This is a genomic window from Blastocatellia bacterium, assembly GCA_016713405.1.
Classification (GTDB): Bacteria; Acidobacteriota; Blastocatellia; order Chloracidobacteriales; family JADJPF01; genus JADJPF01.
Map to the genome: position 1 here is coordinate 1 of JADJPF010000008.1, position 230686 is coordinate 230686.

Genomic DNA, 230686 nt, shown 5'->3' on the forward strand with positions numbered 1-230686 from the left:
CAGTAATCTATCAAAAAAGAGTTATTACAGCTTGATGATTTTCAAAATTGGCAATTTGAAAAATCTCAAGCAATCAGCGAATTAAAGGGAAATGTTTGCTATAAAGACTGGTTGAATCTAGTAAATAGCGATCCCACTCATACGCTTTTTACAGGAAAACTTGAAGCCACAACAATACTAAGAAGGCTTAGACAAGAACATCCCTATTTGCGAGAGATTTTGGATGGAAAAGTTGAAAGAGGAATAAGCCCAGATGCTGCTCAAGCCTGTGTATTAAATTCTCAAGACGCGAAGCTATTTGATACTGAGAAAAATTTAATTAAGCAAGAAAGTATCTCCGGAAAACAGATCAAAAAAATATAATGACTATGAGATGAATCAGTATTTGATTTATACAACTCGTCAAACAGAGATAGATAAATATCCATTAATAAAAGATCATTTTAGAAAAATTTAAACATTTAGCTACTTGCAAAGAAGTAGTTAATAAAAAGCACCCTTGGTACGCTCTTCATCGACCACGAAAACCCAAAATTTTTGAATCTCCAAAGCTTATAGGTATAACAACATCAAAAGTTATTGAATTAGTTTTTGACAAAAATGATTCGCTAGTTGTCACAGATGCTATGTACGTTTTTAAAGTGTTACCTCCATTAGACTATTTGGCTGTGATGGGTATTCTTCAATCTAAAGCTTTCCTTGCTTTATATATAATTGCTAACCAAGGAGAATCGCGAGTTATTCCTCAGGTAAAAGCAAAGAAATTAGTTTCTTTGCCTTTTCCAAAGATGGATTTTTCTAATGAAAAAGATGCAGCTAGCCACAGCAAAATGGTTGAATTAGTAGGCCAAATGTTTAGTTTACATAAGCGTTATTCAAGTATAAAAACTCAACAAGAGAAAACAATTATTCAACGACAAATGGATTCTTTAGAGGAGCTAATTGATAAACTAGTATATCAATTGTATGGATTGACCAACGAAGAGATAAAGATTTTAGAAGAAACCCTTAAACCCCGAGCAGTCTAATCCTCAAATAATTAATAAACAGTAATCTTTTTTCTTAATCTTGCGTTAGCTAAACGAGTAGCATGTGCGCCGTTAGAAGGAAGGTAGGATATGCAAAAGTGCTATCACTGAAAGTGATAGCACTTTTGCTCTTCAATCTAACCTAGTCTGATAATCATAAATAAAATTTTATAGTAATGAAGATAATTCGTGATTTGTAACGAACATAAATTGGTAGTTATAACAAAATAATTCCATAGTAGTAGCGAAGATAATTCGGCAGCAATAACGGTTATATATTGATGGGCTGTAGGTGCGACACCTTTGCGGTAAAGATGGTATAACAGAGGCGGCCACATACATAAAGACTACGTATAGTTGTTAATAAACTCTTTAGTTTTGGACATAAAATTTACCTTTTTTAACTGACCAAACAAATAACAAGTTATAGACAGCTATTTTGGTGTCCAACAAATCTCACAACTGATAGGAAGAAAAGAACTTTACGGTTGGTTTATCCTTGTTGGTTGGACAGGCTGAAAGAGGCAGGCATCCACCATCTCTCCAAACAAGCTCTCTGTCTTCAGCTTCGCTTCATCCAGAGAGTGCGCAAGCAAGCTTGCCTTGTTTGTCGAGATGCCCTAAACAGCTTCGCCGTTTAGGGTGCGTTCCTGCCTGCCTTATCGACTGCAATGGTTTATTTGGTAGCATTTTTTGATATAAATTTTTGATATAAACTAACGAATTAAACATAAATCGAACTTGCATTCTTAATCTATTAACGTAGTATAATTGCGAAAAAATATTAAGCATTTAGGTAGTTACTATGTCTGATAATGAAAAGAAAAATCTCTCACCAAGTGAAGTAAAGTTAATAAATAATGCAATTGAGATTCGTAGCCAAGATGTTTTTGAACGAGATGAGCTTGGTTTTGTTACTAGAATGTTTGTCCAGTGTTGCTTGCCACATCGTGATCCAGGGGATGTGCCTGCTTGGATACGTGCTAATGGAAATTTATGCCTTACTATTACACCTGTGCGTTATGTAAAACATGGAATAATAGTTAATTCTGGTTATCCTTATGGTAATATTCCTAGGTTGTTATTGCTTTATATTTGTAGTCAAGTTGTTCAAACTAAGAGCAAAGAAATTTCACTTGATAAATCATTATCTGCTTTTATACAGAAATTGGGGTTGGATGTAACAGGTGGTGAGAACGGAACAATTAATCGAGTTAAAGATCAATTAAAACGCTTAGTTACAGCAAATATTGATTTTACTTATAATGAGACTATTGAAGGTAATGAGCTTTTTATATTTAAAAAAGCTATTATTGCAAGCCAAATGAGATTGTGGGGAGAAAAAGATCCCAATAACAATATAATAGCTTTTGATAGACCGCAAATTCCTAAAGATAGTTGCTTAGTTCTTACAGAAGAGTTTTATAACGAAATTATGTCCTATGCTATACCAATTGATATGGGAATAATATCTGCTATTAAACAATCACCTCTCGCTTTAGATCTTTATTCTTGGCTTACTTATCGTATAGCTTCTGTATACAAACCTACACGCATTTCTTGGAAGTCTCTTTCTCTACAGATAGGTTCTGAATATACAGAGATAAGAAATTTTAGACAAAGTGCAAAAGAAGCTCTTCTAAAAATTTTTAGCTTATGGCCTGAATTAAAAGTTGATGTTGTTAAAGGAGGGATTGTTTTAAAGCCAAGTAAAACAAGTGTACCACAAAAAGTTTTTGCATTTACAGATTCTAAAAATAATACTCAATAACTATTACTATTTATTAAAACACGTATAAGTAATAAAGACATATATCTTAATATATATAGCTTATACGTGTTTTACGCATTCAAAGAGTTTTCCACGCATAAATTGTACCACTACGTTACGCATAAAACTCTGCACCAAGTCAAAAATTCACGCATAAATTGTAGCACTAAATCAAAATCACGCATAAATGCTAGCACCATCCTATATTCTTAAGATCCTATATCTTTTAAAGATCCTATATCTAGGAACCCTGTGGAAAACTTTAACTACAAAAAAAGTTGTACTAAGTGAAGCGTAAAAAGAACCCTTTATAAGGACAAAGTAGGTCTTGACATGGATTGCTCGATCGAATGCCGACCGAAGACGGACGGCAATGCTACGCATAGCCTTACCGTCTATCGGTCTAGGCATTCTAGCAATCCGTCAAGACAACCTCAGAAAAAAATATTCCCTTCATTGCATTACGGGAAATTTTTTTCTAAGGCTACTTAGGCTAAAGAAATGGAAACCCCCCCTCCCGTCCCCCAAAGGGGGAAGCGACCTCGACCCCAGCAATGCTATATTTTTGTTTATGAAAAAAGGAATGATTTATCTGACTCAAAATTTTAGGATATAAACTCGGTTGTGTGTGTCGCTTCGCTCCTACTTACAACCTACTTTGGGAAAAAATAAACCTGCTATCGTAATCTATTTTCACTAAGTAAAAGTGTTTTTACGTACTGGTTATGCAGTTAAGTTAGTATTATTTTGTTGGTTGCCGATTTTAGTTAAGGAAAATAGTAATTGTTCTGGTACTGTTAAGCCTATGATTTTGATTATTTGAATAAGTTTAGAGAAGTTCATAGAAGCAAACTCGGTTGCTTCATAGCGTTGGATTTGTTGCTCCTTTAGTCCTAACCTTATAGCTAAGTCTTTTTGTGTTAATCCTGCCGCAATCCTAGCTTTGATTAATAAATTTGGTAAATCTTCTAGTGATTTGATTTCTAGTTTAGTTTTTCCAGTTTTAAGTTCTTCATATTCTTTTATTTGTTCTTCTAGTTCTATCAACTGGCTTTTTAAAGCGTCTTCTTGTGCTTTTTGTAGTAGTGGATGGATTTGTGGTTGTTTGTTTTCAGGTGCAAGAATTTCATTTAGAGCTTGAGCAAACTTATTTCTTTGGGTTTTTGTGATGCGAAATTGGCGTTCGTTTTTTATCATAAGCTTAATGTCTCCAATGAAATAGCTATAATTCCTTTTCTTCTTCCAGTGTTTTTATCTGTCTGAAAAAATTCTAAAAAGGTTGGTTGGTTATGTCCAATGAAAATATGAGCAGGAAATAATTCTCCAAGATATTTGCTTTTTTGGGCGGCGCGACCTTGAGAAAAATCAAGTAACACTGGGTCAAGTAATGTTGGGTCAACATCAGAAAGATTCCAGCAAGCGTCAAAATCCTGTGGGTAGTCTTTCTTTGTGACAAAGCTGCCATCAATAAAGGCAGTAGTACAACCTGCTTGTTTTAGAGCAATTAACGCATTATATAAACCTTCTAAAAGTCTTTTTCTGTGAGTATTTGTACCAAACCTAGATACTATTTCAGGCCATTCAGCCCAATGTATGCCTGGTGGCAAATTTCCATCTGCATTAAATGAAGGTATCATAACACAACAATATTGTTGTGTTGATTTGATGTCAAGCTGAGTTATTTAGTTTCTGCCTAGTCTGATAATAGTATAACAAAGAATATTATTAAAATTTCTTAAGTAAGGTGTTTCTTTCTGGAGGCTCGCGCCGAAGGCGTGTCTTAAGCGCAGACGTAGGGAAAAATTTTTCCCAAGCGAAGTAATTCGCTAAGAATTACGAGCGAGGGATAAGAAAAAATTTTCCCGTAGTGAAGCACTTTGAAGCGAAAGTTAAAATTAGGAGAAGACAGGGGAGAAACACTTTAGTTGTTTCCCCCTGTCGGCGACGACATTTTTAACGAAAGCGTAAAAGTGCCAAGCGTTTCTTAAATCCTTAAAAATTTACCTTGTTATTGAACAAATTTGGCATTTTGTTACAAAAGTTGGATTGCTTTTGTTGATAGGAAAATAAAGGCTTTTAGGATAGGTTTTGTTTGCTTATAGATTTTGTTGTCTTGTAAAATATTGATTATTAATAAGATAAAGACTTTCCAATGTCGCTTGGTAAAAAATCTATCACTTTTTTTGCAAACAAATTAGTTGTTAAATAGCTGGCCTGACAGGAATTATAAGGTTGTGTTGATATAAACAATAAGTAAAATTGGATTATTAATTATTTCCAATTTTTACAAGATTGGAATTTTGGACACTTATCTTTTTTGGATAAGTTGCTTTGTCCCGGATTCAAGAAAAGAGGGAAGTTTACTGGCTTACTTTGATAGCTGGTTGCTTGTTCTGACTTTAAGAAGTTGGACAGTTCTTGATTAACTGTGTTGTTTCCTGTTTATAGTCAAGGGTTTTAATAGGTTTGCCAAAAAATCTGTTCTTTGCTGGTTTTTAGTTTGCTCCGCCTTTCTTGTTAAGTAATTAACAGGATAAAAGAGCTACTCTTTCTAACTTAAGATTTGTTTTTTCTCGAAGTTAGGGTTTTCATTTTGCTCCGCCACAAGAGTAAATATTTAGTTTTTCGTTTTTTAAGTTAAGTTTGTTGATGATGTTGTTTTTGATGATGTGATTGTTCTAACTTTCTTAACTTAAAACATTTGCTGAAGAACCTTTATCAGAGTTGGGTTATTAATTCTGGCGTTTTGTAGGTTGATGTTAAATATCTAACAAGGGTTTAAGCTAGTTCGATTCCTAAACTGCCAGTGTTTTCCATGTTCACTGCAAATGAATATGGTTGAGAAGCGGCGCGTTCCGTCTATCGTAAAAGAAGGTCTTTGTTTTCCGCCAAAGAAAACAGTAGTTATCTTGCTCTACCCAACGCTCGCTGTTACGTAAAAGCAAGATTAAGCAAATGGTTCTTAGTTATTTTATTCTTGACCAGTGTTAATAATGATCTGTAAGCTGTTATATAAGCAATAAGTTAACTGTGATAATCAGTAAATACAAATAAGTAATATACTTAAAATATCACACTAGGTCAAAACAGCAAATCTCTTTAGCCTCTCCAGTTTAGGAGTTGAGCAAAGTGGACAATTCAACAAGGAAAAGTTGGTTTTATCCAGCTATCTCATTTGGCTAGAGGAAAGATTTCTAGCTTTTGAGAAATAGTTTTTGGTTATGGGCAAGCCATAAATTGCTCGTGTGTCCTTAGTGAATTGCTCTTTGCCGACTGTCTTTGAGTCGAGTTATCAATTTATCAGCAATGTTACTAGGCAATGGCGCGGGTTACACTCGCCCTTTAGGGCAGTGTAAACTTTCGCGCCAAGGCAATGGTCGTTTTTTGTCAACTTGTGGCCTTAAAAGTCAAATCTGTGCATTCTGGAGGTATATGTTTTTTATGTCTAAAAGGAAAAGTTTGGTTTATCAGTTTGTTGAAAGATTAAAAGGGATGGCTTGTTATGGTAAATCTAAGTATGAAGCTAAAGCAGAAAAGTTTGCCCAAACTAAAGCAAGTGGTGTAAAAGGATGGCAACCTATCATAATTGATGGGATTTATTCTTACGAAACTATGAGAAGCTATACAAAAGAATGTGTTAGTTTTGCTAATTGGGTTAAGAATAATTTCGCTGTTAAAGATATTGAAGTAGCTAAGACGCATGTTGATTCTTACCTTGAGCATAGAATGAGTAATAATGACTCAGCTTGGACACTTAAGCTAATTAGGTCTGCCTTAAGGAAAGTTTACAATGACCCTAATTTGGCAAGTAATGTTAATTTGCCAGATAGGAAAAAAGAACAAATAACTCGTAGTCGTGGACAAAAAGCTATGGATAAGAAGTTTTCTGTAGAAAGAAACCGAGATTTGATTGATTTTTGTAGAGCTACTGGATTGCGTCGCCATGAACTTAAAGCTTTGAAAATAAAAGATATTTATCGTGATGAAGATGGAAAATTAAGGGTAGAAGTTAATCAAGGTAAAGGTGGTCGTCCTCGTTGTGTTCCTGTTATTGAAAGTTTGGAAAGTAGGGTTTTAGAGATTATTTCATGTAAAGATTTAGACAGTAAAGTTATTGATAATATTCCAGTTAGAGCAGATATTCATGGTTATAGAAGAGATTATGCAGCTAACTACTACAAGGAATTGTCAGGAAAAGAGTTTAATCTTGAAGGAAAAGACACTCTTGCTATGCAGCAAGTTAGTTGGGCATTAGGGCATAATCGTTTAGATGTAGTTACTAGAAATTATCTTGGTTAGACAGCTAGGTTTTCTTAAAAATCTTGTTTTTCTTTTCTTTAATTTATAGAAAGCTAGTCAAAAGGTTGAGTAGTAGCTAAAATATTGGATATGTTTGAGATAAAAGACAACCAAATCATTTATACCTTACCTGATAACGACTCTTTAGAGCCTGTAAATCCTTATTTGTTTGTAGAAAGGTTAACAGATGAGATAAGAAAAATTTGGCCTTATTTGGAGCTTAAAACTGTCTTTGCTCGCCGTAGAAACTTTAATCATAAAATCTACTGTTATTTACCTGATAGCTTTACTAGTCAGCAAGTTAAACTAATTAGAATGCAATTAGAATTAATTGCTAATAATTTATTATTAGAGTTGAAAGCTAAAATTCATTTAGCTGGTTTAGCTAGTTAAGAATTTAAGAAGTACATTTTTGTTATTTTGTATCCCAATTGTGCTACTATTTATTTGAGGAACAGAATAAATATGTCTAAAACAACATTTGTAAGAGCCAGGATAGAACCTTCATTAAAAGAAGAAACTGAAAATATCTTAAAAGAATTAGGCTTAAGTGTATCTGAAGCAATAACACTATTTTATAAGCAAATCACTTTCAATAAAGGTTTGCCATTTGAAGTAAAGCTTCCAAACCCAACTACTATTGCAGCTATGAAAGATTCTTTAGAAGATAAAAATCTAAATACTCACTCTAACTTGTCAGAGTTAACAGATAAATTTGCTTCTATAGACTAAATTTTAGGTTAATAAATATGTCAACAAATCCTGTTAAAAAGTACAGCTTAAAAGAATATTTTGAAATTGAGAAAAATTCAGATATTAGATACGAGTATTCTTACGGTCAAATATTTGCGATGGTTGGAGCTAGCAGAAATCATAATAGAGTAGCTAACGCCATAAATGCCAGACTTTACATGCAATTATTAAATAGCACTTGTGAATCATTTATGGCCGACACAAGAACGAGAGTAAATGATGACCTTTATTACTATCCAGATGTAGTTATTGCTTGTAACGCACAGTTTCAAAATATGGAAGGGGTTGATAGTTTAGTTAATCCTATTCTTATTGTTGAAGTTCTCTCAAGATCCACATCAAGATTTGACCAAGATGCTAAGTTTAGAGATTACCAACAAATAGACTCTTTAAGATATTACTTACTAGTATCTCAATATGAAATTAATTGCACTTTATTCACAAAAGGCGATGACAATATTTGGACAAGTTTAATTCACACAGGGCTAAATGATGTAGTAACTTTACCTCTTATTAATTGTAGTTTGTTAATGAGTGACATTTATTTTAGAGTAAGGTTTAGGTAATTTATTAGTAGGAATAATATTAAATAATATAAGAAAAATAGGTTATGATGTGGGTTTTTCTAAGTTTTTTCTTTTTTTTTATTACCTACTTTGCGGCGGTGGAGGGGTTTCCGGTGTTGGGGACCCAAAAACGTTTAGCTCTTTAAAAAATTTTTATCACCCGTCCCCTTGGTAGGTCGTGGGAGGTAAAGGTAATTCCTCTATATTCTGTAAAAGGAGCATCCATGTGTAAGGAAGATTCCAACAAACTGGCGTTGATTAATACAGTAGTTAATGTTGTTGCAACATTTATTACTCTTATAAGTATTGTAATGACCGTATTATCAATGTTTAAGTAATATAAGTAAAAGAATAGGGTATCTGAAAGGGCGACTGATCAGTTACCCTTAAAAATTCATGTTCAGAAAAGATAAATGAGACTCTAAAAACATCTATTTTTTCCTTGTCGTGTCTTATCGCAGCTTCCCTTTAATTAGCCCTAAAAGCTAATTCTTTGTATACAAACTAGATATATAATTTAATGTGTTATAGCTATACAAAATGTATGTGTAATAACGAGCGTTTTTACTTATACACTTGAACACTTGCAGGAAGCTTTTTTTGCAAAATTCTTAGCCCCCAAAAACGAGGGCTAAAACAGGCTCTGATTTTGGGAGCTTAAAAAACTTGTAACTAATTGATTTTTCATTAGTTGTTGATTTTTCTGTGCAACTTTTGTGTCGTTTGTGGGGTTTTACCCTAGATACAACAAAATAGTTTAGCTTTGTAGTTTATATACTTAATAATGCAAGTTATATTAATACCAACTTTTCGTTAATGTTATTCATTACTTATTCGAGGTATCATTTTATAGATTCTCAAGATTGCCTTCTTAAACTCATACAAGGAAATTATTATGCCTATTTCGCAAATAGCTTACGAAGATCTAATGCAAGAATGTAATATTGATGATGTAAAAATTTTTCGTAAAATATTGAAAAATATAGGATTTAAACATATTTCACCTAATAAGCTTGTAAGTAAAGATCTAGCGGAAGACATTGTAAAGAAATTGATAGGTAAACAGATTGATTGGTATAAGTACGAAAATAGAGAGAGAGATTTAGTAGAACCAGGGGTTTTGAAACAGAAAGATGAATTAGTGGACGGAAATCTGTTAGAAGAATGGTTTACAAAAATAGTTCAAGATAGAAACAATGTTTTGGCAAGTAGAAATTATTTGTTAGGGTTGGTCTGTAAAGGCGGGTTTTTAGGAGATACTTCCTTGTCTGATTTTTCTATAAGTTTAAAGCCTGGGATGAATATACTAATAGGAGATCGTGGTTCCGGAAAATCAACAATATTAAATTTGTTGGGGGTGCTTTCTAATTCAATGAGTGAAGAAACAAGTGTTTTGATTGATAAACTTCTCAACTTGTTTAGAGTTTCCACAAATGAAATAAGCGATTTCAACCGTAAAATCTACAGAGTTATGCGTGGGTACAGCTTAAAAGAGTGTGCGATCTTTTTTGCACTAATGGGCGAATGTTATTGTTACTTTATAACTTTAAAGGATAGAAGTTTCGATTTACTAAAACGTAAGAATGCAGAATGGCACTCTACAAAAATTCTTGACTCCCCTGCTTTTCCTTCTATTCATTACCTTCCTCAAGGAGAAGTAACTAAGATTTCAGAAGAGAAAAATACTTTTTATCTTCACCACATTTTGGATAATTTGTATCCAGATTTATATAGAGAAAGGATGCTTTTTGCACAACAAACAAAGTACCTGGTTACACAATTCCAATATCATAAAACAAAGTACCTATCTTTTAATAAATCTGAGGTAGAAAGGTTTGTAGATCGGAAATTTCGTGAACTCAACATCATACAAAAAGATGTTCAGAAAGGAAATTTAACAGATACTAGTATTAATATACTTAGAATATATATTAATAATTTTACGGTATGAATCGCTCCATTTTACCTAAATCAACTTTTGAGCTTTTGAAAGGCGATGAAAATAGTTTTTTATATTTATACGTAGGACGAATAATTAAGTTTTTATCAGAGTCTGTGAGGAAAATAGATCAGTTAAAGGAAAAACAAAACTTAGAAAATACTAATATGTTGAATGAAGATGATTTGTCAGAAGAAGCGCAAACTAGTTTTGATGATACAAATACAAGTGAATTTGTAGGTGAAGTAGCGGGGGAACTAGTTTTGGAAGAAATTGAAAAAACTGAAGATGAAGAAAATCAGCGATTATTTTTAGAAGCATTGTTGGCAATGGAAAGTCCTTTGAATAAAAAAATATTGGGTTTAATGAAAACTGTACTTCAATTTTTGTGGGCAAGATTGAGAGTAATGAGGGTTTGTATAAGCATTTATGCTGGAGATCATGTTGATTTTGCAGGGTCGTTCAAAGCTTTAAGCGAGAGTTACAGCAGTTTATTAAAGTTTAGAATTAGTTTACTTACATCTCAAAAAAGAAAATGTGAAATAACCACTCAAACTCTGAACAAAGGCGAAATGGGAATAAACATATACACAAAAGAAGCTGATCAAATTATACACAAGCATCAAAACAGTATTCAAAAAATCAGTGAAATATCATCTTTGTTCGAGGAAATTTTACAGTTCAACCCTCAAAATAAAATGAGAGAGTTATATGATTTGGTAGAAAACTATGATTTGAGAACAAGATACATTTTAGATAAAGTTTTCAGTTTAAGTAAACAAGAGACTCAAAATATGTTTTTTTTTAGCCCTGTAGAAGTTGAGTTAAGACAAGGAAAGGGTTATAGAGCTTTTCACCAACTTTCTTTTGGACAAAAAAGTGGGATCATTCTGAAAATGGTACTTATGATTCCTAGTAAACACGTGATAATTATAGACCAACCAGAAGACAATTTAGATGTTGCTTCTATTGTTAATATGTTAGCTCCTACATTGCAAGAGTTGGCGAAGGACCACCAAGTTGTTATTGCAACACATAGTTCTAATTTAGTGATGGGCTTGTCGGGAGGAGATTTAGTTGTACTCGAATCAATAGGGGATTATGGCAGAATTAAAGAAAGAGGTTCTCTGTTTAAGGATCGGCAAGTTATTAGAGAAATGCTTGATATACTAGAAGGCGGGGCGGAGACAATCAATCAGAAAATGGAACTCTATGAAAAGTTTATAAGTAGGGTAAAAGGTGCTATAGAAGACATAGATATTATGACAATAGAGAGTTCTTTTCGCCGACGAACAATAGATGAGTTAAGAAATTTTCTTCAACCAATAATAAGCGATAAAGCTTTGCTAGATTTTGTTCGTCACGAACTTAACCAATCTGACTATATCCGCATTCAACAGAATATTCATGATACAAAACAAGAGACTCTTTTAGTACAATGCTCACCGGATCAGCCTTTAGACAGTCTTTTCACAAAACTCAATAAACTGTGTACAGAACTAGATAAGCATATTATAAAGCTTAAAGGTATAATTGAAGAAATTCGCTTAATGGATACGCAACCCAATTTTACGTATGTTGATATATATTTATTGTTGATCATTTTACGTAATGATTATATTGATAAAATGTTTGGTAGCAAATTTGGTAGAAAGGTTGATATCACAATAGACTCTAGTTTCCAAGGAGTCTTGGTATACGCAGATTATGATCACCTAAGGCTAATATTTAGAAATTTGTTAAACAACGCGCTTAGAGCTACAGAAAGTAGAGCTATAGCAATGAAGAAAAAATCTGGAGAAACACTTGTTGAATCAATAATCATTGAAGGGGTTATTAACTCAACAAACCGGTTGGTTTTAAAGTTTAAAGACAACGGTTGTGGGATGGCACTTGAAATAAGAAAAAAACTTTATTTAGAACGATGTTCTACCAAAAAATTTGGAGATCATGGATTAGGAGGAATTATTATTAAAAAGTTATTAAATATAAATCATGGTAGTATTCAAATACTAGAAAGTAATCAGAATGGAAGTTTAGTAGGTACAGAGCAAGAAATAAGTTTGCTTATTCATATAACGGATCTTCCTGTAAAATAAAAGCGAAAAATCTATAAGTCTTGTATTTACAATAGCCTGTAGTGTGTTAGCAATTGTCTGTTGCTAAGAATGGCTTTTTATCTATCTGAATAATAAGAAGTTATAAACCGTATGAAAGACTACGTTAAAGTTTTGACATGTCTATAATTATATCTAAATACAGGTGTTATCACCATATTTCACTTATATTATACAGGAAGTTCCGATATAAAATGAAGTAATTATATTAATAATATGAAAAAAATTCTTATAGCAGATGATACAGAAGAGGTTGTAGATAGCCTGCAAGAAATGTTGTCACCATATTACGAAGTTGATGTTGCGAGATCTGGTTTTGAAGTATTAGAACTGTGTGAACAGGTAGATTATGAGTGTGTTATTCTCGATATTAATTTTGAATATGGAGTAAGTGGATTAGAAGTTGCATCCACACTACGATCTAATAATAACCAAGTGAGTATTCTAATTTTTAGTGCTACAGGTTATACGCAAGCGATCCGACAATATGTTGTTGACATAGGCGCAACATTTTGCGAGAAGCCATTAGATTTAGACTTCATACATAAAATGCTAAGGAAACAAGAAAATGAGCAAGATTCGCTATAGTATAGTTGTAGCTGATGATGAGTCTGATATAGTGAATTCTGTTACTGAGCAACTTACAAGGATTGCAACACAATTTGGGCATCAACTCAAAATCTTTAAGGCGTTGTCTGCTATTGATGTAATAACGACTCTTTCAACATACAACATAGACGCTTTGTTTCTAGACTACCATTTTGAAGGAGGGTTAAGTGGAGATGAGATTATTGATGAAATTGATGATATCTTTAATCAAAAACTAATAATTTTAATGTCAGGTCGCGATCAAAAAGAAATCGAGAGCTGCGTAATCAAAAGACATAAAGGACTTGGCGACCGGTTTAAATTTTTACGCAAACCTTTTGATTATATAGAACTCCAAACAGCATATCTCGAAATCGAGAAATTCTTTAGTAGATTTTCTGTCTTATTTCCTTACATTAATAGCTATCCACAAAATACAGCATTTTACTGGTTACCAGAAAAAATCCGTTATAGTTTTTGTTCAGGATTAGATCCACAAAATATTGAGAGCTATAAAGCGCAGTTTCTAGGAGGGATTGAAGCGTTTTTGGGGTATCTTTATGATTATCATATACAAACAGTTGATGGTGAGGGTTTTTGCTACTATCTGCACCTGGAAGCACTCATCAATAAATGTGACAAAATACTTGGAACCAATAAGCAAATCACCACAAGTGAGTTTAGCGAACTAAATAACGAGTTAGCCAACTTAATAGAAGCAGAGAATATAAATACATTTGCCACTGTATGCAACAAAATATGTAGTATTTTATTTAGGTTGGTAACGTATTTTCCTTTAATTGTGGAGATAAGATCTAATGAATTTTGTGTAGAGGAACTGATATTTGTAGAAGCCTTTCCGACTTGGACAATGAAAGATTCAGGTTTAGATTTAGATAAAGAAAAGTTATGTATTTTTGTTAAAGCAGAAGAGACACCTTATAATATTAAGACAGGATTTTTTTACTTACCACCAAGTTGGCACAACGGTAATCAGCTTTCATATTTTGTCACAAAAGACTCTCCTTTAATCAAGGTTTGTTATATTCCGCGCTGGGGTTTTTGGGAAATGTGTAAGAAAGTACTAGCTTTAACACGTGGTGGAAGTATAATGGAGGTAATTAATGTGATTAATGATGCAAAAATATACCAAGAAGTACTCGCAGGATTGGGTAGTTTAGCAAGTATGGTTAGTGCTTACATAAATATTCGTCGCGAAAACCGGGAGATGGGTAGCAAAGAAATATTAGAAATAAACAAAGCTAAAGAGATAGGGAAATTTTTAAATATAATAGAGAACCCATTATTAAATAGAGTAATTATACCCGAAAAAATATTATATTCTGCTAACCAAAAAATCCAAAAAGCGATAGAGCGAATCTCAAAAGCGATAGATCCAAGTTCTGACCTTAGCTCATTTAAGCAAGAAGAGGAGATGGCTGTTGCTGAAAAAGAAATTTGTAATACGGTGACATTAATACGGAAATATAATAAAGGTTTAGTGCCAAAAGAGTTAGAGGATATAGTAGCAGCTTTCAAATGTTAACTCTTGTTTGACGATAGGTTAAAAATGGAAGTTTTTATACCAAATATGGGTACAGCGCAGTACGTGTTTACCACATCATTATAGCAGTATCTCCTGAAGCTTGTGCATAATACAAACGTACCCATATCTTGGCTGTACCCAAACTAGATAATTATTGTATTCTTTTTCGTAGCTTACCTGGCGAACTTTTGAGTGATTCGTGAATCTCTCCCCATTATGAAAATAGTATTGAAAACAAAAGACTTATGAGGTTGATAAATAACATAATTTTTTGAATATGGGTGTTTTTGCATAACCCGACAAAAAGGTATATTCCAAATAAGAAGAGAGATTTTAAGGAGCGATAGATTTGCTTAAATAACGATATAAAGAGGACTTAGAGAGGTTATAATCTTTCATAAGAGTTTTAATCATAATGCCTTGCTTGCGTTTTTGTTGTACTTCAGTAATTTGTTTAGAAGTTAAAGAGCTTTTTCTACCAAATTTAACACCAAGTTGTTTAGCTTTCCTTATACCATCCATTTGACGTTCAGCCCGTATTTCAGTTTCAAACTGAGCAATAGCCCCTAACATATTGAAAAGAAGTCGCCCAGTAGCATCACTAGTATTAATGTTTTGGTCAAGTACTTGGAGGTTTACCTGTTTACGTTCAAGTTCTAAAGCTATTTGACACAAATCTAGAGTAGAACGAGCAAGCCTATCTAAACGAGTAATAACTAAAATATCCCCTTCTCTGACGTATTCTAAACAAGCCCTTAGCCTAGAACGTTTGGCTGAAGTTGCACTAAGTTTTTCCTGAAAAACCTTGTGACAATGTTTTAGTTTGTCTAGTTGAACGTCTAGAGTTTGACCAACAGAACTAACACGAGCATATCCCACTAATGCCATATAATCTTCTATTTATGTCCCAGAAAGTCTAAAGCTATTTGAGAAAATGATTATGGGACATAAAATGGGACACGTAAATAGAATGTCCCAGAAAGTACACTTTGTGGTACTACCCAAATGCCATCAATTTTATCGAGTAGCTAACATCAATATTTACCTTAACTTAATCTATTCTATATCTTGGAATATACCTTTTTGTCGGGTCTTGCAAAAAGACCCCATGCGCATCAGGCTAAGGATAAACTATTGATTATAAATAATTTAGCAAATATGTATGTTTGTTTATCAAAAGCCTAGCTATTAGAAATTTTCAAAAATGATTAGCAAGTTTACTAGCTTTATAAAGTTTTTGCTTTTTATAGATTAGCTAACTTCTTTATTTGCAACATCATTTTCTTAGCCTGATGCGCATGGGGATTTGTGCAAAGAACCCCAACTACCAAATGAAAGGTGTTAACCTCTATGGAATAACGGGTTAATAGAAAAATTGATATTTCTTAAAACTAAGTAATATTCTCTAGATTTATCTTTATAAATATTTTTTCTGCGAAATCTGCTTCACTTCGGTATTTTAACATAAGATAATTTCGACCTAGTTTCATCTCTTAGCTTTAACCGAATAAAAAAATACTTGTTGATGTTGTAACTTATTGAAGATAACAAAGATGCAAATTCCTAATGATATTTTAAAATTAATAAAGCGATTTGAGCAAAACTATGATGAATATCGCTTACCATCCTATAATGAAACTCAAGTGCGTCGGGATTTTATAGATCCATTTTTTAATTGCCTTGGTTGGGACATGGACAATTCACAAGGATTGTCTGAGATTTATCGTGAAGTAAAACATGAATATCGGTTATATACTGATATTAAAGACGTTCCCAAAGCCCCAGACTATTGTTTTTTAGTCGCTGGGGAAAGAAAATTTTTTACTGAAGCTAAAAAACCAGCGATTAACCTGAAAAGTGATCCTAAACCAGCATTTCAACTAAGAAGATATGCGTGGTCAGCAAAATTACCCGTAAGTATTTTGACTGACTTTGAGGAGTTTGTTATTTATGATTGCCGCGTGATGCCTAAAAACGCGGATGAAGCGATTGTTTGCCAAATCCTTTACTTGTCTTATAAAGAGTACCCTGATAGATGGGAAGAAATTTATAACCTATTTTCCCGTGAAGCAGTTTTGGCGGGTTCATTGGATAAGTATGCGGAAACTCTAAAAACTAAAAAAGGCACAACTACGGTTGATACTGCTTTTTTACAGGAGATTTCAAACTGGAGAGAAATGCTTGCTCACAACATCGCGGCGAAGAATCCAGATTTAAACCAACGAGAACTTAATATAGCGGTACAATTGACTATTGACCGTCTTATTTTTTTACGGATATGTGAGGACAGAGGAGTAGAAAATTACAAACGGCTTTTGAAGTTATGTGATAGTAATAGCCTTTATGAAAATCTTTGTGATGTTTATCGGCAAGCTGATGACCGTTATAATTCTGGACTTTTTCACTTTCAACAAGAAAAAGATCGGCTTGAACCACCTGATGAGTTTACACTTAAGCTGAAGATTGACGACGATCCGTTAAGCAAAATTATTACTAGTCTTTATTACCCTAATAGCCCTTACGCTTTTTCGGTCATCACTGTTGAAATTTTAGGACAAGCCTACGAGCAGTTTTTAGGTAAAGTTATCACTATTTCAACGGATCACACTGTATCGGTTGAAGAAAAGCCAGAAGTCAGAAAAGCTGGAGGGGTTTACTACACACCTATCTATATTGTTGACGCTATTATTGAACGTACCATAGGCGAATTTTTAAAAGGAAAGACACCTAAACAAGCAAGCAAACTTAAGATTCTTGATCCTTCTTGTGGTTCAGGTTCTTTTTTAATTGGGGCCTACCAGTGTATTGGTTCAATGAAAAATGGACTTAGAGCAGCTAACAAAAGACAAAGTTAAAAGATAGCTTAAGCGTAAGCATTAAGCAGAAAATGAAACAGTTCTAAGTGAACGAGCAAAGAGAAGTTTATCTCTACGCTGGGCAAAAATAGATTCAGCATTACCAAGCAATTTATCAAAAGGAGAAATATAGCCAATAGCAGAGTGTAAACGCTCACAATTATAATGGTGAACATAAAGAGAAAGCAAACGACAGCCATCAGCTAAAGAAAGAAGGCAGCTTTTTTGAATACACTCAGATTTTAGGGATCTATGATATCTCTCGATTTTGATAGTCTGAACGCAAATGACAAAAAAGGATATTTTCACTGTTTTTGGTAGTTGGAACGACATACCTAATCTCCACATCCTCATTAGTAACTACCACTCTATCTATTAGTAATTCGACTAGCTGACGTTTTTGCTCAAAAGTAGCTAGTTGTAATCCAGATTTAATGCGCTGACAAAAGTCCGTAATTGATGATGCTAGGTGAGAAATTTCCTTTTGATTTTCTGCCTGAGCCATTAGTTGCTGTTCTTGACTTATTAAGGATAGTTGCTTTTCTTCTATATCCATACGCCGTCGCTTGAACTCTTCCAGCAAGATTACTTCGTTCAAATAGGCTTGAGTCAATCTTTCCAATTGTTGTTTCAAACTAGCTTGTCCTTTACGCAACGTTGCTAATCGTGATTGTAATTGTTGTGGTAGCCAATGACCTGCATGTGCCCTTGCTAAGGCATTATTAATAGATTCGGGATGAACAATTACTTCAGATAAATCACGCCATACAAGTTCGTCCAATTGCTTTACAGGTATTAATCTAGATTGGCATCTTTTCTCAGTACCTTTATAAAGACAATCGTGCTTGCTTTGACACCAATAATAAGAATAGCCATTTTTACTTGCTCGTCCAGTACAGGCTAGACTACATACTCCACAACTAACCATTGCTCTTAGTAGATATTCGTGGCTTTTGTTATTACGTTTAGATACTTGTTGGTTTTTTGCTAGTTTGGCCTGTACTAAATCATATTGCTGCTTACTAATAATAGCTGGAATGCGAGCAATTTCTATCCATTGTTCAGGAGGTAACATTTTATGACTATATTCTGTTCGTGAAACTCTGAGTGGAGACCATCGGTACTTTCTTTCAACTTTACGCATTCTTTCTCCATATACTATTCCTATGTAAACGGGATTACTCAGAATCCCATTGATCGTTGAGCTACTCCATCGTTTATCTCCTTTTGGAGCAATGATGCCATGCGCTTGCAAACGTCGGCATACTTCTCTTATCGTAGTCTTTTCTTCTGCATACCAAGCAAATATTTCGCTTATTACCGCTGCCTCACTTTCTTCAATTCTAACTTTAGTGGGATCACGAGGGTGTTGAGGATCTGTTCTATACCCGAATGGTAATATTGTCCAAGGTAGTAAAGTTCCTGCCTTCATTTTCATTAATCTCCCCTGCCGCATCCTGTCTGTTATTAAAGTACGCTCATATTCTGCAACCGCACCTCTAATTTGCAACAATAATTGATCGTGAGGATCTTGACTCATGGGTCGATCAAGAAATTCAACTTTAGCACCAAACTTCTCTAACTCTTCTATGAGCAATACTTGATGAATATATTTACGTGCTAGACGATCAGGTGCAGTTATTAATATAAGCTCCATTTCGTGGTTGCGTACCTTATCTCTCAATCGATCTAATCCTGGGCGATTAAGCTTTGAACCACTATAACCATCATCTATAAATATATTTTCTGAATCTAATGCCCAATTACGGTTTTTAATATGTTCTGCTAAACGCTCAATTTGTTGATCAATTGTTTGTGACTGGCTCTGCCTTTGGGTTGAGACTCTCACATAGATTACTATTCTCATCTTTTACCTCCATTGTTTGAGAAACAGATAATAGCGGTAAGTTACCTAAGTTATTCCATTGTATGAGGAGTTGATAGGCTTGATCCCATCGGCGTTCTGCATCTGGGAATTGCGTTGTTTGTCGCCACTTTTTCCAACTACGTTTCATTTGCTCCTCCACCATAAAACTACTAATTAAGAGGAGACTATACTAAAAATTATTTTTTCTTTCCTGTAGTAGAACGCCAAGCTCGATATCTGATATTAGTAGCTCGGCTCAAGCAAAATTTGTCATTTATGATCATACCATCTTTCCATTACTTTGAGGGTAATAAGGAGAAGTACGAACATGGGTCATTTCCATTAAGTTGATAAACTCCTTAAAATCCCTAGCAATAAATTGAGGCCCATTATCAGAAATAATCCTAGGAGAAGCCTTAGGAAAAGCTCTTTAGCTTTTAGCAAGATTATTTCCAAATCAAGCTCAGTAATTTGCTCTTTAAGTTCCCAATGAACTATGTAGCGACTGTATCCATCTAAAACAGAGCATAAGTAAAAAAATGTTGAGCAAATTCTGATATAAGCTATATCTACATGCCAATGTTGATGTGCAAAAGTTGGTTGTTCAAAGCCTGTTCCTTTTTTACTTGTCTTTCTAGCCCAAACCCTTAATAAGTTACTAGCCTTCAGAACCCGATAAACTGAACTTGGGCTTACTGCTACTACATTTGCATCTATCATCATATAAGTTACTCTTCTGTATCCTTCTTTTTTATTTTCTAAATAAAATTTTATGATTGCTTTTTTCTCCCATTCTAATAACCATCCATCTTTTGGTTTTTTACTATTATTTTTATTTTCTTTTCCTACTCGCTTTTTTCCAAATACTATACTTATTTTTTGTTATTTCATCGGCCAAAAGTAACTTGTTTGAGATCTCTGCTTTCTCTGACCAGTAAGAAATAAAATTGATGATTTCATCTCTTAGTTTCCTACTTACCCACTTTTTTATCAGAGTACCCCAGTTCCTTTTTTTGCTTTTATCAGTTCTTCCATTAATTCTGCTACTACTTCATTTTTTCGTACTAGTTTTTCTTCTAACAATTTTATTTTTTCATCTTTTTCTTTTCCTTCTTTATTTTGTCCTACTCCATTTCCCCTTATTCCAAATACCATTTCTCCTCTCTCAAAAAATTCTTGCTGCCATTTATAAAATAACTTGGGTTGTAATCGATTTTCTTCACATACTTTTGATATTGCTACTTTTTCTATCAAATGTTTCCTTAGTATTGCTACTTTCTCACTTGGACTATATTTTCTTTTGGGTTTTCCTGACATGGTTGGTTCCTTTCTTGGTTGTTTTATTGTCCATGTCAGCCTTCTTAAAGTCCATTTTTACTTGAAGCAATACACTATTGTGTAATAGTCTTTTCCTTCTATTTCGCTTACCCATCTTTTGGCCCATCCTACTTGCCTTATCTTCTCAAATAATTTTCCTACCAACCTCCTTATTGGCTCTGTTGCTGCTTCATCCAAGATTTCTCTCATTTGTGTCTCTGATGGAATTTCTTTTACTCCTAATATTGTTTCTAAATTACTTTGTCCTTTTTTCTTTTTTCATTCTTCTTTGAAACTCTAGTAGGCTCTCGTTTTGAAAAAACATCACTGCAAATCCTGCCATCAACACTGCATGCATTTCCCACGTCACGCTTTTGGCTCTTCTTTTATCTGGCACTTTCTTAAATTCTTCTGTCAGTATTTCTATTATTGCTTCTAGTGTTAAACTTTTTAGTGGTCTCATTTTTCTAGTTTACTTTCTTCTTTTCATCCGTGAAAACTTTTTTTGCTTTTTTCTTTTAACTCCTTTTTTTGCTTCATTTATTTACTCACCGGGAATTGCTGGTATTTTATATAGCTGAACTGCTTAAAAATTTAGGATTTTCATTTCAAAAAGCAAGATTTATATCAGACCATTTGGACGAAGATAAAAGAGCAGAATGGTTAGCTGAAACTTGGCCTAAAGCTTTTAATTTAGCAAGGAAAAAAGGTGCATATCTACTTTTTGGAGATGAAGTTAGTTTTCCTCAATGGGGAAGTCTTTCCTATACTTGGGCCCGTAGAGGCAACCAACCTACTATTAAAACTTCTGGCACTCGTAGAGCTTTTCGTGTCTTTGGTTTAATTGATTTTTTCACTGGCAAGTTTTTTTATCAACCTACTACTTCTCGTTTTAACTCTGACACCTACCAAGCTTTTCTTATTTCTGTTATTAGACGCTCTTCTAAACATATTGTTCTTATTCAGGATGCTGCCAAATACCATACTTCTAAACAACTTAAAGACTTTTTTCAACTTAATAAATCTTGTTTAACTGTTTTTCAACTTCCCTCTTATTCTCCTGACTTTAACCCTATCGAAAAGCTTTGGAAAAATCTCAAGCAATCCCACATTCATTTACATCATTTTCCTTCTTTTGATTCTTTGCAATCTAAAGTTGATGAAGCTTTGTTTGATTTCTCTCTTCAACCTTTTGCCATTTTAGTTTTATTTGGCTTTTATGATTCTCTTAATTTTTCTTTGCCTTTAGCCTCCTAATTTCGCTTTTTTATTTTTCTTGAATACTATAGAACTGAAGCTCCTGCATTCCTAGATTAAGAATTTTTCCTTAAATTTCTGTTAGTTTAGTTTTTAGTTTTTGGAACAAATCATAAACAGGTTGTTTTTCCTCTAAAAACCCTTTTAAGTTTGCTCCTTCTGGTAGTTGTGATTTCATCTTTTCAATTACCAAAATAGCTTCACTAATTACATTTTCAGCTTCTTGAAACTGACTATTTGAGGCTAGAATGTTACCTTCTCCTAACAAAGCACGCCATTCATAATCTAAATAAGAAAGTTTATTACACAATTTAGCCGCATCTTTATAATTTTCTAATGCTAACTCTTCTTGTCCTAATCCTTCCTGTGCTACAGCTAATGCCCAGTAAACTTCTGCCTCTGATATTCCACGATGTTGAGCTTGAAAAAGCTTCAAGGCTGTTTCTAGTAAATTAGCAGCTTCTGCAAATTGCTTACGTGAATTAGCAACTAGTCCTAGGTTTTGCATACACAAAGCTTCTACATCTGAACGTTCAGTTTGGCGAGAAATAGTTAAAGCTTTTTTATAGTGCTGTTCAGCTTGAACTAAATTATTTTTTAATCGGTTAGCTTCCCCTAAATCAATATACATAAGGGCTTGTTGATGTTGATGACCAATAGCGCGAGCAAGTTCTAAACCACCTTCAAAATAATAAAGTGCGCGGTCTTGATCTCCTAACATACTATAAACAATGCCTACTCGCTCCCAAGCAAACATTTCACTAACCCGATCTCCAGAAGCTCTTAGCAGTTTTAATCCTTTTTCGCTTAGTTCCATTGCTAATGTACCATTGCCTCGGAAACAGTGCATTAGTCCTAAATAAGATAATGCCCAACCTGCTGGACGATTATCTGTAGAGGCTTCAGCTATAGCAACCGCCTTTTCTAGCGGTTCTTTTGCTGCATCCATTTGACCACTCATCCATAAAGTATAGCCAAGTTGTTGCAATAAGCGACGATGTAACTCATAATCTACTGATTCTTTAGCCTCATCAATAGACTCTAAACCTAGTTTTGCAAGCTCTACGGCCCGTTTCATAGCACCACGAGCTTGATGATAACGGCTAGCTAAAAACTCTCCCCAAGCTCTTAAAACAATATCTTTTTCTTGGCTTGCTAGTTCAAAAATTCGTGCTAGTTCTTTTTCGGTGTCTTCAAAACGATTTAAGATAATTAAAGCTTCTGCTAGCCCTACATGCATTTTTCCAGCAAGTGTAGCTTCTACTTTTATTTCATTAGCTTGCAATTGCTCCATAGCTTCACTGCCATAACGAAAATAAGTTATAGCTTCACTAAAAGCTTCTCTTTTACGAGCAATTTCACCTGCTCTAACAGCGGGAACAAAAGCTTTTTGCCATTCTCCTCCCCAGTAATAATGATAAGCAATTTGCCCTACAAAACGATCTTTTTTACTACCCTGCAAAGTTTCAATTGTTTTTGCTACTTTAGAATGTACTTTTCGGCGATTAGCCTTAGCCATGGAGTTATAAAGCGCACGTCTTAACATACTATGATGAAAGCGGAAAAAGTCCCCTGACGCGCTTTGTTGTTCTTTTAATATCCAGGCAGCCACACCTTGACGCAATACTTCATCTAGTTCATCTTCATCTATATCAAGTGCTTCTACCAGTACATCAAATTGAAACTCATCTCCAATTACCGCAGCATGCTTAAAAACTTCTAGTTGTTTTTGGTCAAACCGCCTTAATTTAGCATTAACCAGATTATTAACCGATGGAGGAACTTCTAGTTGTCCAAACCAATTAGCCCGCCATTTATTTCCAACTTTTTCAATTTTTCCAGCTATCATTAAATGTTCTAATAATTCAACTAAAAATAGAGGAAACCCTTGTGTCTCACTCCAAATATAATCAATAGCTGAATCAGAAATTTCTATTTCTCCAAAAATAGCTGCTAGTAAAATTTCTGCTTCAGATCTAGGAAGTCCACTAATAAAAATTTCTTTGTAATTATTATTACCAATTTGTTTAGCCAACCAATTACGTAAGGCTTTGCCTTTGGTTTGTACTTCTTCAACTAAAGCTGTAGCAATAACTTGTAATCTAATCCCTGTAGTATTACGAATAATATAAGCTAACATTTCTAAGCTTAAACTATCGGCAAAATGTAGGTCATCAAGTAAAAATACAACAGGAGCAGAACGGGCAATGCGCTTATAAATTTCTGTTACAGCTTCAAATACACGCCATTTGTCTGTACTACCACCAGAAAGAGCTTCAGATGAAAAGGCTTCTTCAGGCAAAATTACACCTGTTCTATCCTGAATCATTTCTGTTAGCTGAGAAGTATTAGCTGGGTCTTGAAATTTTTGTGTGTCACCAGGGTTAAACTTTTGGGTAATTGGTGGCAGACGATGGCCTAATAAACATGCCCTTAACATATCTAAAAATACTTGATATGGAGCTAGTTGACTGCCACCATAATCATAAAATCTTGCTGGTAAAATTACTGCGCCTTCTCTTTCAGCCCAACGTTGATATTCAAGTAGAATTTGAGAACGTCCGGCCCCTGGGTCAGAAGTGATAACTACTGGCAAGTTACGGCCTTGAGAAATTTGTAGAAAATTTTCTTTTAAGAATTCTATTTCTTTTTCTCTACCTAAGCAAAAATCTAAGTTAAGAGTTCCAAGTGTTCCTTGCCAATTTAAGGTTGCAATAGTTGCTGTTTTTAAGGTTTCCAGATCAATAAAAGTTTCTTGGGTTATTTCCCCACTTGCTTTAGGGATAAAAATAGGTCTTGCACGATTGGCCGCATCCATTAACTCTTGAGCTAGTTCATTAGCTGAGGCATGACGATCAGCACGATTTTTTGATAAAGACTTAAATAAAATTAGCTCTATTCTAGAAGGAATATCAGGTCTAAGGCTTTTTAGTGAGCGAGGTTGCTCTTTTGCCATTGCAACAAGCATTTGAGGCGTAGAGTTAGCTTGAAAAGGAAGTGTTCCAGTCAATAATTCATAAAATATTACTGCTAAACTATAAATATCAGAACGATTATCTAAAACTTCCCCCTTTACTTGTTCCAAAGACATATACCCTAATGTACCAACTACCGCGCCTTTATCGGCAGGATTAGCAGCAGCGGTTAAAGCTTTAGCAATACCAAAATCAACAACTTTAACAAATTCCCCACCCCATTTAAGTTGTTGCAAAATTACATTAGAAGGTTTTAAGTCTCGGTGAATAAGTCCGCTAGCATGTGTTGCTGTAAGAGCCGTACAAATTGGCTGAAAGATTTCTAATGCCCTTTCTAAGCTTAAAGTACCTGTTTTTCTTAATTCTTCTGAAAGATTTGGCCCTTCTAAATATTCCATTACCAGATAGGGCAATTTATCTTCAGTTATTCCAAAATCATAAATTTGTACTACATTAGGATGGCTAGCTGAAGCAGCAAGACGGGCTTCCATTTGAAATTGTGCTAGTGATTCAGGGTCAGACGCAATAGCCTGATTCATTAATTTTAATGCAGCAAAATCACCTATATTTAATCTTTCTACTAAGTGAACTACTGCCATACCGCCTGCACCTAGTTTGCGAATAACTCGGTAACGGCCAGCAATAATTTGCTCTGAAGGTGTAGAACTTATAGTTTTTACTTCTTCTAGTGGGGTAAAATCCTTAGCGCAACGTTGACGCAGTTGGTCATCATATTTAGTTTGACAGACTGGACAAACTAGCATTAAACAATCCTTATGGTTACATACGTAATAATTTTAGTAGATTGCTTTTGAAATTTAACTAGCAAGTTCTATTTCAAATTCTCCTACTTCAATTTTGCGTAGAGTATCTTTGCTATTTTCTATTTTATTACGCCAACGCATTAATGCTGCAACAAATTCTAAATTCTTGCGACTTGATAAAGATAAGTTATTGTCCTTTATTGCTTTTTCAGCCCAAGCTAAATCGGCTACTGTAGTTTGGCGTGCTGGTAAATGATTAAGTAATATTGATTTCATATGCCAAATTCTTAAAGTGTTATCCCGGCTACCACTTACTAAAATTTGTCCATCAGGACTTAAAACCAGACTAGTCACCCAACTTGTATGACCTTCAAGTATCTTTACTTCCTGTTGGTTAGCCAATGACCAAATTCTTATTGTAGAGTCCCAACTAGCACTAATAAGCGTTCTAGTGTCTTGGTCTGAAATTAATGCTGTAACACGGTCTTTATGCTTATCTAATTTCTTTAATAATTTGCCATCAGATATATTCCAAAGACGAATAGTTTTATCAACACTACTACTAATTAGCATTTGTCCATCTGGTTTAAAGATTAACGAATTAATTAGCCCTTGATGCCCTTTTAGTGTTTTAAGTTCTCGCCCATCGGAAAGTTGCCAAATTTTAATATTATTATCACCACTTCCGCTAACTAAAAGCTGTCCATTTTTACTAAAACTTAAGCAACGCACTAAACCCTTATGCCCGTTTAAGGTCTGTATGGCTGAGGCTTCTGGAATTGTCCAAAGTTTAATAGAATGATCTGCAAGCCCACCACCACTAGCTAAAACATGTCCATCAGGACTAAAGGCTAATGACCAGATTGAACCTGTATGCTCTTTAATTTCTTTTAGTTCATCGCCTCCTGGCAAGCTCCACAGTCTAATTCCATTATCTAAACTGCCACTAGCTAGAATTTTTCCGTCTGGACTAATTGCTAAGGAGTTTACCTCATCTGTATGCCCTGATAGCGTTTTACTTAGTAGTCCAGAAGGCAAATCCCATAGTTTTAACGTTCCATCCCCACTACCACTAATTAAAGTTTTACTATCATTAGAAATAGCCAAACAATTAATTGCTCCGCTATGGCCTTCTAGTTTTTTTAATTCTTTTCAACTAGGTAAACTCCAAAGCCTAATACTATTATCTAAGCTACCACTAGCTAGTAAACTGGCATCAGGGCTAATAGTTAAACAGTTAATTACATCTGTATGTCCAGATAAAGTAGCAATACTGCTAGCAGGTGAGGTTGGATTAATTGGCTCACATTTTTCTGCTAAGCGTAACAGTTCTTCATAGCTTTCTTGCTCATCATTACGAGGTTTCCAGCCAGATTTTTTCATTCTTAACAATACTTGCATACTCCAAAGTGGAGGTGCTTCTTGAGCTAGCCGTAAGATGTCTGCTCGTTGGCTGCTATTTTCTACAGCAATTAATAATTCTTCCCATTCTTTGATAGTCATATCTACTAAACGTTGACGCTTACGCTCTATTTGAACAGGCTCAGACAGTAAGTAACCTTTTTGGCGGGCTTTACTAGCAATTCGGTCTTGTAGCATTGGACTAGCTTTTTTATAGATAGCTCGTAGCATTCTTTGACTATTATCTAATGCCTCATATTTATTCCATTGTTCAGTAAAAAAATAAAATAATATTTTTTGCTTTTCATCCTGTGGAGCATATCCAGCATCAATAGCTGCTTGGCGGGCAAAACTATTTTCTTTTTCTAAAATTATTTTACAAAGTTCTTCTTGTGTATCTAAATTTTTTAATTCTCTTAATGCTTTTTGTGCTTCTTTGGCAAGATCTGAATCTGAATCTGAACAGGCTTGTAGTAAAGGTGTTAATATTTCTGAGCTACCTTTAGTTACTACGTCAGTTTTACCACATTTTAAGGCTGTTAAAATCTGTACTTCCAAAGGTTGCCTGGCAACATAGCTTTTTTGAATGATAATTTGACCTAAATGGCTGTCTCTATCTTTGGCCCAGCGACTACATAAAGCGTCTATAGCTTCAGAGCTTTGCAGTTTTGCTAGCCCTTCTTTTGCTTGGCGAGCTATTTCGCTGTCTTTATCGTTACTTACTTCTAAAAAAGCTTCAAAAACATCTATTCCACCCTTATTGAGCAGATCTAATTTTCCTGTTTTTAAGGCTGTTAAAACCCTTAAGCGTGCTGGAGTGCTGGCAATCCAAGCAGCAGAAGTAACAAGTTGTGTTAAATCTGGATGCCGAGAAGCTGCCCAATCAGCACAAATTGTGTCAATACATTTTTGATCCTTGATTTGTTTTAATGCTTCTAAAGCAGTAGATTTAATTTGGGTATCTGTACTAAGCATTAATGCTTCTGCTAGTAATGAAGCGGCATCTGCATCTTGTGTTTCAAGAGCTTGAACTAGTTCTGTTACAGCCTTACGCCTTTGCCAACTGCCAATTAATGGAGTTTTACTATAAAGCTTTTGTTTTAATTCCTGCTGTTTTCCTTTATCCATCTTTAACCTCATTAACTTTGTGCTGAAATCTAATGCTAGTTGAAAATTTGGGACAAAACTTTATCACGAACTTAAAGATAACAATAGGTCTAATTACCACAAACAAAGTAGATAATTTAATTTTATCGCCAGGCTAATATCAATAAAAAAGAAATGTTACTATTTTATCAATTTTATTTTTGATAGTTTTTCATCTAAAACATTAGGTTATTTAACCTAATGTTGGATCGTCTGTAGAAACTGCTCCTCTAATATCAGTACCAGAGACAAAAATTTTTGTATGGCCTCTTGCAGTAGGTTTTATTTCTAAACCTAAAGATGCAGCAAAATCTTGGCCTAAACTCATAGCAGAAGGTCTTTCATTAGGGTCTTTTCTTAGGGCTTGAAAAACGATTTTCTCAACTTTAGGTAAAATATCAGGATTTACTTCTCTTAGTGAAACAGGCGTATCATTAATGTGCATTTGTATTATTTGCCAAATTTCTGTTGAATAAAAAGGAACTTTTCCTGATAGCATTTGATAAAGCATTATTCCTAGGCTATAAACATCTGAAGGAGCCTCACAAATGTTATGAAGTAACCTTTCAGGAGACATATAAATTGGAGTACCAACTAAACCACCTGCCAAAGTTAGATTTTGAAGTGCTACGCCTTGAATTTCATTTTGTAGCTTGGCAATGCCAAAATCTACTACTTTGATAACTTCTCCCTCCTCACAATAATGAAGAAAAATATTATCAGGCTTAATATCTCTATGAACTATGCCTGCACTATGTGCTTTTGTAAGCACATCACAAATAGGAACAAGTATTTCTGCACAACGTTTTGGGCTTAAACGTCCATTTTTCTTTTTTAATTCATCCGTCAAACTATGCCCATTTAGCAGTTCCATTATTATATAAGCAATTCCACCTGAAATCCCTGAATCTAAGACTTCAATAGCATTATGATGGTTAACTAAGGAAGCTAAAATGGCCTCTAGTTGAAAACGTTCTAAACCCTCGGCTGTAACATTTCCGCTTACAGGTTGAAAAACTTTTGCAGCCACTTCCCTTTTTGTAGTTAAATGAGTAGCCTTAAAAACTGCACCAAAAGCACCTCTCCCAATTATTTTATCTAACTGGTATTTTTCATCTAAAACTGTACCTGGCAAGGCTTCTGAAAGTGCAGAAAAGATTAAATTAGCTCGTTTGTAAGATTGCATTAATTCTTCATTTTTGCTTGCTAGTTCTTCATTTTTCTTTTCTAGCTGTTGATTGGTTTTGGCTAATTGCTCATTTTTCTTTTCTGTCTCAAGATTTGCTTCTTTTAAGTCTTCTAACGCTTTTGTTAATTTTTGTTCTGCTTTTAAGGCTGCACTATCGCTTGCAAAAATAGATAAAGAAACTACAAAAATACATGTTAATAAATTCATTACATTATAAACATTTATTGCAAGTAAATCTAAAGATCTAATAGGTGTAGAAATTTGAGCATAATAGTTTAATAAAATATAAATTATTGATGTTAATAAAGCCAAAACTATCTTAGGAGCTAGTTTTCTTAAAGGAGAAGCAAATATAGTAACAAGTAATCCTAAAATATAGTATTGAAAGCCTGATGCTAAGCCCAGTATATAAACTCCTGCAACAGCATGAGCAATAACTTCAAATGTTGCTAAACTAATGCTTGAGACTAAGTACCCTCTCATATTAATAATAATAGCAATTAGAAATAAAGAACAACTACCAATATTAAAAATAGCTAATTCTTTTACTCCAAGAAATGCAAAAGAAAGTAGTAGTCCTGCATGAGCAAAAAAGGCTAGTAAATAAATATAATTAGTTAAAACATAATATCGGTAATATACAGATGAAAGATTATTAGGAAGTTTAGAAAATCTTTCCATTAAAATTAAAATATAAGTACCTATATACCCCATTAAATTACCTCTCCCCTATCATTCTTTAATAAAACTTAAATATATTGTTTTTATTATTTTAACTTCTGATCGGACATAATGAGTCTAGTTTTGCAGTTAGGTAGAATAATATATCATCATCAGGCTAAATAAATCTTTATATTTCTATAGATAATATTTTGTAAAAAAATTTGGTCAAAAGTATTGTCAATGCTTAGTAAAAGCTAACTGCCTAATTAATTGACGTTGCTTTTGATGAGCGTTATCATTGCACAAAAAGCTTTTATAAATAAATGTGCTACTTACTTGTTGGAGGTCTACCATGGCTTTATTTGATAAAGTTTGGCAACAAATGAATACCCGCCTAGATCAGGCAAAAGTCACAAAAGAGATTGAACGCCTTCGTCAAGCTCTTTATGTTAATGCTAATGATACTGAAGCACTAAGACAATTAGGAACACTTTATCAAACCTCTAATATGGTAGAAGAAGCTATTGAATCCTTTGTTCGCCTAGCAGATCTTTATCAAACAAGCAAACAATATGATCTTGCCTTAGCTTATTACCGTAAAGTAGAAAAACTAGGTGATAATGAAAGACGAGCCTCTATCTTAAAAGAAATAGAGCGTATTCATCATGGTTTAGGCCAATTTGAAGAAGCTTATAGAACTTGTCGCCAAATAGCAGAAGTTTACCTGGCAATGAATCAAAAAGAAGCTGCACGGGGCTTTTTTGCTTCGCTGCCTCAATTTGGTGAAAAAGATGAACTCTACCGTAAAGAATTAAGGGAAATGATTGGTGTTAGAGATGAAACCTGGGCCCAGGGTGCAAAAGGTACTTGGGTTATGGAAGAGCAACCTAGAACTGCCGGCCCTGCCGCAGCACCATTGCCAGGTTATCCAGTTTCACGAGCAAAAGTATCTGTTAGCCAAGAAGAACAAACCGCATTTGCAGACCTAAGCATTTTAGTAGTAGACGACGATCCTAACATTTGTCTTTTACTAAGCACAGCTATTAAAAACCTTGGGTGCCAAGTAATTACAGCTAATAATGGTTTAGAAGGTGTAGATAAAGCCTTACGTCTCAGACCTAATATAATTATTTCTGACTTGCTAATGCCAAAGATGGATGGTAGCCAATTCTTTATTAAGCTCCAAGAATATCCTGAAACTCAAAATATTCCTTTTGTTTGTTTAACTTCTCGTGGTCAGGAAGAAGAAAAAATTGCTGCATTTGAAAAAGGTGTAGAAGATTATTGGGTCAAGCCTTTTAGTATTGCAGAAATTTCTATGAGAATAAAAAAACTTCTACAACGCCAAATTCAAAATGTCCAAAGCCAATATAGCGATACAAGCATTGGACAAGTTGAACTTGCTGGAAGTTTAGGAGAAATGACCCCATCAGACTTGCTACGTTTTGCAGAAGCTAAACGTAAAAGCGGAGTTTTGCAGCTAAAAAGTGGAGATGTTGAAGGAGCAATTTTCTTTCAAGATGGCGAAATAGTTGATTCTCAATATATGAACTTAATGGGCGAACCGGCTTTGCTCTCTTTATTAAATTGGACAAGCGGCAGTTTTACTTTTCAATCTCAACCTATTTCCGTACCAAGAACCATTGTTTCTAGTGTTGATGAAATCCTAGCTAGAATGATGCAACGCTATGACGAAGAATATTACTTAATAGAACAACTTCCACACCCTTCTTCAACCATAGTTTTAACAGAAGCTTTTTATGATGCTCTACAAAATACCCGTTTTCCTCGTTCAGTTGACCGACTAATGATACTTTTTGATGGTAGTTACCCGCTAGGCCCCTGTTTAGAACAACTGCGGGGCGATACCGATGCAATACGCTTGCTTGTAGAACTTTACCGCCAAGGCTTAGCAATGGTTTATAACCCTTATGCCTATTACCAACAACAACAATAAATAATGGATCTAACAAAAGAGTTAAAAAAAATTGTTGGCTCAAATAATGTTCTTTCTAAAAAGGAAGAACTCCTTGTTTATGAGTGTGATGCTTTAACTACTCATCGAGCAATGCCCCGTGCAGTTGTACTAGTTTCTTCTACCAAAGAAGTCTCCCAAGTGTTAACTCTACTTAATCAAGAAAATATCCCCTTTGTTGCTCGTGGTGCTGGAACTGGTCTTTCTGGAGGAGCTTTAGCATTATCAGACGGTGTTATTATTGAAATGGCTCGGATGAATAAAATTTTAAGTATTAGTTACGAAGATCGTCTAGCAGTGGTAGAAACAGGTTTAGTTAACATTAATTTAACCCGTAGAGTTGAGCCAAACGGTTATTTTTATGCTCCTGACCCTTCTAGTCAAACAGCTTGCACAATTGGAGGTAATATTGCAGAAAATGCTGGCGGGCCACATTGCTTAAAATATGGCTCAACGGTAAATCATATCTTAGCCTTAAAAGTAGTGCTTCCTTCTGGTGAAATTGTTGATTTTGGCACCAGTGGAGCAGATTCTATAGGATATGACTTAGTAGGTTTATTTGTTGGCTCAGAAGGGACTTTTGGCATTGCTACTGAAGCAACTGTTAAGTTGCAACGTAGCCCAGAAATGGTTAAAACAATGCTAGTAGATTTTCTTACTACAGAAGAAGCTAGCCTTACAGTATCAGAAATAATTGCAGCAGGTATTTTGCCATCAGCACTAGAAATGATGGATATAGTCACGGTTGGAGCAATAGAAAGCTCTGTTTTTGCTGCTGGAATGCCTACAGATGCCGCAGCAGTAGTAATTATTGAGCTTGACGGATTATCTATTGAATTAGAAGATGAAACCAAAAGAGTCAAAGAAATTTGTTTAGCAAATGGTGCGCGTAGCGTGCAAATTGCTCGTGATCAAGCAGAAAGACTAAAAATCTGGGCTGGTCGCAAAGGTGCTTTTGGAGCAATGGGACGTATCAGCCCAGATTTAATGGTACAGGATGGCGTTATTCCTAGAAGTAAACTCCCTATAGTTTTAGCTGAAGTTTACCGTATTGCAGCACATTACAAACTACGTATTTCTAATGTTTTTCATGCTGGTGATGGAAATCTTCACCCTAACATTAGTTATGATGGCCGCGATAAAGAAGAATTAGCACGAGTAAAAGCTGCATGTAATGAAATTATGCAGTTTTGTGTTAGTGTTGGAGGGTCAATTACTGGTGAACATGGAGTTGGAGCAGATAAAATTAATTATATGCCTTTAATTTTTACCGCTATAGATCTAGAAAAAATGCTTAATATTCGAGAATGTTTTAACCCTAAACAACTAGCTAATCCACAAAAACTTATTCCTAGTTTACGCTGTCGAGCTTACTAAAAATAATGAATTATTTATTAACAACTCATTGTTTTTTCTGCTTTTATATCTATAGATTTTCCATAGATTTCTTTTTCTTTTTTCTTTCTAATTCTATAAGCTTTAAGAAAAGCTTTTTCCTCACCATAACGGTCTATTGAAACAGAAGTACGTTTAATTACTCCAGGAATTGGATTCCAATTAACTTCATATACTTCTCTTCCTTCTTTAACTTTTCTTACTACTCCAACTACTCCCGTTTTATTTTTGGAACTATAGGTGACAACTTTTCGATCTGTTCTTGGTTTACCTATTTCTTTTTCTAAACGGTTACGATGACGTAAAGCCTTTGTTAAAGCTTTTTCTCCACCACCATTTTTTTCATCACTAAAAAATTTAGAATACATTTTTCCATTAAACCATACTCGAACATACCAGCCATGTGTATGGTTAGTGTCTTGATCAATACGACTTATTCCTTTATATTTGTTTTTTTCCAAATCCATAACGACTCCTAAAAAATTTTCTAATATAGTTTCACTTATAAGAGGACAAATTAAGAGGACAACTACCTACAAATAAAGTTTATTATTAAGTTCTAAGCTTTTAATTTATACAGATAAATTTGCGGTTAGGTGCAGTTAGTCATTTTAGTAAAGTTTTAATTAGGAGACTAGAAATTTATTAATTTTTTGTTAAGAAATTTCCAGGTTTTGTTAAATACTTATTATTTAACAAAAATATTTATCTATCACTGCTATTATTGATGGCTTTCTTTAGTAAATATATCTTAAAATATTGGCTATCTAAAATTTATCCTAAAATTAACAATAATAATCAATTACATATTTGTTTTATGAGGTTTAGAGTTAAAACATTTATTAACAGTTTTTACTTAATGGAGTAGCTAATGAGTTGGGAAGTCTCTTCAGAACTTAAAAACGCGATTGTACTTGATCCTGACGGCAATGAGCATCGTCTAGGAGATAGTTGGCAAAAGAACCCTATAGTTTTAGTTTTTATTCGTCACTTTGGCTGACTGCTCTGCCAATATCAAGTAGCGCAGTTGCGCTCAGAGGTCAATGCAATTCATCAAAATGGGGCTGAACTAGTAGTTATTGGTAATGGTAAGCCACATCATGCAGAAACTTTTCGTAAGGATCTTAAATTAGCTAGTCCTATTTATGTTGATCCAAAACTAGGAACATACAGAGCCTTAAAATTAGAACGAGGTATTTGGAAGACTTTTCAACCAATAGTTTGGTGGCATGCATTTAAAGCTTTTAGAGAAGGGTTTCGCCAAAAAAGTACCACTGGAGATCCTTGGCAACATGGGGGAACATTTGTAATACTGCCTAATGGTCAAGTTATTTATCATTATATTTCTAAACATGCTGGAGATCATCCAAATCCAAAAGACTTTATTAATTCTCTAGCTAGTGTAGCTAAACAAGTTTAAGTTATTTTCTCATGCCTACTTGGAAACTAAAAATTGAATATGATGGAACTCGCTACTCTGGCTGGCAACAACAACCCAATGGCCGCACAGTACAGGGTGAACTAATTAAAGTAGCCAACAATATTTTTTCTGACATAGTAGATATAGGCGGGGCCGGACGTACTGATGCAGGAGTTCATGCTTTAGAACAAGTTGCACACCTAAGAGCAAAGAAAAATTTATCTATTAAACATTTACAAATTAATTTTGATCAGCTTTTACCTAAAGATATAAATATCAATAAAATAGAATTAGTTAACGATCATTTTGATGCTCGCCATGATGCTATTAGCCGCTATTATCTCTATCAAATCTCACTTCATCGTACTGCATTTGGTAAACCTTATGTTTGGTGGATTAAAGATCGCCTTAATATTGATTTAATGCAGCAGGCTTGTTATCACTTAATAGGTTTACATGACCTTCAAAGCTTTTGTGAAATGGTAGATAACAAATCAACTTTGGTAAAAGTTGAAAGTGCCTCAATTAAAACAACTGATAATTTAGTGCTTTTTCGCATTTCTGCTTCTCATTTTCTTTGGAAAATGGTTAGACGTATAGTAGGAATACTAGTTGAGATTGGACGTAGAAATATAAGCTTAAAAGAATACTTAAGATTTTTTGAAAAAATATCTGATCTGCCTGCAAAATATACAGCCCCTTCATCAGGACTATTTTTAGAAAAAATAATTTATCCTGGTGACGTTAAAGCAGACCAAATTTATCCAGCTTATTTTTATTTCTAAACAGCCAACTAGCTGTAGGTCTTTTTTGCTAGTTTATCTTTGCTGATTTCTTGGCAATTAAAGCAAATTCCAAACATACGATGACTATGATCTTGAATTTGAAACTTATATTGGCGGGCTATTTCTTCTTGTAATTTCTCTATTTCTGGATTGTAAAACTCTATTACCGAATCACATTGATTACAAATTAAATGATCATGGTGTTGATGATCATACTCGTGTTCATAGCGTGCGCGTCCATCGGTAAAACGTACCTCATGAGCTAAACCGGCTTCTGTCATTAGTTTCATAGTTCTATAAACAGTAGTAAACCCAACAGAAGAATCTTTCTTTTTAACTAAATCATAAAGCTCTTCTACAGATACATGTCCTTCAGTATCAATAAAAACATCTAAGATTAAGTCTCTTTGTTCAGTTCGTTTTAGCCTAGAGCGTTTTAAGTGTTCATGGAAAATTTCTTTTTCTTTACTCATAAACTTTATCTCTTTATTTTTGTAATCACCTAGGTTTCCTACTTTCTCAAAAGTAGGGAATTTTTTAGCATTATAGTTTCTAAACTACTAGCAAACAATCTTTATCTACAGCTAAAATCCCTATATCTAAACTATCTAAAAGGTAATTTGCTTGTGTACTGGCTAATAAATTTTATTTTAATTACCTGGATGTTGTTAATAATTTGGCAAGGCCAAAAATTAATAAGCAAATATCCATTAGGGTTATCCCGTAAAAAAGCACAAAATAAAAATTTACAGTCAATTTGTTGTTTTATATTAGTTTTACTGCTAATTACCTGGATCTATTTTTCTGCCTGGGTAGCTAACTGGCCTAGCCAACTAAGAATTTCAAATTACTTTTACAGTAACCAAGAAATAGCAGATCTAATTTCTACAACAGTTTTATTATTAAGTACTAGAATTATTAGCATTTTATTTAGTCAACAAAAAAAGCTATTCTCTATTTACCAACAACTATATGGCTTGATGGACTTTTTGCCTGCTAATTCATTAAAAATGTTTATTTCCTTAACGGCAAACAAAAAATATTCTTTAGCTGAACGTCTGCATTGGGCAATTGAACGAGTAGCAGAAAAAAATCCGATCAATCTTAATATTTTATTTGATCAGGATGAATTAAATACTTTAGAGAAAATTTTTTCCCAAGATAATATTGAACAAATGGATGAGCGGTTAGCAGTTATTTATCAACAAATTAACCAGCTAGGGGATAATCCAAAACCTTTCCGCATAACTCTCTAAAAAAGCTTGTCTTGGCATATTTCCTAACTACCAATCAGGACAAAAAAATGGCATATTACTTTTTATGTCTAATCAAGAAATTTCTTTAGAAAAACAAAATAAAAAAGTTAGTAAAACAAAACGTGACAAAAAAGCTATTCATTTAGATTTAGTAGAAAGTGGTGGCGGAATGTGGAAAGTTTCCTCCTTACCAGCCATTAAATATTGTCTAGATTCCGGTGTTATACTGCGTCGTTTAGCTGGTGTAAGCGGTGGAAGCTTAATAACCGGCCTAATAGCTAGCGGCATTACACCTCTTCACCTTTATGCTACATTGCCACACGTTCATAATGTCAATTTTTTTGATGCTTTCCAAATCCCTGTTAGGTTAAGAGAAATTTTCCCTGACTATTTATTAAAAAATAATACTGCCGGTCGTTTGCCTAAACAACGAGACTTAACTTTAGGCGAATTATCCATAGATCTTTCTGTTGCCTGTGCCTACCTAGATGTTTCTGGTGGAATTATAGATGTGCTAAAACGCTTAGGACGACTTCTACAAAATTTTACCTTTAGCAAACTTTTTTCTTTAACAACAGAACTTGCATCTTTTTTAGCAAAATTAAAAATTCAAGATGCAATGCAAGAAGCTGTTGTAAATGCTGAATCTGTAGTTTTATCCTCAAAAACTACTCCTGATGTTTCATTAATTGATGCAATAACAGCTAGTTGTGCTTTTTTTGCTAGCTACCATGTAAACTCTTTAGACCTTTTTGATGGCTTTTACTTTTCTAATTTACCAACTAGAGCAGTAATTAGACCTAATGAACCAGCTAATATTTTAGCTCATCAAACTAACCCATTTACAGGTAATTCTTGGGCTAGCTGGTTTTTACATCGAGTCTTTAATGAAACAACTATTCAAACCCTTCAAACTCGTTTTGATGAAGATGAAGATTTAGCTAGTCAACACGGCATTTTAATTTATCCAAAAGTCCAAGAAATAGCTTCTCCTTTTTCGGCTTCGCTTACACCTACACTAGTAAACGTAGGAAAAGATTCTCTGTCACATCATCGATTTAAGATAGATAGAAATCTGCTTAAGCGTTAAGCCAAGTTGTTAATACTTAAAAAATAATTGGAATGTAAATTTATGCACCTATGGATAGCTAAAGATAGCGAAGTTTCAATTCATGAACAATTAGCAACACAAATAATGCTAGCAATTGTTAGCAATGACTTAAAAATTAATCAAAAATTACCTAGTACCCGTGAATTAGCTCGCCGCCTAAGTATTCATCATAATACTGTAACAACTATTTATCATGATTTAGCCGAAAGAGGTTGGCTAGAAATACGCCAAGGAAGCGGTTTTTATGTACGCGAGCGTTTACCACAAATAGATAATCAGCTTAAGCTAGATCATTTAATTTTATCTTTTCTAAAAGAAATTCGTAACCAAGGTTTTACTATTTCTGAACTCCAAAAACAGCTTCCAAAATGGTTAGAAAGACCAGCATCCAGACCACTTTTTAGTTATAGATCCAAGCAAAGAATTACGTAAACTTTTAATGAAGGAAATTCATTTAGCAACAAAATTTCCAGTACGTGAAGCTAGCCTAGAAGATTGCAATAATCTGCTTGAAGGTGCTATTCCTGTTGCAATGTATGGACGTGTTGATACAACAAAGCAAAATTTACCAGCTAACTTAAAGCTCTTAAATTCTCGTTCTGTTCAGCAAGATGCACAAAAATATCCTACTCCCCCTAAAGATATTTCCATAATAGTAATTTCTTATTGGCCTGAGTTGTTACGCTGGGCAAAAGCCTTGTTAACTGCAATCGGTGTTGAGTCAGGTAATTCAAGCTTTCGTGATGCAAGAAATAAAGATTGGAAAGAAGGTATTAATAAATCAAAAAGCTTTTTGATTGTTGATATTTTAGTAGCTAAAGAACTTCCTCCTAATTGCCAATACTTAGTTTATAAGATAATTGCTAAAAATTCTTTAGCAGAACTAAAAGAACTAATAAATCCTTTTAGCTAAGATTAAGATAAGCCCAGCCATAAATGACCGGGCTAGTAATAAATACCACTAATGTGGCAACAATTAAACTTAAAAGAAAAACTTCTATTTGTTATCAGCTACTTTTACTGATTCATCCCATTTAATTTTAGTAGGATGGTTGGCAATTTCACGACCAATTAAGTAAGTTAATTGGGTGACAAAGAAAATTTTCTCAAAATTAATTTTTTCTACTGTGTCGCTTGGTTGATGATAATCAGGATGAAAAACCCCATCATCAATTGAAAGTATTGGAATTTTTTTTGCAAAAAATGAGTAGTGATCTGAGCCTCCAGAAACCCTTAAGTTTGCCTCATGGTTAAGTTCTAAAGCCACTTGCTTGTTAGCTTGTTTTAAGATTTCTCCCATTTCTGGCGATTGAGCAGAAATTTCTGTGTAAATATAGCGACGAAGATCTTTAGGTTTTTCCCGTCCATTAGTTAGCTGATGTGGTCGCGGTTCAACATCTCGGCCAATCATATCTAGTTGCACCATAGCAGTGATTTTTTCCAGTGGCACAGGTGAATGATCAGTAAAATATTCAGACCCAAGCAAACCTTTTTCCTCTGCTCCCCATAAACAAAAGATAATACTGCGTTTAGGACGTTCTTTTGCACGACTAAAAGCAAAAGCTAACTCCAGTATTGCAGAACTTCCAGAAGCATCATCATCAGCACCATTCCAAATATAACCATCTCTAGTGCCGTCATGGTCTAAATGCGCTCCTAAAACTACATACTCATTCTTTAAGTTAGGATCTGAACCTTCTAACATCCCTACAACATTAGTAGTATTAAGTAATTTATGCTCAACTTCTAAGTCAAATTTAAGTTGTTTACCTGTTAATTCTCTTGAGTTTGGTTTTAGATTTTTGTCTATTTCCGTTTGAAGTTCTGTTAGTGAGATTCCAGACTTATTAAAAAGCTCATCACTAACAGTTTTTGAAATATTAATAATTGGAATACGGTCTGTTGTGTTGTTATCTTCAGCCAAAACCATCCGTCTTCTTAGTGTAGGAGCATTAATATTATTTCTAAACTTTTGAAAAATGTTAGTAGCAAAATTCATTAGCATTGATTCATGTTTTCCTAATGGATCACGAACTAACAACATAGCCACTGCACCGCGTTCTTGAGCATTTTTCTGTTTTTCAAAAATTTCTGCACCATTAAAAAAGCGGTTGCGATTTTCTTGTTTATAAAAGTAAGATTTGTCATCGCCTTCACCCGGTGCATGCCCCATAACTACAACTATTTTATTTTTAACATCAATACCTGCAAAATCGTCATATTTAATTTCTGGTACAACCAACCCATATCCAGCAAATACAACAGGAGCATTAATTGAAACTGTAGTGTTTGCACGATTTGTAAAAAAATGCACTCGGTTTGTAAATTCTTTAGTAGTTTGGCTATCCCCTTCTTTTGTAATGAGTTGTAGCGTCTCTTTATTTTTACTAATTATTTCTAGTAGCGAAAATGTTTGTAAATAACTTTTTTCACCTGCTGTTGTTGGGACTATTGGAGTTAAGTTCCATTGTTGAAACAAACTAGCAGCATATCCAGCAGCAATATCATAGCCCTTGGTTGCTGCTTCCCTACCCTCTAACATATCAGAAGCTAAAAAATTAAGGTGTGCTTTTAGCGATCTAACACTAATTGCTTGATAGCCTTCATCGGTTTCATTTCCTGATGAATAAGCACTTATTGGTCTTATTGGAAGTGAACAAAAAATTAGGAGTGCTATTAGCACCCCAAAAAACGTTTTACGCATTTCTTTTAACATCCTTAGAAATTAAATTTTTAGTAAATCCAATGATTACTTACTAGTTTCGCCTACCTTGTGAAGTTTAACCATGTTGGAAAGTGGCATTCCTTCAATAGTACCAGCAACAATAATTATGGTGTCATCAACATCAGCTAAACCTAACTCTATCAACATTTTATCAGCAATTTCTAAAAAGGCTGTTGAACCATTAGTTTGTAGCAAAAAGCTTTCTATGCCCCAAACAGCAGCCAAACGACGGTGTGTTTCTAATATATGAGTAAAAGCTATTATGTCTTGTTTTGGTCGTAAGGCAGAAATATGTTGAGCCATAAAACCACCTTCAGTAAATACAGCAATTAATGGTGCAGCCACCTCATCAGCAGCAAATGCAGCCGCTTCAGCTAATGCTCGACCATAGGAACCTGTTCCACCACCTGAAGCTAACAGTTCTCTTACTCGACGATCTTTTTGTTGCAAGATCTTTTGTTTATAAACAGCTTCTTCTGTATAGCAAACAATCCGATCCATTGTCTTAATTGAATCTATAGGATAAGCACCAGCAGCAGTCTCACCTGATAACATTACTGCATCTGTTCCATCTAACACCGCATTAGCAACGTCTGAAGCCTCGGCACGTGTAGGACGTGGATTATCTACCATTGATTGCAACATTTGTGTAGCAGTAATTACTATTTTACCTACTTGATTTGCCTTACGAATCATTTCTTTTTGGTAAACAGGAACACTTTCTGTTGAAGTTTCAACGCCTAAATCGCCCCGTGCAACCATAATTCCATCAGCAATTTTTAAAATATCATCTAGTTCTTTTAGTGCTTCTCGCTTTTCAATTTTAGCTATTAACGGAGGTTGATGACTATCAGTAGATTTAGCTAGTTGTTCAATCAAGTTTTGTGCCTCTTGACAGTCTTTTGCTGAACGCACAAAGGAAAGTGCTACATAATCTACACCTTGTTGAATACCAAAAGCTAAATCACGTTTATCTTTTTCTGTAATTGAAGGAATAGAAAGCGGAATTCCTGGCAAATTGATCCCTTTATTTTGCCCTAACATCCCGCCATGAATTATTCGGCAAACTATTTCTTTTTCCGTTTTACTTTCCACAACAAAATCTAGTAAACCATCATCTATCAATATTTTATCGCCAACTCTTAGATCTTGAGTTAAATAAGGGTAGCTAGCACTAACTCGTTTAGCATCGCCTTCAATTTCTTCTGAAGTAATGGTTAATAAACTTCCTGCTTGCAGTTCTACTGCTTTTCCACCTTTAAGTTTACCTGTGCGAATTTTTGGCCCACATAGATCTAATAAAATTGCAATAGGTCGGTGAACTTCTTCGCTTAAAGCCCGCAAATAGCCTATTACTTGGGCATGAGCCTCATGACTACCATGAGACATATTAATTCTCGCTACATCTAGCCCAGCATTAACTAATTCTCTCATTACTTCCAATGAACTGGAAGCAGGGCCAATTGTGGCAACAATTTTAGCTCGACGACGAAAACGCAAACGACACACAGGACTAGTAACATCACTAAGATTTTTATGTTCTGTCATAAATACCAACTTTTTGTTTAATTAATAAAATCTGATTTTGACTTTTGGGAAGTTTCTGTTAAAGAATCAGCAGCATCTTTATCTAGCTCTGATATTGGATTACCACTAATACGGTAGTCTCCATCGGCCCATTTACCTAAATCCATTAATTGGCAGCGTTCAGAACAAAATGGGCGAGTAGGATTATTTTCCCAGGTAGTTTCTTGGTGACAAATTGGGCATTTCATAAAAAGACCTCAAAAATTTTTCTAGCCATTATAGTTTATACAGAAAAAAACGTAAATCTAACCATCTCATTTGCAACAAATAACAACTATTTGATTAATAACAACTTGTTTAACATACGGCTTTCTTGACGCAAGATTTAGCTTCTTTTACAATTGTTGGATAACAATCCATTGCCTTAAGTTTATCTTTATATTTGATACTTGACGTTGGGTTAGTAAGATTAAAATTTGGAAACGGTAAATATTAATTATTATGTTAAATAAGATTTTGACCAAGATTTTTGGCAGTGCTAATGAGCGCAGAGTAAAACAATTAAGACCAATCGTTGAAGCAATTAACGCATTGGAAGACAAAATTAAACCCCTTTCAGATGACCAATTAAAAGGCAAAACTGCCGAGTTTAAAGAAAAACTTGAACAAGGTGCTACCCTTGATAATCTTCTTCCAGAAGCTTTTGCTGTAGTAAGAGAAGCCTCCCGCCGCGTTACTGGAATGCGTCATTTTGATGTGCAATTAATTGGAGGAATGATCCTTCATAGCGGTGCTATCTCAGAAATGAGAACTGGCGAAGGTAAAACCTTAGTAGCAACATTACCTACCTACCTTAATGCCTTAGAAGGAAAAGGGGTTCATATCGTTACGGTAAACGATTATTTAGCCAAACGGGACTCGGAATGGATGGGTAAAATTTATCGTTTCTTAGGGCTAAAAGTCGGTTGTATTCAACATGATCTGGATGATTTCCAACGTCAAGAAGCCTACAAAGCAGACATTACTTATGGAACTAACAATGAGTTTGGCTTTGATTATTTAAGAGATAATATGAAATTTGACCTAGCTACTTGTGTGCAACGTGGTCATAATTTTGCAATAGTTGACGAAGTTGATTCAATCTTAATAGACGAGGCCCGAACACCCTTAATTATTTCTGGTGCTTCTGATGACTCAACAGAAAAATATAAAATTGCCAACGAACTTATCCCTAAATTAAAAAAAGATGAAGACTATCAAATTGATGAAAAAGCTCATTCTGCTGTTTTAACAGAAACTGGTGTAGACAAAGCAGAAGAATTCTTAAAATGTGAAAATCTTTTTGACCCTTCTAATATTGAGATCCTACATTGTCTTAATCAATCCCTAAAAGCACACTCTTTATTTATTCGTGATAAACACTATATAGTTAAAGATGATCAAGTAATTATTGTTGATGAGTTTACTGGACGGATAATGCCTGGACGACGTTGGTCAGATGGGTTGCATCAAGCAGTAGAAGCTAAAGAAGGCGTAAAAATCGAGCGTGAAAATCAAACCCTAGCAACTATTACCCTACAAAACTACTTCCGTATGTATAAAAAGCTGGCCGGAATGACTGGTACAGCAGAAACAGAAGCAGCAGAATTTGGTAAAATTTATAATTTAGATGTAATCGTTATTCAAACACATCGGGCAATGGTACGCAAGGATTACTCTGATGTAGTTTTCCGTACAGCAGAAGAAAAATGGGAAGCTGTAGTAGAAGAAATTAAAGAAATACACCACAAAGGCCAGCCTGCCTTAGTCGGTACAGTTTCAGTAAATAGTTCTGAAAACCTTGCTAAACAACTTAAAAAACTTAATATTCCTCATAATGTTTTGAACGCTAAACCAGAAAATGCTGCTCGTGAAGCTGACATTGTTGCTCTAGCAGGTCGTAAAGGTGCTGTTACGATTGCTACAAATATGGCTGGTCGTGGTACAGATATTTTATTAGGTGGTAATCCTGAAGCACTAGCAAAAGAGATGTTGAAAAAACGTGAAATCAACCCTGCTCTTGCTACTCCAGAACAATTTGAAGAAGAGTTTAAGAAAGCAAAAGAAATTACTGATAAAGAACATGATGAAGTAATTGCTTTAGGTGGATTACATATTCTTGGTACAGAACGCCATGAATCCCGTCGTATTGATAATCAATTACGTGGCCGTTCAGGTCGTCAAGGCGATCCAGGTTCTTCTAGATTTTATCTTTCTTTAGAAGATGACTTAATGCGTATCTTTGGCGGAGATAAGATCAAAGACTTTATGCTAAGAATAGGTATGGAGCGAGGCGTAGCGATTGAAAGCGGCATTGTTAGTAAACGTATAGAAGCAGCACAAAAATCAGTTGAAGGACATAACTTCTCTATTCGTAAACACTTACTTGAATATGATGATGTTATGAATAAACAAAGAGAAACTATCTATAGTTTGCGCCGAGAACTACTTGTAAATCAAAATGCTCGTGAATTTATCCATATTGCAGAAGATTTCTTTGAAGATATGGTAGATGAGCTTATTCCTGCTGATGGTGGTTTAGAGGATTGGAACTATGATGGGTTAAAATTAAAACTTAAAGAACTCTATAACTATGAAGTTGATGAAGTTGATAGTAGAAAGCTAGACGATCTTACCAATCATGAAATTAAAAGTCTTGTTTGGCCGTTAATCCATAAAAGCTATAAAGATAAAGAAGAAGTGGCAACTGCTGACTTCTTAAAACATTATGAAAGAATGATAATGTTAGAAGTTATTGACCAACAATGGAAAGATCATTTACTTAATGTTGATCACTTAAAACAAGGTATTGGGCTTGTAGGTTATGGTCAAAAAGATCCATTAGTAGAGTATAAGAAAATCACCAAACAACTTTTTGATAGTTTAATTGAACGAATAGATGAAGAAACTATTAAAATTTTATTCCATCTAAAATTTGTACGTGAAGAACCTAAAGCTGTTGAAGAAGCTGTTCAAGCTGTTACACCTAAAACACCTGTTGCATCTCAATCATTTACATTGCCTTCAATTGGGCGTAAATCCCAACGTATGAATATCACTTTTACCAAAGCAGCAGCACCTTCTGTAACAGGAGAGGTTGATCCAGAAGAAGACAAACAGCAAACTGTAGTAAATTCAGATAAAGTTGGACGAAATGAGCTTTGTCCTTGTGGCTCAGGTAAAAAACACAAAAAATGTTGTGGAGCAGCTTAATTTATAAACCTAAAGTTCTATAAAGTTAGCCACAGGAAAAGCTGTTTTTCTGTGGCTAACTTATTCTACTAACTTATTCTACTAACTTATATTTGTTTATTTGAGGACAATAACAAAACTATGTCTAATCCAATACTTAATGCAATCAAATCAGGCAATGCCCCAAAACCGGCCCGCCTAGCAGCAGCACGGGGAATGCTTCCTCTATCACAAGAAGATATGTTGCAGGCTTTGATTTTGCTTGGTCAAGACCCAGAAGAAGACATTCGCACAGCCGCACAAGCCACATTAAATAATTTTGATCCAGCAGCATTATTACCAATTGCTCAAAACTCTAATTCACCTGTAGAAGTACTTAATTTTTTAGCAGGTTGGCCCAAAGCTACCAATAACATAATAGAAGCTATAATCTTAAATAAAAATACGGCTGATGAAGCAATTGCAATGATTGCATCTCGTAGTAATAATGCCTCTTTGCTAGAAGCCATTACCATTAACCAACAACGTCTTATTCAATATCCTGCTATCATTGATGCAATTTTAGCTAACCCACATCGTAGCCCAGAAGCAGAACGTCGCGCACGTGAAATCAAAACAGAATTCTTTGAAAAAGAGCTAGGTGCTGCTCGTGTTGCAGAAGAACAAAAAGCTCGCGCCCGTTTAGCTCAAGCACTAGGTGTAGATGTTTCCGAAGATGAGTTTCAATCTGTAGTAGCAAGTTTTGAAAAAGAGGTTGGAATTAAGGCCGAAGATACTGACCCAGGACTTAATTTTGACCCTGAAGCAGAACTACGTAGACTGCTTTTTGAAGTTAAAGAAGATGGTGAAGAGTTATCAGACGAACAACTATCTATTTATCAAATAGTTGCAAAAGCTTCAGCAAAAGAAAAGATCTTTTTAGGTCTTAAGGGTGGACGGGATGTTAGAGCATTGTTAATTCGTGATTCTAATAAAATGGTTTCTTCAGCAGTAGTTAAAAATCCTAAGATTACAGAAGGAGAAGTAGAAAAATTTGCTAAAATCAAAGGTATTAGTGAAGAAGTATTAAGAATAATTTGTATGAATCGTAATTGGGTTAGTAACTACCTTATTATTCATAATTTAGCACTTAATCCACGTACACCAATTAATTTCTCTATGTCTTTTGTTAATAGATTGCAATTAAAAGACTTAAAATCTTTAACTAAAGATAAAGGTGTCCCTGACGTGCTTCGTAATATGGCAAAACGCCTAGTTTCCCAACGTCAACCGCAATAAATAACTAACTAGGAGTAAGATTAAGCATAACGCATTAATCTTACTCCTAGTTGGTTTATGACTTGTAATTTCTAGTCTTCAGCAATAACTATAATAGAATCTTCTTCTGTAAATGTAACAAGTTCTGACTTATCTGGATTAAGTCTAACACCATAAGCTTTATCAGCATTTTGGCTTTCAGCAGCTATACGATAACCAATTGCAATATGACCTCGACGACGAGCAGATTCAACTACAGTGTAAAAATCTATCTTCTTACCTGCTAGAACATATTCATTTGCAAGTTTCATGCTAATTTCTGAACCATCTTGATCAAAAATATCAGCAAAAATTGGGTTAAGGTATTTATTTTCTGAAATTTGAGTTAATAGTAAGCTGATAAGACGATCGCTAACAATAAAATCATCAGCATTAGTAGCTTTGGCTAGCTCTCGATTATTAACATCCATCATTTCGCTTACTATGGCAAAATTAGATTTGCTTTTTGATTCTATATCGCGTAGATGAAGTAATGTCATTAAAGTACAAGCATCTGCTTTTTGAGCATCCTTATATTCAGAATAACAAAGAACAATAATTTGATTAAAGCTTTGCATCTGAAGTTCATCAAGTAAAAACCGGTCTGTAGTGTCACCAAGACGAAAACTAACAGTTTGATTTTTTAATTCAGAGCAATCTTGATTAATTTCTTCTTCTGCTTCGGCTATTTCAGCAACAACAAGTAAAGATGACCCTTGTGCAACATAATTATCCAATTCATTAATTATTTTTGAGGCTCGTTTATTCCAACCTAAGATAATTGTTCTTTCTGGGTTTATTTCTTTTTTCTTGCCTTTCACAATTACATCTTCTGCAATTTTAATACTTAATCCTGAGAAAATTACTTTATCGTCATCCTCTGCAATAGCTATTACTTTGTCACCATCTTTAATAACTGTGTTGTGAGGTGGATTAAGTGCAACACTATTATCTTTATATTGCAAACCAATAATTGCTGCTTTGTTGTAAAGCAACAAGCTATCACTAAAGGTTTTGCCTACTAATTTTGGTTCTTGTTGGAAATAAATTTCATCCCCACCAAAATCAAGCAAATCTGTATAAACTACAGAAAGCCCTGATTGACGACAAGTTTGAGCCGTTATACGAGCAATAATATCTTCACTTTGCACAACTTCAATTTCATTAGCTCCTATAATACCAATAATATCGTTATTTCTAGGATTATGTAATTCCACTACAATATGATAAGGGGTTTTACGTCGGTTAGGATTATTAGTAATTGCCAATAAAGTTTTAATTACTTGTGCATCTTGCTCATCGCCTTCAGCACCTAGAACAATAATTGATTTTGACCCTGGTAAATTAACTAATTCTAGGTCAAGTATATCCATTGGGTTTCCAGTTCGACAAACAATGCGTAATTTTCCTGTATTCTTTCCAATTTTATTACGAATTTCATCTATCATTTCCATTTTATCTTTATCAGCTAGAATTACAACACAGGAGTATTTTTGATTAGTACTTGCTACAATTAACTCACTTATAATTGTAAAAACATGTGCAGACCAACCTAAAATTACAGTGTGATTATTTTCAACTACTAGGGTACGTCCTTTTTGTAATTTTTCTATTTGGCTTTCAATTCCTGCTGTAAGTAAACCTATTAAGGTACTAAAGATAAAAATTCCCCCAAATGTTGTAGCAAGCATTGCACTAAGAAACATCCAGTTTCCATCATCACCGCCTATAGTTCCAGCATCCATTGACCGCATCAAACCCATCCATAGTAATTCTGTGAAGGTGAATTCTGTACCATCCATTGTTGTTGGAGTAGGAAATAATTAGTATCATTATGGCAGATATAATGCCTAGCCACCCAATTAGTGCAACTGTGCCTTTAGACATAGTATTATCAAACCAATAGCGTAGTTTATGTTTAAATGAGAATTCTGTCATAACATGATGACCTCCGCACTTATCTAATTAAATATTTAGGGTAATGCCATTTTAGGAAGTTGTAGTAGAAACAAGAGATTACCAAAAATTTTCTCTATTTCCTAACATTATGAACAACTAAAGATAAATTATTGGTATTATTGGTATTTAATAGGATCTGTTGCTTTAGCTTCTTGAAAGCCTTTTAAGCGCAGTTGGCAACTATCACAGCAACCACAAGCTAACCCCATCTCATTAGGGTCATAACAACTATGTGTTAATGAATAATCTACACCTAACTCTAGACCTTGCTTAATAATTTCTGCTTTGGATAGATTAATTAATGGTGTGTGAATATGGAAAGATAAACGGTTTTCTACTCCAGCACCTGTAGCCAGGTTTGCAAGTTTTTCAAAGGCAGCAATATATTCTGGGCGACAATCAGGATAACCTGAATAATCTAAAGCATTTACTCCAATAAAAATATCAGAGGCGTTTAATACTTCGGCCCAGGCTAAGGCAAAAGAAAGAAAAATTGTATTTCTAGCAGGAACATAAGTTACAGGGATAGTTTTTTCCATCTCTGTTAAAGATCGCTCTTTAGGAACAGCAATTTCTGCTGTTAGGGCTGATCCACCTATACGACGCAGATCTATGTTAATTATGGCGTGTTCAGCTACAGCAAAATGTTTAGCAATTTCTTTAGCTTTTTCTAGCTCAATATCATGACGCTGACCATAACAAAAGGAAAGAGCATAAATTTTATATTTTGCAGCCCTAGCAATTGCTAAAACTGTTGTAGAATCCAATCCACCACTTAACAAAACAACAGCTTTTTTATTAAGATCAACATCTGTTGAGATTAAAGAACTAGTCATATTTCTCGCTTCTATTTTCCTTGATCTCCTGCTTTTGCAACTAGTTGAGCATATTGCTGAGTAGTAGTTAAACGAGCATGTCCTAAAAGTTCTTGTAAAGATCTTAGGTCTGCTCCAGCACTAAGTAAATGTGTCGCAAAGGAATGACGTAGGGCTTGTGGGCTAATATGATGCATGTCGGAACATTGTTCAATATATTTATCAACCATTCTACCTACAGATCTAGTAGTGATACGTGTCCCTTGATAATTAAGAAAAAGTACCATTGACTCACGAATATCTTCGTTTGCTTCAGCTAAAAGCTGACCTCGAACGCCTAGGTAAGTTTCTATAGCGACTTTGGCATGCGGACTAAAAGGAACTACTCTTTCTTTTTTACCTTTAGTTTTAATTCTTAAGGCTAAGTTATTAAAATCCAAATCATTTAAGTTTAAGTTTACTAGTTCAGAGACTCTAAGACCTGAGCCATAAAGCAGTTCTAAAATAGCTCGATCTCGTTTACCTAAAACACTATCACGTTCTGGAACCTCTAAGAACTTAATAACTTCTTCTACAGTTAAACTATTAGGAATTTTCTTTTCTAATTTTGGAGATGCAACTAATTTTGCAGGATTTTCTTGAATTACTTTTTCTTGACAAAGATACTTAAAAAACGATCTAAGTGCAGCTAAACGTCTGGCAACAGAAGACTTTTTCTTTTTTCCTTGATAAAGTGAGGAAATATAGCCTCGTACCGTAATTACATCTATTTTATTGACATCTATTTCTGCTCGATTGCCCATATTATCTTGTGGAGCTAAATAATCAGCAAAACTTTCTAAATCTATTCTATAATTACGTAAAGTGTGTTCAGATACGTTACGTTCGTACATTAAATGATCAATAAATTTGTCCATGTATGATTGCATAAAGAAGTTATTCCTAAGTTTTGGGAATTTTAATTGCTAGTCTTTGCTAGCATAGTAGCCTTTTCTAGCTCTAACTTTCAAGTCAGGATTTTTTACATTAACCTTTAAGGCTCGATAATTTACAGTCGTTTGCTCATTGTTTTGTTCATTAGCAGGGTAAAAAGTTAAAACATATTGCGCACGCACAACAGCAGCTAGTCTAGCAAAACTATCATCTAGATCATTAATATCCTTAGGGAAAAATACCTCTCCACCTGTACGTTCACAAATTTTTTCTAGCTCTTTATCGCCTAATGTTGCGCCTTCTTCATCTAGCTTAGTAGCTGTATAAATTCCATAAATTACAGCATCGGCACGCTCAGTTAATCTTAGTGCTGTTTCTAGCGTGGTTTTACTAATTACATTAGAACCATCTGAAATAACTACAATAACTCGTCGGCCAGAAACTTTTTCAAGCTGTTGTGCTGCTAGATAAATAGCATCATAAAGTGCTGTTCCACCTTTTGCTTTAAGTGAACGAGAAGCTTTTAGCAAAGCTTCTACATCAGAAGTAAAATCTTGTTCAATTCTTACATCATGATTAAAGCTAAGTAGCGCGGCACGATCTACAGGGCGAAGAACAGACTTAAAGAATTTTGTAGCAGCTTGTTGTTGAAATTTTATTTTTGGCTTAACACTTACACTTGTATCAAAGAGAACTATTAATCTTAATGGTGCAGTATTTTCTCTAGCTACGGTAAATATTTCTTGGGGGATGGTGTTTTCTAAAAGTTCAAAATCATCTTTTGCTAGATTATTAACCAGATTTCCTTTTTGATCTGTTACAGAAACTAACACTGTTACAAGTTCGGTTTTTACTTTTACAACGCTATCATCTTGAGGTTTAACAGCTTTTTTCTCTTCTTTATCATCTTGAGTAAAAGGTTTGACATTCTGAGCCAAGCTAGCTAGCCCAGAAAAACATCCAAAAATAACAAGCAGTAGTATTAGTCTTTTTAACATCATCCTAATTTTACTCTTAAGCAGGAAAAACTTGTTTTAACCAATCATCAAAGGCAGTTAAAGCCATTTTGACTTGTAAATGTTTACGCTCTGCCTTTTGCTTAATTTTACGTCTTAGTTCACTGTCTAAAGCTGGTAACAAGGCAAAAGTTATATTTGCTGGTTGATAGGGTCTTACTTCACAATTAGCAACATAATTTAGCAAACTACCTATAGCACTAAGACGAGGAACAGCAATAGGATTAAGATTTTTTGCTACTTTTGCAGCAGTAATTCCTGCAACTAGTCCAGTAGCAATTGATTCAACATAGCCTTCTACCCCAGAAATTTGACCAGCAAAATAAATTCTAGGATCTTTTTTTACCTGTAAAAATTCATTAAGTAAATCTGGAGCATTTATATAAGTATTTCGGTGAATTTGTCCATACTTAATAAATTCAGCTTGTTCTAGTCCAGGAATTAATTGTAAAACTTTTTTCTGTTCACCAAACTTAAGATGGTTTTGAAAACCTACTAAGTTGTAGCTATCTGCCATCAAGTTTTCTTGACGTAGTTGGACAGCCGCATAAGCAATTCTACCTGTTTTAGGGTCAATTAGTCCAACAGGCTTCATTGGGCCAAAACGTAGTGTATCGCGTCCACGTCTAGCTAGTTCCTCTATTGGCAAACAACCTTCAAAATACATTGCTTTTTCAAAATCTTTAGTTGCAACTGATTCTGCTGTAATTAAAGCTTGATAAAACTCTTGATACTCTTCGGCTGTCATTGGGCAATTAATATAATCTTTATCGCCTTTATCATATCGAGCAGCACGAAAAACTTTATCATAATTTATAGTTTCTGCGTCAACTACTGGACTAATAGCATCATAAAAATAAAGATGCTCTGTGCCAGTAAGTTTAGATATTGCTTCAGATAGGCTTTTTGATGTTAGCGGCCCGCTAGCAATTATAACTTGCCCTTGATCAGCTATAACAGGCATTTCCGAACGTATTAAATCTATATTTGGATTAGCTTCTATTTCCCTAGTAACTTCACTAGAAAATATTTCTCTATCAACTGCAAGTGCTGCGCCTGCTGGCACTCGACATCTATTTGCTACTTGTAAAAGAAGAGAGCCAGCACGTCTTAATTCTTCTTTTAGAAGATAGGGAGCCGTTCCAACTTCATCAGATTTTAGCGAATTGCTACAAACAATTTCAGCTAACTTGTCGGTTTTATGGGCTGGGGTTGGCATTTCTGGGCGCATTTCATAAAGCTTAACTTTAAGGCCAAAACGCGCTGCTTGCCAGGCCGCCTCACTTCCAGCTAAACCGCCTCCAATAACTGTAAGATCATGGTTCATTTTGATTAGTTAAGTCCTAAAAAAATCTTTGCCAACCAACATTAAAAATATTAGGAAGTTTATTTCTATTGAGCAATATTACTTGGCAATTATTTAGCTTGTTAATTTTATTTATTTCATTAACCAACCCTGCATTAATTGATTAGGTAAGAAAATAGTTTCGTCTCGTTCAGGCCCAGTTGAAATCATTCCTATAGGGCATTCTACTAGATCTTCAAGCACTTTTACATAATCTTGTGCAAGTTGTGGTAGTTCTTGATAATTTTTTATTTGAGCAGTGTTTTGTTGCCAACCTTTAACAGTTTTGTAAATAGGTTCAACTTGTTCTAAAGCACTAGCTAGAGCAGGAATTTCCTTTATTTCTCCGCCTTTGTAGCGATAACCTGTGCATACTTTTATTTCTGGCATTTCATCTAAAACATCTAATTTGGTTAAAGCTATTGTATCTATTCCACTTACTAAAACACTATAGCGAACTATTAAAGCATCAAACCAACCTGTGCGACGTGAGCGACCTGTTACAGCACCAAATTCACTTCCACGTTTTCTTAAATGCTCCCCAATTTCATCATTTAGCTCTGTAGGAAATGGGCCACTTCCTACCCTAGTAGTATATGCTTTAGTAATTCCAAGTACGCCACTAATTTTCCCTGGGCCAAGTCCAGTGCCAACGCTAGCTCCTCCAGCCGTCGCGCTAGAAGAGGTTACATAAGGGTATGTTCCATGATCAATATCTAGCATTGTTGCTTGTGCGCCTTCTAGCAAAATGTTTTTCCCTGCTTTAACCATACTATTAAGAAAATACGTAGTATCTTTAATGTAAGGGATTAAGCTTTCAGCAGTTTGAAAATAACTTTCATACATTTCTTGGTCATAAGCTAAGTTATGGCCGCTAGCTTTTAAGTGTTCTTGAGCAAAATTTAAGTTAGCTAGCACTTTTTGACGAAAAGATTGATTATCTTGTAAATCACCTACTCGCAAGCCCCGACGACTAATTTTATCTTCATAGGTTGGGCCAATACCACGTCTAGTAGTTCCTACCTTTTCATTACCTAAAGCATCTTCTCTGGCAATATCAATAGCACGATGATAAGGCATAATTAAATGAGCGCGGTTGCTAATCCATAACCGACCTGAAACATTAATTCCGACTGTTTCTAGTTCTTCTACTTCTGTTTTTAGTGCTTGTGGATCTATAACTACGCCATTACCAATAATACAAGTAGTTTCTGGATGTAAGATACCTGATGGAAGAAGTCGCAAGATAAATTTACGATCACCAACTACAACCGTATGGCCTGCATTATGACCACCTTGATAACGAGTGACGATATCAAAATGAGGGGTAAGTAAATCAACAATTTTTCCTTTACCTTCATCACCCCATTGTGTGCCAATTATTACAATATTTCTCATAAAAAGATCCTTAAAAATTAGAAAAGCACATAGAAACTAAAACCGTGTTTTAGCTATTTTTTCTATGTGCTTTAATGTTTTTGGTTAAACAAACAATTTTATAAATGTTTATCTAACATACGAGCAATATTATCTTTAGTAGTAGCTCCAACTACGCGCTCTTGCTCAACACCATTTTTGAAAAGAATAAGCGTAGGAATACCTTTAATTCCATATTTAGCAGAAATCTCATTGTTTTCATCAACATTGAGTTTTCCCACCTTTGCTTTTCCTTCATAGTCTTTTGCAATTGCTTCTACAGTGGGTGCAAGCATCCGGCAAGGTGCGCACCAAGCAGCCCAAAAATCTAATAGTACAGGAACAGATGAGTCCACCACCTCAGATCCAAAATTGTTATCAGTAATCTCTAATACATTACCCGCCATTAGAATATAACCTACCTTTCTAAAAGTTTAGTTTTGTTTTAAGTGTTAAAATCTTTTAATTTAATAGCCTAATTTTAGTTATTTACTAATCTTTGTTTTACAGTACGGTAAACATCTAAATATTTTCTGGCAGATTTTGACCAAGAAAAATCTTCTGTCATACCATTAATCATTATTCGCTGCCAAAGTTCTGTTTCATTATAAGCAATTAATGCTTCATAAACACGTTCTAATAATTTTTCTGTATTATAGGAGTAAAACTTAAAACCGTTTCCTTCTAGTTTGACTCGATCAAAATTCTCTACTGTGTCATCAAGTCCACCAGTAGCATGAACAATAGGAACTGTTCCATAAAGTAAACTATACATTTGGTTTAACCCACAAGGCTCATAATAAGAAGGCATTAAAAAAATGTCACTTCCTGCTTCAATTCTATGTGCCAGCGGATTATTGAAGCCAAAGTATACACCAACTCGATCAGGACGGCTATCACGTACCGCTTGAAAATACCTTTCATAATAATCTGAACCTGAACCTAACAAAACAAAGTTAGCAGAAGTTTCCAGGATACGATTCATAATTTTTATGATTAGATCAAATCCTTTTTGATCTGTCATTCTGGAAATTATTCCAATCAATGGACGATCTAAATCTAGTGGTAGTCCAAAGGTTTTTAATAATTCTCGTTTACAAATTTTCTTGCCACTTAAATCATTAACTGAATAATTTGCTGGTAAATGAATATCTGTTGCTGGATTCCAATCATCCATATCAACACCATTAAGAATCCCAATTAAAGAATAACGTCTTGACTTAAGTAACCCATCCATCTTAAAACCATGCTGAGGGGTTTGTATTTCTTGCGCATAGCGGTTACTAACTGTAGTAATTGCATCAGCATAAAGAATTCCGCCCTTTAACGCGCTTCCAACATTGCTAAACTCTAAGCCTTTTTGCCCATAAGCAAGATTACTATCTAAGCCAAAATAAGAGATAGCATCTAATCCAAACATTCCTTGGAAAGCTAAGTTATGAATAGTTAAAATTGTGGCTGTTTTGGCAAAAAAAGGATTGCTAGCATAGTTAGTACGTAAGTAAACAGGTATAAGCCCTGTCATCCAGTCATTACAATGAAATACATCTACAGTTTTGTTTGTTTGGCGATAAAATTCTAAAACTGCCCGGCTAAAATAGGCAAAACGCTCTGCATCATCTCTATGACCATAAAGACTGTCACGCCAAAAATATTCTGGAATATCTACAAAATAAATTGGCACTCCATCTTTTTCTTCATACCAAATAGAGCAGTTTTTTGTTTGATAAGCAAATGGGACGGCTAAATCTTTAATTAATAGCTGACCGCTTTTTATTGTTGAGTACCTAGGCATTATAATAGATACATCACAACCTAACCTAGCTAAAGCTTTAGGTAAAGCACCAACAACATCTGCCAATCCACCAGTTTTTGCAAAAGGAACAACTTCTGATGCAGCTAAAACTATTCGTAATTTTTCCACTATTATAAATACCTATAATTAGATTCTATTCCATAAAAGGGACTTATTGCTAAAGGATATTAGGAAAGGAACTTATCAGTGTCAAGCTTAGCTAGAAATAATATTATTTTAATCTAATTACTTGATGCTAGTGTTTGCTATCTTTAGATTTAGCAAAAATACAAAACTTTAATTCTTACAAGAATTTGCTTTGCTTGACTAAGCTTTGTTAGCTAACTAATATTAAAGCCAAGTGAAAAATCCACTATTAAAAACAAAGCGTAAATATAAGTAAGAACAGTCAATATTTTAATTATTTTTATTTATTAGGTTAGAAAACCTCAAAGAAAGAGCAAAAGTATATGGGTAATTTGGGTTGGACAGAAATGTTCTTTATCGCAGTTATAGCCTTGATAGTTTTTGGGCCTCGTAGACTACCAGAAATGGGAAAAAAACTTGGACGTGTTATGGCACAACTAAGGCAGGCTTCAGACCAATTTAAGAATGCATGGGAAAATGAAGTAGAAAAAGATGGAGGTTTGCAAGATTTAAGAAAGCTTAAAGATGATCTAAACCCCATCAAAAAACTTAAAGATGACCTAAACCCAATGAATATGCTAACTAAAAGCTCCTCTTCTAGTTCTAATAATGAACCAATAGAAAATACTCTACAAACTACTAATGTTTTGGAAAGCTCTACTCAAACAGAATCTAGTAATATGACTAGTATTGAAACATCAAATATTTCTAACAATGAAATTAATCCAGAAATTTTTACTCCTCCTATTGGTGTAGTAGAAAGGACTAAGCCCATTAGCACAATTGCTAATAATTTAGCACCTGTTGCAACAGTTGATCCTCCATCTCAGGTAGAAGAAAACCAGCAATCCATTAGTCTAACTAAATAATTAAAAGTAAAAATTAAGAGGCACACTTTTACAATGAGTAATAACCAGGTTGATGAAGAATATGATGATTCTAATGAAGGTGCAATGTCCTTCCTAGATCACTTAGATGAACTACGTACTAGGTTAACTAGAGCAGCCATAGCTATAGCTATATGTTTTATTGTCTGCTTTATTTTTTCTGACAAAATCTATAGTTTTTTAGATGCTCCTGTCAGAAATGCCCTAGATAAAGCCGAAAGGGTTCAGCTAGAAAAAGGTCTTATACAAATTAGTCCAATAGAAAAACTTTCTGATGATGATACTTTTGATTATGTATTTAGTCAGGAAGCTAATTTAGATGGTGTAATTATTCCTGCTGGTACTTCTATACTTTCTAAACTTAAAACTAGTGAAAAAGGTCAACGCTTTGTAGTTACTGCTAATAAAGTTGTATTAGGTAATAAATTTATTGATCAAGGTTTTCAACTTCGTGCTGATTCTATAGGAAACTATAGCGCATCCAATGACGCAATTGTTGTTCATACCCTACAAGGTGGCTTTAACCTATATATCAAAGTAGCTTTTTATGGAGCAATTGCATTAAGTATCCCTGCTTTACTTTGGCAACTTTGGTCTTTTATTGCTCCTGGTCTTTATGAACATGAAAGAAAATGGGTTTGGCCTTTTGTAATTATGGCTTCTTTCTTTTTCTTTTTAGGTGCTTCTTTTGCCTATTATATAGCTTTCCCTAGGGCAGTAGAGTTTTTATTAAGTGTTTCAGAAAACTTTCGACCAATGATTGAAGTTAATGAGTATTTTGACTTAATTATTACTATTATTTTAGGATTAGGCTTAGTTTTCCAAATTCCTACAATAGTTTACTTTTTATCTCGTTTAGGCTTAATTACTCATCATTTTATGATTCATTTTTGGCGACACGCAATTTTAGTTATTTTTATTATTGCAGCACTACTTTCACCTACAACAGATATTCCAAATATGATGGTTTTTGCACTGCCAATGATAGGTTTATATATTCTAAGCATTGGAATAGCTTGGGCATGTGGTAGAAAACGCCCAACAGCAGAGGAAGCAACATAAATTAAATAAATTTAGTAGTATCTTTTAGGATAGAGAGCCTTGTTTATCTAAGAAAATTTAGCTAAACTTGTGTCTATACTGTCAAAATAGCATACAAGTTGCTTCCGAAATAGGAGGTTATTATTTTATATGATGTTTAAAGGGAACTCCCTAATTAAATCCTTATTTGCACTAATATTAGTAGTAATGTTTTTAACTCCTTCCATTCCTACAGCTTACGCAGGAGATGAGGATAATATGCCTCGTAAAAAGAAAAAGCGTAAGCAAGAAGACGCTAGTAATGTTTATAAGCGTTGGCTAGATAATGATGTAGTTTATATTATTACTCCTGATGAAAGAGCCGCGTTTAAGAAATTGCAAACCGACGAAGAACGAGAACAATTTATTGAGCAATTCTGGCTTCGCAGAGATCCAGATCCAGACACACCAGAAAATGAATACAGAGAAGAATATTATCGACGTATTGCATATGCTAATGAAAAATATGCTTCTGGTATACCTGGTTGGAAAACCGATCGAGGTCGTATCTATATTACTTTTGGCCCGCCAGATGAAGTAGAATCCCACCCAGCAGGTGGCCCTTATCAACGTCCATTTTATGAAGGTGGTGGACAAACTTCTACTTATCCTTTTGAAATTTGGTTTTATAGATATTTAGAGGGTGTTGGCAACGGTGTTGAGATAGAATTTGTTGATCCAAGTGGTACAGGGGAATATCGTATTGCTCGAAATCCAGATGAAAAAGACGCTTTGTTATATGTTCCTAATGCTGGTCTAAACTTCTTTGAAGAAGTAGGGCTTTCCAGAAAGCAAGATCGGGCTACTTTTAATCCTGGTAATCGTGATCGTCTCCCTTATGGCCGACGTGTTCAAGATAACCCATTTGAAAGATTAGCTTTAATTGCCAACTTAGGCAAGGCTCCTGCTGTTAAATTTAAGGATCTTCAAGCTAGAACAAATGACCCTATTATTGAATTTGATGTACTACCTTTTGATATGCGAGTACATTTCTTGAAAGTTAATGAAAGTTCTGTAGTAAGTTCATTTACTGTAAAATTAGATAACTCCGATCTCTCTTATAAAAATATTGGAGGTGTTTCTCAAGCAACTCTAAATATTCATGCTCGTATTACGGCTCTTTCTGGACGTAAAGCAGGTCTTTTTGAAGATATTATAGAATCTCGCTGCCGAGAAACCGACCTTTCAGTAGAACTTAAACGCAGTTCTGTTTACCAAAAAAATATCATTCTTGAGCCGGGCCGTTATAAAGTTGATATTGTTGTTAAAGATATAGTTAGCGGTCATACAGGCATTATTCATGAAGGTTTTGAAGTTCCAAAATATAGTTCTGAAAAACTGCAATCCAGTACTTTGATTGTTGCCGATATGGTGGAATCACTTAATGGCAAAGTTGCTGCTGGCCCATTTATATTTGGTGCAAATAAAATTCGTCCTAATGTTTCACAGCAATTTACAGTTGGACAACCTGTTGGTATTTATGTACAAGCTTACAATGTTCAAATTGACCAAGCTGAGTTAAGACCCAAGATTGCTGCTGAATATATTATTTCCAAAGATGGAAAAGAAGTTAAGCGTATCAAAGAAGATGGTAATGCAAAAACTGTAGATTTAGATGGTAATGGACAACAAATTACTTTAGGCCGTATGTTACCAATAAATGATTTAACTCCAGGCACATATGAAGTAAAAGCATGGATTAAAGATGAGGTTTCTGGACAAGTAATTGAGCCAAAAGGTAATTTTACAGTTGTTGAAGCTAGCAAGAATAAGTAACCAATAGTTTTAGTATTTAACAAAAATAGCCCAGTGAAAGCTGGGCTATTTTTATTTGCTGTATTTTTATTCCTCTTCATCATCAACAACTTTTCCTGCACCTGATTGAGTACGAAGCCAATTAACTAGTAAATGTGCTTCTCTTGTTGGTGCTGGAATACGATAATTTGAAACTGTACTCATTATAACTTTTACAGCGTCTTCAAGGTCAATTAGATGCCCAACAGAAACAAAAACTGGGTTTACTTTGTTTTTAGTGCGAAGTGCTACACCAATTTGCTCGCCTTTATCTTTTAAGGGAGCGCTACTTCCTGCTGTAGGTGCTAAGTCATGGTATTTGCCAACTAAAATGCTTTTAGCACAACCAATTGTAGGACGATCAATTAATAATCCCATATGTGAAGCAATACCAAATCGTCTAGGGTGAGCAATTCCTTGACCATCTAATACTACTACATCCGGTTCTACCTCTAATTTTTTCCAAGCTTCTAAAAGCGGAGGTAGTTCCCGAAAAGAAAATAGCCCTGGTATATAAGGGAATTTAGCTTCTGTTATAACGCTTGATGATGCCACGACTTTAAGAGTCTTTACTTTAATTACTACAAACCCTGCATAAACAACATTAGAAAATTTTTCAAATGAAATGTCTGCTCCTGCAATATACTTAATCTCTTTAGTAAGTTTTTCCATCCTTACTTCACTACGTAAGCTATTTTGTATCTGAATAGCTTCGCTAGCCGAGACATCCCATCGGTGTAATTCTTTGTATTCCATATCCTGTCCTCGTAAAATAGTTAAATTATTTTTTTAATTTACAAAATATATAAAGCTAAAAACTTATGTTCAAAGATCTAAAAGTTACTCTAGAAATGATAAAAATCGAGCATACTCTTTTTGCATTGCCTTTTGCAATCTTAGGTGCAGTGCTTGCCGCAGGGGGTATTCCAACCTTAGAAAAGCTTTTTTGGATTAGTTTATGTATGGTGACAGCTAGATCAGCAGCAATGGCTTTTAATCGCCTAGTAGACCAAAAATTCGATGCTGCTAACCCTCGTACACAAAACCGTGCTATTCCAGCAGGGCTATTATCTAGTAAATTTGTTTTGCTTTTTACAATTATATCTAGTCTATTGTTTATATTTGCTTCAGCACAACTAAATCAACTTACCTTAATGCTTTCCCCTATTGCTTTAGGCTCAGTCCTAATTTATTCCTATACAAAAAGATTTACATCCTTGTCTCATTTAGTTTTAGGATGGTGTTTGTCAATTGCTCCTACAGGAGCTTGGTTAGCAATTGCAGGAGAATTTCATCCAATTCCATTAATACTTTCAGCAACTGTTATGCTTTGGACTGCTGGCTTTGATATTGTTTATGCTTGTCAAGATTATGAGTTTGATAAACAAGTAGGTCTTTATTCCATTCCTCAAAGATTTGGTATTGTAAAGGCATTATGGCTTGCTAGGTTTTTTCATTTTGTAGTGTTTGTCTTATTAGTAATCTTTTTCTTTATTGCTAACTTAAAATGGTTAGGAGGTGTTGGAGTAATACTATCTACCATTTTATTAATTAGACAACATAGCTTAGTAAAAGCTGATGACTTATCAAAACTAGATGCAGCTTTTTTTACTACTAATGCAACTCTAAGCATTATATTAATGATTACTGTTGGAACTGATGTTCTACTATTGCGCTAAAATGATAAAGGGATAAAGACTTATAATCTTTATCCCTTATCTTAAAGAACTGTTTAAAAATATTTAGCGAATAGCAAAATCATATCTTTCTTGATGTACAGAGTTATCTCCTCGTAAAACTACATTACAGCCTAAATAAGCTTCTATTTCAGCAAGAACTTTCTTTTCTGTACTCCTTAAAGCATTGGCAACTTCTGGATGTACTCGCAAAGTTACTTCCGAACTAGCTTGAAGGTTTTCTGTATCAGAAACAAACCTTCGTGCTTCTGCTAGAATTTCATAACAAACAGTTTGAGGTGATTTAATCAATCCACTACCTTCACAGTAAGGACATGGACAACATAAAGTTCGCTCTAAACTTTGTCTAACGCGCTTACGAGTTATTGCAACCAATCCAAAATCATTAAACTGCAATACTTTTGAAGGGGATCTATCTGCTTTTAGTTCTTGTTCTAGAGCTTGCATCACCTTAAAGCGGTTTTTGCGTTCTTCCATATCAATTAAATCTAGTACAATAATTCCACCTAAATCACGAAGGCGTATTTGACGAACTATTTCTTTTACTGCTTCTATATTTATTTTGGTGATTGTATCTTCTAAACGATTGGATTTACCTACATATTTACCCGTATTAACATCAATTGCCACAAGTGCTTCTGTTTGATTAATTACAATATAACCACCTGAAGGAAGCCATACTCTAGGTTTTATAGCTTTATCTAGTTCTTCTTGAACGCCATATTCCTCAAAAATAGGTTTTTTCCAAGTATAAAGCTTCACTTTTTTAACTAATTTAGGTTGAAATCGACTAATAAAATCTACTACTTTAGTATACTCTTCTTCATTATCTATTCTGATAGAAACAATATCATCAGAAAGTTGATCTCTTAAGGTACGTTGTACTAAGTCTAATTCACCGGCAATTAAGGCTGGAGCCTTTAATTTTTCGGCTTTTCTCTTAATGTCTTGCCATGTACGTACTAAATACATCATATCATCATAGAGTTCTTGTTCTGTATGGCCTTCACAAGCAGTACGTAAAATAAAACCACCTTGAGGGCGTTCTTTATCTCTTAAAGAAAGCATTATTTTCTTTAATCTTAGACGCTCTGCATCAGAAGAAATTTTTCGGGATACACCAATATGATGAACCGTAGGCATATAGACTATATATCTACCTGGCAATGCAATATGAGAAGTGATGCGGGCACCTTTTAAGGCAATTGGCTCTTTAGCTATTTGTACAACTATTTCTTGTCCTTCACGAAGTAGGTCTGTAATTGCTGGAGGATAAAAGCGTCCTGGTGCTTCTTTTGCTACAACTTCGGGTCTTTCACCAGCAACAGGGGATGTAGAGGTTGGTGTTGTCTCACCATAATTTGCAGGTGGACGTGGTGCAGGAGGTGGGCCTCCTCTACGTCTTCTTCTATTGTTACTACGTCTAAAATGAGGCTTATGTCCAGGTTCCCTGCTATTTTTAGACTGCCAATTCTCTCCATCTGACTCACCACCGTCTGGTGCTAAGTCATCTGATAGCGTAGACTCATCAGTAGCTAAATCTTTTGTATCTTCATCCACAATTCTTTCTAATGGAACATTATTTTCAGCCTTAACTGGAGGAGGTATTACTTTAGTTTCTAAAACAGGTTTTCTTCTTCTTCTCTTAACTGTTTAATAATTTTATTTTGTATTAGAGCCTCTTTTAGCATTTCTCCTGCTTCAATAGCCTCTTCATCCATAATCCGTTCGTATTGAACCACTGATGAAGCACTAATTTCTTCTACAGGCTCTTCTACTTCAGAAGCTTTTTTAGTTTTTCGGCGTGCTGGAGCTTTCTTTTTAGCTGGTTCTTTGCGACTAGTACGACGACGCTTACTTTGGGTAGGTTCTTCTTCAACTACTTCTATTGCTTCTGCTATTTCTGCTACTTCTGCTACTTCTGCTACTTCTATTGCTTCTGTTGCTTCTGTTGTCTCTACAGACTTTGCTTGCTCTACTGTTGAATTATCAATAATAGATTCTGTTACAACAGTGTTATCTATATCTGTTGAAATAATTGTCTCTAAGTTAGCATTAGTTTCAACTGGTTTTAGATCTATGATATCTTCTGGCTCATCAATGATACGAATAAAATCATGTGTTGGAGGAGGGATAATAACCTGAGGGATATAACTAGTTGTTGCTACTATAGGAGTAGTCGTAAGCGTTTCATCACTTGCTGGAGATTCTACAATTTCTGTAATTATTGATTCATCCAAAGGCTCTTCAAAAGTGCTATCTGTCAAATCAGCAGTAGATTCTATGGCAGATTCATCTATATCATCATCTGCTAATATTTGCTTAGCTACTGCCGTTTCTAAATCACTTTTTGTTTCTATATCATCTTCTATTTCCTCTACTTCTTGATTTACAAATACAATTTTACTTTCTGGTCTTAAGCTATCATCCAATGGAATTATTGACATTTCTTCTTCTGGGTCTTCTACATCTTCTATATCGTCCACATCCTCTACATCTTCTACATCAATTGGTTCCAAAGTTTTCACTACTGGATTAGGTATTTTAGGTATTACAGGTTCTGCTATATGATGACTGCTAACAGGCTCTTTATAGCTAGTATCTTTATCTTCTAAAGCATCTAGCTCATCAAATCCTTCTTCTTCTAAAAAGTCTGATACATAAAGAAAAGCATCTCTTCCTAGTCCAATATCAACAAAAGCTGACTGCATTCCAGGTAAAACCTTCATAACACGGCCTTTGTAGATACTACCAACAACTCCTTGAGTCTCATCTTCACGTTCTACAAAATATTCAGTAACAGTACCATTTTCAATAATAGCAATCTTTTTTTCATGCGCGCTGGAGCTTATAATCATCTCTTTTGCCATTTATTTATTCCTCTCTTCATAGATCTAGTAGGATACAATTGCTCAAGCGGGTAGCCATAAACTTTTAGTTTGATAACTAGATTAAAATATAGAGGCTAAAAACAGATACTTTTAAGCTTAACTTACTTCTTTATTAAATTTAAGAATCTGTTATTTACAACTTAATTCATTATCAAAACCAAAACTATTTTAAATAACCTCTAGCAAAGACTTTTCTTGTCCATCAATTTCTGCATAAAGGCGGCTGCGTTTTATACGGCTTTGCAAAGTAGCCTGTTGAGTTTCATCTACTCCATAAATTGAACTAACAATTTCTACAGGTTTGGCACCGCCTTGATTAGTTATAGCTAGTGTCATGACCAGGAAATTATCATTTAAAGTTTTTTCAAAACGAAGATTTTTAACATATTTTTTCAAATCAACACTTTGAGAGCGATTTTTACGGTTACGTGTGACTAAAAATTCATCACAAGATAAAAATTTATTAACAAGTTCTTGACTTACATCAAAAACTGAAAAATTTTCTTGCTGAATATGCTGATTTAGTGCTGAGAGAATTTCTGGAGCTTGAAGATTAACTTTATATTCAGCCGAGTTAATTAGTTTTGCCAAAGAAGGTGAAGTTTCCGCTAGTACAACTAAAGCAGTAAACTTTAGACCTATAGGCATAACTTGGTTAATTTTTTCTAAAAAATCCTTTGCTACTAAAATTTCAGGTGAGACAAAATCTAAATATTCATCTTCTCCAACCATACCTACAGCTAAGGCCGGGCCATAAGAAATTAATGGCATAGGGTGAAAGCCTTGACTATAAGATAGTTGAATACCTGCACGCTTAAAACCTCTAGGTAAGGCTTTAACTAAATCCAAGTGTGAGAGGTATTGCACAACTTCAAGTTTTGTATAAGAAGCACGATAGCGATATTGTTTTTCAACTTGCTTAGATTTATTAGCTTTTAGTTGGTGTAACTTTGTTGGTGAATTAACGGGTACATCACTCCGAACAACTTCTAGTAAGGATTGGTCAAATTCTTCTACTTCATTAGTTACAGCATTTAAGTTAGCTTCTTTTGCAATACGATATTCTTGATTTAACTCTTTAGCCTTAATCAAGTCCTTACGCATAGCAGGTAAATCACAAGCAACACCACAATTAAAACAAAGCAAAGGTTTCTTTTCTAATTGTTCAAAGTCTTCAAAAGAAGGAGGTATTGCAGTAGGCCGCCCATCAATAATACGTATGGGAAAACCACATGGTGGGGCAATTTTTGCTTTAATTCCTTTTTCATATTCAATAGCAAGAAATTTCTTTTCTACTAAAGAGTCTATGTGATCCCAAGGAAGTTGAGCAAAACCGCCATCTGACAATCTAACAGGTAGATCTTCAAGTGTTTCTTTTATATCTAGTCCTACTCTTTCAAAGGCTTTCATCCATAAATCATAATTAAAATGCTCATCCCAACCATCAAAACGTGCGCCCATTTGCCAAGCAGTTTCAATTACTTGTCCAATACGACGATCTCCGCGAGCCATAACACATTCAAGTTGCGAAAGCTTTGCATTATGTGTTTTGAAATTAAGACGATAACGATGACATTTTTCTCTTAGTAAATCTTGTTTAGCATATAACTCTGCTAAAGAGTTCATTCTACACCATTGGAAAGGGGTTTGGGGCTTTGGAACAAAACAAGAGGCAGAGACAGTTACTTTGACATTTACCCCCATTGTTCTACCTAATTGTTTTACTTTATTGCCTAACTCAGCAATACCAATTACGTCTTCTTCTGTTTCTGTTGGTAGCCCAATCATAAAATAGAGCTTAATTTGACTCCAACCATAAGAAAAAGCTATTCGACAACTACGTAAAACGTCTTCTTCTGTTACATTTTTATTAATTACATCGCGCATTCTTTGTGTACCTGCTTCTGGCGCGATAGTAAAACCTGTAGTTCGTACTTTAGCAATTTCCCGTGAAAGGTCTTCTGTTATACCTGAGGCCCGTAGAGATGAAACTGATAAAGATACTCTTTCTGGATCAAGGGTTTTATTTAATTGCTTTAATACAGGAGTTAAACAAGTGTAATCAGCCGTAGATAAAGAAGTTAAGCTAGCTTCATCATAACCACCATCTTTTAATCCACCTGTAATGCTTTCTATAATAGATTCTGGAGTACGTTCACGAACAGGACGGTAAATAGTACCTGCTTGGCAAAAGCGACAACCATCTACACAACCGCGTGCAATTTCTACAGCCATTCGATCATGTACTACATCAGTAAAAGGAACTGGTGAATCACTAGGGAAAGGATACTTATTTATATCTTCTACATAACGGCGTATTATAGGGAATGGAGGATTACTATCTGCTTTTGGTTGAATAATTTGCAACCCATGATAGTTTGGTATAACTGCTTCATAGAGTCCTGGAGCATATACGCCTTTTAATTCAGCTAATTGGGCAATTAAATCTTTACGGGAAAGATTTTTTGTTTTTAATTTAGTATAAAGATCAATAAATTCAACTAATAACTCTTCACCTTCTCCAATTAAAAGAAAGTCAAAAAAATCTGCAATTGGTTCTGGACTAAAAACACAAGGGCCGCCGCCAATAACTAAAGGATCGGTTTCTTTACGCTCTTCTGCTCTAATTGGAATTTGTCCTAAATCCAACATGGTCAATATGTTAGTATAAGTCATTTCATATTGAAGGGAAAACCCAACAATATCAAATTCATTTAAGGGAGTAAAACTTTCTATTGAGGCTAGTGGTAATTTAGCTGAACGCAAGGCTTTTTCCATATCTAGCCAGGGTGTATAAACTCGTTCAGCATAAACATCATTATTTTTATTTAGGACAGAATAAAGGATTTTTAATCCTAGGTGGGACATTCCTATTTCGTAAGTATCTGGAAAACAAAGAGCTATATGCGCTTTAACTTCTTGTTTATTTTTATTGATAGAATTCCATTCACCGCCAACATAACGAACAGGCTTTTCTATAGTTGGTAAAATTGCGTCTAAAGCTGCTCGATAAGAAGAAACATTATTCATTTTGGGGACCTTTCATAACTGAAAAAATCCCAAAATCAAGCAGGATTAAATTACACTTAGCTTAAAACTTACACAATTATTCCTAAAACCAAAGTTTAGTAGTTGGGCCTAATCTATTTAGATTTCGCTAATTGTTTTATATAAAACAATTTGTTTACTTAAATTAGATATTTTATGTAAACAAATTCTGCTTTTTAAGCCTGTCAATTTTGATTTTTCAGTTAAATAGATAAAGCATCAAAAGCTTTAATCATCTATAAATATAATTACTGAAAAAAGGATTCTAATTGGCAAAACGTCTTAGGTTTATATTAATAACCAAACCAATTAAAATCATCATACTTAAAACAGAAGAACCACCATAGCTCATTAAAGGTAGCGTAATACCTATAATTGGTAGTAAACCTACAACCATTCCAATATTTACTACCACATGAAAGAAAATCAAGCCCGTAAATCCTAGTATGATTAACATACCAAATCGATCTCGGGAGCGTTCAGCTAAACCTATAGAACGCATAATTATGAACAAATATAACAGAAGTGCAGAAATACTGCCAACAAATCCCATCTCTTCAGCCAAGACTGAAGCAATAAAGTCTGTGTGATGCTCTGGTAAAAAGCCAAGTCGACTTTGAGTTCCTTTTGTAATTCCTGTTCCAGTTACTCCACCCGATCCTACAGCAATAACAGATTGCATGGTTTGATAACCGTATTCACGGCGAAATTCGGGTTGCTCAAATAAATCTGGGTTAAGAATAGCTTCAATTCTCATTATTTGGTAGTTTTTTAAGACATGTGGTTTTAGTACATGTACATAAGCTAACGGTGTTACAACCAAAACAGTAACAGCAGTAGCAATTATTAACTTTAAGTTAAAACCACTCATAAAAAGCAGTAAGGCTAGGACAGGAATAAAAGTTAAAGCTGAACCTGTATCAGGCTGCAACATAATTAATCCCATAGGAATAGCTGTAATAACGCAAGCAACTCCAACATCCTTCCAAGGTAAATTACCTTTGCGAAGTGGTGAAAGATAACGAGATAGAGCTAAAATTACTGCAATTTTAGCTAACTCGGACGGCTGAAGCGACATAGGGCCAAAATTTATCCAGTTTTTTTGCCCTTTTACTTCATGCCCAAAGATTAAAACTGCAACTAAAAGTAACAAAGCTCCAACATAAATTTGTGGGATATAATTATAAATACGTCTGTAATCTACAAGGACTACAAATGTAAACGCAGTCAAACCAACAGCAATTGCAATAACTTGCTTAAACCAAAAGTCTTTATAGATTGTACCTGTACTTGGTACGGAACTATAAATTTCTGTAGTCCCTAAAGCTAACAAACCAAAAACCGCCATTAGCAACAACCAATCAAAATCACGCCATCTTCGAGTCTCTCTTAATGCAATCATTAGTTTTGACCCCCTAAATTAGCTGGTTTTGCTATTGAACGATTATTAAGAGGCTCAACTAATGCAACTGGTTTTACTACTGGTTTTTCTGGTTTATTAACTGGTGGCTTAGTAGTTGGTTTTACAGGTGTTTCTGCTCTAGCAGCAGGATTATTAGTAGCTTTGTTTGGTTTTGTATCTTGTGCTAATTCTTCTTTTGGTAATCCTTTTTTCTTACGCAAATATTCTTCAAAACAAGCTTTAATTATTGGTGCTGACTCTGTACCACCGTGACCAGCATGTTCAACAAGTGCAACACCGCCTATTTCTGGCGCACCTTTAGGAGCATAACTGACAAACCAAGCATGTTCTTTTTTGTTCACCTGTAGCACCATCTCTGATGCCTACAACTTGGGCAGTACCTGTTTTTCCAGAAACATCAAAATTTGGTATGGCAGCACGACGAGCAGTACCAGAACCATTTACCACTCGCCACATACCTTCAGAAACTACTTTCCAAGTTTCTTCACCAAAACCTGCTTCACGTGGTTTAGCATTATGAATAATAGCTGGGCTTTGTTCTGTAGCGCGGGCTTCCTTAAAAACGTGTGGCGTATAGAAATGTCCTCCCATCCCTATACCTGTTACAGCATGCATAATTTGTATTGGAGTAGTTGAAACGCCAGATTGACCAATAAAAGCATAAACCATGTCGGCTTCTTTCCATTGTGGATCCCTAGGATATTCTCTACGTTTCCATTGACGACTAGGAACAATACCTTTTATTTCATTTGGCAAATCTATACCTGTTTTAACACCAGTTCCTAAAAGAGCTTGCCATTTCTCTAAATTATCTATACCTAATTTAATACCTTGGCGATAAAAATAACCATCACAAGAAATTTCTATAGCTCGTCTAAGGTCTGGCGCGCCATGTCCACCCCAACAGTGAACAAATCTTCCGCCTGTAGAAATACCACCTCCACAAGCTAAAGCTTGTTTATCAGCAACTACTTTTTCTTCTAAACCAGCTACAGCCATTAGAATTTTCCAGGTAGAGCCAGGAGGATAACGATCCTGTATTGCACGATTACGAAGTGGACGCTTAGGATTTGTTACTAGACGGTTAAAATCAGCAGGCTTTATACCTTGAGCAAACAGATTTGGATCATAAGCAGGATGTGAAACTAGAGCTAAAATTCCTCCATCTCTAGGGTCATTTATTACAACAGTTCCATAATGACCTGTAGCCTTTAGTCCTTCTTCGGCTACCATTTGAATATCTAAATCTATGGTAGTAATAATGTCTTGACCCGGAACAGGTGGAATTTCTTCAAGTTGTTGTAAAACTCTACCACGGCTATCTACTAAAACTCGTCTATAGCCTTCTTTACCCATTAAAATCTTATTGTAAGATTGTTCAATCCCAGCCTGGCCGATAATATCCCCTGGACGACAATATTCATAAGCTGGATCTCTTAATTGTTCTTCTGCAATTTGCCCAACATACCCAACAACATGTGAAAGAACTTCACCCAAGGGATAACGCCTTTGTGGTTGTAGTTCTATTTTTAATTCTGGGTGTTCAAATTCATGCGATTCAATCCAGGCACGATCACTAACAGTAGCATTTGTTTTTACTGCTACAGGTCGAGTACGTGAGCCTGGAGCATTCATCATTTTTACAACATAGTTTCTATCTAAAGCAAATCTTTTTGTTAGGATTTCTATGGTAGTCTCTTTATCTACCATATCTTCTTGATAGAGCATTATGCTATAAGTAGGTGTACTATCAACTAAAATCTTGCCTTCTCTATCAAGAATTGTTCCTCGTGGTGCTGGAATGGGTATTTCACGAATCCGATTATTTTCAGCAGCTTTAACATAATGTTCATGATTAACTACTTGGAGGAACCAAAAACGAACCCCAATAACAATAAAAAGAAGCAAGACAAAATACTTAAAGAATAGGATTCGTCCACGAGGTTTAAAAAGTTGTTGTGTTGGATCGTCAAAAATCTTCTTTTTTGACATAATTTATTTTAACACCTCACACCCAACAATATATGTAAGTAAATTAAAGAGGCTTTTATACAAACTAAACTTGTAGAGTTATTAATAAACTCTAGCATTACCACCATAAGAATTTTGCGTAAAGATCCGATCTAAAATAGGAAAAAGAAAAAATCCTATAATAAGATTACCTGCTGCTTGCCAAGCTGTCAATTTTACAATTTCAGGAGTGTTTAAATTTATAGGTAATGAATTAAAAACATAGTGTAAAGCTAAAAATAAAGTAACATTTACTACAGAAGCTAGCACAAGCACAAAAAGTCTAGTTAATTTATTATCTATAGCAAAATGAACATTGATACTAGCAATAATAAATCCGATCAATGTTTTGGTAAAACCACCTGCACCTAATAAACTAACACCAGAAGCTATATCTGAAGTATAACCAGTAGCTGCACCAACTAATGTCCCTTGCATAGGGTTTCGTTTAAGTGCCAAATAAACAGACAAAACAAGTGGGATATCAACTCTAGTAAACTGTGGGATATAAAGAGGCAATAGCCCTTGTAATGCGACAAAGAAAACAATTGCAATAATTATTTTAATAACTTGCACTGTATTAAATTCCAAAAATATTCTTACTTAATAGTTTCATCAATTTGAAACTCTTGTTCTGAGAGTTGCAAAACTAAAACTTCTTCTAATCCATCTAACCCAGCAGCAGGACGAACAACAATTCTATGACTTTTAGCACCACTGCCTAAACCCACTTCTTGCACATAACCAACTAGTAATCCTTTAGGATAAATGCCATCAAGTCCCGTAGTGATAATGGCTTCGCCTTCTTTAATAGGTTCTAAACCAGAAACATTACGCATTTCACAAAGCATTTTTCCTTGGCCTTTAATTTCACCATAAGCACGAGATTCTGAAAGTTGCGCACCAACGCCAGCATAACTATCTGTAATAAGTTGTACTTGTGCTGCTAGTGGCCCAAGACCTATAACTCTACCCACTATTCCTGCTGGAGTAATAACCGCTTGATGAAGTTTTATGCCATCTAATCGACCTTTATCAATAATTATTTTATTGTAAAAATCATTTCCAGAGCGAGCAATAACCTGTGCAGCAATAGATTTATAAGGCAGACTATCTTGGAGTTCCAAAACTTTAGCAGAACGACTAGTTGAAGCTATTTCTTCTTTAAGCTTAAAAACTTCTTGGTTAAGTTTGTCATTTGCTGCTTTTAGTCGTTCGTTTTCTTGTTTTGCCCCTATCAAATTAATATATCCATCCCAAATATTGTAAAAGAAAGACCCTACACCACCACCTGCTTTTTGGAATGGGTACATAGCTGTTAAAACCCAGCTTTGCAGTAAATTAGGCCGTCCATCTTTAGTACGCCCAAACCAAGACATAGATAGTAATTGGATAACCAATAAAACTACTAGCACAATTGGAGTACGATTTTTTCCGGTTTCTACTACAGACATAACTTAAATCTATTTGGTATTTTTTATTAGTTATTAATTATGGCTATTATAACCATAATTACCACTTTCCAAGCTAACACGTTTTAGTAACTCAAAGTCTGCCAACATTTTACCAGTGCCTAGCACAACTGAAGATAAAGGATTTTCTGCTAAAGAAACAGGCACTCTAGTTTCTTTCATTAGTAATTTATCTAGTCCTTTAAGTAATGCTCCACCGCCAGTTAAAACAATCCCTCTATCAGCAATATCGGCTGATAGTTCTGGTGGAGTACGTTCTAACGCGACACGTACAGCATTAACTATTGTTGAAATTGGGTCTGCCATTGCTTCGCGTACTTCATCATCAGAAATAGTTAAGGTTTTTGGAACACCTTCAATTAAGTCTCTACCTTTAATTTCCATAGAAAGGCGTTCTTCTAAAGGATAAGCTGAACCTAATTCTATTTTTATTTGTTCTGCTGTTCGTTCACCAATTAATAAATTATATTTGCGCTTAATATATTGAGTGATTGCTTCGTCTAATTCGTTGCCTGCTACCCGGACGGCCCGCGAATAAACAATACCTGACAAAGAAATAACAGCTATATCTGTTGTGCCTCCGCCAACATCAACAATCATATTTCCATAAGGCTCAGTTATTGGAAGTCCTGCACCAATAGCTGCTGCCATTGCTTCTTCTACTAGGTAAACTTCTGATGCTCTAGCTCTATTAGCAGCATCAATAACTGCTCGGCGTTCTACTTGGGTAATTTCTCCAGGAACTCCAATAACTACCCTAGGGCTAACCCAAGACTTTCCATTATGAGCTTTGCGGATAAAGTGTTGAAGCATTTTTTCTGTAACTTCAAAGTCAGCAATTACCCCATCTTTCATTGGACGAATAGCTACAATATTTCCTGGGGTACGCCCTAACATTTCTTTAGCTTCTTTACCTACGGCTTCTACTTTGTTTGTAATTTTATTGATTGCAACAATGGAAGGCTCACTTACTACAATCCCTCGGCCCTTAGCATAAACTAGTGTGTTAGCTGTACCTAAATCTATTGCTAGGTCATTAGAAAAAACATTAAAAAAGGATCTCATTTTCATTGCTAGGTTTTTTTATACCTCTATGTACACAAAGACTTTAATTTTTCGGCTTTTTTCTTGGAAAAGTTTATAGGTGCTGTCAAATTACTGCGGTTTTTATCAATCATTTTATGCCAAACAAGCCAGTAATATTACTATACTCTTAATCGTATCTAGGTAAATAAACTTAGATGGCATAACGAATTAAATTGGTAGGGCAGCATATCTTTTTAAGTAGAATAAGTCAAATTAAAAAAACGGTTAAATAACCCCCCTATTATTACGACAAAAACTTTTTTTTCAATACTTTGATTAATTTATTTTCAATTAACAATGCTTATTCTACAGGTGTTTTTAGCAGCACATTAAAAACTTATTCCGCTCATATCGTGCCACAATATCTGTGTTATACACAAGTAAGATCATCAGATTTGGCACCTGTTAAAATGCGCTAATAAAAATATTAACTTTTAATTAGTTTTACTATTTTGGAAGTAAATCAGGTAAGTCAGAAGGATTATTATTTTCTGGTAATACAGGTGTAGCAGGTGAATCTGTTGGACTACCTTCTTTAATCAAAGTTGGAGCTAAATTTCTAGTAGCTAACCTACTAACTTCAATAAATGGTTGAGGATAAACACCTATAAATAATGTTAATATAGTAGCAACGCCTAATACTATTTTTGTGTGAATATTAACAGTAATTACTTTGTCATCAGTTGGATTTTCTATAAACATTGCTTTAATAATTCGAGCATAATAATAAAAAGAAATTACAGTATTAATTACAGCTAAAACAGCTAAGAAACTATACCAGTCATTACTAGCTCTAATTAAGCCAGCAAATAACAAATATTTACCTATAAAGCCTGATGTAGGAGGAATACCAGCTAAACCAATTAAAAGAAATAGCATAGTTACAGCTAAAACAGGACTTTTCTTTATCAACCCGTTAAAATGCTCAACTCTATCGCCAGCAATTTTATCTCTTTTTAGTAGAATGATTATAGCAAAGACTCCTAAATTCATTGCCGTATAAGCTAGTAGGTAGAAAATTAAGCCTATATACCCAGTTTCATTTCCTGCAATAATCCCTAACAAAATATAGCCTGCTTGAGCAATAGAAGAATAAGCAAACATTCGTTTAGTGTTATTTTGAGTCATTGCACCAACATTGCCAATAGTCATAGTTAGGGCAGCAACAATTATTAAAAGACTAACCCAACCTGGTATTTCTTTTATAGTGCGAAGAGCAGGAAAAGCAATTAAGAAAATCCTTGCTAGTATTGCATAGCTAGCAACTTTTACCCCAACAGACATAAAAGCTGTAACTGGTGTAGGCGCACCTTCATAAGCATCTGGTGCCCACATATGAAACGGCACAGCAGCAATCTTAAACATTAATCCAACCGCAACTAAAATAACGGCTAAAGCTAATAAATAATAAGCACCTGGGCCAAATTTAACTTCCTCACTTAAAACTAAAAAAGATATTTTAAAGGCAATTTTGGAGAGATTTGATTCACCCGTAGTAGCATAAATTAAGGAAACACCATAAAGAAATATCCCAGAAGAAAAAGCTCCAAGTAAAAAGTATTTTAATGCTCCTTCATTAGATTTATCATTATGTTTTAGGTAGCCAACCAAAACATAAACAGAAATTGCCATTAGTTCTAAAGCAACATAGATAATTAGTAAGTTATAGCCTGAAGCCATAAACATCATTCCAGTAGCGGCAAAAAGCATCAAGCTATAGTAATCTCCATGTTGGCTAGATTCCTGGTCTAGGTACTTTATAGAAATTGCAATGGCAATGGCTGTTGCTACTAAAATTATAGCTTTAAAGACAAATGCAAAATAATCAATGACATACATGTCATAAAAGATAAATGTTGGCAATGCGTTATAAGTAGCATAATAGACTTGGGCTAAACCTAAAGCAGTAAAAGCCAACCCAATTAAACTAATATAGGCAGTAAAAGTTTTTTTCCCACGAGGCAACAAAACATCTGCTATCAAGACAAAACAAGCAAATAGAGTTAGTTGTAACTCTGGCATTAAGAAAAGTGCTTGTTTCCAAGATGGAAATGCTTGTAATAACATAGTTTATTTTTATATCCCTAATTTTGCATTTTTACTTATTCTGTCCATCATTATTTGGTGTTGGGCTAGTTTGTGGTGTATTTGTTGGTTGTGCAGAATTTAATAACCCAGTTGGATTAGTTTGTTGGTTATTATTTGCTGGACTAGGCCAACTGCCCCCCACAGCTTTTTCAAAATAATAAGGTTTAGCCTGTTTAACAATAGTATTTGTTGGTTGCTCAATAAAATCTAAAATAGGCTTAGGATAAATTCCTATAGCAAAAACTAAAAATAGCAGTGGAGCAAAATAAAGCCATTCCCGCCAATTTAAGTCCGTTAATTCCCGGTTTCTTTCATTTTCAATTTCGCCAAAAAATACTCTTTGATAAAGCCAAAGCATATAAGCAGCACTTAAAACAATTCCTGCTACACCAAATCCAGCCCATTTTCTATTAGCCTCAAATGCTCCTCGTAAAAGCAAAAACTCGCCTATAAAACCATTTAATAAAGGTAGCCCAATTGAGCTAAGAGTAAAAATCATAAATAACGTTGCATAACGAGGCATTTTCTGTGCTAAGCCGCTATATTCACTAATTAAGCGTGTATGACGACGCTCATAAATAACACCTACCAGCAAAAATAATGCTCCTGTAGAAATTCCATGATTTATTTGCTGCATTATTGAACCATTGATTCCATTAGGTTAAGAGCAAACATCCCTAGCATTGCAAAACCTAAATGACTAATAGAAGAATAAGCTATCAGGCGTTTTATATCTTTTTGAGCCATTGCACAAAGTGCGCCGTAAATAATACCTATTATTGCTAGTGGAACTACTATATTTAAGACTCTTTGATCCTGACAAGCATCACCTAAAATTGGTAAATTAAACCTTAAAAAACCATAAGTCCCCATTTTAAGTAAAACGGCTGCAAGTATCACTGACCCGGCGGTTGGTGCGTCTGTATGTGCATCTGGAAGCCAAGTATGAAATGGAAACATTGGTACTTTAATAGCAAAACCTATTGCAAAAGCAGCAAAGAGCCATAATTGCAAGTTTATAGGAATTAAAGAAAGTCCGTTGTCCCCTCGCGCACTACCCATTGCTTGCATAGCCCAAATATTAAAGCTTCCACTTGATGAAGCATTAAGGTCTGCTGCACGTTCAAGCATTGCAATCATTGGTAAGTTACCTTCAGCCATTAGCTTAACTGCATTGTTATAAGCTTCTCTAGCACCTACAACAGTATCTGGGAAAATAAAATAAAGTTTAATGATGGCAAGTAAAATTAAAACTGACCCTACAAGAGTATAAAGGAAAAATTTAATAGCAGAATAAAGCCGTCTTTCTGTTCCCCAAATTCCTATTAATAAATACATTGGCACAAGCATTACTTCCCAAAATACATAAAATAAAAACATATCTACCGCAACAAAAGTGCCAAGCATTCCTGTTTGTAACATTAAAAGAAAAATATAATATTCTTTGATTCTGTCGCTAATTGCTGACCAGGAAGAAAATATTGCTATCACGCCTAGTAAGGTTGTTAGCATTACCATACTTAAACTTAAACCATCAATTCCCATTTGATAGCGTGCGCCAATTAATGGAATCCATTGGTAATCTTCAATAAATTGTAACCCTTTAAGTGTTTTATCAAAGTTAAAAACTAATGGGATAGAGACTAGAAAACAAAGCAATGCCCAAACATTAGCAAATAATCTGATTACTTCTTTTTGCGTTTTAGGAACAAAAATTAAAATTATTGCCCCAACAAGTGGCAACCAGGTTACTAAAGAAAGAATAGGAATCCACAAAAGTTTCATAATTTATAGAACAACCCTTGTTAGAATTACTGACTAGTACCTAAGGAACTGTAGGCGGAACTTTTGGTGCCGCAGGAAACAGATATGAATAAAAATCTTTAATTGCTTGATACTCCAAACCAAAAATAATCAAAATTATGCCTAGTATCATAAATAGAGCATAATTACCTAAAAACCCTGTATGGAAACTACGTACTATCAATGAACCAGCGCGAGTGGTTAAACCTGTTAGATTTACCACTAAATCTACTCCATAGCGATCCATTGCACCAGACAAAATACTAACACCTCTTGTAACCAAAGCCGATCCATTAGGAATAGCGTCTAAAACATGGTGTTCACCTTCAGTTAAAAGATCATTAAGTTTCTTTACTAGCATAACAAACTTATTGTCTAGCAAATCGTCCCAATACCATTTTTTTATACTAATTTGATATAACGGTTTTAGTTTATCCGCCCAAGTATCTGCAAGTTGTGGATTTTTAACATAGATATAGTGAGCTAGATAAATTCCTGTTAATGAACAAGTTAAAGAAAGAGCAGCTAAAATAATATCTAAACCGCCAAAAGTATGTGTACCCGTGTTAAGTACTTCAATAGAAGGTGATAACCAATCATCAATTAAGTTATAGCCAAAAGGTAGTCCAATAAAACCTAGTGTAGCGGCAAAGAAGGCTAAAATTACTAATGGTAAAGTCATCAATGCAGGAGATTCTTTTGGATTAGCGACTAATGCAGAGATATTTTCTTTTACAACAGCATTAGTTTCTTGTTTCTCTTCTTCTATTTTTTCTATTTCTTTTATTTCTTCTTTATTTGTTACTGATTTTATACGAAAATATGTATTAGTTTCTTTATGTTCTTCTGAGCTTTCTATAGTGACTTTTTTCTCTTTTTCATCATATTCATCAACTTCTTCGCCACCATCGTTAGCAGTAGCACCAAGAAATTTCTGCTCAGACCAAAAAGTTAGTGCCATAAGTCTAGTCATATAAAAAGATGTTATTCCTACAGTAAGAAAGCCTATTGCCCATAAAAACTTAGCTAAAACAGGATGAAAAAGTGTAGTAGTAAAGGCTTTAGCAAGAATTTCGTCTTTACTCCAAAATCCTGCTAGTGGAGCAATTCCGCAAATAGCTAACCAACCTATTATCATTGTTTTATGGGTAGTGGGCAGATATTTTTTTAGTCCACCCATTCGTGTTATATCTTGTTCATGATGCATGTTATGAACAACACTTCCTGCACCAAGAAATAGCTGAGCCTTAAAAAATGCGTGTGTGACAACATGAAAAACTGCTGCAATAAAAGCCCCTACACCACAGCCTAAAAACATATAGCCTATTTGAGAAATTGTAGAGTAGGCTAAAATTTTCTTAATATCTTTTTGTGTAACTGCAATAGTTGCAGCAATAAAGGCTGTTAAAGAGCCGACTAACGCAACCACCAACATCATAGTTAGCGAGCGTTGAAAAATCATATTCATTCGCGCTAGCAGATAAACGCCTGCTGTCACCATTGTTGCAGCATGAATTAAGGCTGAAACCGGTGTTGGCCCTGTCATTGCATCAGGTAGCCAAATATATAAAGGAATTTGCGCACTTTTTCCCGTTGCTCCAATAAATAGTCCTAGAGCAATGCCAGACATTAAGCCAAATGTCCCTAGTGTTTCTACAGGGTAGCTTTGAACTAAATTGGCTATTTCATAATATTGCAAAGTGCCAAATGTTGAAAATAAAGCAATTATAGCTAGAACTAAGCCCAAATCTCCAACACGATTAAGGATAAATGCTTTTTTGCTAGCTTGTGCAGCATCATTTTTTGTTAAATAAAAGCCAATCAATAAATAAGAGCAAAGCCCTACACCTTCCCAGCCAACAAAAAGCATTAGCAGATTTGACCCTAAAACTAGAGTCAACATCATAAACATAAATAAATTAAGATAGGCAAAAAAGCGAGCAAATCCCGCTTCACCCTTCATATAGCCAATAGCAAAAATATGTATTAGTAGCCCAACAAATGTAATAAATAAAATATAAAGGCCGGAAAGATGGTCTATTTGATATGACCATTCAATACGAAAGTCTGCTAACTTGTAGTCAGCTTTGCTTTGACCTTCAGAAAGAACCGCTTTTCCGCCTGTTATCCATGTGTAACTAAACTGTTTAGCAACATAGGGCGGTGCAGCTTGTTTTTGTGCAGTTGTTTGATTTGTTGAATTTGTTGGATTATTAGCAGTCTTTACCCAAGAACTATAACTAATTAGAGCTAAAACTGAGATAACAAAAGCTAGAAAAACACTAGCAACAGCAACCCCGCCTATTAGCTTTTCAGAAAAATTAAAGCGTTTTGCCAGCATTCCATTAATTAGAAATCCTAGCAATGGCAATATCGGGATTAGCCAAATCAATTCCAACATAGATAAACCCTGTTTTTATAGCTTAAGAAGGTCTATTTCATCTACTGAAATAGTCTCTCGATTACGATAAAACGCAATAACAATACCTAGTCCAATAACGGCTTCAGCCGCAGCAATTACAATCACAAATAAAGTAAATATTTCGCCTAAATAAATATTACTTGCGTTTGGTGTTTGTAAAAACCAGTAGCGAGAAAAGGCAACTAAATTAATATTTACAGCATTAAGTATTAGTTCGATAGACATAAAGATTACAATTACATTTCGTCTAGTCAAAACTCCAGCAACGCCAATAGTAAAAAGCAGCACACTCAAAACTAAAAAATTATTGATATTAACATTAAAAAGACCCTGCGTAAGTCGTTCCGTTACGCTAGTTGGAACAACTTCTTGAGTTTGTAATAAGAAATTTATTAATAATGACATATCATTAATATTCAATAAGTTATGCTTGATAAGTTAAAGTAGAGCTTTAATAGCTAATCATAAATTTTTTCTTGTTTACGTTCTCTTCCTAGTCTTATAGCCCCAATAATTGCAACAAGCAGGACTAAAGAAGCAATTTCAAAAGGCAGCATATATTTTGTATAAAGTTCTTGCCCAATTTTAATTGTATTTTGTGAAATATTATGGCTACCAACAATATTGGGGCTGTTTTGCACTCTTTCTTGTTTTGCTTCGCTAGCTTGACCATAGCCAAAAAGATTAGCTTTTTGTGTTTGCAGCAAAATGCTAATCATTCCTAGGGCAAGTAAAAAAGTCATTAACCCACCTAATAAAAATTGATTGGTAAAAACTTTTTTGTCCTCTTCTTTTACATTTACTAGCATTATCACAAAAATAAAAAGTACCAAAACCCCACCAACATAAACTAAAATCTGCACTCCAGCAATAAATTCTGCATGTAAAAGAAGGTAAATTCCAGCAGTTGCAACCAAAGTTGAAATTAACAGCAATGCACTATGAACAGCATTGCGAGCAGTGATCATAAAGATAGCAAACAACACTGCTACTACGGCAAGTAAATAAAAAAGCACTGCTTCTATGCCTGTTAATTTCATAAAATCCTTAAAACTAGTAGTTTAGACCGTTGTAGAGTCTTTATTTACTCCTTTAACAGATCTATTTATTGGTAAGCTTTCGGCTTCACGTAAATTAAAATCCCTTGAGCGTTGATTAATTTGCCCTAAGATTATCCAAGTTACTGGTACTGTAACAACAAAAGCTGTAAGAATTAAAAATATATATCCTGCCGTTGTAATTGCTATAGCATTAAGTTGTGAACTAATAAAGCCTAGTTCTTGAGCAATCACAAAAATAATTGCAGTTAAAATAATATTAGCTAAACCGGCTGGAACCATCCATTTCCAACCAAGTTCCATTAACTGATCATAACGATAGCGTGGCAAACTCCAACGTAACCAGAAAAATACATAAAGTAAAGTTAAAGTTTTAGTAAAAAATACTAAAACAGAAATAATTACAAAAAGTGTGCTGCCAGGTGTTAACAAATAGCTTAGACCAGGCAAATACCAACCACCTAAAAACATTGTCACCCCAATAGCTGAAATTATTAGCATATTGGTGTATTCGGCAATAAAAAATATTGAAAATCGAAAACCGCTATATTCTGTATGAAAACCTGCTACAAGTTCTGATTCTGCTTCTGGTAAGTCAAAAGGTGCGCGATTGGTTTCAGCAATTCCACTAATTAGGTAGATCAAAAATCCTAAAGGTTGAAATAAAACAATCCAAATATGAAGTTGTTCTTGTGCAATTACAGTGTCTTGAAGTGCTAAAGTCTTAGTAAACATTAGACATCCGATTAAAGAAAGCCCCATCGCTACTTCATAGCTAACCATTTGTGCCGAAGAACGCAAAGCACCCAACAAAGCAAATTTACTGTTAGAAGCCCAACCACCCAGAATAATACCTAGTATTCCTAAGGAAGACACAGCTAAAATAAATAAAAGTCCAATATCAATATTGGAAATTGTTGCCCAGGCTGCCCCCCAAGGAATTACAGCTAAAACTATTAATGCAGCAACTAAAGAAATTATTGGAGCAATAGCAAAAACTGTTTTATCAGCATTAAGAGGAATAAGATCTTCTTTTATCAATAATTTAAGACCATCAGCAAGAGGTTGTAAAATCCCCTGTGGCCCAACACGATTAGGGCCGATTCTAACCTGAATCCAGGCACTAATTTTTCTTTCCGCTAAAGTTAGATAAGCAACCAGTGTAAGAACAACAAAAAATACAATAGCAATTTGTACTAGCGGCCATAAAAAATAATGTGTCACTAGCGGATCAATCCGATCTCGAATAATCGGCAGACTAGTAAACCAGGTTGGCGCGGCTTGTAACAGAAGTTGCATCATAATTTTTATCTATCAATCTCACCTAGCACAATATCTAAAGTACCAATAATAGCTACAACATCAGCATATAAATGACCTACAGCCATTTGTCTTAAAGCTTGTAAATTTATAAAAGAAGGTGGACGAATCCTTAATCTTGCTGGCTGAGTTGAGCCATCACTAACTAAATAAATTCCTAATTCGCCTTTTGGCCCTTCAACCGAATGATAATACTCTCCAATAGGTGGTTTAATTACTTTAGGCGTTTTTTCTGCCATTATTAAACCTTCAGGTAGTTTTTCTAGTGCCTGCAAAATAATTCGTCGAGATTGTCGCATCTCTTCCATTCTTACCAAATAACGATCATATGTGTCGCCATTCTCACCATAAGGGATGTCAAAATCTAGATCTGCATAGCACTCATAAGGATGTGCTTTGCGGATATCCCAATCAACACCAGAGGCACGAAGCACCGGCCCAGTTAACCCAATGTCTATTGCTGATTCTGCCGAAATAATTCCAACTCCAACCGTCCGACTTAGCCAAATCCTATTATTACTAAGCATTGTTTCATATTCGGCTAGCCGTTCTGGAAACGTTTTACAAAAGCTTTTTACTTGTTCAGCAAAGCCCTCATAAGCATCATAGCTCATTCCGCCAATACGAAAAGCATGACAAGTCAAACGTGCGCCAAAAAAATTTTCAAAAATCTTTAAGACTTCTTCTCGCTCACGAAACGCCCAAAGAAAAACTGTCACTGCTCCAATATCTAAAGCATGTGTTGCAAGCCAAAGTAAATGGCTAGAAAGTCTATTAAACTCTGTCAGTATAACTCTTAGGTACTGCGCTCTTTGTGGAATTTCTAAATTTAAGGCTTTTTCTACCGTTTCAACATAACAAAGCCCATTGGATACAGCCGCAATATAATCGGTACGGTCAAAATAAGGAGCAATCATTGAGTAGTTTCGATGCTCGCAAATTTTTTCTACTCCGCGATGTAAATAACCAATATCACAATCCAGGTCTGTAACCGTCTCGCCATCTAGTTTTAAGATAATTCTTAAAACTCCATGTGTAGCCGGATGTTGTGGCCCCATGCTTAAGACCATTTCGCTACTATCAATTTCTGGTCGTGTAATATCAGTTAGCTCATTCATAAGTTAACAATTTATTCAAATTTACCAGTAAAGTCGCCTTCTGTTGGAATATCTCTAATTTGTAAGTTGTCTGCTATCCATTCATTATCTCTATATTCTAATGGATATTCTTTTCTTAGCGGATGCCCTACCCAACCATTAGGCAGTAAAATCCTTCTTAAATCTGGATGCTCATCAAATCTAATACCAAATAAATCATAAACTTCCCGTTCTAGCCAATTAGCCGTCCCCCAAATATTACTTACTGTTTGAAGGGTTTCTTCATCTTTTAAGTCAACTTTAACACGCAATCGACGTTTTGCAGCAATTGAATAAAGCTGATAGACAATTTCAAAGGGATATTCTTCTCTATCTGTAAAATGAACTGCTGTAAGGTCAGTTAGCATATTAAAAGCTACTGTCTCATTATCACGTAAGTAAAATAGGATTTCTATTAATTTTGATTTTTCTACTTTTAAGACCTGTTGACTATTTATTTCATTTGCTGAGAGTAAAGCCTTGCCAAATTTCTTTTTTAATAAATCTATTAAATTATCATTGGTTATTTCTGTTACAGGCATTGCACTAGCGGCACGTCTAGGAAGTTTCTTAACAGATATTTCGCTAGGATGTTTATCTACTCCAACTTGGTCACTAGGTTTATTATTTTCTGTAGTCATGGATCAATCAATTAATAAAATATGTTTGAAAAATATATTGATTTTGATTAGTAAAATATTAAAGGTGATAAGTAAAATAACCGGCTAACATTATCATATTTATAGATCTATTTTCTATATGTTGCAGTAGGCTTAAACAACCAACACAATAAAATTGATCTTGCTGACCAACTCGTTTAATATTGCGCCTACTTCTAAAAAAACCAATAAAAACTAGGCAAAAAACTTAACTATGATAACTGGAGAAATAAAATCACAAGTTGACCGTCTTTGGGATGCTTTTTGGTCTGGAGGTATTTCTAACCCGCTAGAAGTAATTGAACAAATCACTTATTTATTGTTTATAAAGCGTTTAGACGACTTACACACTACAGAAGAAAAAAAGCTAATAGGTTAAAAATCCCTATTGAAAAGGCTGTATTTGCTCCAAATCAAGAGCATTTACGATGGAGCAAGTTTAAAAACCTTGAAGCTAAAGAAATGTACTCTATAGTTGAAAAGCAGGTTTTTCCATTTATTAAAGAGCTAAAAAGCGACCGTGAAGACTCCACCTATGCCCATCATATGAAGGATGCTCGTTTTACCATTCCTACAGCCGGATTATTGGCTAAAGTGGTTGATATGATTGATAAATTGCCTATGGAAGACCGAGACACCAAAGGCGATCTCTATGAGTATATGCTAGGGAAAATTGCTAGTGCTGGGCAAAATGGGCAATTTCGCACACCTCGCCATATTATCAAGATGATGGTTGAGCTAGTAGCACCACAGCCGCGCGACATTATTTGTGATCCTGCTTGTGGTACAGCAGGCTTTTTAGTAGCGGCTAGCGAGTATTTACGCACTTGTCACCCAGAAATTTTTACAACCGAAGAATTACGCCATCATTTTAACGAAAAGCTTTTTAATGGTTTTGATTTTGATAACACAATGTTAAGAATTGGTAGCATGAACATGCTGCTACACGGTGTAGATAATCCCAATATTCGCTATAAAGATTCGCTATCTGAAGATCATGCAGGCGACGAGGAAATTTATACATTAATTTTAGCTAATCCGCCTTTTGCAGGTTCGCTTGATTATGAAAAATGTGCTAAGGATTTATTACAAATAGTTAAGACTAAAAAGACAGAGTTGCTTTTTGTCGCATTATTTCTACGATTGTTAAAATCTGGAGGTAGGGCGGCTATAATCGTACCTGATGGGGTGTTATTTGGTTCGTCAAATGCTCATAAGGATTTAAGGCGAGCATTAGTTGAGGAGCAAAAGCTAGACGCAATTATTTCAATGCCTTCTGGAGTGTTCAAGCCTTACGCGGGAGTATCTACGGCAATAGTTATTTTTACTAAGACAAATTCTGGTGGTACGGATAAAGTTTGGTTCTACGATATGCAGGCGGACGGGTTTTCATTGGATGACAAGCGGGTAGAGTTAGACCAAGGTAAACATGAAACCAACAACATTCCAGATATTTTGGAGCGTTGGCGTAATTTAGAAGGTGAGCAGCAACGCCCACGCACAGCACAATCTTTTATGGTGGCAAAGTCTGACATCGCGGCTAATGGCTATGATTTAAGCGTGAATAGGTATAAGGAAACAGAACACGAAGAAGTTAGTTATGAGTCACCAGATGCAATTTTTAGAGAACTTGAAGAGTTAGAAAACCAAATCCAAACAGAATTAAAAGAATTAAAAACTATGATATTTCAATAATAAAATAAAATAAGTTAATTCCGATTAAAATTATAGACAAATTACCTAAATGGGAACTTCTAAATCAAGTAAAAGGAAATATTTTGGCATTGACACAAGATTCTGTAAATCAATAACCAAGATGGCAAACAGATTATTCCTAAAATTCTGGCAAAAGAGACCCCAAGCTAAACAAGTCGCCCAAAAACCAGGAGATTTTAGTTTTTACTGTCAGACCAAATGGCTGAACGCTGTTGTACAAGTTGCTAAAATCTTGATGGCGCAACAGATCAGCAGGATTTTGAATTTTACGTCCTAAAAAAGATCTTTAAGGATTACCTATATTTTATTTAATTCATAAAACTTTGGCAAAATAGCAATAAAGCAGCAGGAGCAATTTAAAAGCAGTAACAATGGATCAAATAAAAAACTCGAAATCCCCCTGCCCCCACTCCCCGAACAACAGCGCATCGCGGCCATTCTCGACAAAGCAGACGCGCTAAGGGAAAAGCGACGGTGGGCCATTGCCAAGCTGGACGAGTTGCAAAAGTCGGTGTTTTTGGAGATGTTTGGCGATCCGGTGAGCAATCCGAAGGGGTTTTTACAAAAATCCCTTGGAGAACTTATAAAGCTAAAAAGTGGAAGCTTTCTTCCAGAAAAAGATTTTGGAACAGATGGAATTTATCCTGTCTATGGCGGGAATGGTATAAGTGGCTATCATGATAAATACATGTTTGAACAACCAATGATTGTAATAGGGCGCGTTGGTTTTTATTGTGGCTCCATCCACATTACTCCAAAACACTGTTGGGTTACAGATAATGCTTTGTATATATCCGAAAAAGACACAAGATTAAAGCAAATTTACTTAGCTACTGTTTTAAAAGCAATAAAATTAAACGATTATGCAGGACGTTCTGCACAACCATTAATTTCAGCTAGTAGAATTTATCCTATCCTTATTTCTGTCCCTCCTAACGAACTACAAGAAGAATATTCAAGAAATGCACTAAAATTGAAAAAAGAAAACAACTTTTTTCAATTATCTCAAAAACAACTTGATTTTTTCTCTCCCTCCAACAACGGGCGTTTTCTGGGGAACTCTTCGCGCAACAGGCCAACGAGGAATTGGACAAGGTGGCAAATGAAGAAAAACCGGGGCAAATGAGTTTGTTTGATTTAATGGGTTAGGTTGGCGATGGGGTGTTGGTTTGATGAGATGGTGATTGGGTGACGATGGGGTTGTGTGGTGATTGGGTGGGACATTAACCGAGGTTTCCGAGGGTTTGCACCCTCGGCTCTGTATATGTCGCCACGTCGTGGCTCAAGAAGGGAACGAAAAACGAACGAACAACCACCATTTATTAAATTGTTGTCATAAAATTTAATTTAAATGTTGTCATAAAATAACAATTACGTTATATTTCCTAAGCCGCGTAGCGGCGGCATAAACAGAGCCGAGGGTGCAAACCCTCGGAAACCTCGGAAAACGAACCGTGATGAGGGTGCAAACCCTCGGAAACCTCGGAAAACGAACCCGTGATGAGGTGCAAACCCTCAAACCCTCGGAAAACGAACCATGATGAGGGTGCAAAATATTTCTAAACCGTGTATCGGCGACATAGTTTTTAATTATGGGACAAACTCTAACTAACCTAACCATACATATAGTTTTTAGCACAAAAAAACGCATCCCAATGATTAAACCTGAAATAAAAAACGATTTGATGGCTTATCTAGGCGGAGTGGTACAAGAGTATAAAGCTACACCTATAATAATTAATGGCATGTCCGACCATGTTCATATGTTAGTAGAAATCCCTGCTAATATCTCAGTTTCCGAACTTATGCGGTTTGTAAAATCTAATTCATCTCGTTGGTTAAATAAAACTTATGCTCCTACAGCAAAGTTTATTTGGCAAGATGGCTTTGGAGCTTTTAGCGTTAGTAAATCAGCTATAGAAACTGTTATTAATTACATCAAAAACCAAGAAATACACCACCAGAAAAAATCTTTTCAAGATGAATTTATTGCTTTTTTAGAAAAATACCAGATTGATTATGACTCTCGTTATATTTGGGATTAATAAATTCTATGTCTAACTTTCAATTTTTGCTTGGTGAATGGCCCGAACTACTCGAAGCAGCAAGTAAAACAGAATCATTTGTTTACAATGATGCTCGTAGCACATGTTTTTATGCTCGCCGTACACTAGAACTAGCCGTTGAATGGCTCTATCAACACGATTCTGGCTTAAAACGTCCTTATGATAATAATCTTAGCGCGTTAATCTATGAACCAACCTTTAAGCAAAATTTGACTAATGACTTGTTTTTAAAGGTCAGAACCATCAAGGAAATAGGCAATATAGCCGTACATAGCAATAAACCAATATCAGAAAAAGACGCTCTACGCGCAACAAAAGAGCTTTTTCACTTTCTCTATTGGCTAGCGAGAATGTACACCCTTAAAGACTCTAAACACTACCAAGGCATCAACTTTGATGAGAAAAAAATCCCTCGATATCAAGCTACAACTTCAATTCAAACTACTGAGCAACTACGCAAGTTAGAAGAACAACTTAAACAAAAAGATGAGAAATTAGCAGAGCAAAACAAGGCTATTTCTAGCACAGATGCCGAGATTACCAGGTTACGCCAAGAAATAGCAGAAGCTAAAAAACAAAATCAGCTTATCCCAGATAATTATGATTACTCAGAAGCAGAAACCCGCGATTATTTTATAGACTTGATGCTAAAAGAAGCTGGCTGGCCTTTGGACAAGCCAGAAGACCGAGAATATGAAGTTGTAGGAATGCCTAACAAATCGGGGAAAGGCTATATTGATTATGTCTTATGGGGGAATGATGGCAAACCTTTAGCAGTTGTTGAAGTAAAAAAGACTAGAAAAGATGCCCGCATTGGTCAACAACAAGCTAAACTTTATGCTGATTGTTTAGAAAAACAATTTAATCAACGTCCTCTGATTTTTTACACAAATGGCTATCAAACTTGGTTTTGGGACGATTTAAATTACCCACCTAGAAATATCCAAGGGTTTTATAAAAAAGATGAGCTTGAGCTAATAATCCAGCGTCGTACTATGCGCAAAGATTTAAGTAAAGAAAAAATTGATGAAAGTATTGTAAACCGTTGTTACCAAAAAGAAGCTATTAATAACATCACAAGTTTATTAAGTAAATCTCAGCGTAAAGCTTTGATTGTAATGGCAACTGGAGCAGGAAAAACTAGAACTGTGGTTGCTCTTTGCGAACTGCTGCAACGCTCAAATTGGGTAAAGCGAATTTTATTTTTAGCTGATCGTGTAGCACTAGTTAAACAAGCTGTTAATGCTTTTAAGAAATACTTACCAGATTCTAACCCTGTAAATCTAGTAACAGAAAAAGACGAAGTTAACAGCCGTGTTTATGTTTCAACTTACCCAACAATGCTAAAAATGATTAGCGAAGTTGAAAACGGAACTCGAAGTTTTGGCACAGGGCATTTTGACTTAGTTATTATTGATGAAGCACATCGCTCAGTTTATCAAAAATATAAAGCGATCTTTGAATATTTTGACAGCTTGTTGATAGGCTTAACTGCTACACCAAAAGATGAAGTTGACCGCAACACTTATTCACTTTTTGAGCTAGAAAAAGGTGTGCCAACCTATGCTTATGAGCTTGAACAAGCTGTAGCAGATGGCTTTTTAGTTCCCTCTCGACCTGTAGAAGTCCCACTTAAATTTCTACGCGAAGGAATAAAATATGATGAACTAAGCGAAGAAGAAAAAGAAGAATGGGACAACCAAGAATGGGATGAATCAGGAAATATTCCTGATAAAGTGGATGCTGTAGCCTTAAATAACTGGCTTTTTAATATCGATACTGTAGACAAAGTGCTACAAACCTTAATGACACGAGGCCAAAAAGTTGCTGGCGGTGATACGCTAGGCAAAACTATTATTTTTGCTAAAAGCCATCAACACGCGGTTTTTATCCAAGAACGGTTTGATAAAAACTATCCAAATTATAAAGGTCATTTTGCTAAAGTAATTGATAACTATGAGACTTATGCAGAAAGCTTGCTAGAAGATTTTTCTATAGTTAATAAACTTCCACAAATTGCAATATCTGTAGATATGTTAGACACTGGGATTGATATCCCTGAAGTAGTAAACCTAGTGTTTTTTAAGCTAGTCCATTCTAAAACCAAGTTTTTCCAAATGGTTGGACGCGGGACTAGGTTAAGGCCAGATCTTTTTGGCCCTGGTAAAAATAAAGAATTTTTCTATATTTTTGATTATTGCCAAAATTTAGAATATTTTAGACAAAATAGCAAAGGCACTCAAGGCAGCACTCAAGAGCCATTAAACAAAAAATTATTTAAGAAACGTTTAGAACTAGTAGAAGGTGTACGTAAGCTAGAATCTATTGATGAGCCACTGATTGAGTTAAATAATAGTTTATCTAGTAGATTACAAAAAGAAGTGGCAGCAATGAATTTAGACAATTTTATTGTCCGCCCATACCGCGAGCAGGTAGAAAAATATAAGGAAGAAAAGGCTTGGGAAAGCTTAAAAGAAGAAGATTATTCTGAAATAGCAAATATTTTGGCTGGCCTGCCCACTGAATTAGAGCCAGAAGACGAAACAGCTAAACGCTTTGATCTATTGATTTTACGAATACAACTAGCAATTTTAGAGTCAGACAAAAGTTTTGCAAATCTTTCTAAACAAGTTAAAGAAATCGCTAAACGCTTAGAAGAAAAAGCTAGCATCCCAATGGTTAAAGACCAAATAGACCTAATTAGAGATTTACAACAAGATGAATATTGGGCAGATATTACATTGCCAATGCTTGAGCAAGTACGTCAAAAAATGCGTGATTTGGTAAAATTTATAGATAAAGAACAACGCAAAATCATTTATACAGATTTTGAAGATGAAATAGGAGAAATAACAGAAAGCTCTTTAGATGGGCTAATTACAACAACTGATTTAGCTCAATATAGAAAAAAAATGATGCACTTTCTAAGAGAGCATGAAAACCATATTGCTATTAACAAGCTAAAACATAATGTGCCAATTACCCCAACAGATATAAACGAACTAGAAAAAATTCTCTTTGAATCTGGTGAAATTGGCTCAAGAGAAGATTTTGAAAAAACTTATGGAAAACAAGAATCTTTAGGGCTATTTATTAGAAAATTAGTAGGTTTAGATCGAGGAGCAGCCAAGCAATGCTTTAATGAATTCTTAAATGATAAGCTCTTTAATGCTAATCAAATTAGGTTTATTGACCATATAATTAATTATTTAACACAAAATGGGGTAATGGATGCTAAGTTACTTTATGAGCCTCCTTTTACAGATGTTAATCCTAGTGGGTTAGATGGAATATTTCAGGACAGCCAGGCAGATAAAATTGTTTTTTTGCTAGAAGAAATCCAGAAAAACGCTGCTGCATAGAGTTATTACAGCGTAATTAGTTGAAAATATTGGCGGAGATGTGTAGGAATCGAACCCACCCAGGCCAAGCATACTTGACCCACTACAGATTTGAAGTCTGCGGAAACCACCAGGCCCCATTCACCTCCAAACCCTTTATAAAAGCTTTTTCCTAATTTGTAAATCTATAAGTCCAAGAAATTTTTTATTAATCAGAAATTTTTTTGTTTTCTGCTCCTATAAATTGTGTAGAACTATATTCAGCATTTTCAAAACCATCTTCATCTAATTCTTCTAAGGTCTTAGTGGTTTTATATTGATTTGTCATAAGTGGATCACTAAGCATCTGTGTTTCTTGCTTAGTAATATCTATTAGTGTGCCACCTAGTTGAAACTGTATATCTATCAAAGATGCTTCAAGCTCTTGTGCTGTAGGGCGATTTTCAGGATATTTGTTTAACATTTTCATAATCAGAAATTCTAAATTTTCTGGTACAGTGGGATTAAGTTCTTTAACTGCAACAGGCTCTTGTGTCATGTGCATATAAATTAATGACCCCATATTGTTGTTTTTTGGGGTAAGAGGAAAGACTCCTGATAACATTTGGTAAAGCATAACACCTAAGCTATAAATATCTGAACGTCCATCATAAGCCTCGCCTGTAATCCTTTCTGGTGCAAGATAAAGAGGTGTTCCTAAAATAACCATCCCATCAGTTTCAGAGGTTTCTAAACCTGTTTTTTCTCCTACTAGTTTAGCAATACCAAAATCTAGCACTTTGACTATTTCTCCACTGTCGCTTTTATGAAGAAAAATATTTTCTGGCTTAATATCTCGGTGAATTATTCCTGCACTATGAGCTTTAATTAAGACTTGGCAAATAGATAATGCTATTTCTACACAATAATTAATATTAATTACTTGATATTGATTAATTTTATCGGCTAGCGTACATCCTTTTAATAGTTCCATTACTAAATAAGCAATTCCTGTTGAAGAAACAGAAAAGTCATAAATGCTAATTGCATTTGGGTGATTAATTTGGCAACTTGAAATTCCCTCACGGCGAAAACGTTCTACATCAGCAAGACTAGCATCTTGACTAGGACAAAAAATTTTAATTGCAACAGAATTGTTTAATGATAGATGGGTAGCACGATAGACAGTGCCAAAACCACCGCTACCAATTTTTTCATCTAGTCGATATTTTCCATCTAAAACCGTACCTGGTAGCACTTCACTTAAAGCAGAAAATATTCTATTAGCCCTTTCATAAGAATTAATTAGCTCTTCATGTTTTCGTTTTAATTCTTCATTTTTAGTAGCTAGCTCAAAATTCTTTTTTTCCAATTCTTTACGAAGGCGAGACAAAACTAATTGATTCTCAATTCTAGCTAGCACTTCCTCGGCTTGAAATGGTTTTGTTACATAATCAACTGCTCCTAACTTAAAGGCTTTAACTTTATCTAATACATCATCCAACGCACTAATAAAAATTATTGGAATAGGTCTAGTGTTAATATCAGCTTTTAACTGCTGACATACTTGATAGCCATCCATTTCAGGCATATTTATATCTAGCATAATTAGTTCTGGAAGTTCTGTTCTTATTGCTCTTAAGGCACGTTTTCCGTTATTAGCCATTCTTACACGATACTGATTTTCACTTAAGAGTTTTTCAAGAAGTGCTAGATTATCTAGGTTGTCATCTACAATAAAAACATCGCCACTCATTATTTAGCCACTCCTTCTATTAATTCCAAGAGTTCATCAATTTGTAAGTTTTTAACCATTTTGCTCATTTCTTCAGCCAAATTTTTATCTTGAACTGCAATTTCCTCAATTACTTGTTGAGCCATTTTGTTATCTCCTACAATTAAAGCTCTTTCTAGTTTGCTAATAAACTCATCAGCTAACATTGACAATCTTTTGGAAGTAAAAATTTGCTCTTTAGTTTCTAAATTTTCTGTAACAAGTGTTGGCAAAGAACTTTCAAACTTAAATTTAATAGATAAATGTTTGGTAAATTTCTCAAAAATTTCTATTTCTCTAAAAGGTTTAACTATTAAATCATTAAATCCTGATGCAAGAATTTTTTCTTTACTGTGGTCAAAAACATTAGCTGTAAAAGCAATAATAATTGTAGCGTTATTTTTTTCTTCTAAATCTCTAATTTTTTTTGTAGCACCATAACCATCCATCAAAGGCATTTGCAAGTCCATCAAAATTATTTGAGGCTGCCAGCTTTGCCAAATCTTTACAGCTTCTTGCCCATTAGACGCTTGTTTAACTAAAAAACCTATTGGCGAAAGCATCATATCTAATAGCTGACAGTTTTCTAAAGCATCATCAACTACTAAAACTCGATACGCAGCTTGACCTTCTTCTAAGGCTATAACTTTACGTGTTTCTACCTGTATGATTTCTTTAGTTTCTGGCAATGTTATTTCAAAGCTAAACTCACATCCTTTGCCTAACTGACAAACTAGAAATAATTCTCCACCCATTAGATTAACAAAATCCCTACTAATTGTGAGTCCAAGCCCTGTACCTTCTTGAGATTCTGCACCTGTTCTAGTTTGCTCAAAAGCATTAAAAGCTTTTTGTGTCTCCTCCTTTGTCATACCTGGGCCAGTGTCGGTAATAACAAATTTGGCTATATTGTTTTGCCAGCTAACTTTTAGGCTAATACTTCCCTCTTTAGTAAATTTAACCCCATTACCTAGAAGATTTATCAAGACTTGTCTAAGTTTTCCTTCATCGCCTATTACGTTTTGAGGCAAATTTGAATCAAGCAAAAACTTTAGCTCTAAGTTTTTAGACTGTGCGCGAACTTTAATCATACTCTCAATATCTGAAAGCATTTGAGCCAGGTTAAAAGGCTGTTCATTAAGTGCTAGTTTGCCAGCCTCAATTTTAGCAATTGATAAAACATCATTTATTAAACCAAGTAAATGCTCCCCACTACGCATAATAGTAGTTAAAGTTTGTCTATGATTTTCACTAAAGGATTTATCCCGTCCTAAAACTTGAGCAAAGCCTAAAATAATATTTAGCGGTGTCCTTAGTTCATGGCTCATATTTGCTAAAAATATGCTTTTAGCTTTACTTGCATCAATAGCTTTACTCTGAGATTCTAGAGCTTGTTTTTCTGAATATTTTATTTTTTCTACAGCATCTTTAAGCTGATCAAATTTTTCTGCAAGTTGAAAGTTCTTTTGGTCTATTTCTAAAGTTCTTTCTAATACTTTTGCCTCTAAAAGCTTATTGCTACGTTTAAGTGCCTCTAACCGATAGCGAGCAAATCCAGAAGTAACCCCAGCAATTGCTAGTACATAAGCCAAATATGCCCACCAAGTTTGGCTTAAAGGTGTTTTAATATGAAAACTATAACTTGCTCCGATTTCATTGCAAAACCCATCATTATTACAAGCTATTACCTTAAATACATAGTCTCTATAAGGTAAATTTGTATAAGTAACTTGACGAAGTTTATTTGACTCAATCCAATCTCTATCCCAACCCTCTAACTTATATCTAATTTTGACTTTTTCTGGAGCAACAAAACTTAAAGCAGTGTAATAAAACTCAAATTTTTCTTTTCCAGCATCAAAAGAAATCGTTTCCCCTGTATTAACTTTTTGCCCATCAACAATTATTTGCTCAATAACAACAGGAGGAATTACTTTATTTAGCTGCATAGCTTCATGCTCAATCATTACTACACCCCTGAAGTAGGGAACCATAGCTTTCCAGCCTTGGTTTTCCAGCCTGCTGGCTGACATGCTCCATTACATTGAGCCGATTTCATACCATCAGCTTTGCCATAAACTACAGTTGTAACATTACTAATTTTTCCTTCAAAATAATCATTTAGCTGTTTTTTGCTGATTTGATAAATCCCTGTATTAGAACTTAGCCAAAGGTTGTTTTTATTGTCTTCTAAAATATGAAAAATTTCTTCAAATGTAGTATCAGGAAATTTATAAATAAAGAATTTATCATTCTTAAAACGGACTAAACCCCTGTCTGTGCCAATCCAAAGCGTTTCGTCACTATCATAATAAAAAGAAAAAATAACATTGTCTGGCAAACCATCTTTTTTAGTATAATTAGTAAATTTACCATCCTTAAAATAGATTATTCCTTGATCATAAGTCCCTAACCATAAATTACCTTTTTTATCTTCAACTATTGCTCGAACATCGTTGCTTGACATCCCATCAGACTTTGTATAAAGCGTAAATTTTCCATCTTTATATAAATTTAGTCCCTCTTCTGTACCTATCCATAAATTACCTAAGCTATCTTCATAGATAACACGAACATAATTACTACCTAATCTTTCTTCTCTAGTGTAATTAGTAAATTTACCATTACTAAATTTAGTTAAACCTCCAATGCTGCCTAGCCAAATATCCCCTTGACGATCCTGGCAAATAGTGCGAATAGAATTATCTGCTAGCCCATCTTTGGTAGTGTAGGAAGTAAATTTTCCTTGATTAAATTGGCTAAATCCGCCATCTGTCCCTATCCAAATAACGCCATTACGGTCTTCATAAACACTTCTAACATAATCTGACGCAAGCCCTTCTTTAAGTGTATAAGCAATTAGTTTTGATTCGCTAAAACGGTTAATTCCTCCATTTGTCCCTACCCATAAAGAGCCTTCTGTATCTTGATACATTGACCTAACTCTAGTGTTAGACAAACCATCTACGCTAGTATAGTTACTAAATTTATTATTTGCTAAACGACTTAACCCGCCCGGTGTTCCTATCCATAAAAATCCTAGAGGATCTAGCCTAAGAGTAAGAATAAAGTCATGTGCTAAACCGTTTTTAGTTGTATAAACGCTAAATTTTTCATTTTGTAAGTAATTTAGCCCTATGTCAGTTCCTACCCACATATTGCCAAGGCTATCTTCACAAAGCGACCTAACATAATTATTAGATAAGCCTTCTTTTGTTGTGTAAAATGTTAACTTACCATCTTTAAGGCGATTTAAGCCTTTGCTTGTCCCTATCCACACATTTTTATTTCTATCTTCGCAAATAGCAAAAATTGTGTTTGATGTTAAACCTTCTGTAGTTGTATAGGCTTTAACTTGATTATCTTTTACTTGAAACAAGCCGTTATTTGTCCCTACCCATAAGCTATTATCTCTGCCTAAAGCAAGTGTATTAATTAATATTTCTGATAGCTGTTTATCAGCAGTGAACCGCTTAAAATCCCCATCTTTTGCATAAAAAAGCCCTTGGTTAGTGCCAATCCAAAAAACACCTGTTTTATCTTCACAAAGAGCATGAACATTATTAGTTTCTAAGTCTTTATCTACGCTATAGTCAAAAACTGTAAAACGAACTCCATCAAAACGAATTAGCCCTTTATAAGTAGCAAACCACATATAACCGTCTTTAGTTTGCGCAATAGCTAAAATAGTGCTTTGAGGCAATTCATCTTGCCAAATTTGTTGAACATATTGAGAAATAGCTTTATTAGGATCTAATGCAAAGCTATTACTTATAAATACTAAACTCATCCATCCTATTATAAACAAAGCAGTTCTAGCTAAATTAAAGCATATTTTGTTCATAAAAATTAAATTGGTAAAAAATAGTTTGATGTAGTTAGGGATAGCTAAATATAGCTATTAGCTAGGGTAAGCACAATCATCTTTTTAACATTTAATCTAGCAGGAAAAAGAAGTTTTATAAACCTGGCTATTTTTTCCAAAAACAGCTTGACTCACTTTAGATAGCTGCATATACTGCCAGTTCCTTTAGCAATAAGGGAATTGACGCGGGGTGGAGCAGTCTGGTAGCTCGTTGGGCTTGAACTCGCAATATTGAAAATAAAACTACATTATTCCGCTTTAATAATAATGTAAAGTTACACAATTTATTTTATGTAACTAAATATTGCAATGGGCGGCATATAGGGAAACTTATATGTGATTACCTGTCAAAGTCGGGGAAACCTCTAGCGGTGGCAATCCCGAACCAAGCTCTAAAATATCAATTTTAGAGAAGGCGTAGAGACTGGGAGATAGGCACCTAAAGATGTAAATCAAAGGTGAAGGGACAGTCCAGACTACAAACAAATAGTGTAAAAGCTATTTTGGCAGTGGAAACTGTAGTAGTAAGCATAACCCAAAGGTCGAAGGTTCGAATCCTTCCCCCGCAATTAAATAAAAAAGGCTGCTTGAAAATAGCAGTCTTTTTTGCTTTTAAATAAAATTTTTGACATTTTGTTAGCTTTTCCTACTTTCCGCTTGCATTGACGTTGTTAAGTTTCTCGTGCCATACTTTTTAACGCTACTTTTCAAACAAAACTTTATAGGAAAACTTTAGTTTATGCTTACAGCAACTTCTATAACCAAAACTTTAGAAACTACAGGAAGAATTACCCCAGAATTAGCATTAGAAATGATTACAGAAATGCCTTCTGAAGAGCTTTTTACTTTAGCAAATGAAGTTCGTAAACGCTTGCATCCAGATAACTTAATTTCTTATGTGGTGGATAGAAATATAAACTATAGTAATGTCTGCACTTCGGTTTGTACATTTTGCGCTTTTTACCGCAAACCCGGTTCGGCAGAAGGTTATGTGCTTAGTCATGAAGAAATTTTCCATAAAGTAGAAGAAATGATTGAAATCGGCGGTAGCGGTGTTTTAATGCAAGGCGGACTACATCCAGATTTACCCTTTGAATACTATGAAACAATGCTACAAGAGCTAAAAAGCCGCTATGGAATTTACTTACATTGTTTTTCCCCTCCAGAAATTGATAACTTTGCAAAAATTTATAAAATGTCTGTTGAACAAGTCTTAATTCGCCTTAAAAATGCTGGATTAAATTCTATTCCTGGTGGAGGTGGAGAAATATTAGTTGACGAAATCCGCCGCCGCCGTCGTACCGAGTGCAACGCCCAAGAATGGCTTTATGTAATGGAAGTAGCACATAATTTAGGCATCCCAACAACCGCAACAATGACTTTTGGAATGGGAGAAACTATTGAACATAGAATTGAACATTTAGAAAAACTTTACCAACTACAGGAAAAAACAGGCGGTTTTATTGCTTTTATTCCTTGGACATTGCAACCTGACAACACGCCACTTTGGAAAAAATACCCTGAACGTGTATCAGGTAAAGAATACTTACGCTGGTTTACACTAGCAAGAATTTATCTACAAAATATTAAAAATCATCAAGTTTCCTGGCTTACCCAAGGCTTAGATGTTGGCCGGCAAGCACTCCACTACGGAGCAAATGATATTGGAAGCACAATGATAGAGGAAAATGTAATTTCTAAAGCTGGTGCTAACCATAAGGCTACAGAAGAAATGTTAAGGGAAGTTATTATTTCTGAAGGCTTTACACCAGCAAAAAGAAATGCTGGCTATCATCGCCTGGCTATAGGCTAATATCCCAACAAATAGAAACTAAACAACTTTGGGAGCAAAATAATTGAAATCTTTAGCAAAAATTCCTCAAGGTGTCCGCTATTTTTTTGCGAAGAAGTAAAAAAACGTCGTGCCATTGAACAACAAGTTTTGTCAGTCTTTGCAGCCTGGTCTTATGAAGAAATAATTTTACCAACTTTTGATTATCACAACCTTTTTGCCCTAGGAATGGGTCAAGAAGCAGCTAAACAGACTTATCGATTTTTAGATAGCGATGGAGAACTCCTAGCACTACGTCCAGACCTTACTTCCCTAGTTGCACGAACTATAGCAACTCATTTTACTGAAAGCCCCCGCCCCATTAGGCTTTGCTATAACGGCGAAGTTTTTCGTTACAGAGAAGCCCACAAACAAAAACCTCATGACTATCATCAACTAGGGCTTGAACATATTGGAAATGACCGACTAGAAGCAGATTTAGAGGTCTTATTAATTTCAATAGAGGCTCTTAGCAAACTAGGAATGTCAGATTTTCTTATTGTTTTAAGCCACGTTAATTTTTTTAATGGTATAGCAGAATACTTAAATCTAAATATTGATGAAATTGCTAATTTTCATTCTCTGGTGGATAAAAAAAATAGTTCTCTATTAAGCAAATTTTTAAGCTCTAAACTTAATCAAGAAGAAAACAATCGGCTATCAAATCTGTTTAGAATGATGGGAAAAGCTGATATTTTGGAGCAAGCTTTTAGCTTTTCTTCATATAATGAAAAGATTGTTAATGCTTTAATGGATCTAACTGGTATTTTAGAAATTGCTGAAAACCTAGATATTGCTAACTACTTAACAATTGATTTAGGAGATGTTCAAGGGCTAAATTACTACACAGGTATGACATTTAAGATTTATAGCTCTGGCGTTGGGTCAACTATTGGCAGTGGTGGACGCTATGATAGCTTGCTCAAAAATTTTGGGGTTGAAGATTCTGCTGTAGGCTTTCAACTCTCTTTAGATCTTCTAGCCAATACTCTTAAAAATATTACTTTATCCGACGCAAATAAACAGCTTTTATCTGCTTCCCAAGATTTAGTAAAAATGTTTCAACAAGCCAAAAAACTTAGACAAGAAAATAAACAAATAGAAATTACTGATAGAGTAATAAAGCCCTAGGAAATTTTACATTTTAACTGTCTGTGGGAATTGAATTTGTGCTATTTTCTCAGCCATATCATGGCCTGGGTAAAATGCCAGTTCTGCCGCAGCAATCCGACTTACCCTAATCAATATATTTTTGGCATTACCTTGACAAAGACCATCTACATAAGCAATTATGGGCCGTTTATTAATATTTAGATTACGAATTTCTACTTGAGAGTCATAAGAAAGCAAAGCCGATTTCCAGTTAGGAGGATCCATTACATTTGATCCTACTAATATTAAAGCTGGAGTATCTGCTAGTAGTGGCATAGCTCCCATAGCACGAGCATAAGCAGTTGAACCAGCAGCAGTAGCAACTAAAGCACCATCAGCAACCAATTTAGATAATTTTATTTCCCCATTAAGCTTGATTTCCAACCATGCAGTTTGACTTGAAGAACGTTCTACCCAAGTATCATTAAATGCTAAGGCTGTTTGCTTAATGCCTTCTTCGGTTTCTGTCTCAACATATAGCAAGGGTAGTTGTCTAAGTAATAAATCTGTTGTAGGAACACTTGCAGGTAAGATTTCTTGTGGATCATTTAGCAAAAACCCTAGATGCCCCGCATTAACACCTAAAAACGGCAATCTTAACTGCCAATGTTGCCTAATAGCATGAAGCATTGTCCCATCCCCGCCAATAACTAAAATACAGTTAGGATTAGTTGCATCTTCAAAGCTTTGAAACCCTTTTGCTAGTTCTACTGCTTTTTGGTTTCTTTCATCCAAAACAATCATTAATTTAGGTTCTGCTAAACTAAATTTAGTTACCCGATTAGGTATTCTTCCTCGATAGAGTCCATAGCGTTTAATATACTGAGCAACTTCTAAAGTAACTAATGAGTTAATAGATTTATGCCGGAAAATTTCCTCTCTAATTTTTGCGCTAGAGCCAGTAAAACTTAGTGGAATTAACTTATGTTTTGGCGGAAGGTCTTCTTTTTTACAAGCAAATCCTTCACGGCCAATAACAGCAAACTTTAACTGTTGCCAAACTTCTGCACCTTTTTCCCAAAATAGTTGTATGGCTGATTTATTTTGGCTTCCTCCATCAATCCATTCTGTACCAATTACATGCCAAAGTTCTCCCTTTTGGGAAAATTTCTCCTCTAAATTATGTGTTCGAGTAAAGGTAGCATTTTCTAAATCAAAAAGTTCTATTTCAACATTCTTTAAGCTGCGAAAGGTCAAATCTACCATTGTAGCACGGTGAATTGTTTCAACATCATTAGTAGAAACTTTGTCTGGTCTTGGGCCACAGGGAACAATTATCACTTTATCAAATTGCTCACTTAGTGCTTTAGCTATTTCATAATGATGTAGTCCAGGAGGGTCAAAGCTTCCACCAAAAATTGCAATTTTCTTTGTCATAATTTTTTAATTTTCCAAAAAGTTTAGAAAAAATTTGGCCCAAATAATACCTTGCTTTATCAAAACTTATCTATAGCTCTAAGTCAACTAAAATTACTAGGTATAATTATTTATATTAACTTTAGCACTTTTGTATTTAATGCCTCGACAGTAGGAGACATAAAAATCTATAATCTCTTAAAGAAAGACTTTTTTGTTTGCTATATTATGTCGTGTTGGTAAAAAGCAATGTCAAGTAGTCAACTAATCATAAAAAAGAAAAATCCGCCAACACGCTGTGAAATTTGTCACTTAGCTGACCAATTTGATCCATTAACAGAAACTTGTCAGCGTTGTTACAACCTAGCTTTACCTATAATTAATAACCATGACAACCTCTTACAACAACAAGTAGAGCCTGCTGCTAGCCAAGGCTTTGAGAAAACTTTAGCTAATTTATTAGCCTATAGTTTTTTATTGATGATAGGTTCTTTGTCCTTAACAATATTATTTGGTATATTTCAAATGCTACCTATTGCACTGATTTTTGGTGCAATATCTTTACTAGCTGGTATTGGATTTGTTATTTTCCTATTCATTTTTACTATTTATATGGTTGGAACAATACTTGCTTCTCTAGTACAAAGTATTTATCATAGTTTTCGTGCTAGATCTTAATAATTTAATATATATCTTTAATTAATCGTATTAATCATAAAAATAAATAACGTAGTGTAATTAGCATAGTAGTAATGCAAGATTTACACCTAGGAGCGTTGAGATGAAGAGCGGATCCATAATTACTTCAGTGTGTGCCATTAGCGATCCTGGTATAGTTCGGAAAAATAATGAGGATAGTTTTTTATTAACAGACTTAAAAAAAGGTAAAAGTTTAGCTGATACTTGCCAAATAGAAAAACCTTTACTTGATAATTATTTATTATTAGTAGTTTCTGATGGTGTAGGCGGTTCACAATTAGGAGAACTTGCTAGTGAATTATCTGTTTTATCAATAAAAGATGCTTTGATGTCAATGAATAATAGTATTAACCCTACAGATAGGTTAACTGCTGCTGTAGAACAAGCTAACCATACTGTTTGGTCAGAAAACGTTAAAGACCCTAAACAACAATGGATGAAAGCTACTCTTACCGTTGCAATGGTAGAAAAAGATAAAGCATATATTGGCACTGTAGGAGATTCTCGCGCTTACATTATCCGAGGTCATCGCATTAAGCAACTTACTATGGATCAAACTTTAGCTGGAGTATTAGTTTCCAAAGGTGTAGTAAATCCAGATGAAGTTCATAAGCACGCCCGTAGCAATGTTATTTTACAAGCTATTGGTAATGCCCAAACTATTCAAGTAGCAATTTCTACTATTAACTTAGAGCGAGGAGATTATTTATTACTTTGTAGCGATGGGTTATCTAACAAAATTTCTGCTCAAGAAATGGTTATGTATGCTACAAATTATTCTATTGATGCAGCTTCTACTCATATGGTTACACTTGCTAAACAGCGGGGCGGAGAAGACAATATAACTATTGTACTTGCTAGATTTGAAGGTGATGGACTAGCAAGCAGACGGGAAAGACAGCATCTTACTACAGAAGTCCAACATTTAAGCACTTTTGATCCTTATGCAGAAGATGAACAAGTATCACGTAAAAGAATAGAGTTATTAGGTAGTAATGCGAATATATTATCTCGCCAAGTTGGTACACGTTATCCAATTGAAATTCATGGAATTAATACATCCTCAGGAGAATTTTTTGAAAATTCAGAAACACTTCAAATAGGCAAAATGGACGCATCCTTTTTATTAGGGCATGAAGTAGCTATTGATGATTTGTTACATATTTCTTTGCCAATGCCGCGTGAGTTTAGACTTTATGACCTAGATGAGCCTCTTTATAAAATTTATGTGCAGGTAAGAAAAATTAGCTCTCAGGCAGATGGGAAATCTTTAATAAGAGTAGCTTTTATTTCTAAAAATAATCCTGAAGGTAATTTTTAATATAATCCTTACAAAACTCTGGGAACGCGGACATCACTGTCCGCATCCCTTTGTCAAAGCTTAGACTCCTAGTTTTTCAACAACTTTATTCCTCATCTTCACGCAATTTAGCCAAGATAGAAATATCTTCTAAAGTAGTAGTATCGCCTATAGTCTCACTTCCTGCCGCAATATCTCTAAGAAGTCTACGCATAATTTTTCCACTACGTGTTTTTGGAAGTGCATCAGTAAAACGAATATCATCAGGTTTAGCTAAAGCACCTATTTCTTTAGCAACATGCTCACGGAGTTCTTGTTTAAGCTCTTCTGAACCTTTTCGACCACCTTCTAGCGTGACAAATACTGCTACTGCTTCGCCTTTTAACGGATCTGGCCGTCCAACTGCTGCCGCCTCTGCTACCATTGGATGACTAACCAAAGCACTTTCTATTTCCATAGTGCTAAGTCTGTGACCAGAAACATTTAATACATCGTCAACACGTCCCATAATCCAAAAATATCCGTGATCATCTCGACGCGCACCATCTCCAGCAAAATAACAGCCTTCTATTTCACTCCAATATTGTTGTTTATATCGCTCATCATCTCCATAAATTGTGCGAAGCATTGACGGCCAAGGTTGTTTAATTACTAAATATCCACCAACATTAGCTGGGACGGATTCCCCCTTTTTAGTTACTACATCCATAATAATACCTGGAAATGGCCTAGTAGCTGACCCTGGGACGGTGGGAGTTGCTCCTGGAAGCGGTGTTATCATCATTGCCCCTGTTTCAGTCTGCCACCAAGTATCAACTATTGGACAGCGTTCTTTACCAATTACTCGGTGATACCACATCCAAGCTTCTGGATTTATTGGCTCTCCAACAGTTCCTAAAAGCCGTAAACTATCTAAAGAATGGCGTTTAGCCCAATCTTCTCCCCATTTTATAAAAGCTCTTATAGCTGTTGGTGCTGTATAAAAAATACTGACTTTATATTTATCTACCATTTGCCAAAATCGGTCTGGATGAGGCCAGTTTGGTGCGCCTTCATACATTACGCTAGTTGCTCCATTTGCAAGCGGCCCATAACAATATAGCTATGTCCTGTCACCCAACCTATATCAGCCGTACACCAATAAGTATCTTCTTCCTTTAAGTCAAAGACCCATTTAGTAGTTATATAAGTGCTAACACTATATCCGCCTGTAGTATGTAAAATTCCTTTTGGTTTTCCTGTTGTCCCAGAAGTATAAAGAATAAAAAGCGGATGCTCAGAGTCTAATCTTTCAGCTTCGCAAATATCTGAAACATTACTTACCACATCGTGCCACCAGTGATCCCGGCCTTCTTTCATAGTGACAAATTGATTTTTAGTGCGCTGGTAAACAAAAACCTGTTTAACTGATGGACATTCTTCTAATGCCTCGTCAACACTAGATTTAAGCTGTATTTCCTGGCCTCGTCTATAACCACCATCAGCCGTAACAACTGCTTTTGCTTGAGCATCATTAATACGATCCCGCAAAGCATTAGCGGAAAACCCTCCAAAAACTACACTATGTGTTGCACCTATTCGCGCACAGGCCAACATTGCAATTGCTAACTCTGGAATCATAGGCATATAAATTGCCACACGGTCGCCTTTTTCTATCCCATGATTTTTTAGTGCATTAGCAAAACGGCAAACCTCTCTATGTAAAGTTTGATAGGTTAAAATTCGACTATCTCCCGGTTCACCTTCCCAAATAATAGCAGCTTTATTTTTTCGCCAAGTTTTTAAGTGACGATCTAAACAATTATGTGAGATATTGATTTCTCCACCTACAAACCATTTAGCAAAAGGTAACTGCCAATCTAAGACTTTTTCCCAGGGCTTAAACCATTCTAAATCTTGAGCTATTTCGCTCCAAAACCCTTCAGGGTCTTTAGCTGCACGCTGATAAATTTCTTCATACTCAGCCATACTTTTAATATGAGCCTGTTGGCTAAAAGATTCATTAGGGGGAAAAATACGTCCTTCTTTTAACATCGAAGTAAGATCTTTAGTAGGATCTGACATAGTTATCTCCTCAGCAAATTTTTGTAGTATAGAACACTAAATAGAATTTGGATCTATCCCTCATGCGCGGAACTTTTCAGCTAGCTTTTCAGCACGTTGTTTTTCTATTTCAGCACGTTGTTTTTCTATTTCAGCACGTTGTTTTTCTATTTCAGCACGTTGTTTTTCTATTTCTGTTTGCTGTCTTTCCTGTTCAACTTGTCTGCTTGCAAGGTCGGCGCGTTGCCTTTCCTGTTCAACTTGTCTAATTGCAAGGTCGGCTCGTCTTGCTACAACTTGCCAGGCTAGAAATTCCCGTCCATCAGGATAAAAAACCCTTAAACCTAACGGGTTAGGTTCAAATCTAATATTTAAGCGAGGGCTAATCCAACCGGAAATTTCTCTAATTAACTCAAGTCTGTTATTTTCTCGTAAATACCCTACTAGTGTTTCATCATCAGGATCATAAACATAGTATTCTTCTACTCCATAGCGATCATAAAAGGCTAATTTCCTTTCCATTTCTAGCCTTGTATTACCTGGAGACATTATTTCAAAAACAACTTGAGGAGCAATTCCATCTTCTTTCCACTGCATATAAGAGCCGCGATGACCTTTTGGACGACCAAACGCTACCATTATATCAGGAGCTTGACGCACTTTTGGATTACCCTGTACTGGATACCAAAGTAAATCACCTGCTACAAAATCAGGGATTAAATAATCTAAGTTTTCCTTAAAAGTTACAATCCAGTCAAATTGCTTAGTGTTATCTGCCATAGGTTTACCATCACTATCAGGATAAATTACTTCTGTTGCTATATTTTTTCTATTTGCTTGTCTTGACATTGCGCTCTCCCATTTTGCTTATTTTTGCTTAATGGTTATAAAAATTAAGATAAAAACATACAATCGCCATAGCTATAAAAGCGATATTTTTCTTTAACTGCGTGATTATAAGCCGACATTGTTAAAGTGTGATTGGCAAAAGCTGATACTAACATAAGAAGTGAAGACTTAGGCAGATGAAAATTAGTTAGCAGTGCGTCTACAATCTTAAATTTATATCCAGGATAAATAAAAAGTTCTGTAACATATTTTCCTGCAATAACTTCCCCTTGATCATTAGCAGCCGTTTCTAAAGCCCGCGTTGTAGTTGTACCAATTACAACCACTCGCCCACCTTCTTTTTTAGTTTTGTTAATAGTTTCTGCTGCACTAGTAGAAATAACAGAGTGTTCTGACTCAATAGAATGTTCTTCTATTTCTTCGACTCTAACAGGTTGAAAGGTTCCATAGCCAACATGATGAGTAATTTTTGCTATTTTTACTCCTTGAGCTTGGATTTTTGCTAGCACTTCAGGAGTAAAATGTAGTCCTGCTGTTGGTGCTGCTACTGCACCACGTGAAGCAGCATAAACAGTTTGATAACGAACCTCATCTAAGCGTAAAGTTTCTTTATCATCGCGCTTTATATAAGGAGGCAATGGAGTTAGTCCTAAACGGTCTATTAGCTCATCAACACTTACTGAAGTTTTACTAAAAAACTCTACTACTCGTCGGCCATTAGGCAAATGCTCTAGCACTTTAGCTATTAATTCGTCATTTCCAAAACTAGCTTCTGAGCCTACTTTTAAGGCACGACCAGGTTTAACTAATGCTTCCCAGCAATCTTTTTTTAGCTCACGAACTAAAAAAATTTCTACTTGAGCAGAAAATCCTAGACGACGGCCTTTTAAGCGAGCAGGAAAAACTTGTGTATCATTTAAGACCAAACAATCTTTTGAAGTTAATAAGTCTGGTAATTCACTAAAGCTACTATTGTAAAAGCTACTTGTTGAACGTGAAACAACTAGCATTCGAGATTTATCGCGCTCGCTAGCAGGTTCTTGTGCAATTAGTTCTGTAGGTAAATGGTAATCAAATTTAGAGATGTGCATTTTTTAATACAACTCGTTTATATAAAATTATTAAAACTCCTATGTCTTTGCACTATCTTAAATTATTATGATTGTTATTTGTATTAAGACTTACTTGGTTTAAGTAGGAGAGAATATAGTTATGTTTATAAAACGTTTGATATTTTTATTTTTGCTGATGTTTTCTTTATCTGCTAAAACAAATATGCTACTAGCACAAAATGGAACAGATAGCAGAATAGAAACAGCAAAACAAGCTGTTCGCAATAACCCTCAAGATGCTTTAGCACATAATGATTTAGGTATGGCTTACCATTTATCCGGCTATTACAAAGAGGCTATAGAAGCTTTTAAGAAATCAATTTCTCTAAATCCAACTTTTGCCGAAGTACATTACAATCTTGGAACCTCTTATTATCAAGAAGGGCTTTTGAACAAGCTGTTCCTGTACTAAAAAAAGCTACTATTCTAAAACCAACTTATACATCTGCTTATAAAACTTTAGGTGCTTCTTATGATGAACTAAGAATGTACAAAGAAGCTAGCCAAGCCTATGAAGAAGCTATAAAGCTAGATCCTAAAGACCCAGTTATTTTTTTTTAGATTAGGCATATGTTATGACGTACTTAGCCGTTATAAAGATGCTGTGGAGTTATTTAAGCAAGCAACTATCTTAAAGCCTGATTACTCAGACGCTTATTATCAATTATCTGTAGATTATTTTTATATTGATAAGTACAAAGAAGCCTTAGAAGCCTGTAACAAAGCCTTAGAATTAAAGCCTGACTATGTAGTTGCACAATATCAGCTTGGGTTAATTTATGTCAAACTTAAGGATAAGGAAAAAGTAAAACAACAGTATGAACTCTTACAAAAATTAGATAAATATTTGGCGGCAGAGCTAAAAAAACATTTGAAGTAATTTGTTTATTTGCATTAGTTTAGTCAGTTTTTATAAATAATATTTACTAGCTCTTAGAAAAGCGACAAGTGTCGGAACTTTGCTTTTAACAGCCGCGTTAAGCTTCGCAACTCAAGCAATAAATTTCTTTTTAATCTATATATTTATAGGAAAATAATATGCACTTTTGGGAAGCAGTGCGAATGGCTGCTGGTTCGTTAAAAGCACATAAACTACGTACTTTCTTAACATTAATTGGAATTATTATCGGAGTTGTAGCAGTTGTAGCAGTAATGTCTATTATTGAAGGTGCTACTATCTATGTTGCAACCAAGGTAGAAGACTTAGGGTCAAATACTTTTGTCATTGATAAATTTGGTATAATCACAGATTTCAAGTCTTACCTAGAAGCTGTAAAACGTAATAAAGACATTGATTTAGCCGATATGCAGGCAATAAAAGAAGGTGTTAGTAAGGCTGAAGATGTTGGAGCTATGGTCTATAGCGGTGCAGAAGTCAAGTATAATAACTTATTTCTTAAAGGTGTTGGGTTAATGGGTGCAACTTCTAATATGGCTTATATTGACACTAAGCAAGTAGATATAGGACGTTATATTAGTCCCATTGATGAAGAACATCGCCGAAATGTTTGTTTTATTGGTTCAGATATTGCAAAAAAGCTTTATGCTAATTTAGATCCTTTAGGTAAAGAATTAAAAATCAATGGTTTACCTTTTCAAGTTGTTGGCGTAGCAAAAGAAATAGGTTCTGCTTTTGGGCAACCACAAGATATTTACGTAATTATCCCTATTTCTACATTTCAGAAAATCTATGGTACACGTCAATCTATCCATATTCACGTCCGCGCCTTTGCCAATATACCGTTAGAACAGGCTCAAGACCAGGCACGTCAAATTTTAAGAACACGTCACCATCTTAAATTTAACGATCCAGATGATTTTGGTATGCGTTCAGCAGACGCTTTTCGGGATCTTTTTACTCAACTTACAGGCGTGCTAGCTAGCGTTGCTGTAGGTATTGCTGCAATCTCTCTAGTTGTTGGTGGAATTGTAATTATGAATATTATGTTAGTGTCTGTTACTGAGCGTACAAGAGAAATAGGAGTAAGAAAATCCCTTGGAGCAAGACGACGTGATATTTTATGGCAGTTCTTAGTTGAATCAGTGCTAATGTCTGCGGCTGGTGGGTTATTGGGGCTTGGTGTAGCCTATGCGTTAACAAAATTAATTCCTTTAATCGTCCCTTTACCTATGTCTATGCCTATTTCCGCTGTAGTAATGGCAATTTCTATGTCAACCGCAGTAGGAGTAATTTTTGGAATTTACCCGGCTTGGCAAGCTGCAAAACTTAGCCCAATTGTTGCTTTAAGACAAGAATAATTTTTAACTTTCTTTTAAGATAAATTATGAGAAGCTTTGAATTTATTGAAATCCTTAAATTAGCTATTTCTACTCTACTTAGTCATAAATTCCGCTCTGCATTAACAATTCTAGGAATAATTGTTGGTACAACTACAGTTATTGCTGTTTCTTCCATTTTAACTGGTATGAATAAACGAGTTGCAGAAATTATTGAAGAATTTGGGACTAATACAGTTTATGTTGCCCGTTTTAAGTTTGGCCCGCAATTTGGGGATCGTTCAGAAGAAGAACGTAAAAGAAAACCCTTAAATAAAGAAGATGGCCGCGCAATTCAACAGTTGCCAAGTGTTTATGCTGCTTCTGCATCTATAATTCCAAAAGGACTGCCTCCAGTAGTAAAATATCGCTCTCAACAAGTGCAGCAATCTAATGTTCGAGGTGTTTGGTCAACTTATTTAGAATCAAGGGGGTACCTCTTAAAAGAAGGGCGCTTTTTTACTGAAGCAGAGGACAACCGCCGCGCCCAAGTTTGTATAATTGGAGATACTGTTACTACTGCGTTATTTCCTAATATTGATCCTTTAGATAAAGAAATAGAAATTGGCGGCAATAAATTTCGAGTAATTGGAGTAATGGAAAAAACTAAAAGTAGTTTTGGTGAGGATCGTTTTGAAGATAGCCTTGTGTTAATTCCTTATAATGTATTTTGGGTTTATTATCCAAGCCTAGAAGACCATGTAGTTTCGGCTCGTTCTAAAGAAGGGCAATTTGAAAAAATGAAGGATGAAATTACAGAACTTATGCGCCGCCGCCGCAAAGTCCCAATAAATGCCCCAGATAATTTTGAAATTAATACCTCAACTTCAATCATTGAGCAATTCCAATCAATTACAGCAGTTATGGCATTAATTGTTGGGCCAATTTCGGCTTTTGGTTTACTTGTAGGTGGTGTAGGTGTAATGAATATTATGTTAGTGTCTGTCACCGAGCGAACGCGCGAAATAGGCATCCGTCGTGCAATTGGCGCACGTCGGCGCAATATAATTATTCAATTTTTAGTAGAAGCTATGATGCTAACTGGTTTAGGTGGTGTTATGGGGATTATTTTAGGGCAGTTTGTTAGCATTATTATTAATATTATCTTGCCTAATCTGCCGTCTTATGTCCCACTTTATGCAATGGTGTTAGGGTTTTCTTTGTCTGTTGTGATAGGTTTGGTTTTTGGTCTTTGGCCTGCAATAAAGGCAGCCTATATTGACCCAGTAGAAGCTTTACGCTATGAGTAAAGCTTAGCTATTTTTTCTGCTACATCTTGGTAATTTGGAGAAAATTTAGCTATTTCCTGATAAACGGTTAGAGCTTTTTTCTGCTCTCCTAATTCTTCATGAACATTGGCTATTTCATAGAGTAATTCTACATGTTCATTGGGTTGGTATTTTTTAGTATCCAAGGCTTTACGTAACCAAATTAAGGCGGGACGAGGCATTTCTTTTAATCTAAAACAACGCCCTAGTAACATACAACAGTGAAAAGTTCTAGGATGCGCTCCTAAATCTTGAATAGTTCGATAAGCAGCTTGAAATTCTTCAACTGCATCATCATAAAGCTCTATATCTAAATAAGCTTGTCCAACATTAAAACGGCTTGAAAATTCTTCTTCTAAATCTTCGTCTAAAGCAGCTTTATCATCTTCTTCAATTAGCGATTTTAGCCCATTTTGTACCGCTGCTATTTCGGCGGCAGCATCATCTATTTGATCTAGCATATTATCCGCCCCAGTTTCAATTTCATCTGTAATAGTTTGATAAAGTTCTGCTGGTATGTCTTCAAACATAATATTTGAAATAGTAGCAACCTCTTTCTGCTTGTCATCATTTACATTATTAACAAGTGTAATATCTGACGTATTATTTGATACCAGACTATTAAAATCCATTTCGGTTTCTTCATCTGTGCTTAGGTCTGCTAAACCTGGTAATTCTGCTGTATTAGGAACACGGAACATATTTTCATTCATTACATCTTGATTAGGAGGCGGCAAAGTTTCTTTGGTGGTAGAAATTTGATTAATTTTAGGTATTGGAATACCAGAATTAGTATGAGCTATTTCAAGACTTGCCATTTTTTCCAAGCGTTCTGAAATAAGTGGATGATTAGGAAAAAGGACTTCTAATCTTTCTAAAGTATTAAAAGCAACATCTAAAAAACCTTGTTCAATGTAAAAATCAGCACTCTCTAATTGTTCTTTTAACAAACTATCTTTTTCAAATCTACCTGTTGAAGAGTTAGGGTCAAATGTTACTTCAAAAACTGGTGCTTGTTGTGATTCATCCTCAAGATTGGTTACATTATTTGGTAGAGAAATTTCTAATTTTTCTTTTATATCAAAAGTCTTTACAGTTTCTTTTTCAAAGACTGCTTGCAATGCCTCTGTATTTAAGAAACTTTCTTGAATTTGAGGAATCTCTTCAATTATAGAGTTTTGAGGTTGTTCAATTAAAGGCAATTCTTCTAGTTGTAAATTTTGGAGGTTAGTTTGTTGTTCACTACTAGTTATAAGTTCAGCTTGTTCTATAAATTCTGGAAGCTCTTCTAGTTCTAAGTTTATGGATTTGTCAGAATCTGTAATTGTAACCGACATTTCTTCTATTTGTTCTAATTCTTGGATTTCTTCTAACACCATGTTTTGAACTTGGTAAGACGTATTAACACTTACGTCATTTTCCTCTAACAAAGGTAAGTCCTCTATTTCTGTATCTTTACCAGCTAAATATTCAGAAAGTCTTAGAGGGATATTATCTAGTTTACTAGTAGGAGCATTTACAGATTCATCTAGATAAGAGTCAGCTTGAATATCGCTTAACCCTAAAAAAGGAAATCCTTTACCTCTACGAGAATCTTGACTACTCATAAGCCTACCAAAAAATAAAATTTATTAATAAATATAGAACACATTTATTAATAAAGAAATTAGTTAAATTATTTTTATAGATAAAATTTATTGTTGTGCGGCGCGACGTGTGCGCAATCTGTCTAAAGCTTGTTTTAAGCTAATTCTCATACGTTCTAAAGCTTCTGCTAATTGCCCTATCTCATCATCACTCTTAATTTGAATACTTTCATCTAATTTTCCTAAGCTAATATTATTAGAAGCTTCAGTTAGTTCCATTATTGGTTGAGTAAGTTTTTGTGCTGCATAAATAGCAAATCCAATGGCACCTAAAATAAAGACTAAAACAATCAATACAATTATCAGCAAAACTTTATTTAAGACTGCATTAAACCAACTTTGTTTAACTTGAACTCCAATTCTACCAATTACTTGATTACTAATATCTTTTATTGGTACATAAGCACTTTTATAAGCCTCATTATTAAAAGTTTCTGAACTTGCTTTTGGTACATCACTTACAGCAATAGTTGTACGTTTACCTATAGCACCATTTTGTTGAATAGGCATATTTGTTGAAACTATTACATCATTTAATGTAACAGAGGCTCCAGAATCATTACGTAGTGATGGGTATAACTTATTTTTAATATCTTCAATAATAGCTCTATCTTGAGGGGCGTTGTTAACTAGTACGCCTGCCAAAACTATTCCTACAGCTTTACCACTAACATTAATAACTGGTGCAGCAGCTTCAATTACTAAGCCTTCTGAAATTATACGGCCTTCAGCTTTTATTTCTGCTTGTTGAGCTAATTTCTCTCCACCTAATAATTTTATTTTTTCCCCAGACTCTTTAATTGAACTAGATTGAGCATTTGTACGGTTAGCAATAACAGAGTTTTGTACTGCAACTATTAATGGATTATCTCCTACTGAACCTGTAACTTCGCCTTCTGGTTGACGTGCAATTATATTGCCTTTTGTGTCTGTAACTACAATAAAATCAATATTTCGAGCTTGTTGGGCAACAGCTAGAGAATCATTTAACTTTTTAAGACCTTCTCCTTGAACTTTCTTTGTTGCCCCACTAGGCTCACTTGCTGGTGCTTGTGCTAGTTCAAGCAATCCGCCAGAAACAATAGCAGCATTTTGCACAACTTGAATAATTAGTAATTCCCGGTTTTTATAAAGCTGTTCAGCAACACGAGCATCTTTTTCCATTGATTGCGCTGATTGATCGTCAATATTGCTTTTAACAATGTAAACAATGATTAGTGCAGAAAAGAGCAAAGGGATAAATACTAGTAGTGCGGAAAAGATCATCAATTTTTGTTTAATCATTAATTTCATGTTTTTTTCAGCAAAATCACTAAAGAATTAGTTAGGAAAATGCTGCCCCCTTAAATTAAGAAATTATAGAAATAGTAGTAGGAAAACCACTTTATACAACCCATTTAGAGTTTTATAAAGGCTATTTTAGTTAAAAAGTATTGCTTTATCCTAGAAGAGTTGCTTCATTATTTCTAACATACCTTCTTGAAATCGCACTCGGCGATCGCTATCAGGAATTTCCTCTGCTAATCTTTCTATAAATGATGGTACCATATCACGAGGTAAACTACTGCGGCTATATCCCATCATTTCCGCACAATCATCAATAACAATAGGTGCCATTGGCCCGATGGCAAGGGTTAAATCTTTTTCTACTTGCCCTAAAATAGACTCATCTACAGTTTCCACAGATGAACCTTGTGAAAGAGCTTCTCCAGCAGTCTCGATTAAGCCTAAATCAAATAAACGCACTAAAATTCGAGAAGCTTGCAGTTCGCTTAATTGTGTCGCACCAGCAATTTCCGTAATACTTTTTTCTCCATCTACTTCACGTAGTACCGCCCAATCTTCAGAACGTAAGGAAAATTCTTTTGTTGGACGTGAAGAAAGTTGAAAAAGTGTATTACTTGAAGGTATTACCCTACGCACACTTTCCCAATCTGCTGCATAAGTAACACTTTCAACTAAAATTTCTTCGGTAGTTAACATAGTGGTTTGTTCATCTGTCATTTCTCCAGTACGAAACCGAAATGTTCCTTCTACCCAAGAAAATAGTGCATAAATGGCTTCTTCACCAATATATTCTTCATAAAGGGCATGTGTAGCTTGTCCACTAACAAAATAAATTTCTCCAAAATGCCCATCATCATGTGTAAGCTCTAATAAGCCGGTACGATTACTAGCATGTAAAAGACGCAAAACATCGATTAACTTAAATTGAGATAAATTTCCAGAAAAAGCATCTGACATGATTTTTAATTCCCACCCTCTTGGATTTTATATAACTAATTTGCTAGCCGCGCCCGATTGCTTCAATAAACTGCCAACTAGTTTCATCCATTCGATCTCTAGTTAGTAAATTTTGTGGATAAACTCGAACATTAATTCTTAGATCTCGCACAGATTTATCTAATTTTAGTTTGCTCAAAGCTACTTTTACAGTCATTCTTAAAGTTGGAAGATTCACATTCGCACTACTTAAAACTAGTAAAAATACTTCTTGCGCTCCATAAGGTGTATCTATTAGTAGATCCAACCCTATAAAAGCTGAGAGCCTACCCTCAGAATAAAGTAATGTCAATTCCTCTGAACGACCCCTAACATATTCTGCTGTAGCAAATAACTGTACTAAGTAAGTACCAAGTTGGTTAGATATTTGTGCATTAGGAGTAAATACCCCAGCAGAAAGGAGAAATTCACCTCGAAAATTAACTAGTGCTGCGGTTTTTACTCCTTGGATACGTAACATATCTTGGAGAAATGTTTCATGTGCTTTACCCAATTTGAATTTCCTTTCTAAAACTAATCTATAGTTATTATTTCAGCTAAAGCAGGAGAAATTCCTAAATTTTCAAATTCTTCTTGCTTTAATTGTTCTAACCTAAGTAATGCGCCTGCAATACGTTCTCTTAATTGTGTATTAGGCGAGACTGCTACCATTTCATCTAATGTATATTTTAGAGCCTTTGCTAGGCCCTTAATTAAACTTTCTACGGGTATTTCTGTAGCTAGCCTAATTTTACCATTTTGGTAAGAAAAGTCTTCTGCAAATGGGTCAAAAACCGGATATTGTTCTGTCACTTTTAATAGTCCTGCTCTAAAAGCAACTGCAAAATTTGCTTCTCGACTAACTAAAACAGAAACCTTTTCTACTATTTGAATAATTTCTGTCATTATATCAATTAGCTTTTGATAATTATTTGTCTCTTTATCCTTGCTTAAGTTATTTATATTAAGTGCTTCATCGCTGAGATTCTCATCATTGCTAACAGATTCTACTTGCTCATTAGGTGGTAAAGCATTTGCTACTTCTTCAACTTCAACAAGAGATGAATCATTTTCTTCAACAATTTCTGTTTGAGCAGTTACAATGGATAGATCTGCTGTATGTGTTATATCAGGAAAAGAAACTACATTAGCAGCCGCTTGACCAAGAAAGAGTATTTTTTTACAACGATAAACATTAAAGAGAGCCGATTGTTCTGTTAATAAATTTAGCATCCGTTCATAAGATGCTTCGCCTTCTATCAACTCATTTTCTAAGGATAGCACTGCATCTATTGTATTATCAATTATATAGATTATTCCTGCTACATTTTGGCTAAATTCTATTTCAATATAAAATTGTGACTCTATTTGTGGCTTAAGTTTTTCTACTAATTTTCTTAGGTCTGTAAAATCGCTTGATAAAGCTTGATAAACCACTTCTCCATCAATACGTTCTGCAATAGCTTGGACTATTTTTTCTGAATGAGAGTAAACAGATATTTTTCCATCTGGGGAAGAGGCTCTTAGTAAAGTAGCATCTATAGCTTCCTCTCCTTGTCGAGTTCGGTCAAGGCTTATATCAATTGCATTTAGAATTTTTCCATCAGCTAAAAAGATATATCCTTTTCCATAAGAAAAAAGCACTTGTAAATAACCTGTAAAACTAATAATTTGCAGGTCTGCCAGCAAAGCAGTAGTATTTACATAAGAAGTTTTGAGGTTTTCATGGACTGGCTTTCCTTTAGGAATGTGCATGGTAAATTAACCAACAACTGCGCTAGCTTCAGAATTGTGTAAGTGGGCCGCTCATACCTGTCCCACCGGGCCCGCGCCTCATTTGAATCTTACGAAAAGCGCGTTCAATATAAGGATTTATTGTCTCGTAACGTACCGCGCTACCACACTCGATAGCAGCTAAAAAATCTTCTTGATCAAAAAGAATTAGCTTACGTTGTCCAGAAATTAAGGACATCCTTTTTAACATCCCGGCCCGTGCTGGAATTGATGCTAATCCTCCGTGATAAACCATAAAAGCTATTAACATGCCTAGTTTTTCTGGAGTTTTAATATTAGTTTGTGCTTGTAGTGTACCATCTCTTAATGTGGCTATAGCACCTTCTACACCTCTAATTTTTAGCAAATCATTGACTAATGTTTGATAAGGATTAATCGCCCTAACTACTCCACCTGAAGGGGTACCTGTTGAACCTACACCAACCGGGGCCATTCCTGGAGTAGTGGGAATCATTCCAGCCCTCTCTTCATCAATAATACGCATCCCTTCCATTAAAATATTGGCCCAAGGATCATAGATTGTGCGTATTGGAGCAGAAATGCCTGTATCAATACGAAAACTTCCTTCACTAAACCGCAATGCTTGATAAACAGCATCTATGCCAGTTAATTCCCCAAAACGTGCATCTACTATATCTCCATCCTGAAAATAGAATACACCATCTCCAATGGAATAATGCACTGTTAGACGTGCTGTATTACGCCCGATACAGTTAATTTGTATGATATCAACTAGCGCAAGATCTTTTAGATCTCCCACTAACGCCATAATTTATGTTCTCTCTCTATTAGAATTTTTAGAGCTACTAAATTAACGCACTGTTTGGGAAACAACTATACTAAGTTAGATTGCTACTAATATACAACTTAAGATAAAAACTTTTTAAGTTAAGCTAAATTATTTTAGTTGGATTTTATTAGCAGAAAAGCTTCTTAATATAATAAGTAGATAGCTTTATTGGCTTTTCAGAGAGTTTAGCAAAGTTCCGAATAGGTGTCAAACAAATATCAGGAACTCAAAACGCTATAATCTTGTCTAAAACCAAGCTAAAAGTGCAATTTTATTTGCCTTTCTTAATTTGTGAAACTAGCTTTCCTGCTAAATTTCTAGCTATTAATGGAGCATTATCATCTATGGAAATATCTGATAGTGTTGCTACTAGCTGTAAAGGCTCAGCTATTCTATTACGCTTAAGTTCTTCTTCTAAACTTTTTAATTGTTTTGGTAGATCTAAGGGTGTAAACTGTCTAGCTAGCTTAAGTTCTTCTACTCTACGATATTGGTTTTCAATAGCTCGGTAAAAGGCAGCTAATTCTCTAGCTGAGGCATTAGTTGTATAGCTAAAACTAGCTGATCTATTTTTCTCTCCCTGTTTAAGACCTAGGGTTGTTGTCCCTAGATTACTTAGCTGTGCGCTTGACTGATAAGTATCTGTACTATCTAAAAATCTTAGTTCATCATATAAATTTTGAAGTTTTTGAATAGTTGATGTTGAAAGTTTAATAGATAGCAAGGTTTCTTCGTCTTCATCACGTTTCTTAAAACGTAAAGTGCTATCGCCAGACTCAGAAATAGTTATTTCTACTAAACTAATTTCAAACTTAGGGTTTTCAAATCTATAAATATATTGGCGTAGAGTTAGATTTTGAGCTAGTCCCACTGTATGAACTAGTAAAAACAACAAAGAAAATAAAGTAATGATTACTGCACGTTGCATTTTTCACCTCTAAATTAAAACAGGTAGTTTACTTTAAGTCTAATCCTTCCAAAGAACCATGAATTTTACGATATAGATTTTCAATCATTGTTTTTTGGATAGAAGCATTTCCATCATATTGATTATAGCTTTTAATATATAGACTTAGTGCTTCTTTATCATTACCAGATGCTTGAGTAACAGAAGCTAAATGAGAAAAGGCGACTCTTTTTTCTGCACCTTCAGGAAAATTTTCTATTGCAAGTTTTAGAGCCTTTTCAGACTCTACCAACTGAGCTTGCTTAAAACGCACACGCCCTAACAAATGATATGCACGAGCGCGAAAAAGTTTTTGCCGGCTTCGTTCGTCAAGTTCTGGTGCTTCACGAATGGAACCTTCTAGGCGTGTAGCTAGTTCAGCATCTTTTACTAGATCTTGACAAAATTCTACAGCCCTTTCTAAAGCAATGTCAGATGTAAATAACTCTTCAGCAGCCCAAAGTTTACGAAAAGCTTTTCTTTCATCATTAATGCTAAGAAATTGATTTAATGCTTCTACAGCTTTGACTTGAATTTCTGTTTTTTGCCGCCGTCCAAGAGTTTCTGTTTCAGAATTATTAACATTTTCCTTTAACTTTCCAAGATAAAACTTAAAGCGTAGAAAGCTTTCTACTAGCTTATAGCGATCATCTGAAGTTAAGCTTACAGGTAGAGATAAAGCTGCACGACGTTCACTTTCAAGCAAAGTTTTTAAGCTTGAGTTTTGTAATGGACTACTGCCTATTTGTAAAAGAAATTCACCTTCTGGAGTTATTCTTAAGAATTGCTCTGATTGTTCAAAAGCACCTTCATAATTTTCTGCTAGTAGTAAAGCTTGTGTAATTTCAAAGTGTAGAGTAGGGAAATTTACACCTCTAGTAAGAGCATCTGACAAAAGTTCTTCTGCCCCAGAAAATTCTTGTTGTGCCATAAGGCTATTAGCTAGAACAATTCGCGCCCAAGCATAACTTGGAGCAAGATTTAAGGCAAGTTCGGCCCAGGCCCTTGCTCGTGTATAATCTTTGCGGTTAGCTGCTAAATAACCTAATTGAGTAAAAAGCAGAAAATCTCTTGGTGTGCTAGAAAATTGCTTTCCAAGTTCTTGAGTTGCAAGAGTATTTTCACTAGCAAGTAAATAAGTAATAGCTAGACCTGAACGAGCTACTTCACTATCAGGTGCAACTTCTAATTGTTTTTTATAAAGTGCTACTGCATCTTCCAAAGCACCTTCACCACGATAAAGAGCCGCTAGACTGCCAAAAGCTAATGGATGTTTTGGATCTAAATTTATTGTTTGTTGAAAAGCTGCTTTTGCTTCCTTAAACTTAAGTAAAGTTAGTTGTGTTGTCCCTAAAGCATAATAATACTTTGCTGATTTTGGCTCTAATGATATAGCTTGAGTTAATACACGTAAGGCATCCGTACCAGCTTCAGCCGTAAGATAAAGATTAGCAAGTTGCCCTAACCTTGTAGCTTGACCTTCGGCACTTGGTTCAAAGCTACGCATTAATTCTAGTGCTTCTTTACGAAACCCATGATTATAAACTGTTAGAGGAAAGGCTAGCATTGTGCCAAAAATTCGGTCATTTAAGGGTTGAGGGTATTCTTTAATTGCTAACTGAAGTTGTTCAAGTGCTGGTTCGATTTTTTGTTGTTTCAGCAGGGTTTCAGCCTGCGCTCCACGCGCTCTAAGCAGTGCTTCACGAGCCGGAACTATAAGCGGGTTATCTGTCCACTTTTTAATAAATTCTGAAAGCATTTTTATTCGTTCATCGGCTCGAACTTCGCTAATACGTGCAAATTCTATTTGTGCTTCCAGCATTAATTCTGGCATTTCTAGTTTGCTAGAAACATTAGTTACTTGAGCTTGAGCAATTGAAAATGCCAATAATAAGGAAAAAACTGATAATAATACCTTCATAAATCCAAAAATTAACGATAAAGTTTTTTTAGCGATTGTTTAAGAATTAGTTGGAAATCCCGGCTAGACTCCTCTTTTAGTGTAACATTAACCGCTTTTTCTGCCATCGCTTGTTGCCAGCCCAAGTTAACCAATGCTGAAACAACATCTGACTTTAATGTAGCATCACTAACAGCCACAGACGGCGATGTCTCACCACTTCCAAGGGATTTTAATTTATCTTTTAGTTCTAAAACCAAGCGTTCTGCTGTTTTACGTCCAACTCCAGGAACTCCGGTTAGTTGGACTAAATTCCCTGATAAAATAGCTTGGATTAACTCATCAGCACTTAAGCCAGAAAGAAGCGTTAAAGCTAGCTTTGGCCCAACTCCGCTAACACTTAAAAGTTTTAAAAATAGCTCTTTTTCTAACCCTGTGCGAAAACCAAATAATTGGATCGCATCTTCACGAACTTGTGTATAAATTTGTAGTCCTACTGTGCTGCCAATCTCACCAAGTTCATAGTAAGTTGACAGTGGGATTTGTACTTCATACCCTACACCATTAACATCAACTATTGCAACACTAGTAGATTTGCCAAATAGTTTTCCACTAAGATAAGCAATCATAAAATTTAATTAGATCCTTATAGGTTAATGACGAATTTTTAGACGTTTTATTTTATCGTAAAGACCTTTTCGAGAAATACCCAGCAAAGTAGAAGTCCGGCGAATATTGCCCCGACATTGTTTTAAGACCTTAACAATTATTTGTTTTTCAATCTGCATTAAGGTTTCATCTAATGACATGCCTTCTTGAAATTCTGGTAAGTCATTTTTTTCCAACACTTGGCCTTTTATTTTTAGATTAGCTGTTGCTTGCAAGATATCTTGCGAAAGATGATATTTTTCTATTGTATCTTTTTCACCTGAAAAAGCTACTATTCGCTCAATTTCATTTTTTAGCTGACGCACATTTCCGGGCCAATCATAAGATTCTATTAGATTTAAGACCGCCAAACTAAAGCCTAACCGTTTATTGGTACGCTGACAAGATTCTTTTAAGAAATATTGTGCTAGCAATCTAATTTCTTCGCGTCGCTGTCTTAGAGGTGGAACATATAAACGAAGAATATTTAGCCGATGATAAAGGTCTTCTCGAAATTCTCCACGCTCTACCATTTTTTCTAAATCTCGATTTGTGCTAGCAATTATCCGTACATTTACTTTTATTGGTCGAGTATAGCCTATAGGTTGAATTTCTCCATCTTGTAGAAAACGTAGCAGCTTAGGCTGAATATTTAGGCTTAAATCCCCTATTTCATCTAAAAGAAGTGTTCCGCCCTCAGCAGCACGAATTACACCTTCATAATCAATATTTGCACCTGTAAAAGCACCTTTGCGATAGCCAAAAAGCTGTGCTTCAACAATTTCTTGAGGTGTAGCAGTACAATTAAAAGGAGAAAACGGACGCGCCCGACGTTCGCTAGCCGTGTGAACTGCCCTAGCAATCAAGTCTTTTCCTGTTCCTGATTCACCTGTAATTAGTACAGTTAAATTACTAGAATGAATTCTATTAATCTGATCTGTAAGTTCTGACATTTTTCGGCTAGCAAAAACAAGTTCTGGCAGGTTTTGAAAATTTTTTATTTTTCCAATTTCTACTTCGTCAAACTCAACTCTATCTTCAGCTTGCTTAGCAATTAAGTTAGTTAGTTCTACTAATATTTCTAAAAAGGCTTGGATTAAATCTTTATTAATAACTTTACGTGATGCTCCCCAAAATAAAACTGCTAGCTGTTGCTCTTCATTTATTGATTGAAGTGCTAAATAAAGCGGCTCATCTAAGCTACGCTCACCAACCCAACCACTTTTTTTTCCAGCTAAAGCAATTTGAAAACGCTCTTGAAGCGATTCTGTAACAAGACTTAATTCATTTGTGCTTGCTAGCAATTTAGGTGGATTTTCTGTTGTTAACTCAAAAAATGTAATTAAATCTGCTTGAGTCTGTTCTTGCAAAACTTGTGCAGCTTGCTTAAAAGCTTCCTGACGACTAGAACAAGCTCGAATTATTTGTTGTATTTGTTTTCTTTCATCTAATAGCTGAGTAGCTAAATTATTCTGATCATTAATCTTACTTGTACTAAATAATTGCTTTGTTAATAAATTAGTTTGTGTTACTAAAGCTGTTGCTCCTATTTCTTGCAAAAGCTGTTGAGCGCGTTCTAAATCTGCTAATGCTTTTGGATCTTTCTTTTTTTGTAAAACTTGCGCACGTTCAATTAAAGACAAAGCCTTGTCTAATGGAAGCGAGCAGACTTCAAAAATTTCAATTGCTTGATTTAATTTAGTTAAAGACTCTTGGCCTTGTTTTTCTGCAAGTCGCGCTTCATAGTAAAGTAGCTTACCTATTAGCAAAAGATTTTTTTCTTCTCCCAACCAATCACGCGCAATTTTTAGACCTGCTTGGGCTTGTTGCAACTTATTTTCGCTTAAGCAAATTTCTATAAAAGCTAGCTGTGCTTCTACAGCATAATCAATTCTATTAATTGATAAAGAGGTTTCTAAGGCTGGTTTTAAGTGAAGTAGAGCTTGCTCTTTTTCACCTAAAAATAAATAAAGCTTTCCTAAATTAACTTCACAAAAACTTTCTAAGTCTTTAGCGCGAATTTGTTGAGCTAGCTCTAAGGCAAAGTTTAAGCTAGGTTTAGCTTCATTAATTCGACCTGTTAAGGTGTAAAGAAGCCCATATTGAGCTAAGGCTAGTGATTCGCCGTAGTCGTCTTGTTGCTTTCGTGCAAGGGTTAAACTTTTTTCCAGTAACTCTTCTGCTCTCGCCCAATTACCAACTAAAATTAGACTTCCAGCTAAACCATTGTAAGTTTGCACAGCTAGAGCAAACTTTTGTTTATCTCCATAAAGTCTTATCAAACCTTCATAACAATCAATTGCTTGTTTAAGTTTTCCTTGTAAAAAATAAACCGTTGCTAGTGAGACATTTGCTTGAGTTTGAATATTTTCTTTGTCAATTTCTAAAATGTCTGAGCTTAAATGTATGGCTTTTTGGTAATTTTCTATGCCTTTATCAAAGTCTCTAAGCCCAACTAAAACTTTTCCTGTATAAAGATAACTTTCTGCTTCTCCTTTTTTATCATTATTTTTGGTAAAGATTTTAAGAGCTTGGCTTAAGTTATCTTGTGCAATTACATATTCTTGCAAGTTAAAATAAACAATCCCTATTTGGCAAAGTGCTTGAGCTTCCAAGTTTTTATCTGTAATTTGAGTGCTACATTTTAGAGATTCGTTAAGCAGGCTAATTGCTGAAGGATAATTACTATTAACACAATAAGCTTTTCCAAGTTGTAGGCTTACCAGTGTACGTTCTTTTATTGGTAGTCGCGCTCTTGCTGGCACAGTGTCATAAGGTTGGAGTACGTCCAAGACACCAGAATAATAGCCATAACGTGCAAAATGTTCAGCAATATTAGCCCGTAAGCTAGCATAAACGCTAACTTGCTCTGTAGTTAGTGGAGGCGGTAAACGCCTTTGTTTAGCAATAGCTTCATTAATCAAGCCATGTTTTAGAAACACTTCTATTTGCTCAACCATTTCTGTAGCACTAAGCAAAGAAAAGGTTTCCGAATTTCTTAAAGCTGCTATTTTAACTTCTTCTTCTTGACTACGACGGCCCATAAAAATCTAAAAATTTTATTTTTAATTGGTAGAAAGGCGTTTTACTATTTCTTGAGATAACTTCTTTGGATCTAAAAAGTTATCTTTTGGAATTTCGTCTAATTTGTGCATCCAAAAATCTGGTTTAGGTGCTTTTTCTTCCCATTTTGCTGTCTGACCATAAACTAAATAAATATCCCATGCAGGTTTATTATCTTGAAATTGCAAGACTTCTGAGAATTCTTTAGCTAAAAATTTATCTGCGTCCCAATAATGCTTTGCTCTAGCATCATTAACAAAAGTAACTGCCTTTACTACTTTCTCCTCTTTATCTTTGCGCAAAATTGGCAACCAAACAACATAAACTTTTAGTTTTGTGCTAGCAATTTGTTTTAAGACTTTGTTAGTTACTTGGGAGGCCCCCAATACATTTTCCTCAGCCAGGCGAGAGTACAAGCAAAAGTCTTGTGTTGCCTTCATCCTTATTAAATTGCGCTTTTAGCTCCTCAATTCCTGAAGAAAGTGTAATGTATCTGGTTTGATTTTCACTATTAACAAAAGCTTTTGTTTGTATGGTAAATGGTGTAATTATTAGACATAAAATTAAACATAACCAAATTAAGCGACTAATTTTCATCAATTTTAATCCCTAAAACATTTATTTAAGTGTTAGCCAGCAATTTTATTGCTAGCTAACTATTTAGCTTACTTGCTTTTGCCTAACTTAAACTCATCATGAATGGATCTAACAACTCTAGCAATATCAGACTCAGGAATTACAAAAGAAATATTAATTTCCGATGAACCTTGAGCAATAGCAATGATGTTTGCTTGACTAGTTCCTACGGCTCCAAACATTCGTGCAGCAATTCCGGGTGTGCCTTTCATTCGTTCGCCTACAACAGCGATGATTGCAACTTTATCTTGAACTTGAATATCTTCAATATGTTTATGATGAAACTCTATTTCTAAGGCTCGTCTTAAGACATTGCAGGTACGTTCTACCTCAGAAGTATTAATAACAAAGCAAATATTATTTTCTGAAGAAGATTGAGAAATCATTAAAATATTGACATTTTGGCTAGCAACGGCAGTAAAAGTTTTTGCTGCAATTCCTGGCACCCCCATCATTCCACGTCCACTAATAGTAATTAAACTAATATTTTTTATTGAGGTAATAGCTTTTACATCACTATCTTTAGTAGAAGTTGTTGAGGCAATACGTGTGCCTACTCGGTCAGGAAAAAAGCTATTTTTTATTAGTAGTGGGATTTCATCTTTAATTACTGGCAATATTGTCTTTGGATACAGCACTTTAGCACCATAGTAAGAAAGTTCTGCTGCTTCGCTATAAGTCATTTCAGATAAAGTATGAGCATCAGGAACAATTGAAGGGTCAGCCGTCATTACACCATCAACGTCCGTCCAAATCCAAACTTCACTAGCCTTTAAGCAAGCTCCAATAATTCCTGCTGTATAATCAGAGCCGCCACGACCTAGCGTAGTAATTACACCCTTACGAGTAGCACCAATAAAGCCAGTAACAACTGCAACATGACCTGAGCTTAATACTGGCAATAATTTTTCTTTTGTTCTAGCTTCGGTTTCTGGCATTTGAGGTGCGGCATCTCCAAAATTATCATCTGTAACAATTAAATCTGTAGCTTCTAGCCACTCAGCTAAAATTCCTGCTTCTGTAAGTGCAGCAGCCACAAGACGAGCCGAAAGACGTTCGCCTAAAGAAGCAATTGCATCTAAAGCACGTGGGGAAGCTTCTCCTAAAATTTGTATGCCGTAGCAAAGACGGCTACAATTTTGTTCAATTAGCTTTTCAATTTCTTTAAGTAGTTCTTCACAACGCACAGCATCTTTAATTAGCTCTAAAATAGCAATTCGATGTTTACGAAGCAAATCTTGGCAAATGCTTTCATATTCAGCTTGTTTACCTTCTGTTGCGGCTGTTGCGGCGGCTAACAAACCATTAGTAACACCACTCATTGCTGACACAACTACCACAATTTCTTTTGTTGTTTCTTGTTCATTCTTAATAATTTTTACTATTTCGGCAATTCTACTAGCACTCCCTACAGATGTACCGCCGAACTTCATTACTAGCATTAAAGTCATTCCCCCTAAAAAATATTTCTTTTATTACTCAATTTTTAGCAAACAGAAGAGTATAAACATTTTTGTATAAATAAATAAGCCCTGCCAGTTGTTACAAAATCGGTGAAAATTGATATTGCATTTTTATAGTGTTTTCTTTTAATCTACTGTCAACCCTTAACGATTAATCTTTAGTCTTAAAACAGGTTAATTAATAAACTTAAGGAGAAAGAAACTTTGACACAAGCATCTAATTCACCTATGGCAAAAGATCCTAAGAAAAACGATTTTCATAAAATTTTGCCTTTTTTGAAGGAAAAAATAGAGTTTGTTATCCCAAGCCAAATTGAATGGATGCACGAAGTTTTAGCCTATCTAATTGAACGCACTGCACATTTAGGAATTATTCAACCCTCTACTTCTAATATTTTTGTTGCCTTAGATGAAGCCATTGCTAACGCAATAAAACATGGAAACAAATCTGACCCAAACAAACGAATCCACATAGTTGCAGAAATTACCCCTCAACAAGCAAGTTTTACTATTACCGATGAAGGCGAAGGTTTTGACCTAAATAGTCTACCTAATCCAACCGACCCTGATTATATTTTGCGTCCTTGTGGGCGTGGCGTGATGTTGATTTATCATATTATGGATGAAGTGCGTTATAACACTCGCGGCAATCAAATTGTAATGATCAAACGCCCGGAAACCGAAGAAAGCGAGTTAGATATCAATAAACGTGCTGCTCAAACTCCAGAAAACCTACAATGTAAACCTGACCAAGATTGCTGTAATTAAGCTTTAATTAACAAGTTGCCCCTAACACAAAATTTTTAACAACCTCTCTATTTTATTGAGCAATTTTGCCCTATAAATTAAGTTTTTTATTTTAATCTATTAAATTTATTCCCCTTATAAGCTATTAATTAACAATAATTTACCAAACTTCTAAAAACTTAGGCATAGTTTTTGTGTCTCTTTCTATTTAGCTAGAAATAAAAGGTAGGTGTTTAAGTATGATACCTATTGGACATCAACCTACTAAACAAAAAATAATTCCTGTAATAGTTTATTTACTGGTTATTATAAATATTTATGTATTTTTACTAGAATTACTACTAGGAGAACCTTTTATTGTCGGCTATTCAGCAATTCCTTATGAAATAACTAATAATATTGACTTGGTTAAACCAGGTTTTATTGATGGATTAGGCAAAATTCCTCAAGCTCCTGGCCCTGACCCTATTTATTTAACCCTTCTTACCTCTATGTTTATGCATGGTAGCCTGTTTCATATCTTAGGTAACATGATTTATCTTTGGGTGTTTGGAGAAGAAATAGAAGGCTGTTTTGGACATTTTCGCTTACTAATTTTCTATCTACTTTGTGGAATAATAGCTTCTCTAGCTCACATATCTAGCCAACCCCTTGCAATTATTCCTTCACTTGGAGCATCAGGAGCAATTGCAGGAATACTTGGAGCCTATTTAGTCACATTTCCAGCCCATAAAATTAAAGTAATTATTCCTGTTGGAATCTTTGCTAGCATAGTAGAACTACCAGCAATTTTTGTTGTTGGATTTTGGTTTATTTTACAACTCCTAGGCCAGTTTTCCACTGCTATTTCAAGTAGTGGTGATGGTGTAACTTATGGCACACATAGGAGGATTTTTAGCAGGAATTTTCTTTAGCCGTTTTTTCTATCGCAATGAGGTTTTAACTATTGATGAATATTCAGCTAAATATCCCTATTAATTATTTTTTAATTACCCTAACAACATTATTTTTTTGGTCAGAAATAAATAAATTTCCTATTTTATCAATAGCAATATTAGTTGGCGTGGATAAACTAGCTTTTGTTGCTTCTCCATTATCTCCAGCATAGGCACTTACACCATCACCAGCAATTGTTCTAATAACTCCTGTAGATAGATTAATTGCACGTATTCTATTATTGCCAGTATCAGCAATAAATAAATTTTCTCTATCTGTAGTTAAAGATTTAGGAAATTGAAAACTTGCCTTTTTAGCTGTTTTGTTATCACCCTTAAAGCCAAATTTTCCATTACCTGCAAAAGTGCTAATAATGCCTGATGAGAGGCTAAGACTACGAACACGATTACTATTATCAACAATAAATAAAGTGTTGTTAGCTAAGGCTAAGCCAGTAGGTGAATCTAAACTAGCATTAATAGCTGTCGCTCCATCCCCGCTAAAACCTGCTATTCCATTGCCTGCAATAGTTGTAATATTCCTTGTTTGGTTATCAACTCGGCGGACTCGATGATTAGCTGTATCTGCAATAAATATATTTCCAACATCATCAATTACTACACTAGATGGACTATTTAATTTTGCTAAGGTAGCATTGCCATCATCACCACTAAAACCTGCCATTCCATTACCTGCAATAGTAGTAATTGTTTTGGTTGAGTTATCAAGGCGACGGACTCGGTTGCTACGCTCAACAATAAAAAGATTGTCTTTTCCATCTACGGCTACAAAAATTGGCTCAGAAAGGTCTGTGTCAACTGCTAGTTTGCCATCACCATTAAAATTATTTTTTCCAGTACCAGCAACACTAGTAATTACTCCTGTTATAGCATCAACTTTGCGGATTAAGTTATGTGAGGTATCTGCAATAAATAAATTGTTAGTGGAATCTAGGGCTAAACCTGTTGGAGCATTTAATTTACTAGCTTTAGCCGTTTTACCATCTCCAATACCAACTCCTGCAATAGAATCAATAGTATTTGTATCTAGGCTAACTCGTCGAACTTGGTCATAACCTGAGTCAAGGATAAAAAGCTCAGAAGCTCTAGCCGCCAAAGCAAAAGGAAATAGAGTTGCTTGTTTAGCTGCGCCACCATCACCATTATTAGCTTTAAGTTGTTTTTCTCCATTTCCTGCAATCGTGGTAATTGCTCCTGTTGAACTACTTACCATTTTTACTTGTGTATCATCAATAATAAAAATATTTCCTAATTGATCAACCGTAACATTTAAGGGAAAAATCAAGCTTGTTTTAGTAGCTAGCTCCCCTTCAATAGAAGTACAACTTAAGCTACGAAAAGGATTACAACCATTTCCAGCAATGGTGTTAAGAACCCCTGTTTGAGTGTTTACTTGTCGGACTCGGTTGCTAAGCAGGATATTATCAAATTTTGGTTCTGCGCTAGTTTCAACAATTAGCAAGTTGTCTTGATTATCAATATTAATAGCAACAGGAATTATGCTATTAGAAGCGGCTATTTCTCCATCTCGGCTAACTCCTGCTTTACCATTACCAGCAAAGGTTGTAATGATTCTGCTATTTACATCAATTCGGCGAACTCTAAAACTTTCAAGTTGTAAAACATAAATATTGCCTGATTTATCAATTGCTAGGCTAAAAGGATTAGTTAAACTAGTTTGCGTTGCTAAAACATTATCTCTATCTTGTCCCATTTCACCATTGCCAGCAACAGTAGTAATTACAGAGCTATCAACATCAACCCGACGGATACGGTGATTAGCAGAATCGCTAATAAAAATATTTCCTCGCTCGTCTATCGCCAAACCATTAGGAAAATTTAGCTTAGTTCGTGCTGCTGGTTCACCATCACCAGTAAACCCAGCCATTCCAATCCCAGCAATAGTAGTAATTTCACCAGTAGTTAAGTTTATTTTTCTTACTCTATGATTGTTTGTATCTGCTATTAGCAAGTTTCCTGCTTTATCAAAAATCATTGCTTTAGGAGCATTTAAGCTAGCTTGAAGGGCTGGCCCACCATCACCAAAAGCACGATCACTCCCTACAAGTGTAGTAATTTCACCAGCACCAAGTGTTTCAGGGACTAAAGCAAAGTTTTGACTGGCTAAAGAAAAATTTTGAGATAATGTTAAAGATATGATTAAAAAGAAAACTAGTAAGTTAAAGAACCTTTTCATAAATTTTATTTTTTGCGCTGTTTATTTTTTTTAGAATTTTGACTAAGTAAAGTATAACCTATCATTTTATAAAGAAGTCTTGCCCCAACATTAGCGTCCCATTCATCGCCATCAGGCCCGGGTGCAACTTCTGTAAGGTCAAACCCAATTATCCGACGACCTGAACGCACTAGCCCACCAAGCAAAGCAATAATTTCTTGAAAAGAAAGCCCGCCCGGAACAGGTGTTCCTGTATTTGGGCAAAGCGTGGGATCTAGTCCATCAATGTCAAAAGAAAGATAAACTTGTTCTGGTAAATCTTTAATTATTCCGTCTACTATTCTTGCCCAGGCTACGCCTTCAAATTTATGTGCCATTAATATTTCATCAAAATAAGTAACAATTCGACCGTGAGAGTTTTGTATAACCTCTAATTCTCCCTCAGAAAAATCTCTAATACCAACTTGGACAAGTTTAGTAACTCTTGGTAAATGGTTAATAACATTATACATAATAGAAGCATGTGACCAATCAAAGCCTTCATAAGATTGCCTTAGATCACAATGTGCATCTAGGTGTAAAATTCCAAAACCACCTGGATAAGCTTCTGTGTGTGCCTTTATTGAGCCAAAAGGCGTAGCGTGATCGCCGCCTACTAACCCAACAATTTTATCTTTAGCTAGCAGTTCGCGTGCCGTTTCATAAACAATATGATTTAGCTTACTGCAATATTCATTAACTTTATCTAAATTAAATTGAAGTCTTGGAGAGTCTTTTACATTTCCACTAGCTTCAATAATAGGTGTAGCTAGCTTTTTTGCTTTTCGGTTATAGTCTTGTATTTCTGCTGACTCTTCTAATAAGTAAATTCCGCTTTTGTAAGGTCGTCCCGTCCCATAATCATATAAATCAACTTGTTTACTTGCTGCAAGTATTGCACTTGGGCCCGAAGCCGTCCCGCCTCCATAAGATGTAGTAGCTTCAAAAGGAACAGGAATTAACACAACTTTGCTATTTTCTAAAGTGTTTGGAAGCCCAAAAATACCAGAATCAGCTAGAGCAGCAGCATTAGGATCAAAGTTTTCCATTAACTTAAAACCGCCCTTGTTAGATTTTCTGGCCCTTCAACCCTAACATAAATATTGTCTTCTATGCGAATGCCTCCAAACTTAGAAAGTCGGTCAATCATTGCCCAGTTAAATAAATCTTTGTCTTCTCCATTTCGGTAAGGCTCAAGCAGCATCGGAATAAAATAAAAACCAGGTTCAATTGTAAAAACTTGTCCTGCTTCTATTACACGAGTAAATCTTAAAAATGGATACTCTGCTGGAGGTGGGGCTGGAGTCCCCTCTTTATCAGCCACATGACCAGAAACATCATGAACTTGAATCCCTAATAAATGCCCAATTCCATGAGGGAAGAAAGGATGTGTAAAACCACGTGCAAAAATTTCATCTGCTGATAATTTAATTAACTCTAACTCAGCTAATATTTTAGCTACTCCTTGATGAGTAGCTTGATGAATATCTATATAAGATAGTCCAACTTTTACTTGAGCAACCAAAGCTTGTTGCAAACTTTCCATTTTATTAAGTAATTCTTGGAATACATCATCAACACCTTCACGTAAGTAAGTTCTAGTAATATCACTACAATAGCCAAACATTTTTGCCCCAGCATCAATTAAAAGCAAATCCCCGTTAGAGGCTTCTCGACCACGTTTATGTTGATAATGCAGTACAGCAGCCTTTTCATTTAATGCAACAATATTAGTGTAAGGTGTATCAGTTTCTGCACCATCTATTGCATTAAGATAATCTCTATGGATTTCCCGCTCGCTTAGTCCTGCTTGAAAAGCGGCTAATGCTGCACGATGTCCACAAGCAGCACGTTGATTAGCTAATTTTATGCAATGAACTTCATAAGGTGTTTTAATTGCGCGGGCAAAATCTAGTCTGCTCATCAAACTTCTTGGTTGAACTAGCTCTGGATTTACTCCCCATTCTTGAACCAAACTAGTATTATTACCTATATAAGCAATTTGGCTTAAATTAGGTAAAAGCTTAGCTATTTCACTAACTTGATTTACTTCTGTAATTTCAAATTCTGATTGCCAATGTTTAGCAGCATCAACCGGAGTTTCATACCAAAAATCTTTAGGAATATATCGAAATAATTTTAATGGTTTATTAGGTTGAAAAAGCAAAAACTGCTCAGGTGCTTCTAATGGAAGCCAATGTGTAAAATGCGGAACATTACGGAAAGCAATATGGTTATCATCAGCAAAATAATAACCCTCACTGCCAGAATGAATTAACACACCATCTAAATTTATTCCCCGCTCAGATAGTTCATTAATAATATTTGTGTAGCTATTTTTTAGTTTAGCAATATGTTCCTGATAAAGTTCAGCTAATTGCATGAAAAACTCCTTAAGTTTTATTGATATATTTTAGCGGAGAATTTAGGCACAACAGAAGTGTTAAAAAAAGAAAATATCTGTCTGTAAGAAGAAAGTCAACAGATGTTTAATATAAAATTCCAAGCTGTCCAAAGTTGGTAGTAAAGTCTTTTGTAGCAACAAATTTGTGATAATCTTAGGCTAATTTTTATTATTCTTTAGAGGTACTTATAAATTACTATGTTAACTCGATCTCAACTAGAAGTTTACCTTACAATAGCTTTGCTTTTAATAGTTTCACTTTTTATTAATTGTCAAAGCCCAACCAATAACAATCAAACATCAAATGCAGTTGTAGGAAATGAACAGTTAATAACTTTATCTGATCTTGGGGAATTACCAGAATTTTCTCTTACTAATCAAAGTGGAAAAACCTTAACAACAGCAGACTTAAAAGGAAAAATTTGGGTAGCAGACTTCTTTTTCACTAGTTGCCAGGGCGTTTGTCCCGTTATGACAGCACGAATGTCTAAATTAGACAAAACCCTTGGTGATAAAGGTTTACACCTACTTTCTATTAGTGTTGATCCTGCTACAGACAGTCCAGAAAAATTAACTGAATATGCTAAAAAATTTGAAGCTAAGGACAATTGGCAGTTTCTTACAGGAGAAAAAGCAAAAATTATTGATCTTTCTGTAAAAGGTTTTCGCTTAAGCCTTGGTGAAGACCCAATGAGCCATAGCCAACGGCTAGTTTTAATAGATAATCGTAGTCATATTCGAGGCTATTACAGTATAGATAGAGAAAATGAGATGCAATTAATAGTAGAACATGCAACTCAACTGTTAAAGGAAGCGAATGTAACTAGTAGAAATTAAATAAGATAATCCTTCTTAAATAGAAACCGGAATTTAGGCTAGTCAACCAAAATTTTCTTATCTATAATCGCCATCTCTGCTGCACAGCAGGACGGGCTAGCCGTCTTTTTACTAGCCTAAAAAATGCAACAAAAATTAAATATCTCTTGCTTGCATTTTTTGCATTCTTTGTCGGCCTAATTCTTTGTGTAAACAAAGAAACGGGGGAACCAATTTCACTAGTAAGTTTTTAACTTACTAGCAGGGGCGCATTTAAGCGTATTTCGATTTATTTTACGCTTACTAGAGAACTTCCAAACTCAAGCCCGTCAGCTAACCTCGTAGGCATAATTGGAAGGACGAGTGTCCACTTTTCTAGCTTGGACTCTTTTCCCTTCCCCAAAAAATTAATCTGTATTCAGTATTGCTATAGTCTAGGTGTTTTTAGACTTAGCTTAAGGAAAGGATTTTTCATGCATTTTGGTGAGTTTTTGTCTACCAACATTAGAGTCTCTCCTAGAAAAAACAAAAAAGTTAACTTAAACTTTTTTGTTGTTGCCCTACTTTTAAGTGTATTTTGTTTACAACAAAGCACTTTTGCCCAAGATTACAAACATTTGTCTATGTCATCCAACTTTGCTAATAACAGCAAAGAATCAACAGTAAATGATAACAAAACAGAATCAGCCGATAGTTCCGAAGCTAAAGAAGTTGTCACCCGCCCAAGGTTTGTTAATCCAAAACGTGTACTTAATTTTGCAAAAAAATATTACTTCCCATTAAAAGGCTTAATTAGCTCTATTTATGGTGAAAAGCGCCGTGGTCATCGTCATAAAGGTATTGATATTGCTGCCGCCACTGGCACACCCATTTATCCAGCAGCAGAAGGAAAAGTAGTTTTTTCTGGTTGGCAAAGTGGTTATGGAAATACTCTAATAATTGAACATAAGGATGGTCAATTATCTCGTTATGCACATGCACAAAAACTATTTGTTAGTGAAGGCGATAGCGTAAACATCAATGATACTATTGCTTTAGTAGGTTCTACAGGTCGATCTACTGGCCCACACCTACATTTTGAATTAACTGATAGTTTTGGTAATCAGCTTAACCCATTAAAAGTTCTATATAAAAGAAACCTTCTAGCAACAGATGAACAAATAGAAAACATAACAGAAGAGAGTATTGTCTCCAATGTTGAAGTTGAAGAAGTGACTGAATAGTTAATAAATTAAAAATTCTAATAGAAGCGGAGCAATGGTTGCTTCGCTTTTGTTGTTTTTAGGCAAGGAAAAAGCCAGCTAGCCTAAATAGCTGCTGGCTACGAGTGCTTTTACTAGAATTCTAGAACTAAATTCTAAAAAGTATATATAAAAAACCCCTATCCTGCAAAACATTTATTACCAACTTGCCCTTTGACACCTTGATCTATCTACAAAGTAGTTTAATATTTATTTCTTTTTTGGGAAAAATTTTACTATTTGTTGCAAAAAAATCTTTTTCTTTCATTCTCTTTTTAACCTTATAAGGAGTTTTCTAAAAAATGGAAAGTTTGGTTATTGCCAATGTTAAGCACCGTCCTTTACGTACTTTAATGACTGCTATTGGAATTTCTATTGGTATAGTCTTGATATTAATTATTGTTGGACTAGCTCATGGAATGTTACAGGATCGTGCTTCTAGAGAAGCAAATATGGCAGCAGAAATAATTGTTAGACCTGTAGGAAGTTTTACTGCTGGACTTGCTTCTAATACTCTTTCAATGGATATAAAAGAGGTGGAAAAAGTCTCTCAAATCTCTGGAGTAAAAGCAGTTACTCCTGTAGCCCAATATGTGCAAAATACTGGAACGGGTATAGGTTTTCGAGTTACAGAAGCAATTGTTTTTGATAGTTACCTACAAACTACAGGAGTTAAATTAGTTGAAGGCCAAGCCCCTACTAGCGACACTGAAGCCATTGTTGATGCAGATTATGCAGCAGAAAAAAAATTAAAAATTGGCGATCCTGTAAAAACGCTAGACAAAACTTTTAAGCTAGCCGGGATTTATAGCCCAACGGTTGGATCACGTATAAAAGTTCGCCTTTCAATGATCCAAGAATTGCTTTCAGCAGAAAACCGTTGCACAATGTTACTTGTTCGTTGTGAAAATCCAAAAGATCAAGAAAAAATTGCACAACAAATTGGTCAAGCAACTACTGACACTCAAATAATTTTTACTCGTGATTTACCTCGCCTTTATTCTCAAGGTTTACCTGCCTTAGATGTCTTCTTAAAAGTTTTAGTCGCATTATCTGTATTTATTAGTACATTAGTAATTTTACTTTCTATGTATACCGCAATAAGTGAAAGGACTAAAGAAATAGGTGTATTAAAAAGTTTAGGAGCATCCCGGACTTTTATTATTTGGACTATTGAAAAAGAAGCTGTATTAATTGGGATAATAGGCGTTTTACTTGGTTATTCCTTAGCCTTTCTATCACGTCTTTTAATAACAAAATTCACAAGTCTTCAACATATTGATTTTGAATGGAATTGGCTTTTAATTACTGCTCTAGTAGGCATTTTTGGAGCATTACTTGGCGCACTTTACCCAGCCATTTATGCAGCACAAAAAGATCCTGTTGTGGCACTTAGCTATGAATAAGCAATATCGCCAATCATCCTAGTATGTTAGAAAAAAATGCGGATAATAAAATTTCCTGTGCGAGTAAAATCTTTAACTAAAAGAGGAATAATTTCATGGAAGCAACACAAGCATTAAAAGAAAAAGATCCCAAATATCAAGAAACCGTAATTCAAATGATGCGCTCACAAGCTTATCGTGAACTAGCCGCAGCACAATTGTTTGGTTATGGGTTGCAATTTGTTCCTGTAAAAAACTTTAAGTTTATGGTTTGGCATATTAATGAAGAAACAGAACATTACTTTGCTGTTGCTAACCTTTATAAACAATATACAGGTGAATCTGTTGATGAGTGGGTAATGGAACGATTAAAAAATAAACCAATCCCATTTGTTGACTCATGGCTAGAATTAGGTGTTGCTCAGTGGCTTTATGATCGTGGTGGCTTTTGGCAGTTACAAGAATATGAAAATTGCTCATGGGAACCTTACCGAACTATTGTAGATAAAATTATCCAAGAAGAACGTGGTCATCAATCACATGGGGCAAAAATCGCTATTAGCCTTTGCCAAGAAGAAACCAACCGCGTCCAAGCACAAACAGTATTTGCTAAATGGCTTCGTCAAGGACTACTTTCTTTTGGTCGTCCTCATAATGCTGGAAATAAATATGCAATCGAAGTAGGACTAAAGAAACGCGATAGCGCGGACGTAATGCAAGATTTTATTAATGATATTCGTGAAGATGTTAAAGCGGCTGGACTGTTTTGGCCTAGTATTGAAGAACTTGGTGTAGAAATGCCCGCAGATATCGACTGGTCATTATAAAATTAATTAGTATTTACAATTTAGGCTATTTTTCTAGTTATTTACATTTAATCTAGTTAAAAATAGCCTAAACTTCCCTAACAAAATCTTAACCCTAGAAGCTAATAATGTGATTTATCTTTGCACTTGGTAATTAGAACTATTTGTTGCTATAATTTGCTACCTCAACAACACAAAAATTTATACTAGTAGTAATGCCTATGTCTAGCTCCTCCAACTTTGTTGGTACAAAACGTTTTTCCATCAAGCACCGTTTAGGAGCAGGAAGTTTTGGCATAGTTTATGAAGCTTTTGATCAAGAAAAAAACTCCTTAGTAGCCTTAAAAGTCCTACATCCAACATTATTTCAAGAAGGCGGTGAAGCACTTTATCGTTTTAAGCGGGAATTTCGAGCTTTAGCTGACCTTATCCATCCAAATTTAGTTTCCCTTTATGAGTTAATTGCTGACCAAGAATCTTGGTTTTTTACTATGGAACTAGTAAAAGGAGTAAATTTTTTAGACTACATTTTAGAGCAACCTGTTATTTCCCCTCCAAATACAAGGATAGATCCTGAAGCTAGACAAACTAATCTACAAAATCAAAGCAATCTTGATGCTGCAACTGTTGATAGCAATATAATTAGTACCAATTCCAGCAATATAATGGAATGTACTACTGAAATATCATTAAGTGATCCACTACCTATTTATAGCAATTATACTTTTAATCAACCCATAGATTTTAAGCGACTACGAATGCTCTTACGTCAGCTTGTAGAAGGAGTTTACGCGCTACATCGTGCAGGAAAACTACATCGTGATCTAAAACCTTCCAATGTATTAGTCACTAAGGAGGGTCGAGTAGTAGTCTTAGATTTTGGTTTAGTTACAGAGCTTAATAATACTGATGTTAGCTCAAGCTTAGGCTTTTTTGGAACTCCTACGCACATGTCCCCAGAACAATCTGCTTGCCTTCCTGCATCTGAAGCAAGTGATTGGTATAGCGTTGGTGTAATTTTGTACCAAGCTTTGACAGCTAGATTACCTTTTACTGGAAAAATGCATGAGATTATTAACCAACGCTTAGAAAGCGATCCACCTGCTCCTAGTTCAATTAATAACAATACTCCTTTAGATCTAGATAGTTTATGTGTTTCTTTGTTACAACGTGATCCCAAAAACCGCCCTACAGGAAAAGAAATTCTTAACCAACTTAGAGGTTTAACAAATGAATTACCAGCAGCAAATTATTTGTCTATAGATAGTTCTTCAGACCTAGAAACTAATACATCTTTGATAGGCAGAGAGCAATCTTTATCAGACCTGCAAACTGCATTTAATTTAACTCAGACTGGAAAAACAGTAATAGTTTATTTACATGGCAGTTCTGGAATGGGAAAAAGCTTACTTGTACGTGAATTTTTTAATGATTTAGAAAAGACAGAAGCAGTAATTTTATTTGGTCGATGTTATGAACAAGAAGCCGTTCCTTATAAAGCGGTTGACAGCCTTATAGACACTTTAAGCCAATACTTAAAAAATCTTTCTTATTTAGAAATAGAAATATTATTACCAAGAGATATTTTAGTTTTAGCTAAACTTTTTCCTGTACTTAACCAAATAGGAACAATCGTAGGAGCAAAACGCAAAGTAATGGAAATTCCTGATGCACAGGAATTGCGCCGTCGTGCATTTGTGGCTTTGCGAGAACTCCTAACACGACTAGCTGATAGAAAACCTTTAGTTTTATTTATTGATGATTTGCATTGGGGAGATCTTGATAGCGTTTCACTACTTCAAGAAATTCTACAGCCTCCTGACCCTCCAAATTTATTGTTAATAGTTAATTATCGAACTGAAGAAATAAAATCTAGTCCAGCAGTAGCAGAATTTTTGAAATTACGTAATATTAATAGCTCAAGCATATTAACTCAAGAAATTACTTTAACAGAACTTTCCCTAACAGATTCTAAGAAATTAGCATTAGCTTTACTTTCCAGTCATTATCAACTAACAAATGCAGACCTTGATTTTATAGCTCAAGAGTCTGGTGGAAGTCCTTTTTTTCTATCTGAGTTAGTTAGATATTTTCAGACTACCAACTACAATATCAAACAATTTGCGGCTGAACAATCCGCAAAACTTGTATCCTTAAATGAGGTTTTACAAGCGCGAATTTCTCAACTGCCTGCAAATGTCGGCCAGTTATTAACCATTGTTGCTGTAGCAGGTTGTCCGCTTGCTTGGACAATTGTTAAAAAAATTGTTGTTTTAGCAATGGATGAACAAATTATTTTTGCTCTGCTACGCGCTCAACATCTAATCAGAATCCGGGAAACAGGCGATCAAACAGAAATAGAAATTTATCATGATAGAATCCGGGAAAATATTGTTAACAACCTCTCTCAAGAAGAGTTAAAGCGATATCATTTAGCTTTAGCCGAGGTATTAGAAACAGACTCAGAAACTGATCCAGAAACTTTAGCTAATCATTTTTTTGCTGCTGGCAAACCAGATAAATCAACCAAAGATTTAGTTCCAGCAGCAAATAAAGCCTATAAAATGCTTGCCTTTGATCAAGCAGCTAGACTTTATAAACAAGTCCTATCCAGTAAAGCACAAAATCACCCTGATCTATGGCAACGACTTGGAACATCACTAGCAAATTTTGGACGATGTGCAGAATCAGCCGAAGCCTATCTAACAGCAGCAAAACTTGAAAACAATGAAGCTAATATTATTCAACTTCAAAGAATGGCCGCCGAGCAATTATTAATTAGTGGTCATATGGATCAAGGTTTAGCTGTGCTACAAAGCTTTTTAGACCGTGTAGGTTTAAGCTTACCTTCTTCTCCTAAACGAGCTTTACTTTCATTTCTTTATAAACGTGCGCAGATTTGGTGGCGTGGACTAGAATTTAAGAACCGCTCAGAAGTTGAATTACTGCCTACGGAAATAATGAGAATTGATACTTGTTGGGCTGGAGCAATTGGACTAGGTATAGTTGATATTACGTTAGGAGCAACATTTCAAGCACAGCACTTATTATTAGCTCTTAATGCTGGTGAACCTTATCGAATTGCTCGCGCTTTGGCTATGGAGGCTGGCTATTCTGCTACGGGTGGTGGCTCAAATCGCAGCCGAACAGAAGAATATGTAAGAGCAGCAACAGAGCTAGCAAATAAAATTAATCAGCCACATGCATTAGGCTTAACTAAAGTAATGGCTGGTCTAGCAGCGTTTTTAGTAGGAGAATGGCGAAGATGCGCCGAGCTAACATTATCAGCCGATGAAATATTACGAGATAATTGCACAGGAACTATCTGGGAACTTAGCACTGCAACATTTTTCCGCCTTAGAGCTTTATACTGGCTAGGCGACATTGCTTATTTATTTAATATTTTGCATGCTCATATAAAAGCAGCTACGGATCAAGGCGATCTACTAGCTTTAGTTAATTCTCATATTCGTGCTGCTTATTTTATAGATTTAGCTAATGATGAACCTCAAATAGGAGAAATAAAGTTAGAGGAAATTTTGTCAAAATGGTCTAGTAAGTACTTTCATATGCAACATTTACAAGGCTGGTTTGTAGCCGTAGAAATTGCTTTATATCAAAACGATGCTCTAAAAGCCTGGGAGCTTTTCCAGCAAAAATGGTCAAAAATTACGGATTCCCTCTTTTTACGTATCCAACTATTGTTAATAGAGGCTTTACATTTACATGCTCGTGTTCTAGTAGCACTTGCAACAATTGATAATGCGAATTCTAAATCACACTTAGCTGTAGCAGAACAAAAGGCTAAACAGCTTGAACAAGAAAAAATGCCTTATTCCATAGCTTTTGCTCTGCCTATTCGCGCAGCAATTGCTTATCAAAATAAGGATAAACAAGAGGCTAGTTATTTTCTTTCTCAAGCTAAAGATTTATTTGAACTCCTAGAAATGGCTCTACATAAAGCAGCTATAACATATCAACTAGGAAAAATATCAAATAACATTGACTTAATTCTCTCAGCAGAAGAATGGATGAAAGCTCAAAAAATTAAAAATCCCGCCAAAATAGCAAATATGCTAGTGCCTGGATTTTCTTAAAATTAAGTTGTTTTACTAGAGTTTTAGAAATTCTAAAAATAAATCTTTTCTTCGTCGTCTTCGCTCTCTTCGTCGTCTTCGTCTAAATCATCATCGCTTTCATCTTCTACAACATCTTCTAGAACAACTAAAGCTTGTCCTCTAACCGTAACATCCGCATTTAGATTAAGTAATGCAGCATCTAAGCAACTAAGAATGCAAACATAAGATTTTTCAGGATCTTGATTTTCTAAGGTTTGTTGCCTTGTAAAACGCGGCCCTTTAAGGTTTGCTCTAGCACCTTCGCCCAACTCTACCCAAATTTCATCATCTTCACCAAACGCATCTACAAAGCCTATTTCTTGGTTGTAAAGCATTGCATAGCTAGTATTTTCTTCACTATTCCAATAAACATATAAACATTTATCAAAAACTTGACATATTTCTTTAGCTATATTTTCTACAATTTCTGGTTCTAAGATTTCTGGTGTATAAACATAAACAACACTTGTGCTATCTTCTACTTCAGAAAGGCTTTTTCAAAATTAAATATATCTTCTCGCTGTTCTAAAAATTCTGCAATTTCTTCAAAATCTCCACATAAAACAAAAGCTTCAAAAATAGAACCCATAAATTAAACTCCTAAATTCCTAAAACACTCTATATATTTAATGTTTACAGCGGCTAAATGCTAGTCTGAGTTTAAGCTTCTGTACATAGCCTCCTGCATTTTATTAGATATTTTCTGCATTAATAAATTTTCTTTAGTTGATCAAGTAGCTAGTGCTAATATTAGCTACTTGATTAACAGCTTTATCTTTAATGATTTCAAGACAAAACGTAATTTAAGTAAAATATTTTATGACTAGTAAAACATTATTATTAATCTTACTAACAGCAATAATCTTAGAAACTAATATGGTAGCAAACAATAAGAACAAGCCTCAAGCTGGACAAATGAAACCCTTCGCTACAGAAGTATGTGAAATAAAAACCAAAGAAGATCTTTTTAGTAAATGCGTTGGCAAGCGTGTAAAAATAAAAGGAACAATAGCTAAAACAGTCTTACACCCTAAACAAACTTATCCTGATATATCAAGCGTTGGCGGTTACATAAATAAAGCACACATTGACACAGAATGGGGACAAATCGCCTTAATATCTCAAAAAACCATTAGTTGCAAAGAAGCTATTGAACTAGAAGGAATCTTACGAATCACCCCTTTATTTGATGAAGAAAATAAGGAAAAACACCCTTATATTCAGGTACTTAGCTTTAATTGCAAATAAGCAATTTTATCTTAGGAAATCAAGAACAAAGAGAAATTCATCAATTTACTAGGTTTGGTTTAAGTGTCCCTCTATATTAATTTGTTGCATTTACTAGGTTTACTATGATCTTGCCCTATGATACTAACTAATAACTTATACCACTACTAAAGTTAAAACCCTAGGCTACAATTATGCCGTTTTATTGGGGTTTAAGATTCAAGGTTTTATTTGATTATTTAAGTTATGCTGTAGTAAGTATAATAAAACTGCTTTTTCCAAAAGAGGAGTTACTAAAGTGCCGAAGGTGGGACTTGAACCCACACACCCTTGCGGATACTGGATTTTGAATCCAGCGCGTCTGCCATTCCACCACTCCGGCATATTAAGAACAAGCAGTAATTTACTCCAACATTAAATTAACTTTCAAGCTCTATCCCCATTTTCGTCCCCATTTTTGTTGGAATACTTAATATTTTTCATCTTAAAGCAAAAAGAAAAGCTCTGGCTCTATCAAGAAAATAATGAGTACTATGTCCAAGGCGACGAATCTGGATTTATTTTTGTTGTTCGGAAAGATTTTAAGTTTCCTGGAAAAACCTCTGTCCTATTTTTCTCCTTTTTCCACCTTACAATGTAGAAGGAAATAGAAACAAAGGAGAAGCAGTTATGCTATCAAAGAAGCTTATTACCAAAGTTATTCTTACATCAATTATTCTAGTAGTAACATTTTTTTCAACTATCAATACATTTAAGAGCAGTGCAGCAAGTTTTCAATCAGATAACAACTTGGCAACAGAAATTTCTAATGTAGATGGAACGATACCAGACCAATTAGTATCTTGTGGAGCATCTGCAAATTTTTCTGGCATTACAAATGTAACAACTGCAAATATGAACAAAGATATTGCTGCTGGTGATTTTGACAGTGATGGCTTAACAGATCTTGTTACTGTTAGCGAAGAAGGAAACGCTTATTATATTTCAACAAAATCACCTGAGGGTTCATATTCTTCACCAACAACTTATTCCCTTCCTAATAATTCAACACCAACAGGTGTTTCAGTAGCTGACTTTAACCTTGATGGCAAACAAGACCTTGTTATTACTAGAGGTGGCTCAAATTCTGCCCAGATCTTTAATGGTCAGGGCAACGGACAATTTACAGCAGGTAATGTTACTAGTGTAGGTAGTGGTGTTCAGCATGTAGTTGTAGCTGATTTTAACAATGATGCTCGTCCTGACTTTGCCACTATTAACACTCAAAGCTTTACTGTAGCTATCAATAGCTCTAGCAATCCTGGAACATTTACCACTAGCAATGTCTCAACTGGTGGTAACAGCCTTTATATCCTAGCTGGTGATTTTAATAGCGATAGTAAGGTTGATATATTAGTTTCCAGAACTAATATTGACAATGTAAGACTCTATCCAGGAAATGGTAATGGTACATTTGGTACTGCTATATCAATAGCTGTAGGCGATCAGCCTTGGGGCGCGGCTGCGGGTGACTTCAATAAGGATGGCAAGCTTGATGCTGCTGTAGTAAATGAATTCTCTGATTCTGTTTCAATATTGTTAGGCACAGGTAGCGGTCTTTCAAACTCTCCAATCACATTTTCAACTGTAGATGACCCAGTTGATATTACAGTAGGCGATTTCAACAATGATTCTAATCTCGATCTAGCTATAGCAGGCTATGATTCAAACACTGTAGAAGTTCGCTTAGGTGATGGTGCTGGCAATTTCACAACTACAAGCAACTATCTAGTTGGCTCACAACCATTTTCAATCATAGTTGGCAAGTTCAATGGTGATGCTTCTCTTGATATTGCTACTGCTAATCATTCTGGAAAAAACATCTCTATTATTAAAAATAACTGTTGTACTCCATTTGTATTACAACCATCAGCAATAGACAATTCTATAGCTGGCAAATACTATACTCAGCCATTGATGGTTGAAGAAGGCGGAAAGTATACCTTTAAAGTATCGGCTGGTGCTTTGCCTCCAGGACTACAATTGAGTAATGACTATGCTGGAGCATTGCTTTCTGGTGTGGTAAATCAACCAGGTACTTATAACTTTACTATTACTGCATCAACCCCAGGTTGTACAAGCAGTAGCAAAACCTATTCAATGACAGTAGCTACCCCAACAAACTCATTTGGTTTTAATTATGGTCATTCCATAAATACTGGCTCATTGCCTCACGCTACCATTACAGCAGACCTAAACTTTGATGGCATTCTTGACCTAGCAGTAGCAAACTATGGAAGCAATAATATAACAACTTTTGCAGGTAATGGTCAGGGAGGCTTTACGCCTGATGAAACTGTAGCTACTGGTGCTGGCCCAACTGCTTTAGCATTTGGTGATTTTAATGAAGATGGTGTTACTGACCTAGTAACAGCCAACTTCATCGGCAGGAATGTTTCAGTACTTATCTGTAAATATCCAGACTATATCACTGGTGACGGGCCATATCCCTTCTATTATGCTCCTGCTGTAAATTATGGTGTAGGCAGTGCAGCACAAGCAGTAGAAGTAGGTGACTTTAATCAAGATGGACATCAAGATCTAGCTGTAGCAGTCGATGGGCAAATATTTCCATTCAATAATCAATATGCTTCAGTAAAAATTTTTAATGGACGTGGAGACGGCACATTTACCAGCGGCCCACGTATTGATATAACTCCTGTTCTACAAAAGATTGAATCCTTGGCAGTTGGTGACTTCAATAAAGATGGTAAGCAAGATATTGCTACTGCAAACTTTAATAATAATAACGTAACTATATGCCTTGCTACCGGCCCTAATACATTCTCCAAATCACTAGTAAGTGTTGGTTCAGGCCCAAACAGTATAGTAATTGGTGACTTTAATAAGGACGGTAAACAAGATATTGCTACTGCAAACTACAATTCAGCTAATGTCTCTATCGCTTTAGGAAATGGCAATGGCACATTTGCAACTACTACTAATATTGCAGCAAGCGAAACTACCCCATCTTCAGTAGCTTTAATGGAAATTAATAATGATGGAAATGTTGATTTGCTAGTAACAAGCCCAACAAATGGAGTTGTATTTATGCTATTAGGTACAGGAAACGGAAACTTTAATATCTTCCCATATCCAATGCTTCCACAAACATTAGGCGTGTGTGCAACTACAATAGGCGCTTTTGATGGTGATAATGTTGCTGATGTAGCAATCCCCACTGGCAATGGCAACAATGTAGAGTTTGTTTTCTCTAAATTTTAACTAAATTTAACTAATAGGTTGATATTTAATTAATTTGCCGTAAAAAAAGCTAGCGAGGGACAACCATAAAATTGTCTCTCGCTAGCTTTGTATAAGAGGATATTTAATTAAATGATTAATTTTCTTCATTAATTCCATTTCACATCAAATAAATTTACCTGTAAAAATACGCAAGCCTAGTAATTAAACCCTTATGTAAGATTCTGCTGGAACGGCTCGAAATCAATTTATCACTATGATATGCTGGCAAGCTTTCTGAAAGCTAGTTGAACGAGGTTGATTTTAACTAACAATTTTCTATGGCAAAAAAAGCAAAAACATCTGCACAAAATGATTTAACTAATCAACAATACTTAGATTTTTACTATTACATGCGGCTTACTCGCAGCCTCGAAGAACGTTTAACAATCCTATTTAAACAGAATAAAGTAGTAGGTGGGCTTTATCGTAGCCTTGGACAAGAAGCTACGGCTGTTGGAAGTGCGTTTGCGTTAAGAGATGGCGATGTACTAAGTCCATTAATTCGGGATATGGGCGCGTTGTTAGTACGTGGAGCAAAACCACGTGAAATTTTTATGCAATATATGGCGCGAGATGGTGAAGGGACTGCACGAGGTCGGGACTTAAACATTCATATTGCAGACATGCAACGCGGTTATGTTGGCCCAATTAGTCAGCTAGGCGATATGGTAGCAATTATGGCTGGCGTGGCAATGGGCGGCAAAATGCAAGGTAAAAATATTGTTACTATGGTTTATGTTGGCGATGGCGCGACTTCTACAGGAGCTTTTCACGAAGCAGTAAACTTTGCAGCCGTGCTAAACCTGCCAATGGTGACAATTATTGAAAATAATGGCTATGCTTTCTCAACTCCTACAGAAAAACAATGCCTAGTTACTGACTTTGCAGTAAAAGCAAAAGGCTATGGCATACCAGGTGAAACTGTTGATGGAAATGATGTTGTAGCCGTTTACCAAGCTAGTCGTCGTGCTGTAGATCGGGCGCGAAATGGTGAAGGCTCTTCAATAATTGAAGTTAAAACCTTTCGTATGCTAGGGCATGCTCAACATGACAATCAAAGCTATGTTCCAAAAGAATTATTAGAGCAATGGCGAGAAAAAGACCCCATTACAAACTATCAAGAGTTCTTAAAGAAAAACAAACTAGCAACCGATGATAGCTTAAAGGCAATGGATGAAAAAATTCTTGCTTATCTGGATGAAGAAGTGGCTATTGCTGATAAGGCTCCTTTTCCACCAGTAGAGTCTTGTTTAGAAGATGTATATTTTGAAACTCCAAAACAGCAAAAATAAGGTGATCTAATGGCAGTTGTTACTTACTTAGAAGCAATTCGTCAAGCGTTAATGGAAGAAATGCAACGAGATGAGCGGGTTTTCTTACTTGGAGAAGACATTGGTGCTTATGGTGGTGCATTTAAGGTGACAGACGGACTTTATGATAAATTTGGAGCAGAAAGGGTAGTTGATACCCCAATTTCTGAGTCTGCAATTGTTGGCGCGGCTTGTGGTGCTGCTATGATGGGAATGCGGCCTGTTGCAGAAATCCAATTTATTGATTTTATTTCCTGTGCTTTTGACCAACTTACCAACTACGCTGCAAAATCTCGTTATCGTCAAGGAATCGGCATTCCAATTGTAGTACGTGGGCCATGTGGCGGTGGTGGACGGGGTGGCCCGTTTCACTCTCAAAATGTAGAATCATTTTTTCTAAATACCCCAGGGCTTAAAATGGTTGAGCCAGCAACGGCTTATGATGCCAAGGGCTTATTAAAAGCGGCTATTCGGGATGAAGACCCTGTACTTTATTTTGAACACAAGTTTCTTTATCGCCGCATTAAAGAAGATATTCCAGATGATGACTATATTGTCCCTATTGGAAAAGCAAAAGTAAGGCGTGAGGGTAAAGATATTTCTGTAATCACTTATGGGGCAATGGTGCATACAGCACTAGAAGCAGCAGAAAAACTTGAGTCAGAAGGAATTAGTTTAGAAGTTGTAGACCTTCGTAGTCTTCTACCTTATGACGAGGATGCAATCTTAACTTCTGTTGCTAAAACCAGTAAAGTTATTCTTTTGCACGAAGCAACTAGAATTGGTGGCTATGCTGGCGAGCTTGCTGCTGTAATTGCAGAAAAAGCTTTTGATTGTCTGGACGGGCCAATTGTACGGGTGACAGCACCTGATACACCTGTTCCATACAGCCCACCACTTGAAGATTTCTTTTTGCCAAATGCAGAAAAATTAATGAAAGCAGCCCGGCAGTTAGCTGCATATTAAATCCAGCCCTAAAGGACTGGGCTATTATCAGCCGTCCCTCTGGGACTAAAAGAGTTAGAAAATAAAATTTTAGCATTACATCTGAAAACCTAAAATTTTATTACTTAATTACTTACATTAATATTGGAGGAAGTGGAAGTTTATGGCTATAGATGTAATTATGCCCCAAATGGGCGAAAGTATTGCTGAAGGTACAATTGTAAAATGGATCAAAAAAGTCGGTGATGAAGTAAAACGCGATGAACCATTATTTGAAATTTCTACAGATAAAGTTGATGCGGAAATTCCATCTCCTGCCGCTGGTGTGCTAGTAGAAATTTTAGCTACCGAAGGTCAAACAGTACCTATTAACACGGTTGTTGCCCGTATTGGCGAAGCTGGCGCACGTCCTTCAGCACCAGCAGCACCAAAATCAGAGGAAATAAAACCTGCTCCAGTCGCACCTGCTCCAACACCAGTTGCACCTCCTCCAACACCTCCAGCACCCGCCGTTGTTGCACCACCTCCCCCTCCAGTTGCACCACCTCCTCCACCAGTTGTTGAGGCTCCAGCCGTTGAGGAAGAAGTAACCAAGCGATCTTCTCCATTAGTTCGCAAAATTGCACGTGAAAATAATGTAAATATTAATAAAATCGACGGTTCTGGTTTAGGTGGACGTGTTACTAAAAATGATATTTTAGGTTTTATTTCTACCCAAGAAACCGTTCAAATTCCTGTTCCTCCAGCAATTGCAGCAATGTCCGTTCCTGCTCAACCTGCTGCGCCAGTTGCACCTCCTCCAGTTGTAGCACCTACACCATCTTTAGTAGTTCCACCAATAGTAATCCCAGCAATGGAAACTCACCGTCCAGGCGATCGCGTAGAAATTGTGCCAATGTCACCAATGCGTAAGAAGATTGCAGAGCATATGGTAGCTTCTCGCCGAATTTCTGCACATGTTCAATCTTTCTTTGAAATTGATATGACACGAATTGCTCAACTACGTGAAAAACACAAAGAAAAATTCTTTGAACGTCATGGCGTTAAACTAACTTACACACCTTTTATTATGAAAGCTGCAATTGATGGTTTGATGGCCTGGCCTGTGATGAATGCTTCTTTAGATGGTGATAACATTGTCTATAAAAAAGACATTAATTTAGGTATGGCTGTAGCTTTAGATTGGGGTTTAATCGTCCCTGTAATTAAGAATGCTGAAGAAAAGAACTTAGTTGGATTAACTAGATCAATGAATGATTTAGCTAACCGCGCACGTAAAAAACAACTTAAGCCAGATGAAGTTCAAGGTGGAACATTTACAATTACCAATCCTGGTGTTTTTGGTAGCTTGTTTGGTACTCCAATTATTAACCAACCTCAAGTTGCAATTATGGGCGTAGGTACAATTGAGAAGCGTTTGAGCGTTATGCAAGATGATTCAATTGCTATTCGCACCAAAGCTTACTTTAGCATTTCATTTGACCATCGTTTGATTGATGGTGCAGTAGCTGATCAATTTATGGCACACGTTAAAAATGTGCTAGAAAATTTTGAAGCTAGCGAATTAGGCTAATTGGAGGGTTTTGATAGATGTCAGAAGAAAAAATTCCTCGCATCTGTCAAGTAAGACACTTAGGTTTAGTTGACTACGAGGAAGGCTTGAAACTCCAACAAGCCTTCCTTGAAGCCCGCACCCAAAATTTAATCCCTGATACGCTTTTCTTTCTTGAACACCCTCATGTTTTAACCCTTGGACGTAATGCAAAAATAGGCAATATCATTAGCTCTAAAGAAATACTTGAAAAAATGCAAATAAGCATTTATGAAACTGGCAGAGGTGGAGATGTTACTTATCACGGGCCAGGCCAAATAGTTGGTTATCCTATTATTAGCCTTGCGCCTGATCGCTGTGATGTTCATCGTTATGTCCGTGATTTAGAAGAAGTTATGATTCGTACTGCTAAAGATTTTGGCATCACTGCTAGTAGAATAGCAGGTCTAACAGGTGTTTGGGTAGGACAAGAAAAACTAGCTGCAATTGGTGTTCGTATCTCTCGTTGGGTTACAATGCATGGTTTTGCTTTTAATGTAAATACTAGCTTAAATTACTTTAAGTTGATTGTTCCATGCGGTATTTCTGATAAAGGAGTTACATCACTTCAAAATTTATTAAAACAACAAATCCCACTAGAAACAGTAAGTAATCGTCTTGCTTATCATTTTGGAGAAGTTTTTGAACGCGAAATAGTTTTCCAAGAAACTAAACATCGTTCTGTCCAAGTTGTAATTTTTGATGATAGTTTAATTAAGCCGCTTTATTTGCTGCTACGTCGTACAGATGAGCGCGGCGGATTTTGGCAACCTGTAACAGGAAAAATCAAAAAGAAACAATCTGAATCTCCAAAAGAAGCAGCCATTAGAGAAGTATTTGAAGAAACAGGACTTGAAGGCGAATTGCTAGATTTAGATTATATCCACAGTTTTTATATTGAACCTCAATTCTTAAAAAAACCTCAAATAGAACCTCAAACTAATTTGGAATATTCCTTTGCTCTAAGAACCAAAAAACAAGCTGTAAAACTTAGCCCTAAAGAACATATTGATTTTGAATGGCTGCCATATAAAGAAGCCTACAAGCGTTTAGTTTGGAACGGCAACCAACGAGCATTTTTGTTAACAGCAAAATTAATTAAGCAATAATTATATAGCTAAAAAGAGAATTATTAATCTGGTAGTGGTAAAAAAAGTAACGCTGAATGGCTGTTTAGTGTCACCAGAATTTAAGGCTTAGGAATGACTTGCAACCAAAATAAATTACAAATCTTCCGCCATTGCATCCCACGTCTTTAGGCGTGGGATGAATTGCGGCAGTGAAATAAATAAATAATAAATATTGACGTAAGAATAATAGCATAATATAATAGAAAAATGAAAGCAAATAGAGTAATCCAAATAGAGCTACAAGTACCAAGTAGAACTTGGCAACAAATGACAGATGCCAGAATAGAAGCGGCTCGCTTATGGAATAGAATGGTAAAACTGCACTTGTGGTTTAGGAAAAGAAGTAAAAAATGGCCTACTCAATCCCAATTTGAAAAACATTTTGCAAGGAAATTCCGCCTACACAGTCAAACAATCCAAGCATTAATAGCTAAATTCTTTGCAAATATTGAAACAACTCGCGTCAATAGAGCAAATGGAGAAAAACACGCTCGCTACCCATATAAGAAAAAGAACTACTTTAACCCAGTTTGGAAAGGCCAACACATAAAAGTAGAGAATAGTTACATAATACTACCAATGGGAATAGACCCTCACAGCAGAAAAAGACAATTAGGAATTTGCATCCGTTTGCCAAAAGACTTGCCAGAAGGAAAAATAGTACAAGCAGAGTTAGCCTTTGGTAAATTGCTTTTAACTATCCAAAATCAAGTTGAAGTAACAAAACCAGCTAATGAGAAAATAGCAACAAGTGATTTAGGTTCAATACATTTATCAGTAGTAACAGATGGTCAAGATTCTCTAGCAGTAGTCGGGCGAGGTCTTAGAAGCATCAATCAAGGAAAAGCTAAAGCATTAGCAGAAATCTCTCAACTTCAATCTCGTTGTCAAAAACATTCTAAGCGTTGGACTAAACTACAAAAAGCTAAGTATAAAATACTAAATAAAGCAGAGAATCAAACTAAAGACCTACTTCACAAAGCAGCAAATGAACTAGTAAATTTCTGTAAGGCAAAAGAAGTATCAAAGCTAGTAGTAGGTGATATAACTGAAATAAATAGAGGAAAGAAAAATAAAGCTTCTCGTAGATTAAACCAAGAAATGGGGTTATTAAGTTTAGGGTTATTTGTAGCATATCTTAGGTATAAATTAGCCATCTTTGGAATAGAATTAGAAGAATATAACGAGTCTTATACAACAAAGACTTGCCCGGCTTGTGGTAATAAATATAAGCCTATAGGCCGACAATATCACTGTCCTAAGTGTAAATTTGTCGGAATTCGTGATGAGGTAGGAGCAATTAACTTGCTAAACAAATACCTCAATAAGGGAGAAATTAAACCCAATTTCCTTATTCCAAAAGGAAAAGTAAAGTATCTACGACCTGTGAAATTGAAAAACTTTGCTAGACGTAGTAGAGCCGATGACACCGGCCACCCCTTAATCCACGCAAGTTGTGCTGATGGGTGATGCTTTTATGGCTTGGAAGCGGTTGGACTGTTTCTAACAGTAGGTGTGAGCCTTTCTGACTACTTCCTTAGCGACCAAAAGAATCCAATGCCTTTAGGCGTTGGAGTGTCAATCTTCAGCATTACTTTTGCACACTACCTAATAATTTAACGATGTCTTTGTTTGCGCTAAATCAATTTTTGTAAGATTTACAGGAATATATTTATGATATGGAGTGCCTGCTAATGGATCCATATCTTCACTGGTTGTTAATTCATTGATGTATGGCCCGGTTTTGTGGCGTTTTCCATCGCTAGAAGGATGCTCTAAGCCATATCCATGAGGCAGTGTAACTAAACCTTGGCGATTTGTATCATTAACCTCAACTTGTACAAGAACACTTCCTCGTTTTGACTGGCATTTTACCCAATCACCATTAGCAATCCCCAAATTGGCAGCATCTTTTGAATTTATCCTAAGTGCGCCGTCCGCGTCGCTTCTTCTCCAAGCAGGATCTCTAAAAATAGTGTTGGCGTTATATGAACGTCTTTCCCCAGCACAAAGTATAAAAGGATAATCTTGTTTTGACTCTGTTGGATCAAGTAAAGACAGTTCTTTAAGCATTTCTGGTATTTCTAAATGAATGCGTTTATCTCGATGTTTAATAAATTTCCATGTGTCTTCATATTCATTAACACTAAAAATGGCTCCAGAATGTGAAAAAAGTATTGCCTCAAACAAAGCTTCTCCTAATTCAAAATCTTCTCCTTTGTAACCTGCACGACGAACTTCATCAGGAAATTTGCCTACAAATTGATGACAAGTTGCCCATAAATAAGCCGCAGACGCAGCCCCTTCAGGAAGCGTTTCCCCTAGCGTTTGGTAAAGAACAATTGGCGCATAATCAAATAACTTAGGCGATTTAGCCAGCATTTCTTGAAAAGCAAAAGCATAATTTAGACGACCTTGTTTTGCTGCTTCTTTTAGCTGGCTTAAATCAGCCTTAAAAACTCCCATAGCCGTTATTATCCTAGTGTAAATTTCTGTTTCTGTAAGTGTCCCTGGCAATGGTTCAAAGAAAGGTTTACGCAGATGAAAAGCGTTTTTAGGAAATTCCATATTAAAAAATGTGGCTTCCCATTTTTCAAATTGTGATGAGGCTGGCAAAACATAATGAGCTAGTGCGGCTGTTTCTGTCATTGCTACATCAATCACAACTAGCAAATCTAACTTAGCAAAGGCTTTACGATAAGCTTGAGTATCAGCAGCAGTAACCACTGGGTTTGCGCTATCAACAACAACGCCACGAGTTCTATCTAAATGATCATTATCAATTTCTAGTGGCAAAATATTTGGAGGCAACAAGTTAGCAATAAATGGAAATCCTGTTACTTTAGAGCGCATTTGCTGTTTACCTTCTTCAGAATGTCCAATCATTGGAACTAATGCAGTATGAAAATTATTTCCCCCTTTTTTACCAAAATTTCCTGTAACTAAATATAACAAAGCTCTTAAATAAGAATTAAGCGTACTATTAAGCGTTTGCTCTATTCCAAGGTCGGTTCTTATACAACAACTTTTTGCTTCACTAATTAAATGGGCGACTTTATAGACATCTTCTAATTCAATTCCTGCTTTTAGAGCAAAAGCTTTTACATCTATAGCCATTAATGAATCTCGAACCGCTTCAAAACCTGTTGTACGAGCATCTAGGAAGGTTTTATCTTGTCGGTTTTCTTGAACAATCACGCCAAGAATTGCAGCCATTAAAAAAGCATCTGTGCCGGGTCGTAGTTGTAAATGCAGGTCTGCCATTGCTGCGGTTTCTGTACGACGAGGATCTATAACAATCATTTTACGGTTTGGATCTTTATGGATTTCCTGAAGAATTTGTCTAGCATTGCGAATACCATGAGATTGCCAAGGATTTGTGCCAATAAAAACTACAACTTCAGCATTTTCAACGTCTTCTGATGGATGACAATTTTGCCTACCATAAAGCCTACCATCCACCCAAAACCCGCCTGTTTTTTCTTGTGCTAATGAGTTGTAGTAGTTTGGAGTATTCATTGCTAAACGCAAGGCTTTAGCATAGGGCCCGGCTAAATGATTCCCTTGTCCTCCACCGCCATAAAAGGCTAAACTATGACCTCCATAAATATCACGTAAATTTACTAATTTTGCTGCAATTTCAGAAATAGCCGTTTCCCAAGAGATTTCTTCAAATGTCCCATCTTCGCGTCGTCGTAGAGGCGATGTTAATCTATCGCTATGATTTTGATAAAAATTAAGCCGTTGGGCTTTTTGGCATAAATATCCTGTAGAAATAGGATGTGCCTTGTCTCCACGCACTTTTATTATTTCTCGCTCTTTTGTTTCTACTTCAATGCCACAATTACGGCTGCAAAGTATACAAGCTGTAGGTTGCCAATTTTTATTTGTTTCCATTTGGTTCATAGCCTAATTCCTTTAACTCATTTATTTAGTTTATTTAGTTTATTTTTATGGTACTTTCACAAATCTGTAAAGCTGCCTTTTGACAAGCTTTTAAGACTTGGTTTGAAAGCTCTTCATTGCTAATTGCACGGGCTAGCATTAATCCTCCAACTAATTGGGCGGTTAACGCTATGGCTTGTTCTTTAGCTTGCAATGGATCTTTGGACATCCTTTGAGCTATTTCTAAAAAAAATGTTTCTAAACATTGTTCATAACTGCTACGAGTTTTATTGCTGCTTCGGGTGACATCAGGAGTTAAAACCGGTAGAGGGCAACCTTGATCAGCATTATCTCTATGCCATCGGCTTAAGTAGCCTTTTATAAGCGCAGTTAGCCACTCAGCCTTATCTTTATCCTCTAAACTAGTTGATAAATTAGATTTAGTTAAAATATTTGTAATTACTTCAGAAAACAAAGCTTCTTTAGAATCAAAATGAGCATAAAATCCTCCAGCCGTTAAGCCAGCTTCAGCCATAATTGCATCTACACCTACACCGCTATAGCCTTTTTCCCTAAACAGTCGTCCGGCTGCTTGTAGGATTTTTTCATGTGTTTGCTTTTTATCACTGGCTTTGTATCGCATAAAAATTATTATATTACGCTCGTAATATAATAGTAAACTAGAAATTCTAAAAAATTTTTTCTGGAAAAAATATTAGAAAAAAATGAAGAAAAATTTAGCTAATCCATCTAATGGTATATGAAACAAAATTTACTAACCAATGATACAGAAACCATTAGGAAAATTATTTTGTCGTGTCAAGAGGGCGACCAAGAAGCGTTTCAACAGTTATTTTTGCTTTATAAAGACCGCGTTTATTCTCTGGCCCTGCATTTTAGCAATAATGAAAATATTGTTGCTGATATTACCCAAACAGTTTTTCTAAAACTCTTTATCAAGACAAAAGAGTTTCGTTTTGATTCAGACTTTAATACTTGGCTCTATCGCATCGTCGTCAATGAGTGCATAGAGCAACACAGGAAAGAACAACGTTTTCTTCCCTTCATCTTAGAAAAAATGAGTAAGTTATTTTATAGAGACTCACACGACGCTAAATTGCTTCGTAAGCAAGCTAGAACTGAGATTCAAGCCGTAATTGCAGGTTTAGACATAAAGTTAAAGCTACCTGTAATACTTAAATATATTGAAGACCTTTCATATGAAGAAATAGCTGAAATTGTCGGCTGTTCAAAAGGCACAGTAGCATCCCGTCTTAATCGTGCGCATAAAATTTTGTCACAAAAGCTTGCTCATTTAGAAATTGTACTAGGAGAAATACAATGAAGATATTTAACAGACACATAGCAGATCAGCTTTCTGCCTACCTTCAAAATGAGTTAACCGACAAACAAGCAAGTCAAGTTGAAAGCCATTTAAGCACTTGCAAAGCTTGTAAAAAAGAGTGTGAAGAAATTGAGCAAGGCATTTTCTTAGCCAAACAGCTTTCATTATCAAAATGTCCTGACTTGCTTTGGAACGGCGTAGAAAGCCAATTAAAGCTTCAAGAAAAATCTGTAACTAATAGACCTAGCTCTATTTATCAATTATTTCCCAAAACAACTTGGTCAAGAGCCTTTGCTACTGCTGCAATAGTTATTATTTTTTATGCTCTTGGCAGTTCATTTATAGCGATAATCAAAAAAAGTAACATTACTAGCACCAATAACAATGAAATAGCTAAACTTGAAAAAGTTTCTATAAAAGTTCCTGAAGTAACAAAAAGTAGTGTTATTTCTTCTGAATCCGAAGCTCCTGTAGAAAACTATAATAGTGATGCACGCCCGCAACGTGTTCAAACTTTACCAACACGTAAAATAGCACCTTCTAAAGGCGTTCTGCCATCGTTAATCCTCTTAAACCCTGGAGTCTTTCAACCAGAAAATACCCTAAGATCTCTTGAAAAAGATGGCAAAATTGGAGACAAAATTGCGAATGTTGGAAGTTACAATTTTAACCAAAATTCTACTGAGCAAAAAATTGAGCTATCTGTTGATAGTTTAGAGGCAAAGATAGATAACCGTCGCATTGATTCATTGCCTATTAACAGACGTAATTTTTTAGATTTTTCTCTAATTAGTCCAAATTCTAATAAAAGCAGCACAGTAACTTCTAGTATCCCTTTTAATGGTCAAACTGCTCGCTCAAATAGCTTTACTGTTGATGGTCTTGATAATAATGACTCTAGTGCAGCAGGTTCAACACCTAATCAAAATGTAACTAAAGAATTTCAAGTAGTTACTGATAGTTATGGAGCAGAATTTGGTCGTTTAACAAAGCCTTCTGAAGATATAAATGATATAAATGATATAAATAAAAAAAACCTAAATAATTCTACTGGTACAGAAGCATTTAAGAACTATGGTGTAAATGTTTGGACAAAAACCAAAAAAGATAGTTTTTCAACTTTTGCAGTTGATGTTGATACAGGCTCTTACACTATTGCCCGTCGTATCTTAACTGAAGGCTCACTGCCCCCAGCAAATTCAGTTAGAGTTGAAGAATTTGTTAACTATTTCAAATATCAATACCCTAGTCCAACTACTAGTCATCCTTTTTCCTTAACTATGGAAGCGGCTGCATCTCCATTTAATGAAAATCGCTATTTGTTAAGAGTAGGCTTAAAAGGGCGCGAAGTAAGCAAAGCAGAACGTCCAGCGACTCACTTAACTTTCTTAGTTGATAATAGCGGCTCAATGGATTCTGATGACAAATTAGGGCTTGTTAAAAAGAGCTTAAAAATGTTGGTTAAAAACCTTGAGCCTCAAGATACTGTGGCAATTACAACTTATGCTGGTGGAGTTGATTTAGTCCTACCTCCAACAAGCATTGCTGATAAAGCTGTAATCTTAAATGCTATTGATAATTTAGTTTCAGGCGGTGGAACAGCTATGGAAGCAGGAATTGACCTAGCTTACAAACAAGCTCACGCTTCTTTCCAAGTTGGTAGTATTAATCGGATCATTATTTGTTCTGATGGGGATGCTAATATTGGTAAAACTAACCCAAAAGACATCCTTAAGGAAATTAAAAGTTATGTAGACCAAGGAATTACAGTTAGCACAATAGGTTTTGGAATGGGTAACTACAAAGATGCAATGATGGAACAGTTTGCTAACAAGGGTAATGGTAATTACTATTACATAGATAATATGTCACAAGCAAAAAGAATCTTTGTTGAGCAATTAAATGGAACACTTCAAGTAATAGCAAAGGATGTTAAAGTCCAAGTAGAATTTAACCCATCTACAGTTAGCGAATATCGCTTAGTTGGCTATGAAAACCGAGATATTGCAGATGAAGATTTTCGCAATGATAAAGTTGATGCTGGTGAAATTGGTGCTGGTCATACGGTGACAGCTATTTATGAAGTAAAATTACGAAAACAGCCTGAAAGCAATTTAGCTACTGTTAGATTACGCTATAAAACTCCTGATGCTCAAGAAACTACCCCCGCTGAAGAAGTAGCAGCAAGCTTTGATTTGTCCAGACTTCAGCAAAATTTTGAGCAAACTTCTGAAGATTTTCGATTCTCCATTGCAGTTGCTGCTTTTGCGGAAGTTTTACGTGAAAGTTTTGCGGCTAAAGACTGGTCATTAGAAAAAATCATTAGTATTACTGAAACTGCTTCACAGCCTAACGACAAGGAAAGACAAGAATTTTACAACTTGTTAAAAAAGCTCAACAGCTAAAATTAGCTACATCTACAGCCACACCAGAAAATAATTAAGCCTTAAAGCTTATTTGTCTCTCAACAAATAAAAGAAAAATTTCCCGTAAGTTAAGATTGCCTAAACTCTGGAATTAGCTTAGTTTCTAGCCCATTGGCAGTGTTAAATTTTATTTGTTGGGAGACATAAATGGCTGAATTAAAAGATAAATATATCTCTGTACTAAAACTTGCGAAAACTCTTGGTTGTAAAAAAGTAAAAACTAGTGAAGAAAATGGACAACTAGTAGTTAATGCTAATTGTCCTACACAGTATTTAGCTAATGCAATTGCTGAAAAAGCTAAAGAAGTGGATGCTGAACACAAAGATTTAGCATTAAAGTTAAAAGTAGAAACATCTTCAGATTTAACTAATAAATATGGCCCTGTTTATGAACAAGCCTATACATTGGGTTGTGAAGAATTAACATTGACTGAAGAAAATGGTGTTTTAACGGTTAGTGCTAATTGTCCAACTCAATACAACGCTGATCGAATAACAGATAAAGCCAAAAAAGCTGATGCAGAATGGAAAAATTCATTAAAACTAGACTTAAAAATTCAAAGAACAGATATTTATGGTGAGCATAAAATTAAGGCCGATGACACTTTAGAAGTAATTGCCAAAAAAATAACTAAAAATAAAGTTACTCCAGAGCAAATTTTTGAAGCTAACAAAGATGTATTAACAGATCCAAAAACATTACCAGCCAAAACAACTATAAAGATTCCTAATTGGGATGCTTCAGCAGAAGGTGAAAAACCAAAGAAAAAAGCTAAAGAAGAAGCTAAACCTGTAACTGAAGCTTTAGAAGTTAAAGGGTCTGAAGCTTTGGAAACTAAAGGAACTGAAGCTTTAGAAGTTAAACCAACAGAAGAAAAGAAAGCTGAACCAGCGGCTACACCAGTGCCAGAGCCAACAGCTACACCAGAAGCAGAAAAAGCTGTAGAGCCTGCTGTTAGCCCAGCCGCTTCACCTGAAATAACAACTAGAGAAGTTATTGAAAAAGTTGCTTCTATTATAGCGGAAAAAAATCGTGCTGCTAAAACTGGTGATGAGTCAGAAACTACTGTAAAAACCATTGCTGAAAAAGTTGAAAGTTTGGTTGAACAAGCTAAACCTACTTTTGTCCAACCAGAATCAACAACAGAGTCTACTGCTAGCCCAGCCGCTTCACCTGAAATAACAACTAGAGAAGTTATTGAAAAAGTTGCTTCTATTGTTGAAGAAATAAACACGGCTGCTAAAGCTGGTGACGAGTCAGAAACTACTGTAAAAACCATTGCTGAAAAGGTTGAAAATTTAGTTGAACAAGCTAAACCTACTTTTGTTACTCCTGCTCCAGAAACAGCCAAACCTGAAATCCCTACACCTGCTAAAACAGAAACCCCTGCTAGCAGTCCTTCAACAAGCCAAGAAACCAAGCCTAGTTTAACAACTGCTGGTGCTGGACTATTTGCTGGTGCCGTTTCTAGTTCTACTAATGAAACAAAAGCTGAAGAAAAACCTAAAGAAGCTCTTAAAGAAAAGCCTGTAGCAAAATCAGAAACTAAAAAATCATCTGAAGAAGAAGTAGAAGAAGTGGAAGAAGAAGATGATGATGACGATGGCTATGATGATGATGATGATGATGGTGATGATGACGGTGATAGTTACGATGATGACGATGATGATGATGATGATGATGATAGTGAATGGGAAGATGATGAAGATGACGACGATGGCGACGATGACGATGGCGACGATGATGATGGCGATGATGATGACGATGGCGACGATGACGATGGCGATGATGATGATGGCGATGACGACGATGACGAGGAAGATGAAGATGATGATGACGATGACGATGGTGACGATGAGGACGACGATGATGGTGAGGACGACGATGATGGCGATGATGATGATGGTGAGGACGACGATGACGAGGAAGATGAGGAAGATGAGGAAGATGAGGAAGATGAGGAAAAGCCTGTAGATAACAAAAAAAGTAAAAAGAAAAAGTAAGAAAGGTAATTTATGAATAATTTTGAAATTACACCACAAGAGCTTAAAAAGCGGTTAGATGATGGTGAAAAGCTTTTTATACTAGATGTAAGAGAGCTTGCAGAATATGGGATCTGTAAATTATCTGGCTCTCATTTAATTCCCCTAGGTGAAATACCTAAGCGATTAAATGAGCTTGATCCAGAAAAAGAAATTATTGTTCACTGCAAACTTGGAGGACGTAGCGCGAAGGCAGTTGAATTTTTGCGCAGTGCAGGTTTCCAAAAAGTTAAAAATTTGATAGGTGGCATAGATGGTTGGGCGCAAAAAGTTGATCCAAGTATGCCACGTTACTAAGCTTTGGAGTTAAGCTATTGAAATCAAACGAACTACCCAACAATTTATTGGGTAGTTCAATTTATTTTTGGAGAAACTATGTTTTTACGAGATTGGGAAATATCAGTTGAGCAGTTAAAAGAACGCTTAGACAATCAAAAACAAAAATTTTTACTTTTAGATATTAGAGAGCCTTTTGAATATGAAATTTGCCGACTTCCAGCAGCAACATTAATTCCTATGGGTGAAGTTCCTTTACGATTAAGTGAACTTGATGAAGAGCAAGAAATTATTGTCTACTGCCATGCTGGTGTGCGTAGTGCAAGAGTGGTTATGTGGCTTCGTCAAAATGGTTTTTCTAATGCTAAAAGTTTAGCTGGCGGGATAGATGCTTGGTCTTGTTTGATTGATCCAAACGTACCAAGGTATTAAAACATAAGCTTAAAATTTTCGTTTTATTGCTGTTTAATTTTGCTTAGAGTATCTTCATGGAGAAGATCTTCATAAATTTTCTCTGTCTTTTGTGCTGCAATCGACCAATTGCAATAGGTTTGTGCATAAGCTATCCCTAAACGGTCGTGTTTCAGTAAAGTTGGTAATGCAATTGCAGCCCTTTGTTAAATCGATGTGCAAACCAAATGCCAACTTTTTTATAACACGACCGAAATAAAATGCTCTTTTATTTTTCAATAAGCTATAAAGCTAATACCAGATACTAGTTAAATTACTAAGACGCTTTTATTATCATATGTCGGATTTTTTCTAAATCTTTTTGGGCTTTTTCCACTGCTTCTAACATATCACGTCGCTCTATTTCGCTAATTCTATTATCTGCTACAGCATCTTTAATAATTCCTGAAAGTTCTCCTGTGCTAGCAGCAATAGCTAAAGTGCCTTCCATTAGCTCACTACAACTAATTTTCTTAGGCATGTCTGTAGGTTCCAATATTCTTGGAGTTTCAAAACCTAGTTCTGAACACATAGCAAATAAAACTCCATAATCATTAGCTGCTTCCATTAATTTAAGAGCTTCAATTAAAGAAATATCTCGTCCTTCGCGTGTAGTTTCTACATCGCTAGTTGCACGTCGCAATCGATCATAATTTATACCTACGGCATCAGCTAATTCTTTCATTTGTCCAGCTTCTTGACGTGGTAGCTGAAAAAGTGCGCGTCTTACATCTTCATAAGTTTTATTTTTTAATTTATCTTTTTTCATAATTTTTCCAATATTTTTTGATTTAATTAACAACGAATATTATAAGTCTTTATTTTACTATTAAGTGTAGTAGCATTTAAGCCTAATAATTTTGCTGCTCGGCTTTGATGCCCACTAGTATAATCTAAAGCTTGTTTAATCAACGAGACTTCAAACCTAGCAACTTCATCATAAAAAGAAACCCCATGCATTAGGTCAAATTGTCCAAAAAAGCCTCGTCCCCCATTATTTGCTAAAGAAAGTTGAGGGTTTAATATTTCTGGACGTAAACAATCTAACTCTAAATTTTGAGCGCGTGAAAGTACTACTGCACGTTCAATTGTATGTTCTAATTCCCTAACATTACCGGGCCAGTAATATGCCTCTAATGCTGCTAAGACTTCTGGTTTTATTTCTTCACTAATATTTCGCTGATTTTCCTTGTTATATTTATTGATAAAATGTTGAGCAAGTAGTAAAATATCTTCAGTACGTTCTCGTAGTGGAGGTAAGTCAATAGAAATTACATTTAGACGATAATATAAATCTTCTCTAAAGCGTCCATCTGCAACAGCTTGACGTAAATCTATATTAGTAGCTGCAATAATACGTATATCAACTTTACGAGTATGAGTATCACCTAGAGGAATAAACTCTTTTTCTTGAATAACTCTTAGTAGTTTAGATTGAGTTTCTAAGGAAATATTTCCAATTTCGTCTAAAAAAATTGATCCACCATCAGCAATATCAAAAAGACCTTTTTTTGCTGCAACTGCACCAGTAAAAGCACCTCTTAAATGACCAAAAAGCTCTGATTCTAGTAATTCACTAGGAATATTACCAGAATTTACTGTAACAAATTGTCCATGTTCTGATCTTGGGCTAGAAAAATGAATTGCACGAGCAACTAGTTCTTTACCTGTTCCAGATTCGCCTTGAACTAGCACTGTAGTTTTTGCTGGTGCAACTAGTTCAATTTGTTCTAAAACGGACTGCATTTTTTTACTACGAGCGATGATTTCACTTTTTTGAGAAGTACGTTTTAAGGTTTTCTTTAGCTCACGTCTTTCTTCATCCTTACGTCTACGAGCAATTCCACTTAGGACAGTATTTATAATATGTTCATTTTCAAAAGGTTTACGAATACAACTAAATGCGCCTTGTTGCCAGGCAGACACGGCTGTTTCAAAAGTAGCATAAGCAGTAATCATTATTATTATTGCCTCTGAATCAAGCTTTAATAAGCCTTCTAGGGTTTTTAATCCTCCAATTCCTGGCATTGAAACATCAAGTAAAACAACGTCATAGTTTTTTTGTTGGTAGCGTTCAAGTCCTTCTTCACCAGTTTTTGCTAAATCTACGCGATAACCTTCTTGTGCAAGTAAGCTTTCTAGCACATCTCGCATAATCTCTTCATCATCAATGACTAATATATTTCCTTTTTTTGCCATAATTAACTTTTTGGTTTTGCTCCTTTTTTTCTATTAGCAAAATACCCTGTGCGTGTACGAACAATATATTTATATTTCTTATTTGTTAATTTAACTTCTATAGTATGCCAGCGATTATCATCGCTCTTAGATGGATAATATCCTATTGTATACTGAGCGCGTACATCACTACAAACTTTCTTAAGTATTGGCAAAATCTCTGCTAGTGAAGTAGGAAAAAAAGTTTCTCCTCCAGACTCTTCTGCAATTTTATTTAGCAATTTTTTTGCTCTTGGCAAAGTATAGTCAATAAATTTACCATCAGGTGTAACAAAGCCTTCTGGAAATCCTAGTAAATACACTTGTGTATTTGTAGTGCGTAGTTGATTAATAAGTTGGTCTTTTTCTATTGTACTAGAGCGATCATCCCCGTCAGACATAACAATTAGAGCTTGACGGCGATTTTTAGCATTTAATTCTGCATATTGATTAGCTTGGGCAATCCCATCTAATAGAGCAGTTCCCCCGCTGGGTGAAAATTTATCTATAACTTTAGCAGCTTCAACAAAATTTTGTGTAAAAGGTTGGACAATTTGGATATTTTGATCATCTTTCATATTAATGATAAATACTTCATCTTCTGCACGGCAAAACTTAAGCATTTCCTTTGCTGCTGCCAGTACCATAGGCAACTTAAAGCGCATTGAGCCAGAAGTATCTATAACTAAACCAAAACTTATTGGAACATTTTCTTGAGAAAAAAATTCTAATTTTTGCTCTTTTTTATCCTCATAAACTTGGAAATCTATTTTTGTTAGTTCAGGAATAAAATTTCCACTTTTATCAACTACTGCAATATCTAGTAAAACAACTTCTGTTGAATCACTAAATAGTATTTCTTCGTTAGTTTTTTCAACTGTTTGTTGAGCAAAAGCTGTATTAACAAAAATTACTAATGTGATTATTAATAAATAAATTTTTTGCATTTCTTTTTGATTACAACTATAAATAAATCGTTGGCAATGAATTGTAGTTAAGCACTATAGACAGTGGACTACTATAATTTACTTTTTGTTTAACTCAACAGTAATAGAATCAATTTTATTTTTTGCTGTTAGAGCGGTTTCTGAATTAGGATCTAGTTCTATTGCTTTTTGCAAGTACATAATAGCCTGTTCTTTATCCACTTTATAACTATAAACTAAACCTAAATTGTAATACCCTACAGCAGCAGTAGAAGAAAGTGTAGCAAGTTCAATCATTTGCCTAAATTCTGCTTCAGCACGGATAAAATCTTCTTTGCGCCCATAAAGCCTACCTAATTGTTTATGTATCCCAGCATTTTTTGGACAAACTTTTTTGGCTTCTTCATAGTAGCTAATAGCTTGTTCATATAAATTACTATTGATATTTAATCTTCCCAATTCTAAGTTAGCAGTACAAGATTGAGGAATTCTTTCTTTAACAAAAGACCAAAATTGCCATTCATCCACCCAAATATAATTTTGATTTATAGTAATAATCATTAGTATTATAAAAATTGTTAGAGTTGATAACAGTGGCAAAATATGAATTTTTGTAGTTATTTCTTGTTTATCATTTTTTACAACTAATTTCTCATTAAAAATCAGCATACATTGGCCTAATAGTAAACCTGCTCCAATTAATGAAAAATAAAGATAACGGTCTTGTACCAAATTTTCTGGTGGAAAAGCATAAATATTTAATGCTGGTAATAAAGGGACAATAACCCAAATTAAAGCAACTCTTATAAGGACATTATTCCAAGCCTTTATTAAAAAGAAACTTGCTAGCAGTAATAATAATATTATTGGTAGATAAAAGTTTGATAGAGTTGGTTCATAAATATAAGTTACTGGGGAAAAAGGTTTTAAGTCAACTGGACAAACTAAAATTTTCAAATAATTAATAATAATATTTGGTAAACTAAAAATAATAATTGAATAAGGATTGCTAGCATCTACAAAATTTTGATTAATTTCTGGGCGGATTCTTCCCAAAGAGCTAAATTTAGCAAATATATAAATAAATGTAACCAAAACAAAGGGTAACGCTCTAATAAAGCAATTGAAAAGATGGTTAATCCAGGCTAGCTTATGCCTTAATAAAAATACTTCATAACTAAGAAGTAATATTGCTAATGCTATTGCCGGTTCCTTTGTAAATAAAGCTAACCCATAAAAAAATGCACTTACAATTATCAAAAAAATAAATCTTTTGTCTTTTAATGCAAATTCTCTAGCTTTTAAATAAACCAGTAAGGCAAGAAAAATTTTAATTGCAAGTAAAGCATTAACATAAGCAGAAATCCATGCAACGGACTCTGATTGCACAGGATGTATTGCAAACACCATAGATGCAACTAAAGAAAGAAGATTTACCCATTTTTTATAGTCTAGTAACTCTATTTTTTCTAACGTAGTACGTATAACTTTGTAAGCTAAACCTGTAGCAATAACATGCAACATAACACAAGTAAGATGCCATTTCCATGCACTAACTTTTGCATACGTATATATAACCATTAACTCAACAACTGAGATTGGACGATAATAAAATGAGTCTTTTTTTTCTTCTGATCTAAGATGATTTGTAAGGGATGTCCAAAAATCTGAAGTAAATACTTGTTTTAGATTATCAAGGCTCCAATCACCTAACATTTTTTCTGCTTTAACTACATGATAAATATCATCATAAACAAACCCAAAACTCACAGTATTAATAAAACAAATAAATGCTAATAAACAAGGAACTATCCACAAGTATTTTTTATTGTTTTCTAATAAGATATCTATTTTATCTACTAACATTTTATTTCCAATCTAGTATTTTTATATTGGAGCTAACTAGCTAAATAATCAAAAGGATTTGGTTAACTATCTATTAATTATCTATTAATTTTGTATCAATCAAATACTCTTCTACCACTTTGCCATTTATTAAATGTTCTTGAATAATGCGTTCTATTACTGATGGAGTGCAGGAATGATACCAAACCCCGTCAGGATAGACGACCGCTATAGGGCCCATTTCACAGATTTGGAGACAATTGGCTTTAGTTCGACAAATTCCGCCTTCTCTACTTAAATTTAAGATTTTTAGACGTTTTTTTAGATATTCCCAAGACTCTAGTCCTAGGTCTTTTTCGCAGCATTTTGGTTTACTTTGATCAGCACATAAGAAAATATGTCGTTTAATTTTATCAATCCCTAAGAGTTCTACTTTTTTTTGTAATTTTTCATCCATAAGTCTTTCCCTCAACATAAAAAAGCTTATAATGGCATAACTGGTAAAATCAAAATATTATCAAAATATCTTATTAAAAACTATAAAAGTATAAATTACACATATATAAACCATATTACTTAATAGTAATTCTTAGGCAAAATGGGGCTAGCAACAGGAAAATTTATTGGTACTAACCGCTTTTTGATCCAACGTCGTTTGGGATCAGGCGGATTTGGTATAGTTTTCCAAGCCTATGATATACAACAGGACGAAATTGTTGCATTAAAAATCTTACAACAATGGAATGGTGAAGCACTTTTTGAATTAAAAAAAGAATTTCGCTCATTAGCAAATATAAATCACCCTAATTTAGTTACTTTATATGAGCTATTTTCTGAAGAGTCAGAATGGTTTTTTACTATGGAATTAGTTGTAGGAAAACCTTTTCTTGATTATATAAAACAAGATCCATCCATTTTAGTTAGTCAAGAAGAAACCTCTGTAGCAGCTACCATAAAAACCGATATTAAAAACCTCACTAACTTTAGCGATACATTAAAAACTGATCCTACTACTTACACATATAAACAAAATAGCTTTCTGCCCAATATAACTAATTTGCGCTTGGCAATGCACCAGTTAGTTTTAGGTATTGACTCACTACATCAAGCCAATAAATTACACTGTGACATTAAACCTTCTAATGTACTAGTAACTAATCAAGGTCAAGTAAAAATTCTAGATTTTGGGCTAGTAAGAGAACAAACTAATAATAATCACCCATTAGAAGGGAAAATTGCTGGAACTCCTGCTTATATGTCACCTGAGCAAGGTTTAGGTAAAGAGCTATCTGCTGCCTCGGATTGGTATAGTGTTGGAATAATGCTTTATCAAGCATTAACAGGGCTTTTACCTTTTAGCGGTTCACTCAAACAAATTTTAATGGACAAAGTTATAAGCAAGTTCCCTGCTCCAAATATTGTTGTTCCAGAACTACCAAAAGACCTTTGTGATTTGTGCTTGGATTTAATGAGGCATAAGCCAGAAAAACGCCCTTCTGCTAAAGAAATTTTAGCTCGGCTAGCAGCACCTAATTTAGAGCAAAAAATTGAAAGCAAAACACTAGAAAATTTCTTTGTAACTGCTCCTAATCAAGAAATTCCATTTATAGGCCGGCAACTGGAGTTAAATCTATTAGAAGAAGCCTTTCTAAAAGTTAAAAATCAAAATACTGCACTAACGGTTTTTGTGCATGGTAGCTCTGGACAAGGTAAAAGTACCCTTGTTAGACATTTTTTAGATGAACTGCAAGGTAAAGAACCAAATCTTTTAGTTTTATCTGGCCGCTGTTATCAACAAGAGTCTATTCCTTATAAAACTTTTGATAGCATTATTGATGGTTTAAGCCAACACTTAAAACATTTACCTAACACAATAAATTTACCTAATCCCCCAGGAATAATTGCATTAACTCGTCTATTTCCTGTACTTCAACAAGTAGATGAGCTTCAAAATAAAAATAGTTCTATAACTCCTAGTTCTCAAGAACTGCGTCGGCGTGCATTTACCGCTTTAAGAGAATTAATATCTTGGTTAGCAAAACAAACCCCATTAATTTTATACATAGATGATTTGCAATGGGGTGATATAGATAGTGTTAGCCTTATAGCAGACATACTTTCTCCTCCTAATCCTCCACCAATGCTGCTAATTGCTACTTATCGGACGGAAGAAACAGAATCTAGTCCCTTACTTCGTAAATTATTACCACTAGCGCAAATAGGTAAATTGTCACAAGTGCAAAAAATAGAAGTTAAAGAATTTGATCTTGAGCAAGCACAACAATTAGTAGTCTCTTTATTAAATAAAAAGCTGTTGGCCGCCTTTTCTAAAAATCAGTTACCAATAGAAAATATTATTAAAGATTCAAATGGTAGCCCATTTTTTATTATTGAACTGGCTCGCTTTTTACAAAATAGTGAGGCATCAGCCGATGATATCCATACTTTTGCTACTAATACTTTAGATCAAGCCTTAAAGCAACGGATCTTTCAACTACCTGACGCAGCAAAAGAATTGTTAGAAATAGTGGCTGTAGCTGGTCAGCCAATTAAACTTGAAGTAATTAAAAAATTATTAAAAGAAAAACTTAAAAAACATGGCTCTTTGCTACTTCTTCGCACTAATTATTTAATTCGAGTTAGAGAAACTCAAAATCAGGAAGAAATAGAAACTTATCATGACCGGATTAGAGAAACTATCCTAGGCTATTTAGAAAAACAGACATTAAAACATTATCACCTTAATTTAGCTTTAACTTTAGAAAAAGATTCTGACACCGCCCCAGAAAGATTAATGCGTCATTTTCATCAAGCAGAAAATTATCAAACTGCTTATAACTATGCTTTAACGGCTGCTAGTAATGCTAGTCAAGCCCTAGCCTTTGATCAAGCTGCTGAAGTCTACCAATTTATTTTAGAGCTAATTGATAATAAACAAATTAATGTAAATTCTAATGAGCTTCATAATTTAAGAATAAAATTAGGTGACTCGCTTACTAATGCTGGACGCGGTAAACAGGCAGCTTTAGCCTATTTGCTAGCTGCTGATAATGCTACTAATCAAGAAGAAGTTGTAGAGCTAAAACGCCGCGCTGCTGAAGAATTATTAATTAGTGGTCATATAAAAGAAGGATCTATTCTACTAAATACAATCCTAAAATTACTAGGAATGAAATTAGCTAAAACCCGTAAACATGCTTTTATCTCGCTACTTTATCAACGCTTAAAATTAAAACTACGAGGTCTAGCTTTTAAGCAACGTAAGGAGTCTGAAATTTCTAGTTTAGATTTACTTAAAATAGATACTTGCTGGTCAGTTTCCCTAGGTCTTAGTATGGTAGATACAATGCGAGGGGCAGATTTTCAAGTACATCAGCTTTTATTAGCCTTAAAAGCGGGCGAACCTTTTCGCATATCACGTGCTTTAGCTTTTGAAGCTACTTATTGTGCTACGGCTGGAAAAACTTCCTACCAACAAAGTAAACAAATTCTACAAATAGCAAAAAATTTAGCTGAAGAAACTGCTAACCCCTATGCTATTAGTTTAAGTTTTTTTCTTGATGCTGTTATCGAATTTTTAAATGGTAATTGGCAACAATCTTATGAGCTTGATATAAAAGCAGAAAAGTCCCTTCGTGATAATTGCACTGGTGTTCAATGGGAGTTGGACGGCGTTAATGTTAATATGCTACATAATTTACTTTTTTTAGGTAAATTACAAGAAGCATCAGAACGACTACCAATTTTACTTAATGAAGCTCAAAGACGTGGTGATATTTACGCTAAAAGTATTTTATCTTATAGAATCTCCTATTTTTTACATCTAGTTGGAGATGAACCAGAAAAAGCTATAGAAGAATTAACCGAAATTGCTCAATTTTGGATTAGTAAGGAATTTTACCAGCAACATTTTTATATCCTACTAGCTAAAATAGAAACAGAACTTTATCAAGGCAATTCTCAAAGAGCATGGGATTTTATATTGAAGTATCAAACTACAATAAAAACATCTTTTATTATTAATCCACAAATTCTAAGAGTATTTTGGTTTTTTGCGTTTGCTCGTACCGCATTAGCAATGTTTGCTAAAACAACTAATAATTCCTTTCTAAAACTAGCCGAACAAAAAGCTAAAGCCTTGCAAAAAGAACAAGTTGCTTGGAGTAATGCTTTTGGTTTATCTATTGAAGCATCAATAATGTATTACAAAAAAAACTTGTCTCAAGCTATTGAACTGTTGAAAAAAGCAGAAGAAGTTTTCCTTTCAGCCAACATGCAGTTATACGCAATTGTTGCTTATCGTCAATGTGGCGCATTGTTGGCAAATGAAACAGGCAAAAAAATGATTAAAACAGCCAATGACTACTTGCTATCACAACAAGTTAAATGTTTAGACAAATTTACTCAGCTTTTAATTCCAATTAAAGAATAAAATAGTTATTATGACTAGCCTAGACGCATCAAACTCAAAAAGCATGAGCCAACTACTTAGCAATCAAAATAGTCCAAAAACTTGCTGTTGATTGTTAATCATCCTCATCTGCTCCAATACGAATATCTGTTTCAAAGCGTCTGTAGTTAGTAAATTCTAGTACATTTCGGCTATAGAGTCGGTCACGATCAGAGCCAATAATTAACTCTGCACGTTTAGGAAGCAGAAATTTTTCTCCATTTATTTCAAACCAACCATAATCAACTGCTGATTCTGAAACAGTTATAGGAAAATTAGGTGGAATATCATCAGCAGCTTGCTCAATTCGCAAAATACGTTTAGTTTCTTCATCAACCCAAACACTGCCGCGATATCCAGAAATTACTGATTGATTAGAGCGTGTTTCTGTTACTTGATAAGTAGAATTTTTGGTTAATATACGAAAATCATATATTGTTGCCCTACGGCCATCTATACGATCAGATGGGCCTTGCTTAAAATCTGCCCTTGCATCTGGTCGAAAAAGTGCTACTAAAACCGTACCAAATTCACCTGTAGAACTAGCACCACCCACATTGTCATAACCATTACTAGCAGGTCTACCATTAATGGATTTTAGTTTATAGCTTTCACCCTTGGTTGCTTCAAAAGTAACTTCTATATCTAAAATATCTTTTGGTCTCCATTGCCCGCTACGAGGGTCACGGGTAAAACGTGATACTCTTTGATTAACAATAAAATTAGGTAATTCTTCGACATAACTTAAAGCATAATGTCTTGCTTGTTCAATAACAGGTAAATTGGCAAGTCTTTTTGCTATGGTTGCTGGATCTGAGTCTTCATCAGGGTTAAATTGTCCGTCATCTATCGGTTCTGCTATAGGCATAGATTTATTAGATGCTGCTCTTAATAAAGCATCTATTACCAATGATTTAGCACCTGCTTTACGAAATTCTCTAATTATTTCGTCTGTTAGAGAAAAATCTATTCCTTTTTCGTTAACTTCGGCTGCAATATCGCCTTGGACAATCTCATGCCTGCTAGCTGATTCCAGACGTTTTAAGACATCTGCTTTTGTTAAAGCTTTAGATTGTTGATAGTAGGCTAAAGTAGAAGGATTAAAAGTTGTAAGAGTTATTACTGAAAAACAAATTATTGTAATAAAAAAAATTATTCTTATATTCTTCTGATACATATTTTTACCTCTATTGGTTAGTCACCTTAAGAAGTTTGGATGGATAAAAAATTATAAAAGGTTTGCTTAAAATATAAAATTACTCCTGCTGAAAACTAGTTTCGATAAAGTTGCAACAATGCTTCTTTAGCTGCATCTTGAACAGCCGGAACAGGATCTTTTAGAGCTTTACGCAAAGCTTTAATTGCTTGCTCATCGTCAAATTCTGCTAATATTTCTGCTACTTTTCTTCTAATATCTGGCTCTTCATCTTCAAGTAGCTTTATAAAGGCTTCAACTACTCTTTTATCTTTTAGTTTCGCTAAGGATTCCATTGTATGATAACGAACACTTGAAACTTCATCTCTTAGCAAAGCAATCAAAGGCTCTACAGCTTCACTATTACCAAGACGACCTAGAGTAATTGCTGCACCTTCTCTAACATTTGAATTAACATCTCTTAATGATTCTATTAGTATTTCAACAACTGGCAAGTCTTTCATTTCAGCTAAAGCAACAATTGCTCCGGCTCGACCATCAACACTAGCTTCTTCTAAAAAGTCTAGCAACTTATAAACTACCCTAACATCTTTCATTTTTGATAAGTTAAACACAGCCGTTTGTCTTACTTCCATATCTTCACTTGCTAAAGCTGGTATTAAGTATTTTACTGCGTCAAAATCTAATATCTTTATTAAAGCTTCTCCGGCTCTTTGTCTAACAGCAGTAGATCTATCACTTAATGCTGTCACCAGTGATTTTACTGCATGCTCATTTTGAATTTTACCTAATACTAGTGCAGCAGACTCCCGAGCAAAATCATTATGTTCAATAGGGTTATTTAGAGCCGCAATTAATTTACTAACAACAAAATCAGATTTCATTTCACTTAATGCAATAATTGCTCCTACTCTAGTGTCTATGTCTTCATCTCCCAATCGCTTAATCAAAATAGGTACAACCCTAACATCATCTATTTTGGCTAAAGAATAGCCAGCAAAATAGCGAATTTCTGTAATTTCTTCCTTGTTACGAATAGTCTCAAGAAGCGCAGTAATAGCACGATCATTTTCTTTGTCCCTAAAGCATAAACAGCCCGCTTTCTTACATCAGAATTTTCATCTGTTTTTAGTGTAGTAATAATTTCATCTATTAATTCCACATTATCTAACTGTGCCATAGCTCCTAAAACAGCATATCTAATTTCTGGCCTTTTAGCTTTTAAGGCTACCGGCAAAGTAGCAGCAACATATGGATAATTTACTCCCAAAGCTACTAAAGCAGATGCTGCTGTTTCTCTCACTTCCATGTTTTCTTCTTGATAAAGTAAATTTATTAACTCTTTTAAGGTATCATATTCTCGTATTTCTGCTAGTGATTTAACAGTTATCATTCTTACAGCTAAATCAGCATCTTTTAGCTTATCAACTAAAGGTTTTATGCTACGTATATCTTTGATTCTTCCTAAAGCCCAAATAGCATTTTGCCTAACTTCTGAACTTGCATCATCAAGTGCAACAATAAGCGAATCAACTGCGCGAGAGTCTCTTAATTCGCCCAAAGCACTAGCAACATTTAATCTAATAACAGAACTTTCATCTTTAAGTAGCTCAATTAAAGGCTCTACAGCTTGAATATCCTTAATTTGTGTCAATGACCAAACTGCATTTTGTCTTACACCTTGATGAGTATCTTTTAATGCAATAATCAATGGCTCAACTGCTCGTAAATCTTTTATTTCTCCTAAAGTTCCAGCAGCTTCACAACGTATGTCACTATTAGGATTAATTAAGGCAGATATTAAGGGTTCAACTAATTTACCTAATGCCATTGTTACTTTTCTACGTACTTCTGCATCAGTATCTGACAGCACTTGCACTAAATGTTCCGCCGTAGTAACATCCCCTAGCTCGCCTAAAGCCTCGGCTGCTTCAGCACGTACCCATGCATCTTCATTTTTTAGTGCATTAATTAAATAATCTTTTGTATTAATATCTTCTGTATTTTCAATGTTTTGCGATAATATATTATTTTTATTTTTTAACTTTTGAATCAGTTCATTAAGATAAGACATTTTTCGGGACTCCACACACAAAACCTAAAGCAAGTAATTGTATTATTTAATACTTTTGATGGGCTAGCAACACTATTATTGCTTGTCTTTGAAGTTTAAGGAAAATTTCTCACAAGCAAATTGGGTAGCCTCTTAAATATAACTAAGATACTACCCGATTTACTTAATTTTTGTGTGGTTATTTGAGTGTTTTTGGTCGTTTATTCTAGTTTGTTTTGATAGGAAAAACTCTAGGTCTATTATTTATTACCAAAGGTAAAGACTATGCCTGTAGAAATTCTAGCGTTATTTAGCGCACCATTGCCATTACGAAACTGCACATAATCAGCTTGGATTAATCTTACACTAATATTTTTGTTAACTTTGTAATCTACGCCGCCGCCAAAATTCATAGCAAATGTACCTATTGGAGCAACACCCCCAAATAGAGCATGAAAATAAGGAGTAAAACGGCTATTGGTTCTAACAGAATAACGAGGGCCAAAAAGTAGCAAAGTAGCATTACTACCATTTTTACTATAAAAACTAATATCTGCAACTGCTGAAACAGACTTAGTAAGCTGTCCGCTAATAGAAGTTGTCACACCATTAAGATTATTGCCAAATTCACTATTTAAGCTAGAATAGCCTGTAAATAACTCTACTTTAGGAATAGAGCTTTGAGCTTGAGCAAAAGATGAAAAAGCTAATAAGAAAAATATTGAGATAAACACTTTATACATAAATATTTACACCTCTAAAAAATTTTATTTTTATTTATTGTTATTTTGAGAATGCTGGCCGTTTTATCTCTTGCAACAATTTTTCCGATTTTTCCAGAAAAATTCCCTACTTATTTTTAGCTTAAAAATTCTTGCTTCCGTTGGCTTTTCTTGATGGCAAATATTTTTGCGTGATAATGTAAAATAAATCTTGAAATTAAGGAAAAAATCTTTGAATAAACTTCGTGCTTTGCTGCTGTTAGAAGATGGGACTACTTTTAATGGGTATAGTTTTGGTAAAACAGGGAAAACTACTGGAGAAGTTGTCTTTAATACTTCTTTAACTGGCTACCAAGAAATTCTTACCGACCCTTCTTATAGCGAACAAATCGTAGTAATGACCTATCCTTTAATTGGTAATTATGGAATTAATCCTAATGATGGCGAATCCTCTAAACCTTTTGCAAAGGGCTTAGTAGTACGTGAATATAGCGAGCGAGCTAGTAATTGGCAATCAACTAAGTCACTAGGCCAATACTTAGAAGAAAATAATATCATTGGAATTACTGATATAGATACCCGTAAGCTAGTAAGACATATCCGAAATCGTGGAGCAATGCGAGGAATTATATCTAATCAAACAGATGATTTAGATACTTTGCTTACACAACTTCGTGCTACACCACAAATGCTAGGCCAAGAATTAGCTACACAAGTTTCTTGTAAAAATAAATATTTGTGGACAAAAGAATTTTCCCAAAACAACTCTAAAGCTAAAATTATTGCTTATGATTTTGGTATTAAGCATAATATTTTAAGATCTTTAGATAGACAAGGGTTTGATATAACTGTTGTACCTGCGTGGACAAGCTTTGAAGAAATTCAGCAACTTAACCCAGATGGAATTTTTCTTTCCAATGGGCCAGGAGACCCTGCTCCATTAAAAGAAATTGCTAACACTATTCGACATTTAGCAGATCATTATCCAATTTTTGGCATTTGCCTTGGTCATCAATTATTAGCCTTAGCATTTGGTAGCAAAACTTATAAATTAAAATTTGGTCATCGTGGAGGCAATCAACCTGTAAAAAACCTTTTAACTGGCAAAGTAGAAATTACATCACATAATCATGGTTTTAGTGTAGAAATAGATTCTCTACCAAATGAATTAGAAATGACTCACTTAAACTTAAATGACCAAACTTTAGAGGGCTTGCAACATAAACATTTGCCTGTTTTTTCTGTGCACTATCAGCCTGAAGCAGCCCCTAGGCCACACGATGTAGATTATTTATTTGAAAAATTTAGCAATGAAGTAAGTAAATATAGTGCGCATTAAATAATATAACCTAGGGTTTTAATCCTAGGTTATATTATTTTGTCTTATTAGTATTTTAGATTAAAATCCCTTTTATTTAAGTGCTAGTTAACTTTCTTTTTTGTTTACCTTTTCCTTTTGTTAAATCTGTTCCAAGGCTTTCTTCTGGCCTTATTTGTTTAAGTAATGAAGCATCTTTGAAATTTTCTTGGAAAAGTGAAAGTAGTTTGCCATAACGAATATCAAAACTTGGACGATTGCGGCTAGTATTTCCTGCAAAATGTAGGTGTAATTCATTATTTTGACCTGGTTTGATATAAACCCAAATTCTTTCATGAGAGAAGAAAAATGTTGTTAATAAAGCCATTACTAAAAAGGCACAACCCCAATATATAGTATTTACACCTGGGTCATATTGAACTTGAAGAGTATGCGCACGTGAGACTTTTTCAAAGTCTTTTAGAAAAACGTTGTAATCACCTACAGTAGTCTTATCTGCTAAAAATGGGGCAGCCTTAACTTGCTCCATCATTTCTTGAGGAAAACCATAAACATTTTTTACTGTTCCATCAGCTAGTAAAATTTCTATATCAGCAACAGGTCTAGAAAAATTCCCATCAGAAGAAAAAGGTTTTCCTGCCTTTGGATCATATTGGAAATCAGAATAAAAATTCTTCCAACGAACTTTTCCTAAATTAGGAACTTCTATTTCTCCACTAGTTTTTGGGCTAGGACGATTAAGAGTGATTTCTTGTGCTTCACCTTTACCATCTTTTGGAACTACTAAAAGAGTAAGTTTGCGGGCTGATTTAGCTTCATCAAAGCTAGCTTGAAAGAACCGATAGCCGCGAAAATCTACAGGTGAATTTAAGTGAACATTTCCATCATATTTCTTTTGTCCATCATCAAAATAAACCCTAGTATACCAATCTAAAGTGTTAGAAGGGCTAAGATCAGGTTTTTTTGAATTGATTAAACTTTGCTCAATATCATAGCAAATCAAGCGAAAAGGCATTTGAAAAGTGTTAACACTTCCATTTGCACCAGGCGAAATAAAAGTTGAAGCAGCTTCGCCAGGAGCTAAACTTACAACCCCCTTTTGTCCCCATTTAATACCAATAAACCAACCTATTAAAATTGCTAACAACCCAATATGAACTAAACAAAAAGCATAGCGATTCCAAACACCACGTTCTACAAAAACTGTAGTTCCACCATCTTCTTGAGAAACGCGAAATCTTAATGTGCTAAGTTTTGATAAAACATTGGCAAGTGGGCCAAACATTAATGCCCAGGTTGGCATTAAAACATGTTTTGCTTCTTCCGAAACTTTCTTTATTACTTCTGTTGGGACTTCTGCTTTTGCAACCTTATAATGAGAATACCAAGGTTGAAAACGAGTATAATTTTCCGATACTGTAAGCTTTGGCTTTACAAAGAAATGCCAATAACCTGGCGCACGATCAATTGTAGCCAAAATAATGTTTAGAGCTAAAGTTAATAATAGTAAGTTAAAATACCAACTATGATAAATATCAAAAAAGCCTAACATCCTATATAGAGATTCTTCTGCGGGTGTTAACGATTCATAGAACTTTTGAAAATCTGATGTCCCTTCTTGTACTACAAAAGTTCCTATCATAGAAAAAATCATTAATAATACCAATAATAAAATACCAAATTTAACGGAACTAAGTAGTTTTAAGAAGTCATCTACAATAGATTTTTCTCTTCTGCCTCTAGCAGCAGTTTGATTTTCTGTTGTGCTATCAGCTTTAACTTCAACATTAGCTTTATTTATAGCTTCTTTTTCTAAATTTGATTCAACTTTTGATGTGGACATTTACCCATCCCATGCTAAAAAATCGGGTTAAGTTTTGAAAACTTATAGAAAGTTTTTAATTTGTATTTGGGAAAAGACCCGGCGTTTGATAATAGTAACGCAGGAAATTGACTAATGCTAGCAAAGACAACTGGTTGACGGCAAGAGGCTAATCGATAAGTTTTGATTAGCCTTAGCAGAATTTTAGACAATAAAGAAATAAATTTTTAATTGTAAATTTACTTAGATTTTAAAGGTAAAGAGATTTCAATATTTTCATGTGGTCGTGGAATAACATGCACACTCATTAATTGACCAACCCGACGTGCTGCAACAGCACCTGCTTCAATAGCAGCTTTTACTGATGCAACATCACCCCGTATAATAGCTGTAACTAAAGCATCTCCAATTTTTTCATATCTTACAAAACGCACATTAGCAGCCTTTACCATAGCATCAGCCGCTTCAATCATGGCTACTAATCCTTTAGTTTCAATTAGTCCTAGTGCTTCCATTATTTGTTCTCCTGAAAATAGGTTGGCAAATGGTTATGATAAATTTCCTAGCATTAGAAATCAAGACATTTGGTAATAAAAAAAGCTGTTTGGTAGTAAAAAATATAGCCTTAACTAAGATTTTCTCTTTGCCTTTGAGGAATTAGTAAAGTAATATTTGCTTACCAAAAAAACATCTAAAACTTCTTAATAAAGTTCCTATGTTAAAAGAAAACCTTTCTCTTCCTGAGCGTCGCCTTACTGCGACAGAACGCCGTGCTGGTCGTAAATTTATTGCACATTTAATGGAAAAATTTCCTCTTTTAGGCCGTCTTGCTTATCCTGTTCGAGGAGAAGACGCAATTATTTATATTAGGATGTATACACCCGAAGATCAACAAACTACAATTGATGAGCTAGCAGCAGCATTGACAGGCTTAATTTATGAACAAGAAAAAATGCGTGTTTTTCTTATCCCAGATGACTTTCCTATTGATGAACCTATAAGAAACGAACAAGAACTAAAAATTTCTCAAGCTCAGTTAAGTTGTGATATTGATTGTCTTCGTAAATTAAGAAAGTTTAATGATGATGTAGCCAAAGAGCAAATAAATTATTATCAGAAGCGTTATCAAATTCATACCAAACACATACTTGATTATTTAAATTCATCCCACCCATAAATGGGTGGTCTAATTTCATTTATTAAAAACAAACTCTTTTTCTCGAAGGATTAACTTTTCATGATAGAAATAATGAAAGACCCCCGAGTTCGTCAAGTAGAGTGGAAAGATTTACTTAGTTTAAGTAAATATGAGGTTATAAAAGAATTATTTATTTCTCTACCTTGGCTAGTGTCTTCTTTATATTTAGCTCATAAAGGCTTCTATTTAATAGCTTTACCTTTGTCATTTATCTTTTTCCTTACAGGTCTTAGACAAGTACATAATGCTTATCATTATGCTTTAGGAATTTCTCAAAGTTTAACTGAATGGATTATTTTTATTCTTAGCTTGCTAATGCTAGGATCTATGCACGCAGTACAAATTACACATCTAGAACATCATAAACATTGTATGGATGAACAAGACGTTGAAGCGGCTAGTGCTAAACTTAGCGGACTAAAAGCAATATTAGTCGGGCCGCTATTTCCTATTCGCCTTCATCTAAAAGCATTAAGCACTGCAAAAGGGAAGCAAAAACACTGGCTCTATTTAGAACTACTGGCAACTTTAGCAATTATAGTTTTAGCTTTTAGCGTTTTAGACCTACAAATGCTTAAATATCATATAATTACAATGTCTGTTGGACAATGTTTAACTTCCTTTTTTGCTGTTTGGACTGTTCATCACGATTGTGATCGTTATCATTTTATTGCTCGTACTTTACGAGGTAGTGTAAAAAATTTTATTTCATTTAATATGTTTTTCCACGTTGAGCATCATTTATACCCTAAAGTTCCTACTTGCCATTTACCTAAGTTAGCAACTCGTTTAGACAAAATGGTACCTGAACTTAGCCAAAAACAAGTATTTTAACTTTTAATGAAGAAACTACTAATTATTGGTGCTACAGGAGTTATTGGGCAAAGAATTGTTAAATTATCAGAGCGTTTATTAACTAACACAGAAATTATTAAAGCTTGTCGCAAGATTCCAAAACAAGATAGCTCTTTTCGCCAAGTTGATATTTTCAATCAAGAATCCTTAGAAAGAGTTTTAGTAGACATAAATGTTGTAATTAATAGTGTTGGGCCATTTGAATATAATCCAGAGTTATTATTAAATACTTGTTTTAAGGCTAATTGTCATTATATAGATATTGCTGAAACCAAAGATTTTATCAGCCAGGTAGAAAATATAGCCTTATCAAATAAAAATTCCTCTTATGTGGTTACAGGTTGTTCAACAATTCCAGCACTTATAGAAACTATTGTGCAAATTTGGAAAGAAGAAAAAAATTTAGCTGAAATTCGCGTCTTTTTAAGTATGGGGTCTAATAATAATGTTTCCCCAACTTTAATTTATAGCTTACTGCGTCCTTTGGGAAAGCTTGATAAAAACAATAGAAAATATTTTGCTCAACTTATAAAAAATTTTTCCTCAAGCAGGAAAACGCCTTTATGGTAACTATCCATCGGCCTTTGAGCAAATAGGGGTAAAAATAAATAATCAATTCTTGGAAGCTAACTTTTATGTAGGCTTTGATAAACCTATTTATAGTTATTTATTATTTTTAGCTAGTAAAATACTTCCTAAAATACCAGATAATTTATTATTTAACTTATCTAAAATAGCTGATTTATTTACTCCCATAGTTAAATCTATTGGTAGCCAAACAGGTATTTTACTAATAGAAACTTTAGATAAAAATCAGAATATTTTAGATACAATTGAAATTCTAGCAAATAGCGAAGGACTTAATATTCCAGCACTTCCAAGTGTATGGACAGCTAAAAAATTATTAGAAAATAACTTGAATTTTCCAAATAAAACGCTACTTTTAAGTGATTTATTTAGCCCCAAAGAAATATTTCAATTACTAAATAAAGAAGGTTATAAAATTTATGGAGCAAACTAATAAAATATCTAATGAAATTACTAAAGCTGACACGCTTTGGGACGTTATTGTTGTAGGCTCTGGCTTAGGTGGTATTGCTCTATCTATTTTACTAGCTAGATTAGGCTATCGTATTTTAGTAATTGAACGTAATGCTGTTGGACATTTTCGAGTTGGAGAATCTTTAGACTGGGAAGCACCTATCTTCTTGAAAAGCTAGGCTTACCTATTGAACAATTAGTAGCAGAAGGAAAAGCTACTTTTAAGCATGGAGCTATTGCTTCATCTGTTAGCCAACCTAGTATTGAAGCAAGATTTGGATTTTCCTTGTTATTTAAGGTTTTAATGGGAATGGTCGGACGTGGTAAACCTTCAATTCATCTTTAACCGGGAATTAATAGATATTGATTTAATTAATACAGCTTTATCAGCAGGTGCAAAGCTAATTACAGGGTAAAGCAACCAAAATAGCAACTGAAAACGATCGTGTAACTAGTGTAACTTTAGCTGATGGTCGTCAATTTACTGGAAAATTTTATCTTGATGCTACAGGTCAAGCTAGCTTATTTCGTAGAGCATTTGGTATAGGTCAAACTACTATTGGAGCAAAAAAAGTAAATATTCGTGCTAGATTTCCACATACTTATGACAACACAGGAACAAGAATCCGTACAGATGACACAATGAATGACCCAGCTTGGATTTGGGATATTCATATTTCTCAAGATGTTACTGATATTGGAATAGTTGTTACAGAAAGAGATTTTGCCACTTTACGAAAAGAATTCTCATCTTTAGCAGAAATTTTTCTTCACCTTACACAAAAACATGAGAGTCTACATTGGTTAGCACCTCTAATTACAAAAGAAACCAAGTTTTGGACTTGTACTTTTCAAGATATGGTTTCACATAAAAGTAATGGAGAAAATTGGATTGCTATTGGTGAAGCAGCCTTTTTAGTAGATGCCCTGCTTTCTAGCGGCTTTACGGCTTCTTTACGCACAGGTTTTTCTGCTTCAAATATTATTAAAGATGCTTTAGCTAAAAATTCTCCCATTTTATGTCCTAAAAAACGGCTAATTTATCATGAAAAAGCTTCTATGCAAATTAGAAGCGTTAACCAACTTTTAGAAACTCTTTGGTATCAAGGCAGGCTTAGACATTACTATTCTTTTATGTTAAATGTAGCTTCAATCTTGACTATTAACTTTAATCTTAATCATTTTCATACTAGATATATTCCTAGTACAATTTTTGGATTAAGAATGCTAAAGCTATTTCATAAAACTATAGATGCTTTTGTGCCTAGGTATAATAATTTATTAACAAAAATAGCTATTTGGTTAGGGAAAACTAACCCTCATATAGTTTCAATGCCTGTAACCCAAGTTAAACAAACTATTTAGTATTACTGTAAACTTTCAACAATTTGTCTAAAATCTTCCCAAAAATCCAATGCGCTTTTGTATCTTTCCACTGGATTACGATTTAGAACCTTCATCAATACTTTGTCTAATGCTTGAGGAAAAAATTTATATGCTTGCGAAGGAGGAGTAATATCTTTATAGACTTTGTTATATAGTAATTGTTCTTTGGTAATACCAATAACTGGATATCTATCTGTAAGTAATTGATAAATTATTACCCCTAAACTATAAACATCTGAAGCAGGGCTTAAATCTACACAAAGCAAATATTCAGGAGCAATATAATGAATTGTACCTAATATTACTCCTGTTTCAGTTAAATTTGTCCCGCTAGTAATATCCTCATTGGGTGCAAGTAGTTTAGCGATACCAAAATCAGCTAATTTTACTTGGATTTCCCCCAACTCATTTTTAGAAAGCAAAATATTAGCAGGTTTTAGATCTCTATGTAGAACTTGTTTTTGATGGGCATATTCTAGCGACTCACAAAGTTGCTTAACAATTGATAAACTATCTTTAGGTCTTAAAGGTGCTTCTTTTTTAATGTAAGCACTTAATGATTCTCCTCTAACATATTCCATTGAGATAAAAATAGTATTTTCATCAACCTCTCCATAATTATAAGTTCTAACAACATTAGGATGGACAAGGGCCATACCCATTTTAGCTTCTCTAAAAAAGCGTTTCTTTCCCACATTATCAGAAGCTATTTCTGTAAATAACAATTTAATAGCAACAATTCTTTTTTCTTCTTCGTCCACAGCCTCAAAGACAACTCCCATACCACCTTCACCAAGAATTTTTAACAATTTATATCGTTTACAAATAGTTTCACCAATTAACTGTGTTAAATTATTTGTCTCTATCATTTTTACCTACTTAAGTATTTCGTAAAGTTTTTTGTTACTTTTTTCTAAAATTTTGTACGTTTTTTTTAACTGTTTACGTCTTTATAACAAAACTTTATTTTTTTGCAAATATATAAATTAATGCGCAAAACAAGATAAAAGTGGGCAAACAAGTAAAAGTGTTTCTTTGATCTCTCAACCAAATTTCCTAAAAGCTGGAAACGGCTGGGCAAATAAATTTAGCCACTAAAAATATAGTTTTTTAGTGGCTATTTTTTTACTAAGTAGAAAGTTTTAGTGACTATTTTTTAGGGAAAAAAGTTTTCTCTGCTGCTGCCATATCTATAAGAATTTGTGCTGGTTGGAAGCGTTCACCATATTTTTCAGCCAGTTTATGTAAGTTTTTAACTACTTTATCTAGTCCAATTTTATCAGCATAGTAAAATGGCCCGCCTAGAATTGGAGGAAAGCCTATGCCCATCACACCGCCAACATCCCCATCACGAGGATTACGCAAAATATTTTCTTGCAAACATAAAGCACTTTCATTAACAAAAGCATAAAGATAACGGTCAGCGATTTCTGCTAAATCGGCTGGCTTACGGTCATGACCATAAGGAATTAGGCTATAAATACTATGGTCAACGCCGCCTTTTTTGCCATCATTGTAGAGATAAAAACCTCGTCCATTCTTACGACCAAAACGACCATCAGCAACTACTTTAGAAACTAGGTCTGGCCCTTTCATTCTGCTACCAAAAACTTGTGCTATTACTTTGCCAGCTTTTTCTGCAACATCAATTCCAACTTCATCGCTTAAAACTACTGGCCCGACAGGAAAACCAACTTTAGTTGCTGCTTGATCAAGGTCTTCAATCTTATAGCCTTCATCTAGCCCACAATAAGCTTCCATCACATAACGACCAATAACGCGCGAAGTGTAGAAACCAAAACCATCATTAACAACAATTGGAGTTTTACCATAGCGTTTACTGATTTCTACAGTTGTTGCAATGGTTTCAGGAGAAGTTTTTTCTGTAACAATAATTTCTACAAGTGGCATTTTATGAACAGGTGAAAAGAAGTGCATTCCAATAAATTTTTCTGGACGTTTAGAAGCTTGTGCTAGAAGAGAAATAGGAATAGCAGATGTGTTGCTAGCAAAAATTGCATGTTCAGGTATTACGGCTTCTACTTCTTTAATAATTTTATGTTTTAGCGGAACATCTTCAAAAACAGCTTCAATAACAATGTCTACATCCTTAAAACCTGTGTAATCTGTACATCCAGAAACTCTATCCATTCGCTTAAATACATCAATGTTGCCGTTACGACGTTTGGCATATTTTTTCATTAATTATTTCAGCTACATAAGCAATGCCTTTTCCTACTGCCGCGTGATCACGGTCTTTCATTCTTACAGCATAGCCCGTATCTGTGCTAACAGCCGCAACACCTGCACCCATTAACCCTGCACCTAAAACACCGATTTTTGTTACTTTCATTGGCTTAACGCTTGGAGCAACGGAGGTGTCTTTCTTTGATTCAGTGCTAGCAAAGAAAAGATGTATTAGGCTATGAGCTTCACTAGAAACAACTAGTTCACCAAATCCACGTGCTTCAGCTTCTAGCCCTGCTTCTAAGCCTTTAGTCAAACTTTCTTCAATTGCATGTAGAATTTTATAAGGTGCTGGATAAACGCCTTTGGTGTGTTTATCTACCATTGTTTTAGCACCTTTTAAGAGCGTAGTTAAAGCTTCACCTTGTGGAATGGGCCAGATTGGACGAGTAATTTTTAGGGTCTTGTTAGCTAGTTTTAAGGCTCGGTCTTCTGCTGCTCTACGTAAAAATGCAGCAGGAACAACTTCATCAATTAACCCTACAAACTTAGCTCGTGGAGGAAAAATATTTTTTCCTTCTAAAATTGATTGTAATGCCATTTCTAGAGGAATTAAGCGGATTAAACGATTTAGACCAGTAGCACCAGGAAGTAACCCAAGTTTAACTTCAGGAAGTGCAAAAGTCGTCTTTGGATGATCTGTAGCAATTCGATAATGACAATTAAGGGCAATCTCTAATCCACCACCAAGACACGCGCCATTGATAGCACAAACTACAGGTTTAGGTGAATCAAAGAGACGAGAAAATAGTTTATGTGCTGCACGGCTTCCTTGATAGCCATCTTCAGCAGTTTTTAGATCGGCAAACATTGTAATATCTGCACCTGCTAGAAAATTATCTTCTTTACCACTAATTAAAACTAAGGCTCGGATATTGCTATCTGTTTCAAATTTGGTAAGAATTTGCTCTAATTCTTCTAGGGCTTGGCGTTTTAGAACATTTAGTTTTTCACCTGGTAGATCAATAATAATTGTGCCTACCCCATCTTTATTTACTTCTAAAGTAAGAATATTGTTTTCCATAAGTCTCCTTAATTCCCACGCTCTAAAATAATGGTTGCACCCAATGCACCACCAGCGCAAATTGTCACCATACCAAGTTGGCTATCTCGGCGATTCATTTCATAAGCTAAAGTCGTTACTAGTCGTGCGCCTGTTGCACCAAATGGATGACCTAAAGAAACCGACCCGCCATAAACGTTAAATTTATCCATGTTCATTTCTCCAAGTGGCTCGCTACGTCCTAGGCGTTCTTCAGCAAACTTCTTACAAGCAAAAGCTTTAAGATTGCAAAGAATTTGTCCTGCAAAAGCTTCGTGCATCTCAATTAAATCCATATCAGCTAAAGTAAGCTTAGTTTGAGCAAAGGCTTTAGCTGTAGCAAAAGCAGGGCCGAGCAACAAACCTCGATCAGGGTCTAAACCAGCAAAGGAACAATGTTTGATATAGGCTAGAGGTTTATAGCCAAGAGCTTTAGCTTTTTCTTCTGTCATAAGTAACACGGCTGATGCACCATCTGTTAACGGGCTAGAATTAGCTGGGGTGACAGTTCCAAACTCTTTATCAAAAGCAGGCTTCAGAGAAGCGATTTTAGCGCGATCTGGAACTTTACGAACAATGTCATCTTCTGTTATTGGCTTATAACTTTTTGGAGCATAAACTGTGGCAATTTCAGCAGGAATATGACCTGCTTCATAACCACGACCTGCAAAAAGATGGCTACGATAAGCATATTCATCTTGATCTTGGCGACTAACGCCCCATTCACGAGCTAGTATTTCGCAATGTTCACCCATAGTTAAGCCTGTATAAGGCTCAGAAATAGAAATATTTGCAGGCATAATATCTTGCAGTTTAACCTGCATAATTGTGTACATTTTTTCTTCTTGAGTTTTCTTAGTGCTAGCATCCATTAAAATACGGCGAAAAGGTTCTGATACTGTCATTGGAACATCAGATAAAGATTCAGCACCGCCAGCAATTGCAACTTGAGAATTACCTAACGCTACAGAAGCAGCAGCAGAAGCAATTGCCCGCGCACCTGTTGCACAAGCCATTTGTACAGTATGACCAGGGGCAGAATGTGGCATACCAATAGTTAGACCAACTTCACGAGCAATATTAGCAACAGAAGGCTTACTAATAGCTGTACCATAAACTATTTCATCTATTTCTTTTGGGTTAAGGTCTGCACGGTTAATTAATTCTCTAACGCAAGCTTTACCAAGGTCTAATGCCGTCATTTCACTAAATGAACCACTTGCTTTCACAAATGGAGTACGACAACCAGCAATGATTGCTACTCTATTTAAGCTCATAAAAAATAATCTCCTTAATCAAATGGATAACATTCTTGGTCAATAATCCTATCCGCAATACGGCGGCGGGCTGTGACTGTGTTGATGGGTTGCCATTGCAATAAGCGATGGAGTGATTTTAATGACGCGCTTAACTCAGCTTCTTCACTAATTACAGCTAAAGTCTTACGTGCAATTACTTCCATCTTCATCACTGAGTCATTGATAAAAACTTTCATCATATCAATATGATATTGGCTATCTGCTTCACCCTTATTTTCAATACGTTTAAGTGTGCGAAGTAGCGTACTTTCAGCAGCATAAGTTTCCATGATGCAATCACTAATTGCAGCAACAACTTCTTGTTCTTCAGATAGTTGTACCATCCATTTTTGCGCTGCTTGCCAAAGCAACATAATGCAGGCTTTTTTCATATTGGCAACTAAAGTTTTCTCTGTGCTAAATAAACTTCCGTCTTTGGGATTTGGATCTAATTGTGGTAAGGGGCCAGTGTCATAAACATCCTTAATCGTTCTTTCGCCAGCTTCAACTATAGGTAAATCGCCACTCATTCCCCGCTTGATTAACATATCAATAATTAACATGCGGTTAATTTCATTTGTACCTTCAAAAATACGTGTTGGGCGAGCATCTCTATAATCTTTTTCAACAGGATATTCCTTGCTATAGCCATTACCGCCAAAAATTTGCACCGCTTCATCAACTGCATAGCCTTGGGCCTCTGAGCCATAAACCTTCATTATTGAGCTTTCAATTGCATATTCCTTTAGAACTTCCATTGAGCGAGCAAGATAATCACTTGCTTCTGAGTCTAAACCATGAAGTTGATCATCAATAAGCCCTGCGGTACGAAATGCCATTGATTCAACAGCATAGGCACGAATCGCCATTTCTGCCAGCTTTTGTTTAATTAAACCAAAATCTGTAATTGACTTCCCAAATGCTTTACGCATTTTACCGTATTTAACTGATACACCAATAGAGCGTTTAATTTGAGCATAAGCACCAGAGCCAATATTCATACGTCCCATATTTAGAGCATTAAACGCAATATGATGACCTTTTCCTATTTCACCTAAAATATTTTCAATAGGCACTTTTACATTATCAAAAAATACAGGACGAGTTGATGAGCCAGTCAAGCCCATTTTCTTTTCTTCATTGCCTAGAGTGATGCCTGGGCTATCGGCTTCAACAATAAACATAGTGAATTTCTTTCCATCAACTTTGGCAGCAACATTAAATAGATTTGCAAAACCAGCATTAGTAATCCACATTTTGCTTCCATTAATAATGTAATGTTTGCCATCTTCAGAAAGTGTTGCAGTGGTACGAATTGACATTGCATCTGAGCCGCAATGAGGTTCAGTTAAGCAATAAGCTGCAATCCATTCACCAGAAAGAAGTTTGGTTAAATATTTTTTGCGTTGGTCTTCACTTCCAAAATAAACTATTGGAATCATTCCTACTGAGGTATGAACACCAACACAACCAGCAAAAGAAAATTGTTTAGTGTGGTTTTCACCTACTAAAAGGGCTGTAGATTTTTTCATTCCATAACCTCCCATTGAGGTAGGAACTTCTAAACCTAGCAATCCTACATCGCCAGCCTTACGCATTAGCTCTCGCATAGTATCCACATTTAGAGCTTCAATTTCTTCTGTTCTAGGCAATACTTCTTTATCAAAAAATTCTTTAATAGCACTAGCTACTTGATATTGTATTTCTTCTAAATCGTCACGAGTAAAAATAGAATTTGGGTTAGTTTCGGTGATGAGAAACTCACCACCTCTAACCATATGCTTAGAGGTTGCTACTGATGTCATGAAAAAACTCCTTGATTATCATTTGCGGCAAGAGGGCTAACTATATATCGATTTTTAACTAGGATCAAGTATTGATTTGAATGACGGGTCAGTTAATTTACGGCTAGAACTATGAGTAAACTCAAAAAGTTAGTGACTTGGCTTTTTTTATTCATTTAATTATATTGTTTAGTAAATTTAAGAAGGTTAACTAGCTATTAGGCATTTATAGAGCTAGTTAACCTTCTTTTAGAATTGGTATTCTTACTACTCGCCTGCTTTTCTTAAATTTTGTATTTGTTTGATTAACTCTTTGGCTATTTTTGGGGCTGCCGCTCTAGCATCGCCAGCAATAATTTTACCGCTAGCTAAAATTATCCCTTTTTTAGCGTGTTTTAAGTTAAAAGTATAATCAAAGGTAAAAACAGGTCGGTCAACGGTGATTATTAAATTCAGGTTTGACCAATTATCAGAAATGGCTAGACCTTGTGATTGAAACTCTTTGTCATTAAGCAAAGCTGTTTGAAGAAAATCTATATTAAAAAATCTAGTTTTAGTATGAATCCCAATAGTTTGTGAAGCCCTTAGTAGTGCGGCGGGGCTATTATCATTAGCATTTCCATAGCTTGATGTTAGTGGCCCTTGAGCATTTAATTTTGTTGATGAGTTAAGAGCTACAACATTAGTAGTAGGTAAAGTGTTTAAATTACTTTTAGTTACAGCTTGATTATTTTGGCGTAAGTTTTTAGCTAGAATTTGACTAGAAAGATATTCACCTAAATGTAACTCTTGAACTAAATCACTATAATATTTTTCCCAAGCATCGCGCTTAAAAGCACCATTAGCAACAACTAATTGGCTATAGCCAAGCGAAGAAAGTCGAGAGCTTGCACGAACACGGGCTAAGAATTCTTCTTTGTCCAGTCCTGCTTCGGCAGCAGCTAAGGGTAAAGAAAGTTCTGCTTCAAAACGTCGCGCTAGTGCATTAATTGGCTCACTTTGAAGATTAGGACTTAATTTGCTACCAGTTTTTTCTATTGCTTGACGAAATCTGTCTTGGTCTTGCTCTAAAAGATTGTCCAAAGTGTTTTGTGTTGGATAAATCGCTAAAGCTTTTTCTAGGGTAAAATAGCGGCTAGTGTTTCGGCTAGCAGAAGTTAATTCTGCTTCTAAAGTGCTTCTCATATCATCACGAAAATATTTCATTCCAGCAAAATGACAACTCATACAAGAACGGCCATTATGAATTATTGGACTCTCTGGAGAACTACGATCCGACACAATTGCAACAGGAGCGACATCTAGGCGTTTTCCATGGCTATCAACAAGAAAATAAGCTTGCATTCCGTTTGGAAGGTTAAAAATCATTTCTCCACCAGCCGAAGTCATAGTTAAAGGCGAGCTAAAAATATTTTGACTATCTAAGCTAGAGCTAAAATCATAACTTTTCCAGTATGCTCCATAATTTGAAACGTGACGCTCTACAATACGGTTATTTTGTGATACTCCACTACTGCGCAACCCTGCACGAATAATATTTCTTTCTTCCTGTAAATTACGATTAACATCAACACCTAAGAGTTTTTCTAGCTCTGTAATTGTATTAGGTAAACAAAGAATATTATGATAAAGCGGTGCTACAGAAGCATTTGCCATAAACCAATCGGCGCGAATATAAGGAATTTCTGCACCTGAAAAAGATTTAATCACTTCATTAGCAGGCAACTTTACAGCATAAGGATAAGAAGACAAAATTGTCCGCCAAGTGTCTGCTGTCCAATTAAAATCACGTAAATCTATTCGTAGCAAAGTTTTTTCTGCATTAATTGGTGTGGGAATAGTAATTTCCTTATGCCAGGACAAACTATTAATTAATTTTGTTAGCCCAACTCGATATTGTTCTAATTCTTCTTCTGAAATAGAAGCATTGCTTAAATGTGTAATGCTAAAATAGCGCAAATAAGGCCGTGAACGTTCAGAAGCTTGCTCAAGGTCTTTTTCAATTGTGGCAAGAAGTGCTGATTCTGCAATAAATTTTTTATTTTTTATATTATCTGTTGGTTTTTCTTGCTCTTTATCCCAACTTGGCGCACCTGCTAAAACCCACGTCCGTAAAATAGCTTTATCTTTTTCAGAAAGTGGACTTTTGCCTATAGGCATTGCATTAGTTTCAACCATTTTAAGTAGCAAAGAATTAGCATCACCAGCAATAACCGTTTTATTTTCAATTAGTCGAGCATGGTCTAGCACAAAAATATTTTTTGTTGCTACTCCATTCATTCCATGACATTGCAAACAATTTTTAGTTAATATCGCTCTGGCCTGCTGTGCTAACTCAAAATTTTTATTGCTTGCACTAGTTGTATCAGCTTGTAAATTGTTAGAATTTAATAAACCAATAACTAAACAAATTGTAAGAAATAAAATGATAGATTGGTTTTTAAGCTGATATTTAGGCTGTTTGGTTAGTTTAGAGAAAAACATATCCTTATCACCTCATATGTTAGGTAATTATTTATTTAAGTTTTTAAGTTTGATTTATAGAGATTGGTTTTTAATGGAATGTAAAAAAAGAAAAAACTTGCAGAAAAATATCTGTAAGTTTTAGATAAAAAACCAGGTGTTTTAAGTTTTTCGTAACTTAAAACACCTGGTTTTTTATCTAAAACTTAAGAGGTTTATTAAACTTCTAAGCGGCCTTCAAGTTCTCCTAATTTATAGCGAGCCATAGCTAAATTAGATTGCGCTCTATTTAATACAAAATAGATAAAAAGATTTGGGGCATTAGTTAAAGGACGTATAAGATGATATTGCTGACCTAATGTAATTAAAATATCTTCTATTTTATCTTTTAAGCCTAAGCTGTGCATTGTCTTTAACTTTGATCGAAATACTTCACTATTACCTGCCGCAGCAAGTTCTAAATTTATGCCACTACCAATTGAACCTAAAGCCATACCGCTTTTTGCATCAACAATACTTGCAGCCATAGCTCCATCAACTTTCATTAACTCATTTAAACATTCATTAATATTTCCCATCTGTATTTCCTCCTGAGTATTACTTAATTCTTTATTAACTTTTTCTTTAACAACAGATAATTTTTCAGCATTATCAGAACCTTGCACTAAAGATAAATTAGGTTTTGAAGATAATTTTTGTAAATTATTTTGGGTATTTATCCTTGAAGCTTCCATAAATAGAACCGATAAAGGTTTATTTATAATATTTGTGCGGGTTTGCTCTTTTCTTACTATATCTCTAACATCTATTTCAACATCTTCCCAGAAAAGAATCTTATAAACAGCTTCTTCCCCTTCATAGTCTTCATAAAGAGCATCTACAAGTTTGCCTAAAAAGAAGTATAAAAAACCATCCCCTTCTTTAGATGAAACTTGAAGCAAGCAAGATTTCTTTTCTACTTCTAAAGATTGTAGTAAGCTAAACAGAGCATTATTTGTTTCGTATTTTTTGGATGTTTGACTTATCATGCATTTATTTATACTAAGTTAGTAAAAATCAGTATATTAGCCGATTTTCAGATTATTTTATGAAGTTTAATTTATTATTTTTAATATAAATTAAGTACTAACCAAAACATTCCCTGTTTTTTAGTTTCTATACTTTATTAGTTAGGGGGTCTTTTTAAGCGGGAAGGATTAAAAAGACATATTTTTATAGTGTATTTTGAAAAGTCCCTTTGACAAAAATATACTTTCTTAGAAGTTGATTATACATACAATATTTTGTTTGACAACATAGTTAATTAAATTTTTAGATAGTTTTTAGGAAATATTAATATAGTTTTTCACATTTTATTTATATTTATTATTTAATATAATTAGTTATAATACAGTATCTTAGACTAATTTATTAGCTATAATTTCTTATTATTGATATAAAAAATTATTAAATTTCTTGCGTATTTTTAAGAGAAATTTTACATATAATATTTATAATTTACGATAAACATTGTAGGCAAATTCAAACAAGTATGTTTAGTTTGGAATAAATAAGTGATAGTACAAAGCTACTTTTTTATATGCCTGTTAATTTACTTAAGCTAATTATATAGGAAATAAATTAAAAAAATTTTTACTTATGGGAAAATTTCCTCAAAAATTATTTAATAATAATAAAATAATAATCTTCCTAAATTATTAAATAATAATCCTTATTGATATATTTTTATTATTTTCAATAAAATAGTTAATATACCTATAACTAGCTGTTATTTTATGTAGTTACAAGCTATATTATAAGGATTTTTATTTTGTTATAATCATTAGATTTATTATATTTAATCTTTTGTTTATTATTACGCTTTTTCATCTAAGCCATAATTTATATGGCCCATTTATCCGTAAATTAAATAGTTGGAATAGTTATTGCGTTTGCCATGAATATATTGAGCAATCAAGCTCTTTCTAAGGAAGGAGGATACTCTTATGTTAGTAGCGGCAAACAAAAAATATTATTTTCTTTTCTCCATTATTTCAATTTTATTAGCATTCTCGATAATTATATCTCCTATAAGCAACGCACAACTTCAACAGGAAACAGTTAGTTATCCTATCACTACAACAAATATAATTTTTTCAGAAAATAAAGTAATTCCTAATGCAGACTCAGAAGAAGAATTAAAAGTTGATGATGGGACATTAGATGGTCGAGGAGTGCTAGCTGATGGGTTAGTGATAGTAAACCGACTTACACCTAGTAATTATCCAGTAAAATTAAAAACCATTCGCATCTTTTTTCCTAGCTTTCAAGGCCAGCCAAGTCCAATAGGCCGTTCTATAAGGCTAATTGCATTTTTAGACCCTTTCGGAAATGGTTCTCCTATATCTAACCCTACTTTGATAGTAAGTCAGTGGGTTACAATTGCTAGCCTAGGCTCATATATTGATTTTCTGGTTAACTCTACTGTAAACATTACATCCGGTGATATTTACGTAGGTTATCAAGCACCTAATCCAGCATCAGGAGTTGGATTTGCTGCTGATACAAATAGTTTAGCACGCAGGCGAAGCTATTTTTCAACCAATGGAGGAGCAACTTTTAGTGGCCCTCTTGCCTTTAGCGACGGCACAGACGCTAATATAATGATTCGTGCTGTAGTTATTAAAGAATCTAGCCAAACAGGGGATTTTTCTTTAAGTGCTACGCCATCATCACAACAAGTTGTAGCAGAAAAAACAGCTAATTTCACCCTTAACACCCAATCAATAGCTGGTTTTAATGGAACAATCAATTTAAGTAGCTCAGTAACCCCCCAACAAGATAGTGTTAGAGTAAGCTTTTCTCCTAGTAGTGTAACTGCTGGCAACACAAGTAATATCAGCGTTACAACAAATAGCAACACTCCTGCGGGAAACTACCAAATTAATATTATTGGTGTTAGTGGCACACAAACACACCAAACATTAGTTAATTTAACTGTTATTCAAGAAAACTTACCTGTTATAACGGTTAAAGCAACAACGCCGCTTGCTTATGAAAAAAATTCTGTAGCTGGAGTTTTTACCATCACCCGTAGCGAGGAATTAAACAAAATGGTGGTAATAAATTACCAACTTAGCGGAACAGCAACAATCAATCAAGATTATGTAGGTATAGTTAATCAATTAGTTATCCCTGCTGGTGCTACATCTGCAACACTTTCAATTATTCCAATAGATGACACAGTTCCAGAAGGTGACGAAACTATAATTTTAAGCCTGCTAGATGACCCTACTTATAAACTTTCCTTAAATAGCCAAGACACTGTAACCATTGTTGATGATGATAATTGGGAAAAACTTTCTAGCACAACAGTAGATAAAAAAGGTGGCACAGTTGCGGCAGGTGGTTTAGTTATCACCATTCCTAAAAAAGCCATCAAAACGCCTTCTACAATAGAAGTTTATCGTGGTATTGGTCTTTCAACAATGGATAACATAAGGACTTCTGATGTTTATAGGGTTACAGGTTTATCTCAAGATTTATATAAATCTGTAAAATTAAGTCTTGAGACTGAAAGTAATAATCTTGAAGGTAATCCTTTTGTTGTGTTAACAACAGAAACATTTGTCCCTAGTTTGGGAAAAGTTGATACTGTATCGCAAACGATTCCAGCAACATCGGCTAACAATCTTGTTTCTGTTAACTTGCCTATTAGTCCTAAAACTTCCACTAAAACTTTAATGATGGATCAAGGCATTGAGCCATTATTTAGAGATGAAATTGCAGTAGAAATGCATGCTGTAAAACTACGTTCAAAGACTAGTAGCACAGGCAAATTTATTGCAACATATGTAGGCAAATCAGGCGACCCAATGGAAAAAGTTGCTGAAGAAGTATTAAAAATTGCTGAAGAAGCTTATAACAAACTATAATCTTTTGGCGTTTCAATGAGCAAACGAACTGCTCCAATTGTGTTAGATATGGAAACTTTTAGCAGTTCAGAAGAAGGTCGTGTAGGAGAAACAACAGCAGGATTTTTAGGAAAGTTTTTTGGGCCAAATCATTACTCTATCCGGCTAAATAAAGAAAGAATAATGGAAGGTAATGTTATTAGCCAAAAACTTAGAGAAACTATTCCTCATGAACTTTGCCACATAGCACAAAGTTTATATGACTCAAGAAGCTATTTTGCTATGGCTACTAGTGCAGATCCTTGGTTTTGGTTAGAAGAAGCTATTTGTACTTGGTTTGAGTGGAAGATGACAGATACAAGTAGAGTTCCAGACAACGTTGCAGAAGATAAATATCAATTTTTGTTTCATCACGGACTACATTTTCCACCAGCAACATCTAGCACAGAAGAAATTACATCGATTCAAAACCATGGCTATGGAGCATCAATGTTTTTAAGCTATGTGACATCAAAAGCAGCAAATGAAATAACAGCTAATAATAGCATTGGCACATTGATTAAGAGTCGTATTACTAACCCAAATCCAATTGAGCCAATTAAAAAATTTGTTTCTACTAATACTGCTGACCAGCTAACAAATGTTTGGGACAGCTTTTGTGAAGATTGGATGTCAGGCGATATTTACCAAAATGAATTTCCTCAACTTATGCAAATTCTTGGTAGTGCAAACAATAAATTTGTTTTTGACGATCCTACAAAAACTAGTATGGTAGTTGAATGGACATCACAAGACATTTCTGCCACGCTTTACAGCTATCAATTTAACCCTTCATTAAATTGGGCAGCTAACACTAAGCTAAAATTTACTTTAACAGGATCAAATGTTTTAGCTTATATTTTTAACTATGATGCTGATAGTAGGTCATTAATAAGCTTAGGATCTTTTAATGATAAATTTGAAATTGCTAATGCTGAAACGCTTTCTAAACCTACAGTTAATAAGCAAGTTTTGGTTATGATAGTTAATACTAATGCAACAAGTCCTTATACAAACTTTTCTCCATCAAGCCTAGATTTAACTATTGAGCAACCTTACCGAAACCTTTATCAACTCCAACGCACAGCACTTCTTTACAATGAATACTTACAGGCAGAAATTAATTTTAGGCTTGAGGGAGATCACTCAGTTATAAAGGATACTTATCTTAATCTTAAAACTCAAGAAACCCATTTCTTGCACTTACAAATTCCTAAGATAACAAGTGATGATTCTCGCTTCTATAATATTAGTGTAAGCATAAGTAATTTGCGTCCAACAGATAACACTAATCTTAATGATGCTACAATCAAAAAGTTAGTTTTTAGAATTGTAGATAGCGATAGTCCAAATGGTAGAGAACAAACCCTAACAGGAACAAATAAAGTAGATGCTACACTTAGGTTTGATAAAAACTTTACTAAAACAGGTGGTTTTTCTGTATATGGTGTATGGAATATTGGTTCATCAGACTTAGAAGCTATTAATTTTGTTCTTGAAAAATAGTTTGGAATGACTTTTTCTGCTAAGTCAAAAAGGAGGGTAGCAGAAAGCTATCCTCCTTTTTAGATGGGAAATTTATAAAATTTATTTGCTGGGCAATTTTTCTAGCCTTTGTTTTATATCCTCAAGAATGGGTTGATGAGTATTTCCACTAATAGCAACAGGCATAGAACCTGTTTTCTTAAATTCTTCAAAAGCTAAATCAGAAATTACTTCTCTTTTACCATCAATATTTACAGTAAATCTAACTTCTGTTCCCTGAGTTTGGTTTAATCGATAGCTAGCAGACCATTTCTCAACAACTTGTTCTACTTCTGATTTAGGTAAACCAACGCTTTTAGCTGTCATTGCATATGAGCGTATCATTACATCAAATTGTGTGTCTTTTTCATAAACTGGCACTTGTAAACTTACACCACGTTGAAATAATTCCATTGGGACTTTTACTTCTTCTGTTTGAGAGTTAAAAATATCATTTACTGCCTCTCTAGTTAATTTATCTACAACATATCCAGTAACTCCACCAGCCACAGCACCAACTATATTACCTGCAACTGGCACAGTAGAGCCTACTATTGCTCCAAAATATGCTCCAGCAGCAACGCCTGAAACACTAGATATTGTGCCTATAGCACCTTCTTTAACTATATCTTTTACATATTCACCTTGAGAAATTTTGCCTGCTTGATAATTGGGATATTCTTTAATTGCTGTCATTCCTGAATTTACAATTCCTCCTGCGGCACTTGCAGCAATACCTTGTCTTAAAAATAATTGTGCTGGAGTGTATGTTGCAGTTGGAGCTAATAAAATTTTCTTGCTAATAACTTCTTCAATTTTTCCACTTACAACACCTGCACTTGAGCCTACTAATGTAGTACCTGCTAAGGTTTTAGCATCAATAGATTCTCCTTTTAAGCCTTGTTCAATCAAGTAAGTTGCTGCTGCTGTAGAGCCTCCTAAACTGGCTCTTTTACCATTATTAACTAATTCATTATTTAATCTTAATTTCATAGCAGTAGCATCATCATTATTAGAATTAATTATTATCTCAGAATTTTCTTTGCAAGAAACACAAGGAACCATTACCTTTTCTGTAGGATTTTCTAATCTTTCTATATATTCATTTTGTTCTGCTTTTATACCTTTAGGAAGTTCTGTACGTGAAAGAACAGTCATTGAAGTTAGTTTCTCTATGCTTTTTGCTTGAAATAATCTTTCTTCAACACAGACTCTATCTTCTTTTTTATATGTAGGAAATATTTTTGTATTTTCATATATCTTTTTTACAGATTCTACAGGATTTTTAAGGACTATATCTTTTAAACTGGTAGCATCAGGCTGAATATTTTTTAAATCCTTTATTAAAAACCCTTTTTCTAATTTAATATCAGGATAAGTAATAGTGCGTTTAATATCTAAATTTTGTATCTTATCAGGGCTTAATTCAAAAACAACATTGGTGCTTTTTTTAACATTATTATCGTTTACAAACAATGGATTTAGTTTTTGCTGAAGATTCCCTTTTGTAATAATTTCATAATATTCTTGCTTAGTAAATTGTTTGCTTCCATTAGTTGAGCCAATAACTATTTTTCCATCTCTTACACCAGCAACTACAAATTTATCTAATTGCTTTATTCTTGTTTCAGGCAATCCAGCATCTTTCATTGATTGTTTAACTACTTCTATTGCAGGTTTTGAGTATTCTACAACATATAAATCTTTAGAAGTGATTTTTTCTAATTTCAACTCATAATTAACATCTGTTGTTTTCTTTACTGCTTGATCATTAGCAAAAGTAGTATTTAGTTTTTCTTGCAATTTTCCTTTAGAAAGTAAGTCAAAATATCTAATAGGAGTAATTGAATTTATATTACCGGATGAACCTAAAATGATTACTCCGTCATCATTTGTAGCAGCACCTATAGCTAGTCCTACATCTTTACCAAATCCAGCATCTTTCATAGCAGATTCCATAACAGAAGCAGCTTTATCTGATTGTGGGCTACGGGGAGGATAGTTATAAATCTCATTAGCTGTTTTGTCTTGTATAGTAGCAATTTTCTCTCCTACTATAGCACCTGTTACAGCATTTGTATTTAGGGAAGAATCTTTTTCTATCTTATCTAAATCTTTGTTTGGGTTAGGATTAGTGGAAATTTTTGATTGTAAAGATTGGCGAAACATATTAGTCATTAGTTTTTGCTCTTCTGCTTTTATATTAGGTAATTTTACATCCGATGAATTTACACTATTCTTTTGCTCTTGGTCACTGGATGTTTCTGAGGTTGTGTTTTCAGATACAGTATTTTGTGATCTTGTAGTGACAGATGTTTTATTTTCTTCTTGTTCATTAAATAAAGTTTGACTAGTAGAATCATTTATTCTTAACATTATATTGCTTCCTTATAAGTAAAAATGGGTGGATTTTTTTACTTAATAAAGCAATATTTGTTCTAAATATCTTATTTCTTTTCTTTACTTTTTAAGTGTTTATTTTACTTATATATAAAGTTTATTAGAAATTATTTTATTCAGTTTATCTATGACAAAAAATAGCAAGCTTAGTTCTGTCAAAAGTGGCAATGATGCCAAAAATGACAGCGTAGCCTAACATAACCACTTATGGCGATCAAAAATCCAATCATTAGAAAGGCGACTACGAGCAAAGAAACCAAAACTCCTTTCATCTTTAGGAGTAAACCAGCCCCAATTTAATTCAGGATAGCTACAGATTTGAAATATAAAATCTAGCCAAGAAGAATGCTTAAACTGTCCAAAAGGTTCAAATTCTATTATTGTGGGCCATCCTCCTACTTTACTTCCTTCTACATTTTCTACGCTCATGGGATCATCACAATAAAAATATAAGCTATCATAAATATTATATTCTTCTTCAGTTAATATTCCTTTCACATAAGGAGGATATGGATAATCATCTGCTAGTTGCCAAGTTACAACGCAAGGTGGCACATAATCAGTCCAATGAGTAAAATCAAATAGGCTAGAAAAAAAACCTGTAGGTGAATCTTTTTCTTTAGTCTAGGATAAACATAGGTGGTAGGAACTAAATCATCTAAAGATGAGTAGGTTTTTAGTAACCATCCATTACCATTACAACTACCTCTCTCCCATCTTAGCTCTGAACAAATAAGCCAAACACAAATCATAGCTGTGTCTTCTAGTTGAGGTGGTAAATAAGGCAGTTCTGTTGTATTTATTTGACATAAAGGAAACGGAGAAATATTTTGTATTTTAGGCCAAGACTCTCCTTTTGGTAAAACTCCAATGTGACCAAACCAAGATGAAAATGGACTATCTTGAGGATTTTTATTTGTAGGATGTACCAACATTTTATTGGTAGGTCGTTTAACTTTTTCTAAGACAGATTGTTTAAGCTTAAGTTGTGCTTCTTTATAAGCTAACTCTTCCTCTTCATTATATTCATCAATATGTATTTCTTCTGGATCTTCTACACTCATTATTTTATTCCTTAACAATTTTATTTTTAGACAAATTGACAACAACTTCTATGCCATTTAATAAAAACTAAAAAACAATAACCCTACTAAAATAGTTATCAAAGTAACTGGCAAACCTACTTTTAAGTATTCCATAAAACTAATTTTAATATTTTCTCTACGAGCAATTTGCACCACAATTAAATTAGCAACCGAGCCTAAAATAGTTAGATTGCCGGCTAATGTGCTAACCATAGCTAAAAAATACCAACCCTTAGTGACATCTTTAAGCTCTAAAATTATTGGTTTTAATAACAACACGGCTGGAACATTAGAAACAATATTAGATAAAACTATTGTTATGCTACTTAATACAAATATATTTTCAAAAGGAAGATGTGCAACATAGGAAAACATTTTTTCCATTAATCCAGAAACTTCCACACCTTGAACTAATACAAATAATCCTGCAAAAAGCATGAGTAACTCCCAGTCAACAAAGCGATAAACTTTGCTTGGGTTAACTCGGCGTGTAATTAATAGCATTGCTGCTGCACCGCTAGAAGCAAGCGGAAGCGGTACGCCTGCCAAAAAAGCTATTAACATTAAGAAAGAAATTACTCCACTTTTAATAAGCACAGCTTTGTTAACTTTATAGCGCAACGGTTTGATTTTTACAGGTTCAACAGACTTTTCTACTTTTAATTGAGAGCGATAAATTAAATAAACAACTAAAAAGTTTAACGCTAGGCCAATTAATGCAATAGGCCCAAGTTTAAGCAAAAACTCTCGGAAAGATAAATTTCCTAGACTTGCAATAAGAATATTTTGAGGATTCCCTACAGCAGACGCAGCAGAACCAATATTAGAACTAGTAGCAACTGCAACTAAATAAGGAATAGCAGGAAGCTTAAGCCGACTAACCATCTCAATAATTAATGGTGTTAGAACTAAACAAATTATGTCATTTACAAAAAATGCTGAAAGAATACCAGAAATAAATATTGTTGCTGCAAGTAGCGGGACAGGTTCATAAATACGTCTAAGTATCCAGTAAGCAACAAGGCGAAAGCCTTTTGCTAGACGGATATAAGCAGCAACAATCATCATAGCAAACAGCAGTAAAATAGTATTTCCATCAATTGCTTGATAAGCCTGCGGCAAACTGATTACACCACTTACAAGCATTGCTGCTGCGCCAACTAAAGCCATGCCTGTCCGGTCAAGTTTATATTTAGGAATATGTCCAATTGCTAAAGCTAAATAAGTAAGAGTAAAAATAATTGCTGCTATCCACATAATTTATTTGTTAGGAGTAAATTGATAAAAATTGTTTATTTCTTCAATATGACGGCGAATTAATTTTTCATTTTCTGTCTTAGTTACAGAATTAACCAAGTTTGTAGTTGCTCTTGGATCTAAAGTTAAGTCATAAAAATAATCTCGAAAATTTATACTATCAGCAATATAAAGTGTATTTCCATTGTTGCTTAAAATGCCATAAACCGCCCCATAACTAGACGCTACTAAATAGTTATCTTTTAGATAAGCTTTTTGCTCTTCCAAAGTTGATGTAAACAAAGGTCTACCAAAAATATTGCTATTAATTATAGGTTTATGGCCTAGCAAATAATAAAGACTTGGTGTTATATCAGCAGAAAAAGCAATCTTTTTACTATCCCAAACAACCTTGTTTTTTAATCTTTCTGGCAAGTGAATAATCAAAGGAATACGCAAAATTTCAGGAAAAATAGTATAAGCATGACCAAAGCGATTTTCTTCACCTAGCGAGTCCCCATGATCAGAAGTAAAAATAATTATGCTATTTTCAAATAACCCTTCTTGTTTTAAGAACTTGATAAAGTCTCCAAAACAGGTGTCAACTTTTTTTACACGAGAAGCATAAGGAGCATAAAAGCCTTGATAATTCTGCTTGTCTAAAACAGATTTATTTTCACGATTAATTACAGAAATATGTAAATTTTGCGGTTGAGTATAAGAAAATATTGGTTGTTTTTTATTTGTTTGATTTACAAGTTTTGCTTTTAATTCATTTAGACTAACACATAGATTTAAGTCTTGTGTAGAGACTCCTTTATCTAAAGCTATGATATTTTCTGAAGGTTTAACAATAGTTTCAAGTATAGAATCAATACTTATAAAAGATTGGTAATTTTCCTTTTCTAAAAGCTTTTGCAAGCTATTCATTGGGTAAAATGGAGTCACATATTGTTTATGAATTAGCATTCCACCAGCCCAAATAGAAGGTTCTGAAAGACCTGTCGCGCCATATCGAGTAAAAGCGTTTTCTAACACAATACTTTCACTAGCAAAAGTATCTATTTCAGGTGTAAAAGTAACAGATTTATTGTAAGTACCAATATAATCTTGTCTTAAGCTATCAATTGTAAAAATAAAAATATTTGGTTTTTCTTCTAAATTATTAGCAAAATTTTCTACTAGGTTTATTTCTTGAGGATTAATTTTCACAGCTTGCCCAAGATTACTACTTTCTTGTAGGAATTTATAAAATGAATTATCTGGAACTTTAGGTGTAAAAATTTCTCTTAAAATACGAGAAGAAATATCATAACCAATATATTTATCAACTAGTTGTGTAGCTGTTAAATTTTCATTTTTCCAAGTTATAGATTTTTCTGCTATTACAACCAATTTATAAAAAGTTAAACAAACAAGCGCAAAACATATTGTTAAAAACATTTTCCTTGTTTTTGCTTTTGTTAAATAAAAACAAATAAAACTTAGGCACCAAATTACAATAGCAATTAATTTTTGTAATAGAAAATTCCAGTCTAAAGTAGTAAATTTTATTGTTAATAAATAAGTTATTATTGCTAGTAAAGTTAAAAATATAATTTGCTTAGTTTTACTAATTTCTTTTTCAGATAAATTAGCTAAAAAAATTATTTGTATAATCATTAAGAAGCCTAGTATTACACTAGCAAAAATTATTGCAAAAAAATTTGATAAATAACCAGTAAAAGCTATTGCAGAAAAAATAATGTTATTAAAAACTCCTGCCAAAAAAACTATTGCCAATATATTTAACAACCAAAATTCTAACTTTGTATCATAAACAGTTAATTTAGCTATAGCTCTAAGTAGATTTATAGTCAAAAAAATAGCCATAAATAACACTAAATGTGCTGCTATACTCCAAGCTAAAATAAAAAGCATTCCATTAAAATTTAACTGAAAATCTACTTGTCTTAGCTGAAAAATTACAAAATAAAGTAGAGAGACAAAAAAAGCTGTTTTTACTAAAGCAATAAATATTTTACTATCTTTTTGATCATTTATTTTTTTACTCCAATCAATATTTGAATAATAGCTAATATAATCAATAAAAATTAAAATAAATAATGGTATTAGAGTAATAAAACTCCAAAATAAACTATCAATATTGTTTTCTAAAGTAATTAATAAAGGCTTAAAAATTAAATATAAACTAAAACTAGTATTAAGAAATAAAAAGGCTAAAGTAAGTTTTTTTGTTTTTGATGTTTTTAACTGCTCTCTTAAACTGCATATTAACAAAATACTAGCTAATAAATAAAAATAAGGCTGATATGTGGCAAATATAGGTATCCAAGTTATTATTAAAAGTTTAATTAATTGCTGATAAGTAAATGAAGGATAATTTAGTAAACAATAGAACGAAGTTAAAATAACAATTGTGGTAAATAGTGATCGACTAATAAATATTAGTGCTTTATTAATCAAGTTTTTTCTCCCCTGTTAGCAGCGATTTTTTATTTTGAGCAACTTGGTTATTAGGGTCTATTTTTAATGCTTGATCATAATAATTAATAGCTAGAGTTTTATTATTTTCTTCTTCTGCAATTGCTGCTAGCTCTAGATAAAAATCCAAATATCTTGGCGTTATTTGCACACCTTTTTGCAAATACTCTTTAGCTAGATCTGTCTTTTTTTTACGATTTTGAATCATTCCCATAAGTAAAAGCGCGTCAACAAAATCAGGATTCTTTTCTAGCACTTCATTTACTAAATTTTCTGCTTCTATTAAGTTATTTTGAAAAAAACTTACTCTTGCTAAACCTACAAATTGATCCAAATATTTTGGATCAAGCAATGCCCCTTTTTGATAAATTTCCTTAGCCTTTTCATAGTTTTTTGCCAGTTCATAAGCTCGCCCAAGATAGAAAATTAAATCTCCATTTCTTGGCTCTAAAGCTAAACATCGCTGACAACTATCTATCATTTTATCGATTTTTCCTTGCCGTCGATAAGCTTCTTGTAGTTGTGGGCAAGCTACACTAGGTAGTGGTGCAACTTGCAAAAACTTTTCTAAAACTTCTGCTTGTTTTTGATAATCATTTAAGTTTTGATAAATAGTTGCAAGCTGGTCTAAATAAATATGGTTATTAGGATAAGCTTGATTTAACTCTAAAGTTAGTTTTAGTGCTTCTGGATATTTTTTTTGTTCTAAGTAAATTTGGCTTAAATTAAGTATTTCTTTGGATTTTTCTATAGAAAGTATTGTACTATTTTCTATGTTAAAAAAGTTAATTGTAGGAAGCCAAAAAATAGATAAATAAAATATAAATAAAGCTAGTAGAGGTAAAATAACCCGTAAAATAGGCGTTTCTAATTTATTAATAATATCCATAAGCAGCTAATTTTTACACTTTGTTTTATAGATTAGCAATATTATGCTGTACTCTAGTAGCTAGATTTGGGATAATTCGTTAATCCAATCGCTAAAAAAGCAACAAACAATTAAAAATCTTAGGAGAACAAAACAGTGCAAAATATTGTAATGTCTCGACTAATAAAAACCCTCTTTATTAATGGCTTTTTAATTTGTACTGTCTTCTTAACCTTGGCAATTGCTCAACAAACTGGGCATACTTTGCGAGGTAAAGTTTATCTACCTGGCAATAACACAAATGCTTCTAAATCTATTCGTGTTCAGCTTTTAAGCAAAGGTACTCTTATAGCACAAACGGTTACTGATGCTAGTGGAAGTTATGTATTTAGCCCTGTGGTCAATGGTAGCTATCAAATACTTATAGAAAGCGATGGCACAACTTTTTCAACTACAATAGTTGATGTACAAATCTTTTTTATGTCTGGTAATCGCCTACCTCAAATTGTCACCCAAGATATTTCCTTAACTCCAAAAGATAATACTCAAAATAACTCTCAAGCTCCTTTATCAGACCTTAAACTTGATGCTTCTATACCTAAAGATGCTAAAAAAGCTTATGAAAAAGGTAGTAAAAGTGCTAAAAAAGGTGACACTAGCGAAGCATTAGAATACTTAAATAATGCAATACAAATTTATCCAAAATATTATGACGCACATATGGCATTAGGCGAGCTTTATGCTAAAAATCAAGATTTTTTATCAGCCGAAGTAGCTTTTAATCAAGCAATCGGGCTAAAACCAAAGGCAGCAGAAGCTTACTTTCATTTAGGTGTAGTTTTAGTCAAAGATCAAAAAGCTGCTGAAGCTATAGAAAAACTACGTCAAGCTATAGAGTTAGGCGACAAAAGCGCAAATACTTATATGTTTTTAGGACTAGCTCTAATGAATATGGCAGAATATCAAGAATCAGAAAAAATGCTGATAAAAGCTTTAGACATTGCTGGAAATATTCAACCAGGTATTAGAATTTACCTAGCAGATTGTTATGAACGTTGGGGAAAAAAGACAGAATGTATTGAACAGCTAGAAGCCTATGTGCGAGCCGTTCCAACGGGCCCAAACACCCAAAATATAGAAAAACTAATTAAACAACTTAAAGAACAAAAATAGAATAGTTATAAACAACCTATAGGTTGATGCTGATATAAATGTAACGCTGAATAGAAATTCAGTACTGTCTAGAACGCAAGTTCAGAAACGAGTTTCAACCAAAATGAATTATTGTTCAGCCTTACATTTTGCTCACTACCGATTTTTTCCCTCAACTGTAAAATTCAGTATAAACAACAAAAAATGTAGCCAACTATTATAAAATAACTAGCTACATCTTTTGTTTAGAAACTTTTAATTAAATTTTATACTCCAACAGGTGTGCCTTCACTTTCATCTACAGATTTTTTAGTTGGAGGTGGTAAGGTTTCAAAACGTACAAACCCACCTTTTACTTCTTCTAAGGCAATGCGAGCAGTGTTTTTAGATGAAACATGCACTCTAGGTCTTGCACCGCTACGTAGTTCACGGCAACGTCTAGCCGCGACATTAATAAGCTTAAATTTGCTATCTACATTTTCTCGGTATTGATCCATTTATAAAACCTCATCTTAAAGAAATCACCCATAAAATTTTTAAGTTTAGGGCTATAAAACTTTTAGCCCCAAATTCTAACAAACTCTATACAAAAAAGGCAAAGCTAGTCAGCAAACCATAGATTGACTTAGACTTAACAATTATGTTTAAATGTCGGTTTTTATATCTAACTTACATTAAACTTAATTGTGACTTAAACATCCTGGAGGAAGGCTTATGAATTGCCCACAATGTAGTGAATACTTACCGGAAAATACTAAATTTTGCATTAATTGTGGATTAAAATTAGTAACTAATCCTGTTGCAACTGCACCTACTCCAGTACAAGGAATGCCAACATTACCAGCAAATAATCCTGCTAGCCCACAACAGCCAAATTATTTACAACCTATTTCTAATCCTTCTACACCTGGACTACCAATTGGACAAGCTCTTAGTCCTCTACCAGGTGGAATTATTCCTGCTTATAACCAATATCAAGCTAGTGGCGAACGTAATTTTTTAGAACGAGTAGCAGCTAAAATTCCAGGCTACAAAGGTTATTTAGAAAAAGAGTCTCGCCGAGACGTAGATAAACTTCATCGAGAACATCTAGCCACATTGCTTTTTCAACTAAAAGCCCCAATTAATACTGTAATTCAAGAACTAGCCAACAATCGTCGGCTTTTTGAGGTCGGGCCACTAGAAAAAGTATTACAAAAACTAGATAAGGTAGAAAACCGCATCCGCTATGCTAGTTATGGTTATGCAGGCTTTTTTGATGCTGTAAAAATTCGTGAAGACCAGCTTGACCAACTTTATCATTTTGACCTTTCCCTAGTTGATCAAGTAGAGAATGTAAAAATGCACGTTCAACAAGTTCTAGCTCAAGTTGCTGATGCTAAAACATTAAAACAATCTGTTCAGCAATTAGCCTCAGCCCTAGATGACCTAGACGCTAAATTTAACCAACGCTACCAAGCAATAGAAAACCCAGGTTGGTCACCTTTTTAATCTAAGTTTTTAATTTATTCTAAAAATCACACTAAGAGTCTTACTTAATGCAAGCTTTTGTTACAGGCGGAACAGGTTTTGTTGGTGGTAATTTAATTCGTCAGTTGCTTAACTCAGGAATTAAAGTCCGCGCTCTTGTGCGTTCCAGTAGCGATCAACGAAATCTAAAAGATTTAGCAATCGATCAAGTTTCTGGCGATTTAGATAATCAAGAATTGCTAGAAAAAGCTATGCAAGGCTGTGAATGGCTTTTTCATGTTGCTGCACATTACAGCCTTTGCTTAAAAGATAGCCAAGCCATTTACAAGGCTAATGTAAATGGTACAAAAAAAATCCTTGCCGCTGCTCACACTGCAAAAATTAAACGTATCGTTTATACAAGTTCCGTTGCTGCTATAGGGCTTGCTCCAGAAGGCCAAATTGCCGATGAATCCACAACAACAACGGTTGACAAGCTAATTAGCGATTATAAAAAATCAAAATTTCTAGCTGAACAGTTAGCTTTTGCCGCAGCTAAAGACGGCATTCCAGTAATAATTGTTAATCCCAGCACTCCTATTGGCCCCTACGATGTTAAACCTACTCCAACCGGAGATATTGTCTTAAAGTTCTTACGTCGCCAAATGCCAGTTTATGTTCATACAGGATTAAACCTAGTAGATGTGCGAGATGTCGCCCAAGGCCATATCCTAGCAGCAGAAAAAGGTCGCATAGGTGAACGTTATATTCTAGGCAATAAAAATGTCACATTAAAAGAAATCCTAGATATCCTAGAAAAAATTACTGGTCTACCAGCCCCTAAACGCTCAATTCCTCATTTCATTCCAATGTTAGTTAGTTATTTTGATGAACTAATTATAAGTAAACTATTAGGCCGTGAGCCAACAGTAACAATTAATGGGGCAAAAATGGCGTGCCATCCAATGTATTACCATAGCGAAAAAGCAGTTCGTGAACTAGGCTTACCTCAAAGCTCAATAGAAACAGCCTTACAAGATGCTGTTACTTGGTTTAAGATGAACGGTTATTTAGATAAAAAGTAGCTAGTAAAGTGCATTGTCGCCTATTTCTGGCAAAAAAATTAGCTAAAGTAGGACTAAAGACTTGACGGTTATAATTTAATTGATTATTGTATCCATTCGCTTTTTCAAATTTCCCATTTTTTACTAATTGCTCTCGTAGCTCAGTTGGATAGAGCGTTTGGCTACGAACCAAAAGGTCGCAGGTTCGAATCCTGCCGGGGGCATCAATAGAATCAATGAGTTACAGCCACTAATTAAGTGGCTTTTTTAGTTTATACTTCTATTCATACCCACATTTAACAATTAATCAAAAAATGCTTAATTACCTAATAGATTAGTCTGTGGCTTTAGTTACTAAAGTATAGAACAAAAGCTTTTCATTTTACCCAACTTGGAAATATAATCTCAGCTTTACTTGAAAAACAGCCTAATTATTAGCCTTATCACATTCTAATTAAACTTAAGTATCTAGGAGTATAACTTAATGCGAGTACTGGACTTAAAAGCTAGTCATAAGCCTATTAAGACTTATTATGAAGCATTAAAGCAGTTTGAAAAACTAGGTGTAAGTCATGAAGGTGCTGTAAAAACAGCTTTTCAAAGTTTATTAGAGGCTTGTGGACAGAAGTTTCACTGGACATTGGTTGCTGAAAAGAAAATCCAAATTTCGCAAACAAAAAAGAATATTTTTGTTGATGGGGCTTTAATTGACGATTTCAACCTGATTTATGGTTATTGGGAAGCAAAAGACAGCCAAGACGACTTAGAAAAAGAAATTAGAAAAAAGTTTGAAGCTAACTATCCAAAAGACAATATTATCTTTCAAGAACCTAAGCGAGCAATTCTTTATCAACAAGGGCGGCGAGTTGCTGATGAAGATATTACTAAACCTGAAAAACTAGTAGAAATAGTTAAACAATTTTTGAATATACCCGCCTGCTTATGCAGAATGGGATCAATCAGTTAATGAATTTAAGGAAAGAATACCCCAACTTGCAAAAGGTTTAATTGATTTAGTAGAAAAAGAGCGCAAGACCAACAGAAAGTTTATCAATGCTTTTGCTAACTTTATGGATTTGTGCAAAGAATCTATAAATCCAAACCTTTCTGAACAGGCAGTTGAAGAAATGTTAATTCAGCATTTGTTGACAGAAAGAATTTTTAGAAAGATTTTTAATAACCCTGATTTTGTACACCGCAATGTTATTGCTGTAGAAATTGAAAAAGTAATTGCCTCATTAACATCTCAATCATTCAGCCGTGAAGCTTTTTTACAAAAACTAGATCCTTTTTATCTAGCAATAGAAATGGCGGCGGCTACGATTACTGATTTTTCCCAAAAACAATATTTTCTTAATGCTATTTATGAAAAATTTTTCCAAGGATTTTCAATAAAAATAGCTGACACACATGGCATAGTCTATACTCCACAACCTATTGTAAATTTTATGATTAGGAGTGTTGAAGAAATTCTACAAAAAGAATTTGGTAAGTCTTTAAGTTCTCCTAATGTGCATGTTTTAGATCCATTTGTTGGTACAGGCAATTTCATTGTTCATATAATGCAGGAAATTAAGAAAACTGCACTTGCTCATAAGTATGAAAACGAGCTTCATTGCAATGAAGTAATGTTATTGCCTTACTATATTGCGTCGATGAATATTGAGCATGAATTTTTTGAGTTAACCAACAGCTATAAACCATTTGAAGGAATTTGTTTAGTAGACACTTTTGAGTTAGCAGAAGATAAACAAGATGCTTTTGCTTTTATGAATGCTGAAAACACACAAAGAATTAAAAAACAAAAAGCTAGTCCTATTTTTGTAATTATCGGCAATCCACCTTACAATGCTCATCAAGGTAAAGAAAATGATAATAATAAAAACCGTAAATATAAAGTAATGGATAAACGAGTTTCTGAAACTTATACAAAAAGCTCTAAGGCTACAAATAAAAATGCCTTGTCTGATACTTATGTAAAAGCTATTAGATGGGCTTCCGATCGGATTAAAGACGGAGGCGTTGTAGCTTTTGTAACAAATAATAGTTTTATTGATGGCTTTGCATTTGATGGGGTAAGAAAACATTTAGCACAAGATTTTGATAAAATCTATACTTTGGACTTAGGTGGTAATATCCAAAAAAATCGGTGTTATCAGGAAATATACATAATGTTTTTGGTATTCAGTTGGGCGTTAGCATAAAATTTTTCATTAAGAAAAGATCAATGAATCTAAAGGAGTTACTAAGATTTTCTATTCCAATGTAAACGACTATTGGAACAATAAGCAAAAATTTCAACATTTAGAAAGTACATCTGTTCAAAAAGATATTGATTGGCAACCAATCAAACCTAATTTTCGAAGAAAAAAAGAGTCAAAATCTAGCCCAAGATGGGTTAAAAAATGATTTTGATCCCTTGTCATTTGTAGAAGAAACATTGAAGAATTAAATCGAGTGCAAAAGTAAAATAAATGAAGCAATTAATATTTAAAAGGGATGGCTAAAGTTGTGTTAAACTCGAATAGATATTTGGGCTTATAATTTTAATTGGGCAAAAGATAAGTTAGTCGAAAATATTCAAACACACAATAGATGCTTACAATGAGCAAGTTTATAAATGGATCTTACAAAGAAAAAAAGGCTAAAAAAATAGATGATTTTGTATCTTATGATGATAAACAAGTTAATTGGAGAAGGATTTAAAATAATGTATCTAAAAAGAATATGAATTACGAATTTAAATAAATAATGTTAGAAAATCTTTTTACCGCCCTTTTACTTCATCAAATTTTATACTTCGACTCTGATTTGAATGAAGATCGATGTCAATTGCCAGTAATTTTCCTACTGCACAGTCTGAACTAGAAAATAAAGTAATTTGGTTGAAAGTAGGATCAGTAGAATGGCCTTTTCATTTGCATTGATAGTGCAACAAAACTTTTTGATGGTTCCACAACTCGGATACAATGTTTTCCATTCTACACTTACAACAGATGGAACTAATCAGCGGGAAAATATCACAGATTGGGCATTAGAGCAATTTCGCACACATTACAAAGATTCATCAATAACTAAATGGGATATTTTTTATTATGTTTATGGAGTGCTACATCATAAAGGCTATAGAGAAAAATATGCGGCTAATCTAAAACGAGAGTTGCCAAGAATCCCATTTGCACCAGACTTTAAGGCTTTTGCTAAGGCTGGTCAAACTTTAGCAGATTTACATATTAACTATGAACAACAGGCAGAATATCCATTAGAAAAAATAGAAAATCCAAAAGAAGCTCTTGATTGGCGAGTAGAAAAGATGAAATTGTCAAAAGATAAAACATCTATTATCTACAATAATTTCTTAACTTTAGCGAATATTCCAAAAGAAGTTTTTGAATATCGTTTAGGTAATAGATCTGCATTAGATTGGATTATTGATCAATACCAAGTAACAACAGACAAACGTAGTGGAATAGTAAATGATCCTAATCGAGAAGATGATCCAGAATATATTGTTAGGTTGATAGGGCAAATTGTTACTGTAAGCTTAGAGACTGTAAAAATAGTAAACTCTTTGCCAGAAGTAGAAATTTAATGTGAGAAAATAAAGCTGTTCTAATTTAACTCTTACCCAGATATAGTTAATTAGATTAGGTTAATTATTATATTTACAAGGGTTAGCCTTAGCAATTGCTAGTAAATAAAGCTAAAGACTAGCTAGCCTTTAGCTTTGTTTCTATTTGCTCTACTTTGTCTTCCAAATCATCTGTCGCACTTGCAGTTGGGCTACATCTCTTTGCAAGAAATGAAAATGGCGATCTATATTTCTAATCTCAAGTTTGATTTTCTTAAACTCTCCTAGCATTTCAACCCTAAGATTATTTACTTCTGTTTTGATCATTTCAGTAAATTTAACTTCTTGTTGAGCTAAAGCTTGTTCAAATTTAATTTCTTGTTGAGCTAGGGCATCTTTTAATGTTTGCTCAAATTCTGCTTTTTGTTGAGCTAAAGCATCTCTAAGTATTTCAGCAAAAGCATTTAGCAAATTAGCATTGGTTCGTTTAGATTGTGCATCAACTTTGGTTTCAACAGTTTCTAAACGATTATCCATAGATTTTATTTTTGCTACCATTTTATTTAAGGTTTGGGTTTCGGTTTCGTCTTCTTCTGGTAATAATGCGTCATTTTCGTTACTCATAAAGTCACCTCAACTTTTATTTTCCAACCAATACACTCTTCTTGCAAGGCAGGTTTGTTGGGATTCTTGTTAAAATTGTCTCCACGGCTGATGCTGCTTGTCTAGCTGTCTGGAAGGTTAGCATTAAGTTCGCTTTGTACAATTGGAAATTCTTTATTCTCTAGTTTTTGTACTTTTATCCGCTAATTGTTCAGGATTACTTGCTCATCGCGTAGCCATTGCTTTAGCTATTCTTCAGAGAGCAGTTTTATTAAATATTAGAAACAAAAGATGTTTGTCTAAGCCTGCCGTAGCATAATGAAACTTCCTCTGCATCTTTTTCAGCACAAAGTAAGATTCATTCCAATAGGGGATAGGTTCTTCTTAGGGATAAGCCACTTGATCTTTAAGATAGTTCAAGTGAAGTTCATTTTGCCCAAGCATCTTGATGGCTAAAGTTTAACTAACTTTAGGTCTAGCTAGCTATCAAAACAATGTAACTTGCGATGGTAAAAAGTAAGTCTAAAAAAATAATATTTGCCCAGCTACGGTAATTCGATATTACCTATCCATAAAAGCAAAAAATCACGTCCTAATTCATGAAGAAACTCTTGAAGGTGGTCAATTAAGGCTTGTAAGCTGTGATTCTGAATAAGCCACTTGTTTTTCTAATCCTATAAATTCAAGAAACATAAGGATCCGTAAAATAGTTTTGGGCTATCTAATAATTGGCCTTCTTTTGCCAATGCTATTAACAGCATCTTTGTCTTTAAATAATCCTACTCGCTCATAAAGCATACTGTTCATTTGCCTTTTTGGCTCACGTAAAGACCACCGACTTTTCATTGATTCTAATTCGTAAAAAGCTCTTTTGCCAGTGCATCATTTATTCGACAAAGTTCCAAGTAAGTGTGACCAAGACAAAGAGCTAAAAAGTTAGTGATAGTACTTTTCGTTTTGCCAAGGAAGATAAGTATTTTTTTATTTGACGTTTTTCTACAGAAGGAAATTGAAATACTTTAATATTACCTCACGAGAGGACATTTCTTCTGGGTTATTGTCTTCTAATAAAGGCAGTGTTTCTAGTAAGAATCCAAATGGTGACTGGTATCTACTTGACCTATTATGGCGTAACAATGGGTATACTAAGCAACTCTCTAAAGTATTTTGGAGTTCCAACAGAAAAACCTTGCTATGGCCCTTTTAGAAAGTATTACATCTGACAACTTTTCCTAATGGTGTTCTCCATAAACAGAGAGATCTCCGCCATTTGTCCATATTCAAAAAATATAGGCTCCTACTAACCAGTTTCTTGGGTTGTAACTTCGGTTTGGTACATTTACTGCTCGTTAGCAATCAATTCTGAAATTTTTCAACTGTAGGGTTCTTCATTTTTGTGTTAATTGGTTACTGGCATCATTTTCATTCTTAAACAAAGTCTCTCTCTGATGTTTTATTTTCCAACCAATACGCTCTTCTTGCAAGGCAGGTTTGTCCATATTTTAAGTTTTTTACGTATTCTTATTTTAACTCTCTTACTTTTATTTTTAGTTGATTCTGTCCAAATACCAAAGGCACAAAGTAATTTTGAAATTCGTGCAAATTATACAAAAATGGAAACTTCTATCCCTATGCGTGATGGGACTAAGCTATTTACCGCTATTTATTTACCTAAAGAAACTTCTAAAAAATATCCAATAATGCTTCTTCGTACCCCTTATAGTGTCGCTCCTTATGGTACAGATGCTTTTAGAACAAGTCTTGGGCCAAATGAGGAATTTGCAAAAGAAGGTTATATTTTTGTTTATCAAGATGTTCGTGGCAAGTATTTATCCGAAGGTGAGTTTATTAATATGCGACCTCATCAGCAGAAAAAAGATTCACCAAATGCAATTGATGAAAGCACGGACACTTATGACACTATAGAATGGTTGCTTAAAAATATACCTAATCACAATGAAAGGGTGGGTATGTGGGGAATATCTTACCAGGCTTTTATACTTCGGCTGGGAGCATTGATTCTCACCCTGCATTAAAGGCTGTTTCGCCTCAAGCACCTATTGGAGATTGGTTTTAAGGGGATGATTTTCATCATAATGGAGTGTTTTTTACCACATGCTTTTAATTTTTTGTCTTCATTTGGTTTGCCTAGACCTACTCCTACCACTGAATCACCTAAACGGTTTGAGCATGGAACACCGGACGGCTATAAATTCTTTCTGGAAATGGGTTCTCTTAAAAATGCCAATGAAAAACACTTAAATAACAAAGTAGCATTCTGGGATGAGGTAATGCAGCATGGAAACTATGATGAATTTTGGCAATCAAGAAATTTGCTTCCAAATTTACGTAATATCAAAGCGGCAGTGATGACGGTAGGGGGTTGGTTTGATGCTGAAAATCTTTATGGAGCATTAAACACTTATAAGTTTATTGAAAAGCAAAACCCTAATATTACTAATACTTTAGTTATGGGGCCTTGGGTTCATGGTGGTTGGTCGCGTTTTGATGGGGATACTCTAAAACATCTTAATTTTGCATCAAAAACATCTCTTTTTTACAGAGAAAACATTGAATTACCTTTTTTTAATTTTTACTTAAAAGATAAAGGTAATGCTAAGTTACCTGAAGCATATGTTTTTGAAACAGGCTCTAATAGCTGGAAAACTTATGAACACTGGCCGCCAAAGAATGTAGAAACTAAATCTGTTTACCTTCAAGCTAACGGTGGACTTTCTTTTGAGCAACCTAAGGAAGTCAAAAATTCTTTTGATGAATATATTAGCGATCCAAACAAACCTGTGCCTTTTATAAATGGTGTATCAATAGGTATGACTCGCGATTATATGGGCGAAGATCAAAGATTTGCTAGTCAACGAACAGACGTTTTAACTTATAAAAGTGAGCCTCTAAATGAAGATATACATGTGGCTGGGCCGCTTACGGTGACAATGTATGTTTCTACTAGCGGGACGGATTCAGATTGGATAGTTAAGCTTATTGATGTTTATCCAGATAGTAGAACAGATGTTTCGCCTACTGATGCTAGCTTACCTATGGGAGGCTTTCAAATGCTAGTAAGGGTGAGCCAATGAGGGGAAAATTTCGAGAAAGTTTTTCTTTACCAAAACCTATGACACCAGGGAAAGTAACTAAAATAGAATTTGTTATGCCAGATGTTAACCATCTTTTCTTAAAGGGCATAGAATAATGGTTCAAGTGCAAAGTAGCTGGTTTCCTTTAACAGACCGTAATCCTCAAAAAGTTTGTTGATATTTATAATGCTCAAGAGTCAGATTTTCAAAAGGCAACTCAACGAGTTTATCACTCTAAAGAATTTAGTTCTCATATTAAGTTTAATGTGCTTTTCTAAAATATCTTAATTTCACAAATAAGTTTTTTGCAAAAATGAAAAAAGTTTTTTTTGCGCTAATCTGGATTTTACTATTGTCAATATGGCAAATAGCTTTTGCTCAGGTAAATCCAATTTTTGAGAATATCAGTAAAAATCAAGGATTATCAGATAATACAGTAAATGCTTTTGCTCAAGATTTAGATGGTTTTTATGGGTTGCTACAGATAATGGACTTAACAAATATGATGGGTTTAATTTTGAAGTCTACTCTAGCAACTCTAACTCTCTAAATGTTTTATCTGATAATCGTGTTACAAGTGTATATGTGGACGAATATAACCGGGTTTGGGCGGGTACTTATTCAGGAGGAATAAATTTATTTGACCGTGGGACTAAAACATTTACTAGATTTGGTAGTTTAGAACTAACTCCTAGGATAACGTCTTTTTGCTTAATAGATAATATTCTTTGGATGGCAAGTTCAATAGGTTTAATAAAATTAAACATTGATAGCAAAGAAATAACTAGCTTTTCACCTCAAAATAAACATAACCTGCCTACAATACCACTTTTTTCTTTAGTGGTAGATAAGCAAAAAAAAATATGGGTAAATAGTCCTTATGGCCTTTACAAATTTGATACTATTTCAAATGAATTTACAAATTATTTAGATATAGATGCACCAGCAAAAACAGTAATTGCAAGAGATTTTGATTGCAAACTTCTACTTCATCCTAATGGCAATCTCTTTATTCCAACGCTATTTCAAGGTTTATATGAACTAAATACTGTAACAGGAGAAATAATTTCACATTATAAGAAAGATGAAAATAATCCTGATGGCTTAAAAACAGATGTTCTATCAGCTTTGTTGTTATATGATGAAGATACTCTTTGGATAGGCACTCGTTTATCTGGAATATATTCTTTAAATCTTAGTACAAAAAAAGTCATTCACTATGAAAATGATCCTAAAAATCCAACAAGTTTAGCTGGAAATGATATTCACAGTTTATATAAAGATCGCTCAAATGTAGTTTGGATTAGTAATGGTATTTATGGAATAAGTAAATATTCCCCTTATAAAAATAAATTTGAGTTATATCAATACAACCGATTCTCAGAAAATAGTTTAAGTAATAACTATATTCGTGGAATTTGGCAAGATAGGGAAGGTATAGTTTGGATTGGTACACAATACGCAGGATTAAACCGACTAGACCGAAAAACAGGAAGCATAAAGGTTTACCGAAAAAAACTTGGTGATCTTAGTTCTCTAGCTTTAGATAGCGTTTGGGCAATTTATGAAGATCGACAAGGAGAGCTTTGGATTGGTACTTATGGCGTTGCTGAGTGGATTGATGACAAATTAGAGGAGAATTTTGCTTATTTACAAAAACTAGACCGTAAAACAGGCAAATTTATTACTTTTAATAAAGAAATCTATGGAGTAACAGCTATTTTTGAAAGCCGCGATGGTAGTTTATGGGTAGGGGCTTCAAAATATGAACGAGTTATTTATCATATATCCCCTGATAGAAAAACAATTACTCCAATATTTATTAAAGTCTCTAATGAAATTGGCCCTGGCGAAATCCAAGCAATTATAGAAGATAGTTTTGGTAATATTTGGATTGGTACAAGTGATAGATTATTTTGTTATAAACCTAAAACTAACACATATATTATTTATCAATATAACTCACAAAACTTAAATTCACTCCCTAACAATAATGTCTCATCTTTTTTATTAGATAGTAAAAAGAATTTTTGGATAACTACCAAAGGTGGTGGAATCTGTAAATTTAACTATGAAACAAATAACTTTACTCGTATTAAACCACAAAAAACTAAAGAGCTAAATCCAAATGTTTATGCAATGCTTGAAGATAAAAAAGGTTATTTTTGGTTAAGTACAGATAATGGGATTGTTAAATATAACCCCAATAATGAAAGTTTTATTAGATTTGATTTGGATGATGGCCTTCAAGATAGAGAATTTAACCGTCTTTCTTTTCACCAAAACCAAGAAGGAGAAATCTTTTTTGGCGGGATCAACGGTCTTAACATCTTTCATCCTGATAATATTAAAACTAATCCTACTGCACCACAAATTTATATAAGCACAGTAAAATTGCTAGGCACTGATCAGGAATTAAAAAAAGACACCTCAAAGGAAATTTACTTAACCTATGACCAAAATAACCTACTTTTTCAATATATTGCACTAGATTTTAATTCTCCCTCAGATAACGTTTATGCTTATAAATTAGAAGGATTAGATAAAGATTGGACTTTAGCAGAAAAAAACCGCGAAGTCGTTTATAGTAATTTAGCACCTAATGAATATAAATTTTTGGTAAAAGCAGCTAATAGCGATGGTGTTTGGAATGAAATTGGCACAGCAATTAAAATTACTATTTATCCTCCTCTATGGAAGCGTTGGTGGGCATACTTGATTTATGTTTTAACAGGATTGGCTTTAATTCAATATCGCTTTTACTCACTTAAAAAATTAAATACAAGCCTAGAAGAAAAAATTAATAACCGTACAAGAGAATTAGCACAAAGTATTGAGCAATTAAGAGTTTCAGAACAATCTGCTATTGAAGCTAAAAATCAAGCTATAGAAGCAAATTATGCTAAAAGTGCGTTTTTAGCTATGATGAGTCATGAAATTCGTACCCCAATGAATGGCATAATTGGTATGACTTCACTGCTTGCCAATACAAAAACTAGTGCTGAACAACAAGATTTTATTGAAACTATTCGTGTAAGCGGTGAATCTCTGCTTATTATAATTAATGATATTTTGGACTTTTCTAAAATTGAGTCAGGAAAACTAGAATTGAACAAAGTAGCTTTTAATCTTTTGGAAACCGTTGAGCAAGTAATAGCTTTATTAAAACCACAAGCATTAGAAAAAGGTCTAAAGTTAAACTCTATAACTACTGATAATACTATAACTTATGTGAGAGGAGATTTTACTAGATTAAAGCAAATTTTAATTAACTTAATAGGTAACTCAATTAAATTTACTAATGAAGGTGAAATTATTTTATTAGTTAGCAGCAAACAAATAGATGAAAAAAGACACGAAGTTTATTTTCAAATTAAAGATACAGGTATTGGTATAAGCCCAGCACAACAAGCCAAATTATTTCAGCCATTTACTCAGGGTGATGGCTCAACGACTCGCAAATATGGAGGAACTGGTTTAGGTCTAAGTATTAGCAAAAAACTTTGTGAATTAATGGGCGGACATATTTGGTTAAAAAGTGAATTAGATAAAGGCTCAGAATTTCACTTTACTATTTTGCTTGAGGTTGTAGATATTGCTGAAGAAAAAAAGAAAACTAAACCCAATGAAATACCTAAGCTAGCCAATAGCTTACCGCTAAAAATATTACTGGCAGATGATAATTTAATTAATCAAAAAGTAGCTCTAAAGTTGTTAAATGCTTTAGGTTATAAGGCAGATACAGCAATTAATGGTTTAGAAGTGTTAAGCCAATTAAAACATCAACAATATGATGTAATTTTAATGGATGTTCAGATGCCAGAAATGGACGGTTTAACAGCTACTAAAGAAATCCATAAAATTTATTCAACTCCAAATCGGCCAAAAATTATTGCTATGACGGCTGGAGCAATGGACGCAGATAAAGAGCAATGTTTAGCCGCTGGAATGGATGATTACATTAGCAAACCCGTTGATTTTGATCAGATTATTAATTCATTAAGCAAAATAAAAAATAATAAGCAGGAAAATATAAATAATAATCTATATAGTGTAAATAAAGACGGTGTTAAAACAGATATAGATTCATAAAAGAGATTTGTTAGCAACAAGTTAGGTCAATTAATTATTCAGTCTTTTTATTTAAGTTGGCAAAATGAGTAATAATTTTTTCTGCTAATTTAGTGCCAACAAATGGAGTTAACTCTTGTTGGCTAGCCTCAGAAACCCTTTTTAGTGAGCCAAAATTCCTTAATAAACGCTCTTTTAACTTTTTCCCTACACCAGGAATTTCTGTTAATTCTGAAGTAAAATCTCTCATTTCTCGGCGTTTACGATGATAAGTTACTACAAAGCGATGTGTTTCATCCCTAACCATTTGAATAAGGTGAAGAACAGGAGAGCGTTTATCTAAAATAATAGGCTCATTTTCACGTCCTTTAACAAATAAAATCTCTTCACGTTTAGCAATCGCTACTGTGGGCAAAGCCTCTAGTCCAATAAGTGATAAAGCTCTAGCAGCCGCACTTAACTGACCCTTACCGCCATCAATTAAAACTATACTGGGAAGTTGCTTTTTTTCCTCTAATAATCGGCTATAGCGGCGTGATACAGCTTCATACATTGAAGCAAAATCATTAGCACCTGTGACAGATTTAATCTTAAACTTTCTATACTCACTCTTATTCATAACGCCGTTATCACAAACCACCATAGCAGCAACATTTTCCGCACCTTGAAAGTTTGAAATATCAAAAGATTCTATTCTTTCAGGAAAATTTGGTAACTCTAATATATCTTGTAGCTCGCTTAAAACTATTTTCATGTCTGGTTTTAGCACTCTAAAACGTTGCTCAAAGGAATGTTTAGCATTTTTTTCTACTAGGTCGATTAAGTCGCGTTTTATTCCCTTTTGTGGGTCAACTATTTTTACTTTGGTTTGTCGGCTATTTGTTAAATATTCTTCTAAAAGCTGACGATCTTCAAAATCTATTGGGATATAAATTTCTTGTGGGACATAGTTGCCTAAAGAATAATACTGTTTAAGTGCTTGACCTATAAATTGACTAGCATCAAAAGGCTCGGTTAAATCTTCCCAAAAAAATTCCCGTCGGCCAATTATTTTTCCTTCTCTCATTGTAAAAAGCTGTAGGGCAGCACGGGAATTTTCCCGATAGTACCCAAAAATGTCTATATCTGCTCCGTGAGATTGCATAACTTTTTGCTGCTCACCTAGACGTTTTACTAAATGTATTTGATCCCGATATTTAGCAGCTTGTTCAAAGCGCATATCCTCAGAAGCTTCCAACATTCGGTTTTCTAGGCTTTTTAACAAATCCTGATTTTTATTCTCAAAAAATAGCTTTACGTCTTTTACAGCTTCTTTGTAGTCTGTTTTAGTGCAAAGACTAGCAACACAAGGGCCTAAACACCGTTTAATGTGGTATTCCAAACATGGACGCTCTCTTTTTCCATCAATTTCTATATCACAAGTCCGCAACTGAAAAATCTGATTAATTAGCTTAAGTGTGCTATCAGCTAAGGATGCAGGCAAATAAGGCCCGTGATAAAATGAGCCATCTTGAGTTATTCGCCTAGTCTTTAATACTCTAGGAAAAGCTTCATTAAGCGTAAGTTTTAAGTGTGGATACTGCTTATCATCTTTTAGCAAAACGTTATAGCGTGGACGATGGGCTTTAATCAAATTGCTTTCCAAAATTAAGGCTTCTAACTCAGTATCTGTAACAATATATTCAAAATCAACAATTCTGGAAACTAGTTCACTAGTCTTAGCATCTAGCGGGCGGGAAGTTTGAAAATATTGGCGGACACGATGACGCAGATTTTTTGCTTTACCAATATAAATAATATTGTTTTTACTGTCTTTATGTAGATAACAACCAGGACTTTGAGGCAAAGTATTTAGTTTATCGCTAAGTAGATTCATCTATTTCTCTATTCACCTTAAAAGGCTTATGAAAAGCTAACTTGTCTATGTTATATTTACTTTTTTTAATAACTAAGAAAGCAAACAGTTGTGTCAAACAAATTTTTATCAATAATTATTCCTGCTTACAATGAAGAAAAGCGGCTAGGAAAAAGCCTAGACAAAATTGCTGACTTTTTGGCAACTAAAAATTACTCTATAGAATTATTAATTGTAGATGATGGCTCGCTAGATAAAACCGTAGAGTTAGCTAGTCAATATATTGTAAAATTTCAAAGCCAAGGTATTGACCTACGAGTTATTAAAAATCCCGGCAATTGTGGCAAAGGTTATAGTATTCGCAATGGGATGCTTGAAGCAACTGGAGAAATAATGCTTTTTACTGACGCAGATCTTTCGGCTCCAATTACTGAACTAGACCGACTAATTGAGCCTATCAGCAAAGGTGTAGCAGATGTTGTTTTTGGTTCTCGCGCCTTACCTCAATCAAACATTACTATCCATCAATCAACACTCAGAGAAACCGCAGGACGAACATTTAATTTTTTGATGAAGTTGCTAATGGGGCTACCTTTCCAAGATACTCAATGCGGTTTTAAGGCGTTTAACCGCAGCCGGACACGTTGGATCTTTGAAAAACAAAGAATTTACGGATTTGGTTTTGATGTTGAATTGCTTTTTATTGCTCAAAAACATGGCTTAAGGTGTTTAGAATTACCTGTTGTTTGGGCTGATGTCGAAGGAACAAAAGTAAGTATGGCTAGAGGTCTACTAGCCTTTGCAGAGTTAGCATTAATTCGTTGGTACTATTTTTGTGGGCATTATAGTCCATCACATGAACTTGCAGCACGAACAAGTGTTAATCCTCATTAAGATTAAATAACCTAAATAAAATTAATTATGGCTAAAATCCAAGTTTTACCAGATATTATTGCTAATAAAATTGCTGCTGGCGAAGTTGTAGAACGTCCAGCGTCAGTAGTAAAAGAACTACTGGAAAATTCTTTAGATGCTGGCTCAACTCAAGTAAAAATAGAGACTCAAGCTGGTGGTAAAACCCTAATTAGAATAATAGACAACGGCGAAGGAATGTTGCGCGAAGATGCAATGCTAGCATTTGAGCGACATGCTACCAGCAAATTACGTAATATTGATGATTTAGAGCAAATTAAAACTTTAGGTTTTCGAGGCGAAGCCCTACCATCAATTGCATCTGTAGCAAAAGTTAGCCTCCGTACTAAAACTACAGCAGAACTTGAAGGAACAGAAATAGAGATTGAAGGCGGACGGATTTTAGCTGTCAATGATTTAGCTTGGCCAGGTGGAACAGAATTTGAGATTAAAGACCTGTTTTTTAATGTTCCTGCTAGACGAAAATTTCTAAAAAGCGACACTACAGAAAATTTCCATATCTCTAATTTAATAACAAATTATGCTTTAGCTAACCCTCAAATTAGCTTTAATTTATGGCAAAATGGACGAGAAGTAATAGCAACATCTAAAGTAGAAACTCTTAGAGAAAGAGCTTATCAACTGTTTGGCTCAGAATTTATAGAAAATTTAATGGAAGTTCAAGAGCGAGGCGAAATTTCCCTACATGGTTTTGTCTCTAAACCTCAAGAGCAACGTGCATCGCGTGATTCACAATATTTATTTGTTAATGGGCGGTTTGTTAAAGATAGAGTCCTAACAAAAGCTATAAGTGATGCTTATAAAAATGTTATCCCACCTGGCAGTTATCCAGTTGTAATGTTGATGATCGATATAGCAAGCGAGGAAGTAGATGTAAATGTCCATCCAGCAAAAACTGAAGTTCGTTTTCGTCGTCCTTATGTTGTAAGTGAAAGCGTTGCATCGGCTATTCGTGCAGCTTTTTCCCGAACTAAGCCTTTTGCTAGTTTTCCTATAAAACAACAAAATATTGCTACTAAATTACCTGAAATTAAGACTCCTGAAATTTTACAAAATAAACCTATTACCAAACCTGTTGAAGCACCTGAAATTGAAATAGCTCCAACAGAATCAACAATTTTTGATTTACCTGATGTAGAGGATCCTTTTGAAACAGCTTCAACTAAAACAGTTAGCAACCCTCAGTTTGACTTAGATTTCACAAGCGAATCTGAAAAACGACAAGAATTCTCTAAAACTAACAATATTGAAGTCAAAAAAACAGAAATAGCAACTCCTACATTAAAAGATAACCATAATCTTTTAGAAATACTTGCTTCTCCTGCTTGTAGCTATCAAATTAGTCAAACAGAAGAACTTCCTAGCACTAAAGCTATTAAAATCCTAGGACAATTACATAATAGTTATATTGTAGCCATTGATAAAGAAGGTTTGCTACTAATTGATCAGCATGTTGCACATGAAAGAATTTTATTTGAGATACATTTGTCACGAATTTTAGAGCGTAATTTAGAAGTCCAGGAAATGTTAATACCTGAAACTATGGATCTTAGCCCTGCTCAATATTCTGCCTTTGAAATGCTAGAAAAGGAGTTTGAAACTAGCGGATTTGATTTAATGCCGCTTTCAGGTCGTACAATTGCAATTAAAGCTGTCCCTGTGCTTTTGTCTTCATCCAACGCTCGAAAACTAATCTTAGAATTACTTAGTACTGTAGAAAAAGAACGTCGTAACATATCTTTAGAGTATTTTCAACGTGAAATTGCAGCTAGCATTGCCTGTCATGCAGCAATTAAAGTTAATATGCAGTTGACCATAGAAAAAATGCAGTGGCTGATTGACGAGTTAATGAAAACCGATTGTCCAACGAACTGCCCACATGGACGACCTATAATCTTACGTTTTTCTATGAGAGATATTGAGAAAGGATTTAAGCGAATCTAGCAAGCTTAAGCAAAAAGTTATGAGTAATTCTGTCAATCAATTACTAGCATCACTACCTACTGCTTCAGCAGAGCAAAAAGCAAAAACTATTAAAGATCTTGAAACTATTGTTCTAAACATTGACGATAAAGATCTTACTGAAATAGTTTTAACTGATTTATATCAATTAATGTCTACATGCAAAGATTATTTTGACGATGGCTCTACTTACACATCTATTTCTCAATTAGTTTCCCACACATTACATAAATTAAAACATTCAGGAGTAAAATTTTTAGTATTGGTGATTGCTGAGTGTGAGCATCAATTTTATATTCCTGAAAAATGTTATGACCAAGGGTTTTATATAGGTGATTATGCTTCCGAACTTGTTACCCCTAAAAAGCTTGCAGAACAAAAATTATTTTGGCTATTTCGTGATTTTGCTCAAGCGGTTGATTTTAGAGCAGTAGAATTACTAGTCGAAGAAATTTCTAAAATAGATGATTTAGACAAACGCATTCATCTTGTTGATATGCTAAAAACTATTAGAGGTTTTTATAAAAAAGAACATCAACCAGAATTTGATAAGTTAGCAAAAAACCTACTAAATGATTAATAACTAATTCCTAATAAATACTTCCCCTATCTCAGTCATATGACAATTTCGGCAAATATTCTAAAAACTCTCCTGCCAGTTGTGGCAAACACTTCAATAAATAACTTGCCATATTTGGCATAAGCTACTAGTTAAACTACGTATTAACAATTTTAAACAGTATCCTTGTATCTCCTTATAAAAACAGGCTGTTATAAGCGTCAATCTACATCTTATATATTTCATCGGCATAAGTTTTGCCATAAAGCCATACAAAAGCAAAACCAAAAATTAATTATTTTAAGGAGATTATTTTATGAATAAAGGTTCTGTTAAATCTATTAAAGCATTTTTCCTACTAACAATGGTTAGTATATTATTTTTAAGTCTATTTTCTAGTCCAACAACCACAACAAAAGCTTTTAGTAGCAAAATCAGAAAAGCTAAAAACCCTATCCAAAACAGCTACATAGTAGTATTAAATGATGAAGTTATAGAAAGAAAAGCTAAATTTAACGCCTCTAACACTTCTACAAATTCCCGCAAATCTATCCAACTTCTTGAAGACATAGCAGTTGAAGACACTGCAACAGAAATAGCTCAAAAATATTCTGGTGAAATAACTCACACCTACACAAGCACAGTCAAAGGTTTTTCTCTTAAACTTAGATCAGAACAAGCTGAAATCTTAAGCAATGATCCTAGAGTTAAATATATTGAAGAAGACGGAATGGTTTTTACTTCTGACACACAATTTAGCCCTCCTTGGGGTTTAGATCGCATTGATCAGCCCAATTTACCATTAAACAACACTTATACTTATAACAGTTCTGGAACAGGAGTAAATATTTATATACTTGATACTGGCATTCGCCCAACCCATAACGACTTTGGCAGTCGTGTCAAAGGTGTTTTTGATACTTCAGGAGGAAATGGAATAGATTGCAATGGTCATGGAACTCACGTAGCAGGCACAGCAGCGAGTACAACTTATGGAGTAGCTAAAAACGCCAACATCTATTCAGTACGTGTACTAGGTCTAAACTGTGAAAAAGGTTCAGGCTCAAGTGCTGATGTAATAGAAGGCATTGATTGGGTGACTCGTAATCATATCAAACCCGCAGTAGCAAATATGAGTTTAGGTGGTAGCACCAGCCAAGCAACAGATGATGCTGTAAGACGCTCAATTGCAGCAGGTGTAACTTATTGCCTTTCTGCAGGAAATGAAAATGATAATGCAATAAATTATTCTCCTTCTAGGGTACGTGAAGCTATTACAGTTGGCGCATCAGACCAAAACGATTTTGCTACTGGGTTTTCTAATTTTGGTGATGTTGTAGATATATTTGCTCCAGGCCTTAATGTTATTTCCACTGCATTTACAGGCGATTTTGCAACAGAAGTTCTTTCTGGTACTTCTATGGCAGCCCCACACGTTGCCGGTGTTGCGGCTCTTTACCTACAAAATAATCCTACAGCTTCCCCACAGCAAGTTGCACAAGCCCTTATTAGCAGTGCGGTTGCTCGTACATCAAACCCAGGCCCAAACACTACAACATTACTTCTTAACATCCCTGCCACAACAGCCACTAGCCAAGAATTAATCCGCAATAGCGGTTTTGAAACAGGTAGTGAACCTTGGGTATTTACTGACAATATTGGTGATGTTTATGTTGGAACTCCTCATAGCGGCGAAGCTTACGCCTTACTAGGAATTGAAAATAAAGCTTCTGGCATAATGTACCAAAATCTTTTAATCCCAAGCAGTGCTTCCGAAGCTGAGTTAAGTTTTTGGGTAAATATCTCTACAAAAGAAAAAACTTCTGCTGAAAAAGACGAATTTATTGTAGCAATCTATGACTATGACCTAGAAGAATACGTAGAAGTGCTAGCATTTTATACTAATGCCGATAGTAGCAGTAACTATATAGAAACAACAGCAGACCTTTCAAAATATGCTGGCCGTGATATTGCTCTAGTATTTGTGGTTGAAAATGACTCTAAAAATCCAACCAAGTTTCGAGTAGATGATGTTTCCTTAATAGCTAAATAAGTTGTAGATAAATTAAGTAATTGTAGCCTAGTGAGAAGTCACTAGGCTATTTTTATTTTAACTCTTGAGCAATTAATTGTTGCTCAAAAGTTACTTTTACTAGCAATAATACCTTGATTATTACTACTTTACTAAGATAATAGTAAAGCCATGAATCTAGTTTTATTTATTTTATTTTGGCTACTATTTTTATTAGTAATAGCATCTGGAATTTACCATTTACTAAGTCTTTATTGTGGATGGTTATTCTTTCAAAAAACTACTAAGCCTACCTTAGAATTTACTCCACCTATAAGCGTACTAAAACCTTTGCGGGGAGGAGATAACCAAACTTACCAATGTTTGGCTAGCTTTTGCCAACAAGATTACTTTCAGTATGAAATTATTTTTGGTGTTTTAGATGAAAAAGATCCTGCAATAGAGCTTGTTAAAAAATTACAAATAGAGTTTCCTAACAAAGATATTAAACTAGTAATTAATAGTCGCCGCATTGGAACTAGTGCTAAAGTCAGCAATTTAGCTAATATATTGTTGGTTGCTACTTATGACACGTTAGTAATTAGTGATAGCGATGTTTATGCTAATCCAGATTACCTAAGAACAATAATTTTTCCATTATCAGACGAACGAATTGGTTTGGTAACTTCTTTATATTCAGCAACTCACGCTAATAATTTTTCTGCATTAATGGAAGCAATTGCATTGATGGGAGAATTTGCTTTAGGAGTGCTAACGGCCCGTCAGCTTGATGGGGTTAAATTTGCCTTTGGCCCTTCTATAGCTACTAGAAAATCTGTTTTAACAGAATTTGGAGGATTTGAAGCTATTGCTAACCGTTTAGGCGATGACTTTTTACTAGGTAATTTAACAGCAAGCCTTGGTTATCAAGTTTATCTTTCACCTTACTTAGTCAAAATAAATATTCCTGACTACAAGTTTTGGGATATGTTTTTACACCAACTACGCTGGGCGCGTAGCACTAAATTCCGCCGCCCTTTAGGTTATATTGGGTTGCTATTCACTTTTTCAACAATGCTTTCAATCTTGTTAATACTAGTTGCTCCATTATCTTTGTTAACTTGGGTTGCAGTAATATTTGCTCTGCTAGCTAGATTTTTAGCTGCTTGGTATATTGGCATTAGAAAATATCAAGATGACATTTTAAGAAAATACTTCTACTTGTTACCCATTAGAGATATTTTAAGTTTTATCATCTGGGTAACAAGTTTTCTTAGCAACAAGGTTATTTGGTGCGGAGATACTTATAAATTACAGCATGGAGGCAAGCTTACATTAGTAAAAAAGGCTCAGTAAATACTATTCTTTTACCTTAATTAGATAATAATTTCGCTTTCCTCGTCGCACTACTAGATATGCTCCATGCATTAAGCTATTTTCTGATAACTGCTCTTTAACATTGGTAATTCGAGTATTATTTAAGTAAATTCCTCCACCTTGAATGCTTTGACGTGCTGCGGCCTTGGATGACTCTATTTTTGCATCTACCAAAGCATCTACAAGGAGCCGGCCTGTTGTAAAGTATTCTTTGGGAAGTTCTGTTGATGGGGCTTCTTCAAATACTTCTAATAAAGTTCGTTTGTCTAAACTAGCTAAATCTCCACCAAATAGAGCTTGTGAAGCAGCTTCGGCGCGTTCAAGTTCCGTTTTGCTATGCACTAACTCTGTTAAAGCACTTGCTAAAGCCTTTTGTGCCTCACGCTTTTCTGGCTGTTCTGCTAGTTTTGTAGCTAAATCATTAATTTCTTCTTCGGTTAAGAAAGTAAAATAGCGTAAAAATTTAATCACGTCACGATCATCAACTTGGATAAAAAATTGATAAAATTTATAAGGACTAGTTCTATTTGGATCTAACCAACATCTTGTCCCACTAGCAGTTTTACCGAATTTTTGACCATCAGCATTAGTAATTAAAGGAAATGTAAGTCCGTAAGCACTCTTATGCTCAACTCGTCGGACTAGTTCCATTCCTGCTAGTATATTACCCCATTGATCACTTCCTCCTATTTGCAGGCTACAATTATATTTTCTAAATAAATGTAGAAAATCATAGCCTTGAAGCAACATATAGGAAAATTCTGTATAAGAAATGCCTTGTTCCATTCTATTACGCACAGAATCTTTAGACATCATTTCATTGATAGTAAAGTGTTTACCAACATCACGTAAAAAATCTAGGAGATTAAAGCCGTCTAGCCATTCGGCGTTATCAACAAGTCTAGCTGAATAGTTGCCAGGAGTAAAATCAAGAAAATGTTCTAGTTGTTTACGAATAGCAGCAACATTAGAAGCTAAAATTTCTCGTGAAAGTAAATTTCGTTCGTCGCTTTTGCCGCTAGGGTCGCCAACCAAACCCGTTGCGCCACCAGCAACGGCAATTGGACGATGTCCAGCGCGTTGCATTCTAGCTAGTCCTAAAAGCGGAACAAGATTTCCAGCATGCAAAGAATCTCCTGTAGGGTCAAATCCACAATAGCAAGTAAATTGCTCTTTATTCATCATTTCGCCTAATTCGCGCTCTGTTGATTGATAGATTAATCCTCGCCAGTTTAGTTCTTTCCAAACGTCCGCTTTAACTGTTGACATTAAAATTAGCCTCCAAAATTTTCTTTTTATGATTTGTATTTGTTTAACCTGGCAATTCTAAATCGGAAAGTTGTCTTTCACAAGCAAGCTAGCAAAACTTCTACACCATATCGTTTAGCTTTCATACTATCTAGGTTGAAAGTTTGGCTGATCTTGTCTTGCCTTTAGCAACCATAAGAAAAATAAGCTGTTACAGCTAAACAAGTAACAAGAAAAAAAACTTTGTCCAAAATTTAATTTATCTTTGGCACGCCAAATGCTATTACCAATAACATCCAACCCAAAGGAGTAAGTACAATGAAATCAATTACTAAACACCAATTTGTTACCAGTCTTATAGCTTTATTTATGCTACTAGTTTTATCTACAGACACATTTGCCCAAACTCGACGTAGACAAGCCCGTTGCCAACCAAACACAGTTACTAATTATTACAATAATGATGATTATCGAGATCGTGATAGAGATTATAGAAATGACCGAAATAGTCGTGATAACCGACGCTATGACAACAGAGATTACCGAGATTATGACTATGATGATAGAGATTATCGGGAAAACCGACCTAGTAGAACAAAACATTTAATTGTTGGGTCTGCTATCGGGGCAGTAGGCGGTGCGGTAATTGGTGGTAAAAAAGGTGCTTTAATTGGTGCTGGTGCCGGTGCTGGGGTTGGTTATATTATCTATCGTAATAAAGATAGACGTTAAAGTTTAATGTATTGTTATGTATTTTGTTATGAGTGAGTAAAAATCCTTCTAATTTTTCCGTTATATTTCGCAAATATCCTAAGAGCATTTATCTAATAGCCAATAGTATAAAAACTATTGGCTATTTTTTTTACTTTTACAGGTTTTTTGTCATTAGACTAACAACTAATTGATTAAAGCGTGATGGGTTGGGAAGTTCTGAACCTTCTGCTAAAAGTGCGTAACCTAGTAATAGCTCTGAATAATCCCCAAGAAGTGGGTCTTCTTTGTCTTTTTCATATCTTTCTTGCATTTTATTAAAGATATCGTGTTTAGGGTTTAATTCCATAATCCGCTTTTGTTTAGGCATATTTTTAGCTTGGCGCAACAACCGTTCAAGTTGTGGGCTATAGTCTTGTTCAGCACCAACTAAACAAACTGGTGAAGAGGTCAAACGATTGGACAGACGAACTTCTTTAATATCTTCACCAAGTTTCTTTTGGATAAATTCTAGCAAGTTAGCACTTTGCTTTTGCTTTTCTTCTATCTCTTGTTTAGCTTTTTGCTTTTCTTCCTCGCTACCAAGTTCTATAGTACCTTTACCAATAGATTTTAATGCTTTACCTTCAAACTCATGTAGTGAATCAGCAACCAGTTCATCAACAGTATCAACTAGATAAAGCACTTCATAGCCTTTTTCACGAAAAGCTTCAAGGTGTGGTGAATTTTCTACTACAGTTCGAGACTCCCCAGTTAAATAGAAAATTTCCTTTTGGTCTTCTTTCATACGTGAAACATAATCTTTTAAGGAAGTAAGTTTGTCTTTGTCATTTGAAGACTCAAAAAGCACTAGAGAAACAACTTTGTCTTTATTTTCAAAGTCGCTGCTAATACCTTCTTTGATGGAAGAGCCAAATTCCTTCCAAATTTGTAGATATTTTTCCTCATCTTTTTCCTGCATTTCTTTAAGGGTATCTAAAACTTTTTTAGCCAACCATTTACGAATTTGGGTAATATGGCGGTCTTGCTGCAAGGTTTGACGGGAAATATTTAGTGGTAGATCAGCAGAATCTACAATTCCCTTGATAAATCTTAGATATCTTGGGATTAGTTCTTCGCATTTCTCCATAATTAGAATACGCTTAGCATAAAGTCTAAGCCCCCATTCTGAACCGTGATAATACAAGTCAAAAGGTGCTTTAGATGGAATAAATAACAAGGCTTGATACTCAAT

General features: G+C 34.7%; 178 protein-coding genes, 3 tRNA genes and 7 pseudogenes (1 of these 188 cut by a window edge). 85 read left to right on the forward strand and 103 right to left on the reverse strand.

Annotated elements, in window-relative coordinates; all coding sequences use genetic code 11:
* The first annotated feature begins 111 nt into the window (after window positions 1–111).
* The 3 genes from IPK14_12055 (at window position 112) to IPK14_12065 (ending at window position 2799) form a co-directional block, all read left to right on the forward strand.
* A complete protein-coding gene (locus IPK14_12055; GenBank protein MBK7994115.1) occupies window positions 112–363 on the forward strand; it encodes a hypothetical protein in 252 nt (83 codons plus the stop codon).
* Between the two features lie 263 nt (window positions 364–626).
* Window positions 627–1028, forward strand: a complete 402-nt coding sequence (locus tag IPK14_12060; GenBank protein ID MBK7994116.1) for a hypothetical protein — start codon at window positions 627–629, stop codon at window positions 1026–1028.
* Between the two features lie 805 nt (window positions 1029–1833).
* A complete protein-coding gene (locus tag IPK14_12065) occupies window positions 1834–2799 on the forward strand; it encodes a hypothetical protein (protein ID MBK7994117.1) in 966 nt (321 codons plus the stop codon).
* 723 nt (window positions 2800–3522) lie between these two features.
* On the opposite strand, the gene IPK14_12070 is transcribed toward IPK14_12065, so the two are convergent.
* Window positions 3523–3996: a helix-turn-helix transcriptional regulator gene (locus IPK14_12070; protein ID MBK7994118.1), complete on the reverse strand. Its 474-nt coding sequence runs from the start codon at window positions 3994–3996 to the stop codon at window positions 3523–3525.
* Window positions 3993–4436: a hypothetical protein gene (locus IPK14_12075; GenBank protein ID MBK7994119.1), complete on the reverse strand. Its 444-nt coding sequence runs from the start codon at window positions 4434–4436 to the stop codon at window positions 3993–3995. The genes IPK14_12070 and IPK14_12075 overlap by 4 nt, the downstream gene beginning before the upstream one ends.
* Before the next feature lie 1804 nt (window positions 4437–6240).
* On the opposite strand from IPK14_12075, the gene IPK14_12080 reads away from it, so the two are divergent.
* The 8 genes from IPK14_12080 (at window position 6241) to IPK14_12115 (ending at window position 14607) form a co-directional block, all read left to right on the forward strand.
* Window positions 6241–7098 (forward strand): tyrosine-type recombinase/integrase, encoded by an 858-nt coding sequence (locus tag IPK14_12080; protein ID MBK7994120.1) that lies wholly within the window; start codon window positions 6241–6243, stop codon window positions 7096–7098.
* A gap of 90 nt (window positions 7099–7188) precedes the next feature.
* On the forward strand, window positions 7189–7491 hold the full coding sequence (locus IPK14_12085) for a hypothetical protein (protein MBK7994121.1): 303 nt from the start codon (window positions 7189–7191) through the stop codon (window positions 7489–7491).
* 72 nt (window positions 7492–7563) lie between these two features.
* Window positions 7564–7830 carry a type II toxin-antitoxin system RelB/DinJ family antitoxin gene (locus IPK14_12090; GenBank protein MBK7994122.1) on the forward strand — a complete coding sequence of 89 codons (267 nt, stop codon included), beginning with the start codon at window positions 7564–7566 and terminating at the stop codon, window positions 7828–7830.
* A gap of 17 nt (window positions 7831–7847) precedes the next feature.
* On the forward strand, window positions 7848–8417 hold the full coding sequence (locus IPK14_12095) for a Uma2 family endonuclease (protein MBK7994123.1): 570 nt from the start codon (window positions 7848–7850) through the stop codon (window positions 8415–8417).
* Between the two features lie 895 nt (window positions 8418–9312).
* Entirely contained in the window at window positions 9313–10368 is a 1056-nt protein-coding gene (locus IPK14_12100; GenBank protein MBK7994124.1) for a hypothetical protein, read from the forward strand.
* A complete protein-coding gene (locus IPK14_12105; GenBank protein ID MBK7994125.1) occupies window positions 10365–12455 on the forward strand; it encodes an AAA family ATPase in 2091 nt (696 codons plus the stop codon). Before IPK14_12100 ends, IPK14_12105 begins: the two co-directional genes overlap by 4 nt.
* 234 nt (window positions 12456–12689) lie before the next feature.
* The gene (locus IPK14_12110) at window positions 12690–13061 is read left to right on the forward strand and encodes a response regulator (GenBank protein MBK7994126.1); all 372 of its coding nucleotides are present in this window, start codon (window positions 12690–12692) and stop codon (window positions 13059–13061) included.
* Window positions 13042–14607, forward strand: coding sequence for a hypothetical protein (locus IPK14_12115; protein ID MBK7994127.1), 1566 nt, complete (start codon window positions 13042–13044; stop codon window positions 14605–14607). Before IPK14_12110 ends, IPK14_12115 begins: the two co-directional genes overlap by 20 nt.
* A 333-nt stretch (window positions 14608–14940) precedes the next feature.
* Here the strand turns inward: IPK14_12115 and IPK14_12120 are convergent, their stop codons facing one another.
* Window positions 14941–15495 carry a recombinase family protein gene (locus tag IPK14_12120; GenBank protein ID MBK7994128.1) on the reverse strand — a complete coding sequence of 185 codons (555 nt, stop codon included), beginning with the start codon at window positions 15493–15495 and terminating at the stop codon, window positions 14941–14943.
* Window positions 15496–16160: 665 nt separating this feature from the next.
* Here IPK14_12120 and IPK14_12125 point away from each other — a divergent pair.
* On the forward strand, window positions 16161–17462 hold the full coding sequence (locus IPK14_12125; protein ID MBK7994129.1) for an N-6 DNA methylase: 1302 nt from the start codon (window positions 16161–16163) through the stop codon (window positions 17460–17462).
* 21 nt (window positions 17463–17483) lie between these two features.
* On the opposite strand, the gene IPK14_12130 is transcribed toward IPK14_12125, so the two are convergent.
* The 7 genes from IPK14_12130 to IPK14_12160 form a co-directional block, all read right to left on the reverse strand.
* A complete protein-coding gene (locus tag IPK14_12130; GenBank protein MBK7994130.1) occupies window positions 17484–17771 on the reverse strand; it encodes a transposase in 288 nt (95 codons plus the stop codon).
* Entirely contained in the window at window positions 17713–19329 is a 1617-nt protein-coding gene (locus tag IPK14_12135; GenBank protein ID MBK7994131.1) for a recombinase family protein, read from the reverse strand. The genes IPK14_12130 and IPK14_12135 overlap by 59 nt, the downstream gene beginning before the upstream one ends.
* A complete protein-coding gene (locus IPK14_12140; GenBank protein ID MBK7994132.1) occupies window positions 19268–19477 on the reverse strand; it encodes a hypothetical protein in 210 nt (69 codons plus the stop codon). The genes IPK14_12135 and IPK14_12140 overlap by 62 nt, the downstream gene beginning before the upstream one ends.
* Before the next feature lie 132 nt (window positions 19478–19609).
* Complete coding sequence (locus tag IPK14_12145) at window positions 19610–19732, reverse strand: DDE-type integrase/transposase/recombinase (protein ID MBK7994133.1); 123 nt, start codon at window positions 19730–19732, stop codon at window positions 19610–19612.
* Window positions 19672–20052, reverse strand: coding sequence for a hypothetical protein (locus tag IPK14_12150; GenBank protein ID MBK7994134.1), 381 nt, complete (start codon window positions 20050–20052; stop codon window positions 19672–19674). The genes IPK14_12145 and IPK14_12150 overlap by 61 nt, the downstream gene beginning before the upstream one ends.
* Before the next feature lie 267 nt (window positions 20053–20319).
* Window positions 20320–20646 (reverse strand): transposase, encoded by a 327-nt coding sequence (locus IPK14_12155; GenBank protein MBK7994135.1) that lies wholly within the window; start codon window positions 20644–20646, stop codon window positions 20320–20322.
* 256 nt (window positions 20647–20902) lie between these two features.
* On the reverse strand, window positions 20903–21109 hold the full coding sequence (locus tag IPK14_12160; GenBank protein ID MBK7994136.1) for a hypothetical protein: 207 nt from the start codon (window positions 21107–21109) through the stop codon (window positions 20903–20905).
* Window positions 21110–21204: 95 nt separating this feature from the next.
* On the opposite strand from IPK14_12160, the gene IPK14_12165 reads away from it, so the two are divergent.
* On the forward strand, window positions 21205–21903 hold the full coding sequence (locus IPK14_12165; GenBank protein MBK7994137.1) for an IS630 family transposase: 699 nt from the start codon (window positions 21205–21207) through the stop codon (window positions 21901–21903).
* Between the two features lie 70 nt (window positions 21904–21973).
* Here IPK14_12165 and IPK14_12170 read toward each other — a convergent pair whose 3' ends face one another.
* The 4 genes from IPK14_12170 to IPK14_12185 all read right to left on the reverse strand — a co-directional run bounded on the left by IPK14_12170 (window position 21974) and on the right by IPK14_12185 (window position 30092).
* The gene (locus tag IPK14_12170; GenBank protein ID MBK7994138.1) at window positions 21974–25642 is read right to left on the reverse strand and encodes a protein kinase; all 3669 of its coding nucleotides are present in this window, start codon (window positions 25640–25642) and stop codon (window positions 21974–21976) included.
* A gap of 54 nt (window positions 25643–25696) precedes the next feature.
* Window positions 25697–26749 (reverse strand): WD40 repeat domain-containing protein, encoded by a 1053-nt coding sequence (locus IPK14_12175; protein ID MBK7994139.1) that lies wholly within the window; start codon window positions 26747–26749, stop codon window positions 25697–25699.
* Between the two features lie 45 nt (window positions 26750–26794).
* A complete protein-coding gene (locus tag IPK14_12180; GenBank protein MBK7994140.1) occupies window positions 26795–28171 on the reverse strand; it encodes a hypothetical protein in 1377 nt (458 codons plus the stop codon).
* A gap of 211 nt (window positions 28172–28382) precedes the next feature.
* The gene (locus tag IPK14_12185; protein MBK7994141.1) at window positions 28383–30092 is read right to left on the reverse strand and encodes a protein kinase; all 1710 of its coding nucleotides are present in this window, start codon (window positions 30090–30092) and stop codon (window positions 28383–28385) included.
* 301 nt (window positions 30093–30393) lie between these two features.
* Here IPK14_12185 and IPK14_12190 point away from each other — a divergent pair, with 301 nt between their 5' ends.
* Window positions 30394–31998, forward strand: coding sequence for a response regulator (locus tag IPK14_12190; protein MBK7994142.1), 1605 nt, complete (start codon window positions 30394–30396; stop codon window positions 31996–31998).
* A 3-nt stretch (window positions 31999–32001) separates the two neighbouring features.
* On the forward strand, window positions 32002–33393 hold the full coding sequence (locus IPK14_12195) for an FAD-binding protein (GenBank protein ID MBK7994143.1): 1392 nt from the start codon (window positions 32002–32004) through the stop codon (window positions 33391–33393).
* Window positions 33394–33410: 17 nt separating this feature from the next.
* Here the strand turns inward: IPK14_12195 and IPK14_12200 are convergent, their stop codons facing one another.
* Window positions 33411–33878, reverse strand: a complete 468-nt coding sequence (locus IPK14_12200) for an AP2 domain-containing protein (GenBank protein MBK7994144.1) — start codon at window positions 33876–33878, stop codon at window positions 33411–33413.
* A 560-nt stretch (window positions 33879–34438) separates the two neighbouring features.
* Here IPK14_12200 and IPK14_12205 point away from each other — a divergent pair.
* Window positions 34439–34831, forward strand: a complete 393-nt coding sequence (locus tag IPK14_12205) for an AhpC/TSA family protein (protein ID MBK7994145.1) — start codon at window positions 34439–34441, stop codon at window positions 34829–34831.
* An 11-nt stretch (window positions 34832–34842) separates the two neighbouring features.
* The gene (truA, locus tag IPK14_12210; GenBank protein ID MBK7994146.1) at window positions 34843–35616 is read left to right on the forward strand and encodes a tRNA pseudouridine(38-40) synthase TruA; all 774 of its coding nucleotides are present in this window, start codon (window positions 34843–34845) and stop codon (window positions 35614–35616) included.
* A gap of 8 nt (window positions 35617–35624) precedes the next feature.
* Here truA and IPK14_12215 read toward each other — a convergent pair whose 3' ends face one another.
* Window positions 35625–36089 (reverse strand): transcriptional repressor, encoded by a 465-nt coding sequence (locus IPK14_12215; GenBank protein MBK7994147.1) that lies wholly within the window; start codon window positions 36087–36089, stop codon window positions 35625–35627.
* A 153-nt stretch (window positions 36090–36242) separates the two neighbouring features.
* On the opposite strand from IPK14_12215, the gene IPK14_12220 reads away from it, so the two are divergent.
* The 4 genes from IPK14_12220 to IPK14_12235 all read left to right on the forward strand — a co-directional run bounded on the left by IPK14_12220 (window position 36243) and on the right by IPK14_12235 (window position 38896).
* The gene (locus IPK14_12220) at window positions 36243–36872 is read left to right on the forward strand and encodes a hypothetical protein (protein ID MBK7994148.1); all 630 of its coding nucleotides are present in this window, start codon (window positions 36243–36245) and stop codon (window positions 36870–36872) included.
* Window positions 36873–36936: 64 nt separating this feature from the next.
* Window positions 36937–37962: a patatin-like phospholipase family protein gene (locus tag IPK14_12225; protein MBK7994149.1), complete on the forward strand. Its 1026-nt coding sequence runs from the start codon at window positions 36937–36939 to the stop codon at window positions 37960–37962.
* A gap of 42 nt (window positions 37963–38004) precedes the next feature.
* Window positions 38005–38415 carry a GntR family transcriptional regulator gene (locus tag IPK14_12230; GenBank protein MBK7994150.1) on the forward strand — a complete coding sequence of 137 codons (411 nt, stop codon included), beginning with the start codon at window positions 38005–38007 and terminating at the stop codon, window positions 38413–38415.
* A 7-nt stretch (window positions 38416–38422) separates the two neighbouring features.
* Window positions 38423–38896 (forward strand): hypothetical protein, encoded by a 474-nt coding sequence (locus tag IPK14_12235; GenBank protein MBK7994151.1) that lies wholly within the window; start codon window positions 38423–38425, stop codon window positions 38894–38896.
* An 84-nt stretch (window positions 38897–38980) separates the two neighbouring features.
* Here IPK14_12235 and IPK14_12240 read toward each other — a convergent pair whose 3' ends face one another.
* Genes IPK14_12240 through IPK14_12250 form a run of 3 tightly spaced genes read right to left on the reverse strand, consistent with a single transcriptional unit; the run spans window position 38981 to window position 42483 of the window.
* Complete coding sequence (locus IPK14_12240) at window positions 38981–40687, reverse strand: M20/M25/M40 family metallo-hydrolase (GenBank protein ID MBK7994152.1); 1707 nt, start codon at window positions 40685–40687, stop codon at window positions 38981–38983.
* 45 nt (window positions 40688–40732) lie between these two features.
* Window positions 40733–42256, reverse strand: a complete 1524-nt coding sequence (gene pyk, locus IPK14_12245) for a pyruvate kinase (GenBank protein ID MBK7994153.1) — start codon at window positions 42254–42256, stop codon at window positions 40733–40735.
* Window positions 42257–42273: 17 nt separating this feature from the next.
* Complete coding sequence (locus IPK14_12250; GenBank protein MBK7994154.1) at window positions 42274–42483, reverse strand: DNA gyrase inhibitor YacG; 210 nt, start codon at window positions 42481–42483, stop codon at window positions 42274–42276.
* Window positions 42484–42736: 253 nt separating this feature from the next.
* On the opposite strand from IPK14_12250, the gene secA reads away from it, so the two are divergent.
* On the forward strand, window positions 42737–45487 hold the full coding sequence (secA, locus tag IPK14_12255) for a preprotein translocase subunit SecA (protein MBK7994155.1): 2751 nt from the start codon (window positions 42737–42739) through the stop codon (window positions 45485–45487).
* 120 nt (window positions 45488–45607) lie between these two features.
* Complete coding sequence (locus IPK14_12260) at window positions 45608–46744, forward strand: hypothetical protein (protein MBK7994156.1); 1137 nt, start codon at window positions 45608–45610, stop codon at window positions 46742–46744.
* A gap of 71 nt (window positions 46745–46815) precedes the next feature.
* Here the strand turns inward: IPK14_12260 and IPK14_12265 are convergent, their stop codons facing one another.
* The 8 genes from IPK14_12265 to glgA all read right to left on the reverse strand — a co-directional run bounded on the left by IPK14_12265 (window position 46816) and on the right by glgA (window position 56170).
* Window positions 46816–48516 carry an NAD-binding protein gene (locus IPK14_12265; GenBank protein MBK7994157.1) on the reverse strand — a complete coding sequence of 567 codons (1701 nt, stop codon included), beginning with the start codon at window positions 48514–48516 and terminating at the stop codon, window positions 46816–46818.
* A 321-nt stretch (window positions 48517–48837) separates the two neighbouring features.
* Complete coding sequence (queC, locus tag IPK14_12270; protein MBK7994158.1) at window positions 48838–49557, reverse strand: 7-cyano-7-deazaguanine synthase QueC; 720 nt, start codon at window positions 49555–49557, stop codon at window positions 48838–48840.
* Window positions 49558–49568: 11 nt separating this feature from the next.
* A complete protein-coding gene (locus IPK14_12275; GenBank protein ID MBK7994159.1) occupies window positions 49569–50465 on the reverse strand; it encodes a tyrosine recombinase XerC in 897 nt (298 codons plus the stop codon).
* 36 nt (window positions 50466–50501) lie between these two features.
* Window positions 50502–51470 carry a VWA domain-containing protein gene (locus IPK14_12280; GenBank protein MBK7994160.1) on the reverse strand — a complete coding sequence of 323 codons (969 nt, stop codon included), beginning with the start codon at window positions 51468–51470 and terminating at the stop codon, window positions 50502–50504.
* Window positions 51471–51483: 13 nt separating this feature from the next.
* Window positions 51484–52812: a methylenetetrahydrofolate--tRNA-(uracil(54)-C(5))-methyltransferase (FADH(2)-oxidizing) TrmFO gene (gene trmFO / locus IPK14_12285; protein ID MBK7994161.1), complete on the reverse strand. Its 1329-nt coding sequence runs from the start codon at window positions 52810–52812 to the stop codon at window positions 51484–51486.
* Between the two features lie 111 nt (window positions 52813–52923).
* On the reverse strand, window positions 52924–54228 hold the full coding sequence (locus IPK14_12290; GenBank protein MBK7994162.1) for an adenylosuccinate synthase: 1305 nt from the start codon (window positions 54226–54228) through the stop codon (window positions 52924–52926).
* Between the two features lie 98 nt (window positions 54229–54326).
* Window positions 54327–54653 carry a thioredoxin gene (gene trxA, locus IPK14_12295; protein ID MBK7994163.1) on the reverse strand — a complete coding sequence of 109 codons (327 nt, stop codon included), beginning with the start codon at window positions 54651–54653 and terminating at the stop codon, window positions 54327–54329.
* Window positions 54654–54727: 74 nt separating this feature from the next.
* The gene (gene glgA / locus IPK14_12300; GenBank protein MBK7994164.1) at window positions 54728–56170 is read right to left on the reverse strand and encodes a glycogen synthase GlgA; all 1443 of its coding nucleotides are present in this window, start codon (window positions 56168–56170) and stop codon (window positions 54728–54730) included.
* Between the two features lie 341 nt (window positions 56171–56511).
* Here glgA and IPK14_12305 point away from each other — a divergent pair, with 341 nt between their 5' ends.
* The 3 genes from IPK14_12305 to IPK14_12315 all read left to right on the forward strand — a co-directional run bounded on the left by IPK14_12305 (window position 56512) and on the right by IPK14_12315 (window position 59931).
* Window positions 56512–57057: a twin-arginine translocase TatA/TatE family subunit gene (locus IPK14_12305; protein ID MBK7994165.1), complete on the forward strand. Its 546-nt coding sequence runs from the start codon at window positions 56512–56514 to the stop codon at window positions 57055–57057.
* Between the two features lie 33 nt (window positions 57058–57090).
* Window positions 57091–58137, forward strand: coding sequence for a twin-arginine translocase subunit TatC (gene tatC, locus IPK14_12310; GenBank protein MBK7994166.1), 1047 nt, complete (start codon window positions 57091–57093; stop codon window positions 58135–58137).
* Between the two features lie 237 nt (window positions 58138–58374).
* Complete coding sequence (locus IPK14_12315; protein ID MBK7994167.1) at window positions 58375–59931, forward strand: GWxTD domain-containing protein; 1557 nt, start codon at window positions 58375–58377, stop codon at window positions 59929–59931.
* A 66-nt stretch (window positions 59932–59997) separates the two neighbouring features.
* Here IPK14_12315 and nfi read toward each other — a convergent pair whose 3' ends face one another.
* Entirely contained in the window at window positions 59998–60705 is a 708-nt protein-coding gene (gene nfi, locus IPK14_12320; protein ID MBK7994168.1) for a deoxyribonuclease V, read from the reverse strand.
* A gap of 65 nt (window positions 60706–60770) precedes the next feature.
* Here nfi and IPK14_12325 point away from each other — a divergent pair, with 65 nt between their 5' ends.
* Window positions 60771–61628 (forward strand): UbiA family prenyltransferase, encoded by an 858-nt coding sequence (locus IPK14_12325; protein MBK7994169.1) that lies wholly within the window; start codon window positions 60771–60773, stop codon window positions 61626–61628.
* Between the two features lie 63 nt (window positions 61629–61691).
* Here IPK14_12325 and IPK14_12330 read toward each other — a convergent pair whose 3' ends face one another.
* The 18 genes from IPK14_12330 to IPK14_12415 all read right to left on the reverse strand — a co-directional run bounded on the left by IPK14_12330 (window position 61692) and on the right by IPK14_12415 (window position 84044).
* Window positions 61692–63254, reverse strand: a complete 1563-nt coding sequence (locus IPK14_12330; GenBank protein MBK7994170.1) for an Rne/Rng family ribonuclease — start codon at window positions 63252–63254, stop codon at window positions 61692–61694.
* Window positions 63255–63265: 11 nt separating this feature from the next.
* Entirely contained in the window at window positions 63266–64516 is a 1251-nt protein-coding gene (locus IPK14_12335; protein ID MBK7994171.1) for a hypothetical protein, read from the reverse strand.
* Window positions 64517–64705: 189 nt separating this feature from the next.
* On the reverse strand, window positions 64706–67567 hold the full coding sequence (locus tag IPK14_12340; GenBank protein MBK7994172.1) for a TIGR03960 family B12-binding radical SAM protein: 2862 nt from the start codon (window positions 67565–67567) through the stop codon (window positions 64706–64708).
* Between the two features lie 283 nt (window positions 67568–67850).
* A complete protein-coding gene (gene rodA / locus IPK14_12345) occupies window positions 67851–68987 on the reverse strand; it encodes a rod shape-determining protein RodA (protein ID MBK7994173.1) in 1137 nt (378 codons plus the stop codon).
* On the reverse strand, window positions 68987–69349 hold the full coding sequence (locus IPK14_12350; protein MBK7994174.1) for a hypothetical protein: 363 nt from the start codon (window positions 69347–69349) through the stop codon (window positions 68987–68989). Before IPK14_12350 ends, rodA begins: the two co-directional genes overlap by 1 nt.
* Window positions 69306–71000 (reverse strand): penicillin-binding protein 2, encoded by a 1695-nt coding sequence (gene mrdA, locus IPK14_12355; GenBank protein ID MBK7994175.1) that lies wholly within the window; start codon window positions 70998–71000, stop codon window positions 69306–69308. The genes IPK14_12350 and mrdA overlap by 44 nt, the downstream gene beginning before the upstream one ends.
* 81 nt (window positions 71001–71081) lie before the next feature.
* The gene (locus IPK14_12360) at window positions 71082–71594 is read right to left on the reverse strand and encodes a hypothetical protein (protein MBK7994176.1); all 513 of its coding nucleotides are present in this window, start codon (window positions 71592–71594) and stop codon (window positions 71082–71084) included.
* A gap of 23 nt (window positions 71595–71617) precedes the next feature.
* The gene (mreC, locus tag IPK14_12365) at window positions 71618–72472 is read right to left on the reverse strand and encodes a rod shape-determining protein MreC (protein MBK7994177.1); all 855 of its coding nucleotides are present in this window, start codon (window positions 72470–72472) and stop codon (window positions 71618–71620) included.
* A gap of 33 nt (window positions 72473–72505) precedes the next feature.
* A complete protein-coding gene (locus IPK14_12370; protein ID MBK7994178.1) occupies window positions 72506–73561 on the reverse strand; it encodes a rod shape-determining protein in 1056 nt (351 codons plus the stop codon).
* A 462-nt stretch (window positions 73562–74023) separates the two neighbouring features.
* The gene (locus tag IPK14_12375; protein ID MBK7994179.1) at window positions 74024–75643 is read right to left on the reverse strand and encodes an NADH-quinone oxidoreductase subunit N; all 1620 of its coding nucleotides are present in this window, start codon (window positions 75641–75643) and stop codon (window positions 74024–74026) included.
* 31 nt (window positions 75644–75674) lie between these two features.
* A complete protein-coding gene (locus IPK14_12380; GenBank protein MBK7994180.1) occupies window positions 75675–76301 on the reverse strand; it encodes a hypothetical protein in 627 nt (208 codons plus the stop codon).
* Window positions 76301–77449 carry an NADH-quinone oxidoreductase subunit M gene (locus IPK14_12385; GenBank protein ID MBK7994181.1) on the reverse strand — a complete coding sequence of 383 codons (1149 nt, stop codon included), beginning with the start codon at window positions 77447–77449 and terminating at the stop codon, window positions 76301–76303. The genes IPK14_12380 and IPK14_12385 overlap by 1 nt, the downstream gene beginning before the upstream one ends.
* A 40-nt stretch (window positions 77450–77489) precedes the next feature.
* Entirely contained in the window at window positions 77490–79868 is a 2379-nt protein-coding gene (nuoL, locus tag IPK14_12390) for an NADH-quinone oxidoreductase subunit L (GenBank protein ID MBK7994182.1), read from the reverse strand.
* 15 nt (window positions 79869–79883) lie between these two features.
* Entirely contained in the window at window positions 79884–80294 is a 411-nt protein-coding gene (gene nuoK / locus IPK14_12395) for an NADH-quinone oxidoreductase subunit NuoK (GenBank protein ID MBK7994183.1), read from the reverse strand.
* Between the two features lie 53 nt (window positions 80295–80347).
* Window positions 80348–80929, reverse strand: coding sequence for an NADH-quinone oxidoreductase subunit J (locus tag IPK14_12400; GenBank protein MBK7994184.1), 582 nt, complete (start codon window positions 80927–80929; stop codon window positions 80348–80350).
* 21 nt (window positions 80930–80950) lie between these two features.
* Complete coding sequence (gene nuoH, locus IPK14_12405; protein ID MBK7994185.1) at window positions 80951–82246, reverse strand: NADH-quinone oxidoreductase subunit NuoH; 1296 nt, start codon at window positions 82244–82246, stop codon at window positions 80951–80953.
* Between the two features lie 8 nt (window positions 82247–82254).
* On the reverse strand, window positions 82255–83352 hold the full coding sequence (locus IPK14_12410) for an NADH-quinone oxidoreductase subunit D (protein MBK7994186.1): 1098 nt from the start codon (window positions 83350–83352) through the stop codon (window positions 82255–82257).
* A 44-nt stretch (window positions 83353–83396) separates the two neighbouring features.
* On the reverse strand, window positions 83397–84044 hold the full coding sequence (locus tag IPK14_12415) for an NADH-quinone oxidoreductase subunit C (protein MBK7994187.1): 648 nt from the start codon (window positions 84042–84044) through the stop codon (window positions 83397–83399).
* 232 nt (window positions 84045–84276) lie between these two features.
* Here IPK14_12415 and IPK14_12420 point away from each other — a divergent pair.
* The 5 genes and pseudogenes from IPK14_12420 (at window position 84277) to IPK14_12440 (ending at window position 91206) form a co-directional block, all read left to right on the forward strand.
* Window positions 84277–85757: pseudogene (locus tag IPK14_12420) on the forward strand (SAM-dependent DNA methyltransferase).
* Between the two features lie 352 nt (window positions 85758–86109).
* A pseudogene (locus tag IPK14_12425) lies at window positions 86110–86241 on the forward strand (restriction endonuclease subunit S).
* A 60-nt stretch (window positions 86242–86301) separates the two neighbouring features.
* Window positions 86302–86904: a restriction endonuclease subunit S gene (locus IPK14_12430; GenBank protein ID MBK7994188.1), complete on the forward strand. Its 603-nt coding sequence runs from the start codon at window positions 86302–86304 to the stop codon at window positions 86902–86904.
* A 466-nt stretch (window positions 86905–87370) separates the two neighbouring features.
* Complete coding sequence (gene tnpA / locus IPK14_12435; GenBank protein MBK7994189.1) at window positions 87371–87823, forward strand: IS200/IS605 family transposase; 453 nt, start codon at window positions 87371–87373, stop codon at window positions 87821–87823.
* Between the two features lie 8 nt (window positions 87824–87831).
* Window positions 87832–91206 carry a DEAD/DEAH box helicase family protein gene (locus IPK14_12440; GenBank protein MBK7994190.1) on the forward strand — a complete coding sequence of 1125 codons (3375 nt, stop codon included), beginning with the start codon at window positions 87832–87834 and terminating at the stop codon, window positions 91204–91206.
* 30 nt (window positions 91207–91236) lie between these two features.
* On the opposite strand, the gene IPK14_12445 is transcribed toward IPK14_12440, so the two are convergent.
* From IPK14_12445 to IPK14_12460, 4 genes are all read right to left on the reverse strand, one after another.
* Window positions 91237–91334: transfer RNA gene (locus tag IPK14_12445), tRNA-Sec, on the reverse strand.
* Between the two features lie 59 nt (window positions 91335–91393).
* The gene (locus IPK14_12450; GenBank protein MBK7994191.1) at window positions 91394–92920 is read right to left on the reverse strand and encodes a protein kinase; all 1527 of its coding nucleotides are present in this window, start codon (window positions 92918–92920) and stop codon (window positions 91394–91396) included.
* Window positions 92920–94971, reverse strand: a complete 2052-nt coding sequence (locus IPK14_12455; GenBank protein ID MBK7994192.1) for a response regulator — start codon at window positions 94969–94971, stop codon at window positions 92920–92922. The genes IPK14_12450 and IPK14_12455 overlap by 1 nt, the downstream gene beginning before the upstream one ends.
* A complete protein-coding gene (locus tag IPK14_12460; GenBank protein ID MBK7994193.1) occupies window positions 94908–96728 on the reverse strand; it encodes a hypothetical protein in 1821 nt (606 codons plus the stop codon). Before IPK14_12460 ends, IPK14_12455 begins: the two co-directional genes overlap by 64 nt.
* Window positions 96729–97542: 814 nt before the next feature.
* Between IPK14_12460 and mqnC the strand changes: the two genes are divergently transcribed.
* A complete protein-coding gene (gene mqnC, locus IPK14_12465; protein ID MBK7994194.1) occupies window positions 97543–98616 on the forward strand; it encodes a dehypoxanthine futalosine cyclase in 1074 nt (357 codons plus the stop codon).
* Window positions 98617–98655: 39 nt separating this feature from the next.
* Window positions 98656–99765: an ATP phosphoribosyltransferase regulatory subunit gene (hisZ, locus tag IPK14_12470; protein ID MBK7994195.1), complete on the forward strand. Its 1110-nt coding sequence runs from the start codon at window positions 98656–98658 to the stop codon at window positions 99763–99765.
* Window positions 99766–99771: 6 nt separating this feature from the next.
* Here hisZ and IPK14_12475 read toward each other — a convergent pair whose 3' ends face one another.
* Complete coding sequence (locus IPK14_12475; GenBank protein MBK7994196.1) at window positions 99772–101163, reverse strand: NAD(+)/NADH kinase; 1392 nt, start codon at window positions 101161–101163, stop codon at window positions 99772–99774.
* 228 nt (window positions 101164–101391) lie between these two features.
* Here IPK14_12475 and IPK14_12480 point away from each other — a divergent pair, with 228 nt between their 5' ends.
* Window positions 101392–101820: a hypothetical protein gene (locus IPK14_12480; GenBank protein MBK7994197.1), complete on the forward strand. Its 429-nt coding sequence runs from the start codon at window positions 101392–101394 to the stop codon at window positions 101818–101820.
* A gap of 103 nt (window positions 101821–101923) precedes the next feature.
* Window positions 101924–103162: a serine/threonine-protein phosphatase gene (locus IPK14_12485; protein ID MBK7994198.1), complete on the forward strand. Its 1239-nt coding sequence runs from the start codon at window positions 101924–101926 to the stop codon at window positions 103160–103162.
* 85 nt (window positions 103163–103247) lie between these two features.
* Here the strand turns inward: IPK14_12485 and acs are convergent.
* The 3 genes and pseudogenes from acs to queA form a co-directional block, all read right to left on the reverse strand.
* A pseudogene (acs, locus tag IPK14_12490) lies at window positions 103248–105205 on the reverse strand (acetate--CoA ligase).
* A gap of 60 nt (window positions 105206–105265) precedes the next feature.
* On the reverse strand, window positions 105266–106033 hold the full coding sequence (locus tag IPK14_12495) for a Uma2 family endonuclease (protein ID MBK7994199.1): 768 nt from the start codon (window positions 106031–106033) through the stop codon (window positions 105266–105268).
* Between the two features lie 44 nt (window positions 106034–106077).
* Complete coding sequence (queA, locus tag IPK14_12500) at window positions 106078–107124, reverse strand: tRNA preQ1(34) S-adenosylmethionine ribosyltransferase-isomerase QueA (protein ID MBK7994200.1); 1047 nt, start codon at window positions 107122–107124, stop codon at window positions 106078–106080.
* Between the two features lie 121 nt (window positions 107125–107245).
* Here queA and IPK14_12505 point away from each other — a divergent pair, with 121 nt between their 5' ends.
* The 5 genes from IPK14_12505 (at window position 107246) to IPK14_12525 (ending at window position 110672) form a co-directional block, all read left to right on the forward strand.
* Entirely contained in the window at window positions 107246–107557 is a 312-nt protein-coding gene (locus IPK14_12505; protein ID MBK7994201.1) for a tetratricopeptide repeat protein, read from the forward strand.
* The gene (locus IPK14_12510) at window positions 107461–107706 is read left to right on the forward strand and encodes a tetratricopeptide repeat protein (protein MBK7994202.1); all 246 of its coding nucleotides are present in this window, start codon (window positions 107461–107463) and stop codon (window positions 107704–107706) included. The genes IPK14_12505 and IPK14_12510 overlap by 97 nt, the downstream gene beginning before the upstream one ends.
* A 43-nt stretch (window positions 107707–107749) precedes the next feature.
* Window positions 107750–108025 carry a tetratricopeptide repeat protein gene (locus IPK14_12515; GenBank protein MBK7994203.1) on the forward strand — a complete coding sequence of 92 codons (276 nt, stop codon included), beginning with the start codon at window positions 107750–107752 and terminating at the stop codon, window positions 108023–108025.
* A 158-nt stretch (window positions 108026–108183) separates the two neighbouring features.
* The gene (locus IPK14_12520) at window positions 108184–109404 is read left to right on the forward strand and encodes an ABC transporter permease (protein ID MBK7994204.1); all 1221 of its coding nucleotides are present in this window, start codon (window positions 108184–108186) and stop codon (window positions 109402–109404) included.
* Between the two features lie 26 nt (window positions 109405–109430).
* Window positions 109431–110672, forward strand: coding sequence for an ABC transporter permease (locus tag IPK14_12525; protein MBK7994205.1), 1242 nt, complete (start codon window positions 109431–109433; stop codon window positions 110670–110672).
* On the opposite strand, the gene IPK14_12530 is transcribed toward IPK14_12525, so the two are convergent.
* The 13 genes from IPK14_12530 to IPK14_12590 form a co-directional block, all read right to left on the reverse strand.
* Window positions 110663–112297, reverse strand: coding sequence for a tetratricopeptide repeat protein (locus tag IPK14_12530; protein MBK7994206.1), 1635 nt, complete (start codon window positions 112295–112297; stop codon window positions 110663–110665). The genes IPK14_12525 and IPK14_12530 overlap by 10 nt on opposite strands.
* Before the next feature lie 87 nt (window positions 112298–112384).
* Entirely contained in the window at window positions 112385–113629 is a 1245-nt protein-coding gene (locus IPK14_12535) for a HAMP domain-containing protein (protein ID MBK7994207.1), read from the reverse strand.
* 150 nt (window positions 113630–113779) lie between these two features.
* A complete protein-coding gene (locus IPK14_12540) occupies window positions 113780–114580 on the reverse strand; it encodes a DUF4388 domain-containing protein (GenBank protein MBK7994208.1) in 801 nt (266 codons plus the stop codon).
* Window positions 114581–114623: 43 nt separating this feature from the next.
* Window positions 114624–115112, reverse strand: coding sequence for a hypothetical protein (locus IPK14_12545; protein ID MBK7994209.1), 489 nt, complete (start codon window positions 115110–115112; stop codon window positions 114624–114626).
* 20 nt (window positions 115113–115132) lie between these two features.
* Window positions 115133–116353: a DUF4388 domain-containing protein gene (locus IPK14_12550; protein MBK7994210.1), complete on the reverse strand. Its 1221-nt coding sequence runs from the start codon at window positions 116351–116353 to the stop codon at window positions 115133–115135.
* Between the two features lie 28 nt (window positions 116354–116381).
* Window positions 116382–117161, reverse strand: coding sequence for a DUF4388 domain-containing protein (locus IPK14_12555; GenBank protein ID MBK7994211.1), 780 nt, complete (start codon window positions 117159–117161; stop codon window positions 116382–116384).
* Between the two features lie 292 nt (window positions 117162–117453).
* Window positions 117454–118110 carry a hypothetical protein gene (locus IPK14_12560; GenBank protein ID MBK7994212.1) on the reverse strand — a complete coding sequence of 219 codons (657 nt, stop codon included), beginning with the start codon at window positions 118108–118110 and terminating at the stop codon, window positions 117454–117456.
* Between the two features lie 28 nt (window positions 118111–118138).
* A complete protein-coding gene (locus IPK14_12565) occupies window positions 118139–120049 on the reverse strand; it encodes a tetratricopeptide repeat protein (GenBank protein MBK7994213.1) in 1911 nt (636 codons plus the stop codon).
* Between the two features lie 11 nt (window positions 120050–120060).
* Complete coding sequence (gene ruvA, locus IPK14_12570; protein MBK7994214.1) at window positions 120061–120657, reverse strand: Holliday junction branch migration protein RuvA; 597 nt, start codon at window positions 120655–120657, stop codon at window positions 120061–120063.
* 24 nt (window positions 120658–120681) lie between these two features.
* Window positions 120682–123720 (reverse strand): sigma 54-interacting transcriptional regulator, encoded by a 3039-nt coding sequence (locus tag IPK14_12575; GenBank protein MBK7994215.1) that lies wholly within the window; start codon window positions 123718–123720, stop codon window positions 120682–120684.
* 21 nt (window positions 123721–123741) lie between these two features.
* Entirely contained in the window at window positions 123742–124125 is a 384-nt protein-coding gene (locus IPK14_12580; GenBank protein ID MBK7994216.1) for a hypothetical protein, read from the reverse strand.
* Between the two features lie 10 nt (window positions 124126–124135).
* Window positions 124136–124336 (reverse strand): hypothetical protein, encoded by a 201-nt coding sequence (locus IPK14_12585; GenBank protein MBK7994217.1) that lies wholly within the window; start codon window positions 124334–124336, stop codon window positions 124136–124138.
* Window positions 124337–124404: 68 nt separating this feature from the next.
* On the reverse strand, window positions 124405–125817 hold the full coding sequence (locus IPK14_12590; protein ID MBK7994218.1) for an aspartate kinase: 1413 nt from the start codon (window positions 125815–125817) through the stop codon (window positions 124405–124407).
* Between the two features lie 225 nt (window positions 125818–126042).
* On the opposite strand from IPK14_12590, the gene IPK14_12595 reads away from it, so the two are divergent.
* Window positions 126043–126606 carry an ATP-binding protein gene (locus tag IPK14_12595; GenBank protein MBK7994219.1) on the forward strand — a complete coding sequence of 188 codons (564 nt, stop codon included), beginning with the start codon at window positions 126043–126045 and terminating at the stop codon, window positions 126604–126606.
* A gap of 218 nt (window positions 126607–126824) precedes the next feature.
* Window positions 126825–127499, forward strand: a complete 675-nt coding sequence (locus IPK14_12600) for a rhomboid family intramembrane serine protease (GenBank protein MBK7994220.1) — start codon at window positions 126825–126827, stop codon at window positions 127497–127499.
* Window positions 127500–127563: 64 nt separating this feature from the next.
* Here IPK14_12600 and IPK14_12605 read toward each other — a convergent pair whose 3' ends face one another.
* Genes IPK14_12605 through pepQ form a run of 3 tightly spaced genes read right to left on the reverse strand, consistent with a single transcriptional unit; the run spans window position 127564 to window position 132139 of the window.
* Window positions 127564–129738 (reverse strand): hypothetical protein, encoded by a 2175-nt coding sequence (locus IPK14_12605; protein ID MBK7994221.1) that lies wholly within the window; start codon window positions 129736–129738, stop codon window positions 127564–127566.
* A 5-nt stretch (window positions 129739–129743) separates the two neighbouring features.
* A complete protein-coding gene (locus IPK14_12610; GenBank protein ID MBK7994222.1) occupies window positions 129744–130805 on the reverse strand; it encodes an agmatinase family protein in 1062 nt (353 codons plus the stop codon).
* A complete protein-coding gene (gene pepQ / locus IPK14_12615) occupies window positions 130805–132139 on the reverse strand; it encodes a Xaa-Pro dipeptidase (GenBank protein MBK7994223.1) in 1335 nt (444 codons plus the stop codon). Before pepQ ends, IPK14_12610 begins: the two co-directional genes overlap by 1 nt.
* A 219-nt stretch (window positions 132140–132358) precedes the next feature.
* Between pepQ and IPK14_12620 the strand changes: the two genes are divergently transcribed.
* The 5 genes from IPK14_12620 (at window position 132359) to IPK14_12640 (ending at window position 140505) form a co-directional block, all read left to right on the forward strand.
* On the forward strand, window positions 132359–132997 hold the full coding sequence (locus IPK14_12620) for an SCO family protein (GenBank protein ID MBK7994224.1): 639 nt from the start codon (window positions 132359–132361) through the stop codon (window positions 132995–132997).
* A gap of 470 nt (window positions 132998–133467) precedes the next feature.
* A complete protein-coding gene (locus IPK14_12625; protein MBK7994225.1) occupies window positions 133468–134199 on the forward strand; it encodes a M23 family metallopeptidase in 732 nt (243 codons plus the stop codon).
* A 320-nt stretch (window positions 134200–134519) separates the two neighbouring features.
* Entirely contained in the window at window positions 134520–135623 is a 1104-nt protein-coding gene (locus tag IPK14_12630; GenBank protein ID MBK7994226.1) for an ABC transporter permease, read from the forward strand.
* Between the two features lie 95 nt (window positions 135624–135718).
* Entirely contained in the window at window positions 135719–136429 is a 711-nt protein-coding gene (locus IPK14_12635) for a phenylacetate-CoA oxygenase subunit PaaI (GenBank protein ID MBK7994227.1), read from the forward strand.
* Window positions 136430–136629: 200 nt separating this feature from the next.
* Complete coding sequence (locus IPK14_12640) at window positions 136630–140505, forward strand: protein kinase (protein MBK7994228.1); 3876 nt, start codon at window positions 136630–136632, stop codon at window positions 140503–140505.
* A gap of 32 nt (window positions 140506–140537) precedes the next feature.
* On the opposite strand, the gene IPK14_12645 is transcribed toward IPK14_12640, so the two are convergent.
* Window positions 140538–140861, reverse strand: coding sequence for a hypothetical protein (locus IPK14_12645; protein ID MBK7994229.1), 324 nt, complete (start codon window positions 140859–140861; stop codon window positions 140538–140540).
* Between the two features lie 484 nt (window positions 140862–141345).
* Here IPK14_12645 and IPK14_12650 point away from each other — a divergent pair, with 484 nt between their 5' ends.
* Window positions 141346–141774: a hypothetical protein gene (locus IPK14_12650; GenBank protein MBK7994230.1), complete on the forward strand. Its 429-nt coding sequence runs from the start codon at window positions 141346–141348 to the stop codon at window positions 141772–141774.
* 278 nt (window positions 141775–142052) lie between these two features.
* Here IPK14_12650 and IPK14_12655 read toward each other — a convergent pair.
* Window positions 142053–142135: transfer RNA gene (locus tag IPK14_12655), tRNA-Leu, on the reverse strand.
* A 287-nt stretch (window positions 142136–142422) separates the two neighbouring features.
* Between IPK14_12655 and IPK14_12660 the strand changes: the two genes are divergently transcribed.
* The 6 genes from IPK14_12660 (at window position 142423) to IPK14_12685 (ending at window position 151484) form a co-directional block, all read left to right on the forward strand.
* The gene (locus IPK14_12660) at window positions 142423–145017 is read left to right on the forward strand and encodes a VCBS repeat-containing protein (protein MBK7994231.1); all 2595 of its coding nucleotides are present in this window, start codon (window positions 142423–142425) and stop codon (window positions 145015–145017) included.
* Between the two features lie 299 nt (window positions 145018–145316).
* Window positions 145317–146330, forward strand: a complete 1014-nt coding sequence (locus IPK14_12665; GenBank protein MBK7994232.1) for a thiamine pyrophosphate-dependent dehydrogenase E1 component subunit alpha — start codon at window positions 145317–145319, stop codon at window positions 146328–146330.
* 9 nt (window positions 146331–146339) lie between these two features.
* Window positions 146340–147314, forward strand: a complete 975-nt coding sequence (locus IPK14_12670; protein MBK7994233.1) for an alpha-ketoacid dehydrogenase subunit beta — start codon at window positions 146340–146342, stop codon at window positions 147312–147314.
* Window positions 147315–147456: 142 nt separating this feature from the next.
* Window positions 147457–148866, forward strand: coding sequence for a 2-oxo acid dehydrogenase subunit E2 (locus IPK14_12675; protein MBK7994234.1), 1410 nt, complete (start codon window positions 147457–147459; stop codon window positions 148864–148866).
* Between the two features lie 17 nt (window positions 148867–148883).
* The gene (gene lipB / locus IPK14_12680) at window positions 148884–149993 is read left to right on the forward strand and encodes a lipoyl(octanoyl) transferase LipB (protein ID MBK7994235.1); all 1110 of its coding nucleotides are present in this window, start codon (window positions 148884–148886) and stop codon (window positions 149991–149993) included.
* A gap of 228 nt (window positions 149994–150221) precedes the next feature.
* Complete coding sequence (locus tag IPK14_12685) at window positions 150222–151484, forward strand: transposase (GenBank protein MBK7994236.1); 1263 nt, start codon at window positions 150222–150224, stop codon at window positions 151482–151484.
* A 138-nt stretch (window positions 151485–151622) separates the two neighbouring features.
* Here IPK14_12685 and IPK14_12690 read toward each other — a convergent pair whose 3' ends face one another.
* Entirely contained in the window at window positions 151623–153920 is a 2298-nt protein-coding gene (locus IPK14_12690; protein ID MBK7994237.1) for a molybdopterin-dependent oxidoreductase, read from the reverse strand.
* A gap of 34 nt (window positions 153921–153954) precedes the next feature.
* Window positions 153955–154542, reverse strand: a complete 588-nt coding sequence (locus tag IPK14_12695) for a TetR/AcrR family transcriptional regulator (protein MBK7994238.1) — start codon at window positions 154540–154542, stop codon at window positions 153955–153957.
* Between the two features lie 168 nt (window positions 154543–154710).
* Between IPK14_12695 and IPK14_12700 the strand changes: the two genes are divergently transcribed.
* The 5 genes from IPK14_12700 to IPK14_12720 all read left to right on the forward strand — a co-directional run bounded on the left by IPK14_12700 (window position 154711) and on the right by IPK14_12720 (window position 160421).
* The gene (locus IPK14_12700; protein ID MBK7994239.1) at window positions 154711–155244 is read left to right on the forward strand and encodes a sigma-70 family RNA polymerase sigma factor; all 534 of its coding nucleotides are present in this window, start codon (window positions 154711–154713) and stop codon (window positions 155242–155244) included.
* On the forward strand, window positions 155241–157649 hold the full coding sequence (locus tag IPK14_12705) for a von Willebrand factor type A domain-containing protein (GenBank protein ID MBK7994240.1): 2409 nt from the start codon (window positions 155241–155243) through the stop codon (window positions 157647–157649). The genes IPK14_12700 and IPK14_12705 overlap by 4 nt, the downstream gene beginning before the upstream one ends.
* Window positions 157650–157817: 168 nt before the next feature.
* Window positions 157818–159674, forward strand: a complete 1857-nt coding sequence (locus IPK14_12710; protein MBK7994241.1) for a LysM peptidoglycan-binding domain-containing protein — start codon at window positions 157818–157820, stop codon at window positions 159672–159674.
* A 12-nt stretch (window positions 159675–159686) separates the two neighbouring features.
* Entirely contained in the window at window positions 159687–160010 is a 324-nt protein-coding gene (locus IPK14_12715; protein MBK7994242.1) for a rhodanese, read from the forward strand.
* 78 nt (window positions 160011–160088) lie between these two features.
* The gene (locus IPK14_12720; GenBank protein MBK7994243.1) at window positions 160089–160421 is read left to right on the forward strand and encodes a sulfurtransferase; all 333 of its coding nucleotides are present in this window, start codon (window positions 160089–160091) and stop codon (window positions 160419–160421) included.
* A 295-nt stretch (window positions 160422–160716) separates the two neighbouring features.
* Here the strand turns inward: IPK14_12720 and IPK14_12725 are convergent, their stop codons facing one another.
* The 5 genes from IPK14_12725 to IPK14_12745 form a co-directional block, all read right to left on the reverse strand.
* Window positions 160717–161208, reverse strand: coding sequence for a hypothetical protein (locus IPK14_12725; GenBank protein ID MBK7994244.1), 492 nt, complete (start codon window positions 161206–161208; stop codon window positions 160717–160719).
* Window positions 161209–161234: 26 nt separating this feature from the next.
* The gene (locus IPK14_12730) at window positions 161235–162638 is read right to left on the reverse strand and encodes a sigma-54-dependent Fis family transcriptional regulator (GenBank protein MBK7994245.1); all 1404 of its coding nucleotides are present in this window, start codon (window positions 162636–162638) and stop codon (window positions 161235–161237) included.
* A gap of 2 nt (window positions 162639–162640) precedes the next feature.
* On the reverse strand, window positions 162641–163603 hold the full coding sequence (locus IPK14_12735; protein MBK7994246.1) for a VWA domain-containing protein: 963 nt from the start codon (window positions 163601–163603) through the stop codon (window positions 162641–162643).
* A 78-nt stretch (window positions 163604–163681) separates the two neighbouring features.
* Window positions 163682–165448, reverse strand: a complete 1767-nt coding sequence (locus tag IPK14_12740; GenBank protein MBK7994247.1) for a hypothetical protein — start codon at window positions 165446–165448, stop codon at window positions 163682–163684.
* A 73-nt stretch (window positions 165449–165521) separates the two neighbouring features.
* A complete protein-coding gene (locus IPK14_12745) occupies window positions 165522–165884 on the reverse strand; it encodes a (2Fe-2S) ferredoxin domain-containing protein (GenBank protein MBK7994248.1) in 363 nt (120 codons plus the stop codon).
* Between the two features lie 141 nt (window positions 165885–166025).
* Here IPK14_12745 and IPK14_12750 point away from each other — a divergent pair, with 141 nt between their 5' ends.
* Entirely contained in the window at window positions 166026–169859 is a 3834-nt protein-coding gene (locus IPK14_12750) for a protein kinase (protein ID MBK7994249.1), read from the forward strand.
* 94 nt (window positions 169860–169953) lie between these two features.
* On the opposite strand, the gene IPK14_12755 is transcribed toward IPK14_12750, so the two are convergent.
* From IPK14_12755 to IPK14_12770, 4 genes are all read right to left on the reverse strand, one after another.
* A complete protein-coding gene (locus IPK14_12755; protein MBK7994250.1) occupies window positions 169954–171054 on the reverse strand; it encodes a hypothetical protein in 1101 nt (366 codons plus the stop codon).
* 95 nt (window positions 171055–171149) lie between these two features.
* Window positions 171150–172091, reverse strand: coding sequence for a HEAT repeat domain-containing protein (locus tag IPK14_12760; protein MBK7994251.1), 942 nt, complete (start codon window positions 172089–172091; stop codon window positions 171150–171152).
* A complete protein-coding gene (locus IPK14_12765) occupies window positions 172016–173107 on the reverse strand; it encodes a HEAT repeat domain-containing protein (protein MBK7994252.1) in 1092 nt (363 codons plus the stop codon). The genes IPK14_12760 and IPK14_12765 overlap by 76 nt, the downstream gene beginning before the upstream one ends.
* Before the next feature lie 239 nt (window positions 173108–173346).
* The gene (locus tag IPK14_12770) at window positions 173347–173829 is read right to left on the reverse strand and encodes a hypothetical protein (protein ID MBK7994253.1); all 483 of its coding nucleotides are present in this window, start codon (window positions 173827–173829) and stop codon (window positions 173347–173349) included.
* 211 nt (window positions 173830–174040) lie between these two features.
* On the opposite strand from IPK14_12770, the gene carA reads away from it, so the two are divergent.
* On the forward strand, window positions 174041–175147 hold the full coding sequence (gene carA, locus IPK14_12775; protein MBK7994254.1) for a glutamine-hydrolyzing carbamoyl-phosphate synthase small subunit: 1107 nt from the start codon (window positions 174041–174043) through the stop codon (window positions 175145–175147).
* 76 nt (window positions 175148–175223) lie between these two features.
* Here carA and IPK14_12780 read toward each other — a convergent pair whose 3' ends face one another.
* Both IPK14_12780 and IPK14_12785 read right to left on the reverse strand, forming a co-directional pair.
* Window positions 175224–176969: a cytochrome c biogenesis protein ResB gene (locus IPK14_12780; GenBank protein MBK7994255.1), complete on the reverse strand. Its 1746-nt coding sequence runs from the start codon at window positions 176967–176969 to the stop codon at window positions 175224–175226.
* Between the two features lie 218 nt (window positions 176970–177187).
* The gene (locus IPK14_12785; GenBank protein MBK7994256.1) at window positions 177188–177463 is read right to left on the reverse strand and encodes a BMC domain-containing protein; all 276 of its coding nucleotides are present in this window, start codon (window positions 177461–177463) and stop codon (window positions 177188–177190) included.
* A 200-nt stretch (window positions 177464–177663) separates the two neighbouring features.
* On the opposite strand from IPK14_12785, the gene IPK14_12790 reads away from it, so the two are divergent.
* The 6 genes from IPK14_12790 (at window position 177664) to IPK14_12815 (ending at window position 181407) form a co-directional block, all read left to right on the forward strand.
* On the forward strand, window positions 177664–178125 hold the full coding sequence (locus IPK14_12790) for a hypothetical protein (protein MBK7994257.1): 462 nt from the start codon (window positions 177664–177666) through the stop codon (window positions 178123–178125).
* Window positions 178126–178197: 72 nt separating this feature from the next.
* Window positions 178198–178980 (forward strand): fatty acid desaturase, encoded by a 783-nt coding sequence (locus IPK14_12795; protein MBK7994258.1) that lies wholly within the window; start codon window positions 178198–178200, stop codon window positions 178978–178980.
* 6 nt (window positions 178981–178986) lie between these two features.
* Entirely contained in the window at window positions 178987–179571 is a 585-nt protein-coding gene (locus IPK14_12800; protein MBK7994259.1) for a saccharopine dehydrogenase NADP-binding domain-containing protein, read from the forward strand.
* 49 nt (window positions 179572–179620) lie between these two features.
* Complete coding sequence (locus IPK14_12805; GenBank protein ID MBK7994260.1) at window positions 179621–180022, forward strand: hypothetical protein; 402 nt, start codon at window positions 179621–179623, stop codon at window positions 180020–180022.
* A complete protein-coding gene (locus tag IPK14_12810) occupies window positions 180009–180221 on the forward strand; it encodes an NAD(P)-binding protein (GenBank protein MBK7994261.1) in 213 nt (70 codons plus the stop codon). Before IPK14_12805 ends, IPK14_12810 begins: the two co-directional genes overlap by 14 nt.
* Window positions 180222–180468: 247 nt before the next feature.
* A complete protein-coding gene (locus tag IPK14_12815; protein MBK7994262.1) occupies window positions 180469–181407 on the forward strand; it encodes a tryptophan 7-halogenase in 939 nt (312 codons plus the stop codon).
* Window positions 181408–181409: 2 nt separating this feature from the next.
* Here the strand turns inward: IPK14_12815 and IPK14_12820 are convergent, their stop codons facing one another.
* The 6 genes and pseudogenes from IPK14_12820 to IPK14_12845 all read right to left on the reverse strand — a co-directional run bounded on the left by IPK14_12820 (window position 181410) and on the right by IPK14_12845 (window position 191290).
* On the reverse strand, window positions 181410–182297 hold the full coding sequence (locus IPK14_12820) for a serine/threonine protein kinase (protein MBK7994263.1): 888 nt from the start codon (window positions 182295–182297) through the stop codon (window positions 181410–181412).
* 280 nt (window positions 182298–182577) lie between these two features.
* Window positions 182578–184699 (reverse strand): annotated as a pseudogene (locus tag IPK14_12825) (enoyl-CoA hydratase/isomerase family protein).
* An 8-nt stretch (window positions 184700–184707) separates the two neighbouring features.
* On the reverse strand, window positions 184708–185994 hold the full coding sequence (locus IPK14_12830) for an acetyl-CoA C-acyltransferase (protein ID MBK7994264.1): 1287 nt from the start codon (window positions 185992–185994) through the stop codon (window positions 184708–184710).
* A 14-nt stretch (window positions 185995–186008) separates the two neighbouring features.
* The gene (locus IPK14_12835) at window positions 186009–187820 is read right to left on the reverse strand and encodes an acyl-CoA dehydrogenase family protein (protein ID MBK7994265.1); all 1812 of its coding nucleotides are present in this window, start codon (window positions 187818–187820) and stop codon (window positions 186009–186011) included.
* Between the two features lie 246 nt (window positions 187821–188066).
* Window positions 188067–190283, reverse strand: coding sequence for a hypothetical protein (locus IPK14_12840; protein ID MBK7994266.1), 2217 nt, complete (start codon window positions 190281–190283; stop codon window positions 188067–188069).
* A 197-nt stretch (window positions 190284–190480) separates the two neighbouring features.
* A complete protein-coding gene (locus IPK14_12845; GenBank protein MBK7994267.1) occupies window positions 190481–191290 on the reverse strand; it encodes a DUF4388 domain-containing protein in 810 nt (269 codons plus the stop codon).
* A 957-nt stretch (window positions 191291–192247) separates the two neighbouring features.
* Between IPK14_12845 and IPK14_12850 the strand changes: the two genes are divergently transcribed.
* Window positions 192248–194176 carry a hypothetical protein gene (locus tag IPK14_12850; GenBank protein MBK7994268.1) on the forward strand — a complete coding sequence of 643 codons (1929 nt, stop codon included), beginning with the start codon at window positions 192248–192250 and terminating at the stop codon, window positions 194174–194176.
* 15 nt (window positions 194177–194191) lie between these two features.
* Complete coding sequence (locus tag IPK14_12855) at window positions 194192–195700, forward strand: hypothetical protein (protein ID MBK7994269.1); 1509 nt, start codon at window positions 194192–194194, stop codon at window positions 195698–195700.
* 81 nt (window positions 195701–195781) lie between these two features.
* Here the strand turns inward: IPK14_12855 and IPK14_12860 are convergent, their stop codons facing one another.
* The 6 genes from IPK14_12860 to IPK14_12885 form a co-directional block, all read right to left on the reverse strand.
* Window positions 195782–198094, reverse strand: coding sequence for a hypothetical protein (locus IPK14_12860; GenBank protein ID MBK7994270.1), 2313 nt, complete (start codon window positions 198092–198094; stop codon window positions 195782–195784).
* Between the two features lie 216 nt (window positions 198095–198310).
* Window positions 198311–198673: a hypothetical protein gene (locus IPK14_12865; protein ID MBK7994271.1), complete on the reverse strand. Its 363-nt coding sequence runs from the start codon at window positions 198671–198673 to the stop codon at window positions 198311–198313.
* On the reverse strand, window positions 198655–199182 hold the full coding sequence (locus IPK14_12870) for a hypothetical protein (GenBank protein ID MBK7994272.1): 528 nt from the start codon (window positions 199180–199182) through the stop codon (window positions 198655–198657). Before IPK14_12870 ends, IPK14_12865 begins: the two co-directional genes overlap by 19 nt.
* 57 nt (window positions 199183–199239) lie before the next feature.
* Window positions 199240–200460 carry an anion transporter gene (locus IPK14_12875; GenBank protein ID MBK7994273.1) on the reverse strand — a complete coding sequence of 407 codons (1221 nt, stop codon included), beginning with the start codon at window positions 200458–200460 and terminating at the stop codon, window positions 199240–199242.
* A 3-nt stretch (window positions 200461–200463) separates the two neighbouring features.
* Window positions 200464–202719: a sulfatase-like hydrolase/transferase gene (locus IPK14_12880; GenBank protein MBK7994274.1), complete on the reverse strand. Its 2256-nt coding sequence runs from the start codon at window positions 202717–202719 to the stop codon at window positions 200464–200466.
* Window positions 202720–202897: 178 nt separating this feature from the next.
* The gene (locus tag IPK14_12885) at window positions 202898–203812 is read right to left on the reverse strand and encodes a tetratricopeptide repeat protein (GenBank protein MBK7994275.1); all 915 of its coding nucleotides are present in this window, start codon (window positions 203810–203812) and stop codon (window positions 202898–202900) included.
* Window positions 203813–203947: 135 nt separating this feature from the next.
* Between IPK14_12885 and IPK14_12890 the strand changes: the two genes are divergently transcribed.
* On the forward strand, window positions 203948–204964 hold the full coding sequence (locus IPK14_12890; GenBank protein MBK7994276.1) for a tetratricopeptide repeat protein: 1017 nt from the start codon (window positions 203948–203950) through the stop codon (window positions 204962–204964).
* A gap of 245 nt (window positions 204965–205209) precedes the next feature.
* Here IPK14_12890 and rpoZ read toward each other — a convergent pair whose 3' ends face one another.
* A complete protein-coding gene (gene rpoZ, locus IPK14_12895; protein ID MBK7994277.1) occupies window positions 205210–205440 on the reverse strand; it encodes a DNA-directed RNA polymerase subunit omega in 231 nt (76 codons plus the stop codon).
* A gap of 217 nt (window positions 205441–205657) precedes the next feature.
* Between rpoZ and IPK14_12900 the strand changes: the two genes are divergently transcribed.
* From IPK14_12900 to IPK14_12920, 5 genes and pseudogenes are all read left to right on the forward strand, one after another.
* Window positions 205658–206434 carry a zinc ribbon domain-containing protein gene (locus IPK14_12900; protein ID MBK7994278.1) on the forward strand — a complete coding sequence of 259 codons (777 nt, stop codon included), beginning with the start codon at window positions 205658–205660 and terminating at the stop codon, window positions 206432–206434.
* Window positions 206435–206481: 47 nt separating this feature from the next.
* On the forward strand, window positions 206482–207477 hold the full coding sequence (locus IPK14_12905) for an NAD-dependent epimerase/dehydratase family protein (GenBank protein ID MBK7994279.1): 996 nt from the start codon (window positions 206482–206484) through the stop codon (window positions 207475–207477).
* Window positions 207478–207606: 129 nt separating this feature from the next.
* Window positions 207607–207680: transfer RNA gene (locus IPK14_12910), tRNA-Arg, on the forward strand.
* A gap of 260 nt (window positions 207681–207940) precedes the next feature.
* A pseudogene (locus IPK14_12915) lies at window positions 207941–209865 on the forward strand (N-6 DNA methylase).
* Window positions 209866–210372: 507 nt separating this feature from the next.
* A pseudogene (locus tag IPK14_12920) lies at window positions 210373–211048 on the forward strand (hypothetical protein).
* A 150-nt stretch (window positions 211049–211198) separates the two neighbouring features.
* On the opposite strand, the gene IPK14_12925 reads toward IPK14_12920, so the two are convergent.
* Both IPK14_12925 and IPK14_12930 read right to left on the reverse strand, forming a co-directional pair.
* Window positions 211199–211651, reverse strand: coding sequence for a hypothetical protein (locus IPK14_12925; GenBank protein ID MBK7994280.1), 453 nt, complete (start codon window positions 211649–211651; stop codon window positions 211199–211201).
* 696 nt (window positions 211652–212347) lie between these two features.
* The gene (locus IPK14_12930; GenBank protein ID MBK7994281.1) at window positions 212348–212476 is read right to left on the reverse strand and encodes a YhcG family protein; all 129 of its coding nucleotides are present in this window, start codon (window positions 212474–212476) and stop codon (window positions 212348–212350) included.
* 602 nt (window positions 212477–213078) lie between these two features.
* Here IPK14_12930 and IPK14_12935 point away from each other — a divergent pair.
* From IPK14_12935 to IPK14_12945, 3 genes and pseudogenes are all read left to right on the forward strand, one after another.
* Window positions 213079–215003: pseudogene (locus IPK14_12935) on the forward strand (CocE/NonD family hydrolase).
* A gap of 74 nt (window positions 215004–215077) precedes the next feature.
* Complete coding sequence (locus IPK14_12940) at window positions 215078–215275, forward strand: hypothetical protein (protein MBK7994282.1); 198 nt, start codon at window positions 215078–215080, stop codon at window positions 215273–215275.
* Between the two features lie 35 nt (window positions 215276–215310).
* Entirely contained in the window at window positions 215311–218817 is a 3507-nt protein-coding gene (locus IPK14_12945; protein MBK7994283.1) for a response regulator, read from the forward strand.
* A 34-nt stretch (window positions 218818–218851) separates the two neighbouring features.
* Here IPK14_12945 and uvrC read toward each other — a convergent pair whose 3' ends face one another.
* Complete coding sequence (uvrC, locus tag IPK14_12950; GenBank protein MBK7994284.1) at window positions 218852–220672, reverse strand: excinuclease ABC subunit UvrC; 1821 nt, start codon at window positions 220670–220672, stop codon at window positions 218852–218854.
* A 90-nt stretch (window positions 220673–220762) separates the two neighbouring features.
* On the opposite strand from uvrC, the gene IPK14_12955 reads away from it, so the two are divergent.
* From IPK14_12955 to hpnI, 5 genes are all read left to right on the forward strand, one after another.
* Window positions 220763–221545, forward strand: a complete 783-nt coding sequence (locus tag IPK14_12955) for a glycosyltransferase family 2 protein (GenBank protein ID MBK7994285.1) — start codon at window positions 220763–220765, stop codon at window positions 221543–221545.
* 27 nt (window positions 221546–221572) lie between these two features.
* On the forward strand, window positions 221573–223528 hold the full coding sequence (gene mutL, locus IPK14_12960) for a DNA mismatch repair endonuclease MutL (GenBank protein ID MBK7994286.1): 1956 nt from the start codon (window positions 221573–221575) through the stop codon (window positions 223526–223528).
* 19 nt (window positions 223529–223547) lie between these two features.
* Window positions 223548–224126 (forward strand): hypothetical protein, encoded by a 579-nt coding sequence (locus IPK14_12965; protein MBK7994287.1) that lies wholly within the window; start codon window positions 223548–223550, stop codon window positions 224124–224126.
* 343 nt (window positions 224127–224469) lie between these two features.
* Window positions 224470–226158 (forward strand): S8 family peptidase, encoded by a 1689-nt coding sequence (locus IPK14_12970; protein ID MBK7994288.1) that lies wholly within the window; start codon window positions 224470–224472, stop codon window positions 226156–226158.
* Window positions 226159–226308: 150 nt separating this feature from the next.
* Entirely contained in the window at window positions 226309–227472 is a 1164-nt protein-coding gene (hpnI, locus tag IPK14_12975; GenBank protein ID MBK7994289.1) for a bacteriohopanetetrol glucosamine biosynthesis glycosyltransferase HpnI, read from the forward strand.
* A gap of 3 nt (window positions 227473–227475) precedes the next feature.
* Here the strand turns inward: hpnI and IPK14_12980 are convergent, their stop codons facing one another.
* Window positions 227476–228762 carry a tyrosine--tRNA ligase gene (locus IPK14_12980; GenBank protein ID MBK7994290.1) on the reverse strand — a complete coding sequence of 429 codons (1287 nt, stop codon included), beginning with the start codon at window positions 228760–228762 and terminating at the stop codon, window positions 227476–227478.
* 348 nt (window positions 228763–229110) lie between these two features.
* Here IPK14_12980 and IPK14_12985 point away from each other — a divergent pair, with 348 nt between their 5' ends.
* Complete coding sequence (locus tag IPK14_12985; protein MBK7994291.1) at window positions 229111–229473, forward strand: hypothetical protein; 363 nt, start codon at window positions 229111–229113, stop codon at window positions 229471–229473.
* Window positions 229474–229609: 136 nt separating this feature from the next.
* On the opposite strand, the gene htpG is transcribed toward IPK14_12985, so the two are convergent.
* A protein-coding gene (gene htpG / locus IPK14_12990) for a molecular chaperone HtpG (GenBank protein MBK7994292.1) crosses the window boundary here: on the reverse strand, window positions 229610–230686 show its 3' portion. 870 nt of this gene lie beyond the right edge of the window; only the last 1077 of its 1947 coding nucleotides appear in the window; its start codon lies off the right edge, out of view — the gene reads right to left on this strand; the stop codon is at window positions 229610–229612.

What these genes read in the sequence shown, in the direction of transcription:
- IPK14_12060 (MBK7994116.1), top strand. Translation starts at nt 627, where the DNA reads ATGTACGTTTTTAAAGTGTTACCTCCATTAGACTATTTGGCTGTGATG.
- IPK14_12065 (MBK7994117.1), top strand. Translation starts at nt 1,834, where the DNA reads ATGTCTGATAATGAAAAGAAAAATCTCTCACCAAGTGAAGTAAAGTTA.
- IPK14_12070 (MBK7994118.1), bottom strand. Translation starts at nt 3,996, where the DNA reads ATGATAAAAAACGAACGCCAATTTCGCATCACAAAAACCCAAAGAAAT.
- IPK14_12075 (MBK7994119.1), bottom strand. Translation starts at nt 4,436, where the DNA reads ATGATACCTTCATTTAATGCAGATGGAAATTTGCCACCAGGCATACAT.
- IPK14_12080 (MBK7994120.1), top strand. Translation starts at nt 6,241, where the DNA reads ATGTCTAAAAGGAAAAGTTTGGTTTATCAGTTTGTTGAAAGATTAAAA.
- IPK14_12085 (MBK7994121.1), top strand. Translation starts at nt 7,189, where the DNA reads ATGTTTGAGATAAAAGACAACCAAATCATTTATACCTTACCTGATAAC.
- IPK14_12090 (MBK7994122.1), top strand. Translation starts at nt 7,564, where the DNA reads ATGTCTAAAACAACATTTGTAAGAGCCAGGATAGAACCTTCATTAAAA.
- IPK14_12095 (MBK7994123.1), top strand. Translation starts at nt 7,848, where the DNA reads ATGTCAACAAATCCTGTTAAAAAGTACAGCTTAAAAGAATATTTTGAA.
- IPK14_12100 (MBK7994124.1), top strand. Translation starts at nt 9,313, where the DNA reads ATGCCTATTTCGCAAATAGCTTACGAAGATCTAATGCAAGAATGTAAT.
- IPK14_12105 (MBK7994125.1), top strand. Translation starts at nt 10,365, where the DNA reads ATGAATCGCTCCATTTTACCTAAATCAACTTTTGAGCTTTTGAAAGGC.
- IPK14_12110 (MBK7994126.1), top strand. Translation starts at nt 12,690, where the DNA reads ATGAAAAAAATTCTTATAGCAGATGATACAGAAGAGGTTGTAGATAGC.
- IPK14_12115 (MBK7994127.1), top strand. Translation starts at nt 13,042, where the DNA reads ATGAGCAAGATTCGCTATAGTATAGTTGTAGCTGATGATGAGTCTGAT.
- IPK14_12120 (MBK7994128.1), bottom strand. Translation starts at nt 15,495, where the DNA reads ATGGCATTAGTGGGATATGCTCGTGTTAGTTCTGTTGGTCAAACTCTA.
- IPK14_12125 (MBK7994129.1), top strand. Translation starts at nt 16,161, where the DNA reads ATGCAAATTCCTAATGATATTTTAAAATTAATAAAGCGATTTGAGCAA.
- IPK14_12135 (MBK7994131.1), bottom strand. Translation starts at nt 19,329, where the DNA reads ATGAGAATAGTAATCTATGTGAGAGTCTCAACCCAAAGGCAGAGCCAG.
- IPK14_12140 (MBK7994132.1), bottom strand. Translation starts at nt 19,477, where the DNA reads ATGAAACGTAGTTGGAAAAAGTGGCGACAAACAACGCAATTCCCAGAT.
- IPK14_12150 (MBK7994134.1), bottom strand. Translation starts at nt 20,052, where the DNA reads ATGATGATAGATGCAAATGTAGTAGCAGTAAGCCCAAGTTCAGTTTAT.
- IPK14_12155 (MBK7994135.1), bottom strand. Translation starts at nt 20,646, where the DNA reads ATGTCAGGAAAACCCAAAAGAAAATATAGTCCAAGTGAGAAAGTAGCA.
- IPK14_12160 (MBK7994136.1), bottom strand. Translation starts at nt 21,109, where the DNA reads ATGAGACCACTAAAAAGTTTAACACTAGAAGCAATAATAGAAATACTG.
- IPK14_12170 (MBK7994138.1), bottom strand. Translation starts at nt 25,642, where the DNA reads ATGCTAGTTTGTCCAGTCTGTCAAACTAAATATGATGACCAACTGCGT.
- IPK14_12180 (MBK7994140.1), bottom strand. Translation starts at nt 28,171, where the DNA reads ATGGATAAAGGAAAACAGCAGGAATTAAAACAAAAGCTTTATAGTAAA.
- IPK14_12185 (MBK7994141.1), bottom strand. Translation starts at nt 30,092, where the DNA reads ATGGGGTATATAGGTACTTATATTTTAATTTTAATGGAAAGATTTTCT.
- IPK14_12190 (MBK7994142.1), top strand. Translation starts at nt 30,394, where the DNA reads ATGGCTTTATTTGATAAAGTTTGGCAACAAATGAATACCCGCCTAGAT.
- IPK14_12195 (MBK7994143.1), top strand. Translation starts at nt 32,002, where the DNA reads ATGGATCTAACAAAAGAGTTAAAAAAAATTGTTGGCTCAAATAATGTT.
- IPK14_12200 (MBK7994144.1), bottom strand. Translation starts at nt 33,878, where the DNA reads ATGGATTTGGAAAAAAACAAATATAAAGGAATAAGTCGTATTGATCAA.
- truA (MBK7994146.1), top strand. Translation starts at nt 34,843, where the DNA reads ATGCCTACTTGGAAACTAAAAATTGAATATGATGGAACTCGCTACTCT.
- IPK14_12215 (MBK7994147.1), bottom strand. Translation starts at nt 36,089, where the DNA reads ATGAGTAAAGAAAAAGAAATTTTCCATGAACACTTAAAACGCTCTAGG.
- IPK14_12225 (MBK7994149.1), top strand. Translation starts at nt 36,937, where the DNA reads ATGTCTAATCAAGAAATTTCTTTAGAAAAACAAAATAAAAAAGTTAGT.
- IPK14_12230 (MBK7994150.1), top strand. Translation starts at nt 38,005, where the DNA reads ATGCACCTATGGATAGCTAAAGATAGCGAAGTTTCAATTCATGAACAA.
- IPK14_12235 (MBK7994151.1), top strand. Translation starts at nt 38,423, where the DNA reads ATGAAGGAAATTCATTTAGCAACAAAATTTCCAGTACGTGAAGCTAGC.
- IPK14_12240 (MBK7994152.1), bottom strand. Translation starts at nt 40,687, where the DNA reads ATGCGTAAAACGTTTTTTGGGGTGCTAATAGCACTCCTAATTTTTTGT.
- pyk (MBK7994153.1), bottom strand. Translation starts at nt 42,256, where the DNA reads ATGACAGAACATAAAAATCTTAGTGATGTTACTAGTCCTGTGTGTCGT.
- IPK14_12250 (MBK7994154.1), bottom strand. Translation starts at nt 42,483, where the DNA reads ATGAAATGCCCAATTTGTCACCAAGAAACTACCTGGGAAAATAATCCT.
- secA (MBK7994155.1), top strand. Translation starts at nt 42,737, where the DNA reads ATGTTAAATAAGATTTTGACCAAGATTTTTGGCAGTGCTAATGAGCGC.
- IPK14_12260 (MBK7994156.1), top strand. Translation starts at nt 45,608, where the DNA reads ATGTCTAATCCAATACTTAATGCAATCAAATCAGGCAATGCCCCAAAA.
- IPK14_12265 (MBK7994157.1), bottom strand. Translation starts at nt 48,516, where the DNA reads ATGCGGTCAATGGATGCTGGAACTATAGGCGGTGATGATGGAAACTGG.
- queC (MBK7994158.1), bottom strand. Translation starts at nt 49,557, where the DNA reads ATGACTAGTTCTTTAATCTCAACAGATGTTGATCTTAATAAAAAAGCT.
- IPK14_12275 (MBK7994159.1), bottom strand. Translation starts at nt 50,465, where the DNA reads ATGCAATCATACATGGACAAATTTATTGATCATTTAATGTACGAACGT.
- IPK14_12280 (MBK7994160.1), bottom strand. Translation starts at nt 51,470, where the DNA reads ATGATGTTAAAAAGACTAATACTACTGCTTGTTATTTTTGGATGTTTT.
- trmFO (MBK7994161.1), bottom strand. Translation starts at nt 52,812, where the DNA reads ATGAACCATGATCTTACAGTTATTGGAGGCGGTTTAGCTGGAAGTGAG.
- IPK14_12290 (MBK7994162.1), bottom strand. Translation starts at nt 54,228, where the DNA reads ATGAGAAATATTGTAATAATTGGCACACAATGGGGTGATGAAGGTAAA.
- trxA (MBK7994163.1), bottom strand. Translation starts at nt 54,653, where the DNA reads ATGGCGGGTAATGTATTAGAGATTACTGATAACAATTTTGGATCTGAG.
- IPK14_12305 (MBK7994165.1), top strand. Translation starts at nt 56,512, where the DNA reads ATGGGTAATTTGGGTTGGACAGAAATGTTCTTTATCGCAGTTATAGCC.
- tatC (MBK7994166.1), top strand. Translation starts at nt 57,091, where the DNA reads ATGAGTAATAACCAGGTTGATGAAGAATATGATGATTCTAATGAAGGT.
- IPK14_12315 (MBK7994167.1), top strand. Translation starts at nt 58,375, where the DNA reads ATGCCTCGTAAAAAGAAAAAGCGTAAGCAAGAAGACGCTAGTAATGTT.
- nfi (MBK7994168.1), bottom strand. Translation starts at nt 60,705, where the DNA reads ATGGAATACAAAGAATTACACCGATGGGATGTCTCGGCTAGCGAAGCT.
- IPK14_12325 (MBK7994169.1), top strand. Translation starts at nt 60,771, where the DNA reads ATGTTCAAAGATCTAAAAGTTACTCTAGAAATGATAAAAATCGAGCAT.
- IPK14_12335 (MBK7994171.1), bottom strand. Translation starts at nt 64,516, where the DNA reads ATGGCAAAAGAGATGATTATAAGCTCCAGCGCGCATGAAAAAAAGATT.
- IPK14_12340 (MBK7994172.1), bottom strand. Translation starts at nt 67,567, where the DNA reads ATGAATAATGTTTCTTCTTATCGAGCAGCTTTAGACGCAATTTTACCA.
- rodA (MBK7994173.1), bottom strand. Translation starts at nt 68,987, where the DNA reads ATGATTGCATTAAGAGAGACTCGAAGATGGCGTGATTTTGATTGGTTG.
- mrdA (MBK7994175.1), bottom strand. Translation starts at nt 71,000, where the DNA reads ATGTCAAAAAAGAAGATTTTTGACGATCCAACACAACAACTTTTTAAA.
- mreC (MBK7994177.1), bottom strand. Translation starts at nt 72,472, where the DNA reads ATGTCTGTAGTAGAAACCGGAAAAAATCGTACTCCAATTGTGCTAGTA.
- IPK14_12370 (MBK7994178.1), bottom strand. Translation starts at nt 73,561, where the DNA reads ATGAAAATGAGATCCTTTTTTAATGTTTTTTCTAATGACCTAGCAATA.
- IPK14_12375 (MBK7994179.1), bottom strand. Translation starts at nt 75,643, where the DNA reads ATGTTATTACAAGCATTTCCATCTTGGAAACAAGCACTTTTCTTAATG.
- IPK14_12380 (MBK7994180.1), bottom strand. Translation starts at nt 76,301, where the DNA reads ATGCAGCAAATAAATCATGGAATTTCTACAGGAGCATTATTTTTGCTG.
- IPK14_12385 (MBK7994181.1), bottom strand. Translation starts at nt 77,449, where the DNA reads ATGAAACTTTTGTGGATTCCTATTCTTTCTTTAGTAACCTGGTTGCCA.
- nuoL (MBK7994182.1), bottom strand. Translation starts at nt 79,868, where the DNA reads ATGTTGGAATTGATTTGGCTAATCCCGATATTGCCATTGCTAGGATTT.
- nuoK (MBK7994183.1), bottom strand. Translation starts at nt 80,294, where the DNA reads ATGTCATTATTAATAAATTTCTTATTACAAACTCAAGAAGTTGTTCCA.
- IPK14_12400 (MBK7994184.1), bottom strand. Translation starts at nt 80,929, where the DNA reads ATGAAATTAACAGGCATAGAAGCAGTGCTTTTTTATTTACTTGCCGTA.
- nuoH (MBK7994185.1), bottom strand. Translation starts at nt 82,246, where the DNA reads ATGCAACTTCTGTTACAAGCCGCGCCAACCTGGTTTACTAGTCTGCCG.
- IPK14_12415 (MBK7994187.1), bottom strand. Translation starts at nt 84,044, where the DNA reads ATGACTACAGAAAATAATAAACCTAGTGACCAAGTTGGAGTAGATAAA.
- IPK14_12430 (MBK7994188.1), top strand. Translation starts at nt 86,302, where the DNA reads ATGTTTGGCGATCCGGTGAGCAATCCGAAGGGGTTTTTACAAAAATCC.
- tnpA (MBK7994189.1), top strand. Translation starts at nt 87,371, where the DNA reads ATGGGACAAACTCTAACTAACCTAACCATACATATAGTTTTTAGCACA.
- IPK14_12440 (MBK7994190.1), top strand. Translation starts at nt 87,832, where the DNA reads ATGTCTAACTTTCAATTTTTGCTTGGTGAATGGCCCGAACTACTCGAA.
- IPK14_12450 (MBK7994191.1), bottom strand. Translation starts at nt 92,920, where the DNA reads ATGAGTGGCGATGTTTTTATTGTAGATGACAACCTAGATAATCTAGCA.
- IPK14_12455 (MBK7994192.1), bottom strand. Translation starts at nt 94,971, where the DNA reads ATGTCAGCCAGCAGGCTGGAAAACCAAGGCTGGAAAGCTATGGTTCCC.
- IPK14_12460 (MBK7994193.1), bottom strand. Translation starts at nt 96,728, where the DNA reads ATGAGTTTAGTATTTATAAGTAATAGCTTTGCATTAGATCCTAATAAA.
- mqnC (MBK7994194.1), top strand. Translation starts at nt 97,543, where the DNA reads ATGCTTACAGCAACTTCTATAACCAAAACTTTAGAAACTACAGGAAGA.
- IPK14_12475 (MBK7994196.1), bottom strand. Translation starts at nt 101,163, where the DNA reads ATGACAAAGAAAATTGCAATTTTTGGTGGAAGCTTTGACCCTCCTGGA.
- IPK14_12480 (MBK7994197.1), top strand. Translation starts at nt 101,392, where the DNA reads ATGTCAAGTAGTCAACTAATCATAAAAAAGAAAAATCCGCCAACACGC.
- IPK14_12485 (MBK7994198.1), top strand. Translation starts at nt 101,924, where the DNA reads ATGAAGAGCGGATCCATAATTACTTCAGTGTGTGCCATTAGCGATCCT.
- IPK14_12495 (MBK7994199.1), bottom strand. Translation starts at nt 106,033, where the DNA reads ATGTCAAGACAAGCAAATAGAAAAAATATAGCAACAGAAGTAATTTAT.
- queA (MBK7994200.1), bottom strand. Translation starts at nt 107,124, where the DNA reads ATGCACATCTCTAAATTTGATTACCATTTACCTACAGAACTAATTGCA.
- IPK14_12505 (MBK7994201.1), top strand. Translation starts at nt 107,246, where the DNA reads ATGTTTATAAAACGTTTGATATTTTTATTTTTGCTGATGTTTTCTTTA.
- IPK14_12520 (MBK7994204.1), top strand. Translation starts at nt 108,184, where the DNA reads ATGCACTTTTGGGAAGCAGTGCGAATGGCTGCTGGTTCGTTAAAAGCA.
- IPK14_12525 (MBK7994205.1), top strand. Translation starts at nt 109,431, where the DNA reads ATGAGAAGCTTTGAATTTATTGAAATCCTTAAATTAGCTATTTCTACT.
- IPK14_12530 (MBK7994206.1), bottom strand. Translation starts at nt 112,297, where the DNA reads ATGAGTAGTCAAGATTCTCGTAGAGGTAAAGGATTTCCTTTTTTAGGG.
- IPK14_12535 (MBK7994207.1), bottom strand. Translation starts at nt 113,629, where the DNA reads ATGAAATTAATGATTAAACAAAAATTGATGATCTTTTCCGCACTACTA.
- IPK14_12540 (MBK7994208.1), bottom strand. Translation starts at nt 114,580, where the DNA reads ATGTCAGATGCTTTTTCTGGAAATTTATCTCAATTTAAGTTAATCGAT.
- IPK14_12550 (MBK7994210.1), bottom strand. Translation starts at nt 116,353, where the DNA reads ATGCACATTCCTAAAGGAAAGCCAGTCCATGAAAACCTCAAAACTTCT.
- IPK14_12555 (MBK7994211.1), bottom strand. Translation starts at nt 117,161, where the DNA reads ATGGCGTTAGTGGGAGATCTAAAAGATCTTGCGCTAGTTGATATCATA.
- IPK14_12560 (MBK7994212.1), bottom strand. Translation starts at nt 118,110, where the DNA reads ATGCAACGTGCAGTAATCATTACTTTATTTTCTTTGTTGTTTTTACTA.
- IPK14_12565 (MBK7994213.1), bottom strand. Translation starts at nt 120,049, where the DNA reads ATGAAGGTATTATTATCAGTTTTTTCCTTATTATTGGCATTTTCAATT.
- ruvA (MBK7994214.1), bottom strand. Translation starts at nt 120,657, where the DNA reads ATGATTGCTTATCTTAGTGGAAAACTATTTGGCAAATCTACTAGTGTT.
- IPK14_12575 (MBK7994215.1), bottom strand. Translation starts at nt 123,720, where the DNA reads ATGGGCCGTCGTAGTCAAGAAGAAGAAGTTAAAATAGCAGCTTTAAGA.
- IPK14_12585 (MBK7994217.1), bottom strand. Translation starts at nt 124,336, where the DNA reads ATGAAAATTAGTCGCTTAATTTGGTTATGTTTAATTTTATGTCTAATA.
- IPK14_12590 (MBK7994218.1), bottom strand. Translation starts at nt 125,817, where the DNA reads ATGCTAGTAATGAAGTTCGGCGGTACATCTGTAGGGAGTGCTAGTAGA.
- IPK14_12600 (MBK7994220.1), top strand. Translation starts at nt 126,825, where the DNA reads ATGATACCTATTGGACATCAACCTACTAAACAAAAAATAATTCCTGTA.
- IPK14_12605 (MBK7994221.1), bottom strand. Translation starts at nt 129,738, where the DNA reads ATGAAAAGGTTCTTTAACTTACTAGTTTTCTTTTTAATCATATCTTTA.
- IPK14_12610 (MBK7994222.1), bottom strand. Translation starts at nt 130,805, where the DNA reads ATGGAAAACTTTGATCCTAATGCTGCTGCTCTAGCTGATTCTGGTATT.
- pepQ (MBK7994223.1), bottom strand. Translation starts at nt 132,139, where the DNA reads ATGCAATTAGCTGAACTTTATCAGGAACATATTGCTAAACTAAAAAAT.
- IPK14_12620 (MBK7994224.1), top strand. Translation starts at nt 132,359, where the DNA reads ATGTTAACTCGATCTCAACTAGAAGTTTACCTTACAATAGCTTTGCTT.
- IPK14_12630 (MBK7994226.1), top strand. Translation starts at nt 134,520, where the DNA reads ATGGAAAGTTTGGTTATTGCCAATGTTAAGCACCGTCCTTTACGTACT.
- IPK14_12635 (MBK7994227.1), top strand. Translation starts at nt 135,719, where the DNA reads ATGGAAGCAACACAAGCATTAAAAGAAAAAGATCCCAAATATCAAGAA.
- IPK14_12640 (MBK7994228.1), top strand. Translation starts at nt 136,630, where the DNA reads ATGTCTAGCTCCTCCAACTTTGTTGGTACAAAACGTTTTTCCATCAAG.
- IPK14_12645 (MBK7994229.1), bottom strand. Translation starts at nt 140,861, where the DNA reads ATGCTTTACAACCAAGAAATAGGCTTTGTAGATGCGTTTGGTGAAGAT.
- IPK14_12650 (MBK7994230.1), top strand. Translation starts at nt 141,346, where the DNA reads ATGACTAGTAAAACATTATTATTAATCTTACTAACAGCAATAATCTTA.
- IPK14_12660 (MBK7994231.1), top strand. Translation starts at nt 142,423, where the DNA reads ATGCTATCAAAGAAGCTTATTACCAAAGTTATTCTTACATCAATTATT.
- IPK14_12665 (MBK7994232.1), top strand. Translation starts at nt 145,317, where the DNA reads ATGGCAAAAAAAGCAAAAACATCTGCACAAAATGATTTAACTAATCAA.
- IPK14_12670 (MBK7994233.1), top strand. Translation starts at nt 146,340, where the DNA reads ATGGCAGTTGTTACTTACTTAGAAGCAATTCGTCAAGCGTTAATGGAA.
- IPK14_12675 (MBK7994234.1), top strand. Translation starts at nt 147,457, where the DNA reads ATGGCTATAGATGTAATTATGCCCCAAATGGGCGAAAGTATTGCTGAA.
- lipB (MBK7994235.1), top strand. Translation starts at nt 148,884, where the DNA reads ATGTCAGAAGAAAAAATTCCTCGCATCTGTCAAGTAAGACACTTAGGT.
- IPK14_12685 (MBK7994236.1), top strand. Translation starts at nt 150,222, where the DNA reads ATGAAAGCAAATAGAGTAATCCAAATAGAGCTACAAGTACCAAGTAGA.
- IPK14_12690 (MBK7994237.1), bottom strand. Translation starts at nt 153,920, where the DNA reads ATGAACCAAATGGAAACAAATAAAAATTGGCAACCTACAGCTTGTATA.
- IPK14_12695 (MBK7994238.1), bottom strand. Translation starts at nt 154,542, where the DNA reads ATGCGATACAAAGCCAGTGATAAAAAGCAAACACATGAAAAAATCCTA.
- IPK14_12705 (MBK7994240.1), top strand. Translation starts at nt 155,241, where the DNA reads ATGAAGATATTTAACAGACACATAGCAGATCAGCTTTCTGCCTACCTT.
- IPK14_12710 (MBK7994241.1), top strand. Translation starts at nt 157,818, where the DNA reads ATGGCTGAATTAAAAGATAAATATATCTCTGTACTAAAACTTGCGAAA.
- IPK14_12715 (MBK7994242.1), top strand. Translation starts at nt 159,687, where the DNA reads ATGAATAATTTTGAAATTACACCACAAGAGCTTAAAAAGCGGTTAGAT.
- IPK14_12720 (MBK7994243.1), top strand. Translation starts at nt 160,089, where the DNA reads ATGTTTTTACGAGATTGGGAAATATCAGTTGAGCAGTTAAAAGAACGC.
- IPK14_12725 (MBK7994244.1), bottom strand. Translation starts at nt 161,208, where the DNA reads ATGAAAAAAGATAAATTAAAAAATAAAACTTATGAAGATGTAAGACGC.
- IPK14_12730 (MBK7994245.1), bottom strand. Translation starts at nt 162,638, where the DNA reads ATGGCAAAAAAAGGAAATATATTAGTCATTGATGATGAAGAGATTATG.
- IPK14_12735 (MBK7994246.1), bottom strand. Translation starts at nt 163,603, where the DNA reads ATGCAAAAAATTTATTTATTAATAATCACATTAGTAATTTTTGTTAAT.
- IPK14_12740 (MBK7994247.1), bottom strand. Translation starts at nt 165,448, where the DNA reads ATGTTAGTAGATAAAATAGATATCTTATTAGAAAACAATAAAAAATAC.
- IPK14_12745 (MBK7994248.1), bottom strand. Translation starts at nt 165,884, where the DNA reads ATGGATGAAAAATTACAAAAAAAAGTAGAACTCTTAGGGATTGATAAA.
- IPK14_12750 (MBK7994249.1), top strand. Translation starts at nt 166,026, where the DNA reads ATGGGGCTAGCAACAGGAAAATTTATTGGTACTAACCGCTTTTTGATC.
- IPK14_12755 (MBK7994250.1), bottom strand. Translation starts at nt 171,054, where the DNA reads ATGTATCAGAAGAATATAAGAATAATTTTTTTTATTACAATAATTTGT.
- IPK14_12765 (MBK7994252.1), bottom strand. Translation starts at nt 173,107, where the DNA reads ATGTCTTATCTTAATGAACTGATTCAAAAGTTAAAAAATAAAAATAAT.
- IPK14_12770 (MBK7994253.1), bottom strand. Translation starts at nt 173,829, where the DNA reads ATGTATAAAGTGTTTATCTCAATATTTTTCTTATTAGCTTTTTCATCT.
- IPK14_12780 (MBK7994255.1), bottom strand. Translation starts at nt 176,969, where the DNA reads ATGTCCACATCAAAAGTTGAATCAAATTTAGAAAAAGAAGCTATAAAT.
- IPK14_12785 (MBK7994256.1), bottom strand. Translation starts at nt 177,463, where the DNA reads ATGGAAGCACTAGGACTAATTGAAACTAAAGGATTAGTAGCCATGATT.
- IPK14_12790 (MBK7994257.1), top strand. Translation starts at nt 177,664, where the DNA reads ATGTTAAAAGAAAACCTTTCTCTTCCTGAGCGTCGCCTTACTGCGACA.
- IPK14_12795 (MBK7994258.1), top strand. Translation starts at nt 178,198, where the DNA reads ATGAAAGACCCCCGAGTTCGTCAAGTAGAGTGGAAAGATTTACTTAGT.
- IPK14_12800 (MBK7994259.1), top strand. Translation starts at nt 178,987, where the DNA reads ATGAAGAAACTACTAATTATTGGTGCTACAGGAGTTATTGGGCAAAGA.
- IPK14_12810 (MBK7994261.1), top strand. Translation starts at nt 180,009, where the DNA reads ATGGAGCAAACTAATAAAATATCTAATGAAATTACTAAAGCTGACACG.
- IPK14_12820 (MBK7994263.1), bottom strand. Translation starts at nt 182,297, where the DNA reads ATGATAGAGACAAATAATTTAACACAGTTAATTGGTGAAACTATTTGT.
- IPK14_12830 (MBK7994264.1), bottom strand. Translation starts at nt 185,994, where the DNA reads ATGAGCTTAAATAGAGTAGCAATCATTGCTGGTTGTCGTACTCCATTT.
- IPK14_12835 (MBK7994265.1), bottom strand. Translation starts at nt 187,820, where the DNA reads ATGACATCAGTAGCAACCTCTAAGCATATGGTTAGAGGTGGTGAGTTT.
- IPK14_12840 (MBK7994266.1), bottom strand. Translation starts at nt 190,283, where the DNA reads ATGTTTTTCTCTAAACTAACCAAACAGCCTAAATATCAGCTTAAAAAC.
- IPK14_12845 (MBK7994267.1), bottom strand. Translation starts at nt 191,290, where the DNA reads ATGATAAGTCAAACATCCAAAAAATACGAAACAAATAATGCTCTGTTT.
- IPK14_12850 (MBK7994268.1), top strand. Translation starts at nt 192,248, where the DNA reads ATGTTAGTAGCGGCAAACAAAAAATATTATTTTCTTTTCTCCATTATT.
- IPK14_12855 (MBK7994269.1), top strand. Translation starts at nt 194,192, where the DNA reads ATGAGCAAACGAACTGCTCCAATTGTGTTAGATATGGAAACTTTTAGC.
- IPK14_12860 (MBK7994270.1), bottom strand. Translation starts at nt 198,094, where the DNA reads ATGTTAAGAATAAATGATTCTACTAGTCAAACTTTATTTAATGAACAA.
- IPK14_12870 (MBK7994272.1), bottom strand. Translation starts at nt 199,182, where the DNA reads ATGAGTGTAGAAGATCCAGAAGAAATACATATTGATGAATATAATGAA.
- IPK14_12875 (MBK7994273.1), bottom strand. Translation starts at nt 200,460, where the DNA reads ATGTGGATAGCAGCAATTATTTTTACTCTTACTTATTTAGCTTTAGCA.
- IPK14_12885 (MBK7994275.1), bottom strand. Translation starts at nt 203,812, where the DNA reads ATGGATATTATTAATAAATTAGAAACGCCTATTTTACGGGTTATTTTA.
- rpoZ (MBK7994277.1), bottom strand. Translation starts at nt 205,440, where the DNA reads ATGGATCAATACCGAGAAAATGTAGATAGCAAATTTAAGCTTATTAAT.
- IPK14_12900 (MBK7994278.1), top strand. Translation starts at nt 205,658, where the DNA reads ATGAATTGCCCACAATGTAGTGAATACTTACCGGAAAATACTAAATTT.
- IPK14_12905 (MBK7994279.1), top strand. Translation starts at nt 206,482, where the DNA reads ATGCAAGCTTTTGTTACAGGCGGAACAGGTTTTGTTGGTGGTAATTTA.
- IPK14_12925 (MBK7994280.1), bottom strand. Translation starts at nt 211,651, where the DNA reads ATGAGTAACGAAAATGACGCATTATTACCAGAAGAAGACGAAACCGAA.
- IPK14_12930 (MBK7994281.1), bottom strand. Translation starts at nt 212,476, where the DNA reads ATGAAAAGTCGGTGGTCTTTACGTGAGCCAAAAAGGCAAATGAACAGT.
- uvrC (MBK7994284.1), bottom strand. Translation starts at nt 220,672, where the DNA reads ATGAATCTACTTAGCGATAAACTAAATACTTTGCCTCAAAGTCCTGGT.
- mutL (MBK7994286.1), top strand. Translation starts at nt 221,573, where the DNA reads ATGGCTAAAATCCAAGTTTTACCAGATATTATTGCTAATAAAATTGCT.
- IPK14_12965 (MBK7994287.1), top strand. Translation starts at nt 223,548, where the DNA reads ATGAGTAATTCTGTCAATCAATTACTAGCATCACTACCTACTGCTTCA.
- IPK14_12970 (MBK7994288.1), top strand. Translation starts at nt 224,470, where the DNA reads ATGGTTAGTATATTATTTTTAAGTCTATTTTCTAGTCCAACAACCACA.
- hpnI (MBK7994289.1), top strand. Translation starts at nt 226,309, where the DNA reads ATGAATCTAGTTTTATTTATTTTATTTTGGCTACTATTTTTATTAGTA.
- IPK14_12980 (MBK7994290.1), bottom strand. Translation starts at nt 228,762, where the DNA reads ATGTCAACAGTTAAAGCGGACGTTTGGAAAGAACTAAACTGGCGAGGA.
- IPK14_12985 (MBK7994291.1), top strand. Translation starts at nt 229,111, where the DNA reads ATGCTACTAGTTTTATCTACAGACACATTTGCCCAAACTCGACGTAGA.